We start from the raw sequence: 230,686 nt of genomic DNA on the forward strand, positions 1-230,686 counted from the left end.
TCAGCACCTGCAACTGCAAACGGGCAAGATTCACCCCGTTACGGGCGGAAACAACCGAGGGTTTCAGGCTGCGCACCTGTACATCGGCGCGAATCTTATCGTACTCGCTAACCGTACCTTGCTCGTATTTGGCTTTCACCACTTCATAGTTAGCTTCTGCCTGTGCATAGCTCTGCAGAAGCACCTCGTAGCTGTCCTGTGCCAATAGCAGTTGATAATACGCCTTGGTCACTTGATTCACCAGATCGAGTTTTGACGAGCGTGCCTTCTCAACAGCCAGTTCTACATCCGATTTAGTCAGATTAATACTCTTGTAAAGTGCCGGAGCAAAAACGGGCAGACTCACATTCAGTCCTCCGCTATACGAGTTGTCCGAACCTACCTGGATGGTCTGCGATTCTCCGCCAAAGTCCATCACCATTGTCTGTTTTTTCAGTGTCCGCGAATAAGAACCTGTCAACGAAATCTCCGGAAATAATCCTCCGTATGCCTCCTTCTTAGCCTCTTTTTTCAGCTGAATCTCTTGGCCGGCCACTTTCATTGTGGGGTTTTCACTCAACGCAATTTCCAGTGCTTTGTCAAGCGTCAGTTGCAAGGTGTCTTTAACCTCCTGTGCCTGTACATAACCCACCGAGAGCAGTACAGCCACCGCTAAAAGCATCTTTTTGCTTAAGAAACATTTCATTTTGTTCATACAATAATTTTAGTTGTTTATCCTGGGAACTTCTTTGTGCTTCCCTATCTTAGTGTATTCTTTGTTTTCTATATTCCGTTATGAAATCTTCCAATACCCGTGCTCCTTTCTCTGTGGAAATTCCACGGATGTAGGTAAACATAATCGCCTCGTAAACCTCGAGGAAAGAATATTTATTGCAAATATCCGTATTCATCAACAGGTCGAGCTGCTCGTGAACCAACAGGTTGACAATGGCAAAGTTTACATCATCTCTGAATATCCCCTGTTTAATGCCCATCTTAAAAAACTCGATCGTACTGTCTGAGTCTCTTTCCCGGTAATTCTTCAGCAAGCTGTGAACTTTCGGATATTTCTTTATGTCCTCGAAAAAACGTTTGTTCGTTCGATGGAATGTCTCAATGCTCCGCTGATAGCATACAAGTATAACTTCAAGAACATTTTTCGAGTTAGCCAAAGTTTCCGCCAAGAAGGTATTCATCTCCTCCTGACGCTTTAAAATACACTCGGTCAGCAAGCTCTCTTTATCTTGAAAGACCTCATAAAGTGTACGTTTCGATATACTTAAGGACGCAGCAATGTCGTCCATCGTAATACTTTTGATACCATGTGCAGTAAAAGCTTCCGAAGCTGTCTCAATAATTCTGTCTCTTAGTTCCCCTCTTTGTGAGTTCTCTTTCACATTCTCAATCATTAACCCGTTCTTTTGTTGTTAGACTATCGATTATCAGCGTTTTCGCCTAATAGAAACGAAAAACTGAACAAAGATAAGCAGAAAACTCGACGGGATAAATCAGTTTCCTAATTATGCATACATATTTGATAAATATTATAACTTTCCAAACGAAAATCGAAACAAGTGTTAACAGAAATCAATGATGCAAAGATAAGGCTAAGAGATACTTTCAGAAAGGTATTCCCGCCCACCGAAAGAGAAAAATCGATAAACGACGGATATATTCCGATGAATAGGGAAGAAGAAAACCCCTCTCCCGCCCCTCTTCCGTGCAGGGAGAAGGGCAGACATTCAGAGGGGTGCTCTATCTATATCGCCTGCGGGATATAGACAGCTTGTAGAAAACGGACTTAATACTCAGACCTTGTCCGATTGAGGAAAGCGACCGTTTTATGAATTTCTTTGTACATCACGATATCGTCTTTCACAAACGGGACTTCTTTACGATATGCAGCCAGATATCGCTCAAGTATAGGTGAGGTTTTTGCCGGACGTCGAAACTCTATTCCTTGTGCGGCATTCATCAACTCGATGGCGAGAATGTGTTCCAGATTATCCATCACCCGAAAAAGTTTAGTGGCGGCATTAGCTCCCATACTGACATGATCTTCCTGACCGTTGGAAGAAACGATAGAATCGCTCGAAGCCGCATAGCAGTACATCTTGTTCTGGCTGACCATGGATGCGGCGGCATATTGGGGAATCATAAAGCCGGAATTAAGTCCGGGATTGGCAACCAAAAATTCCGGTAGCCCACGCAGCCCCATGATTAATTGTGCCACACGCCGCTCAGAGATATTGCCCAATTCGGCCATCGCAATGGCAAGGAAATCGAAAGAGATGGCCAATGGCTGTCCGTGGAAATTTCCACCGGATATAATCTGATCTTCGTCCGGAAAAATAGTGGGGTTGTCCGTCACCGAATTAATTTCGGTCAGCAATACAGAGGAGACATACCGGATGGCATCTTTCGTTGCCCCGTGTACCTGGGGGATACAACGAAAAGAGTACGGATCCTGCACATGCTTTTTGGGACGGGCTATCAACTCGCTTCCCTGCAACAAACGACGGAATATTTCTCCTGTTTCAATCTGTCCCGGATGGGGCCGGATCTGCTGAATACATTCCATAAAGGGATCAATACGCCCATCAAAAGCTTCAAGCGAAAGGGCGGCAATCATATCTGCTTTCTTTGAAAGCCGCTGTGCTTTGAGCAAGGCAAAAACTCCGTTGGCACTCATAAACTGAGTACCATTCAGCAAGGCAAGTCCCTCTTTGCTCATCAGCCTTACAGGCTCCCAGCCAAACTCGTCGAGCACACTGATGGCTTCACGCTTCTTACCTTTATAATATACATCGCCCACCCCGATCAAAGGCAAGAAAAGATTGGCCAACGGTGCCAAATCGCCCGAAGCTCCTAAGGAGCCACGGTCATAGACAATGGGCATCACGTCATTATTGAAGAAATCGAGAATGCGCTGCACAGTGATGACTTGCACTCCGCTATGCCCCAAAGACAGGGCATGTGCCTTGAGCAACAGCATCAACTTGACTATAACCGGACGAATCTCCTCGCCTACACTGCAAGCATGGCTTTTCACAAGGTTCTCCTGCAAGGTGCTGAGTTCATCGGGTGATATGCTTTTACTGCACAACGAACCGAATCCGGTAGTGATACCATACAACGGTTCAGTGGAAGCAGCTATTTTCCGATCGAGATAGTCACGGCATTTCCGAATGCGCTTTTGGGCTTCCGGAGCCAGTTCCAGTTTCAGATTTTCGTTAATAATGCGTTCGATGATTCCGAAAGTCAGTTCACCGGAGCCTACGTAATAGACATTATTCATTGATTCAGTTCTTGGTTGACAACTTCAAGTAATTCTTTCTCCCGCGTACAGGCCAATTGCTCCAGACGGCAGGCTTCCCGCTTCAATTCGTCGACAAAGGCTGTGTCTTTGAGCGAAGCCAGATTGATGCGGACATTCAGCAAAGCCCCCAATACCGCCGAACGGGCAGCCATCATGGCTACACAGGCATCGGTAATGGCATTTCGGTTACCCAGACGGGCTACATCGGCTATAATCTCCATCAACTCGCAGGCATTGCGTGCCACCTGCATCGGGATGAGTGCCGCAAAACGTGTGGCTTCCTGAATAGCAGCGCTCCGGGCAGCTTTCTCTTCATCCGTGGTCTTAGGCAATTTAAAACAACCGAAAACACGATCATACGCCTCGGAATCACGATCGATGTATTCGACAAAAAGCTCTTGCTGTCCAATGCTCAGGCGGGATATATGCTTCATCAGCTCCTCATGTTCCTCATACCCTTTCTTTCCAACGGTCAGTCCGGCTACCATGGCAGTCAGCGCCGAAGCCACAGCACCATTGAGAGCCGCTATACTACCACCTCCGGGTACAGGATCGCTACCGGCTACTTTATCTAAAAACTCTTTTACGGTTAATTCTGCTAACATAGTTCTTCTGATATTATCGGGTTTATATTTCAGACAGACGGATAAAGCACTCCGCCTTTGATAGTCGTATTTACGCAATTCATCCCTACATAATAAGGTAGAATATTATAATCGTCAGAATCGAGCACTACGAAATCGCCCTTTTTACCCACTTCGATGCTGCCAATGGAATCGGCACGGTTAAGGGCAGCCGCACCATTCAGAGTAAGAGCCGTAATGGCCTCTTCTACAGTGAACCGCATATGGATGCAAGCCAAGGCAAACGTCAGAGGTATGGAGCCGGAGAAACAACTTCCCGGATTCAGATCTGTAGCCAATGCCACGGCACATCCGGCATCGATCATATCCCGTCCGCGGGCATAGGGTTCCTTCAATGCGAAGGCAGTGAGCGGAAGGAGCGTGGCAACCACTCCCTTACGGGCCATAGCTTCGATACCTGCATCGGAAGCATGCAACAGATGGTCGGCAGAGACGGCACCTAACTCAGCAGCCAGTTCGGCCCCTCCTAAAGAAACGATCTCGTCGGCATGAAGTTTCGGTAAAAGCCCGTAATCTCTGGCGGCTGTCAGCAAACGACGTGACTGTTCAACGGAAAAGACACCCTCTTCACAAAACACATCGCAAAACTCGGCCAATGAATCCCGCTGAATGACGGGAAGCAGTTCACGGATCAGGAAGTCGATATAGTCATCGGGACGATCTTTGTATTCGGAAGGCAGCGCATGTGCTCCCAGAAAGGTAGGCACAATATCCACGCGCGTACATTCATCATTATTCAGGCTACGCATCACTTTGAGTTGCAGCAATTCCGTTTCACGGTTCAGTCCGTACCCGCTTTTACCTTCAACGGTGGTGATCCCCATGGAGGTCATCTTCCTCAAAAGTCCCTCTGCCCTGGAACGCAGGTAGATGAAAGAGAGTTTCCGGGTAGCTTCCACTGTACTGGCAATGCCACCGCCCCGCTGCATGATAGACATATAGCTCTCTCCTTTGAGACGCCAAGAAAACTCTTCGGCACGCTCACCCCCAAAGACAAAATGGGTATGTGAATCGACAAAACCGGGCAGCAGACATTTTCCGCGGGCATTGTAGTGCCAGAAGTGATGATAATACCCGTCACGTATTTCTCCCCGGTTGGGACCGACGTAAGTGATGGTGCCATCCACAACTTCGACTGTCGCATTCTCCAAGATTTGGAGTTCCGCCATCTCCTTTCCTTTCCGGGCTGAAAAGCCGAGAGGAGTTACTACTTTGGCATTAAATATGATTAAGTTTTCGCTCATGGTCCTTTATTCCATTATACGTGATTCGAGCACCTGCTGCATAGAAAAATTCTCCAAACCGAGATAATAAGAGGCGGTATCGATCAGTGCTTCCATCGGGACAAGCCCCACAATCTCGCTTCCAATAATAGTCACCCCATAACGGCGAGCCTCGATACGCACCAGTTCAAAGGCACGATAGAGGGCCGTACGGGTGTAATCGGTCATATTGATGGACACTTGGGTAATGTTCCGCTCTTTCAGTTCCACTCCCATCGCCTTGACATAACGCAGACCACCGTTGATGTGACGGATGTTCCTGGCAATCTTGGTCGCTATCTCAAGATTATCGGTACTTAGGTTGATATTATAGGCAACCAGAGGCATACGGGCACCAATAGCAACTGTACCGGCCGTAGGATGCCGGTCTGCCGGACCAAAATCCGGCTGCCACTCGGGAAGTTTGATTTTCCCGGCCATTCCTTCGAACTCACCTTTACGCACGGCAGCGAGATTTTCACGGTGGGGAGCGGTCGCCGACTTTTCATAAAGAAAAACGGGAAGATGATAGAGTCCGGCTACTTTCTCCCCCACCTCGCGGGAAAGAGAGACGGCTTCATCCATCGTCACGTTTTTAATAGGGATGAAAGGCACTACATCGACTGCTCCCATACGGGGGTGCTGTCCCTGGTGATGATTGAGATCTATCAATTCCACCGCAACACCGATAGCTTCGATAACGGCATCCCGCAAGGCTTCCGGTTCACCGACAAGAGTCACCACCAGCCGGTTATGATCTTCATCATTGCTATAGTCGAGCAACTTTACTCCTGCACGGGCACGAAACGGAGCAACAATACGATCTATTTTTTTAAGATCACGCCCTTCACTGAAGTTGGGAACGCATTCCACGATTTTATTCCAATTCATAACTATACGGTTTTGGGTTCACCACAGATTACACGGATTAACACAGATATTTCAATTTAACTCTCAGTAAAATAAATTATTAATCTGTGAGAATCCGTGTAATCTGTGGTGAGTTATATTCATTTCTAAATAATTATTCTCTTTATCAGCTCTTCATCCACCAGATAGGGCATCGTAATGTGATAAGTATCTCCATGCGACAGGTTGAAGGCCTCACTGGTTTCCATCGCATGTTCATTGCGTGCCCACGAACGGCGGGCTACTCCTCCCATCACATCCCAAAGCATAGAAGAACGGAGAATCTCGTCTACCCTCGAACTTCCGTCACATACCATGCCGAAACCACCGTTGACAGCTTTGCCGATACCCACACCTCCACCATTATGCAGCGCCACCAGACTCATGCCCCGGGCACAATTTCCGGCAAAGCATTGCACAGCCATATCGGCCATCACGTTGCTGCCGTCTTTTATATTGGAAGTTTCACGGAAGGGTGAGTCTGTCCCGCTCACGTCATGATGGTCGCGTCCCAGCATGATGGGACCGACTTCACCGTTACGCACCATTTCGTTAAACCGGAGGGCGATCTTTAAACGTCCGGCAGCATCCTGATACAGAATACGGGCTTGTGTGCCCACCACCAGTTGATTCTTACCGGCATCCTTTATCCAGTTATAATTATCAAGATCTTGTCCGCGGCGCTTCACATCAATGCACTCCATTGCAGCACGGTCAGTCTTGGCAAGATCTTCGGGCTTACCACTCAGGCATACCCAACGAAACGGACCATATCCATAGTCAAAAAGTTCCGGCCCCATAATGTCTTCCACATAGCTCGGCCAGATGAAGCCGTCTTTTTCATCCACTCCATTCCGTGAAATCTCTTTGACCCCGGCATCATAGATGGCTTTCATAAAAGAGTTACCGTAATCGAAAAAGTAAGTACCACGGGAAACAAGCTTCTTTATCACCGCAAAATGACGGTGCAGGGATTCGTTGACCAATCGGCGGAACGTTTCAGGAGATTCGTGCAACAACCGGGTACGATCTTCAAATGTGACTCCGGCGGGGCAATACCCTCCTTCATAGACGGCATGACAAGAAGTCTGATCGGACAAAAGATCGATCGGAATATCTTCCTGGGCGGCATATTCAAGCAGGTCAACTACATTACCATGATAGGCCACAGAACAAGGTTCGTGCCGTTCGGCAGCACTCAATGCCATCCGGAAAGCTGCATGAAGATCAGTAGTGATATACCCCACCCATCCTTGATTGTAGCGGGTCTCGATGCGGGAACGATCCACTTCGGCTATAATTGAAACAGCACCGGCTATTTCGGCTGCCTTGGGTTGTGCACCGCTCATACCTCCCAAACCGGAAGAGACAAACAAATGTCCGCTCAGATCCTTATCTTGAGGAATACCCAACTTGAGCCGACCGGCATTCAGCAATGTATTGAATGTACCATGCACGATGCCCTGCGGACCGATATACATCCATCCACCGGCCGTCATCTGCCCATAATTGGCAACTCCCATCTGGGCTGCTTCGTGCCAATCATGCTGATTGTCGAACATGCCTACCATCATCGAGTTGGTAATGATAACACGGGGTGCATCCGGACGGGAATGGAAAAGCCCTAACGGATGTCCGGACTCAATGACAAGGGTCTGTTCACGGGTCATCACTTCAAGGTATTGCTTTATCAACCGATATTGCATCCAGTTCTGACACACCTGCCCGGTCTCACCATAAGTAACAAGTTCGTAGGGATAAAGAGCAATATCAAAACAGAGATTATTGTCAATCATCACCTGAAAAGCTTTGCCCTCAATACAGTTCCCCCGGTATTCGTCAATGGGTTTAGCCTTGAGATCACCGGCCGGACGAAAACGGTATCCATAAATACGTCCGCGTGTTCGTAACTCCTCCAGAAACTCAGGAGCCAGTTTTTCGTGCAAGTCTACAGGGATATAACGTAATGCATTCTTCAAGGCCGTGGCGGTCTGCGCCGGAGAAAGGGTATATCCACGGTCGGGTGCCCGGCGAATACCTTCTACGAATGCCGGATATTCGGGCAACTGATTGCTGAGAGTCATTTTCATAATAAATGGAATTAAGGATTGCAAACTGTCAGCGTTACAATTTGATAACTCTTCGCAATATAGAAAAAAGGAAAGAATCTACAAAGATTTCGGTAGGTTTATTAACAAAAGGTTAGAAGAATAAAAGAAACCGGATAGCTAACGGCCGCTATTTCTCTTCTGCCTTCAACAGACGTAGATATTTATCGGTGACTTTGGCCGATTCGCTATTTTCATTCAGATAGGCAGTCTTCCAGTCCGGATGGCCTTCGAGCAACTCCTCCATCCTCTCTTTCCCGACAAATCCCACTTTATTGGTTTCAGGATCTATCTCATAATATACCCGTTTGGATATTAAAGCGGAAGCGGCAATGGCATCACCAAACTTACCGCCGAGCATTACATCCATTGTAGCATCGCTACCTGCGGCCACAGAACCAAGGGGAATGGCACTAAAATAGATATGATCTCCTATACGCAGGGCGGGAGCATACCAACCTCCGAAACGAAACTTTTTATAACGCAACCGTTTACAATTGATGTAAAGGGAGGTATCTGCCTGTACGGCATAACAACGGGACTTCAGATATTTGCACATGGAGTCGTCTGACCCGACACTGATCTTATAGTCAGCGCCACCGGTCATCAGAATATGATTCTTTGTACGTTTTTCCACTTTCAGCGAAGTAACCGTATCTCCTTCACAAGCGAGCAGCCCTTTCAGATTGGAATATACGACATTCTGCGCAGTAACTTCCATCACCAGCCAACTCATCAACAGCAGGAAACACAATTTCTTCATAAACGCACCCTATTAAAGATTTTCACGGCGGAAAGGTACACCTTTTAACGAACCGGAGCAAGTTTTCAGAAGAAAAGTTTAAGAAAAAGGAGAGAAACACTTGACTTTTGCTTAGCAATGTCGTATCTTTACTGACAGAATCATAAAGTACGTTCAATTTATATTAGGGATGAAAAAGGGAAGCCGTTGCTTCCCTTTTTTTATGATTCGCCTTGTAAAACCCGACTTGAAAAACTTATATGAAACATGGACGGAGGCTCTATCTATCTTGAAGCAAGGCTCTTCAGAAGTGAAACACCGGCTCTGTTCCATTCAAAGCAAGGCTCTCCGCCCTCTCTTCCCGGTAGCAACAGACCGCAATGCCGGTAGCATCCGGAGAGAACGTGGGTAGATAAGTGAACTTCTCCGGAAGGAACAGGAAAAACACTGAAGATTAGACCGGAAACCGACTCTTACGTTAATAATCAGTAAATCTGCTCTTGACAAAAACAAGCTCCGGGCAAGAGAATGGCGTACTCACACTAAATATATTATTTTTGCATTCAAACAACAGGAGAACATGGAACAATTGAATCTCATCATAGACACTTATCAACGAATCATCCTTGAATCGGAATCACAACTGGCAAAAGTTAAACGACACATCTATCGTATCGGTACACTACGGTTGATACTTTTTGCAGCCGGAGTTGCGGGTATTATCTACTTCTGGAGTGAAGGCAGACTGGTGATCAGCGGCATCGCGGCAATCACCTTTATCCCTTTCCTGCTGCTGGTGAAACTGCATAACCGTTTGTTCCGCCAGAAAGATTATCTTGAAAAGAAGATAGAAATCAACCGCCAAGAACTGCAGGCCATTGCATACGATACGTCTGCTTTCGACAACGGAAAGGAGTTTATCGATCCGGCACATCTTTATACCTATGACCTGGATGTTTTTGGTGAGCATTCACTCTTTCAGTATATAAACCGTACCGCTACGCAACCGGGCAAAAAGAGACTGGCCGAATGGATGAACACACACTTGAAAAATAAAGCAGAAATAGAGAAACGACAGGAGGCTGTAAAGGAACTGGCTCCGGAATTGGAAATGCGTCAGCACTTCCGTATACTCGGGTTGCTGCATAAAGGCAAAACGGCCGATGAAGAAGAGATCAGGAACTGGGCAACAAGCCCGGAATATTACCGAAAAAAATGGTATTTCCGGACCTTAGCCATCCTTGTTCCGTTGGCCAATGCCGTCTGCCTCGGACTGGCTATAGCCGGTGTCATCTCGTTCACCACGTGGGGAATTGTCTTCGCAGGTATAGGTCTCCTCAGCTCCTCTTTCTCAAAAGGTGTCAGCCAGATGCAGTCCGTATACGGCAAAAAGATGCAGATACTGACAACTTATGCACACCTGATTCATATAATCGAGGAAAAAGAGATGGAAAGCAGCGCACTGAAACGGGTGAAAGGACTGGTGGGAGGTGAAAAGCAAACAGCTTCGCAAGCGGTGAAACGTCTCACTGCCCTGATGAACGCCCTGGACCAACGGAATAATATGCTAATGCAATTTGTCCTGAACGGACTCTTCTTCTGGGAATTGCGTCAGGTAATGAAGATAGAAACCTGGAAAGAAAGTTTCGCAGCCAACCTCCCGCATTGGCTTGAAGCAATCGGAGAAATGGACGCCTATTGCTCATTGGCCACTTTCGCCTACAATCACCCCGGATATGTATTTCCAGAAATCGCGTCCAAACCATTCTGTATGGAGGCCGAAGCACTGGGACATCCGTTGATGGATCGAGATAAATGTGTACGCAATGATATTCAGATTGCAAAACGACCTTTCTTTGTTATTATCACAGGAGCAAATATGGCAGGAAAAAGCACCTATCTGAGAACCATAGGGGTAAGCTATCTGCTGGCGTGTATAGGGGCCCCTGTCTGGGCGGAAAAGATGAAGCTATATCCGGCACAGCTTATCACAAGTCTACGCACAACCGACTCTTTGACAGAAAATGAATCATACTTCTTTGCAGAGTTGAAACGACTGAAACTTATTATCGATAAACTAAACTCGGGAGAAGAACTTTTCATTATACTCGACGAGATTCTAAAGGGAACGAATTCCATGGACAAACAAAAAGGGTCTTTCGCATTGATCAAACAGTTTATGGCTCTGCAAGCAAATGGGATCATAGCCACTCACGACCTCTTGCTCGGTTCCCTTATCGATTTATTTCCTGAAGACATCCACAACTATTGTTTTGAAGCGGACATCACTAACAACGAACTTACTTTCTCATACAAACTCAGAGACGGCGTAGCACAGAATATGAATGCTTGTTTCCTGATGAAGAAAATGGGGATAGCCGTCATCAACGACTGATCCCCATGATATATTGAAACTTGAATTAAAGGATCAATGCCCTTTGATCTTAGTCAAAAAAGCTGCGATGGAAGCTGCTTCACCATTAGTGAAATAACGCACGGAAGTTATCGGGTTATAAGTATAGGGCACAAACTGGAACAGTTGTACGGCAGCAAACTTCTTATCTTCAGAAAGCATTACGTCTAAACGCAAATTTCCACTGGTACCTCCTTTAGCTGTGGACTGCAAAGAGAAATCACCCGACTTCACCATATCTGTCAATTCATCCAGATGCTTCAGATCAAAAAAGATGCTCTGCTCTTTGGCGACACTACCTGTCGGTAAATAAACAATCTCTTTGGATTTCCAGAACAGCCGGAAGACTCCAACCAGGAATAAGGCAGTGCCGAGCACCATAAGCCCCATACTGACAGTAGACGAACGGTCTTCCATTTCAAAGGTAGACACAAACGCGATCACTCCCGCCAATAACATGACGCAAGAGAAGATAAGTCCTGAAATACTTGTACGTTTTGCAATATCTGGGTGTGAAGATGCAAAAATAGTTGCATCAATAGCTTGGGTTGTCATAATATCTAAGTTTAAATTATTAGTGGATAATAGCTGAAAATAGTACCATACCTATTTTTAGCAGGTACAGTAAATCAAAATAATAATAGAACTAATAAATTAAACTCCTATACGATAATGCGCCTTAGAGCGAAAACATAGTATTCGCTTACTGGATGACAACAATAAGAAGTAGTGGTATCATAGAGTTTTCCCCAATGCTGAGACAAGGCAGCATCCCGGTCTGCCAACCTTTGGGCAAGACCTTTTAAAGAGAAAACATATTCGGCTGCTTGAATGCGCTGTATACGTGACATCGCAATTTGATGAACCTGAATACCTGCTCCGGCCAATTCGGCATCAGGAAAGTAAGGAGCCTGGGGACTGCTAACAGTTTCGTGCGTATCTCCTTTAAGCACTGACATAGCCATATAGGTATCTTGTTCCGCCTGTTCTCCTGCGAAATAGTTGTTGGCTACACAATGAAGCGCTACAGCGAACAACATGAACAATATAATTTTAATGAACTTTGCCATATCTACCTGCAAATATAACAGATTATTCAGTCAAACTGTTCATCTTCAAATCATTTTAAAGTATCTTTAGTAAAGTCAACAAAAAAGGCCACTCTTTCGAGTAGCCTTTTTTATATCTATAAGAATAATTGTTGAATTATTCTGCTGATTCAGCTTTCGGTTCTTCAGTAGCGGGAGCTTCAGCAGCAGGAGCAGCTTCAGTAGCTTTCTTTGAACGACGAGTACGAGTAGCTTTCTTAGCAACTTTTTCTTTAGCCATGTTTTCGTTGTAGTCAACGAGTTCAATGAAGCACATTTCAGCATTGTCACCCAAACGGTTTCCTGTCTTGATGATGCGAGTGTAACCGCCCGGACGGTCAGCAATCTTCACAGAGATTTCTTTGAACAATTCTGTTACAGCAAATTTATCCTGCAAGTTGCTAAATACAACACGACGAGAATTTGTTGTGTCTTCTTTAGACTTTGTGATCAAAGGCTCAACGAATTTCTTCAAAGCTTTTGCCTTTGCTACAGTCGTAGTGATTCTTTTGTGCTTGATCAAAGAACAAGCCATGTTAGATAACATAGCACTTCTGTGAGAAGCAGTACGACCTAAATGATTGAATTTTTTATTATGTCTCATTTTTTATTCTTTATCTAATTTATATTTAGAAATATCGGTTCCAAACGACAGATTCAGACTTTCCAGCAAATCATCAAGCTCGGTAAGCGATTTCTTTCCGAAATTTCTGAATTTCAGCAAGTCAGTTTTGTTGAACTGTACCAAGTCGCCCAATGTTTCAACATCAGCTGCCTTCAAACAATTGAGGGCACGTACTGACAGATCCATATCGACAAGCTTAGTCTTCAACAACTGACGCATATGCAATACTTCTTCATCGAACTCTTCGTTACCATCAACGTCATTACTTTCAAGAGTAATCTTTTCGTCAGAAAATAACATGAAGTGATAAATCAGAATTTTAGCAGCTTCTTTCAGAGCTTCTTTCGGGTGAATGGAACCGTCGGTAGTAATTTCAAGTACCAACTTCTCGTAGTCAGTCTTCTGCTCAACGCGGAAGTTTTCTACAGCGTACTTAACGTTACGTATCGGCGTATAGATTGAATCGATTGGAATTACATTAACATCGGTACAATATTCGCGGTTTTCATCAGCGGGGACGTAACCACGACCTTTGTTAATCGTAATGTCAATCTGCATAGTTGCTTTAGAATCTAAATGACAAATAACTAATTCCGGATTTAACACTTCAAATCCAGTCAAATACTTACCTATGTCACCTGCTTTAAATTCACTAGAATTCTCGATAGTGATGCTCACTTTTTCGCTCTCGAATTCTTCAACTACTTGCTTGAATCTCACTTGTTTCAGATTCAAGATAATGTTGGTAACATCCTCTTTTACTCCAGGAACACTAGAAAATTCGTGCTCAACACCTTCTATGCGGATAGTGGTGATAGCAAAACCTTCTAATGAAGAAAGGAGGATACGGCGCAAAGCATTACCAACGGTAATACCAAAACCGGGTTCCAAGGGACGAAATTCGAATTTACCGAATTTGGCATCCGCTTCCAACATTAATACTTTATCAGGTTTTTGAAATGCTAATATCGCCATGAAATTAATTATTATTTAGAATACAATTCAACAATCAAATGCTCTTTAATGTTTTCAGGAATGTCTGCTCTTTCAGGAATGTGCAACAATTTGCCTACCTTTGAAGCTTCATCCCATTCCAACCAAGCATATTTGCTGTGATTGAAACCAGCGAGAGAATTAGCAATTACTTCCAAAGATTTAGATCTTTCACGAACGCCAATCAACTGACCCGGTTTAACTGCGTATGAAGGAATGTTCACTACCTGTCCGTCAACCGTAATGTGTCTGTGGCTTACCAACTGACGAGCAGCTGCACGTGTAGGAGCAATACCCAAACGGAACACAAGGTTGTCAAGACGACCTTCAAGCATCTGGAGAAGTACCTCACCGGTAATACCTTTAGCTGTAGCTGCCTTTTCGAACAAATTGCGGAATTGTTTTTCTAATACTCCATAAGTATATTTAGCTTTCTGTTTCTCACGAAGCTGAATACCATATTCAGAAGTTTTTCTTTTTCTTGAATTTCCGTGCTGTCCGGGAGGATAGTTTTTCTTCGACAAAACTTTATCAGCTCCAAAGATACCTTCACCGAATTTACGGGCTATTCTTGATTTTGGTCCAGTATATCTAGCCATTTCTTTTTAAATATTTAATTGTTTATTCATGAACTCAATTTGTTGCAGCCGCGATTACAGAGAAGAAATTAATGCAATCCAAAAACAAAATCAAGTATCATTTTTATTAAAGGTAAATCTTAAACTCTACGTCTTTTCGGAGGACGACAGCCGTTATGCGGAAGCGGAGTTACGTCAATAATTTCTGTAACCTCAATACCTGCACCATGAATCGTTCTGATAGCAGACTCGCGTCCGTTACCCGGACCTTTAACATATGCTTTTACCTTTCTCAGGCCAAGATCAAATGCAATTTTAGCACAATCCTGGGCAGCCATCTGAGCTGCATAAGGAGTATTCTTTTTAGAACCTCTAAATCCCATCTTTCCTGCAGACGACCAAGAGATAATCTGCCCTTCACTATTTGCAAGAGAAACAATAATATTGTTGAAAGATGAATGAACATGCAATTGTCCATTAGCATCTACCTTAACATTTCTCTTCTTAGCTGCGACTGTTTTTTTTGCCATATCAACAATTATTATTTAGTAGCTTTTTTCTTATTTGCAACGGTTTTCTTTCTACCCTTACGAGTACGTGCATTGTTTTTAGTGCTCTGACCTCTTACAGGCAGACCAATACGGTGACGTACACCACGGTAGCAACCAATATCCATTAATCGCTTAATGTTCAATTGTACTTCAGAACGAAGATCACCTTCAACTTTATACTCTGCACCGATGATCTCACGAATCTTTGCAGCCTGATCATCTGTCCAGTCTTTCACCTTCAGATCTTTGTCCACACCAGCTTTATCTAAAATTTTTGCTGAACTACTACGACCTATTCCATATACATAGGTCAACGCAATCTCACCTCTCTTATTTTGAGGTAAATCTACACCAACTATTCTTATAGCCATATACTAAATTATTTTTTTTGCAAAAATAATAAATTATCCTTGACGTTGTTTATACTTAGGATTTTTCTTGTTAATAACATACAAACGGCCATTACGTCTAACGATCTTACATTCTGGCGTACGTTTCTTTAATGATGCTCTTACTTTCATATCTTATTTTATTTATATCTAAATACAATTCTTCCTTTCGATAAGTCGTAAGGAGACATTTCGACTCTTACTTTATCACCCGGCAAGATCTTAATGTAATGCATTCTCATCTTACCAGAAATATGAGCAGTAATCTCATGTCCGTTTTCTAATTCAACACGAAACATTGCATTAGACAATGCTTCAACTATAACTCCATCTTGTTCTATTGCAGATTGCTTTGCCATATATTATATCGCTTTATCTCCTAAAACTTCTTCTATGAATTTAAATGATGACAGAATATCAGCCTCGCCTGCACCTACCGCAATGGTATGCTCAAAGTGTGCGGCACATTTCCGATCTCTTGTTCTCACTGTCCATCCGTCACGTTCCATAATCACTTGTCGGTCACCTTGCGTAATCATCGGCTCAATTGCAATACAAAGACCTTTTTTCAAAAGTGTTCCGTATCCTCTTTTACCATAATTCGGAACTTGAGGATCTTCGTGCATGTCTTTACCAATCCCGTGACCGACAAACTCACGCACTACACCATAAGAATGGGATTCACAATAGTGCTGGATAGCATATCCGATATCACCGATTCTCTTCCCTTGTACAGCATTCTGAATACCAATATACAACGCCTCTTTAGTCACCTTCAACAATTGACGAACTTCTTCGTCCACCTCACCAACACAAAAGGTATAAGCCGAATCACCACAGAAACCATTCATGTATGTCCCACAATCCACCGAAACAATATCACCGTCTTTCAACACGATATCTCCCGGAATTCCATGCACGACCTCTTCATTAACCGATGTGCATAATGAAGCTGGAAACGGATCTCCATATTGATTAGGAAAGCCTTTAAAAGTAGGGACAGCACCATGATCTCTGATAAACTCTTCCGCTACCTTATCCAGTTCTTTTGTGGTAACTCCCGGTTTCACTAATTTGGCAACTTCAGCCAACGTTCTCCCAACAAGCAAGTTACTCTGACGGAGCAGCTCTATTTCATCTTCTGTTTTAAGAAATATCATTTCTACTCAAAGAATTAATATGCAGCTACACTACTACCAGTGCGTCCTTTGATACGACCTGACTTCAACAAGCCATCATAATGTCTCATCAACAAATGACTTTCAACCTGTTGCAGCGTATCTAAAACAACACCTACAAGAATTAACAGAGACGTACCACCGAAGAATTGAGCAAACTCAGCCTTCACACCAAAGATACCGGCAAATGCAGGCATAATAGCAATGAAAGCCAAAAAGAAAGAACCTGGCAAAGTAATACGTGACATGATGTCATCGATATACTCAGCAGTTTTCTTACCTGGCTTAATTCCCGGAATGAAACCATTATTTCTCTTCATATCCTCGGCCATTTGAGTCGGGTTAATGGTTATCGCAGTATAGAAATACGTAAATAAGATAATCATTACTGCAAAAACAAAATTATACCAGAAACTCGTATGGTCAGTAAATGCATGTACGAAACCACTTACATTGTTCGTGTTAGAAAAGCCAATGAAAGTGATCGGAATAAACATGATTGCCTGAGCAAAAATGATAGGCATCACACCAGCAGCATTCACTTTTAAAGGAATGTACTGTCTTGCACCGCCGTACTGTTTATTACCGACAATTCTTTTTGCATACTGTACAGGAATTTTTCTTGTGCCTTGTACCAAAAGAATTGCTCCTGCAATTACTATCAGCAGGAATACTATTTCAAATAAGAACATGATTAAACCACCAGTCTTATCAGTCATACGGGAAATCAACTCCTGGAACAATGACTGCGGAAGACGAGCAATAATACCAATCAAGATGATAAATGAAATACCATTACCAATACCTTTATCCGTGATTCTTTCACCAAGCCACAGGATAAACATACTTCCAGCTGCCAAAATAATGGTAGAAGTAACCATGAAAAGAGTCCAATCTAATGAAGCATTTAAGGAAGGTCCAGCCTGCATTTTAAGATTGAGCAAATAAGAAGGGGCCTGAACCAATAAAATAGCAATCGTCAAATAACGAGTATATTGATTCATCTTTCTTCTGCCACTTTCTCCTTCTCGCTGAAGTTTCTGGAAATACGGCACAGCGATTCCCAACAACTGAATAACGATTGATGCAGAGATATAAGGCATAATTCCTAATGCGAAAATAGACGCATTAGAAAATGCTCCTCCTGAGAACATGTTTAATAAGGCTAAAAGGCCCTCGCTTGTTTGTTGGTGCAATTGTGTCAGCATACCCGGGTTGATTCCAGGCAGCACAACGTACGAACCGAAACGGTAAATCGCCACAAACAATATGGTAATGAGGATCCGTTGTCTCAGATCCTCAATTTTCCATATATTCTTTAATGTTTCAATAGCTTTTCTCATTGAATCAGAGTTTTACTACATTTCCACCAGCAGCCTCAATAGCAGCAACAGCACTCTTAGAGAATGCATGAGCTTCTACACTCAGCTTAGCAGTCAAAGTTCCGTTACCCAATACTTTTACCAACTGGCTTGAAGAAATGAATCCAGCTTCAATAAAGTCATTAACTCCTATTTTTTCCAACTTCTTAGCTTCAGCCAATTTCTGGATTGTTTCTAAGTTAATAGCTTTATATTCCACTCTATTAATGTTCTTAAAACCAAATTTAGGTACCCGACGTTGAAGAGGCATCTGACCACCTTCAAAACCGATTTTTTTAGAGTATCCAGATCTTGATTTAGCACCTTTATGACCTCTTGTAGAAGTACCTCCTAAGCCAGAACCCGGACCACGTCCGATTCTTTTTCTTGTTTTAGTAGAGCCTTCTGCAGGTTTTAAATTACTTAAGTTCATATTGTAATTCGTTTTATATTCAACAAATAATTACTTAACAATGGCAACCAAGTGTTTAACCTTATCTACCATTCCAAGAATTGAAGGAGTGCTTTCGTGTTCAACCACACGGTTCAATTTGCGAAGTCCCAGTGCATCAAGAGTTCTTTTCTGATCAGCCGGAGCACCAATTCTACTTTTAACTTGTTTGATCTTTATAATTGACATATCTCCCTCCTTATCCTCTAAATACTTTTTCAACACTAATTCCTCTGTTTTGAGCAATCATTCTTGCATCACGCATTTCGCCCAAAGCCATGATAGTAGCCTTCACGAGGTTATGCGGATTTGAAGAACCTTTTGATTTAGCCAAAACGTCAGTTACACCAACACTTTCCAATACGGCACGCATAGCACCACCGGCTACAACGCCAGTACCATGAGAAGCAGGTTTGATGAATACCTCGGCACCACCAAACTTAGCTGTCTGTTCGTGAGGAACAGTACCTTTCAGTACAGGTACTCTTGTCAGGTTTTTCTTAGCCGACTCAACACCTTTAGCGATAGCTGCTGTTACTTCACCAGCTTTACCAAGTCCCCAACCGATAATACCTTCTTCGTTACCTACAACTACAATTGCAGAGAAACTAAAAGTTCTACCACCTTTGGTTACTTTAGTAACACGATTAATAGCAACTAATCTGTCTTTCAGTTCTATATCGTTAGTAATCTTAACTCTATTATTAACTCCTGCCATAATGATTAAAATTTAAGTCCACCGTTACGAGCAGCATCAGCTACTTCTTTTACTCTCCCATGATACAAGTAACCATTACGGTCGAAAACAACAGTCGTAATACCTGCTTCCTGAGCCTTTTTTGCAATCATCTCACCTACTTTAGCAGCAACTTCTTTCTTAGGCAACTTCTCAGTCATACCCAGTGAAGAGGCAGCAGCCAATGTCTTACCTGACAAATCGTCGATAATCTGGACATAGATTTGCTTGTTACTTCTAAATACACTCATACGCGGACGTGCAGCAGTACCTGACACTTTATTGCGTACTCTATATTTGATCTTAATTCGTCTTTCTATTTTTGTTGTCATAATAATACAAATTTACGTAAATTACTTAGCACCGGCTGATTTACCAGACTTTCTGCGAATTACCTCGCCAACAAACTTAATACCTTTACCTTTATACGGTTCGGGCTTACGGAAAGAACGTATCTTAGAGCAAACTTGACCAAGCAATTGTTTGTCACAAGACTCTAAAAGAATAAGAGGATTCTTATTTCTTTCTGACTTTGTCTCTACTTTGACTTCAGGAGGCAACTGTATAAAGATATTGTGTGTATATCCTAATGCTAATTCAATGATATTTCCTTGATTAGAAGCACGGTAACCAACACCAACAAGCTCCAATTCTTTCTTATATCCTTCAGAGACACCAACAACCATGTTGTGTACTAATGAACGATACAAACCGTGAAATGCATGTTTCTGCTTGGGATTATCCAGCATTGCATTTTCGTTTTCAGTTAAAGTGATGTGTCCATCTTCAATAGCAATATTGATAGCCGGGTTCACATACTGGCTAAGTTCACCTTTAGGTCCTTTAACAGTAACCACTTCACCGTTCAGAGTAACTGTTACTCCAGCGGGAATACTAATGGGTAATTTTCCTATTCTTGACATTGCTTTTTCCTCCTATTAATATACATAACACAATACTTCACCACCGATCTTGAGTTCAGCAGCTTCTTTGTTTGTCATTACACCTTTGGAAGTAGATATTATAGCAATACCCAAACCATTAATAACACGCGGCATATCTTTGTAACCAGTATACTGACGCATACCCGGAGAAGATATTCTTTCAAGTTTTTTGATTGCGTTAACTTTGTTAACCGAATCATACTTCAAGGCAACTTTAATCGTTCCTTGAGGACCGTCTTCTACAAACTTATAATTAAGAATGTAGCCTTTTTCAAAAAGAATCTTAGTGATTTCTTTTTTCAAATTTGAAGCAGGAACTTCTACAACTCTGTGCTTTGCATTAATTGCGTTCCTTAACCTCGTCAAATAATCTGCTATTGGATCAGTCATATAAAAAATAATTAAATTAATCAGGACTACCCTGACAATATTTAAACAATATATTTACCAGCTTGCTTTCTTTACACCTGGGATCAGCCCATTAGATGCCATTTCACGGAACTGGATTCTTGAAACACCGAACTGACGGATATATCCTTTAGGACGACCAGTCAATTTACAGCGATTGTGCATACGAATCGGATTAGAATTCTTAGGAAGCTCCTGTAATTTCTGTGCAGCTTCGAAAGCTTCAGCAGGATCTCCGGTTCTCACAATCTGCTTCAAGGCAGCTCTCTTTTCGGCATATTTGGCTACTAATTTAGCACGCTTTACTTCGCGTGCTTTCATTGATTCCTTTGCCATAATTTATCAGTCTTTTTTAGCGTTTTTAAACGGTAAACCGAATTCTTTCAATAAGGCATAACCTTCTTCATCTGTTTGCGCAGAGGTTACAAAGGTAATATTCATTCCGAGAATTCTGGTAATACTATCGATATTAATTTCAGGGAAAATGATTTGCTCCTGAATACCAAGGGTATAGTTGCCCTTACCATCGAACTTAGTTTCAATACCTTTGAAGTCACGGATACGCGGCAGAGCCACGCGAACCAATTTTTCCAGGAATTCGTACATTCTTTCACGACGCAGAGTTACCATAACTCCGATCGGCATTTTCTTACGCAACTTAAAGTTAGCGATATCTTTACGCGAAATAGTAGCTACGGCCTTCTGACCGGTGATAGCTGTCATTTCGTTGATTGCCACTTCGATAATCTTCTTGTCAGCAACAGCCATACCCAAACCCTGATTGATAACAATCTTCTTAAGTACGGGTACCTGCATTGTAGAAGAATACTGGAATTGTGACTTTAATGCAGGAGCAATGCGCTCTGCATATTCTTTCTTAAGGCTTGCAGTATTACTCATTACTTAATCTCCTCTCCTGATTTTTTAGAATAACGCACTAAAGTTCCTTCAGAACTTATTTTTCTACCAACACGCGTTGCTTTACCAGTTTTTGGATCAACCGGATTCAAGTTTGAAATGTGGATAGGAGCTTCCTGCTTAACTATACCACCCTGCGGGTTCTTTGCATTCGGTTTTGTGCTTTTAGATACCATGTTGATACCTTCAACTATTGCACGTCCTTCTTTAACAAGAACCTTCAATACACGACCAGTTTTACCTTTGTCTTCACCAGCATTTACGTAAACTGTATCGCCTTTTTTAATATGTAATTTACTCATTACTTAAATCTTTTACAAAATTAAAGTACCTCAGGCGCAAGTGACACAACTTTCATGTTTGTAGCACGAAGTTCTCTTGCTACAGGACCGAAAATACGACTACCTCTAATTTCACCTGCATTATTCAACAACACGCAAGCATTATCATCAAAACGTATATAAGAACCATCGGGACGACGGATTTCTTTCTTAGTACGTACGATCAAAGCTTTTGACACTGCACCCTTTTTAACATCACTTGAAGGGATGACGCTCTTTACAGAAACGACAATAACATCCCCCACTGAAGCGTAGCGACGACCTGTTCCGCCCAATACACGGATACACAGGGCTTCTTTAGCTCCACTGTTGTCACATACTGTAAGTCTGGATTCTACTTGTATCATAATTACTTAGCTCTTTCAATTATTTCTACTAATCTCCATCTTTTAGTCTTGCTCAAAGGACGAGTTTCCATGATGCGTACAGTATCACCTACATTGCATTCATTCTTTTCATCGTGAGCATGGTACTTCTTCGTTTTGCTAACGAACTTACCATATATAGGGTGTTTTTCCTTGAACTTAGCAGCAACTGTAACGGTTTTATCCATTTTATTGCTCAGCACAACCCCTGTTCTTTCTTTTCTTAAATTTCTTGCTTCCATCAAGCTGATCATTTATTGTTAAGTTCTCTTTGGCGTAACTCTGTTCTCATACGCGCAATCGTCCTGCGTAATTGTTTGATCTGCGCAGGATTTTCCAAAGGAGAAATAGAATGATTGATAACCATTTGGTTGTAATTAACCACTTCTGCTTCTACTCTTTCTACCAAATCATTGGTAGACATTTCTTTAATTTCTGCAATTTTCATAAACCTTACGCATTTTGATTTTGAATATCATAATCACGTCTCACGACAAACTTCGTAGTAATCGGAAGTTTCTGAGCTGCCAAACGCAATGCTTCTTTCGCGACCTCGTAAGATACTCCTTCAGCTTCAATAATAATTCTACCTGGTGTAACCGGAGCCACGAATCCTTCGGGGCTACCCTTACCTTTACCCATACGTACATCAGCAGGTTTTCTAGTAATCGGTTTATCCGGGAAAATACGAATCCAAATCTGTCCCTGACGTTGCATATATCTTGTCACTGCAATACGAGCAGCTTCAATCTGTCGGCCTGTGATCCATTTAGTTTCTAAAGCCTTAATACCAAAAGAACCAAAAGCGAGCTGGTTGCCTCTTTGTGCATTACCTTTAGCGCGACCTTTTTGTTGTCTTCTGAATTTTGTCTTTTTCGGTTGTAACATAGTTTCCTAAAATTCAAATTCGTTTAGCGATTATTTTTCTTTCTTTTGAAGTTCTTTCCGCCGCCGTTGTTTCCACCATTGTTTCCACGACCACTTTCTTTGCTTTGTGTAAAGTTCGGAGCCAATTCTCTCTTACCAAAAACTTCACCTCTACAAATCCAAACTTTAATACCGAGAAGACCTACTTTTGTCAATGCTTCAGCATGGCAATAGTCGATATCTGCTCTGAAAGTGTGTAACGGAGTTCTTCCTTCCTTATACATTTCAGAACGGGCCATTTCAGCTCCATTCAAACGTCCTGAAATCTGAATTTTGATACCTTCAGCACCCATACGCATAGTATTTGCGATAGCCATCTTAATGGCGCGGCGATAGGCAATTTTACCTTCTACCTGACGAGCGATGTTATTAGCAACAATCACAGCATCCAGTTCCGGTCTTTTCACTTCAAAGATATTGATTTGAATATCTTTGTCGGTAACCTTCTTCAACTCTTCTTTTAACTTATCAACTTCCTGGCCACCTTTACCGATAATAATACCCGGACGAGCAGTGCAAACAGTAATAGTAACGAGCTTCAGCGTACGTTCAATTACGATTCTTGATACACTTGCTTTCGCAAGTCTTGCATTAAGATATTTACGGATCTTGCTATCTTCCAGCAAAGAGTCACCGTAATCATTTCCACCATACCAGTTAGAATCCCATCCTCTGATAATTCCTAAACGGTTGCTTATTGGATTAACTTTTTGTCCCATCTACCTTAATTTTGATCTTCGTTATTACTTTTAGAACCAACGAACAATGTTACGTGATTTGAACGTTTGCGAATTCTGTATCCTCTTCCCTGCGGAGCCGGTCTCATTCTTTTGAGTGTAGCACCACCATCAACAAAAATCTTCGTTACGAATAATTCGCCACTTTCAGCTTTACGTTCGTTTTTCTGCTCCCAGTTAGCAATTGCAGAGCGCAATAATTTTTCCACTCTTGCAGCTGCTTCTTTTGAAGAAAACTTCAAAACGCCAAGTGCTCTGTTCACTTCCATCCCACGAATCATGTCAGCCACGAGACGCATTTTGCGAGGAGAAGTAGGAACATTTTGCAATTTAGCAAAATACATGGTTTTAAGGGCTTCTTTTCTCTTTTCAGCCGATATTTTTTTTCTTGCTCCCATTATATTTATTACTTTATTATTTCAGATAAATCCTGTTATTTTTTCTTGTTACCAGCGTGTCCTCTGAATGTACGAGTTGGAGCGAATTCACCCAACTTGTGACCTACCATATTTTCGGTAACATATACAGGAATAAATTTATTTCCGTTGTGAACTGCAACTGTATGGCCTACAAAATCAGGCGAAATCATTGAAGCTCTGGACCAAGTCTTAACGACAACTTTCTTGCCTGATTCATTCATAGCAAGCACTTTCTTTTCGAGTTTTACGTTAATATATGGACCTTTTTTTAATGAACGACTCATAGTTTACTCAATTAATCAGATTACTTTTTTCTTCTCTCAATAATGTACTTAGACGATTGTTTCTTCGGAGCTCTAGTCTTAAGTCCCTTAGCATACAATCCCTTACGAGATCTTGGGTGACCTCCGGAAGCACGTCCTTCACCACCACCCATCGGGTGATCAACCGGGTTCATAACAACACCACGGTTACGAGGACGACGGCCTTGCCAACGAGAGCGTCCAGCCTTACCTGAGCTTTCCAATCCATGATCTGAGTTACCAACGCTACCGATAGTAGCTTTACAAGTGCTAAGTATTTGTCTTACTTCACCTGAAGGCAATTTAATTACACAGTATTTACCTTCTCTTGAAGTCAGCTGAGCGAAGTTTCCTGCTGATCTAACCAGAGCAGCACCCTGACCCGGACGCAATTCAATATTATGAATTACTGTACCGACCGGGATATTCTGAAGCGGAAGTGCATTACCAATCTCAGGCGCCGCATTCTCTCCGGACATCAAAGTCGCACCAACTTGCAATCCATTGGGAGCAATAATATATCTTTTTTCACCATCAGCATAAAACAACAAAGCGATACGAGCCGAACGGTTCGGATCGTATTCGATCGTTTTTACAACTGCCGGAACACCGTCTTTATTTCTTTTGAAATCGACAATTCTGATCACTTTTCTATGGCCACCACCCATGTAGCGCATTGTCATCTTACCTTCGCTGTTACGACCGCCAGATGATTTTTTACCATATACAAGCGACTTTTCTGGTACTGATGCAGTAATTTCCTCGAAAGTACCAATAATCTTATGTCTTTGCCCCGGTGTAGTGGGCTTAAATTTACGTACTGCCATTTTTATTAAATATTGCTATAAAAATCAATAGTATCTCCTTCTTTCAATGTCACGATTGCTTTTTTGTAAGCATTCGTACGACCATTGATGATACCTGCTTTTGTATAACGGCTCTTATTTTTGCCAGCATACTTCACAGTATTTACATCAACTACCGTAACATTATAAAGGGCTTCAACTTCACTCTTAATTTCCAATTTATTAGCTTCAGGACGCACGATAAAGCCGAAACGATTCAGCTTATCAGTTATCGCAGTCATTTTCTCTGTCACCAACGGTTTAATAATAATTCCCATTATTTAAGCCTCCTTTTTAGATTAAGATATTGTCAATAGCCTTCAAAGAGCTTTCGGTAAGCACAACAACCCCAGCATTCAATACTCTGTAAGTATTTAATCCTGAGATAGTCTGAACGTTAGCACCTTCGATGTTACGAGCTGACAAATATACATTTTTATTTGCTTCTGGTAAAACTACAAGCAGTTTTTTGTCAGAAACTTTAAGATTTTTTGTCATTTCAACGAAAACCTTAGTCTTTGGAGCCTCAAAGTTGAAGTCTTCCACCACTACGATTGCGTTGTCTTGAGCTTTATACGACAAAGCTGACTTACGAGCTAATGTCTTAACTTTTTTATTCAGTTTGAAGTAGTAGTCTCTCGGTTTCGGACCAAATACACGTCCACCACCTACGAGCACCGGTGAATTCATGTCACCACGACGAGCACCGCCACCACCTTTCTGACGACCGATTTTACGAGTAGATCCGCTGATTTCGCTTCTCTCTTTTGACTTGTGAGTACCCTGACGCTGGTTAGCCATAAATTGCTTTACGTCCAGATAGATAGCGTGGTCATTGGGCTCAATTCCGAAGATAGATTCGTTTAACGTAACCTTTCTTCCAGTGTCTTCACCTTTAATGTTATATACGTTAACTTCCATTATTTTTCAATTAATACGATTGAACCTTTGCAACCCGGTACAGAACCCTTGATCAAAAGAAGATTGTGTTCCGCGATTACTTTTAATACCTGTAAGTTTTGAACAGTAACTCTGTCGCCACCCATTTGTCCGCCCATGCGCATTCCTTTGAATACTTTTGCAGGATACGAACATGCACCGATAGAACCCGGTTTACGGGCACGGTTGTGCTGACCGTGAGTAGATTGACCTACACCACCAAAGCCATGTCTTTTAACTACACCCTGGAAGCCTTTACCTTTAGAAGTACCAACAACGTCTACATAGTCTGCGCCGTCGAACAGTTCTACTGTAACAGTATCACCCAGATTTAACTCGTTTTCAAATTCCTTGAACTCGGCCAAGTGTCTCTTCGGTGTTACTCCAGCCTTTTTAAAGTGACCCATCAACGGTTTAGTTGTATGTTTTTCCTTTTTGTCCTGGAAACCCAACTGAACGGCTGCATAGCCATCTTTTTCTACGGTCTTTACCTGAGTAACAACACAAGGACCTGCTTCGATAACAGTGCATGGTACATTCTTACCATCGGCACTGAAAACGGATGTCATTCCGATTTTTTTTCCTAATAATCCTGGCATTTCACTAATTTTTAAATACTACACTTTAATTTCTACTTCTACACCACTCGGTAACTCCAACTTCATCAGAGCATCTACAGTCTTAGCTGTTGAGCTATAGATATCAATCAGTCTCTTGAATGAAGAAAGCTCAAACTGCTCTCTTGATTTCTTGTTAACGAAAGTAGAGCGGTTCACTGTAAAGATACGCTTGTGCGTCGGAAGGGGAATCGGTCCGCTAACAATAGCACCGGTAGCCTTCACTGTTCTAACAATCTTCTCAGCTGATTTGTCAACCAAGTTGTGATCGTAAGATTTCAGTTTAATTCTAATTTTCTGACTCATTAGTTTTTTAATTAATAAATTTATAAATAAGATAAAGCGGCAGGCTAAGAGTCATTCGCTAGCCTGCTGCTCAAGATATTTTAGAGTAAATCAGCACGTCCTTTTACTTCTTCCAATACTGCCTTAGCAATAGAGTTAGAAACCTGAGCGTGGTGAGAGTAAACCATTGATGAAGTTGCACGACCAGAAGTGATGGTACGCAACGCAGTTACATAACCGAACATTTCAGCCAACGGAACCATTGCTTTCACGATACGGGCTCCTGAACGGCTTGACTCCATACCTTCAACTTGGCCACGGCGTTTGTTCAAGTCACCGATAACATCACCCATGTTTTCTTCCGGAGTAACGACTTCCAGTTTCATGATAGGTTCCATCAATACAGGACCTGCCTTAGCACAAGCATTCTTATATGCCTGGATAGCACAGATTTCGAAAGACAACTGGTCAGAGTCAACCGGGTGGAATGAACCATCGACCAAAGTCACTTTCAATGAATCCAGCGGATAGCCGGCCAATACACCATTCTTCATCGCAGTCTGGAAACCTTTCTGAACTGAAGGAATGAATTCCTTAGGAATGTTACCACCCTTCACTTCATCAACGAATTGCAGGCCACCTTGAGTAAAGTCTTCATCAACCGGGCCGATGTTCACAATAATATCAGCGAACTTACCACGACCACCAGACTGTTTCTTATAGACCTCACGCAAATTAACTGTCTTCGTGATAGCTTCTTTGTAGTTAACCTGAGGTTTACCCTGGTTACATTCCACTTTAAACTCACGTTTCAGACGGTCGATGATGATATCCAAGTGAAGCTCACCCATACCGGAAATAACTGTCTGACCTGTTTGTTCGTCAGTTTTCACTGTAAATGTCGGGTCTTCTTCAGCCAATTTAGCCAAACCGTTAGACAGCTTATCCATATCTTTCTGAGTCTTAGGCTCAACTGCGATACCGATTACCGGTTCCGGGAAGTCCATTGATTCAAGAACGATCGGAGCTGTTTCATCGCACAGCGTATCACCAGTGTGAATATCTTTGAAACCTACACCGGCACCAATATCACCTGCACCGATAACTTCTACCGGGTTCTGCTTATTTGAGTGCATCTGGAACAAACGAGAAACACGTTCCTTCTTACCTGAACGAGAGTTGTAGATATAAGAACCTGCTTCAATCTTACCAGAGTATACACGGAAGAAAGTCAGACGACCAACATACGGGTCAGTAGCGATCTTAAACGCCAAAGCAGAAGTTTTATCGTCTTCGCTCGGTTTACGATCTTCTTCAGCACCGGTATCAGGGTTTGTACCGATTACATTCTCAGTATCCAACGGAGAAGGCAAGAAAGCACAAACGTAGTCAAGCAAAGTCTGAACGCCCTTATTCTTGAATGAAGAGCCACACAACATCGGAACTACTGCCATCTGAACAGTTGCATTGCGAAGGGCTCTCAACACTTCTTCTTCTGTGATAGTAGAAGGATCGTCGAAATATTTCTCCATCAAAGCATCGTCAAATTCAGCAACTTTTTCAAGCATCTTATCTCTCCATTCGTTAGCTTCATCAACGAGGTTAGCCGGGATCTCTTCCACAGTGTAGTCAGCACCCATTGTTTCATCATGCCAATAGATAGCTTTCATCTTGATCAGGTCAACCAATCCTTTGAAGCTTTCTTCTGCACCGATAGGAATAACAACCGGACACGGATTTGCACCCAAAACAGCCTTCATCTGGCGAACTACTTCAAAGAAGTCGGCACCCGAACGGTCCATTTTGTTAACGTAAGCGATACGCGGTACGTTATATTTGTCAGCCTGACGCCACACAGTCTCCGACTGAGGTTCTACACCACCTACTGCACAGTAAGCAGCGACAGCACCATCAAGAATACGAAGTGAACGTTCTACTTCAGCAGTGAAGTCCACGTGTCCCGGAGTGTCAATCAAGTTGATTTTATAAGTATTACCAGCATACTTCCAACGAGTAGTTGTAGCAGCAGAAGTGATAGTGATACCACGTTCCTGCTCCTGCTCCATCCAGTCCATTGTTGCGGCACCGTCGTGTACCTCACCGATTTTGTGAGTTAAACCGGTGTAGAACAGGATACGTTCAGAAGTTGTTGTCTTTCCGGCATCAATGTGAGCCATGATACCGATATTACGAGTCAAATGTAAATCATTCTTTGCCATTTTCTTTTTCCTTTACTTTAAGTTTTTAATCAAATAGGTATTTCTTATAGTAATTAGAATCTGAAATGAGCAAATGCACGGTTAGCTTCAGCCATTCTGTGCATATCTTCTTTACGTTTGAAAGCACCGCCTTGTTCATTGAATGCATCCATGATTTCAGCAGCCAATTTATCAGCCATAGATTTACCACCTCTCTTACGAGCGAACAGAATCAAGTTCTTCATTGAGATTGATTCTTTACGATCCGGACGGATTTCAGTAGGAACCTGGAAAGTTGCACCACCCACACGGCGTGATTTTACTTCTACTTGAGGAGTTACGTTATCCAACGCTTTTTTCCAGATTTCAAGAGCTGATTTTTCTTCGTTAGGAAGTTTTGTTTTTACTGTTTCCAGTGCGGCGTAAAAGATTTCATAAGAAGTATTCTTCTTTCCGTCATACATTAGATGGTTTACAAATTTAGAAACCTTCTGGTCATTGAACACGGGATCCGGAAGGATTACGCGTTTTTTTGGTTTTGCTTTTCTCATTTGTTTGAAAAATAATGTTTTTGTTTTTGGTTGTCTATTTCTTGACGTCTTCAACTCCCCCTCCGGGGAATTTACTCAACCTTTTTATAGCTTATTCCAACAAACTAAAACGAAAGTTATTACTTTTAATTTAAAAAATCAAATTCGGAATCACTCCGGATTATTTCTTCTTAGCCGGTGCTGCTTGTCCCGGTTTCGGACGTTTAGCTCCATATTTAGAACGTCTCTGAGTACGTCCGGCTACACCTGCTGTATCGAGTGTACCGCGAACGATGTGGTAACGTACACCCGGAAGGTCTTTTACACGACCACCGCGAACCAGTACGATTGAGTGTTCCTGCAAGTTGTGTCCTTCTCCCGGAATGTAAGAGTTCACCTCTTTCTGGTTAGTCAAACGTACACGAGCTACTTTACGCATTGCAGAGTTCGGCTTCTTCGGAGTAGTTGTATATACTCTCACGCAAACGCCACGTCTTTGAGGACAAGAATCCAAGGCTGGAGATTTACTTTTCTCCACCAGCACTTCGCGTCCTTTTCTTACTAATTGCTGAATTGTAGGCATTTTAAATTGTTTTTTAATTTATATTATTGTTATATTAATTTCGTAACTATACATTTTGGGCTGCAAAAATACGAATAATATTTGAATAATCAATGCACTACATCTTTTTTTTAATTTTTAAGAGCTTATTTCCCGGAAATCATTTCAATGGAAAGAAATTTGGGTGTAGCCATCCGCTCGCCAAGGCTACACCTTTTCCACCGGATAGCTACACCCATTGCCTCGGATGGCTACACCCTTTCTGCTTTCTTCAGGCTTCTCCCTTTATATCCAATATAGGTGGAGTATCTTCTTCCTGCAACCGGATCGGACCGAACGCACGCTCGTATTTGGCTATATTTTCTTCAAGCGCCCGTTGTAAACGTTTGGCATGTTCGGGAGCAAGAATAACACGCGACTGCACTCCCGCTTTGGGCAATCCGGGTAATACCCGTACAAAATCGAGCACAAATTCTGAACTTGAATGAGTGATAATGGCTAAATTAGCATATGTGCCCTGTGCCACTTCTTCTTTCAATTCTATTTGCAACTGATTATCGGGATTCTGATTTTCCATACTTTAATTATTATTGATTATTCTAAATTCTTCTGGCACAAATATACAGATAATGTTTTATAGTAAAGACAAATGCCTTACACTCTTTTCAACAGAATGCAAGGCATGCAATAACAGACCATTATTAACAACTCCCCCTCTTTCTTTATCCAATACCTGAAGCCAGACCAGGAACATCCGGATTGTTAAGAAAGGAGGAACAGACTTATATAGTTCTCAAACGATATCTGAATAATTTCTGGAACAGTTATAAATCAAAAACGGCGAACAATAACCTCCGTACACTTTGACAGTGCTATCTTATTCATTGTTCACCGTTCATAAACCACCACCCATTATTAAGAGTTAGATGTCAACTTATCTTTCACCTCAGTCGCTTTATCAGCCACCTTTTCGGCCACTTTAGCACCTGTCTTCACGGCCTTCTCTTTTGCTTCAACGACTGCCAATTCGGCATCTGCCTCTATTTCATGAAGAGCATTGAACACATCATTTTTCAATTTCTTAGCTTTCGCTGTGCGCGAAAAATGATAAACCAGCGCACCGATGGCAGAACCGATTCCAAGTCCCACCAGGAATTTTGCATTTCCACTTCCCATAAACTATTAATTTTTATATAACCACAATAAACAATATCGTTCTATAATAAAGCTCGTTTTCCCTATCGGGAACGACTGAAAAAAGAGGCTATCCAAAGAAATAAAATGGCACCGACAACGGAAGTAATCAAACTACCGATGATTCCGGTTGCTGACAGCCCGAGAAGGGCAAATACCCAGCCACCCAACACACCACCTATAATCCCTAACAGGAGATTGACTAAGAGGCCGAAACCTCCTCCGCGCATTATCTTACCGGCAAAATAACCGGCAAGGATACCTATCAAAATGTACCAGATAAAATTCATAATGCTTGATTTATATTGTTTTGTTATAGGAACGCTATAGGCACTGAAATGTTCGGGAGTCAAAGAAGGAATTAACGACTATTGAGAAACCTGCCTAAGCAAGCAGTACAGACAGATCGGATTTTCGGGTAACAAATTGTGGCGCTTACTAAAAAGAGGTTATCTTTGCCGAAAAGATAATCTTAGGGTCTATGAAAAATATAATTTACAACATAAAAAAGCAGTCTGAGATGTCTGATGAAACAATAGATTTACTGACGAAACAGCTGACTCCGTGCCGATTCCCTAAAAGGTATCTGCTGATACGGGAGGGAGTCTATCACAAATACGCTTATTTCATAGAAAAAGGAATCACACGGTCGTACTGGCTGGTAGACGGAAAAGAGGTTACGACTTCTTTTTCGTGTGAAGGAGATATCGTGTTCAGCATGGATGAGTTATATTACGGTAAACCTAGTGAAGAGTTTGTGGAAACACTGGAAAATGTACTGCTCTATGCCATCCCCATCAAGACACTGACCGAACTGTACGAAACAAATATAGAATTGGCTAATTGGGGAAGAGTCATTCATCAGAATGGATACCGGGAACTCCATCGCAAACATAAAGAACGGCTGACATTGTCGGCCCGAGAGAGGTATGCAAAACTTAAAGAAAGACTTCCCGATGTCTGCAGCCGGGTCAATCTGGGTTATATTGCCGCCTATCTGGGCATTACTTTGCCTACCCTGAGTAAAATAAGGGCGGAAGAGTGATTTTTAATGTAGAGCAAATGCTGACAGCAAAATAGGTTGTACATTTGTCGCTTAACACATTTAAATCAATTATATCATGGAATTAAAGAAAAGAGAGAATATAGGTTGGATTGACCTGCTGAGGGTGCTCGCCTGTTTCTTCGTTGTTTTTTCGCACTGCTGCGATGCGTTCATCGGGCAATTTGACGCCAATCGGGAGTCGTTTCTGACAGGAACATTTTTAGGTAGCTTGATGCGCCCATGTGTACCCATTTTTGTTATGATGACCGGTGTATTGCTATTTCCCGTACGAACCGACATGGGGACATTTTACAAGAAGAGGATCGGGAGACTGATTCCTCCGATAATCTTTTGGTCACTGGTCATACCTGTACTGTATTTCGTATATCTGAACTACATCAACCCTAATACTCAAAATCCATTGATTTCCATGCCGGATCATAGTTTGGAGGCTTTGTGGATCAAACTGTATACATTTATCTTTAACTTCAATTTCGATACAGTTCCATTATGGTATCTCTATATGCTGATTGGCCTGTATTTGGTGATGCCTATTGTCAGTGGTTGGTTGGAAAAAGCGTCGAAAAAGGAACTGAAGCTATTCCTAAGCATTTGGGGCGTGAGTCTAATAGCACCTTACGTTAAAATGTTCGCTCCGATGCTGGGCTATCAAGGCAACTATGGCAATATGGGTTTATGGGGAATATGTGATTGGAATGACTACGGAACTTTCTATTATTTCTCAGGATTTATCGGCTATCTTTTACTGGCCTATTATCTTACGAGGTATCCACTAAAGTGGAGTTGGAAGAAACTCTTGGGCGTCACCATTCCGATGTTTCTGGTAGGCTATCTGATTACTTCATACGGATATGTCATCACACAGAACCACTTCCCGGGCAATTATGCCTATTTGGAAATTGTATGGTACTTTGCGGGCATCAACGTGTTTATGATGACCTTCCCAGTATTTGTAATCGTGCAGAAAATAAAGGTTCCTTCAAACCGATGGTTATCCCATATGGCATCACTCACATTCGGCATTTACCTGAGCCACTACGTATTTGTATTTGTCGCCTACGACTTGTTGGATAAGGAACAGTTACCATATATCGTACGTATCATCAGTATGGCCTGTCTCGTATTCCTGACATGCTACGCTATCGTCTGGTTAATGTCGAAAAGTAAACTAACCGATCGTTTCATACGATAACATCCTATAAAAAAGAGCAATCACCTTTACGGCAATTGCTCTTTTTCAGTTATAGTCAATTGAATTGTATTATTCTACTTCATTATAGTCAAGCACAGTCTTTTTGTTAGCCAAAATACGATCGTACTCTTCTTTAGAACCTACAATGATCTTATCAAATTCGCGCAGTCCTGTACCTGCCGGAATGAGGTGACCGCAAATTACGTTCTCCTTCATACCTTCCAATTTATCTATCTTACCGTTGATGGCAGCTTCGTTCAAGACTTTAGTTGTTTCCTGGAAGGAAGCAGCTGACATAAAGCTTGAAGTCTGCAATGCAGCACGAGTGATACCCTGAAGAATCTGAGTAGAAGTAGCGGCAACAGCATCACGCACTTCAACCGGTTTAAGGTCACGGCGTTTCAACATACTGTTTTCATCACGCAACTTACGGGCAGTAACAATCTGACCTGCTTTCAAGTTTTCAGAATCACCAGCATCTACAACTACCTTCTTACCCCAGATACGATCATTTTCTTCCATGAATTCCAGTTTATCGACAACCTGTTGTTCAAGGAAACGAGTATCGCCCGGCTCGTCAATAGTTACTTTACGCATCATCTGACGAACGATAATTTCAAAATGCTTATCATTAATCTTCACACCCTGCAAACGGTATACGTCCTGAACTTCATTCACGATATATTCCTGTACAGCCGTAGGACCTTTGATCGCCAAAATATCAGCCGGAGTGGTAGCACCATCAGACAGCGGAGTACCGGCACGAACATAATCGTTCTCCTGTACAAGAATCTGTTTAGACAGCGGAACAAGATATTTCTTCACTTCACCAGTCTTAGAAGTAACGATGATCTCACGATTACCACGTTTCACCTTACCCATAGTTACCTCACCATCTATTTCAGATACAACAGCAGGGTTCGACGGGTTACGTGCTTCAAACAACTCTGTAACACGAGGAAGACCACCGGTAATATCACCAGCCTTACCTACGGCACGCGGAATCTTAACGATTACCTCACCAGCTTTCACCTTCTGACCATTTTCGATCACAACGTGTCCACCCACAGGTAAGTTGTATGTACGAATCAAGTCACCATCTTCCGTCAAAATATGGGCAGAAGGAACTTTAGTTTTATCCTTAGATTCGATAATGATAATTTCACGAAGTCCGGTTGCTTCATCCGACTCAATCTTATAAGTAACGTTTTCAATAACGCCCTCGAATTCGATCTTACCAGTAGCCTCCGTAATGATAACAGCGTTGAACGGGTCCCACTTCGCAATCAGTTTACCTTTTTCTACTATTTCACCATCGGCTACATAAAGTGTAGAACCGTAAGGAACGTTGTGTGTAGAAAGTACAATACCCGTATTGACGTCGATGAAACGAACTTCAGCCAAACGGCCTACTACCACTTTGGCAGCTTCACCTGTTTCGTCGACAATATCTACCGTACGAAGTTCTTCGAATTCCAAACGAGCATTGTTCTTGGCAACGATACTTGCATTAGCTGCGATATTGGCAGCCGTACCACCGGCATGGAATGTACGCAGTGTCAACTGTGTACCCGGTTCACCAATAGACTGGGCAGCAATTACACCGACAGCCTCACCTTTCTGAACCATATGGTTCGTAGCCAGATTACGGCCGTAACATTTCGCGCAAACTCCCTTCTTCGATTCGCAAGTCAATACCGAACGGATTTCAACACTTTCGATCGGAGACTCCTGTATCTTCTTAGCGATATCTTCTGTAATTTCTTCACCACCAGCAACCAACAGTTCTCCGGTCTGGGGATGTATGATATCATGTACGGATACACGACCAAGGATGCGTTCGTACAAGGTAGCGATAACTTCATCGTTGTTCTTAAGGTCTGTACAAACCAATCCGCGGAGCGTACCGCAATCCTCTTCATTAATAATAACATCATGCGAAACGTCTACCAGACGACGAGTCAGATATCCGGCATCGGCAGTCTTCAATGCGGTATCGGCCAAACCTTTACGGGCACCGTGGGTAGAGATAAAATACTCCAATACGGAAAGTCCTTCTTTAAAGTTCGACAAAATCGGGTTTTCGATGATCTGGCCACCTTCGGCACCTGCTTTCTGCGGCTTAGCCATCAAACCACGCATACCGGAAAGCTGACGAATCTGCTCTTTAGAACCACGGGCACCGGAATCAAGCATCATGTACACAGAATTGAAACCCTGATCATCAGAAGAAATTGTCTTCATCAAAATGTTAGACAACTCAGAGTTAACATGTGTCCAGATATCAATCACCTGATTGTAACGTTCGTTATTGGTAATGAAACCCATGTTATAGTTATTGATCACTTGCTCAACTTCATCGTAACCTCTCTGAACAAGTGTCTCTTTCTCTTCTGGAATGATAATATCACCCAAGTTGAATGACAGACCGCCTTGGAAGGCCATCTTGTAACCCAAATTCTTGATTCCGTCAAGGAAATCAGCAGTTTTAGCAACACCACAAGCCTTGATTACGGCACTAATAATGTCACGCAGCGACTTCTTAGAGATAATAGTATTGATATATCCTACTTCAGGCGGAACGATCTCGTTCACGATTACACGACCTACTGAAGTTTCACGCATTACATCAACAATGTTTCCATTTTCGTCAAGGTCTTTCACAATAACCTTCACCGGAGCATGGATGTCTACCTTACCTTCATTATAAGCGATCAACGCTTCTTCCGGACCATAGAATGTGAGCCCTTCACCTTTCGCGCCTTTACGGAGCTTAGTAATATAATACAGACCAAGCACCATATCCTGTGAAGGAACAGTAATAGGAGCACCATTAGCAGGATTCAGAATATTGTGAGAAGCCAACATCAACATTTGGGCTTCAAGCACTGCTTCGTTACTCAAAGGCAAGTGAACCGCCATTTGGTCACCGTCAAAGTCGGCATTAAACGCTGTACATGCCAATGGGTGTAACTGGATAGCTTTACCCTCGATCATCTTGGGTTGGAAAGCCTGGATACCCAAACGGTGAAGTGTCGGAGCACGGTTCAGCAATACCGGATGACCTTTCATTACGTGTTCAAGGATATCCCAAATCACCGGCTCCTTACGGTCTACAATTTTCTTAGCAGACTTCACAGTCTTTACGATACCGCGCTCAATCAGTTTACGAATAATGAACGGTTTGTACAACTCGGCAGCCATCAGCTTAGGAATACCACACTCGTGCATTCTCAATTCCGGACCAACAACAATTACCGAACGAGCTGAATAGTCAACACGTTTACCCAGCAAGTTCTGACGGAAACGTCCTTGCTTACCTTTCAAACTGTCTGACAATGATTTCAACGGACGGTTGGCATCAGTCTTAACTGCACTTGACTTACGTGAGTTATCAAACAATGAATCGACAGATTCCTGGAGCATACGTTTCTCGTTGCGGAGAATCACTTCAGGAGCTTTAATTTCAATCAAACGTTTCAAACGGTTGTTACGGATAATCACACGACGATAAAGGTCATTCAAATCGGATGTAGCAAAACGACCACCATCCAACGGAACCAATGGACGAAGTTCAGGCGGGATCACCGGTACAATTCGTACGATCATCCATTCCGGCTTGTTGCGTCCGCGTGATGCACGGAACGACTCTACCACCTGAAGACGTTTCAGAGCCTCGTTCTTACGTTGTTGCGAAGCATCATTGCCGGCGCGGTGGCGCAGTTCGTATGACAACGCATCAAGATCAAGACGTGCAAGCAAATCATAGATCGCTTCGGCACCCATCTTAGCGATGAACTTGTTAGGATCCGTATCTTCCAGATACTGGTTGTCTTTGGGAAGAGTATCAAGAATATCGAGATATTCTTCTTCCGATAGCAAATCGAATTCGGCAATGCCGTCTTCAGCTTTCACACCTGGCTGAATGACAACATAACGTTCGTAGTAAATGATAGAATCAAGTTTCTTAGTGGGAAGACCCAGTAAGTAACCGATCTTATTGGGCAGCGAACGGAAATACCAGATGTGAGCCACAGGCACAACAAGCTGAATATGTCCCATACGTTCGCGACGTACTTTCTTTTCAGTAACTTCTACACCACAACGGTCGCAGACAATACCTTTATAACGGATACGTTTGTATTTACCGCAATGGCATTCGTAGTCTTTGATCGGGCCGAAGATACGTTCGCAGAACAAACCGTCACGCTCGGGTTTGTACGTACGATAGTTGATGGTTTCAGGCTTTAATACTTCACCACTCGAATTCTCAAGGATTTCTTCCGGAGAAGCCAAACCGATAGAGATTTTCGAGAAATTGCTCTTGATCTTATTTTCTTTTCTAAAAGCCATACTTTTATAATTATATAATATGCTAATTAACTAAATAATGTGCCGATTGGCTAATGCCAATGTGCCAATAAGAAAACATACTAATTATGAAATGCCACAGCCAATGTACCTTGATCGGTACATTGGCATATTGGCACATTAGTTCATTATTCCAAATTGATGCTCAGCCCCAATCCTCTTAACTCGTGCAACAACACGTTCAAAGATTCAGGGATACCCGGCTGCGGCATAGGTTCGCCCTTCACAATCGCTTCATAAGCTTTAGAACGTCCTACAACATCATCCGACTTAATTGTCAAGATTTCCTGGAGAATATGTGATGCACCGAAGCCTTCGAGTGCCCAAACCTCCATCTCTCCGAAACGCTGACCACCAAATTGAGCTTTACCACCAAGAGGTTGCTGAGTAATCAATGAGTATGGACCGATAGAACGTGCGTGCATCTTGTCTTCAACCATGTGACCGAGTTTCAACATATAAGTAACACCTACAGTTGCTGGTTGGTCAAAGCGTTCTCCTGTACCACCGTCGCAAAGATAAGTCTTGCAATAGCGAGGCAAGCCAGCTTTATCTGTCCATTCGTTCAAGTCGTCAAGAGTTGCACCATCAAAAATCGGTGTAGCGAACTTCACACCCAAATTCTTTCCGGCACGTCCGAGGACAGCCTCAAAAATCTGACCAATGTTCATACGTGAAGGCACACCCAACGGGTTCAATACAATATCCACCGGAGTACCATCTTCCAGGAATGGCATATCTTCCTGGCGAACAACACGTGACACGATACCTTTATTACCGTGACGACCTGCCATCTTATCACCTACACCAATCTTACGTTTCTTAGCAATATATACTTTCGCCATCTGGATGATTCCTGCAGGCAGTTCATCACCAATTGTGATAGCAAACTTCTTACGTTTCAGTTCTGCATCGAGCTCTTTGTACTTCTTGATGAAGTTCAGGATCAAATCACGAATCATACCGTTCGCATGATCATCATTAGTCCAGTCGCTCAACTGTATTGCGGTGAAATCAAGTGAATCGAAATCTGATGCACTGAACTTAGAACCTTTGGCAATAACTTCGGCGCCCAGATAGTCTTTCACGCCTTGAGATACTTTACCTTCAGTCAATGCCATCAGTTTCTTCACCAGAATGCGTTTCAAGTCTGCTACCTTAGATTCAAATTCATCATCAATCTTTGGAAGCAATGCCTTATCGGCCAACTTAGAACTACGGTTTTTAATGACACGAGAGAATAACTTCTTGTCAATGATCACACCCTTCAATGAAGGGGATGCTTTCAAAGAAGCGTCTTTCACATCACCCGCTTTATCTCCAAAAATGGCACGAAGCAATTTTTCTTCCGGAGAAGGATCAGATTCACCTTTCGGAGTGATCTTGCCAATTAGGATATCACCCGGCTGAATGCGTGCACCAACACGTACAATACCGTTCTCATCAAGATCCTTAGTGGCTTCTTCACTAACATTAGGGATATCGGAAGTCAACTCTTCCATACCACGCTTAGTTTCACGAACTTCGAGTGAATACTCTTCTACGTGAACTGAAGTCAGCAAGTCCTCGCGAACTACACGTTCGTTCAACACGATAGCATCCTCATAGTTATAACCTTTCCAAGGCATGTAGGCTACAAGCAGGTTCTTCCCCAAAGCAAGCTCACCATTCTCGGTAGAATAACCTTCTGTCAAAATCTGACCTTTTGTCACACGATCACCTTTATTGCAGATCGGACGAAGGTCAATAGTCATATTTTGGTTCGTTTTGCGGAACTTCGGAATCCTGTATTCTTTCAATGCAGGTTCGAAGCTTACAAACTCTTCATCTTCAGTACGATCGTACAGAATACGAATAGTAGTAGCATCAACAAAATCAATTACACCATCACCTTCAGCAGCAATCTGAGTACGTGAATCACGCACCAACTGGCGCTCGATACCTGTACCTACGATCGGGGCTTCGCTTCTCAACAACGGAACTGCCTGGCGCATCATGTTCGATCCCATCAAAGCACGGTTAGCGTCATCATGTTCAAGAAATGGGATCAAAGATGCAGCAATAGAAGCAATCTGCTGAGGAGCAACGTCCATCAACTCTACTTCTGAAGGTTCTACAACCGGATAATCGGCATCCTGACGAGACTTAACCTTATTGCGAATAAATGTTCCATCATCATTCAGCGGAGCATTACCCTGTGCAATGATCTTGGCTTCTTCTTCTTCAGCTGTCAGGTAGACAAGTCCGTTTTCAGAAAGGTCTACTTTACCATTATCTACTTTACGGTAAGGAGTTTCAATGAAACCAAGGTCATTGATCTTAGCAAACACGCAAAGTGATGAAATCAAACCGATGTTCGGACCTTCCGGTGTCTCAATCGGACAAAGACGTCCATAGTGCGTATAGTGAACGTCACGAACCTCAAATCCGGCACGTTCACGAGACAGACCACCAGGACCAAGGGCAGACATACGGCGCTTGTGAGTAATCTCAGCCAACGGGTTTGTCTGGTCCATAAACTGAGACAATGCATTAGTTCCGAAGAACGAATTGATCACTGAAGAAATAGTCTTTGCGTTGATCAAATCAATCGGAGTAAACACCTCGTTATCACGAACGTTCATACGTTCACGAATAGTACGCGACATACGTGCCAAACCGACAGCAAACTGGTTAGACAGCTGCTCGCCTACAGTACGTACACGACGGTTACTTAAGTGGTCAATATCATCCACATCTGCTTTAGAGTTAATCAACTCAATCAGATATTTAATGATCTCAATAATATCTTCTTTGGTGAGGACACGCACATCCATGTCTGTCGTCAAATTCAACTTTTTGTTGATTCTGTAACGACCTACATCACCAAGGTCATACCGCTTTTCAGAAAAGAACAGGTTATTGATAACCTCACGGGCACTGGCATCATCAGCCGGATCTGCATTACGCAATTGGCGATAGATATACAGCACAGCTTCCTTTTCCGAGTTACTCGGATCTTTCTGAAGGGTATTATATATAATAGAGTAGTCGGACTGATTCGGCTCTTCCTTATGAATAAGGATGTTTTGAACGCCCGAGTCAATTATTTCATCTATATGTTCCGGTTCGATCACTGTTTCACGGTCGATAATGACTTCATTACGCTCGATAGAAACAACTTCACCGGTATCTTCATCAACGAAATCTTCAATCCAGGTTTTCAAGACACGTGCAGCCAATTTACGACCTACTACCTTCTTGAGATTTGTTTTGTTAACCTTTACATCTTCAGCCAAGTTAAAAATCTCAAGAATGTCTTTGTCATTCTCAAAGCCAATAGCTCTTAACAGCGTAGTAACAGGTAACTTCTTCTTACGATCGATATAAGCATACATCACATTGTTGATGTCGGTAGCAAACTCAATCCATGATCCCTTGAACGGGATGATACGGGCCGAGTACAATTTTGTACCATTGGCATGTACACTCTGACCGAAGAATACGCCCGGAGAACGGTGAAGCTGCGACACAACTACACGTTCAGCACCATTGATGACGAAAGTTGCCTTATCAGTCATGTAAGGGATAGGACCAAGGAACACATCCTGAATCACTGTATCGAAATCCTCATGATCGGGGTCTGTACAGTAAAGCTTGAGTTTCGCTTTCAATGGGACACTATATGTAAGCCCACGCTCTATACAATCATCAATGGTATAGCGCGGCGGATCAATATAATAGTCCAGAAACTCAAGAACAAAATTGTTTCTTGTGTCGGCAATTGGGAAGTTTTCAGCAAATACTTTATACAATCCCTCTTTTTTACGCTTCTCAGGTGGGGTATCTAGTTGTAGAAAGTCTTGGAATGACTTCAATTGTACTTCCAGGAAATCCGGATATTCAAGCGGATTCTTAGTCGAAGCAAAATTAACTCTTTGATTTACAGTATTTGAAGACATCTGTCAATGAATTTGGAGAACTTAATTTTAAATATATACACAAAAAGGTTAAGAATCCTCTTGTGAAGGATTCTTAACCGAATTACCTGATTACCAGGCTAATGTTATTTAAGTTCAACTTCAGCTCCAGCTTCTTCCAATGTTTTCTTCAATGATTCTGCTTCGTCTTTAGCCAAACCTTCTTTTACTACACTAGGAGCACCGTCTACCATGTCCTTAGCTTCTTTCAAGCCAAGACCACAAGCTTCTTTAACGGCTTTAACAACCTGAAGTTTAGCTGCACCAGCGCTCTTCAATACTACGTCGAAAGAAGACTTTTCTTCTGCGGCAGCAGCACCAGCTGCAGGACCAGCAGCAACAGCTACAGCTGCAGCAGCAGGTTCAATACCATATTCTTCTTTAAGGATAGTTGCAAGTTCATTAACTTCTTTTACTGTCAAGTTAACTAATTGTTCTGCAAAAGCTTTCAAATCTGCCATTTTTTGTATGATTTTAATGTTTAATTTACTAAATAAAATGTGTTATAATTATCTTTCACCAAGAGTTTTGAGAACTCCGTGAAGGGTGTTGCCACCTGATTGAAGAGCAGAAATAACATTCTTGGCCGGTGATTGCAACAGGGCAACGATATCGGCAATAACTTCATTTTTACTCTTAATAGCTACGAGAGCATCCAACTGGTCAGCACCAACATAGAAGCTTTCTTCTGCATATGCAGCTTTCAGTCCCGGAATGCCATCTTTAGATTTATCTTTGATCAGTTTTGCAGGTGCGTTTGCAACGTTGCAGAACATCACAGCTGTCGTACCTTTCAAAGAACCATAAAGAGGAGAGAAATCACCTTCAATGCTTTCAAGCGCTTTGTGGAGGAGTGTGTTCTTAACTACCATCAATTTGATGTCAGCCTTGAAACAAGCTCTTCTCAATTCACTTGTTGCAGCAGCGTTCATAGCTGTTGTATCTACCAAATAGAAGTGACCATATTCCTGTACTGTAGCAGCAATCTGCTCAATAATCGTATTTTTATCTTCCTTTCTCATTGTTACTCTGTTTTATTAGATTTCCTCTACTGATTTCGGGTCAATTTTGATACCCGCACTCATTGTACTAGAAAGATAAATACTCTTAATATATGTACCCTTGGCTGCAGTCGGTTTCAACTTGTTCAATGTAGAGATAAATTCTTTTGCATTATCGCGAATCTGCTCTGCAGTGAATGAAACCTTACCAATTGAAGTATGAACAATACCGCTCTTATCAACTTTGAAGTCGATCTTACCTTGTTTTACTTCTCTTACAGCTTTAGCAACATCCATAGTTACGGTACCACTCTTCGGGTTAGGCATCAATCCACGAGGACCAAGCACACGACCGAGTGCACCAATTTTACCCATGATAGATGGCATAGTGATAATCACATCAATATCAGTCCATCCACCTTTGATCTTTTCAATATATTCGTCAAGACCAACATAGTCAGCACCAGCTTCTTTTGCAGCAGCTTCAGCATCCGGTGTACAAAGTACCAACACACGTACTTGCTTTCCAGTTCCATGAGGAAGTGAAACAACACCTCTCACCATTTGGTTTGCTTTACGTGGATCAACACCTAAACGTACATCAATATCTAATGAAGCATCAAACTTAGTAAAAGTGATTTCCTTTACCAAAGATGCAGCTTCTTTCAGTGAGTATGCTTTCCCTGCTTCAATTTTTCCTGCAGCTAACTTTTGATTTTTTGTCAGTTTACCCATTACAATTGAAGTTTATTAATTATTAACCGGGAACTCCCCTTTTACAGCGATACCCATACTTCTAGCTGTACCTGCAACCATTTTCATGGCAGCTTCCACAGTAAAACAGTTCAAGTCAACCATTTTGTCCTGAGCAATCGTACGAACCTGTTCCCAAGTGATCTCGGCAACTTTCTTACGGTTAGGCTCAGCAGAACCACTCTTTACCTTAGCCACTTCAAGCAACTGAATGGCAACGGGAGGAGTCTTGATTACAAAATCGAAAGACTTATCTGCGTAGTAAGTAATGATAACAGGCAAAATCTTACCTGCCTTGTCTTGGGTTCTGGCGTTGAATTGCTTGCAAAACTCCATGATGTTGATTCCCTTAGAACCTAATGCAGGTCCAACGGGAGGTGATGGGTTTGCCGCGCCTCCTTTAATCTGTAATTTGATTAGTCCAGCAACTTCTTTAGCCATTTTTTTATTGATTTATATATAACATTAAACGAAGGACAACTACAGCGTAACAATTCTGCGTTATTCCTTTTCCACTTGCATAAAGCCTAATTCAAGCGGTGTTTTACGCCCGAATATCTTTACCATGACCTTTAGTTTCTTCTTTTCACTATTCACTTCTTCAATGATACCACTGAATCCGCTAAAAGGACCAAAAGTAACCTTTACAGTTTCACCTACAATATACGGAACATTTAAGTCTTCACCCGTTTCTTGCAATTCGTCCACTGTACCAAGTATACGATTCACTTCCGACTGTCTGAGGGGAACCGGTTTATCGGAACCTCCCAAGAAACCTATCACATTAGGAGTATTTCTCAGATGGTGAGAAACCTCACCAACCAAAGCAGCCTCCACCAAAACGTAACCAGGAAGATAACTTCTTTCTTTCACAATTTTTTTACCATTGCGAACCTGGTATACCTTTTCGGTAGGAATCAATACCTGAGACACATATTCGCCAAGGTCGCTGTTTTTAATATCAGCTTCAAGATACTCTTTTACCTTAGCTTCTTTTCCGCTAATAGCACGCAAAACGTACCATTTCTTTTCAATCTCAGACATCGTAATTCCTCTTTTTTTAATGTGGATAAATTATTTTTTCCATAAAATTCTGGAAACAGAAGTCCATCGCGAACACTACCAATGCAATAAGCAGGGAAGCATATAAAACAACTACCGCACTGTTAGTTAGTTCTGAATACGTAGGCCACGACACTTTATGAACAAGTTCGTCGTAAGATTCTTTAATATAAGCTACTACTTTTTTCATTTCATAAATATTAGCACGGGAGGAGAGGCTCGAACTCCCGACACCCGGTTTTGGAGACCGGTGCTCTACCAACTGAGCTACTCCCGTTTGTACATAATCAGTTCCCGATAATACTACCGGGAACTGATTAATATTTAATTTTAGTCGATAATTTCAGTAATCTGACCAGCACCTACTGTACGACCACCCTCGCGGATAGCGAAACGAAGACCGATGTTCAATGCAACCGGGTAGATCAACTCTACAGTGATAGTTACATTATCACCCGGCATCACCATTTCAGTTCCTTCCGGAAGAGTGATTTCACCTGTACAGTCCATAGTACGCAGATAGAACTGAGGACGGTATTTGTTGTGGAATGGAGTGTGACGACCACCTTCTTCTTTCTTCAGGATATAGACCTCAGCTTTAAACTTAGAGTGAGGTTTGATCTGACCTGGTTTACAAAGAACCATACCACGTTTGATTTCGTTCTTGTCAACACCACGAAGCAACAGACCTACGTTGTCACCAGCCTCACCCTGATCCAAAAGTTTGCGGAACATTTCAACACCTGTTACAACTGATTTCTTATCTTCACCCAAACCAAGGATTTCGATTTCATCACCTACGTGGATAACACCAGTTTCGATACGACCTGTAGCTACAGTACCACGACCTGTGATAGAGAACACGTCTTCTACCGGCATCAAGAAAGGTTTATCAACATCGCGCGGAGGCAACGGAATCCAAGTATCAACAGCTTCCATCAACTCCATTACTTTGTCTTCCCATTTTTCTACACCGTTCAATGCACCAAGAGCAGAACCCTGAATGATCGGAGTATTGTCACCGTCGAAATCATAGAAAGAAAGAAGTTCTCTCATTTCCATTTCAACCAGTTCCAACATTTCAGCATCTTCAACCATATCGCACTTGTTCATGAATACAACCAGCTTCGGAACGTTTACCTGACGAGCCAAAAGGATGTGCTCACGAGTCTGAGGCATCGGACCATCAGTAGCAGCAACTACGATGATAGCACCGTCCATCTGAGCAGCACCAGTAACCATGTTCTTTACGTAGTCAGCGTGACCCGGACAGTCAACGTGTGCGTAGTGACGGTTAGCTGTTTCGTACTCAACGTGTGAAGTATTGATAGTAATACCTCTTTCCTTTTCTTCAGGAGCGTTGTCGATAGAATCGAAAGAGCGGAGTTCAGAAAGACCTTTTTTTGCCAACACTGTAGTGATAGCAGCAGTCAAAGTGGTTTTACCGTGGTCAACGTGACCGATTGTACCAATGTTTACGTGCGGTTTGGTACGTTCAAATTTCTCTTTAGCCATAGCTTTACTTGTTATTTATTTGATTAATAATCAGCATTTACATCTTACAGAGCTGTTACCGGGATTTGAACCCGGGACCTCTTCCTTACCAAGGAAGTGCTCTACCACTGAGCTATAACAGCGAAATAGAGAGAGCGGAAGACGGGGCTCAAACCCGCGACCCTCAGCTTGGAAGGCTAATGCTCTATCAACTGAGCTACTTCCGCAATTTGCCAAAGTTTTCACTCTGTCTTCTCCGTGGGCAAAGATGGATTCGAACCACCGAAGGCGTAAGCCAGCAGATTTACAGTCTGCCCCATTTGGCCACTCTGGTATTTGCCCTTCATTACAGAAATCGAATTTCGAAGTAAGCGTAAGAACGCCCAAACTTTTTCTATTCTGATTTATTCTTGAGCCTCTTGTCGGATTCGAACCAACGACCCCGAGATTACAAATCACGTGCTCTGGCCAACTGAGCTAAAGAGGCGTTTTTACTTAAAAAATGCAACCGTCACGTCCTAACGCGAGCGAAACGGCTGCAAATTTAGTTATTTATTTCTTTCCCGCAAAATATTTGCGGTATTTTTATTTATTTCGTTGTTTTTCCTTGTACTTAACCAGCTGCTTCTCCAATGCTTCCACACACAAATCAACCGCTTCTTCAAACGTATCACAGATTTTGCTTGCATGAAAATCATTGTTTGGAACCAACACCGTAATTCCGGCCTCCTTATTCTCCGCAGTTTCTGGTTTAACCACCTTTAATGACACCTCTACTTTCTTTATATCTTCGTAATATTTTTCCAACTTAGACACTTTCTTCTGAATGAAAACCTGCAATTGTTCTGTTGCATCAAAGTGAATCGATTGAATTCTAATTTCCATACTTACCTCCTTTTTTAGGCTCGTGGATGAGCTTGTTTATACACTTTTTTAAGTTCTTCAAAAGTGGTATGCGTATAAATCTCCGTAGTCGCCAGACTACTATGACCTAAAAGCTCTTTCACCGCACCCAACTCCGCATCATTATTCAGCATTGTTGTGGCAAAGGTATGCCTCAACACGTGAGGACTGCGCTTCTTAAGCGTTACCACCTTCGAAAGGTTCCGTTTCACCAAATTATAGACCAGATTCTTATAAAGTCGTTCGCCATTCTCTCTAACAAAAAAAGCATCAGACTTCACTGAAATCACTTTGTTCCTTACATCAACATACTCAAACATCGCTTCTTTCAATTCATCCCCAAAAGGGATCAAGCGCTGCTTATTTCTCTTTCCCGTTACTTTCAGAAGAGAGGCTGAGAAATCTACATCCTTATCATCCAAACCTATCAATTCAGAGAGACGCATGCCTGTGGCATAAAACACCTCAATAATCAAACGATCCCGACACCCCTTAAACCCTTCACCAAAATCCGTGTCATCCAGCAATTTATTCATTTCACTCTCTTTCAAGAAAGAAGGAAGTGGCTTTTTATTTTTTGGCCCCGTTATTTTACGTAACGGATCAACACTCACCTCTCCTTGTCTGAGGAGATATTTATAAAACGACCGGAGCGAACTCAGCTTACGATTCACAGAAGTTGAAGTATACCCCCGATCCATCAGTGAAACAATCCACTCACGAATCAGTTCGGGCTTCACTTCCAACGGATTAAACTCCCCAATCTCCTCTTGAGCAAACTCCTGCAACTGCGAAATATCCTCGCCGTAAGCCAGTACGGTCTTCTCAGAATAATTCCGTTCGTACCGGAGGTAATCAAGAAAAGAATCTGCTAACATAATATCGCTACATCTATAATTCTGCAACGAATGTATGAAAAGAATTCAATAATTCAAAGGAAATTACGAATTATTAATCTTCTACTTGCTGAAGTTTTTGTACGTAAACTGCACGTTCTTTCTTAAGTCTTTTAGTTACAGACGGTTTGTCGAACTGTTGTCTGCTTCTCAACTCTTTAACGATGCCAGTTTTTTCAAATTTTCTCTTAAACTTCTTCAGCGCTTTTTCAATGTTTTCGCCTTCTTTTACAGGTACTACAATCATTTTGTTACTATTAAATATGTTATGGTTTAAAATTTCCGCAGTCAAATTGCGCCGCAAAATTACACATACTTTCTTTATTCACAAAACTTTCGGCAATTATTTCTCAAAATCAATGCAAAAGGAACAGAAAGTAGTTATCTTTGGAGAGTATAACATATAATATATATAATGTATGAAACAGTCTATCAGTGAACGAATACATGCATTACGCATGTGGTTTAAACCAAACATTCAAGCATTCATCATCCCCAGCACAGACCCTCATCTCAGTGAATACGTTGCACCACACTGGAAATCACGAGAATGGATTTCCGGATTTACCGGATCAGCCGGTACGGTAGTGATTACAGAAAAGAAAGCAGGACTCTGGACCGACTCAAGATATTTTTTACAAGCAGCAGAACAGTTACAAGGAAGTGGCATAGACTTATATAAAGAGATGCTGCCGGACACTCCAAGTATCACAGAATTCTTGTCTACCCAATTAAAACCGGGAGAGGCAGTAGGTATCGATGGAAAAATGTTCTCAGTGGAACAAGTGGAGTATATGCAAGCCGAACTTTCATCAAGTAATCTTCAAATCATATTCTGCCCTGATCCTATGCAGGAGATATGGACAAATCGACCGCCTATGCCGGAATCACCTGCCTTTGTATACGACATTGAATATGCGGGAAAAAGTTGCACAGAAAAAATCGCATCCATTCGTACGGAGCTAAAGAAAAAGGGTGCAGAAAGTGTTATGTTATCAGCTTTAGATGAAATAGCCTGGACCCTAAACCTACGCGGAAACGATGTACATTGCAACCCCGTAGTAATAAGCTATTTACTTATTACAGAAGACAGCACGATATTATTCATTGCTCCGGAGAAAGTAACTGAAGAAGTACGGAACTACTTAAAAGAGCAGCAAGTAGAGATACGGAACTACGCAGAAACAGAAATTTACTTATCAGATCTCAAGAGCACCAGCATCCTGATGAATCCGGCAAAAACCAATTATGCTATTTTTTCCTCCGTAAACCCCAAATGCCGGATCATACGAGGAGAAGCACCGGTAGCCTTACTGAAAGCTGTCCGTAACAATCAAGAAATAGCAGGAGTCCATGCAGCCATGCAGCGTGACGGTGTCGCCTTAGTCAAATTCCTTAAATGGCTGGAGTCTGCCGTCCCTTCCGGAATAGAAACAGAATTAAGCATCGATCACAAACTGCACGAGTTTCGTGCTGCACAGAATTTGTACGTAGGCGAAAGTTTTGATACCATTGCGGGTTACAAAGAACACGGGGCTATTGTACATTATTCAGCAACCGAAGAAAGCAACGCGACATTGCAACCCAAAGGCTTTCTTTTACTCGACTCAGGAGCTCAATACATGGATGGCACCACTGACATCACACGTACCATTGCATTAGGTGAGCTAACAGAGGAAGAAAAGACAGACTATACACTGGTCCTCAAAGGACACATCGCATTGGCGATGGCCGTTTTTCCGGCAGGAACCAGAGGAGCACAACTGGATGTACTGGCACGTATGCCATTATGGAGCCACAAAATGAATTTCCTGCATGGCACCGGTCATGGCGTAGGCCATTTCCTCAGCGTGCACGAAGGTCCACAAAGCATTCGTATGAACGAGAATCCAGTTGTATTACAACCCGGCATGGTCACCTCAAACGAACCCGGAGTATATAAAGGTGGCAGCCACGGCATACGAATCGAGAATCTGACACTGGTATGCAAGGCTGGTGAAGGCTTGTTTGGCGAATACCTGAGGTTCGAAACCATCACGCTTTGTCCTATCTGTAAAAAGGGTATAATCAAGGAGTTGCTAACCGCAGAAGAAACAGACTGGCTGAATGATTATCACCGGCAAGTATATGAAAAGTTATCCCCCGGTCTGAATGAAGAAGAAAAAATATGGTTGAAAGAGGCAACAGCCGCAATCTGACAAACCAAAGGAAGGACCGCCTTTATAGGTCACCAAAATCATTATTAGTGTGAATCAGCATCTTATAGGATGCTGATTCCATCTATTTCTCAAACATGTTTTAATCAATAACCTATGGCTTTAATAAAATCAGTAAGAGGTTTTACTCCTGAATTCGGAGAAAACTGTTTTCTGGCCGACAATGCCACCATCATCGGCGATGTAAAGATGGGGCGCGATTGTAGCATTTGGTTCAGCACCGTGCTGAGAGGGGATGTAAACTCCATCCGCATTGGCGACGGAGTGAATATACAAGACGGGAGTGTATTACACACTCTCTATCAAAAATCGACGATTGAAATAGGTAATCATGTATCGGTAGGACATAATGTAACCATTCATGGTGCGACAATTAAAGATTACGCATTGATCGGTATGGGATCGACCCTACTCGATCATGCTGTTATCGGTGAGGGAGCGATTGTAGCAGCAGGCTCACTTGTACTCAGCAACACCATCATCGAACCGGGAAGTATTTGGGGAGGAGTACCGGCAAAATTTATAAAAAAGGTTGATCCGGAACAAGCCAAAGAGTTAAACCAAAAAATAGCTCATAATTACCTGATGTACTCTGATTGGTATAAATAAGACCCGACCTGATAAACAAAAATATCCTCCGGAGGGACTGGGTTCCCCGAAGGATATTTTTGTTTATCAGGTTCAAAGCCTTAAAAATTTATCATGTGTAGTACCTTGTCCGTCGCTCCGGAGTTGCCAATCACATAATTACCGGCGTTAGTTCCCGTTTCTTTCAGGAACTTTTCATCGGACAGAAGCCTGTCAAGCAACGTCTTCAGCTCCTCGTAATCCTTAATCGAATAAGCCCCTTTGGCTTCAATCAATTGTACCGCCTCCATAAACTTCTGATATTTGGGTCCGAAAATTACCGGAATACCATAAACTGCCGCTTCAAGAGTATTATGAATTCCTACTCCGAAACCACCTCCGATATAAGCAATCTCTCCGTAACGATAAATAGAAGACAGTAAACCGAAACAATCGATTATCAGGCAGTCCGCCTTCCGGACATTCTTTTCATCGGCACGGGTATAACGCACAGAAGGACGTTTCAACTTACCAATAATCTCTACCAAATGATTCTCATCGATTACATGTGGTGCTATAATCAACTTCATCTCAGGATGATTATTAAAATACTCAATGAAAAGATCCTCATCTGGTCCCCAGGAACTTCCGGCCACAAAAGTAAATGCGCCATCCTTGAACTGTTCCACCAGCGGCAACTCCTTGGCCTGCTCACGAATCTGCAAAACACGGTCAAAACGCGTATCTCCCACTACCGTAACCCTTGTAATTCCAATCTTGGCAAGGAAACGCTTCGATGCTTCGTTCTGCACAAACAAGTGATCAAAATCCTTCAGCACATTTCTGTAAGTACCTCCATACCACTTAAAGAATATCTGATCTTTACGGAAAATGGACGAAACACTATACACAGGGATACGACGCTTGTGTAATTCATCCAGATAGTTCTTCCAAAATTCGTATTTGATGAAGAAAGCCATACAAGGATTCACAATATCCAGAAACTTCTTCACATTACGAGGTTTATCAAACGGCAAATAGCAGACAATGTCGGCTCCACGGTAGTTCTTCCGGACCTCATATCCCGAAGGAGAAAAAAACGTTTGCAGTATTTTATAATCCGGATACCTCTCCCGTATTTTCTCAATCAAGGGACGCCCCTGCTCAAACTCTCCCAAAGAAGCAGCATGAAACCAGATATAGCGCGCGTCCTTCTCTACCTGTTGACGAAGAAGGTCGTACACTACCCAATGCCCCTTCATCATCTTTCGGGGCTTACGGCTGAATGGTGCAGCCAGATGCACCAGAAGGTCGTAAATTCCTATTGCCAGATCGTAAAACATACCTCCGGATTCTTATTTCAAAACCTCTACGGCACGTTTCATACGAGCCAGTGTTTCTTCTTTTCCCAATACCCAGGAAATGTCAAACATATGGGGACCTTTGCCCTCGCCTACCAGCGTCAAGCGGAAAGCATTCATAATATTACCTGTATGATAACCTTTCTCAGCAATCCAATCCATTACAATTTTCTCTTGACCTTCAATACTGAAATCTTCTATTCCGGCCAATACTTCAGCCAGTTCGGCCATACATTTAGCCGAATCTTCTTTCCAGCGTTTTTTTACCGTCTTTTCATCATATTCTGTCGGGGCTACAAAGAAGAAACTGCATACATCCCACAGTTCTTTGACAAAGCTGACACGGTCCTTCATCATCCCAACCACTGTTACTACTTTTTCGAAAGGAGCTTCCACACCATGTTCTTTCAGAACAGGCACAAACAGTTCGGCTATTTCTTCGTCAGACTTCTGTTGAATGTAAGTATGATTGAACCAAATCCCTTTCTTATAGTCAAATTTAGCACCCGATTTACTGCAACGGTGCAAGTCGAACAGACGAATCAACTCATCCATGGACATTACCTCCTGATCGTTACCCGGATTCCATCCCAACAAGGCGAGGAAGTTAATGACAGCCTCAGGCAAATAACCCGATTCACGATAACCTGAAGAAACTTCTCCACTCTTCGGATCATGCCATTCAAGCGGAAATACAGGAAATCCCAGACGGTCACCATCACGTTTACTCAGCTTACCATTGCCCTCGGGTTTCAACAACAGAGGTAAATGAGCAAAAGCAGGCATTGTGTCTTCCCAACCAAATGCGCGATACAACAATACGTGCAACGGAGCGGAAGGCAACCACTCCTCACCACGGATCACGTGTGATACCTCCATCAGATGGTCATCAACAATATTAGCCAAGTGGTAAGTAGGCAGTTCATCGGCCGATTTATATAGAACCTTGTCGTCAAGGATAGATGAGTTAATAATCACTTCTCCACGAATCAGGTCATTCACATGAATGTCTTCGTTCGGCTCAATTTTAAAACGTACCACATATTGCTTTCCGTCAGCAATCAACGCCTTCACCTCTTCCTGTGAAAGGGTCAGCGAATTGCGCATTCCCACACGGGTAGATGCGTCATATTGGAAGTTGGCTATTTCAGCACGTTTGGCATCCAGCTCCTCCGGAGTATCGAAAGCAATATAGGCTTTTCCGTTGTCAAGCAACACTTGTACATACTTCTTGTATATTTCGCGACGTTCTGACTGGCGGTACGGTCCATATTCACCTCCAAAGCTGACACCCTCGTCAAACTGAATCCCTAACCACTTAAATGATTCCAGGATATATTCTTCCGCACCCGGGACAAAACGGTTTGAGTCAGTATCCTCGATACGGAAAATCAAATCTCCCCCATGCTGGCGGGCAAACAGATAATTATACAAAGCGGTACGCACACCACCTATATGCAATGCTCCTGTTGGGCTCGGAGCAAAACGAACTCTTACTTTTCTTTCTGCCATAATTTGCGTTAGTATAGGTAAATCGTGGCAAAATTAAACCTTTTTTTCCACACTATTGTTTTTTTTTGTACTTTTCGCAAAAAATTCAAGGGTTATGGAACACTGGAAGAAGAAAAATAGTTTCTCATACAAAGATTTGTTATATAAAGCACTGATTTTCGTCGGTACTGTGGCCTTCATTGTTTATTTCCTACCACGGGATGGGAAGTTTAACTATCAGTTTGACATAAACAAGCCGTGGAAGTACGGTCAGTTAATGGCCACTTTCGACTTCCCGATTTACAAAGACGAGGCAGTGGTAAAAAGGGAGCAAGACAGTCTTCTGGCCTCTTTTCAACCCTACTTTGAATTGAATAAAGAGGCGGAAAAGAACGCGCTCGCCAAGCTTAAGGAGAACTACCATACACATCTGAAAGGGGTACTCCCCTCAACAGATTACATCCGTTATATTGAGAAAGGGCTGAAGACCATTTATCAATCGGGAGTCGTATCGACAGAGGAGATGCGAACCCTCCTCCATGACAGTCTCTCTTCTATCATGGTGATTGACGACAAATTAGCAAACCAGCGAATGACTGACGGAATATATACCGTAAAGAGAGCCTACGAGTATCTTATATCGAGTGACACCGCCCATTATAACAAAGACATCCTGCGTCAATGCGCACTCAACGAGTATATAACTCCCAATCTGATTTATGACTCCGTACGTACAGAGACTGCCCGGAAAGAGCTGCTCGACAACTATTCCTGGGCAAATGGAGTCGTACAAAGCGGACAAAAGATCATCGACCGTGGAGAGATTGTCAGCAAACAGACATACAACATTCTGGAATCTTTACGTAAAGAGTCTATTAAGCGGAGTGAATCTCTTGGACAAAAGCGGCTGATACTCGCCGGACAAATCTTATTTGTCGGTATTCTGGTACTTTGCTTTATGCTATATCTGGAACTCTTCCGCAAAGACTATTATGAGCGTAAAGGCAGTCTGTCGCTACTTTTCGCCTTAATTGTATTCTATTGCGTCATCACCGCATTGATGGTGACAAACAATATATTTAATGTGTACATCCTGCCTTATGCCATGCTTCCGATTATCATCCGGGTTTTTCTCGATTCACGCACGGCATTCCTGACACATGTCATCACCATACTGATCTGTTCCATCACCCTGCGATACCCCCACGAGTTCATCCTGACACAATTAGCAGCCGGACTCGTGGCTATCTTCAGCCTGAGAGAACTGTCGCAACGCTCGCAACTGTTCCGCACCGCCCTCCTGGTGATACTGACGTATGCAGCCATATATTTCGCTTTTGAACTGATCAGCGAAAACGATCTTTCAAAGCTGAATGTCAGTATGTACATATACTTCATCATCAATGGAGTGCTATTACTGTTTGCTTATCCTTTATTATTCCTGCTCGAAAAGACTTTTGGTTTTACATCGAATGTAACGCTTGTAGAGTTGTCGAACATCAACAACGATCTGCTGCGAAGAATGTCCGAAACCGTTCCTGGTACTTTCCAGCACTCGATGCAGGTGGCTAATCTGGCCGCCGAAGCTGCAATACGTATCGGTGCCAAAAGCCAGTTAGTACGTACCGGAGCACTGTATCATGATATCGGAAAAATGGAAAATCCGGCTTTCTTTACCGAAAACCAGTCGGGGGTGAACCCCCATAAGAACCTGAGTTATGAACAGAGTGCCCAGGTAGTTATCAGTCACGTAACAGACGGATTAAAACTGGCCGACAAGCATAACTTACCCAAAGTGATCAAGGATTTCATCAGCACCCACCACGGGCGCGGAAAGACCAAATTCTTCTACATATCCTGGAAGAACGAACATCCGGGTGAGGAACCGGATGAAGAAGTATTCACATATCCGGGACCTAACCCGTTCTCAAAAGAAACAGCCATACTGATGATGGCAGACTCCGTAGAAGCCGCTTCACGCAGTTTACCTGAGTATACCGAAGAGAGCATCAGCAACCTGGTAGATAAAATTATCGACTCACAAGTGCAGGAAGGATATTTCAAAGAATGTCCGATTACCTTCAAAGACATTGCGACGATCAAAGCGGTATTTAAAGAAAAGCTGAAAACGATTTACCACACGCGTATCAGCTATCCTGAGTTAAAGAAGTAAGGAGTCCGGCACAAGCATCCTCGAGTATATCGAGCACGTATTCAAAGCCTTCCGCACCTCCATAATAGGGGTCGGGCACGTGATCGGCGGGGATGCGGGTGCAGTATTCCGTCATCCGGTGAATCTTTTCCCATTCTGCCGGAGAGGGAGCTTTCTCCCTCAGGTCATCGATATTCCGATCGTCCATGCCGATTATAAGGTCAAAGTCATAAAAGTCCTCTGTACGGACCGGACGCGAACGATGAACCAGTTCATATCCTCTGCGAGCTGCATGAGCACGCATGCGGCTGTCGGGCAGCTCTCCCTGATGATAGGCCAAGATACCGGCCGAATCAATCATGAACTGATCTTCCAATCCGGCCTCTCTGATCAGATGAAGCATCACGCCTTCTGCCGTAGAAGAGCGGCAAATGTTGCCCAAACAAACAAAAAGTATTTTCTTTTTCATTCTTTCTTATTTTAAATAATTAAGGTATAAAAATCCGCATGCAGGAACACGCTACATGGATCTCCCCTGCTACACGTTTCTGCATGCGGTATAAAAAGGTACTGTCGATAACTCTACAACGAATTCAATATTTTGTTCGCCTTATTCACCGTTTCAGCAGCCGGCACTTCCGGGAAATCCTTCAGTTTAAAGGTGGATAACATTTTTTCCAGCTTCTTAAATCCGTTCTTGTTTTTCTTATCCGTAAACTCTTTACGTAAGATTGTTATCTTCTCATGAGCCTGAACGCCCTCGATAAGTTTCTCGAAACGGATGGAAGAGCGTGCTCCCGGATAAACCAGATAAGTATCACCACCGGCCCAAGCCTCAAAACGTGAGTCGAGCAACGGCTCTTTCGGCCAACTGTTATATGCCCAACGCAGGTAACCGTCGAGGTGATCTTTAGCAGAATAATAGCTCATCCAGGCAGCCTCGGCAGGATCGGAGAAAGTAAAGGTATTCGGGAAAGCTTCTGTACAACAGGTGTAATAAGTTGTAGGCAACTGCTTTTGTGCACGGCGTGCCAATACCTCTTTCGGATAAGAAGCGCCGATAGGAATACAGTAATCGTAAATATCAGCCTCCAATTCTTTATGGAAATTTCCGGCCAGCGAAACTTTAAATTCCGGATCAGCTTTACGGATCACCTGCAATGTTTTCTGCATTACCTCCATCGGGCGTTCGTCCATGGCGATGGCACAAATGTCGAACCAGCCTTTTTCACGCAAATGTTTAGAGAATGACTTCAGCATAGCCACCCACATCTCTTCGTAAGCTTTCTCGCCCGGAGCAGTCTTGGCGTATTGCATACTGTTTGTAGCCTGATCGAAGTACTGGAATGACAATTTCCACGGAACCATTGAATAGCAGTTGATTTGCTTGTCAATGCCTACGCTCATCATCATCTCCACCCACTTGTCGAACACACCATAGTCGAAAGCCCATGTGCCATCAACCTTTTTCGTCCAGGTAACCATCGATTCAAAATAGTCATAAGTCTGTCCGTTCCAAGGTTTGTGCATGATGGTAGCCGTAATAATCTTCTGTCCGGCATCCGCCAGCATCTTCATCAACGGACGCATGGCATCCATATGTTCCTGACTCCAAAGCGGAACCTGATAATAGCGTGCCACGGCAAACGGACTCTGCCACAAATCCAGATGATAAGCCCATTCGGACGGAGCGGGCAATACGCGGGAAGAGACTTTAATGTCCATCTTGAGGGTAGACAGCCTCTGGTCTCCGTCTTTCACCTCAACGGTGCCGCGATAAACTCCCGGAGACACGGTCTGGGGTATCTGGCAATTGATCCAGATAGCTTGGGTACTCTTAGCCTCCATAGGCATGGAAGTCAGCAAGTGGTCAATCGGATCGGCCACTAACAGAGAGTCATAAATAGAATGATCCGGACGATAGCCACAGGCACCGCGTCCATCCTTATTCAGTTCATCCGTCATCACATAGCGGACAAAACCTCCGCTGAAGGCACTTGCCGGAAGCACGTCGCCCTTGGAGTTTTTAAATTCGGAAAGAGAATAATTCAACCCTTCCAGATCGGTACCTGTCCAGACAACAGCCTGAGCATGGAGTTTCTCGCCACGCCAGCCTTCCAGTGTGACGCTTTTCTGTGATTGAATCATGGGGACAACATGTTTTGCATACCGGGTATCGGTATTTCCCCATTGCACCTGAGGAGTTTTGACTGCCGCCCACTCCTTCTCGGAAGGAGTAACCGGATCGGGTAACTCTTTGTAAGATTGAAGTGGGAACGGAGCCTGTCCGGTCGGTGTTCCACATTGTGTCACTCCTTGCTGTGCAAGAAGCGGGCCTGTACTAACCAGGCAAGAAAGCAAAAGTGTCGTGATTCGCTTCATGGTTTCATTTTTTAAAGGTATATATTAAGATTGGTTTTCATTACATAGGATCTACATCATAATAGACAATCAACGATTTAAACCGTTCGTCTTCTATCATTTCCCGTTGTACACGCAAAAGTAATTCACGGGCGCGACTCATTGGCGCATTTTGTTCTATTTTAACAACTATTTTCCGTATAAACAAAGTCTGGATACGGGCAACGGGAGGCTTATCCGGCCCCAGTATACGGTTTCCGAACAATGCGCGCAGCTTTTCGGCCATGGTATGTGCCATCACATCCAGCAATGTCTCGTTCCGGTTCTTCAGATAAACATACACCATCCGGTAGTAGGGAGGATAATGGAACATCTGTCGTTCGGCCAATTGTCCCGCTACCATATCCTCGTAATCGTTCGTCATCACCTGACGGATGATGGGGTGATCTATACTTTTGGTTTGCAACACAACCCTGCCCCGTTTATTTTTTCGCCCGGCACGTCCGGCAACCTGTGCCATCAACTGGAAGGCACGTTCGTACGAACGGAAATCGGGATAATTCAACATCGTATCCGCATTGAGGATGCCCACTACACTGACATGATCGAAGTCGAGTCCTTTTGATACCATCTGGGTACCGATCAGTATATCAGTCTTCCCCTGCTCAAAATCTGCAATAATCTTTTCATAGGCCGACCGGGTACGGGTAGTATCCAAGTCCATACGTGCCACAGAAGCTTCCGGAAAAATCAGTTTTACGTCATCTTCTATCTTCTCCGTACCAAAGCCCCTGTGCATAAGTTCGACTCCCTCGCAAGCCGGACACGAACGGGGCAACTGGTAGGTATACCCGCAATAATGGCAAGTCAGCTGATTGATACCTTTATGATAAGTCAGGCTGACATCACAGTTTTTGCATTTAGGCACCCATCCGCAGGTGCGGCACTCTATCATCGGGGCAAAACCGCGCCGGTTCTGAAATAGAATCACCTGCTGTTTATTATCAAGCGCCTCACGGACGTATTGCAACAACAAGGGGGAGAATTGCCCCGTCATCCGCTTTTTGCGGTGTAATTCTTTGATATCTACCGGAATAATTTCCGGAAGTTGAATCTCTTTATATCGTTCTTTCAACTCCACCCATCCGAATTTACCGGTAGTGGCATTCTGCCAGGTCTCCACCGAAGGAGTGGCAGTGCCTAACAACGTCTTTGCCCCATACATCGAAGCCAGTACGATAGCGGCATTGCGGGCATGATAGCGTGGCGCGGGGTCTTGCTGTTTATAAGTGTTCTCGTGCTCTTCGTCCACAATGACCAGTCCGAGATTCCGGAACGGGAGGAATACCGAAGAGCGCACCCCCAGAATAATGTCATATCCTTCTTCCGTCAATTGCTTCTGCCAGATCTCAACCCGTTCGGCATCGGGAAACTTGGAGTGATAGATCCCCAACCGGGAGCCGAACACCCGTTTCAGACGTTCGGTAATCTGAGTGGTCAACGCAATTTCGGGTAACAGGTAAAGCACCTGTTTCCCCTGACGTAAAGCATCTTCTATCAGATGGATATACACTTCAGTCTTTCCGCTGGAAGTCACACCGTGGAGCAAGCAGACATTCTTCTCTTGAAAGCTCCGCACAATTTCATCATAAGCCCGCTGCTGATGTTCGTTCAGAACGTTCAGTTCCACCGTTTGTCCCGAGATACGGTTCAATCGGCCGATTTCCCGTTGATAGACTTCAAAGACCCGCTTTTCTACCAATCCGTTAAAAACGGCAGGAGAAGCGGAAGCACGCTGCAACAATTCCTTTTTCGATACTTCCTTCAGCGTGCCGTCTCCCAATACCCCGGAAAGCTCGACGTACTTCATCAACAGTGCCAGTTGCTTCGGGACGCGTTCTAATTTATCAAAAAGTCGCCGGAGATTCTCCTCGCCCGAAGCGTCGGCTGTCAGCCGGACCCGGACTTCTGTTTTGGGTTTATAGGTACGGCGAAGTTCCTCTTTTACAAAAAGAGCTTCCTTATCGAGCAAGGATTTAATAACAGTAAGTATGTTTTTCAGACCACTCTCCTTTTCAAGTTTGGTGACGCACTGCTCAGGATCTTTTGCAAGCAAGTCAAGTATCCGTTGTTCCCGTTCGGGAAGGGGAGCATCGGCTTCAAAGTCGGGGTTGTATTCAACGATCGTCTCACTTTCCAGTTTTAAACCGGAAGGTAACGCCGCTTTGTAGACATCGCCCTGTGTACAGAGATAATAATCGGATAACCATTCCCAAAACCGGAATTGTACAGGGAGCAGTATCGGAGAGGTATCAAGTACGGCGGAAATCTCTTTGACTTCATATTCGGTCGGCGCATAATAGTGAACATTGCAAACAATGGCTGTATAATACTTTTTCCGCCCGAAAGATACGACTACCCGGCAACCGATTTGTACCTCTTCTGCTCCTTCGTCCGGAAGGGAATAAGTGAAGCAACGGGGAAGAGGCAAAGGTAATATGACATCTACATACTTTTTCATCGTGAGGACAAAGATACAAAAAAATCCCCGACGCAAACGCCGGGGATTTGTATATCATCAGATGATTCTGATTTCTTAGAAAATATAAGCAGCAGATATCTGCCACATTTTAGTCTTATAAGAAAAATCAGCCTCTTTCCATTCCGCTGTTTTATTCAACGGGATATTATAATTGGCTCCTATCTGCAAATGCCTCAGTAATTTCACACCGGCACCTACATTAATACCTATCTGTGCGTTCTTTTTATTCAACCGACCAAGGTCCTCGTAATTCTTATCGCCTGAGAAGTTAAAATAAAAATCCGGACCGGCTGCCACGTAGATACCCAATGCACTACCCAAGCCAATAGTATACTTCAAGTTAATTGGAATATCGAGACCATTCTGTCTGATAGACTCATCACCTACTTTGACACCTCTCTGAGAGAACAAAAGAGCACCGTCAACCCCCAAACCTACCAATGGGATAGTAACCTCAGCCATCGGGCCGATAAAGAAACCGGTAAAGTTGTCTGTTTTTAAATCAGACTTATTAAAATCAGCTTTTGCCAGGTTTACACCACCTTTCACACCAAACTTGATAAGTTGTGCCTGAGCAGGCATAGCCATACCGATACATACAGCTATCATTAAAGCACTAATAATCTTTTTCATAACTAAGTTGTGTTTAAAATTCGGGACAAAGATATAGTTTTAAATTAAAAAAACATTAAATTCGTTTGCATATTTTCAGCAAAGCGCTCTATTCTATAACATTACTCAACAGCATTTTGTTGTTTCAATCCCCAATATAAAGGACTTGCCGTTTTCTCAATAAAAAGATCCATCTTTATCATCTAAGGAAACTATATACGAGATGTACAACTGGTATATCGGATCTTTTAATAATAGACCCGCAACCTCATAAAGTAGCAGCAAAATCCCGGCAAGAAGAAAAAAACACCCTTACCGGAACAACGAATCATAAAACGATTTACCTTTGTAGTACATTTAAGGAAAGATGCCAGAGTGATCGAATGGGCCGGACTCGAAATCCGGTGAACGGCTTGTCTGTTCCGTGGGTTTGAATCCCACTCTTTCCGCACAGGATTGCAGGTTCCGGTTAAGAAAAAGAGTCTTGCAAAAGCCCGTTTCACCACAGACTGTGACACCTCCCCCTTCTCCATGAAGACCGTTTCTCTATCCCTTAAACTGTATCAGCATCAGGACAGGATTATCATCTACTTTCATTCCCGAAACAATCTTCTTCAGTTCACCACTCAACTCACCGGCTTCGTAAGCCTCCACCAAATCTTCCGACTTCAGAATGACTAAAGCGCAATCTTCGGGATAACGATAAAACATGATGCCTGAGACCGGTTTCGAAGTATCTTCACGATTCTTGAAAATATAGCGGAAAACCTCCTGGGTACGGCGGTCATAAAGCCATTCTTCATTTTGCAAATCCAGATGATCGATGCTGTTCATAGGTATCTCCATCGGTTGCTTGGTTAAAAAAAGATAGGGTCCCGCCACTCCTTTCAAAAACAAACCATACTGGTTCCCTTCTTCATTATGTGAAGGGGTACGGACCAGCAAAGGTTTTAAAGCAAAATCCGACTCCATCGTAAACAAAGTATCCGAGTCCGCATTGCCTATGTAGAACCGGGAACCATTGCAAATAATCGATGGCTCATGCATATAGCCATACAGATGCGCTTGCTCGTTGATGATTAATTTAACTTGCACACATTTTTTCTGCACATAGCTCAAAGAATCCAGCTGTCCGCTCTCGGTAGAGACAAGGAGGTAGGGATGGAACCCGGCATCCGAACCTGCGGAAGGAGTGAAGTCCCGGGAGGCAATCAGATATTCGGGAGAGAAAAGATACATCTGGTTCAACCATATATTTTCGGGATAAGGAAGCGAACGCTTGAACGTGCCATCCAGCGAATAGACGTGAATTTTTTGCCGGTTCATCTCTTTCAGATAAAGTTCGCCATCCTCCCAGTTTACGTCTACCGTCGCAATATCTTTGTATTCTCCCGGACCATTTCCCACCCGGTGGATACGGGTAAGGGCTTTTCCCTCCCGGCTGAACAGACAGACATCTTCACTCTGGTGACCTATCGTCACGATATATTTATCGGACACTATCGCGGCAACACCATTGAACAGAAAGTCATCGGTAGTTTCTAAAGGAATATATTCCACATCGGCAATGTCTTGCAGAACAATCTCCTTTTCAGGGTAACTTTTTGTCATGTCGACAACGGATAAAGCCTGAGTTTCCGCCTGCTTCGTCCCCTGGCATGAAGCCAACAGGTACAGCACCAGAAAGTAAAAAGGGAATTTTTTCATAGTATCATCATTAATCACACCGGCAAGATAGAAAAAAAATACCGGATTCAGCTCTCAAACTTCAGAAAATAAAAAAAGAAGTTGTACCCCAAACCGTTGCAATTCTCCTATCCTCCCTAAACGGAAGAAAGGACTGTAACCGGATTGGGATACAACTTCTTAAATATGCTGACCGGATTCCCCGGATCAGTTGTTAGGCTTAATATCGAGTTTAACCGGATGAATCATGTTTTCCGGCTTCAGGATCGTATCAAGGTCTTCTTTCGAAAGAATGTTATGTTCCAACACCAGTTCGTAAACTCCCTTACCGGTCTCCTGTGCCTCTTTGGCAATTTTGGTAGAATTCTTATACCCGATGACAGGGTTGAGGGCCGTCACAACACCGATACTGTTGTGAACATCTTTCCGGCATTTCTCCTCATTGGCCGTAATGCCGTCTATGCACAAAGTACGCAGTGTATCGAAGCCATTCATCAGCAAATCGGCAGATTCAAAGCAACACTGTGCCATCACCGGTTCCATCGCATTCAGCTCCATCTGAGCCGCTTCGCCACTCATAGCCACGCAAAGGTCGTTGCCTATCACTTTATAGTCGATCTGGTTCATCACTTCGGGGATAACCGGATTTACCTTACCGGGCATGATAGACGAACCGGGTTGCATGGCAGGCAGATTAATCTCACCCAACCCGCAACGCGGACCGGATGCCAGAAGACGTAAGTCATTGCAAATCTTATTCATTTTTACAGCTATACGACGCATGGCTGAAGAATACCCCACCAGACAGGAAGTATCGGAAGTAGCTCCTATCAGATCGTCGGCCAAACGGATATCCAGCCCGGTAATCTTCCGGAGGGCCGCGATGCATTTGGTAGCATATTCCGGTTCGGCGGTAATTCCGGTTCCGATGGCAGTAGCTCCCATATTGACTGTCAGGAAGTCCTGTGCAGCAAAGTCCAGATTCTTAATTTCATCTTGAAGGATGCTGGCAAAACCATTGAATGTCTGCCCAAGCGTCATCGGCACCGCATCTTCCAACTGTGTACGCCCCATCTTGATCACATGTGCAAACTCTTCTGCTTTTCTCCGGAAAGCACCGATCACTTCTTTGAAATGCTTCACCAGTTTCAGATGCGTATAATACATACCTATATGGATGGCAGTCGGATAGGCATCGTTGGTGGACTGCGAACGGTTGACGTGGTCATTGGGCGAACAATATTGATACTCTCCGCGTTTATGTCCCATCAGTTCGAGGGCACGATTGGCTATCACCTCGTTGGCATTCATGTTGGTGGTAGTTCCGGCTCCACCCTGAATCATGTCTACCGGGAATTGGTCGTGATGTTTGCCTTCCAGAATTTCTTTACATGCATGGAGAATGGCATTTGCCTGTTCTTCAGTCAGCAATCCAAGCTCAAAGTTAGCCATAGCGGCTCCCATCTTGGTTATGGCAAGTGCATTGATAAACAACGGATACTCACAAAGGTGATATTTACTAATGCGGAAGTTCTCTATGCCCCGAAGGGTTTGTACGCCATACAAAGCGGTTTCGGGTACTTCACGTTCACCTATTAAATCACTCTCTGTACGAGTTGCTTTCGATAATTCTTCTTTCATAATATATCTTTATTAACAATTATAATCTTAACTGTGTTTATAATAACCAAACTTAAGCAATATTGTTTTGAAAGCAATCATATTCACTATTTAGTTAACATACTTTAAACAAGGAGTGATTTACGTATAATAAAGCAAATACATGTATCATATTGTAAATAGCATCCGATTGAGAGATATTTTACAAAATCTCCTTCATAATGAAAAAATATGCAAATCAGCAAAAACCAATTAACTTCTTTTTTGTTGATTACCATATCATTTACCAATTCAGAGACAATTTATTAAATTATCTTTGCCAAAAAATTAAAAAAGAAAGATATGATTTTACAATTGGCTTTTGTACTGACAGCTATTATTATCGGTGCCCGTTTGGGAGGTATCGGACTCGGAGTAATGGGCGGCGTAGGTTTAGGGATACTGACTTTTGTCTTCGGACTGCAACCCACAGCCCCTCCGATCGATGTAATGTTGATGATTGCCGCGGTTATTTCGGCTGCATCATGCATGCAGGCAGCCGGCGGACTGGACTATATGGTGAAGCTGGCAGAAAAGTTATTGCGTAAAAACCCGTCACACGTCACTCTTTTGAGTCCTATTGTGACTTATCTGTTCACCTTCGTCGCCGGTACAGGACATGTTGCCTATTCCGTACTGCCGGTGATTGCCGAAGTGGCCACCGAAACAAAAATCCGTCCGGAACGCCCTCTCGGTATCGCCGTTATCGCTTCTCAGCAAGCCATCACGGCCAGCCCCATTTCGGCTGCCACAGTTGCCTTGCTCGGACTTCTGGCAGGTTTTGACATTACTTTATTTGACATTTTAAAAATAACAATCCCCGCTACCATTATCGGTGTGCTGGTAGGTGCACTGTTCTCAATGAAAGTGGGCAAAGAACTGGTGGACGACCCGGAATATCAGAAGCGATTGGCAGAAGGGTATTTCAACTCTAAGAAAGTAGAGATTAAGGACGTACACAACAAGCGCAATGCAATGACCTCGGTTCTGATTTTCATTTTAGCAACGGCCTTCATCGTATTTTTCGGTTCTTTCGACGGTATGCGCCCCACCTTCCTGATAGACGGAGAAACCGTTACACTGGGAATGTCTGCCATTATTGAAATCGTAATGCTTTCGGCAGCTGCGCTTATCCTGATGATTACCAAGACGGATGGAATCAAAGCAACACAAGGTTCTGTTTTCCCGGCAGGAATGCAGGCGGTAATCGCCATCTTCGGTATAGCCTGGATGGGTGACACATTCCTGCAAGGCAACATGGGGCAACTGACAGAATCTATCGAAGGATTGGTTCGGCAGATGCCGTGGTTATTCGGAATAGCTTTGTTCGTAATGTCTATCCTGCTTTACAGTCAGGCGGCCACAGTACGTGCACTGATGCCACTGGGCATCGCCCTCGGCATTTCGCCGTATATGCTGATCGCCATGTTCCCGGCCGTAAACGGATACTTCTTCATTCCGAATTATCCGACGGTGGTTGCTGCCATCAATTTCGACCGTACAGGAACAACCAAAATCGGTAAATATGTGTTGAATCATTCGTTTATGATGCCCGGATTGGTATCAACCGTTGTAGCTATCGTACTCGGATTGCTCTTCATCCAGGTATTTTAAAAATAAGAACTATCTATTTTTTAACCTAAATAACAGTTGAGTCATGAAAGAACTAAAAAGACTAAGCCTTGTAGTGGTTACACTACTGCTTTCCACAATGATGGCCTTCTCACAGAAGCCAAACATTCACATCCTTGCTACCGGAGGAACGATTGCCGGGACAGGCGGCTCGGCAACCTCTACCAATTACACAGCCGGACAAGTAGCAATCGGTACGCTGCTGGATGCAGTACCCGAACTAAAAAACATTGCCAATGTGACCGGTGAACAAATTGTGCGCATCGGTTCGCAGGACATGAACGACGAAGTATGGCTGATACTTGCCAAAAAGATCAACCAGTTGTTGAAGCGTCCGGATATCGACGGCATCGTTATCACTCACGGAACAGATACAATGGAAGAAACGGCTTACTTCCTGAACCTGACCGTAAAAAGCGATAAACCGGTGGTGCTGGTAGGAGCCATGCGTCCTTCCACCGCACTTAGTGCCGATGGTCCGCTGAACCTTTATAACGCCGTAGTCACCGCAGGGGCCAAAGAATCTGTAGGCAAAGGCGTACTGGTAGCCATGAACGGATTGATTCTCGGGGCAGAAAGTGTATTAAAAATGAATACAATCGATGTACAAACCTTCCAGGCACCCAACTCCGGAGCGTTGGGCTATATCTTCAACGGAAAGGTATTTTACAACCAAGCCCCACTGAAAAAGCATACCACTCAGTCTGTGTTCGACGTAACCAACCTGAACTCTCTGCCTAAAGTAGGTATCGTTTATAGCTACTCAAACATTGAGGCAGATATGGTAACCCCACTTCTACACCACGATTATAAGGGTATTATCCATGCCGGCGTAGGTAACGGAAACATTCACAAGAACATTTTCCCGGTACTGACAGAAGCCCGTAAGAAAGGAATACTCGTTGTCCGTTCATCCCGTGTACCGACCGGACCTACGACACTGGATGCCGAGGTGGATGATGCTCAATATCAATTTATCGCTTCGCAGGAATTGAACCCGCAAAAGTCACGTGTACTGCTGATGCTTGCACTGACCAAAACCAACGACTGGAAGCAGATTCAGCAATATTTTAATGAGTACTAACCGGGCATCGAACCGATAAAACCTGAACACTTATGAAGAAATTAATGGCAATGCTGCTCCTTGCGGGCAGCATTCAAGGAGTATATGCACAAAAGGCAGAAAAGAAGGAAATGTTTCTGGAAAACAAATCGTTGTACGAAGAACTGGCCAACGTGCAAAAAAAGACGGATAAGTTCAATCTGTACCTCAATATGCAAGGTAGTTTTGACGCTAACTTCCGCGATGGTTTCGACGAAGGAGTATTCAAAATGCGTCAACTCCGCATCGAAGCAAAAGGCAATCTCAACAGCTGGCTCTCTTACCGCTATCGTCAACGCCTGAACCGTTCGAACGAAGGAGGAGGAATGATTGATAACATCCCTACCTCGATAGACTATGCCGGAATCGGTGTGAAACTGAATGATCAGTTCTCTTTCTTTGCCGGTAAGCAATGTGCCGCTTACGGGGGATTTGAGTTCGACCTGAATCCGATCGACATTTACGAATACAGTGACATGATCGACAATATGAGTAATTTTATGACCGGACTGAACGTCGGTTATAATATTACCTCCACCCAGCAACTCAACCTGCAGATTCTGAATAGTCGTAACAGTTCGTTTGACAAAACATACGGAATCACCGAAGATTCGGAAGGCAAATTGCCGGATCTCAAATCGGGGAAGATGCCACTGGTCTATACCCTGAACTGGAACGGCAACTTCAATGAGGTATTCAAGACCCGCTGGTCAGCCTCCGTCATGAGTGAAGCCAAAGGCAAGAACCTCTACTATTATGCAGTGGGCAACGAGCTGAATCTGGATAAGTTCAATATGTTTGTCGACTTCATGTATTCGCAGGAAGGCATCGACCGCAACGGTACTATCACCGGAATCGTGGGTAATGCCAGCGGACACAATGCTTTCAACGCCGGTTACTTATCTGTGGTGACCAAGCTCAACTACCGTTTCCTCCCGAAATGGAATGCTTTTGTAAAAGGTATGTACGAAACCGCTTCGGTTACTAAAGCAGCTGACGGCATTGAAAAAGGTAACTACCGTACTTCCTGGGGATATCTGGCCGGAGTAGAGTTTTACCCGATGAAGACCAACCTGCATTTCTTCCTGACTTACGTGGGACGTTCATACGACTTCACACATCGTGCCAAAGTACTGGGACAAGAGAACTACAGTACCAATCGTTTGTCTTTAGGTTTCATCTATCAGTTACCGATGTTCTAATACCAATAAAATAGTCCCGATAAACCGGATCGTTTATCGGGACTATTTATTATTTTCAATTCATTCGTTCGTATCAATACTCCTCTTCGTTAAAGAAGAAATCTTCTTTACTGGGGTAGTCCGGCCAAATATCTTCTATACTTTCATAGATTTCGCCTTCATCTTCCATTTCCTGAAGGTTTTCAATCACTTCAAGAGGAGCACCCGACCGCATGGCATAATCAATCAGTTCATCCTTAGTTGCCGGCCAAGGAGCATCTTCCAGTTTAGATGCTAATTCCAACGTCCAATACATAAGCTTTCGTATTTAAAATGTGAATATTAATACCTACTCTCTATTTTTCGGCAAAAGTATAATAAAAAATTTCACTTGCAACTATTATTCCAAAATATTTCGTCTTTTCCCTCATTAAAATTCATTTTACGAGACAAGACAAATAAATAATCAGACAGCCGGTTGACATAAGCCAGCAAATCAGCAGAGATTGTATAGCTTTCGGATAATGCAAGAATACGCCGCTCCGCCCTCCGGCAAACGGTACGGCAAACGTGGCAAAGTGCCGAGCCACGACTTCCTCCCGGAATGATGAAGGAATGTAAAGGCGGAAGAATTTCGTCGGCAGCATCAATTTCACGTTCAATAGCTTCTACATCGGCAGGGGTAATAATACTGACATCGTGCAGTTGGATCTTCTCCTGGTCAGTGGCCAGATGCGAACCAATGGCAAACAGTTTATCCTGCACCGACTGTACGAAATCCAAATCATGCTCGTCCATCAGGTAAGTTGCCAGTAATCCCAGATTCGAGTTCAGCTCATCGACCGTTCCATACGCTTCAAGGCGGATGTGGGTTTTCGGCACACGGGTTCCTCCTATCAGACCCGTTGTTCCTTTATCACCCGTTTTTGTATATACAAGACTCTTTTTCATAATGATAGTAAGTTTATTATTTCTGTAAAGGTTAACACACAAAAGGATTCAGAAGTTGACGATATAGTGCTGTTTTATCTTCGTACGGTCGAAAAAGACGATTCCAAGATCATATAAGTCGAATGTAACACCCGTCCGGTCGTCCTGCTGTATCTTTTTCCAGAGTGCTTTCATCTTTTTCGTATAGCAGATACCGGCAATCACAAAAACTCCTTGTTCCGTTGTTCTCGACGCACAGATATCGAATACTTTCTCTACAAATTCCGGGTCACGGTAATGGTGCAAATAAAGAAAATCGACAGGTGTATCTTTCTCCAAAAAGAGTTCGGACAAATCAGAAGCACCCAAATAACCCGCTTTAGCATGTCCGGCCTGCAAATAGAGAGACGATACCGACAACGTTCCGGCATCTACAATCGTGGCAGGTTGCATTCGGTTGACCAACCGGAACAATAACCGGTTCACCTTCTTTGATTCATGCTTCCACTTCTTGCCGGGATTTACCGACATTTTCTTTTGTTCAGTCTCCAGCAAACTGTAAGCATAGTAAGGGGTACGCTCATAAATGACGTTGGTTATCAAGTCGAAAGCAAATGGTGAATGAACCCCATATCCACAACGGTGACGAAAGCGGGCCAGCCAGATAAAAGGGCGTTTCAACAGTAGAAATCCGTTCATAATAAATTGAAATATATCGCGTTCAACGCACAAAGATATATAAAACCATTTGAGAAGTAAAGTGTTATATGCAAGTAATTAAAAACCTGAACCAGAAGATTTATAAAGAAATTAATATTCCTGCCTTTCCTGACGGCCGCAATATTCTATAGTTGTTCGGATAACAATTCGTGTGCGTCATGCAAGAAAGATAGCGAAAAGCCGGTCACTCCACCACCATAAGTCGGCACCCCCCAAAAAATGCTTCATGTAACGTCTGTACTACGATTTGGTACAATTCATTATAGCCCCATCCGATATACTTTCTTAATATTGCGGCTACTTACCATCAATAAAATCGTATTATGGACACAAAATGGAAACAACTCTTATTATCTTCTCCGAAGCCTGAGTTTACAACAGGAATAATGAGATGGGGGATCAGCTTACTTTTCTCCGCTCTGTGCACCTGTTCATTTGCACAGACAAAATATCAGATCACAGTAGAAACTCTCCTGAAAGAAATGACCTCACGGGATGAAATGAGCCGCTATCCGGCTCTGCCCTATCGCAGTATGCAACAAAGCAGCTACGATCGCAGATCCGTTTCTCCTGACCGGCCCAATTGGTTTGCCAATGATGACGGCGAAGGATTCATCCGCCTCGAAGAACGCAACGGACGAAAAGAAAAGGTTCTTTTTGAGGACAAAGGTCCCGGTGCCATTACCCGTATATGGCTCACGACCTTTGGCAGCATAAATACAATCTTACGTTTCTATTTTGACGGAAAAGACGAACCGGGCTGGGAGGTGCCCTCTTATGATCTCCAGAAGTTCGGTGTGCGAGGATTGAAGAAAGGGTTAATCGAACCGGACAATAAATGGAACAGAGGCAGCCTGATTTATCTACCTGTCCCCTATAACAACGGCTGCAAAGTGACCATGGAGGAACTTACCCCCGAACGGACTAACCGACACTTTTTGTTCAATTACCGCAAATACCCCACAGGTACTCCGGTAGAAACTTTCTCACAGGAAGTGGCAGACCGCATACCCGCTTTAGCAGAAAAAACATCCGACACACTCTATAAAAATATGGATAAGGGATTTAATCCTCAGTCTGATTATGGCAAAGGTTCACTTAACCATCAACAGAGTTTTTCATTAAATAAAGGTGAAAAACAAAAGCTGAACCTTCACACAGGAAAAAGAGCGATCAGCCTTCTTCAGTTCAATGTGAAAACAGATAAAAACCTGAAACCCAGAACAGACGATTTTGCCCTATTGATGCGTAGCCTGATCGTAACCATAAGCTTTGACGGAAAACAAACCGTATGGGCTCCACTATCCGATTTTGCAGGCTCCGGCATGGGATCTTTTGCGTCCAGAAGTTTTTTCTTCTATTCCGACGGCAAAGGGATTGTCTGCAGCAAATGGTTGATGCCCTATAAGCAGGATTGTGAAATCACGATCTTGAACCTCTCTCCATACAAAGCCGATATACAAACAGATATTGTTTCACAGCCCTATGAGTGGGACAACCGGTCTCTCTATTTCCATACAGCCTGGAAGCAGGAACGTGGTCTGCCCGTCGTCACCTGGATGGAACATGAAAAATGTATGGATTGGAATTTCACCACTATATCCGGCAGAGGAGTTTATCGGGGAGACCTGCTATCACTTTTCAACCATACGACAGAGTGGTATGGAGAAGGAGATGAAAAAATAACCGTAGATCACGAACCATTTCCTTCCCATTTCGGAACAGGCACTGAAGACTACTACAGTTTCGATGGCTATTTTAAAAGTCAGACACCATTTGCCGGGCAACCCCGCCAGGATATGCGAGATTTTTATGGCTACAACAGCTTCTTCAGAGTCAGATGCTTAGATGCCATTCCCTTCAACCGGCAATTGAAGTTCGATTTCGAATTGTTAGGTTGGGAAAACGGGACGGTAGATTACTCTTCGACTGTATTCTGGTACGGAGACTTAGGTTCCGAAGCCACAGGCTCTTCCGGCATAGAAGAAATAGAAGCAGGGTTATTGCCTACCCCTACTCAATCCCCTGTCTGCAACATACCAAATGCCATTGATTTTTGCCAAATCCAGCCAACTTCCAAATCAGAAAGACTGCGTTATGACAGACAAAGACTCAGCGGGCATCCAGGCAAATGGAACTTAAAAGACCATCTGGTATGCCATGGCGGTAAGGAAGGCGATTACATCGAGTTCGAATTCTCCGGTTTTGAGGATCGTGAATACAGCTTGAGTCTATATTGTACCAAAGCAACCGACTACGGCAATATAAGGTTATATGTAAATCACCCAAAAAACAGAAAGCAGTTGGACTGTTACAGCGAGAAAGTCGAGCCGACAGGTGCCATAAGCCTGGGAATGCACAAGCCCATAAACGGTAAATTTATCCTGCGGATAGAATTGATCGGACGGAATCCGCTATCGACAGGAACTTTGTTCGGACTGGATTGTATACGGATTGAATAAAATACATCTACAACTCCACCACACAATAGAAATTCCCGTTTTTCATTTTCCTGCAAGGCACTCCCAGCTTACGAAGTATTCTGCCAAAATGCACTATCTTCGTAGCCGACAGTTTAAAGCCGCTTTTCTTTTGTATGCGTCCTAAAATATCGACTGCGAGCAGGGTTTCACACTTTTCTCCCTCGCCGGCAGAGCGGAAATACTGTTGAAAGAGCTGTTCAACCGGAGTTTGCAGTTCAAATTCCTGATTGCTCTCCATCAAAATAGCCTCTTCCTCGGGAGAGAAATAAAAGCGCTCACCGTCACGGAGCTCCCGCACTGCCTGCGCATAGAGTTGCGGATAGTTGATGACAGCATCATTACGGATTCTGCCGGTGATATTGATACAGATAAAACGGCGGCTTCCCGAAGGATCGGAAAGCAAATCGCTGTGATTGCTGGTCGCTATGAACGAAGCATAACGCTTCAACTCGCGGACAGCCGCCTCGTTGGGCTTACGCACATTAAGCACCGGTTTCTGGAGTATATGTTTCAAGAAGCCTTGATGATTGACACTTACCTGATCGAACTCGTCAATATTGATCAGCATGAAGCGGTTGAGATAAAGCTCGGCATCGCGTTTCCGGCTGAAGTCAATGCTGTCGGTATAATAGGCTCTCAAATCAGGCGGCAGGATATTGCGGCAATAAGTGGATTTGCCGCATCCCTGCGAACCGATCAACAGGGGTGAAACGGAGTTGGCATACTGCTTGTCATTTCCTTTCCAGTGGGCCACCATTGCGAGAAACCAGCGATGGAAGATCTACACCGATTTGTAGATCAGGTAATTATCAAACAAAAGGGCGAGGAAGCCTACTGGTATTTATCAAAAAATCGCCTTCCAAAGAGGAAATTTAGCGGGTGGAAGATGGAAGATGAGGGTGGAAGATAAACGGCTAAAAAACCGCATCTTCCACCCTATTAGTTTTCTACGAATCAGACAGTTATCTTTTAAAAGGTGGAAGATGGAAGATCGAAATGCATTTTTTGTATGAGAGGAGGATTTTCTTCATGAAAGCGGCAAACTTCGATTCCTCGTTTATTGGGTCTGTATCCTGAATTTCAGTATCTCCCATGGAGACCAGCATTGCCGCAAGCCTCTCCTCTATCGATTCAAAGAGTTTTGACTGTTTGGAAACACATTCATTCAGCAGTTCGGTTTGCTTTTCCAGCAAACGGATCTTTTCTAATGCATTAGCATATAATTTCGCGATTATCTCGACATTTTCAAAGGTGATGGCACAACCGTAGTCTTTTCCTGCTTCAGCCGGAAGACTATGCAATTTAATAAAATCACACACGCTGTCATCATTCAATAACAAAGTGTAGTTTACGTAAGTGAAAGTAATTTCAGGAAGTTCCGACCAAGAGAGAACGTCTTTTACCGTAGTCTCGTATTTTTCGGCAGCTTGCCGTAGAGTAATCCAATTAGCCATACAGGGAAAAAGATTAAAGTTAAAATAATCTACCCTGCACGGTTTCTTGAATGTGATTATATGAAAAGGTACGGGGCATTACTCATCCAATGGATTAGGTATGTAGCGGCACCCCGACACATGGATAAGTAAGCCCGTACCAATACAGATACAGGCTGCACTCATCCGGTGTGTCTTATAAATCGCTACATTTTAATCCACCGAAGAGAACTGCGTATTTATGGGCATAAAAATGTTTATGCCAACCATAGTTCTACTGCAAAGATACGTTTTTTCTGAACAAAACAACAAACAATAATGAATGTTTTTCAGAAAAGCATTTATCTATCTGCAAGAAGATTATGCGGATGGCAGGATATGCTCAATCAAACGCAACCTAACTTTACTATTCATTTACCACAAACTGTCTGATCTGGCAGGCCGTACCCTTACTTTGCAGATGATGATCTTTTGACATCCTGAGCATCAGACGATGTTTGCCTTTCGGCAACTCCGTATCGAACATATATACCCAAGGAATATACAGTCCGCCGCTCCAAGCCGTAAACGTATCCAACTTTTTAAACGGAGCACCGTCAATACTATATTCCAGAATCCCGGCAGCCGGACCACTTACACAGAAGATACCGACAGCCGTCCCTTCAAAGTCGAGTGTCAGTTTCGCTCCGGGACGATCGGTTTCAAGCATGGGCACATCGACAAAGCCCGGACGCGTTTCGGCAATAAGGCGCGGAGTCCACGAAGGGACTAACTGCCAGCCTTTATTTATATGAGCTTGCCGGATGTCGACCAACTTGCCATTTGTATAACTATATCCGTCCAGCGGCACGGCAGGAAGCACATGAGGCTTGACGGCAGTTCCGGCAGCAACACAAGAAGCATACATTTCATCGAGCACCTTATTTATCGTAGCCACATAATAAGCATGCCCCAAAGGTTTGGGATGCGTACCGCCAAACTGTTCCCAATTGAATTCACCTTCCCGCATACGGGCGGCGATTTCTGTAGCGAGGTTGACGGAAGGGACCAGATAATGGTTCGCCACCCGTTCGTGATTCAGAATCACATCGGGCATCTGACCTCCGTCCAGTTTCGGGATGAAAGGATCGTAGATAAAATGCAGCATCATGATATCCATAGACGGATTGGAAAGCAAAGCATGGCGTACGATACCTTCCATTCCTCTTACCTGCTCAATGGCATTAAAGCCGTTGGTATCATCGTTCACCGCCGCTTCCACAAAAAGCAGATCGACTTTGGCCTTGGACAACACATCGTCCGCCAAGCGGAATGCTCCGGGCGTACTGCCCGTAGAAGGAATCCCGGCATCGATAAAGGTAAACTTTGTATAAGGGAAACGCTGCTTCAAATCTTCACAAATCATATCCCTCCATCCCTTCATTTCTGTGATGGAACCTCCCAGAAAAGCAACCGTACCAACACGTTCTTTCTCAAACATCTGATACGAGTTACGATAGTCCCCTCTTAATGTATAGCATTGTTTGGCTTCATAACCCGGCTGATGGCGGATAATAAAGTCGACCACCGGAGCAGGATCTGACAAACTATGCGGATGATGATCCACTCCTGGTTTCAAGATAAGTTCGAATGGAGCCCCCATGGCTGTATATCGTTGGCGGACAATAGCCGAGTTCTCTGAAAACGGCACTACCTTGTCACTGTCTCCACATACACAGATCACCGGAATCCTCGCATCCGCCAAAGGTTTCAGCCGGTCAATCGGATTACCGGAAAATGAATTCATCTGATCATCCGTCAGCCCCCATTCCTCTAACAGACCTTTCCATAGTCCGGCATTCTCAGGCGAACGTCCCGGCCAACTGAATACGTTACAAACCGGAGCATCCACATAGATACAGGCCACTTTATCCGGATGATCGGCCGCCCAATTATAAGCAAACAGACCTCCACGACTGAAACCCTCAAGCGTTACTTTGGGAGATAGTCCATACATACGTACCATATTCCAATAAAAATCAGTACCGGACTTCCGGGCACGGGGACTTCCATAAAGATGAGTCAGATCATAATATGCCACATGAAAACCACGCCTCAACAATTCTTCATCAACTGAAGCAAAAGCACCGAAAAAAGCAGGACGCCAGATCCAGGGATTGCCGGTTGCCGCATGTTTCGGGCAGACAACAATAGCCTCCCGATCCTGATAAGCAAAAGTATATTGATCGAACCCTTTCCATTTACCTTTAAGTCCCGGGAAGGGTTGAGAAACATGTGCTGGTGGTTCCTCGCCGGTCAGTTGCCGGTAAATGGCCTGTGCAATACGGACAGCAGCTTTTTCGTTGGGATGTACGTTGTCGGCAAAACACTCTTTCATCCCCGTTAACGGAGTATGCAGATCGATTACTTTCAATCCGTATTTGGCAGCCAACCGGTTGATAACCGGCATCACTCCATGAACAATGATACTATCATTGATGCCCCACTGGACAGCGTATGCGGGAATAGGATAACATAAATAAATTTCCGGCTTCGACGGTAATGCCCGAAGCGTTCGGATCATCGTCTCCATATCTTTCTTAAAATCGGATTTATATCGCCAGTTCTGAGGTTTCGTATCATTGGTCCCCAATTTAATAGTCACAATATCGGGATTATAGTCCAATGCTTGCCGATAGCGCTCTTCCTTCATATAGGGATTGTCCCCTTTCATCAGCATGGTGCGGGCACTGACTCCAAAGTTCCGGACCTCATAACCGTCGCCCAACATCTGCCCCAGCACAGCGGGATAGCTGTCTTTAGCAGGATTACGTGTACCTACACCATATGTGATACTATTACCGATACAGGCTATTTTAATAACCTTTTTTTGTGCTGCTACATATTGCACGGCAATAAAAAGCAGGAATAAAGAGATGATTGCGTTTTTCATTATTCTGTTAGTTTATCCGCCCCAAAGATACACAACGGTTTTTAAACCAAAAAAGATACGTATGAAAACAATTGTTCCTGACAATTATTCTAATTACCTTTGCCAGCAACCGCTATCAATAAAACAATGGAAACAAAAGACGAAGCCTGGCAAGTAGTCAGCAGCAAATATCTATTTCGCCGCCCGTGGTTGACCGTACGGTGCGACGATATGCTTTTGCCTAACGGCAATCATATCCCAGAGTACTACATCCTTGAGTATCCCGACTGGGTGAACACTATCGCCATCACCAGAGAAGGAAAGTTTGTATTTGTCCGCCAGTTCCGACCGGGAATCGGCAAACAGCTATATGAACTTTGTGCGGGTGTATGCGAGAAAGAGGATGCATCACCGCTTGTTTCGGCACAACGTGAACTGCTGGAAGAAACCGGATACGGCAATGGTAACTGGCAGGAATATATGGTGATTTCGGCCAATCCAAGCACACATACCAATCTGACTCACTGCTTTCTGGCAACGGATGTAGAACGAGTAGACATACAACATCTGGAAGATACGGAGTCACTTACAGTGCATCTGCTCACCTTTGAAGAGGTACAAGAACTCCTGAAAAGCAACCAAATCATACAGGCATTACATGCGGCACCGCTCTGGAAATACGTAGCAGAACAAAAACAAATGAAATAAAACAGTTGTCCGGGTAGGGAGTTTCTTATCGGCCGTTGTCTTTATAGAAAAGAACCTATAAAACCAACAAACTATATGAAAGAGTTTATGCTGATCACTTCCCTGCTTTTGTCATTCTGCATTCTCATTTTATGCAGAGACTACATTGTATTTATGCTGAAAAAATGAAAAAGTTTCGCTTTTATGCCTCTTTTTTCGTTTTGACATGACATAACAAATAAGGAATCAATATTTTGCTTTTCTTTGCATTAAGAAAAAAGCAAAATGGATTCCTTTGATAAATACATATCACGAAACCTCCCATTGGTCAGCCTGATCAGTGCGGTTTTCATTATATATCCCAACATAGCTTGCATTCCATGGGAGCTAAACTCTCTGAAACCATCGGACTACCTTGGTTTCTTTTCTTATTTTATATATCGCTTCCTTTTCTTTTGGGGAATGATCGGTTTTCTGATAAACTACAATCTGCGCCAGATACCGACAGCACTGTTCCGCAAACGTCTGACCCACAATTTTCTGTTTGCACTGACCGGCTATCTGTTCTTCGCCTCCGTTTCGTACACCATTTCCTCGTATGGTTTCCATACTGATTTTCTGGGCAGTACCCTGATATCACAGTTCTTCACACTGTGCTTTTTATGTACACTGGTCGGATACATCTCTATGCTCTATACCCGGCAGAGAGAAAAAGAGCAGGAAATAGAACGTCTTCGTTTTGAGAACTTACAAAGTCGTTGTGACGCACTGGCCAATCAGGTAAACCCGCATTTCTTCTTTAACTCACTGAACGGAATATCTTCATTAATACGAAAAAAGAATGATGAAAACACGCTGATGTACGTCAATCAGCTATCTGATATCTTCCGGTACATCTTGCAAAGCGACCGGAAAGGGCTCGTCACGCTGAGAGAAGAACTGGAGTTCATCCAATCTTTCCAATACGTAATGGAGGTACGTTTTGCCAATAAACTGGTTTTTGCCATCGACGTAGCCGAAAGGCAAAAAGATTTGCTGACACTGCCTGTACTCTCACTACTTCCGTTAGTCGATAACGTCACCGTACACAACCGGATAGACAGCGAACACAAGATGGAGATCTCCATCCGGCTGAACGAGCAATCTGAACTGGTGGTGTCCAATCCCATTTACCCTAAACTATCCCCGCCCGACACAAACGGAACCGGACTAAGTAACTTGGAAAATCGATTCAATCTGTTAATGAATAAGCAAATCCGGGTGGAATCCGACGAAGAGACATTCCGGGTATATCTACCTTTAATATAGTAGTTGTTATGAAAGTACTGATTGTAGAAGACGAAACCGCTGCCTATGAAAACCTGACGGATATCCTCGCGGAGGTAGCCCTCGATATCCGGGTCATGGCCAATACAGAAAGTGTCACGCAGACTGTCGGATGGTTACAGTCAAATCCGGCTCCGGATCTGATATTCATGGATATTCATTTATCAGACGGATCGGCCTTTGCCATTTTCGACAGAATAAAGCTGGAGACTCCTATTATATTTACAACGGCTTATGACCGATATGCCATCGAAGCTTTTAAAGTGAACAGCATAGACTATTTACTGAAACCTGTCAAGGTGGAGGATGTAGAACACGCACTGGAAAAATACAGCAAACTGACCCGACAGGACCTTTTGCAATATTTGGCACAACTGACGCAGCTGAAACCCGCACCCAAGTACAAAGACAAACTATTGATTGCACATAAAGACAAACTGCTCCCGGTGAGCATAAAAGAGATTTCTTATTTCTACGCAACCGGTAAAAACACATATGTATGCCTGAAGGACGGCAACTGTTATCCTTATTCCAAGACCTTGGAACAGATCGTCTCCTCACTCAATCCGACAGACTTTATCCGGGCTAACAAACAGTTTGTCATAGCCAGAGACAGCGTAACGGATATAACTATCTGGTTTGACAGCCGACTGCTCATCACACTCGATACCGAAGTGCCGGAACGTGTTTATGTCAGCAAAAACAAAGCATCGGAGTTTAAGACGTGGCTTGTAAACGATAAATAACAAACTCAATAAAAACAAACGCAATGATACGAAAAATCAGACTAACATGTGGCATCATCTGCCTGACACTGATCACCCTGCTGTTCCTTGATTTCACCGGAACACTGCACGGTTGGTTCGGCTGGCTGGCAAAAATCCAGTTCCTTCCTGCGATACTGGCATTGAACATAGGGGTAGTAGCCTTTTTAATAATTCTGACAGCCGTATTCGGACGAATCTACTGTTCGGTGATTTGTCCGCTCGGAGTATTCCAGGATGTGGCAGCCTGGGTTGGGAAAAGACGGAAAAAGTTGCCTTACTCCTATTCTCCGGCACTCTCTTCACTACGCTACGGGGCATTGGCTATATTCATCATTACCCTGATAGCAGGAGTTAGTTTCATCGCAACTTTGTTTGCTCCGTATAGTGCTTACGGACGTATTGCAAACAACCTGTTCCAACCCATCTGGTTATGGGGAAACAACCTGTTTGCTCATCTGGCGGAACGAATCGACAGTTATGCATTTTATGACGTCGAAGTCTGGATGAAAAGTCTGCCGACATTTATCATCGCTGCAGCGACTTTCGTCATCCTGATTCTGCTGGCATGGCGAAACGGGCGTACCTACTGTAATACCATCTGCCCTGTGGGGACAGTACTGGGATTTCTTTCACGCTATTCTTTATTCCGCGTCACGATTGATACGGATAAATGTAACGGGTGCGGACTGTGTGCACGCCATTGCAAAGCGGCATGCATCAACTCCAAAGAACATACGATAGACTACAGCCGTTGTGTGGCTTGCATGGACTGCCTTGGCAAATGCAAGCAGAAAGCGCTCAGTTACCAATTACGAACAAGCAAAACAGGATCACCACAAGTGAAGCAGAATGCTCCTCTGGCTTCATCCGGCCAAGTAAATGAAGCACGCCGCAACTTCCTGACCGTAACGACAATGGTAGCCGCAACATCGGCACTCAAAGCACAGGAGAAAAAAGTAGATGGCGGACTCGCCACCATAGAAGATAAAAAAATACCCAATCGGCAGACACCCATCACACCTCCCGGTTCGTTGAGTGCGCGTAATATGTCTGCACATTGCACGGCCTGCCAACTGTGTGTATCAGCCTGCCCCAATCAGGTATTGCGTCCTTCCACGAAACTGATGAACCTGATGCAGCCCGAAATGTCGTACGAACGCGGCTATTGTCGTCCGGAGTGTAACGATTGTTCCCAGGTATGTCCGGCAGGAGCAATCCGCCCTATCACGGTAGCCGACAAGTCTTCGACTCAAATCGGGCATGCGGTCTGGGTAAAAGCGAACTGCGTACCACTGACTGACGGGGTGGAATGTGGCAATTGTGCCCGTCATTGTCCGACAGGAGCCATTCAGATGATTCTATCCATACCGGACCAAACAGACTCTCCCAAAATACCGGCAATCAATACCGAACGTTGCATCGGTTGCGGAGCATGTGAAAATCTTTGCCCGGCACGCCCGTTCAGTGCCATCTATGTAGAAGGTCACGAAAGACACCGTATCATATAACACATCCCAAAAGCAGAAACATATGGAAAAACAGAATAAGCATATAGACCGAAGAGGATTCCTCAAAATTGTGGGTATCAGCGCCGCTACAACAACTGCCGCTCTTTATGGTTGCGGCTCCGGAGATAAAGCCGGTCAGGGACGGAGTGCCTCTTCTCCTGTCCCCACAGATAAAATGACCTATCGCTCAGTCGGAGGAATCAAAGATCAAGTTTCTCTCCTGGGGTATGGCTGCATGCGCTGGCCTACAATCCCTTCACCGGAAGGGAAAGGAGACCTTATCAACCAGGAAGCCGTCAATGAACTGGTAGATTATGCTATCGCCCACGGAGTAAACTATTTCGATACATCGCCCGTATATGTACAGGGCTGGTCGGAAAAAGCAACAGGAATTGCCCTCAAAAGGCATCCGCGTGAAAAACTGTACATAGCAACCAAACTATCGAATTTTTCAAACTTCTCACGTGAAAACTCACTGGCTATGTATCACCAGTCGTTTGAGGATATGCAGGTAGAGTACTTTGATTATTATCTGCTGCACGCCATCGGTGGCGGCGGAATGAAAGTGTTCAACGAACGATATATCGATAACGGCATGCTTGACTTCCTTCTCAAAGAACGTGAAGCCGGGCGTATCCGGCACCTCGGCTGGTCATTTCATGGTGATGTCGAAGTTTTCGACCAGGTACTCGCCATGCATGATACGGTGAAATGGGATTTTGTACAAATTCAACTCAACTATATGGACTGGCGCCACGCTACAGGAAACAATGTCAATGCGGAATATCTTTACGGAGAACTGGCCAAACGAAACATTGCCGCTGTCATCATGGAACCACTGTTGGGCGGGCGCCTGTCAAATGTCCCTGAACACATCGTGGGACGACTGAAACAGCGACGTCCTGAAGACAGCATAGCATCGTGGGCTTTCCGCTTTGCCGGTTCACCGGAACTGGTACTGACTGTATTGAGCGGTATGACCTACATGGAGCACTTGCAAGATAACATCCGTACTTATTCACCACTGGTTCCTCTGACCGATGACGACAAGGAATATCTGGAAGAGACTGCGCAACTTATGATGCAATATCCTACCATCCCATGCAATGACTGCAAATATTGCATGCCCTGCCCATACGGCATCGATATTCCTGCCATCCTCGTTCATTACAACAAATGCGTAAACGAAGGGAATATTCCGCAAAGCCGGACAAGTGAAAACTATAAAGAAGCACGGCGCGCTTTCCTGATAGGCTATGACCGCAGTGTACCCAAACTACGGCAAGCCAGCCATTGTATTGGCTGCAACCAATGCACCTCACATTGTCCGCAGTCTATCCGGATTCCGGACGAACTGCACCGTATCGATCATTTTGTAGAACAACTCAAACAGGAAACGCTATAATGGAAAAGATAATCGATCTACTCCACTCCGGAGACTATTCCTGTGTGATCGGGAACGGAGCGGAAATACGCACCTTCACTCAGCGGGGCGTAGCCGATTTATACGATCTGTTCCAGCAAGAACCCTCTTTCATGGAAGGAGCCTGCATTGCCGACAAGGTGATTGGGAAAGCTGCCGCAGGACTAATGGTTCTGGGAGGAATCCGGCGGGTATATGCAGATGTCATCAGCCAACCCGCACTTACACTCCTGCATGATGCCAATGTTGAGGTTACTTATATCCGATTGGTGCCTTTCATTGAGAATCGGGACAAAAGCGGATGGTGTCCGCTGGAAACAGCTTGCCATGAAATCAGTTCTTTAGAAGAAATATTCCGGATCATTGAGAATTTCCTCTCCAAAATGAGGATGAAGAAAAATCTGCTTGGCATCCTGTTTGCCTGTACTTTTCTAAGTACCTCTTTAGAGGCACAAGTCCGGAGAGACACGACCCACACGACACAGAATTACGAGATAGATGGGGTAGTAGTCACCGGCACACGAAATGAAACTGACATCCGCCATCTGCCTATGACTGTTTCGGTCCTGAACCGCGAAACCATAGAGAAACGTTTAGAGCCTTCTTTACTCCCTATGTTGACAGAACAGATCCCGGGGTTATTCACAACCAGCCGTGGCATCATGGGGTATGGCGTGTCGAGCGGTGCGGCAGGTGGTATCAGCCTGCGTGGCATCGGAGGCAGCCCCACTACAGGATTATTAGTATTGATTGACGGACATCCACAGTACATGGGGCTAATGGGGCATCCTATTGCCGACGCTTATCAATCGATGCTGGCTGAAAAAGTGGAAGTAGTACGTGGCCCTGCATCCGTACTTTATGGTTCGAATGCAATGGGCGGAGTAATCAACATCGTGACCCGTCAGCAGCGGGAAGACGGAGTGAGAACGGGAGCCCGGCTGGGGTATGGCTCATATAATACATGGACGACTGAAGTTACCAACCAAGTAAAAAAAGGACGTTTCAGCAGTGTTATCACCGGTTCTTACAACCGGACAGACGGACATCGCCCCGATATGGAGTTTGAGCAATACGGCGGATATACAAGGCTGGGCTATGAATTGAACCGCACATGGAACATATCCGCAGATCTGAACCTGACGCATTTCAATGCCTCTAATCCTGGAACAGTCAGCACTCCGGTTTTCGATAACGATTCACGCATTACACGTGGCATGACTTCATTTGCTTTGGAGAATAAGTATGAACATACATCGGGGGCACTCAAGCTTTTTTATAATTGGGGTAAACATCACATTAATGACGGATACGGTACAGGCGAAGCACCACTGGACTACCGTTTCAACTCTAAAGACCGGATGACGGGAATTTCCTGGTACCAGAGTACTTCTTTATTTACGGGTAACCGGCTGACTGTAGGATTAGACTATATGCGATTTGGCGGTGAAGCATGGAATCGCTTCATTACAGACCGCCATAAAGAAAATATCTCGGATAAATCGGAAAATGAAATTGCGGGATACGTTGATTTCCGTCAGGCAATCGGTAGTCATCTGACAATAGACGCGGGTATCCGTGCAGATCATCACACTGTCTCCGGAACAGAATGGATACCACAAGTCGGCTTGTCGGTACAGTTGCCACACAACGCAAGCTTGAAAGCTATGGCCAGTAAAGGATTCCGCAACCCTACAATCCGCGAACTATATATGTTCCGCCCTGCCAATCCCGATTTATTACCGGAACGGTTATGGAATTACGAACTGTCTTATTCTCAACGACTGTTCGATCAAACGTTTTATTATGGGGTTAACCTCTTTTATACCAATGGTGACAATATGATCCAGACTATCCGCACAGACGGACGTCCGCTGAACGTAAACACCGGTAAAGTAGAGAACTGGGGAGCAGAAGCCAGTATAGCGTACCACATCCATCCTACATGGAACCTGACTGCCAACTACAGCTGGCTTCATATGGAACACCCTCTGGTTGCCGCACCGGAACATAAATTATATGCAGGAATTGATTTCACAAAAGGCAAATGGAATTTCTCCACCGGAATACAATATGTGGCAGGACTTTATACTGTAGTGAGCCCTGAAGAAAAGAAAGAAAACTTTCTTCTATGGAATCTTCGGGGTAATTATCGTATCTGCTCCATCGCCGGTCTGTTTGTAAAAGGAGAGAATCTGCTGGCGCAACGTTATGAAATAAATGCCGGTTACCCTATGCCGAAAGCTACATTTATGGGAGGAATCAACATTAACTTTTAATTATCATATCATAATATGGAAACAACATCTATCAAGCTTTATTCATTAAATTACAACGATGCCAAAACATATCTGGCAGCGATGCCGTTTGTCGTGGGAAATATGGCATTGCCCCAACTTTTTCATCTCATCCCCCAAGGGGGTATCACCTGGTTACCGATCTATTTCTTTACTCTGATCGGAGCCTATAAATATGGGTGGAAAGTCGGATTGTTGACAGCACTCTTTTCACCTGTCCTGAATTCATTGTTATTCGGTATGCCCCATCCGGCAGTTTTACCTGCTATCCTTTTAAAATCAGTGCTTCTGACTGTAGCGGCCGGTTATGCCGCCCATCATTATAAGCGTATCTCCATTCCCATTCTGCTGGTTGTCGTGTTGGCCTACCAAGTGGCCGGTACTTTGGGTGAGTGGATCATGGTCAAAGATTTCCTCAGTGCCGCACAGGATTTCCGTATCGGCCTGCCGGGAATGGCTCTGCAAATATTCGGAGGATACCTGTTTATAAGCCGTTTGATTTATAAATAAAAAGAAAGGCTTTCGCAACGTTAGCATTATCCGACTTAGGGTATCCGGTAAATATCTTCCGATCACAGTTAGATAAAGAGTAAGGCATCTGTTCAAATGGGCTTTACTCTTTATTTCTTCTACCGTACAGACAACAGTATATAATACAGCACCTCTACCATATTCCTAATTATACACTTCTTTGATGTATATAGTCCGTTTTGTATATATTTCCCCAATAAAGTCATTACCGTAAACAGTAACAGACAGATTAACTTTGCGACAATTATTGTTATCCATCCTATTAAAACTATTAAGAACATGAAACAACAAATCTGTACTATTACAAAGTATATCCTATTTGCTTTGTTAACATTCAACTTCACTGCTTGCAAACAACAAGAAGAGAAAACTCTTACTTTTGCCATTGCGTCAGACTTCCATGCGCAAGATGTACCCGACGGAAAAGAGCGGATAGAAGCTTTTATCAAAGCCGCAAAAGATAATAATGTGGATTTTATTATTGAATTAGGTGATTTCATCCGTTTGGATAGTGCTTCAATACCTTATTTAAATGCTTGGAACAGCTTTACGGGTGACAAATATCATGTGATAGGGAATCACGACATGGATCGGTATTCTCCTGAAGAATACGTAAAAGGCAGAAATATGCCGGGACGGTACTATTCATTCGACAAAGGAGATTTCCATTTCATCGTCCTGGACGGAAATAACCTCTACGACGGTAAGAAATATACTCATTATTCTAAAGCCAACTATTATGTCGATGCCCAAAAACGCGCATTTGTAGATCCGGAGCAATTGGAGTGGTTAAAAAAGGATTTGAAAGCCACAGACAAGAAATGTATCTTATTCTCTCATCAAAGCATCGAAAAAGCGATGAACAATAAAGAAGTCGTACGCCAGATTCTGGAGGACGAAAACAAACACGCGGGCTTTAAGAAAGTGGTACTGGCATTCAGCGGACATAATCATAGCAACTATACTGAAGAAATAAACGGAATCACTTACATGCAGATGAACAGTGCATCGTATGTATGGATAGGCGAACCGACACAGACAGAGAAACGTTATCCGGAAGAAATAAATAAAAAATACGGAATCTTACAATATTCAATGACTTACACCCAACCTTTATATGCTATTGTAAGCTTGAATAGTAAGGGAGCAAAAGTAAAAGGGACAAAAGCTGATTTTATTCCTCCTACACCAAAAGACCTAAATATGAAAGACTCAATTGACACTTTCCCCTTGGTGTCAGTTATAGAAGATGCAGACATAAAATTCTAAAAATATACCTTTAACTCCCCTTTTATCGCTAAAAGAAATAGAACAAAAATGAAAAAAGTCATTTTATTAAGTGTCTTATTATTATCTGTCATCACACTTAATGCCCAGAAAAAAGAGACATATAGGGAATTGACAAATCCGGTCACCACCAACCCTGCACAATGGGCAAAAGTCAAGACTACGCAGGTGAGTTGGGGAAGCACGGATTCACGATATAAAAAAGAGGAACCGGCTCCGATCTCCCGTATACAAAAGAGCATGAAACTGACTGCCTGGAAAGGAGAGAAAGTTTCCGCACAGTTCGTTGTATGGAGCACGCAGGATGTGAATCACCTGTCATTCGTAATCAGTGATTTGCGATCAAGTAAGAGCAAGATCACTGCAACTGGAAACATACAGACCGGATTTGTACGTTATGTGATGACTGACGAACTAAACAAAGATGGCAAAGGGGGTTGCGGTTATCGGAATAAAGCTGATTTTGATTCGACTTTAGTTGCCGACCCTATCGATCATCATACCCACATACTTTCCATTCCGGCACGCTCTACACAGGCAGGATGGATTAGCATCCGCATACCACAACAAACTAAAGAGGGAAAGTATACAGGAACCGTTACCGTGAAAAACGGTGATAAAACATTATCTGAACTGCACCTGACCATCCATGTAAAAAACCGTACACTTCCTGCACCGTCCGACTGGAAGTTCCATTTGGATTTATGGCAAAACCCTTATGCGGTTGCCCGCTATTATGATGTGGACTTATTCAGTAAGAAGCATTTTGATCTGATGCGCCCCATCATGCAGCGATATGCCGATGCCGGAGGAAAAGTAATTACTGCTTCTATCATTCACAAGCCTTGGAACGGACAGACGTATGACGCCTTTGAAAGCATGGTGACCTGGCTCAAGAAGGCGGATGGAACCTGGTATTTCGATTATACCGTATTCGACAAATGGGTAGAGTTTATGATGTCACTCGGCATCAAGAAGCAGATAGACTGTTATTCGATGGTTCCATGGAAACTTTCATTCCAATACATTGACCAGGCAAGCAATTCATTCAAATATCAGAATTGTAAACCGGGAGAAAAAGAGTACGAAGTTTTCTGGGAAACCATGCTGAAATCGTTCGCGCAACACCTGAAAGAAAAAGGATGGTTCGAGATCACACATATCGCAATGGACGAACGCCCTATGGACGTGATGCAGGCAACATTGAAAGTCATTGCCAAGGCCGATAAAAATTTCAAAGTATCATTTGCCGGAACTTATCATGACGAACTGGTACAAGGACTGAACGATTACTGCATTGCCATCGGCGAAAAATTCCCCCCCGAAGTTATTGAATCGCGCAGAAAAGCAGGCAAAGTCACCACTTATTATACTTGCTGTACAGAACCCCGCCCTAACACATTTACTTTCAGCCCGCCCGCCGAAGCCGAATGGTTGGGATGGTTTGCCGCCAAAGAGAACCTGGACGGATATGTCCGCTGGGCATTAAATAGCTGGGTAAAGAATCCGTTGCAAGACAGCCGTTTCACGGCATGGGCTGCCGGAGACACTTACCTCATCTACCCGGAAGGGCGTACCTCCATTCGCTTTGAGAGGTTGATAGAAGGTATACAGGCATTTGAAAAAATTCATCTGCTAAAAGAAGAGTTCAAGAGGAAAAATAATCGTCAGGGGCTGAATCAGATCCATAAAATTCTGAAGACATTCGATGAGTTCGGCCTGGAGACCCGTCCGGCAGCAGAAGTCGTGAAAAAGGCGAAAGAAACAATAAACCACTATTAACCGACAGAGATGAAAAGAAATATAATACTGATATGCCTGATGTTCACTGCCTCAGAGATGTACGCACAATGGGAGTGGCATAACCCACAGGATAACCGAACCACCCCAGGTTCCGTTATCCAAAATCAAGGATGGAACGAAGACGGGGGCAATTATTGCCGTCTGCCATTACGAGCCAAAGCTAAAGTCAGAAAAAAAGTATGGAACCTTGCCGGTGAATCGGCCGGACTTGCCATCCGTTTTAAAACAGACGCGAAAGAGATCAAAGTAAAGTATAAAACAACAGGAAACTACAGCATGCCACACATGCCTGCTACCGGAGTTTCGGGAGTCGACCTTTACCGTAACTCAGACCGTGGGTTCTGCTTCGGCAGTTATTCTTTCGGAGATTCCGTCCGTTATAATTATCAGATAGACCGTGGCAACCTTTCAAACGGCGAACAGGAATATACGCTGTATCTGCCGCTGTACAATGGAGTGAAAGCAATGGAAATAGGAGTCCCCGAGGGTAGTAAGTTCTCTTTCATACCCCGGATAACCGAAAAACCGATCGTTCTTTACGGAACCTCCATTGCGCAGGGAGCTTGCGCGTCACGCCCGGGAATGGCATGGGGAAACATCGTGAACCGGTCATTGGAAATCCCTTTTATTAATCTGGGATTCTCCGGAAATGGAAAACTGGAGAAAGAAGTGCTCGACCTCATCAACGAACAGGAAGCATGTGCTTATATAATTGACTGCATGGCCAATTTAGGCGACTATGACGTGGAACAAATAAAAAAGCTGGTAAAGCAGGCTGTTCTTCAAATACGTGAAAAGCACGATACACCTATATTACTGGTAGAACATGCAGGATACAGCAATGGAACCACAAACCAAAAGCAATATGAAACCTACAGCCACACCAACAAAGGACAAGCGGAAGCGTATAAAGAACTGAAAAAAGCGGGAATAAAGGAGATCTATTACCTGTCAAGAGAAGAACTGGCATACGATCCGGACGCATGGGTCGACTATGTGCATCCTTCTGATGTAGGCATGATGCGGCAAGCGGCTGCCGTAGAAAAGAAACTCAGAAAAATGATTAAATGAAACATACTTCATCAGATCAGTAAAGATTCAATAAACAAAAAGATTACTTCTTTAAAACGACTGTCATGAAAACATTTTTATTAGTACTTGTATGCTTTTGCTCACTCACAGGATTTTCCGCTCCCAAAGCCAAAAGAGTAGTATTAATTGCCTTGGATGGAATATCTGTAGAAGGCTTTCAAAAAGCAAACACTCCGAATCTGGACGCACTGCTAAAAGAAGGCGTGCTCTCAATTCAAACCAGAGTAGTGATGCCTTCGGTAACCTTGCCCAACTGGACAAGTCATTTAACAGGCAGCGGACCGGAACAACATGGGATCGTAGACAATGGCTGGGAAATCAATAAAAAGAAGTTCCCGTCTGTCGAAACCGATGCCGATGGTTATTATCCGTCAGTATTCAAAGTACTGAAAGATAAGGTTAGCGGAATGAAAACCGCTTTCTACTACAATTGGATTAACCTATTTTATCCCCATAACAAAGCCTATTTTGATGAAGTCAGCTATCTGGAGAACGATGCTTACCTTCCCAATTACGACAAGGCTTTCGAGTTCATCGTAGAAAACCGGAAACAACCCACCCTCGTATTTCTGTATTCCGTACATACAGACCATGCGGGGCACAATCATAAATGGATGTCTCCGGAATATATCAAATCCATCGAAGAAGCAGATGTCGAGATAGGCAAATTCATCGAAAAGATGAAAAAGGAGAAGTTGTATGAAAGCACACATTTCATGTTTTTAAGCGATCACGGAGGAATTAACTATGGTCATGGAGGAATGAGTGTGAATGAAATGATCGTACCATGGGGCATTACAGGACCCGGCATAAGAAAAGATTTCAATATGGAAGAACCTAATAATACAGTGAACACCGCATCGGTTATATTGCGCTTATTTAAGGTGAACCAGCCACTTCCCTGGACAGGAGAAGTACCTAAATCAATCTTTAAATAACAAATACCCTATGAAGAAGTTATTATTATCCATTGTTGGTTTCATGGCTCTAACAAGTATCCAAGCGCAAAATGAAAATATACATTTTGCAAATACCATTGAGATTACTCCGGGAGACAGCAAAGAAACCATTATCAACAAGGCGGCCCACATAGTGCCTACCCCCAATCAATTAAAGGCATTGCAGAATGAATTTATCGCCTTCATCCATTTCGGACCAAACACGTTCACCCGCATGGAGTGGGGAAACGGTATGGAAGATCCGAAGATATTCGACCTTAAGGAACTATATACCGATCAATGGTGCGAAGCCATGAAAGCAGCCGGCATAAAAATGGTGATCCTGACGGTGAAACATCATGATGGATTTGTTCTTTGGCAAAGCCGATATACCAAACACGGTATCATGTCCACCACATTCAGAGATGGGAAAGGAGATGTGTTGAAAGAGCTGTCTGCATCTTGCCGTAAATACGATCTGAAATTGGGCGTTTATCTCTCTCCGGCAGACTTGTATCAGATAGAAAACCCGGAAGGGTTGTATGGCAACCTGAGCAAATATACGCTGAGAACCATTCCGCGCGAAGTTGCGGGAAGACCTTTTAAGAACAAAACCCAATTCAAGTTTGAGGTGGATGATTACAATGAATACTTCCTCAATCAGCTCTTCGAACTCCTGACAGAATACGGTCCCATCCATGAAGTATGGTTCGACGGAGCGCATCCCAAACGGAAAGGAGGCCAGACCTACAATTATCCTGCCTGGAAGAAACTCATCAAAACATTGGCACCCCAAGCGGTTATTTTCGGACGAGAAGACATCCGATGGTGCGGAAATGAAGCCGGAAGTACCCGATCAACCGAATGGAACGTTATCCCATATATGCAGAATCCGGATACAGCGTCCCATTTTCCAGACATGGAAGCCCAAGACTTAGGAAGCCGGGAACAATTATACAAAGGTAAGTTCCTGCATTATCAGCAGGCGGAAACCAACACTTCCATTCGCGAAGGCTGGTTCTATAGAGATGATACGCGACAGAAAGTGAGAAGTACGGATGATGTATTCGATATTTACGAACGTGCCGTAGGGGGTAATTCAACCTTTTTGCTGAATATTCCTCCCAACCGTGAGGGACGCTTCTCTCCCGCCGATGTCAAGGTATTGAAGGAAACCGGAGAAAGGATCAGGGAGACGTACGGCACGGACTTACTGAAGAATGCCAATGGACCGAAGGAGGTTCTGGACGGGGATGCCGGGACTTACATCCAATCAGCTGACGACATTGTGATTTCCATGAATGCCCCCGTTACATTCAACCGTCTGCTCATCCAGGAGGCCATCCGCACGAATGGAGAAAGAGTGGAAAGACATACGCTGGAGGCATGGAAAGACGGAGCATGGAAAGAGATTGCCCACGCCACCAACATCGGCTACAAGCGTATTCTGCGATTCCCAGAAGTGACTACCGATAAAATCAGGATTCGCATCAACGAAGCGCGCCTCACTCCCGCCATCAGTAACATCTCGGCACATTATTACCAATCCCGCCCCCCTCAACTGAGTTTTAAAAGAGCCTTGAATGGTATGATGACCATCGAGCCATTGCAACAGGAGTTCAACTGGAAAGCACATGGCGAAGACATCGCAAAAAATCTCAATGCGGGATTTAAGATCTATTATACCACCGATGGAACAGAGCCCGACACGAACGCTTCACTCTACACCGCTCCTTTCAAGATGGAAAAGGGAGAACTGAAGGCCGTAGCCATACTCAACCGCCAGAAGGGAGCTGTACATAGCGAACTGTCCGGATTGATAAAGCAAGGATGGAAGCCCTTGGAGAGCAGCAGCGGAACAGGCAAAAAGGAGATGTACAAAGCCTTTGACGCTGACCCGCGCACCTATTGGACCAGTGAAGAGGGGGTTCCTCCCACCCTCACTATTGATCTGGGAAAAGAAGAATCTTTGAGTGGCTTCGCTTATACTCCACTAAGAGAACACTCGAAAGGCATGATGGCAAAAGGCGATATCCTGATCAGCAAGGATGGCAGGAAATGGAAAAAAGCGGAAACATTCGTGTTCGGCAATTTAATCAATGATCCCACCAAGCGGTTTCATTACTTCAAACAAGCGGTGAAGGCACGCTACGTACGCATTGAAACAACCGAGATCGCTGCCGGCGGAAAGACGGTGACCATCGCTGAAATTGATTTATTCTAAATATTAAATATAAATAGTGATTCATGAAGAAAAACATTTTATTTTTATTGTTACTGGCCGCTACCACGAGCGCAACTGCTGCATACAACGGCCGCGTGTTTGTTGACAAGAACAGCAACGGGCAGTTTGACCGTGGAGAGAAGACACTGGGAGGCATCAAAGTGTCTGACGGACTGAATGTAACGGAAACGGCGAAAGACGGAACGTACACACTGCCCGGACACGCCCGCCAACGATTTATCTTTATCACCACCCCATCGGGATACAAGACACTCAACAAACACTATCATAAGATAGACTCCCGGACGAATGGGTACGATTTCGGCCTTTTGACTTATCACCCGGGTATTGGCAAAGACGGATCGCATCAATACGTCCATGTTTCGGATACCGAAATATTCAACACCGAAGGCAACGAAGCCTGGGTGAAAAATATCCGGGAATATGCCGCCAATGAAAACGCAGCGTTCATTATACATACCGGAGATATCTGTTATGAGAACGGCATGAAGAAGCACATCAAGCTGATGAACACCGAAAACATGAACGTTCCCGTATTCTATTGCATCGGCAACCACGACCTGGTGAAAGGGAAGTATGGCGAAGAGGTGTTCGAAAACAATTATGGCCCTGTATACTACTCGTTCGACGTGGCCAATGTGCACTACATCGTCACACCGATGCCGGGTGGAGACCACAAGCCGGGATATACTCGCCTGGATGTGTGCAGATGGCTGAAAAATGATCTGGCACACATCAAGCCGGGGACACCGATTGTTGTTTTCAATCATGACATCCTGACGTATGGCGACGAGTTTATATATAAAGGCAGCGAAACGGAAAGTATCGACCTGAACAAACATAACCTGAAAGCATGGGTATATGGCCATTGGCACATCAACCACGTGAAGAAACAGGGAAGCGTATATACAGTCTGTACCAGCGCACTGGACAAAGGCGGCATTGATCACTCGACCAGCGCTTTCCGAATCATGCATGTGGACGGGAAAGGAGATTTCAGCTCTGAACTGCGCTACTCGTATCTGAACAATAGCATCTGCATCGCTTCGCCTGCAGGCCATACAGCCTCACCGGAAGTGACCGTCAATGTGTACTCGTCGGCATCGCCGGTGCGCCGGGTCACTTACACTTGCCTGGATCAGGATAAACCTGTATTAAGAGGCAAACGCCTCAGCCAAAGCTCTGACTGGTGCTGGACGGCAACATTGCCTTTGAAGGAAACGCATGCCGGCAAAGAACTCACCATACAAGTAGAAGCGGAATTCAAGAACGGAGAGACAGCCCGTTCCGAAAAAAACTTTGTCTATCTGCCTCAACAAGCCGACATCAGACTGACCGAGAACTGGGACAACCTGTTGGGAAATGCCACCCACACGGCCAAGGCCGCTGCCGCACTGGACAGCATACCCGGATTGGCGTGGGTGAAAAACATAGGAGCCAATATATACATGACTTCTCCGCTGATACATAATGGCAACATATATACCGCTTCGGTAGACGAAGACCTGAAAGGGAGAGCGCACATCTATGCGCTGGACGGAAAAAACGGTGAGATAAAATGGAAATATCCGGTGAAAAGTTCCGTTAAAAACACCATCGCGATAGATAATGGTCTTGTTTTCGCACAAGATGTACTGGGAAATCTCTACGCAGTGGACTGTGAAAGCGGAAAGCTATGCTGGGAAAGCAAACTGCCCGTAAACGGATTGCCCGCACTGATAGACGGATTGGTGGCCTGCGATGGAGTAGTATATGCGGGTACAGGAAAAGCCCTGTCGGCTTTCGAAGCCCGGACAGGAAAAAGAATCTGGAAGAACGAAGGATGGTCACAAAGAGAAGGAACCACCTCGACACTGACACAAGGAAACGGCATCCTGATAGGTTCGGTACAATGGAGCGCACTCTATGGCAACGACTCGAAAACGGGCAAGATGTTATGGAGTGTCAGCAATCATGGACTGCGGAACAGAGGCGCATCTGCCGCCATGCACGGGTCGCTGTTATACCTGATATCCGAGAAATCGTTCTTCATCTTAGAAGCCGCTACAGGAAGAATAATTGTACGCAAACCCTTGCCGTATAACCTGGACGCAACTTCCACTCCACTACTCACCGACAAGGAAATCATCTTTGGCACGGCAAACAAAGGACTTGTGGCACTGGATAACGAAACATTGGAAGAGAAATGGAATTGTCCGATAGGCGATGCCTTGATCTACACCGCACCATACAGCCGCCCGACTTCGGGAACCATAGAAACCAGCCCGGCATTGGCAGGAAAAACCGTATATGTAGGCGCATCGGACGGAGGCATATACGGCATTGACAAAAGAACCGGAAAAATCGTCTGGAAATACACCACCGGAGCACCCATATTCAGTTCGGTGGCCATATCGGGCAATACATTGATAGCAACCGACTTCGGAGGAAATGTATACGCTTTCAGTACGATAAAGAAATGATAAAGAACGCGAATCAACCTCACATATCCCTGATTCACACATAGAGAGGTAAAAAGAAAAGTTTGAAGAAAGAAAGGCTGTTTTCCGTAAGGGAAGCAGCCTTTCAACATTTTGCAAGAAAACTACCGAATCCTTAAGACAAAAAGATATCAAACATCCCATTTCAGTAACATTCACCTTATTAAAAACGGATGAGCCAGGAGATAAAAAGATAGAAACGGGAGCTTTCCGAAGGGGAAAACCGGGCTCCGGGGGATGAAGAGCCGGGCTTTTCGCGGAAAGAAGGAAGCTTTTGCTCTGAAAGAAGGAAGCATTTACCCCTAAAGACGGTTGCATTTCCTCCATAAGCCCTTATGTTTTCAAAATACATCCTTGTGTTTTCGGAATTTTCTCCTGTTATTTCCAGAATGATGGTTTACGGGAACTCTTTTATCTCTGGTTGGCGAGAAGAAACAGTGCTTGTCAGCAGAGCAGAAAGACAGCTATTTCTATCAAGAAAGACACCATAAAACACCCAAGAGCATAACTTGGCTTCTTTTCAATCGCAAACAAAAAGGATAAGAAGCAATAAGATATTAAACTAATCAAGCAGGAGGCGTTTTTTTGCCACAACAAATATTCAGGGACGAAAAGAAACGATTCTGAAGGCGGCTGATTATCAAAATGACAAAAAGAAAGACTTGCATACCGACGTTTAAACCGATATACAAGTCTTCATCTATCTATTAACGTAACCAAACAAAGTCCTTATCAATAATAACGATTCATCGTTATCGAATATCAAGACGCTCTTCTTATTGTGCCCAGAACTTATTTTGAACCAGGTTTTTATTCAACGTAATATCATCCACCGCAATCGGAGAATAATAATATTTAGGTTCTTCGAACTTAAATTTACCTACCTGAGATTTCAAGCGGATGTATCCCTTATCTCCTTCAGTCAGCTCGATGGTATGCCCTTCCAATGTATAAACGGTGACCTTTTTCCTATCCTCTTCCGGGATATTGTCAGCCTCTGCCGAGTTTCTTACAAAAGCGATATCCGGTTGGCCATCACCTGTCAGATCGTACAATCCCATTCCTGGAATATAAGATCCCTCGGGTGCCTTTTCCATCAGTTTACCACAGCTCCAACGCATCAGGTCGTTATAGCGGAAACCCTCGCAAGCCAATTCAATACGACGTTCACGGCGCACCTCCAGAACCGCTCCTTTCTGAGTAGAGGAAACGTTGGAATAACGTACCTCCTGCACCGGATCGATATTCGCAAGCCAATCTGCCAACGAAGCTTCCGGCATTCCGACGCGTTTGCGGATCAGATTAATAGAACGATCCACATCCGGCTGAGTCAGCGTGCCTAACTCCGCTTTTGCTTCGGCATAAATCAATAAGATTTCGGCGTAACGAAATATCGGCAAGTCTGTATAACTCAGATTCCATCCGATCTGGTCGTGCGTACGAGGATCGAACTTTATCTGCGGATAGCCTCCCGCATCCACATTTATACGATGGGGCTCACTCTCGCTGGCCTTTTGATATCCGGGCCACATGATGGTCTGGCGCAAGCGCGGATCGCGATTCTCAAAGATCTCCTGATACGTTTTTGTCGCATATCCCGGTACCGATTGGAAGGTTTTCGTCCGATTCCCGTCAATGACCAGGTAATCCTCCATCAGATCGCGGGAGAGACCATGGTAAAAATCACAGACCTGCTGTGAGTTATGGAAACGTCCCAGTGCCTTGTCGTAATCACTCACCAGGATCATTTCCGGATTGTTCGTCAGGTTCAGACTGCAAAACAGGGATTCATAAGCCTCCAGTCCGTCGCTCTTCACTTCCGACAGGCTATATGTGCCATCCATCAGTTGTTCTGCCGCCGAAACCGCGACATTCAGAAAGCGGTCCGCGTCATTCAGCCCAAGTTCGGGATGATACTTCCTGAATGTGCCTTCATTCAAGGCAATCCGGGCCTGAAGAGCCAAAGCCACATTCCTGAAAATGCGTGTCTTGCTTGCTCCCGTCTTCATGTTCTTTACAGCAAAATCCAGATCGGCCATGATCGAATCTACAACCAAAGCTCTGGGGTCTTGTGGCTTATACAATTCCTCGGTATCGGTAGTTTGCAAATCGGCGCTATACCAAGGCACGTCCGAGTATGATTTTACTTTATCGTAATACAACTTGGCACGAAACATCCGGGCAAGTCCTATATAGTGATTGATTTCGGCTTTGTCACCGGTCACCTTTCCGGTACGCGCAAGCATAAAGTTCACCTTACGGATATCCCCCCACGACCAAGTACCCCAGGTTTCGGGAGAACGCAAGCCACTCAGCAGTTCATAAGTAGAGCTTTCCTCCTTATAAAGCATATTGTCCGAAACAGCGTCCCAGTAAGAACCGCTCAGGTATCCATACATACCATTGGTGTACGACTCCAGGTCTCCCGCGTTCTGAAAAAACACTTTCTCGGTAATTGATGTTTCCGGAAAACGATCCATGAAAGAATCATTGCAACCACTCAACACGTTCAACAGGCCAAAGCCTAAGGCGGTGGTATATAATTGTTTTTTTATTGATTTCATATTATTCTACTTATTTAAAATGTTACATTAAGACCAAAAGAGTAAGAACGTTGCAACGGATATTTCTGCCCGCCCAATCCTTCGGGATCTACTTTATAGTGTTTATACAACCCCGAAATCGTAAGCAGGTTATCACCGGAGAAATAAACCCTCACACGGTTGATTCCAACCTTGTTCATCAACAGTGCCGGCAACGTATAACCAAAAGTCAGATTTTTCAGACGTATGTAAGAAGCATCTTGCAAATAGCGGGTTTGCGCCAATCCGGCTTCTTTGGATGATGATTCAGCCACATATCCTTTCAGACGGGGGAAATAACCGTCGGGATTCTCTTCTGTCCAACGATCGTAATAGTTTCCTTTGGTGATATTGGTCCAAGGTTGTGCATAAATTCCCCAGAAATACAAGTCTCCCGATGGATTATAGTCTTTTTTACCTACACCTTGCAAGAAAAGGCTGAGGTCAAATCCGTTCCAATTTCCACCCGCAGTAAAGCCATAAGTAAAACGTGCTCTGGAGTTACCAATAACTCTCAAGTCACCATGGTCATCCAACGTATTGGCGCCTCTATACACTTCACCGTCACCATTCAAGTCAGCGAATTTCAAATCACCCGGAGCTATCGGACGCGAACTCGCATAAGATGCCAGCTTCGACTGGTCTGCATGGTTATCGATGTCTTCCTGCGAAGTGAAAAATCCCAGGGTAGTATATCCCCATATTTCTCCTATTTCCTTGCCTTCATAATTACTGCTTAATACACCGGTTGTGTTTTTGAATTTGGTGATGTAAGCACGGCTGTCAGCCAAGTTAAATCCTAACTGGTAATCAAACGGCTTGCCGCCCAATTTAAACCGGTCTTTCCATCCCAATGTGATTTCCCAACCTTCGGTCTTTAAATCGGCAGTATTCTCTTTAGGCACAGGGGTTCCCAACACGTTAGGCAAAGGTTCTCCCGTAGTCAACATGTCTTTCGTACGGCGCACATAATAATCTCCATTGAAAGTCAACCGGTTATTAAGGAAGTTCATTTCCACACCCAAATTGGAAGTGGATACTTTCTCCCAAGTCAACCCTCCGGATACCAATCCCGGTGCATTGACGTATACCGGTTGTTCTCCGTCAATAATCTGGGAAGTTTTGCCCGATCCCATCGTTGCGATATATTCATAAGCACCTACATCCTGGTTTCCCAATACACCGTAAGAATAACGTAACTTAAAGAAGCTGAATATGTTTTCAAAGGGTTTAAAGAATTTTTCTCTCGAAACTACCCATGCGACCGAACCCGACGGGTTGAAGACAAAGCGCGAATCTTTGGGGAAACGTGAAGTTCCATCGTATCGTCCGTTGAACTCGGCGATATACTTATCATCGAACGTATAATTGAAACGCGCATATCCTCCCCGAAGTGCCCAAGTAGTAATCGATTCGCTGACAGACATATCGCCCGTTGCCAATCCCAAAGTAGGAAGAGAGGTGGAAATCAAATCCTTACGACCTAACTGGGTATTCTCATAACGATATTCCTCTTGGTTGAATCCGGCAATTACAGTGATCGCATGCTTTTCATTAAATGTCTTGTTGAATGTAGCGTAAGCATCGAACGTCAGACGCGTTGTTTCATTCGACTGGCTATAGGCGCTTGTCGTTTCATTGAAATATTTGGGTGCCATCTCAGGACCTTCATAGTAAGCAACCGGCAGGTAATGCCATCTATTTCTGTTCTTATCGAAGTTATAGGAAAAATTTCCGTTCACAAACAACACATCCTTTATAATATCCAGACGTGTCGCAAACTGGGTCTTTATACTTGAACCTTGTTCAGATGCACGTCCGCCCTCCTGCATCACTCCAAGAACCTGTGCTCCCTTTTTTGTCCACGAACCATCGGGATTTGTCAACAATTCCAGAGGGCTGATACGATTGATTTCCCAGAAATAGCTCGAGCCCAATGACGTAGGTCGTTCATAGTCTTTTATAATGAAGCTCGTATTGTTAGAGATGCTCCAGAAGTCGGTAATCTTGAAGTTCAGTTTAGAACGCAAGTTATATCGATGAAACTTATCGGGATTGTATTTAATCATACCATCCGTGAAGTTATATCCGGCAGAGAAGAAGTAATTTACCCTATCTGTCTTGCCTGAGATATCTACATTATGGTTCATTGAAAATCCGCTTTTTTTATAAGCTTCGTTCACCCAGTCCGTATTCCCGAAATAGCTGTAGGTGCCATTCGGATTCAAGAAATAGGGTGAAGTCGATGGATCTTCCGATCTTTTCTTGGCATACGCCAACTGCTCTTCATTAAACATATTATACAAAGGGCGTCCCATGATGTTTTTTGTTTGAGCCACAAGATACGGATCTGTGATAACCTCCGGTGTCTTAGTGTTTTGCCGCAAAGAGAAGTTATTATTATAATTAATGGTCAGCTTATCCGACTTACCAACCTTGGTAGTGACCAAAATTACGCCATATGCTGCACGCGAACCATAAATAGCCGAAGAAGAAGCATCTTTTAATACCGAAATGCTGGCAATATCATTACCGTTCATGTGATTCAACGCCCAGCTGCTTGAAATAACGCCATCAACTACAACCAACGGTTCGCCACCATTCAAAGAAGTGGTACCACGAATATTAAAAGAAGGAGCATCGTCTGCCTTACCACTACCTATAGTTACGTTCAGGTTGGCTACCGTTCCTTGCAGCGCTTGTCCCACACTGGTTACCGGACGGTCTTCTAATTGTTCAGTGGAAACAGTAGCAACGGATCCGGATAAATTTACCTTTTTTTGTACTGCGTAACCCACTACCACCACTTCATCCAAAGCCCGGCTATCTTCTTGCATGATAATATTAAGGGGCTTACCATCCCATTTTATCTCTTGAGTAACATAGCCCACATAAGAAATCCGAATAATATCACCCTTCTTTACGTTTGCAAAAGAAAAACGGCCATCCAATCCGGTAATTGTTCCAGTGGAAGTTCCCTTAACAGCTACAGATACTCCGATAACTGGTTCTCCTGTCACATCTTTTATTATACCGGTACAAGCACCGGCCTGCTGTGTGTTTTTCACATCGGTAACACCCGGATGGGCAACCGAATAAGTTGCCGAACCAAAGATTCCCATAAGGAACAGCAGCATACTTACTGATCTTAGTTTTCTAAACATTGTTTCATTTTTTAAAGGTTATAACTTTTTTTAAAGGCTGCTGCAAAGTTAAATAGTAACAATATGTAGAACACTAAAAAAAGACAATATGGGTTTGTATTATTAGGACAGGAAAGAAACAAAAAGTGCACAAAAAGGAATAGTTGTTATTAAATTCACAAAAAAAGTATCAATATCTATTTTTATACTCTGATTTTATATAGATTTGCATATCTTTTACACTTAACATATAATATAGATACAGAGCTATGGAAGACCTTTCTACACAACAGCGCTCTATTTGGAGTTTATTAGAAAATATTACAGAGAATCTCAAAAGCAAGCGTCTGGCGGACGTTTTTCGTTTTATATCATTCTACCCTTCAGAGACATACGGGCCCCATAAACATCAACGCATTGAAATTAACCATGTTAAGAAAGGAAGTTGTATTCTCCATTTAGACAATGAAAGCGTAACTTTCCGTGAAAGAGAAACTATGATTATCACTTCAAATGTCAATCATCTATTTGAGGCAGGTCCAGAAGGTACAACCCTAATGCAATTGGAGTTTCTGCCGGATATATTTTCTCTTTTCAACCTAAATGTGGGTCTGGAAGCAAATGATCTCGCCCATACTTCTGTTTTTTTATTTTCGGAGGAAAACAGATTAATTAAAATAGTAAACAACATATGCATCGTACGTACGGTACAACGCATTATTAACGAACTGGAAGTAAAAAGTCCACATTACCAGTATCTGGCAGTAATGTATTATGCTGAATTACTAATTCTTATTTATCGTCATATGAATGAAGCTTACCTACCAATCTGCACAAACGATTCTTTAAGAAAAGCCATTGCATATATCCGTCTGAATTACTATTCAAACATCAATGTTAAGGATGTCGCCGAGCATATCGGTATCAGTGAAAGGCATCTTAGACGCATGTTCTCACAACATTTAAATCTAGCTCCACTAGACTACTTGAACCAAACACGGGTCAATAAAGCCATTGAGTTGTTACGAAATACAGATATGTCAATAAAAGAAGTATGTTTCCAATGTGGATTTCAGTCACCACAATACTTTTCACGTGTGTTTAAACAGCAAACGAGTATCTCTCCTCGCGAAATGACAAAATAAGATTTTATTTTGCATACCTTCTTTATTATACTCAATGAAAAGACAACAAACTCCAGATGTCACCGATTACAGTAAGCCTTTACACTTGAGATTGCCGTCTTTACATTAAATACATCTCTAAAAAATCAGATTATATTATATTCCAATCCTATTCGGCATTCTTCTTCAACCATTCTACTCTGCGTTGGTCAGGCAGGTGTCTTACCTTGAAGTGCTCAAATCTCACTTCAAATCCATTTCCATCAGGACAAGCAGCCATCAGTCCCACCTTCACGGGTATATTATCCTGTAACCATGCATTACGCATTAGTGTGTAAGTTTTGTCATCAAATGAATAGAAGATTTCTACCGCATCCAGTCGTCTGACAGCTTTTATCCAGATATAAGGCACGGTTTTATCCAAAGTTATCACGCTCCAGTCACTCGTTTTATGAGTAACGACTGTACTCAAATTAAATTTCCCGTCTACAAACTCAATACCTGCTTTAATATAGTTTTCATGGTCAATACGAAGCATCAGTCCGGCTTGGTCGAAGCGTACTTTATAGTCACCTGTCACTTTTACTTTCGCTTCAAACTCACCACCATAGGTAGCATAATAGAATGGTGCATCATCCACCGTAAAACCATAGTGAGAAATCCGCCAATAATCACTTTGCGGAGTGACAGACATCGATAGTACATTATCTTTTATCTCCCATTGGTCCGGTTCATTGAACCATTGCATTTTTCCCAGCGTCTGCGCAAATGTCACTTGCGCCATCAAGCCCATAAATAGGGTCAAACATACTTTTTTCATTTTACTTTTTGATTATGTTTATCTTATAATGTATATTTTACTTTATCTTTTTCCGTGATTTGCCTAATCACACGGCAAGGATTACCTGCTGCAATCACATTGCCCGGGATATCTCTATTCACCACACTGCCCGCACCTATCACTGCATTGTCACCGATTGTCACACCCGGCAGCACACAAACTTGTGCTCCTATCCAGACATTATTACCCACATGAATGGGACGGGCATACTCTAATCCCCGGTTTCTTTGTTCTGCATCCAGAGGATGCCCCGCAGTATAGAATCCACAAGAAGGAGCTATAAAAACATTATCACCGAACGTTACTTTCGCTTCGTCCAGAATGACACAGTTCATATTGGCATAAAAATTCTCTCCTATCTCAATATTATAGCCATAATCGCAATAAAAGGGTTGTTCCAACAGAAAATGCTCTTTCGTCTTGTGAAACAATCGACGAATAATGGCTTCCCGTTCAGTTATTTGCGAAGGACGTAAACGATTCAGTTCATAACATAATTCTTTGCAAGCCTGCCGTTCGGCTATCAGCTCTGTATCATAATTAGCATCATACAGCCTGCCTGTTCCCATTTTTTCTTTTTCACTTTCCATCAACAACTATGTTTTATGATTATCTTTGCAAAGGTAAGAGCTTGTATCTAAGCCTGCAATGCTTATTAATAACCATTTCCCTTCCCGATATGGACATTGTTGACAAACTGAACAAAGAGTTTCTGGCACAGCCTTTCTGCAAAGATGAACAACTGCCTGAAGAACTAAAAGAGTATAAACAAATAGCATACAACTATGCACGGATAGAAAATGCAATTGCTGTGCTTAGCGATATGCATACCAACATCAGCTACATTTATTATGGGGGAACAGCCGAAACGTTGGGTATAGCCAAACGTGGAGAAAGCCGGAATTTTGAATCAATATGGGAAAAGGAAATCTTTAAACAGATTCATCCCGATGATCTGTCAGAAAAGTATGTACAGGAACTCCGCTTCTATCACTTCCTGAAACAGATTCCTGCGAAAAAGCGTGCAGATTATTTTCTTATGAGCAAACTTCGCATGCGTAATACTTCCAGAAAATATGTTCCTGTCCTGCACAGGATGTTTTATGTATCTACCCACTCAAGCAATAGCATGTGGCTGGCCCTGTGCCTTTACAATTTATCGACTGATCCTACCATGAATTGCATGGTCATCAACTCGGCAAACGGACAGGCCATAGAACTGGAAAAACAGGACTACAGCAGCCTTTTATCCGACAGGGAGAAGGTGATATTGAAGCTGATCGATACGGGGAAAACAAGTCAGGAGATTGCCCGGACCCTATTCATAAGTAAAAATACCGTCAGCCGACACCGGCAAAATATACTGGAGAAACTCCAGGTAAAGAATTCCATTGAAGCTTGCAGAATAGCGAAAGAGCTAAAACTACTTTCCTGACCGGGCTTTCAGAGGGGTGACAGATCACTGGTCCGGGAAATCCTTATGGGCAGCTTCCCAACCAATAATAGCATTCTTGCGCATCTTTCCCCAATGGTAATTTCCCGGTTCGCCGGTAGCCTTTATCACACGATGGCAAGGTATCAGAAAAGCAACCGGATTCTTCCCCACAGCAGTTCCGACAGCCCTACAAGCACCATTGTATCCGGATTTGGTCGCCAAATCGGCATAAGTCGCCAGCCCTCCTGCCGGAATCTTCAATAAAGTTTCCCATACTTTTAACTGGAATTCCGTTCCTTTCAAATGCAGTTTAATTTCTTCCAGCCTGTTCCAATCCCGATCAAAGACAGACAATGCATGTTGCTGCTTCGTGTCCGGTGATAGCACATATTTAGCGTTAGGAAATATACTTCGCAAATGATCAAAAGCTCTCCTCTCTCCTTCATCGACAAAGGCCATGTGACAAACACCTTTATCGGTAGATGCTGCTATTATTTTACCAAAAGGTGTATCAGCAAACGAATAATTAATATTCAATGCCAGTCCGCCGTTTTTATATTCACCGGGAGTCATTCCCTCTATGTTTATAAACAAGTCATGAAGTCGCCCTGTTCCCGAAAGTCCAAGCTCGCAGGCTGTATCAAAAAGTGTCGCATGGGTTTCTTTCAATATCTTTTTTGCATACTCAATATTCAGATATTGCAAGAAACGCTTCGGAGTTGTTCCCGCCCACTCGCTAAACATCCTTTGGAAATGGAAGGGACTCATATTGATATGTTCTGCGATCTCCTCCAATTTAGGCTGCGTACGATAGTTCTTTTTAATAAAGCGGATAGCATCTGCAATCCGCTTATAATTCAGTTCCTGCTGTGACTTCATCTATATTCAAAAAAACACTTTGTCAGAAAGTTCAAGTTCAAGTAATATCTTCTTTGCAGGAATTCCACCACCATACCCTACTAATTTACGGTCACTGCCAATCACGCGATGACAAGGAACAAGTATTGAAATGGGATTCGCCCCATTGGCGGCAGCCACAGCGCGAATAGCTTTGGGATTGCCTAATTTCCGCGATAAATCGCCATAAGATAATGTCATCCCATACGGGATATCCAACAACTCTTTCCAAACAGTCTTCTGAAAATCGGTACCGACAAAGAACAACGGAATATCAAAAGCCGTTCTTTTCCTGCCAAAATATTCATCCAGCTGAATTATTGTTCGTACAATTACTTCGGATGAACTCTTTTCATAATCGGCATGTAACAGTTTCTGCATTCTCCGGTCAATTAATGCCCGCCTTCCTTCTCTGTTCCAATCGCACATGCAAAGTTTTCCTTGGAAAGAGCCTAATATCAGCTCCCCGCATGGTGATTGGTAGTATTGTATCTGAATAACGTTTTTCATATTTCTCTCTTCGTTGGAAAATTAATAGCTTTTTGTTTCTTTGATTTATCTGTCATTATTCGAAGCACAAGGAACACAGACACATTCACTCTGTTCGAGTACGTAGCAAATGTACGAAGTTTCCAAATGAAAAATAACCCGAAACTTGCTAAAATCAGTTTCCGAATGAGTTATTTATATAATAAAACCAGTTAGAGCAGAATTAATTGCATGAACGCTTCAACCGAACCATTAAAAGAACCTGTTTAATAATTCTTCACTGGCTCTTCATGGAATGTACAGAGGCAACAAATACTAAAAAGGCTGTTTAAAAACTAATTGTTTAATAGAATATAGCTCTTTCTAAAAAGATAAAGCAATAAAAGAAAACTTACTTCTTTCAACAGTTAAAATTCATCTCAGGTGCAAAGATGTGTATCTTAGCGCCCGAGATGCACATCCTGGCCGCCAAGATTTATATCTTGCCCGCCAAGATGAAGAAAAAGAAGTGCAAGAACAACATATTGACCGTAAACACTATTTTAATGAGCAAGCGTAAACCTGTAGAAACTATTACATTCCATATATAAAAAGCAAGATAGGATATCTCCCCGATAAAGTGTTGGAAGTAGGATGTGGCGAAGGACATCAACAGATTGCAAAAGGAAAAATTATCTCACATCTGCCTTTTATACATCTCCTTCCTCGTTTCTTGTACAGATGGCTACTAAAACTATGCGGTGAAAAAGATGATACGATAAAAGAACTACTAAATATCAAACAGGCAAAATGTAGCGTTGAAATATTCAGAAATGTCGCAAAACAAGCCGGATACCAGATTATGAATGAACAACTATATCTTTTCAATCCTCACTATGAAGTCAAATTTGGCTTTCCGCCAAGAAAACTAAGCAAAGGAATCTCTATGATTCCATATGTAAGAGATTTCTTCAGCACAAGTTGTTTTATATGATCATAGAAAATGATTAAATGTTTCAGTAGAAAAATAGAAAACCCTTGTAAACTTTGTATTTACAAGGGTTTATCTTCATCTTTCGTACCCAGACCCGGGGTCGAACCGGGATGGAAGTGAATCCACTGGTGTTTGAGACCAGCGCGTCTACCGATTCCGCCATCTGGGCATTGGTTTCAAATGCGGTGCAAAGATACGGCTTTTTTTTGAACCTGCAAGAGTTTTATAAAAAAAAGGAGAAAAAAAGAATAAAACATCTCATAAACGCTTCGGTTTTCAGAGAATAAACTGTATTTTAGCAGAAACATTTAAAACAGTCAATATCATGACAAGTAAAGATAATTATTGCGTAATTATGGGCGGAGGTATCGGCAGTCGTTTCTGGCCGTTTAGCCGCAAGACAATGCCTAAACAGTTTCTGGATTTCTTTGGTACAGGTCGTTCGTTGCTGCAGCAAACCTTCGATCGATTCAATAAAATTATTCCTACGGAGAACATACTTATTGTGACAAATGCGATATATGCAGATTTGGTAAAAGAACAACTTCCGGAATTAGACTCCAAACAGATTCTGTTAGAGCCGGCAAGGAGAAATACAGCTCCTTGCATCGCATGGGCCTCTTACCATATACGCTCTTTAAATCCGAACGCTAATATCGTAGTTGCTCCTTCTGATCATCTGATTCTGAAAGAGGGAGAATTCTTAGCCGCCATAGAGAAAGGTCTGGACTTTGTTTCAAAATCCGACAAGCTCCTCACCTTAGGGATAAAACCTAATCGCCCGGAAACAGGATACGGATATATTCAGATAGCAGAACAGGAAGGAGATAATTTCTACAAAGTAAAAACATTCACGGAAAAGCCCGAGTTGGAGCTTGCTAAAGTTTTTGTCGAGAGTGGAGAATTTTATTGGAATTCCGGACTTTTCATGTGGAACGTCAATACAATCATCAAAGCAGGAGAAGCTCTTCTTCCAGAACTGGCATCAAAACTGGCTCCGGGAAAAGATGTATATGGCACACCGGAAGAGAAAGCCTTCATCGAAGAAAACTTCCCGGCATGCCCAAATGTTTCAATAGACTTTGGTATCATGGAAAAAGCCGACAATGTATATGTTTCTTTAGGAGATTTCGGATGGTCGGACCTTGGAACATGGGGATCATTGTACGACTTATCACCTAAAGATGAACAAGGAAATGTAACTCTGAAATGCGATTCTATGATCTATAACAGTAACGACAATATCGTTGTATTGCCAAAAGGCAAGCTTGCTGTAATAGAAGGATTAGAGGGATTCCTGGTTGCCGAGTCAGACAATGTATTGCTGATATGCAAAAAAGACGAAGAACATGCCATACGCAAGTATGTAAACGATGCACAAATGAAATTAGGAGAAGACTATATTTGATTTCTGCGTAAAACTAAAAAAGGGACTGAACCTGGCGTTCAGTCCCTTTACTATATTATGAAGGAAGAATTTTATTGGGCTGCTTCGTAAGCAGAATTAATAGTCTTAGCAATAGCGACGAACTCTTCATCTGCCAGCTTCAGTTTCGGATTAGAAAAAAGCATATCCGATTCATTCTGAATAGGAATCAAATGAATATGAGCATGTGGAACCTCAAGTCCGATCACTGCTTCACCCACTTTTTTACAAGGAAAGGCTTTCTCAATAGCACGGGCTATTTTTTTGGCAAAGACGTGCATTGCAGCCAGATCCTCATCACTCAAATCAAAGATATAATCAACTTCCTGTTTAGGCACAACCAAAGTATGTCCCTTCACCAACGGATTGATATCAAGGAAAGCAAAAAACTTTTCGTTTTCGGCTACCTTATAGCATGGAATTTCACCTGCTATGATTCTACTGAATATTGTTGCCATAATCCCATATATATAAAATAGGGCAAGCCCCAGCATGGACCTGCCCTCTTGTTAAAACGAAATGTTTACTACTTCAAGACTGATTTTACCTTGTGGAACCTGGATCTCAGCAACATCACCTACCTTCTTGCCGAGTAATCCCTGAGCAATCGGCGTGCTAACAGAAATCTTTCCTTCTTTCAGATTAGCCTCGCTTTCTGAAACGATGGTATAAGTCATCTTCATACCATTCTTGGTATTCTTCAGTTCTACTTTATTCAGAATCTGCACTGAATCTGTTTTCAGTTTCGATTCATCAATAATCTTAGCATCCGCTATTACAGCTTTGAGTTTGTTGATTCTCATCTCAAGCATACCCTGAGCCTCTTTTGCAGCATCGTATTCGGCATTCTCCGATAAGTCTCCTTTATCGCGTGCCTCAGCTATTGCCGCAGAGATTTTGGGGCGTTCCACTGTTTCCAGTTCTTTAAGTTCCGCCATCAATTTCTTGTAACCTTCTTCTGACATATAAGCCATGATGTTTTCCTCCTTTTATTTTTTAACGGTCATATAAAACAAAAAAGAATTCCAACATGAGTCATGCTGGAACCCTCTTTTCAATTATTTCTTCGCAAAGATAACCTTTTAAACGATATGTGTCAAGCTAAAAGTAATGCTATGTAACATATTTAAACGAAATCTTCTAATTTATAACAACTTAAAGCATAGACTTGATAGTTCCTTCCAAGTCTTTTATCGTCTCTCCACGGGCTCTCAGTTCATTGTTACGATTGATCAGGAATAGAGCCGGCAGATTCTTTACGCCATATAAAGCTGCATTCGTTGAGTAAATTCCATTTTCATCGCGAACACATACCCAAGGCAAATTATCGGCTGAAGTTTTCCAGAAATGTTCATCAGCGTCCAATGAAACCTGATAAATTTCCAGCCCCTGGCCCGCATACTTATTATACAAGTCACGCAGCATCAGGTTATGTGGAGCCGAAACTGCACTTTGGTAGACCGTAAAGTCAAGAAGAACGACTTTACCCTTCAAATCAGTGAGTTTACGGATATTACCTTTCATATCTCTCAAAGCAATATCAATCACACCTGTTTCAGCAATCTTTTCTTCCGGTATCTCGATTGTCTTTTGCTGGGGGGTACGAGTATTCTTCATACCTTTTATAACTATATTATAGAGATTCTTCGAACGTACCGCATGCGGATAAGTATTGTTCAGACTTGTGGCTACGGCACCAAAACATTTAATATCGTCTTTATTGTTCAAAGGATCAAAAATCATATAATTATTTAGCTTCTGGAACAAAGCAAAATAAGCAGAAGCTGTATTGGGAGCAGCAAAAATATAATTGATTTTCACATCATCCTTATAATTCTTCAACAATACAGCCAGGCTGTCTTCAAACACATCGTTACCTAATTGATTGGCTTGCGCAGCTTTTACCAACGCATCCACATTCTTCTGTAAACGGATCTGTTTTAGAGTCAGTTCTTTAATTTTCGCAGAATTGTCCGAGCCTTCTACTGTATAAGCAGTCGAAAAGTCTGTATAAGGCGCTTTGATGCTGACAGTTTCTGTAGAGTCAACCGAGAAATTAATCACTTTATCTTCCACCCGTAAACGATAAAACTCAGGAGATTCAGGGCGTAATTGTTTAAAACTGAATGAACCGTCTCCTTTCAATTTTACAGAATCCAAAGGCACAATTCCTTCAAGTCCGGAAGCTTCCAGATAAAGCATTTTTCCATCTGCTCCCGAAACATCTCCTTTCACATTAAATTTAGGGTCAGAATTACAAGAACTTAAAGCAAGAGCCACAAGAGCTACTAACGTTACTTTTTTCATAATATGCGTGTTATTTTTCAAGCTGCAAATATACTTCTTTTCAAGATTAGTCAAAGCATTTTGCCATGTTCTTCACTCCAAAATTGAAAAAAATCAAATTCCCACTAACTTTTTATCTCATTTTCACGAGATTAGTGCAATAAATGTATATCTTTGCGGGAATTTTGAAAGAAAGATATTAGATAAAACAATTTTTATGATTAACCCAATTGTTAAGACGATCGAGTTGGGAGATGGCAGAACCATCACACTCGAAACGGGAAAGCTGGCAAAACAGGCAGATGGCTCTGTGATGCTTCGCATGGGTAACACCATGTTGTTAGCTACTGTTTGTGCCGCTAAAGATGCAGTTCCCGGAACAGATTTCATGCCGCTTCAGGTAGAGTACAAAGAAAAATTTGCAGCATTCGGCCGCTTCCCCGGTGGCTTTACAAAAAGAGAAGGAAGAGCATCTGATTATGAGATTCTTACCTGCCGCTTAGTAGACCGTGCTCTCCGTCCTTTATTCCCCGATAATTTCCATGCAGAAGTTTACGTAAACATTATCCTTTTCTCAGCAGACGGTGTTGATATGCCCGACGCATTGGCCGGACTTGCTGCTTCAGCAGCACTTGCTGTTTCAGATATTCCTTTCAACGGACCTATTTCGGAAGTACGTGTTGCACGTATTGATGGTAAGTTCGTTATCAACCCGACTTTCGACCAGCTTGAAAAAGCTGATATGGACATCATGGTTGCCGCTACTTATGAAAACATCATGATGGTAGAAGGTGAAATGAGCGAAGTATCGGAAGCCGAATTGCTGGAAGCAATGAAAGTGGCTCACGAAGCTATCAAAGTACATTGCAAAGCACAGATGGAACTGACTGAAATGGTTGGTAAAACCGTAAAACGTGAATATTGTCACGAAGAAAACGACGAAGAACTCCGCAAAGCCGTTCACGATGCCTGCTACGATAAATCGTATGCCATCGCAGCTTCCGGAAACAGAAACAAACATGAACGTCAGGATGCTTTCGACGCTATCCGTGACGAATTCAAAGCTCAGTTCTCCGAAGAAGAGTTGGAAGAAAAAGGTGCACTGATTGATCGTTATTACCATGACGTAGAAAAAGAGGCCATGCGTCGTTGTATCCTTGATGAAGGAAGACGTTTGGATGGACGTAAGACTACTGAAATTCGCCCTATCTGGTGTGAAGTCGGCTACCTACCCGGACCTCACGGATCAGCCATCTTTACCCGTGGTGAGACTCAGTCATTGACTTCAGTCACTTTGGGTACCAAACTGGATGAAAAAATCATTGACGACGTTCTGGCTCACGGAAAAGAACGCTTCTTATTGCACTATAACTTCCCTCCTTTCTCAACAGGTGAAGCAAAAGCTCAACGTGGCGTAGGCCGTCGTGAAATCGGGCACGGTAATCTGGCACACAGAGCACTGAAGAAAATGATTCCGGAAGATTACCCATATGTAGTACGTGTTGTTTCAGATATCCTTGAATCAAACGGTTCTTCATCCATGGCTACTGTATGCGCCGGAACTCTGGCCCTGATGGATGCCGGTGTGAAGATTAAGAAACCGGTGTCGGGTATCGCTATGGGATTGATTAAGAACGCTGGCGAAGAAAAATATGCAGTATTGTCTGACATCCTCGGTGATGAAGACCACTTGGGTGATATGGACTTCAAAGTAACAGGTACCAAAGACGGTATTACAGCTACCCAGATGGACATTAAAGTAGACGGTCTGTCTTATGAAATTCTGGAACGTGCTTTGAACCAGGCAAAAGAAGGACGTATGCATATTCTTGGTAAAATCCAGGAGACAATTGCCGAACCACGTACCGAACTGAAAGATCATGCTCCCCGTATCGAAACAATGACTATTCCTAAAGAATTTATCGGTGCTGTAATCGGCCCGGGTGGAAAAATCATTCAAGGTATGCAGGAAGAAACAGGTGCTACAATCACTATCGAGGAGATCGACAACGTGGGCCGCATCGAGATTTCCGGAACCAACAAGAAATCAATCGATGATGCAATCCGCCTGATCAAAGGTATTGTTGCCGTTCCCGAAATAGGTGAAGTATACAAAGGCAAGGTACGCTCAATCATGCCTTATGGTGCATTCGTTGAATTCCTTCCGGGAAAAGACGGTCTACTCCATATCTCAGAAATTGACTGGAAACGCCTTGAAACTGTAGAAGAAGCCGGCATCAAAGAAGGTGACGAGATCGAAGTGAAATTGATCGACATTGACCCGAAGACAGGTAAGTTCAAACTTTCAAGAAAAGTTTTGTTACCCCGTCCGGAAAAAAAATAAATAATTCCTGTCCTTACTGACAGATTGATAACCTGGCTATTATTTATAGCCAGGTTATTTTTTAACCGGCAATCAGCATAAAAGTCATTCTTTTATTTTGATATTCCAAAAAGTTTATGTTGCTTTGTCATAACAAAATCCAACGAACCTTTAAAATCTATTCATGTCAAGCAACAACAGTCTTCATACCATGGACCTATTCAGTCGGTTCTTCCAAGAAAACCAGGAGAGGTTTCTGTCGTTTGCTTACTCATATACCCGAAATAAAGCCGCAGCTGAAGACATCCTGATGGAAGCAATGATCAGCCTGTGGGAAAACCGTGAAAAATGGGAAAAAGACTCTAATCTCCACGCATTATTGCTCACTATCATCAAGAATAAATCTCTTAACTACCTTGAGCACGAACAGGTACGTATGCGGGCCGAAGAAGCCATCAACACACACAAACAGCGGGAACTCGACCTCCGCATTGCTACTTTGGAAGCTTGTGAACCCGAATCGATCTTCAACACCGAAATACAACGCATTGTATATAAAACACTTGAACAGCTACCGGAACAAAGCCGTCACATCTTTATATTAAGCCGCTATCACAATGCTCCCAATAAAAAGATAGCCGAACAACTCGGCATTTCCATCAAGAGTGTAGAGTTCCATATCACTAAAGCGCTGAAATTATTGCGGCTTGAGCTCAAAGATTATCTTATTTCCCTACTTTTCTAAAAAAAACTTCATTTTCCTTTAGGGTTGTCCGAGAGTATCCTGTTATATATACAGAAAGAGGAAATAAGGCCTCCGAGAATATATAAACTAAAAACATTTTATGGAACAGGAACTACTATACAAGTATTTTAAAGGAACTGCCTCCGAAGAAGAAGAAAAACTAATTCTAAACTGGGTGGATGCATCTCCCGAAAACCGGAAAGCATTTCAAAAAGAACGGATGCTATATGACATCGCTCTGTTCACGGATGAAAAACAAATAAACCGGAGAGACAAAAAAAACCGGATTCTCCCGATGTTGAAGTGGAGTGCACGTGTTGCTGCCGTACTCATCGTAGCTGTCAGTTGTGGGTTATTGTTTAAGAATTACCAATATGAAAAATCAGCCTACCGGCAAACCATAACTGTTCCTGCAGGACAACGTGCACAGATCACACTGGCAGATGGAACAAAAGTATGGTTGAACTCAAAGTCTACTTTGACTTATGCATCCAACTTCGGACGCCAAGAAAGAAACGTAGAGCTGGACGGAGAAGCTTATTTTGAAGTAGCCAAAAACAAAAAGATACCATTTTTTGTCAACACGGAAATAAACCGGGTAAAAGTGGTAGGAACCCATTTCAACGTTTGTGCCTACAAAGGCAGTAACGAATTTGAAACGACCTTGATTGAAGGTATTGTCGACATCTATCCGGTAGGAAGTGATCAAGTGATCACCCGACTGACCAAAGACGAGTTCTTCGGATCATACAACGGAAAGTACAAGAAGACTACTTTACCTTCGTACGATTATCTGAGATGGAAAGAAGGATTATACTGTTTTGATGATGCGCCGCTTAACAGCCTGCTCAACAAACTGGAAAAATATTATAATGTGAACATAAGCGTAAGAAATCTGAAAATACTGAACTACCGTTGTACAGGTAAGTTTAAAGAGCAGGATGGCATAGAGCATATTCTGAAAGTCATTCAGAAAGATCATAAGTTCACATACCGCATCAATGAAGAAAAAGACAGTATCATCATTGAATAGAAATAAGGAAAGAGCTCAATATAGACCTTAAATTAGTACGAACCATTAAAAACCAGATACGCATGAAAAAGTAGAAAAGAAAGTCCATTATTCTCAAAAAAGAGAATCGGAAAGTACCCCCATACTTTCCGATTCGAAACAGTCAAAAATCGACCTTAATCAATTTATTAACTTAACACGTTACAAAGATATGAGAAAAATTTCTTTGCCAAGGCATTTATGCCCAAAAAATTTTGTTTCAAAACAAATATTGTTAACCATGAAGATCACATTATTCCTTCTCTTTTTCGTAGCATTCCAAGCTTACAGTGAGAATGGATACTCTCAAAATGCTAAAATAAGCATACCACGTTCAAGTCTGAAAGTAAGCGAATTACTATCAAAGATTGAATCTCAGACGGAATATCTGTTTGTCTATAACAAAAAGAATGTAGATACCAGACGTACAGTAAACGTACAGGCTGACAACAAAGCCGTATCCGAAGTTCTCGACGAGGCATTTAAAGGTACCAACATTAAATATGTAATGGAAGGGCACAACATTGTTCTGACCAAAAACAACGATAACGCCTCAACAGCCCAGCAGGACAGAGTAACCGTAAAAGGAGTAGTTACTGACCAGAATGGCGATCCCATCATCGGTGCCAATGTATTGGAGAAAGGTACTACAAACGGTTGCATCACCAATATGGAAGGCAACTTCAGCCTTAATGTACCCAGCAACTCTATTCTTACGATTACCTATATCGGTTATCATCCACAAAACATACAGGTAAACGGACAACAAAATCTCAACATAAAGATGCAGGAAGAAGCCATGGCACTGGAACAGGTAGTCGTAACCGCCATGGGTATCAAGAAAAAAGAAGCCTCCTTGACCTACTCAACCCAACAAGTAGGTGGCGACGAACTGACCCGCGCCAAAGATCCGAATATGATTAATGCCCTTGCCGGTAAAACAGCAGGTGTACAAATCACCAAAAGTTCATCCGGACTGGGCGGCTCAGCCAAAGTGTCTATTCGTGGCAGCCGTTCTATCAGCGGAAACAACCAACCCCTTTATGTGATTGACGGTGTACCGATGCTGAATAGCAGCAACGAACAGGCTTCCACAGCCATCGGTGGTACTGCCGATGCAGGTAACCGTGATGGCGGTGACGGTATCTCCAACCTGAACCCGGATGATATCGAAAGCATGAGTATCCTGAAAGGAGCTTCCGCAGCAGCCCTCTACGGCTCACAAGCTGCCAATGGTGTCATCCTGATTACTACCAAGAAGGGTAAAGCCGGTATCCAGAAAATTACATTCTCTTCTAACTTGACTGTAGACCATGCCATCTGCCTGCCCGAATTCCAAAACAGTTATGCCATGGATCCCGAAGCAAAAAACGGTTGGGGGAAAAAGGCAACTCTAAAAGATTATGACAATGCAGATAATTTCTTCCAGAATGGTGTAACAGCCATCAATTCCGTATCCTTTATGAACGGCAGTGAAAAGATGCAAACTTACTTCTCTTATGCTAATACCACTGCCAAAGGTATAGTCGAGAAAAACAAAATGCAGAAGCACAATCTGAATTTCCGCGAAACAGCCAATTTCTTTAACGACTATCTAAAGCTGGACGCCAATGTCAACCTGATGACACAAACAATCAAAAATCGTCCGACTTCCGGTGGTTATTATATGAATCCGCTGGTGGGGCTCTACGGTTTCCCGAGAGGTGAAGACTTATCCGAATATAAAAACAACTTCGAAGTGTTTGACCCGGCACGTAATATGAATGTACAGAACTGGTATACTTCTTATCAGGATATGGAACAGAATCCTTACTGGATCACCAACCGCATCAACAGCAACGATAAACGTACCCGCGCCATCGCTTCACTGACCGCCAACGTGAAAATCACTGACTGGCTGAATATCCAGGCTCGTGGCACTGCCGATTACACACACGATCAGTATCAACAACGTATGTACGCTTCTACTGCTCCTGCCCTATCAGGACAAAACGGACGTTATATTGACTTGAACCATACAGAAACATTGTATTACGGTGATGTCATGGCTATGATAAACAAAAAATGGAATGACTTCTCATTGAATGGCGCAATCGGCGGCAGCATTAACAGTACGAATGTCAATTCTTTGAGACTGGACTCCAAAACAGCTTCACTGTACTACCCCAACGTCTTCACCGTAGCCAATATCAAAATGACACAGGCTGCTTATATCGACGAACAAATCAATCAAAAAAGAGTATTACAGTCTCTGTTCGGCACTGCCCAGTTAGGTTGGAAAGAAAGCCTGTATCTGGATGTCACCGCACGCAACGACTGGTCGTCTACATTGGCCTATACCAAACATAGCAGTTTCTTCTACCCCTCGGTAGGTCTGTCATGGGTGCTGAACAATACAGTGAAACTCCCCGAATGGATTTCTTTCGGAAAGATCAGAGGTTCATGGTCCAAAGTTGGTAACGATCTCCCGTTGTTCATCAGCAACACAATTCCGGGCAGTAATGATATCATCGGTGCAGGTGGTGCCATCGTTACTTACTCTAAAGCTCCTTTCAATGATCTGAAACCCGAGATGAGTACTTCCTATGAAATCGGTACCGAATGGAAATTCTTCAACTACCGACTGGATTTTGACTTCACCTATTATCGTACCAACACCAAGAATCAGTTATTTACATTGCCTTCATCGGCAGGTGCCGAGTATAAATACTACATGGTAAATGCCGGTAACATTCAGAACGAAGGTATAGAAATCACTTTAGGAGCCACTCCGGTGATGAATGACGCTTTCCGTTGGAAGACTCAATTTAACTTCTCTACCAACAAAAACAAGATTATCAAGCTTCATCCGGACCTGAAAACATTTGTTTATGGTGACGAAAGTTTCTCTTCCTCCTACTCCATGCGCCTGGTAGAAGGTGGTTCATTCGGTGATATTTATGGCAAGGCATTCGAGCGTGACAAGAATGGCAAAGTGGTGTTCACTGCAGACGCAGACGGTGACAAGATTCCAAACGTTATCGGTGGCGGCAATACAGAAAAAGTAGGAAACTGTAATCCGGACTTTATGTTGGGATGGAGCAATACTCTCACTTACAAAGGTTTCTCACTCTACTTCCTGATTGACGGACGTTTCGGTGGCGATGTACTTTCACAGACTCAGGCCGAACTTGACCAAAGAGGTGTCAGCCTGAACAGTGGAAAAGCCCGTGATGCAGGTTATGTCAATGTCGATGGAACCCAAGTGAAACCGCAAAAGTTTTATACCGCAGTCAGCGGACGTGACGGATGTACGGAATACTATATGTACGATGCTACCAACATCCGCCTCCGCGAACTTTCATTAGGCTACTCACTTCCTCAAAGCTGGTTGGCCAAAGCCGGCGGTGCTTTCAAAGATGTCCAGTTGTCATTCGTAGCACGCAACCTGTTCTTCATCTCCAAGAAAGCTCCGTTCGATCCGGATGCTGTTCTTTCAACAGGTAACGATAATCAGGGTATTGACGTATTCGGCATGCCGACTACCCGCAGCTTAGGTTTCAATATTAAGTTCACATTCTAAAAGAGATTCATCATGAAAAACAATATCAAATATATAGCAAGTATACTCTTAGGAGGACTGATCGGATTTTCAGCCTGTACCGATTCTTTCGAATCATTCAATACCAACGAAGCGGGATTCGATAACGATAGCAAGAAACAGGATTTCAACTATTATGGTATTCCACTGGGCATTATCCAGCAAGGAATCTACTTCAATTACGATTGGGGAAGCGGTAAGAACTGGCCTTTCCAGACCATGCAAAATCTGGGAGCGGATTTATTCTCGGGATACGTGCATGACTTCAAACCCTTCAACGAGGGGAAGAACAACAGCACTTATTATATGATGGACGGATGGAACGGTTCCACATGGGATAACACCTACGGATACATCATGCCGGAAGTCCAGAAATCTGAGACAATCAACGAAAAAGACAATATAGGATTCTATGGCATCACCAAGATATTGAAGGTGGAGCTAATGCACCGTTTGTCCGACTTATATGGTCCGATCGTTTACACCCAATTCGGATCGAAAACTGGTTCTACTCCCGATACACAACCGGAAGCCTACAAAGCTTTCTTCAACGATCTGGACGAAGGTATCGCAAAGATACGTGAATATCAAAAAGCCAATCCGGAGATAGAGAGCTTTGCTAAGTTCGATATCCTGATGCCCCAGGGAAAACGCACTTTCAGCGAGTGGATCCGATTCGCGAACTCTCTCCGTTTGCGCCTGGCTGTCCGCATCGCCATGGCGGACTCTAAACTGGCTGTTGCAGAGGCGCAGAAATCCCTTACAGACAAAGAAGGATTGCTGGAAGGAAATGATGAGGTGATAGCCGTATCGACAGCGTCGGGCTATACCAACCCTTTCGGAGAAATCAATATTGGATGGGGCGAGGTGTTTATGAACGCCAATATGGAGTCCTTGTTAGTAGGCTATGAAGATCCCCGTCTGGAAAAATACTTTAATAAAGCAGCCGGCTCCGACGCAACAAGTATTATTAACTACAAGGGTACTTACAAAGGAATCCGCCAGGGAACGGGTTTCAATCACCAGAACTACAACGGACATTCCAAAAGCACTATCACCCAGCAAACCGACGCCATACTAATGACTCCTGCCGAAATATGGTTCCTGCGTGCCGAAGCAGCTCTGAGGGGGTGGAGTAGTGAGTCCGTCAAGGATTGTTATGAAAAAGGTGTAAAAGCATCATTTACCCAATGGGGTGCTGCAGGAGCAGAAGCTTACCTGGAAAGCGAGAAGAAACCTGCAGACTACATAGATGCTTTCAAAGCGGAGAATAATGTGAAAGCTGTCAATACGCTGACCCCAAAATGGGACGATGCTGCCAGCAATGAAGATAAACTGGGACGTATCATTACACAAAAATGGCTGGCCATGTATCCGGAAGGAGGAGAAGCTTGGGCAGAACAACGTCGTACAGGTTATCCGAAATTATTCCCTGTTTTGGTTAATCAGAGTGAGGGTACAGTAGACACCGGCATCGGGCCACGCCGACTGAACTTCTTCGTAGGTATCAAAACAACAAACCCGGAACAATATACTCAACTGGTAAATGCTTTGGGTGGAGCCGATAATTGCGGCACTCGCCTGTGGTGGGACACCGGAAGAAATTTCTGACACACAAAGGTATAAATTTTAATTAGTGGTGTTTTCTTCGTATTAGTTACGGGAAAAAAGATTGGAAGGGGCAAAGTCGGGGGGCTTTGTCCCTTTTCTATTAAAAATAAAATCAATAGAAAAAATCCCCGAAAACCTAAACAATAAGTCTATAATAGATTAATAACAAACATATTACCCATCATAGAGTGTTTCAAAAGACGTTCGTTTTATGGAACAAAGATAAGGTGTGTTTTTCATCTGTGCAAATATTTCCACATTGTTTTAATTATCAATCTTTTATCTCTCTCTCTTACATTCTGTGTAGGAAGCAAAAATCGTGTTCCATAAAACGAACGTCTTTTGAAACACGATTGTATTTTCCAAGACGTTATATCTAATTGTAATACACAAACTTACGCATAATAAAAGTTGTATCAAACAGTCTTTACCGACTTATACACACACGTATAAGCCGGGCGAGAGATTTTTGATCTGATTATTCACTAAACAAATTTAGAATGAACAAACTTTTTATTATGCGAGCACACCTCTTATGGATCGCGGTAATGACAGCATCCAGCTTCTGGGTCAGTGGATGCACCCAAGAAGAGAAGTATCCATTTCTTCAGGAAAAAGATAAGGATTCCGGCATTGTAATACCTATTAACATCAGTATGGCTGAAAATGGTGAGTACAATGCTTACTCTCCAGACAATACTATGCCCCCCCGTCATAATGCTCCTCTGATTGCCGAATGGACAGGGGTAAAAACTCTAAGCCATACCCGCACAAAAGAATCCCCGGAATATAGTGGTCCCAGAATCGCATCCATGGAACTGACGGAAGATACCCTTTCCACCCTAACTACCCGTGCAAACAATCTATCTACAGGTGTTTACTTTCGTCTGATCGTTTTCCGGAAATCAGGGAGCAATTACGTGTTCCAATCAGCCGCTGACTATACATCAAATGGTACTTCCTCGCCTGTGCTGAAGCAGGGTAAACTACTCACACGGTCAGGAACGATACGGGTAATCGGCTACTCATTCAATACAACTGCGGCATTGGGCGATATCCCGGCATCATATACCTATAATACCACCAAAATAGACATTTCAAACATGAATAATGACTTTATGACTTATGATTCAGGAGACATAGCCAATGTAAACAGTCTTAACTATAACCTTCCGGTAACATTCAAACAGAAACTGTGCAAACTGACAATAAGCATTAGTGTTACAGGCTTCACAAGTAATACCATAAGCGGATGTACAGGAGTATACGTAAAGCAGGGAGGTAATTCAACCTCGTGGGTGATTGGAAGTTCGGCAGTGGCTGCTAATACCAACAACACAGCTTCATTCAACCCAAATACCAACCTGACTACCACTATACGAATGGTTCCCTTCGCAAGTGCCAGGACAATAACAGTACACTTCGACAAACTGACAGTAGGAAATATAATTTCCAATAATGCGGATAATATAGACATTACCTCAAACCAAAGTGTCCAATTGAAAGAGGGTATAAGCTATACAATGAAAATACAGTTTAAGAGAAGCCCCGGAATAAACGTTCCGGCAGGTAGCATCAATCTGAGCAATCCGAAAAAAGCATGTACCAATGACGATAAGCAAAAGTTATCAAAATTGGTATTTGCTGACGGCAATTTAAAAAGTACCGGTGCAAGCAACAATTATGTGTGGGCAACCAATAGAGAATATGGCTATTATTATCAATGGAAAAAAGACTATAATGGAAACAACATTGATCCGTGTGCCAGACTGAATCCCACAACTTATGGAAATGATTGGCGGCTACCTACACGCAATGAAATGGAAAGGTTAGGGAGATGTACAAATGTGAAAAAAGTCTCTAATGGAGTGAATGGGATATGGTTCCTTAATGCTACAACCGGTATTTTCCTACCGTTAGGTGGTTGGCGTAATAATAGTTCAGGAACGGCAGCAGACGAATGGCCAGGAACATACGGTAACTATTTTACGGATGAATCAATTAATACTAATGATTGTTATAGAATAGATATATCTCCAGGGGAAGGTAAAGCCGATGTCAATAGCACACCGAAGAGAATGGCATACACAACTCGTTGTGTCAAAGGGCCCAAACTATAATATTTACCTTTAAACAAAAAAGAATGAAAACAGAACTTTAAGGTTGGCTGATCAATAACACTACTGAAAATAAAAAAGCAAAATCTTAATCCTGAAAAGTACCGGAAATCTAAATCTGGTTGATGCGATGAATGAAATGAAGAAACAAGCCAAATATGTACCAAAAAACGGCTCTTCATAGCACCAGGCAAAACACCACTATCGAAACTCTTACGACTAAAAACAGAGATATTATTGACAATCCACAGTCTAATATTCTCAAAGATATTGCATAAATCAAAAGGTGCGAGGCAACCGATTCGGAATGAATCAGTTGCCTCATTATAACTTTAATCATTCCTCCAACAAAATTCCAAGCGCACCGCTTGAAGGGAAATCTAAAATACTCCAGTGACAACAGTCCCTAAAAAGTAAGCACAAAAATTGAACTAAAGGAAACATCATTCCTCTGATAATAAACACCTTATATGTAACATCATGTTTCAAAGGACGTACGTTTTTTGAAACATGATTTTTGTTCTCTGTACTGAAGACAAAGGAAATAGATAAACAATTGATAATTAAATTGATAGAATATATTTGCACAAATGAAAAAAGAAGTTTATCTTTGTTGCATCAGACGTACGTTTTTTGAAACACCGAGTGTATTTTCCAAGACGTTATATCTGATTGCAATACACAAACTTACGCATAATAAAAGTTGTATCAGACAGTCTTTACCGACTTATACACACATGTATAAGCCGGGCGAGAGATTTTTGATCTGATTATTCACTAAACAAATTTAGAATGAACAAACTTTTTATTATGCGAGCACACCTCTTATGGATCGCGGTAATGACAGCATCCAGCTTCTGGGTCAGTGGATGCACCCAAGAAGAGAAGTATCCATTTCTTCAGGAAAAAGATAAGGATTCCGGCATTGTAATACCTATTAACATCAGTATGGCTGAAAATGGTGAGTACAATGCTTACTCTCCGGACAATACTATGCCCCCCCGTCATAATGCTCCTCTGATTGCCGAATGGACAGGGGTAAAAACTCTAAGCCATACCCGCACAAAAGAATCCCCGGAATATAGTGGTCCCAGAATCGCATCCATGGAACTGACGGAAGATACCCTTTCCACCCTAACTACCCGTGCAAACAATCTATCTACAGGTGTTTACTTTCGTCTGATCGTTTTCCGGAAATCAGGGAGCAACTACGTATTCCAATCAGCCGCTGACTATACATCAAATGGTACTTCCTCGCCTGTGCTGAAGCAGGGTAAACTACTCACACGGTCAGGAACGATACGGGTAATCGGCTACTCATTCAATACAACTGCAGCATTGGGCGATATCCCGACATCATATACCTATAATACCACCAAAATAGACATTTCAAACATGAATAATGACTTTATGACTTATGATTCAGGAGACATAGCCAATGTAAACAGTCTTAACTATAACCTTCCGGTAACATTCAAACAGAAACTGTGCAAACTGACAATAAGCATTAGTGTTACAGGCTTCACAAGTAATACCATAAGCGGGTGTACAGGAGTATACGTAAAGCAGGGAGGTAATTCAACCTCGTGGGTGATTGGAAGTTCGGCAGTGGCTGCTAATACCAACAACACAGCTTCATTCAACCCAAACACCAACCTGACTACCACTATACGAATGGTTCCCTTCGCAAGTGCCAGGACAATAACAGTACACTTCGACAAACTGACAGTAGGAAATATAATTGCTAATAATGCAGATAATATAGACATTACCTCAAACCAAAGTGTCCAATTGAAAGAGGGTATGAGCTATACAATGAAAATACAGTTTAAGAGAAGCCCCGGAATAAACGTTCCGGCAGGTAGCATCAATCTGAGCAATCCGAAAAAAGCATGTACCAATGACGATAAGCAAAAGTTATCAAAATTGGTATTTGCTGACGGCAATTTAAAAAGTACCGGTGCAAGCAACAATTATGTGTGGGCAACCAATAGAGAATATGGCTATTATTATCAATGGAAAAAAGACTATAATGGAAACAACATTGATCCGTGTGCCAGACTGAATCCCACAACTTATGGAAATGATTGGCGGCTACCTACACGCAATGAATTTGAAAGACTGACAAGATGTACAGATGTAAAAACAGTCTCCAATGGAGTGAATGGTGTGTGGTTCCTAAATGCTACAACCGGCATTTTCTTACCATTAGGTGGTTGGCGTAATAATAGTCCAGGAACGGCAGCGGAGAACTGGCCAGGAACTTATGGTGACTATTTTACGGATGAATCAATTAATGCTAATCAGTGTTATAGATTGGATTTGGCCCCCAGTGGCGGCTCAGCTATTGTCAATAGCACAACAAAGGAAATGGCATACACAATTCGTTGTGTCAAAGGGCCCAAACTATAATATTTACCTTTAAACAAAAAAGAATGAAAACAGAACTTTAAGGTTGGCTGATCAATAACACTACTGAAAATAAAAAAGCAAAATCTTAATCCTGAAAAGTGCCGGAAATCTAACTCTGGTTGATGCGATGAATGAAATGAAGAAACAAGCCAAATATGTACCAAAAAACGGCTCTTCATAGCACCAGGCAAAACACCACTATCGAAACTCTTACGACTAAAAACAGAGATATTATTGACAATCCACAGTCTAATATTTTCAAAGATATTGCATAAATCAAAAGGTGCGAGGCAACCGATTCGGAATGAATCAGTTGCCTCATTATAACTTTAATCATTCCTCCAACAAAATTCCAAGCGCACCGCTTGAAGGGAAATCTAAAATACTCCAGTGACAACAGTCCCTAAAAAGCAAGCACAAAAATTCAACTAAAGGAAACATCATTCCTCTGATAATAAACACCTTATATGTAACATCATGTTTCAAAGGACGTACGTCTGATGCAACAAAGATAAACCTCTTTTTTCATTTGTGCAAATATTTTCTATCAATTTAATTATCAATTGTTTATCTATTTCCTTTGTCTTCAGTACAGAGAACAAAAATCATGTTTCAAAAAACGTACGTTTTTTGAAACACCGAGTGTATCTAAAATGCATATATCTGATTGCAATACACAAACTTACGCATAATAAAAGTTGTATCAGACAGTCTTTACCGACTTATACACACACGTATAAGCCGGGCGAGAGATTTTTGATCTGATTATTCACTAAACAAATTTAGAATGAACAAACTTTTTATTATGCGAGCACACCTCTTATGGATCGCGGTAATGACAGCATCCTGCCTCTGGGTCAGTGGATGCACCCAAGAGGAGAAGTATCCATTTCTTCAGGAAAAAGATAAGGATTCCGGCATTGTAATACCTATTAACATCAGTATGGCTGAAAATGGTGAGTACAATGCTTACTCTCCGGACAATACTATGCCCCCCCGTCATAATGCTCCTCTGATTGCCGAATGGACAGGGGTAAAAACTCTAAGCCATACCCGCACAAAAGAATCCCCGGAATATAGTGGTCCCAGAATCGCATCCATGGAACTGACGGAAGATACCCTTTCCACCCTAACTACCCGTGCAAACAATCTATCTACAGGTGTTTACTTTCGTCTGATCGTTTTCCGGAAATCAGGGAGCAACTACGTATTCCAATCAGCCGCTGACTATACATCAAATGGTACTTCCTCGCCTGTACTGAAGCAGGGTAAACTACTCACACGGTCAGGAACGATACGGGTAATCGGCTACTCATTCAATACAACTGCGGCATTGGGCGATATCCCGGCATCATATACCTATAATACCACCAAAATAGACATTTCAAACATGAATAATGACTTTATGACTTATGATTCAGGAGACATAGCCAATGTAAACAGTCTTAACTATAACCTTCCGGTAACATTCAAACAGAAACTGTGCAAACTGACAATAAGCATTAGTGTTACAGGCTTCACAAGTAATACCATCAGCGGATGTACAGGAGTATACGTAAAACAGGGAGGTAATTCAACCTCGTGGGTGATTGGAAGTTCGGCAGTGGCTGCTAATACCAACAACACAGCTTCATTCAACCCAAACACCAACCTGACTACCACTATACGAATGGTTCCCTTCGCAAGTGCCAGGACAATAACAGTACACTTCGACAAACTGACAGTAGGAAATATAATTGCTAATAATGCGGATAATATAGACATTACCTCAAACCAAAGTGTCCAATTGAAAGAGGGTATGAGCTATACAATGAAAATACAGTTTAAGAGAAGCCCCGGAATAAACGTTCCGGCAGGCAGCATCAATCTAAGCAATCCGAAAAAAGCATGTACCAATGATGATAAGCAAAAGTTATCAAAATTGGTATTTGCTGACGGCAATTTAAAAAGCACCGGGGCGAGCAATAACTATGTATGGACAACCAACAAAGAATACGGTTACTATTATCAATGGAAAAAAGACTATAATGGAAACAATATCGATCCGTGTGCCAGACTGAATCCCACAACTTATGGAAGTGATTGGCGATTACCTACACGCAATGAGTTCGAAAGGTTGGGAAGATGCAATAATGTACAGAAAGTCTCCAATGGAGTGAATGGTATATGGTTCCTTAATGCTACAACCGGTATTTTCCTGCCATTAGGTGGTTGGCGTAATTATACCCCAGGAACAACCGCAGACGACTGGCCAGGAACTTTTGGACAATATTTTACGGATGAATCAATTAATACTACTGATTGTTACAGATTGGATATATCTCCCGGAGAAGGTAAGACCGATGTCAATAGCACACTAAAGAGAATGGCATACACAGTTCGTTGTGTCAAAGGGCCCAAACTATAATATTTACCTTTAAACAAAAAAGAATGAAAACAGAACGGTTCTTCATCAAATTTGGTGGTAAGTTTTCTTTTACTCATGGAATCTAATTCAGTTCTCGGAAGTGTAAGCCCTCGTTTATAGTTGACAAAAAAGCAGGTATCCCGGCTTTCCCCCGAAGAGTCCATCCATGAGGTGAAGAAGCGAATTCTAGAATAAACCATCTGAAAATCAATATCTTTAAAAAGTAAGATTTCTATCCTCAAAAGCTTTGTTTTAACACAGAGTTAAAGCTTGTTCTTTGGATGTGAATAACAAGTTCTTTAAATGCAAAAGACTTATTATTTGCGCATAAGAACCTGACGAACTGCAAAAGGCGTTAACAATGTTAATTGAAGAAAGGTATAAGGATGAAGATACCGGTCCGGACGGCGCAAATTCACTTCCGAAACTTGAGTTATCTTATTCAGCCGGTGTCTGGTTTTTCTTATTAAAGCAAGCAAAAAGGACAATTATCAACTTGAAAATAAAGAAATAAAGAATTCACCACCAAATTTGAAGAAGAACCAACAGAACTTTAAGGTTGGCTGATCAATAACACTACTGAAAATAAAAAAGCAAAATCTTAATCCTGAAAAGTGCCGGAAATCTAACTTTGGTTGATGCGATGAATGAAATGAAGAAACAAGCCAAATATGTACCAAAAACGGCTCTTCATAGCACCAAGCAAAACACCACTATCGAAACTCTTACGACTAACAACAGAGATATTATTGACAATCCACAGTCTAATATTTTCAAAGATATTGCATAAATCAAAAGGCGCGAGGCAACTAATTTATTTCGAATCAGTTGCCTCATTATAACTTTAATCATTCCTCCAACAAAATTCCAAGCGCACCGCTTGAAGGGAAATCTAAAATACTCCAGTGACAACAGTCCCTAAAAAGCAAGCACAAAAATTCAACTAAAGGAAACATCACTCCTCTGATAATAAACACCTTATATGTAATATCATGTTTCAAAGGACGTTCGTCTGATGCAACAAAGATAAACCTCTTTTTTTATTCATGCAAATCTTTTTACATTGTTTTAATTATCAGCGATTTATCTACCCCCCTTGCATCCAGTGCAGAGGGTAAAAATGGTGTTTCAAAAAACGAACGTTTTTTGAAACACCATTGTGTATCCAAGACCGTTATATCTGATTGTAATACACAAACTTACGCATAATAAAAGTGGTATCAAACAGCCTTTCCGGACCTATACGAGAATGTATAAGTCCGCAATGTGTCTTTGATACGATTATTCACTTTAATATCTTAGTATATGAATAGAACTTTTATTACGCGAGAGTGTCTCGGTAAAGCCTTATGGCTGTGTTTGTGCCTTTCGATAGCAGGATGTGCGGAAGATGACAGAATGACTCCCCTGTCTGCTGACAGCGGGGATACTGCCGACGAGCTAATCCCCATCCATATCAGTCTGGCAGGTAACAACGACTATCATTCTTCCTCTTTTAACGACGCTTCGACCCGTAGCCATCCTCCCTTGATCGCCGAATGGGTGGGGGTAAAAGCTTTCTCCCCCACACGTACAGGAGAGCAACCGGACTATGAAGGTCCCCGGATAGCCTCGATGGAACTGACGGAAGATATCCTCCCCCAGGTAAATACCCGTGCGGCAACAGTGCCTGTGGGAGTTTATTTCCGGCTGATTGTTTTCCGGAAGTCCGGAAACAACTATGTCTTCCAGTCGGCGGCCGATTACACCTCAAATGGTACGGGCACTCCTGTACTCAAACAGGGGAAATTGCTAACACGCTCGGGAACGATACGCGTGGTGGGCTACTCTTTTAATACCACTGCCGCTGCCGACTTGGGAACTATACCTTCCACGTATGCCTACAACAGCAGCACAGTATCTATCCCTAACATGAACAAGGACTTCATGACCTTCGATTCCGGAGATATAACGAATGTAAACAGCCTCAGCCACAATCTTCTTCCGGTGAGCTTCGGCCAGAAGCTATGTAAATTGACGATTACCATCAGTCCTACCGGATTTCCAAGCAATACGATCAGCAATTGCACGGGTGTATACGTAAAGCAAGGGGGAAATTCCACATCGTGGAAGATCGGTCCTTCGACCAATGTGGTAGCCGCCAACACGAATAATACGGCGGCATTCAGTCCGAACACGACCCTGAGTACAACCATACGCATGGTTCCGTTTGCAGGGGCCAGGACCATTACAGTGCATTTCAATACGTTGACAATAAACGGACGGACCGTGCCCAACAATACGGAAATCACCTCCACCCAAAGCGTGCAACTGAAAGAGGGAAAAAACTATACGATGAAAATACAGTTTAAGAAAGCCATCGGAATTAATGTACCCTACGGTGATATTAATCTCACACAAAATGGGTGTACAGCAAACGATAAGACCATCTTATCAAAACTCCGATGGGCTGAAGGTAATCTCAATTCCCAAAGCAACTACAATCTGACATGGGCTTCTTCTACTACCGATTACGGTTACTATTATATATGGAAGAATGTATACGTATCATCCGGTTATACAGGTTATGGTGCTGTCGATCCTTGTACACGTCTTGACGAAAGTAAATACGGTAGCGGTTGGCGTACTCCAACAAGAAATGAATTCACAAGTCTCTCCCGCTGTAGTAACAAGCAATTGGTAAAGTATAACGGTACCCAAGGTATGTGGTTTATGAATAGCTCGATCGGTCTATTTTTGCCTGCTGCAGGCTGGCGAGACGGCAACAAAGGTAGTGGTACTGCTGCTACCACTTATACCGATGGCACAGGCAGCTACTACTGGAGTAGTGACCTCAACGGCAATTCAGGCTACGGTCTTTACATCCGCAATAATGACGTCTTCGTAGACGGTAACGGTAACAGGCAGTCCGGTGTTTCTGTCCGATGTGTTCGCAATCTTTAGTGAGTTTACCAAATGGGACCAGAAGCCAGTGAGCCTGACACTTTAAAGAACGGGCTTTCTGGCTCTGCACAAACACCTATACTACATCAAGCTCCGCCCATCACTGATAAACCTGTACCGGAAGTTCTCCCCTTAAGGCACCCAAAGCATTCAATGCCAAAGCCTCCATCTCATCTTCTCCCGGATACACGAAGACGGGAGCAAGGAAAGAAATACGTTCCCTTAAACGGGAAATTACGTAATCAGAATAAGCAATGCCTCCGGTCATCAGGATAGCGTCTACCTTTCCATACAAAACAGTAGAGGCAGCACCGATACTTTTGGCCACATTATAGATCATGGCATCGAGCACCAACCGGGCATGATCATCACCTGTCTCAATGGACTGAATAACGGCAGGAATATCAGTAGTTCCCAAATGGGCGGTAAGCCCGGCACGGCCCGAAATTCGTTTCTTCAATTCATCTTTGGTGAATTTCCCGCTGAAACAGAGGTCTATCAGTTGTCCGGCGGGAAGAGTTCCGGCTCTTTCGGGTGAGAAAGGACCTTCTCCATCCAGTGCATTATTGGCATCGACTGCACGCCCATGACGATGGACCGCAACGGAAATGCCTCCTCCCAAATGGCAGACAATCAAATCAAGATCTTCATAACGAGTGCCATGTTCGGCAGCATAACGACGGGCAATAGCTTTCTGATTCAGTGCATGCCAGATAGTGATACGCGGCATCAAGGGCGAACCGGTAATGCGGGCAACCTCTTCCAGTTCGTCCACCACACCCGGATCTGCAATAAACGCCCGGCACCCGGGTAAAGCTGCGGCCAATTCATCGGCTATCAAACCTCCCAGATTGCAGGCATGCGTACGCATGGCATGGAGGGTATCCCGCTTCATAGCTTCGTTAACCTCATAAACTCCACCGGGAATAGGCTTCACCAGACCTCCGCGTCCAATGACAGCATCGAACCGGAAAGGAATATCATTTGCCTCCAACTCCCGGAGGACAAGTGATTTACGAAACTCAAACTGGTCGATCACTTGGGGGAAAGCAGACAACTCTTCTACTGTATGGCGGATGTTGCGTACCAACAAAGGAGTTTCGTCTTCATAAACGGCAATCTTTGTTGAAGTGGAACCGGGATTGATAACAAGGACCCTTTCACTCCGTCCATTCCTTGCAGAAGGGGAAGTGGGGATTGCATTCAGTTTATCCATATTCTTAGTTTAATTATGATCATCATTCGGAGCATCTTCCTCCCTCTGCCGACCGGGTAGAAGCCGTCAGGCATGCCATCGCAATGCTATAATACTTGGAAAGTCCGGAATCACTACGTGACGGTAGCACCACCGGACAAATGGGGCCTTGCAGCAATCCTGCCATATCGGCCTTGGCAAATAATGAAACAGACTTATAAAAAGCATTGGCCGACTCGATATTAGGGAATATCAATACATCTGCCTGCCCGTTGATAGGCGATACAATTCCTTTAATATCCCCGCTGGCCTGCTCGCAGGAAGTACGGACATCCAACGGGCCATCAATAATAACATTGCCAAACTCTCCGGCTTCGGCCAACTCCACGATATTAACATAATCAAGCGAATGGGGGAACTTGGCACTTACCTTCTCCGTACAATGAATCAAAGAGATGCGCGGCTGCTCTATCCCAAACCTCCGGCAGGTACAGATGGCGTACCAAACCATCTCAATACGTTGTTGTAAAGTGGGCCGGGGAATAACAGCCGCATCCGAAAAGAACAGTAATTTATCATACGTCGGAATCTGCATTACAGCCAAGTGAGTCAGGATCTTTCCTTTGGGTAGTAGCCCTTTCTCCTTGTCAAGAATAGCATGAAGCAGGTTGTCAGTATTAATAATCCCTTTCATCAAAATGTCGGCCCCCCCTTCCCGGACAATGCGGACCGCTTCACGCGCTGCCTCATCGGGATCTTCGATATGGATGGTCTTCACATAATCCGGATACTTTTGCAAGGTAGGATACTTTTGAAGGATGGCTGAGTCACCAATCATCAGAAATTCTGCAATACCCTCGTCAAGTGCACGGGCAATGGCATATTCTGTATTCGGATCATTGGCACAGACAACGGCAATCCGTTTCCGTCGGTTTAAGGTTTTTAGGTGTTCTGTCAGTTGGTCGAAGTTTCTAATAGGTTCCATAACGTTAGATTTTTAGCAAATATCAGAAAAAGGATCGAGAAGTACATCATGGTATACTGAAAAAATGGGTAAACCGGATAACATTTTGATATTATACAACGCTTTCATTTCTACGGATGCAGGTAATTTCGTTTTTTAATGTAAATTTGTATCCTGTTAAACACCTATAATCAAACAGAACCATGAAAACAAAAACTTTTCTCGCTCTTTTCTGCCTGCTGTGTATCAGTTCAGGCTTTTCATCGTGCCAACGTCATTCGTCTGACCAGTGGACATTGGTTTGGGAAGATAATTTCGACCAAAAAACAGGCTTTGACCCACAGGTATGGAGCAAAATACCACGTGGCAAATCGGACTGGAATAACTATATGACAGACTTCGACTCTTGTTTCGATATGCGTGACGGCAATATGGTGCTGCGGGGTATCATCAATTACAGCCAGCCCAATGACACAGCACCCTATCTGACCGGAGGGATTTATACCAAAGGGAAAAAGGCATTCAGCAACGGGCGTCTGGAGATACGTGCCAAGTTGAACGGTGCACGCGGCGAATGGCCGGCTATCTGGATGCTTCCGGTAGATGCTCCCTGGCCGATGGGTGGAGAAATCGATATTATGGAACGTCTGAATCACGACACAATCGCTTACCAGACTATACATACCAACTATACATACAATCTGGGCATCAAAGACAATCCGTTGTCACACTCCGTAGGTACGATCAATCCCGATGACTACAATGTATATTCGGTAGAAATGTATCCGGACAGCATTGCATTCTATATCAATGATACGCATACTTTCACCTATCCCCGCATCGAAACAGACAAAGAAGGGCAATTTCCTTTCGATCAGCCTTTCTATCTGCTGATCGACATGCAACTGGGTGGCTCGTGGGTAGGAGCTGTAGACCCGAAAGAACTTCCTGTGGAAATGCATGTAGACTGGGTAAAATTCTACCAGAAGAAATAAACTAAAACAAATTCACTGAATGAAGATACAATTCCCCCCATTCCTGCACGAAGGCGATAAAGTTGCCATCGTATCGCCTTCGGGCAAGATAGACAATATGTTTCTGAGAGGTGCCAAGGCGCAACTGGCGTCTTGGGGATTGGTCCCTGAAATGGGGAAACACGTCCGTAGCTCCTGGGGATGCTATGCCGGCACCATCCGGCAGCGCGCTTCGGACTTTCAGACAGCAATGGATGACAAAGAAATTAAGGCGATTTTATGTAGCCGTGGCGGCTACGGAGCGGTTCATCTTATTGAACGGCTCGACTTCACCCGTTTCCGTGAACACCCGAAGTGGATGATCGGATTCAGTGATATCACAGCGCTCCATAATCTATTTCAGTACAACGGGTTTGCTTCGTTACATGCTCCTATGGCACGCCATCTCGCAGTAGAAGCGGCCGACGATCCGTGTTCACTGTACCTGAGGGATATACTTTTCGGTAAACTGCCTGCCTATAAATGTAAGCGTCACAAGTTGAACCGACTCGGCACAGCCAAGGGTATTCTGCGTGGTGGCAATATGGCAGTATTCCACGGCCTTCGGGGAACTCCATACGACATACCTCCCGAAGGGACAATCCTGTTTATCGAGGACGTGGGCGAACGTCCTTATGCCATCGAGCGCATGATGTATAACCTGAAATTAGGGGGCGTACTTGAGAAGTTGTCAGGCCTTATCATCGGACAGTTTACCGAATACGAAGAAGATCGTGCCATAAAGAAAGACCTTTATGGTGCACTCTTCGATCTGGTAGAAGAGTATAATTATCCGATCTGCTTTGATTTCCCCGTAGGGCATGTAACGGAAAATCTGCCACTGATCAATGGGGCGGAAGTAGAACTTATATCCGGAAAGAAAGGAGTAGAATTGTTAATAAACCCTCCTATCTGACCTACCCTACTGCGAAAATGACTAATTTTGAGGCCTTAACCCCAAAAGCATAATTATGAAAAGAAATTCTATGCTATTACTGACAGCTTTTATTTTGTTATCCGCCTTTTCTTGCGGAACGAACAACAACAAAACCAATTCAGTTCAGGAGCCTGAAAAGAATATAACCGTGAAAGCACCACAATTCGATGCAGACAGCGCCTATAAATACATACAGGCACAAGTGGACTTCGGCCCTCGCAATCCGAACAGTAAAGGACATGCAGCATGTGGAGAATATCTGGCTACTAAGCTGGCAGAACATGGGGCCAAAGTGACTAACCAGAATGTGGAACTGCCCGCCTATGACGGCACGCTGCTGAAAGCACGCAATATCATCGGTTCATTCAAGCCCGAAAGCAAAAAACGCATTGCCCTTTTTGCACACTGGGATACACGTCCGTGGGCAGACAATGATCCCAACGAGAAGAATCACCACACACCAATATTGGGTGCCAACGACGGAGCGAGCGGTGTGGGCGTGTTGCTTGAAATAGCCCGACTGATCAATCAGCAGCAACCGGAACTGGGAATCGATATTATCTTTTTGGACGCAGAAGATTATGGCGCTCCCCAATTCTATAAAGGAGAGCATTTAGAGGAGCAATGGTGTCTCGGTGCACAATATTGGGCACGCAATCCGCATGTGGAAGGCTATAATGCCCGTTTCGGTATCTTGCTCGATATGGTAGGCGGCAAAGATGCCACTTTCTTTAAGGAGGTGTACTCGGAGAAGTTTGCCCGTGGAATCAACAAAAAGGTATGGAAGAAGGCTAACGACGCCGGTTACGGACGTTACTTTATTAACGAAACAGGTGGGCAGATCACTGACGACCATCTGTTTATCAATCGGCTGGCCGGTATCCCGACTATCGACATCATTCCGAACGACGAAAATTGTGAACTGTCCAGCTTCGGACCGACTTGGCATACCGTAAACGACAACATGGATGTTATCGACAAATCGACACTCAAAGCCGTGGGACAGACCGTACTGGAAGTTATCTATAACGAGAAATAATTATTCAATATGACAATCAACGAATTACAAGACGAAGTCATTGCCGAGTTCAGTGACTTTGACGACTGGATGGACCGCTACCAGTTGCTTATCGATTTAGGAAACGAACAGGAACCGCTTGACGAGAAATATAAAACGGAACAGAATTTGATTGAAGGTTGCCAGAGCCGTGTGTGGCTTCAGGCAGACGAGGTAGATGGAAAGGTGATCTTCAAAGCAGAAAGTGATGCACTGATCGTAAAAGGTATTATCGCCCTGCTGATAAAAGTTGTTTCGGGACATACACCGGACGAGATTCTGAATTCGGAACTTTACTTCATCGACCGCATCGGGCTGAAAGATCATTTATCGCCCACCCGCAGCAACGGTCTGCTATCAATGGTAAAACAAATGCGAATGTACGCATTGGCATTCAAAGCCAAAGGGACAAAAGGTTAATCTCCTCATTCTATATCGCCACAGTGGACACACAGAAGGTCCGCTGTGGCAAATCAAGGATCTTTTTCATCCACTTGATATTCCAAAATATCCCCCGGTTGGCAATCGAGTACTTTGCAGATTGCCTCAAGGGTAGAAAAACGAATTGCTTTGGCCTTTCCCGTTTTCAGGATAGAAAGGTTGGCAGGTGTAATATCTATCTTCTCCGCCAACTCCCCCAAAGATATCTTTCTTCGGGCCATCATAATGTCAAGGTTTACTATTATAGCCATAATTCCATTAATTTTTCAGTGTCCGGATTCAGATAGTAAGGTCTTGCTCCTCTTTCATCTTTAACCCGATGGCGAATACTTCGCCTACAATCAGCGAAACCAGTCCTAAAATGACCAGCATCACAGAGTCAATACTTGTCTCCATAGAGTAGCCGGATAATGAAAAAACTGAGGACAGTTCATAATCATTCATCAAAGCCGGCACCGCTTCACTAATAAAACTCAGCAACAGGGTGACTCCCAACCAACGTAACCTACGAACATTCTTCCAATTAAAAATATCCGATTTATTGATAGATACAATCAACTGCACAAACAGCACCGTAGATGCTATTACGGCCAAAATGGCAAGAAGCCCGGAGAGCACTTGCGCAACCATCAGCCAGGTGCTCCTGTCCACTTTTACATTCGTGATCAACTGTGTGTAAGCAACAGGCACATAAGATTGGGTCCGTTCATTGTAAACAGAATCTTTAAACGACGAAAAATCTTCGGGCATCAACGTAGCAATGCGAAGGTTAATAGCCTGTTCCACACTTTCATTGCCGGAATGGCTTATCTTCATGCCCTCGGAAAAGCCATGACCGAAATCACGCCCCATGTTGAATACCGAATAACAGAATACCAGAAATACCAGTAAACATAGTATGTTCAATCTTCTTTTCATATTATGACTTGTTTTTCAATCTTCATAGTTCAGTTTCACTCACTCTTTCTCCACACTCCCGGAATCGTAACCTGCTTTATCCGTAGGAAGCAACCAACGAACAGCATAGCGGCCACAGCTATCAGTATGTAATAAGATGTAGTATCGGTCACATCGCTAATCGTATCCGCATCGGGATAGGTCAGGCTCAATATCACAGAAAGGCTGTTATTCACAATGTGTATCAGGATACAGGGGATCAGGCTCCGCGTCCGGTAATAAACCCACGCCAACAGCAGTCCTCCGAAGAAGGCGGCAACTACCTGAGCCGGATTCAAATGGAATATTCCGAAAAGAAGTGCGGAAAGAAAAATCGCTTTCCGGGGAGAATATCGTTCAAGCAACGCCTTAGTGACACCACCACGGAATAAAAGTTCCTCAAGAACCGGTCCCAACAACGTGATGGCCACAATTCCCAACCAACCGGACTGTAAAGCATTAAACTGTTGTTCCAGAACATCAGGCACCCAAGATAAAACAGCAGTTAGCAAGTCCATCAGAACAGTCATCGACAAGCCTATCAGAAAAGTGACCGCAAGAAACGGTAACGAAACGAATGACCAGCTCATTTTATCCTTAGGTATGTACCGGGCTTTCCATAAATAAAAAAACATCACTGCCATGGAAAGTAACATCGAAGGAGCCAGTGTCAACTCCGAAATCCGGGTGGCATCCATATTCCCACCATTCATACGGGCAACAACAGTAAAAGGAATACCTATCAGCCCACCACAGACAAGCTGGATCCCCAGATAAATAAGAATTAATTTGATCGCTGTTTTCATTCGGTTCTCTGTTTTAAATATGTACAAAGATAACGGTTTTAATTGACTACCGTTTCAGTAGCAGGGTGATTTGTACCATGTCCGTGCAAAACAGAGCTACACACAAACAAAGCTAACATAGAGATGGATACTACCAACATCGTAATGCTCATCAATGACTTTCCCATAAGATTGACTTTGGAGATTCGTTATGTTATTCAATAATAATTTATCGTTTTTCGATATGCAAAGATTGATATTAATTTCCACTTAAACAAGAAATCCGACAATTATTTATCGATAAACAATAAATATAGTATGTTTTTCGATATTAAGAGGGGCGCATATAGCCGGCTCAAAGGCAAACAGGAAATACAAAATGTCAATTGACATTTTATTTATTCCCCAAAAGAGCTTCTACTTCGGCCGCATCCCGATGAAGTTGAGCTATCAGCCCGTCAATCCCATCGAACTTCAGTTCCGGACGGAGATACTTCACAAAAGAAATACGGATAAACTTATCGTAAATATTTGAATGAAAATGAAGGATGTTCACTTCTATCGAACGCTCGGGACCATTTCCTATCGTGGGGCGGGTACCGATATTCAACATACCGTTATAGGTACGCCCATCGAATGTGACATGAACCGCATAAACACCATCGGCAGGAATCAACTTATCAGGATCGTCCACACTGAGGTTGGCTGTAGGAAATCCGATCTTACGTCCCACTTGATAGCCACTCACCACCGTACCATCCAGAAAATAGTCGTAACCCAGACAACGGGACGCCATATCGACTTCACCCTGATGCAGCATCTTGCGAATAACGGAAGAGCTTACATGAAGATCATCACACACACAGGCACGAGCGCGGATTACCTCTATGCCCATCTCGGAACCATAACGGCAATAGTCTTCGAAACCTTCACTACGGTTGTGTCCAAAGCGATGGTCATAGCCGATGACGAGTGTCTGCACCCGATAACGGTCTCTTAAAAGATCAGACATAAACTCACGGGCAGTCAGGCGCGATACTTCCTGCGTAAAGTCAAGCATGAAACAATAGTCCACCCCTGTTTCCTCGAGCAGTGTCCGCTTTTCTTCCGGAGTAGTCAGCAGTTCCGGACGATAATCCGCTTTCATCACCTTACGGGGATGAACAGGGAAGGTAATTAATGCAGAGCGCAATCCACGAGCGGCAGCCAGCTCTCTGACTTGCTTGATCAGGAAACGATGCCCTGTATGTACTCCGTCGAAAAAGCCGATGGTAGCTACACAAGGTTCGGGTGTAAATGCCGGTATATTATGGATTATCTGCATGCTATGTCTTCTAAATTATTTATCTCCGGCAAAAAGTGGCCTCCAGTCTTCACCGGGTTTTACCGTATAAGTAGAGATACCCAATGCCTGGGCTCCCTGGCAGTTGGCCTCGGAGTCATCAATGAAAAAAGTTTCGTGCGGATCAAGGTTTGCGTCTTCAAGTACCCCCCGGAAAATCTCTTCAGCAGGCTTCACCATTTTCATTTCATACGAAAGGTACATCTTCTCAAAATAGTCTTCCACACGGAAGCCCCGATACGGAAATGCGTGCTCGCATGCCCACTTCCAATGTATCTCGTTGGTATTGCTCAGCAGATAGACCACATATTTTTCGCGGAGCTTCAGCAACATGTCGAGTTTAAAGCGAGGGATATCTACCAGAAAACTATTCCAGGCAGCATCGATTTGCTCGTCAGTCACTTTTTTTGTGAGCAGCCCACGGATATTCTCACGAAATTCAGCCGACGAGATCAATCCTTTTTCATGCTGCATAAAGATCCCTTGCTGAGAATACATACCTAACAATTCGTCTACTTTCTCTAATCCCAACTTCCGGAAGTTCTCCACACAACGCTGACGGTCGAGATTGATCAATACACCACCAAAATCAAAAATAAGGTTTTTAATTCCTTTTCTTTTCATCTCTATATTGTTTTAAGGTCTCACCCCATCCCCTCTTCCTTTGAGAAAGGATGGGGTGAGACCCCTCTTATTTCATTTCTGAGTTAAACGTTTGACAAAGCGGATCAGTTCACCAATCCATAAGACGAGAGAGGAAGAACCGATGATGATAAGCCATGTTTGCCAGTCAAGCGGCTCTGTACGGAATACAGCCCCACCGAACTGTACAATGAGGAACTGTCCGCCCAGAATAGCCAGTACTATCAGCTCCATACCGTATGATTTCGCAAGACCTTTGAATGCTGAGTCGGTAGTGCCAAACACACGGGCGTTGAACAGGTTCCAGAACTGGAGCATCACAAAGAAGGTGAAGAAAACGGTCAACCGCTGTACCGTCATTCCTCCATCGGCATTTGTGAAGTAATATATCATTGCCATCAGCACCACCAGAAAGACTGTACCGACACCGAATATATTTTGCCGCATCGCTTTGCTGATAATAAAATCAGTACTACGGCGTGGTTTATCATTCATAACGCTTTCGCTTGGCGGAATAGAGGCCAGAGCTAATGCGGCAAACGTATCCATGATGAGGTTTACCCATAACATTTGAGTAACAGTCAGCGGCAACTCCGTTCCTACAATAGAACCGAGCAATACGATGAGAAGTGCCACAAAGTTAATGGTCAACTGGAATACAATGAAACGCTGGATGTTCTTGTACAGCGAACGCCCCCACATCACGGCGGTTCCGATACTGTTGAAAGAATCATCGAGTAAGGTGATATCACTGGCCTCTTTGGCTACGGAAGTTCCGGTACCCATTGAAAGTCCCACCTGTGCATGATTAAGTGCCGGGGCATCATTGGTTCCGTCACCGGTCACAGCTACTACGGCTCCTTTCTGCTGGAGCAGCTGCACCAGGCGCTGCTTGTCGGTAGGACGGGCGCGAGACATGATTTTCAGATCCATCACTCTATTCAGGGCTTCTTCATCGCTCAGTTCGGCGAAAGCAACTCCCGTTATGCGGTTACGCTCCGTATCTTCCGGTTTCCACAATCCGATCTGGCGTGCAATCTCAGTTGCTGTGCCCGGAGTATCTCCGGTAACAATCTTAATACCGATACCTGCCGACTGGCACTTAGCCACCGCTGCGGGTACATCGGGACGTATAGGATCGGAAATAGCAACCACACCAAGGAAGTTCAAGTTGTTTTCCGACACAAGGGCCACACAATCGTCCGGTTCGTTGTCCTCTACTATGCGGAATGCAAAACCAAGTGTACGCATAGCCATATTCTGATAACTCAGCAACTGCGCTTCGACAGTGGAACGGTATTCCACACTATCCACACGACGACCGTCAAGAATCACCTCTTTGCATTTGCCAAGCACAATCTCAGGCGCACCTTTTATATATAGCACTTTCTTGCCTATCAGCGGAGACTTCACCAAAGTAGCCATAAACTTACGCTCGGTAGAGAACGTCAATTGGTCGAGTACCTGCGCCCTTTCTCTGAGTTCAAGATAGTTACGGTTCTGACCGTTCAGCCACAACAACAAAGCAACCTCAGTGGGATTGCCCACCCCTTTTGGCTTTTCTCCCTCTCCCGTCTCTTCAAGAAAAGCAGTCGAGTTAGCACTGATTCCCTCTGCTATCAATTTGCTGATATCGTCATCTGCCAGCTTCCCGCCATCCTTCAAACCATAGAAGTTAGGCTCATGCACCTGCATCAGGTTCTGCGTCAACGTACCGGTCTTATCTGTACAAATCACGGTAATGGCTCCCATCGTTTCGCAAGCGTGCATCTTACGAACCAGATTATTGGTGGCAAGCATACGGCGCATATTCAGGGCCAGACTGAGCGTTACGCTCATAGGTAACCCTTCGGGGACGGCGACCACAATCAAGGTGACTGCCATCATGAAGTATTTCAGGGTACGCTCCAACACCGGCAACCAGTCATGCCAGCCATTCAAAGCTCCAAAATCAAAATAGAGTACTACATCTTTTATAAAGAAAATAAGGAAAGCAAGCCCCGCTACGGTAAAACCGATTTTACCTATCAGGTTAGCCAGCTTAGTCAACTGGATATTAAGGGGCGTAGGTTCCGTGCTCTGCTCCGTACTCTGACGTGCCACTTTCCCAATCTCCGTGGCATCTCCCACACGAAGTACTTTCATCGATCCGTGACCGTCGACCACAGTCGTGCCACGCATCACCAGATTGGAGGCATACGTAGCTTCTTCATCAAAATCCGCCTCTACCGTTGTTTTATTAATTACCGGCTCTCCGGTCAGGTTCGATTCATTCACCTGTAAGGAGATGGCTTCTATCAGTTCTCCATCGGCAGGGATCTCCTCACCGGTTTCCAGTACCACAATATCACCGACTACCACATCCTTACGGGGAATCTCCTGAATGCGCCCATTACGAATCACCTTTACCAAAGTCTCTTCATTGACAGCATTCAGCAAATCAAACTTTTTGTTCGCATCATATTCAAAATAGAAACCAATGCCGGTTGCCAGCAGGATAGCAGCTATGATACCGATGGTTTCAGCATATTCATTCTCAATAATCGAGATGATAAGGGAGAACACAGCCGCAACGAGTAATACCCGTACAACAGGATCTTCAAATTTTTCCAGATAGAGTTTGAGGAGAGAAGGACGCTTGGGTGGCGTCAGCAGGTTAACACCATGTTTCTCCCGGCTTTGGAGGACTTCTTGATCAGTAAGGCCCAAATGAAAATAATCGTCGTTCTTTGCAGTCATGCAGATACATACATTAAATTAGAGGTTGCAAAAATACAACATAAATCCGGTATAGAATGTTTCTTAAATCTTTTTTAAGGATTCCAGTTTTCCCAACAAGATTCTCGATGAAATAGGCTTCGTCAGGAAATCGGTAAAGCCACTCTGCATAATCTTTTGGCGGTCTTCTTCGTAAGCAAAGGCTGTGAGAGCAATGATAGGCACAGTAGCCGACATTTGCCGGATAGCCTCCGTAGCTTCATAACCGTTCACCTCGGGCATACGAATATCCATCAAGATGATATCGGGCTGGTTTTTCAGGAAAAGGGAAATGGCTTCTTCACCATTATGTGCCCAATAGAGTTCGTAACGGGAAGCAAGGATGGCTTCACAAAGGCGATAATTATCTTCCATATCTTCTGCCACCAATACTGTCAGTTTCTTATCACCGTTTACCCCCGCGGCAGGAACCGACACAACAGAAGACGGTCTCTCCTGTTCTTTTTCAATAATTACCTTAGGTTTGATATCCGAATGTTCGGGCAAGGTAAACCAGAAAGTACTCCCCTGGCCTACCACCGATTCAGCTCCGATTTCCCCACCCAGTTTATTCACAATCGTCTTACAGATGGAAAGTCCCAGCCCGGTGCCGTTTTTATCACTCTGCAGACGTACGAAACGGTCGAATACACCTCCCAGCTTATCTGCTGAAATGCCCGAACCAGTATCGGTGACATAAAACCGAAGTCCATTCTCGCAAGGCTTATATCCGATACGGATGCTGCCTTCTGTGGTAAACTTGATTGCATTAGAAACAAAATTGGATACAACCTGGGCGATACGGTTCCGGTCGGAATGAACCATGCATGAGGGTAATCCGGCCTCGGTAATTATCTGTACAGGCGAATCATAACCGATCTTCATGTGGAACAACTGTTCCAGATCGGCCAGCAGCAGGTTGATGTCTACGTCGGAATACACAAACTCTAATGTACCAGCCTCAATCTTCGATAAATCGAGAATGTCATTCACCAATTGCAATAGGAGTTCACTATTCGTATGGAGTATTTCCAGATATTTCTGCTTTTCCTTTTCCTCGGTGGCAGCAGCCAGCAGTTCGGAGAAACCAACGATGGCATTCAATGGAGTACGGATCTCATGGCTCATGTTGGCAAGGAAAGCTGACTTGGAACGATCGGCGTTTTCGGCTTTCTCCTTAGCCTCGGCCAGCGCCTCTTCCGTATGTTTGATGGAAGTGATGTCATGCACCGTCAGTACCATACGGTCTTCACCATCCAGAGTCATAAAAACTCCCGAAATCATTACGTTGCATTTTATAAATTCATCTTCGCCTATGGCAATATTCAGTGAAGACTGCAGATCGGTAAACTCGCTCTTCTGACGAAAAGCAGCCCCGATAGCCCCTCTTACAGGACATTCCTGACAAAAAGCATGGGTTCCGCATCCTCCCTTGGCAGACAATGCATTCTGACATTGCAATAAATCACCGACGCGCTTTTCTTTACCATCAGGATTGAGGTGAGTCAAATCATAATAATTTGTTTTCAGGACTTTAAAATCAGAATCGATAACAAGGACATAAGCATGAATATGCGTTAGGATAGCATCAAACAAGCGATTTACATTCTCCAGTTTCCGGTCTGATGCAGATTGCATAAACTTACGTTTTCTTCTTTCCCACAGAAATGCTCCCAGAAAAGAGACACATACCCCTATTAATACAATCTGCCACATCATAATTTATAACTGCTTGATTAATGCTTTGTTGTTATGGCAAAGGTAGTGTTTTATTAACCAAAAAGAAAAAATAAGTGAACAATATATCCGATCCTTTTGTTATATTTGCATAAACTTTAAAAAAAGAGACGACATGAAGTACATTTGCACCGTTTGTGATTATATTTACGATCCGGAGACAGGTGATCCGGAAAGCGGAATCGAACCAGGAACACAGTTTGAAGATATCCCTGATGATTGGGTATGCCCCCTTTGTGGAGTTGGGAAAGAAGATTTCGAACCGTATAATGGATAACTTATAAACAACGGACGTTTTTGAACGATGAACAATAAACGATGAACCGTAAGTGTACCAATCACACTTTATTCATCATTTATCGTTCATCGTTCACGGTTCATCGGCCAGTTAAGATGCTTTCTTTTCCTTTACGTCACTGCTTGCTTCCACTACATTTACCACATAGTCACCAAGCTTCTCGCATTCGGCAATAATATCCATATAATAAACACCCATCTGATAATCATATTCTTTATTGTTCACATCCAGAATGTTCTGATTCTTCAGTTGATTACGATAGTTATTTATTTCATTTTCAATATTGAACGACTTATTGACATCGATACTCTGATGCTCGGGTTTCTCAACTACGACAATCATTTGTGACAGGGCATCGTTCGTCAGCTTCATCATGAAGTGAATGTGTTCATACTGCTTCTCTGTAAAATCCTGATTTGTCTGTCGCTTCCGGGTGATGGTACGTGCCAGGTTATAACAACTGTCGCCGATGCTTTCAATCTCGGTTACTTCACGGAGCATGGCACGTATCTGGAGCTTACTTTCCGAACTTAATCGTCCCTCGGACACTTGATTCAGGTAATTGGCTATCTCCAGCTCCATGTTATCGCTGATATTCTCATACTTTTCAATCCGGCTGAATAATTTATTGAAGTCGTCATCTTTCTCCGTATGCAGCAGATCCTGCACCATGCCGAACATACGGTGAATACGTTCGGAGAACAAATGGATTTCCTTGCGGGCCTGAAGTATCGAAAGTTCGGCCGTGGAAAGCATGCCACCGGTAATGAAACGCAAACGCGGCTCTTCATCTTCTTCTTTCGGACGAATAATGGCACACACGGTACGTTCAATCAGTTTCACTCCCCAAATCAGCAGGCAGACGTTACATATATTAAAGATAGAGTGGAAAGCAGACAACTTATAAGAGATGGCTACCTCGGCACTTCCCGGATGGAAGAAGGTATCCACCACCCAATTGACAAATACCATAAAGGGATGAAAAATAATCAATACCCAAATCACACCGAAAACGTTGAAAACGAAATGGGCCAAAGCAGCTCGCTTCGCTTGCGAATTGGCTGTCAAGGCAGCCAGGTTTGCTGTAATCGTGGTTCCGATATTCTCACCCAGCACCAATGCAGCACCAAGCTCCAGGCTGATCCATCCGTTGGCGCACATAATTAAAGTGATAGCCATCGTTGCGGCGGACGCCTGCACGATCATTGTGAGAATAGTACCGATAAATAGAAAGAGCAGAACGGAGAAGAATCCCATATCGGTATAGTTTTGCACGAAAGCAAGCATTTCCGGATTGGCATTCAGGTCGGGCGCGTTTGCTTTAAGATACGAAAGCCCCATAAAGAGGAAAGAAAAACCAAAAATGAATTCACCGACAGACTTACGGTTACTTTTACCGGAAAAAATAAGGGGAAGGGCAATGGCTAAAAGAGGGAGGGCAAAAGCAGCCATATCAACTTTAAACCCAAAAATGGAAATGATCCAAGCGGTGACTGTCGTACCGATATTGGCACCCATTATCACACTAATGGACTCGGCCAAAGTCAGCAAACCGGCATTTACAAAACTGACCACCATCACCGTCGTTGCCGAAGAAGACTGGATAAGGGCGGTGATCAATACTCCTGTTAAAACTCCCGTTACCCGGTTCGTGGTCATTGCTGTCAGGATTCCTCGCAATCTGTCACCTGCGACTTTCTGTAAGCCCTCGCTCATGATTTTCATTCCATAAAGAAAAAGTCCTAATGAGCCAATGAGCTTTAAAAAATCATAAAAAGAATATTCCATCTATAATTATTTTAGTGGTTGTTTGTCTTCTTAGCAATTATGTGATATATTTATCCGTACTATTCACCCCTAAACGACGTGAAATGAAACAGATGTTACAAATATATTGCAAAAATAATAATATTTCTAAAGAATTCCCTATTGGAAGCTCACTTTTGGATATTTATTACGGTTTCAATCTTAATTTTCCTTATCAGGTAGTCAGTGCTAAAGTAAATAATCGTTCTGAAGGACTCAACTTTCGTGTATATAATAATAAGGATGTAGAGTTTCTGGATGTAAGAGATTCTTCGGGGATGCGCACATATGTACGTTCTCTTTGTTTTGTACTCTACAAGGCAGTCAGCGAACTCTTTCCGAATGGCAAACTTTTTGTAGAGCACCCCGTATCCAAGGGATACTTCTGCAATCTGCGCATCGGCCGGGCCATCACTCTGGAGGATGTGTCGCAAATAAAGAAACGCATGCAGGAAATCATTACGGAGAATATCACTTACCACCGTATCGAATGCCACACCACCGAAGCCGTACGCGTGTTCAGCGAGCGGGGCATGAATGATAAAGTGAAACTGCTTGAGTCTTCCGGTTCCATCTATACCTATTATTATACTTTGGGTGGCACTGCGGACTATTATTATGGTAATTTGCTCCCAAGTACGGGATTTATTCATCTGTTCGACCTCGTTAAGTATTATGACGGACTGTTGCTGCGTATTCCCAACAAAGAAAACCCGACTGTACTGGAAGAGGTAGTGAAACAAGAGAAGATGCTTGATGTCTTCAAAGAGCATTTGCGCTGGAACTACATTATGGGGCTGAACAATGTGGGAGATTTCAACATAGCCTGCGAAGAAGGACATGCCACCGACCTGATAAATGTGGCAGAAGCATTGCAGGAAAAGAAAATAGCACAAATAGCCGACAGCATCTTCCACCGGGGAGAAAACGGGAACCGTGTAAAACTGGTATTGATCTCCGGACCGTCATCATCCGGCAAAACCACCTTCAGCAAGCGGCTCTCCATCCAGCTGATGACAAACGGGCTAAAGCCCTATCCCATCTCACTGGACAACTACTTTGTAGACCGGGAAGAAACCCCATTGGATGAAAACGGCAATTATGATTATGAATCGCTCTATGCCCTCGACCTGGAATTATTCAACGCGCAACTGCAAGCTCTGCTGCGTGGTGAGGAAGTAGAACTGCCCCGCTACAACTTCATGCTGGGAAAGAAAGAATATAAAGGTGACAAACTGCGGATTGACGAACATACGGTATTGATTCTTGAAGGGATTCATGCCCTGAACCCGGAGCTCACCCCGCAAATCCCGGCAGAGAGTAAATATAAAATCTATGTATCTGCTCTGACAACCATCTCCCTGGACGACCATAACTGGATTCCGACCACGGACAACCGGCTTTTACGCCGCATTATCCGTGACTTCAACTATCGTGGCTATTCTGCGCAGGAAACCATTTCGCGCTGGCCCAGCGTGCGTGCCGGAGAAGACAAGTGGATTTTCCCCTACCAGGAGAATGCCGACGTGATGTTCAACTCTGCCCTGTTATTTGAATTTGCCGTGCTCCGCTGCCATGCCGAACCCATCTTGACCAGCGTGCCACGTAACTGCCCGGAATATGCCGAAGCATACCGGTTGCTGAAGTTTATCAAATATTTCACTCCGGTACAGGATAAGGAGATTCCTCCGACCTCACTTCTTAGAGAGTTCCTGGGAGGAAGCAGCTTCAAATATTAAAAAGACACATCCCAATCTTTTCAGACATAGACTTTACAAATAAAACTCCGGAAGAGAGCAATATTTGTAAAATCTATGCTTGAATTATCAAATACTATCCACCACCCCATCAGCCGGCAATGCCTGTCATAACTCTCAGAGGAAGAATTGAGGAAGAAATGAAAAATAAAAGGGGTAAGTGAGAGGTTCTTACAAAGATTTTTTAACTTTGTCACTGTTTAAAACCATATCGCATGAAAATATCGACTTTAATCCTGACCATCCTCGTTTGTTTTAGCACAATCGTCGATGCACAAGGCACACAAAACAGAGCAAATGAACTGATGAAACAAGCGCAAAGCAGTCTGGAACAAAAAGAATATACCAAAGCGCGTTATCTTTTCATCCAAGCCTATGGCGCCTTCGCGGCACAAGAAAACTATCCGAAAGCCGTGGAATGTGGAATTCAGGGAGCTGCTCTTTACCATCGTGAGAATTATTATAAAGAAGCATTCGACCTCTGCAGGGGAATGGAACAGTTAGTCTGGGCGGGCGAACAAAAGGAGCAGAAGCAATTCTATCCGTTGCGCTTTCAAATCACCAAAGAGAGATTACAAATGTATATCGGGCTGAAGAATGCCGCACAAGCCAAAGCACAGTTGGACAAACTGGCGGAAACCGCCGGTCAGGCAAAGAACGATTCGCTAAGTGAGAACCTCCTGTACACGCAGGCAAACTATTACTACACTTTCGGCCAAAACGCACAAGGGGACGCCTGCTTCCGGAAATTGATCAATCAATACAAAGCCCAGAAGAACTACGAAAAGGTAAACGAATGCTATAAGAACCTGATTGCCATCGGCCGTAAGTCAAACAATGCCTCCTTGGTGGCCCGCACGTACGAGAACTTCATTGTCTGGACCGACTCGGTGAAAGCGCTGACAGCACAAGATGAACTGAACGTGTTGAAACGCAAATATGACGAAAGCCAGCAGATCATTCAGGAAAAAGACGATACGCTGTCCGGAAAACAGTATATGATTGTCGGGCTATGTACGCTTGTCGTCATCCTGATAGCCGGACTGATCTTCGTTGCCATCGTGCTGCTCCGCTTCATTGCCGGAAACCGCAAACTGAAGAAGAGCGTACAGATAGCCAATGAACACAACGAACTGAAAACAAAGTTCATCCAGAACATCTCCGCACAAATGGAACCAACGCTGGATACACTGGCCGCTTCTGCTGCCGAACTATCGGGCAAGGCGCCCCAACAGGCACAACAGATGCAGGGACAGGTAGCCGCCCTGAAGAAGTTCAGTAACGACATACAGGAGCTTTCTACACTGGAGAACTCCCTGACCGAGCCTTACGAGATGAAGGAGATCAACGTAAATACTTTCTGCGAAGCTACCATGGATAAGGTGAAAGAGCTGGTGCAACCTGAAGTGTCGACCGTAGTGAATGCCGCCAAACTCCAGATCAAGACCAACCCGGAACAACTGGAACGGATACTGATTCACCTGCTGAAGAACGCGGCAGAATATACCGAAAGCGGAAAGATCTTCCTCGACTTCAAGAAGAGAGGCGCGCATACACATCAGTTCATCATCTCGGATACCGGCACGGGCATTCCTGCCGAAAAACAAGAGAACCTGTTCAAACCTTTCACGGAGATTAAAGACCTGACGGAAGGAGACGGACTGGGACTGCCTATCTGTGCCCTGATAGCTACCAAGATGAACGGAAGCCTGACATTGGACACAAGCTACACTAAAGGAAGCCGGTTCGTACTCGAGCTGCACACATAATAAAAAACAACAGAGGGCTTTTGATGCAGCCCTCTGTTGTTTTTACGCCTATCGAATCGGAGCCTGTCATTAAACTGTAAGTTCCAGCAACACTTCTCCTTGGGTGTTGAGTACCTTCACTTTAAGCACATCTTTCTTTTTCTCAACCACCATCACCGTTGCGCTTTTCATGCTATAACCACCACCGATAATGACCGGGAAGTTATTGCCAAGACTGCCTTTGGGGTGATAAGCGTATTCATGTGTATGCGCATTCAGACAGACATTGAAGGGAGCTTTCTCCAGGAGTTTCCCCCAAAGTCCCGAACACAGGTTCTCGTAATCATTGCCATAAAGCGGGATGTGATGAATCAGAATCCGCTTGCCGGCCTTCCTGAACTCTTTGGAAGCGAGTTCTTTCTTGAGGAATCCCACCTGGTCATTACGCAACTTCGTAAAGTCGTTCAATCCGTAATAGACCCAATGGTCATCGGGTTTATCTTCACCGCAGTCGAGCATTACGATGCGCGTGTCTCCCCAGTTGAAGGCTCCGTAAGTCTTATCGCCCACATAGTCGAACATGCTGTGCAGCCCGACCGAATACGCATTCCGGATTTCATGGTTGCCCCGCATGAAGAAAACAGGAACGCGGTCACCCTCCACTCCTTCGGTCAGTTCGCTGATGAAGGCCGTTGCCTGATCGTGGTTGGCGGGATCGTCCACGCAATCGCCGTTGAAGACTACGAAATCATAGTCCACCCCCTTGATCTGGCTGCACAACGCCTGAAAGGTTTTTGACTGCTTGTGCAGGTCATTGAAGACGACGGCCGTGAAGCTGTCTCCACCATCGGCCGGCAAGGTAAATTCTTTAAGCTCTGTACGGGCAGTATTACCAAATACTTTTTTGTAAGCCTGGTAAAGCAGAATCTCCTGCGAACAAGCCCGATAGTAATACTTCTGTCCGGGTTGCAAACTGTCGAGGCGAATCTTATGGAGAGTATTGCCGCAAACGACTTGCCCGTCGAGAAGAGTACGTGCCCGCTTCAGGTTTGAGGGGTCTGTGCCATATTCCACCCAGCAATAAGCCGGCACGTTGGTTTGCCACATTATGGTGATTCCGCCCCCGACCGGGTTTTGCAGATAGGGTTTGGTACGGCAGATGCGGTCTTCGGGCACTGCCATCCGCACTTCCACCAACAACGGTCGGTGATCGGATGCCAACGGTTCGTCGATAACCCGGGCGGAATTAACAACGAAAGTAGGTTTTTCCTGTTTAAGCGCAATCAGGTAATCCAACGTCTCCTTCGGTTCGGAAGCGGGATAAGTAGGTTGCTTGGAGTTGGAAAGTACCTGGAAGGTATTCTTCAGTTCTTTGATGAAACCGGAACCGGCATCGGAATTGAAGTCGCCGGCAAGGAAGAAGGGCTTTTCGGCAGAAGCAGCAACCGATTTCAGGATCTCGAGCGACTTCATCCGGTCTTCTTCCGTCAGAGAGAGATGCGTGCAGCCAAAGATGTATTCGGGAAACTCGGCAACAATCAGCGTCCGCGCCTCTTCACGTCCCGGCAAAGCAAAGGTTTGCAGGCGCAACGGGGCTTCTTTCGCGAGCAGGCCGATTCCGTATTTTCCCCCGTCATAATCGATGGCAGGAGCGAAGTAGGGATGCAGCTGAGTGCGTTCCGCCAGTTCCCGGAGGACATCCGTCCCATTGCTCCGGGCGGTCATGCTGTCCAGTTCCTGAACAGCAACGACATCCGGACGGGCATTGTTGATCACATTGGCCACGCGCTGGTAGTTGCAGCTATTGTCCATGCCTCTGGCATTGCGGACGTTGTAGGTCATCAGCCGCAGGACATCCCCGGCCTGGGCCGACAGCACAAAGAGTGCAGAGAATAAGAGTAATATAAGTTTTTTCATGGGTCTGTTTGTTTATCGGGTTTTATTTATTTGCTTTTATACACGAGTGTCCGTCCGTCCACCGCCCCATACTCTATCATCAGCTGACGGAAAGCGGCATAATCGGCCGGACGGATCATTTGTTTTTTCAGTTTCAGGCTCCGGACCACCCGCGTCTGTCCGCCTTCGGGGAGGATGGAAATGATTAGCGTGCCTACGGCGTTGTCTATCTTCTTCTCCATCGCCGGAGTAGCCAGCCGCATGCCCTCGGGAGTCTCTGCCAGATAGGTGAAAGTCTCGTCCGCCGCTCCGGGCAACAAAAGGTTGGAGGTGCGCTTGCTGTTATAGCGGACATACTGAGAATTGGCGAGGCTTCCCCGCTCTGCCGGGAGTGTGAAGATCAGATATCCGTCTTTGGCTTTCGCCTTATCGGGCTGCAAGGTATATTCCTTATTGAGAGCTACGGACGGAAGATTCAGTTCAAACGGCTGTGTCAGCATGGCCACGTAGGCATGATCTTTCTGCCAGGAGACGGCGGAGGGAGTTTTGCCTTTCAGGGACAGGGCCTGCTGCCTGCCTCCGGCTTCGGTCCACACAAACAGTTCGCGAATGCTGCCCATCCCCAAAGATGCGGTGTTCGCGGACGGAACGCAGACCGCCCCGATCTCGGCTTTCAGACCGGCAGCCCTCAGGACCGCAGCCAGCAGATTCGCTTTCTCGGCCTCGGTGGCGTAGGCCGAACGGAGCACCTCGGCAGTGGGACGGATGCGATAAGCGGTTTCGCTCAACGGGAGAGGTGAGTAATAAAGATTGTCGATCACGTAGCTGTGTAAGGCTTTCACTTTCTCTTCATCGCTCTTCGCGCCGGCAGTCAGTTTTCCGGCAAGGGTGCGAAGCCGGGCATCCGCTTCCCGCTCCCACTGTGCGGAGAGGAACGCCATCGGTTTCTGTTCCGTCGTAGCGGTCAGCAAAGGCAGCTCACCGCCGATCACCGACACTTGCGGTTCGCGGCTGAGGGCAGGGAGGTTTTTCAGTACCCAGCTGACCTGCTTCATGCCTTCTTTCTCGGTGACGAGAGGTTTCGACTTCAGGTTGTCGAGTGCATATTCCAGCCGTTGTCCTTGGGGAACGGTAATGCTGATTTCGTACTCTTTCACCGGAGAAGACTGTTCCAACTGGCGGCAGACGTTGATTTCCGGCAGATATCCGGGCTTGCTCGTGATGGAGTAATCCAGATAAACGGTAGCACCTAATTCCAGCCCGGTGTGCACCACTACCATCTCCCGCAGAGCGTTGAATGCCGGGGCATTGGCTGCCGCCGCAGGAAGAACTTCGACAAAAGCATTATCGGGTGTCTTCACGATGTTCCCGTCTTTCTGCCGGGTATACGATTCGTGGATCTCCAAGGTCTGATAACGGGGATCGTACGTAATGAACGACTCACCATAGGTGCGGTTCATGGCTGTATGGGTATACAGTGTCAGGACTTTCATGTGACGATAGACCTGCGAACCGTCGGCCCGCAGCGTCCAGCTTTCTTTTATTTTCTTGAATTCCGCTTCCTGACCGGCGACCGGAAGAACCAGCGCAAACAGGCAAAGGAGCAGAAGGGTATGTATTTTTGTCATGTGACGGCAATCTTTTTTAAGGTTTAACAATCAAATAATCCGCAAAGCTCTTGTAGGCATTCACCGCCGAACGGAATCCTTCCCAGTCGGCAGCCCGGTATATGCGCTTCTTCAGGGCAAGTTTCTGCTTCAGCAACAGCTTGTTGCCATCCTGCCGCAACGACCCCTCAAAGTCGGCTGCCGGGCTGGTCCTCTGTTCGCTCCGCGACTGTCCCGCCAAACGGTATCCCCGGGGTAAAGTAATCACCTCGTCCAGCTCCACCAGACGTGAACAAGTGTCACGGAAACCATACCGGCGGGTTTCCAAATCGGTGTCGATGCGCAGGAACGAGAGAACACTGGTATAGAGATTGTTCATCACCATCGGTTTCAGCAACAGTTCGCCGTCGCCCGCAAGCGCATAATCGGGGATCTCGTAACGAAACGTGATGCGGATAGGTCCCGCCTGATAATCTTTCGGCGCACTTCCGTAATCTACTTTCAACATGCGGGCCCGGGGGGAAACACTGAGCAACCGGCTTTCCATCGTGCTTTGCCATTCGGTCTGCCATCCTTGGGTGAAGATGCGGCGGATGCTGCTGTCCGACTGTCCCTCGGCAGTGATCGAGAACGTGCCCCGCAGCGTTCCCTTCGCGTCCAGTTTATTTTCGGCGACGATGCGCACATAATGGTTTTCGGGAGCCGACACGGGAGTCAGGCACAAATCGGAACCTCCCGGAATGCCCGGCAGATAGTTCTGTTGCTGTTCGGCGCTGCTCCACAGCTCGCGGCAGAACGGCACCCAGGTAGGATCGAGAGGGATATACATCCCATTCGCCAACTTCACCACTGCCACGCAATGGTTGAAATGATCGGCCGGAATGCTCTCGATGCGGCTTCCCGCCATCGTCATCGCCGGATAAGCCTCGAAACCTGCCATACGCAGGAAGGAGATCAGCGTGCCGGCAATATCCTTGCATACGCCACAACGGTCGGTGTAGTTCATCTTCGTGTTGTGAAGCGTAAAGCCCTCCCCCTCGCCCATGCTGATACCGGCGTAGCGGATATTGTCGGCCACCCAATGGGTCAGCACGGCGATCTTTTCCATCTCCGTCTTTTTACCTTTTATGAGTTCGTTCACCTTCTGCTGCGCTTCGGGCAGGGCGTCGAAACTGCCGTATGCCTCGTTCAGGTCATGAAACCAGAGCGATTTATCTTCCCATCTCGGCGTGGAAGACATCATCAGCTTCGGAGCTTCATCAAAAAGATCGACCATGTTCGGTTCACGCCCGAAAGGGAGCACCTCGTTCTTGGCAAAGGTATACACCTTGCGTCCGTCTTCATAACGCATCGACGAGGCGCAGGCCCCGTTATAGAACTGAAACTGGAGTTCCTTCTCCATCGGCATACTGACGGTGTACACTTTGCGCCGCGTAGGCTGGTCCACCCAGAAGGGAACGATGTCATAGAACTGTCCCCGCATGGGCGGGATGAATCGCGCATCATCGTCCTCTCTCCCGGCCAGCAGGGCATAAGTGAATCCTTTTTTACTGATTTCGTAAGAGACGGTATCGCCCGGTTCCAGGCTTCCGAGTTCGATCATAATCTGGCGGGCTCCCCAGTAGATGGCCCGTGCGGGAGCGGCATAATCGCAGGTTTTCGTTACATCCACCTGCACTGTTTCGCCATTGGCACGTTGCAAGGTGACCTGCTTGAAACGGGCAAACGCCGTCAGCGGATCATAATCATACTTGATCACATGATTGTTTACTGCCCCTTTAGGGGTCTGCACTCTAAAGGACCGGTACACGGCGAAACTACCTGAGCCATTGGGCTGTACAGTCACCGAGGTACTGTCCAGCAGGGTCACGCAGTCTGCCTGGCTCCATGCATCCTGCCCGGCAGCCGGGAGGCACATCAGCAGCGAGAAGGTACAACATGAAGCTGCCCGGAGGACATTGCTTATTTTACGCATAGTTTATGAATTGAATAATTTGTGAATGGTTTTCATTATTTTCTGTCTGCAACAGACAAAAGTAGTACATCGATGGATAAAAACAAAAGGTATCAGGAGAAGTATTTGAAAATAAAGTATCGGACGGTAAAAGGAGCGCTTTACATCTGTTAGTTTTTAATACTAAAACCGAGAAAAGGATGTTATAAATTTATATTACTAAAAACAAAAAAGAGGCGTTTTGACCCCTTAAAAACATCGCTTAAGCGATGATTTTTCATCGCTTAGGCGATGTTTCGTCATCGCCTAAGAAACGACATATAGACTCTCGGAAGAAATTTTCGCCCAAAAAGCTATTTGTAATAAAAAAGCCGCTGTTTCCAGCGGCTTATCTAAAGTTACATGTGAAATATTTTATACTGATTACGCAGTGGGATCGTCCACGATTTCACCGTTTGGATCCTTTTCTTTAATTACATCATTTGTATTGGTCATCAAAACACTCCGGGTCAGTGTGCATCGGCTTAATACCAAGTCAGCTTCTTCCTTAGAAGAAAAGCGCAGATTGATAGACTTTATCTGCGATGCTTTTGCCTCATCAAGTGTTTTTACTCCACTGCTGTTCACCGTCAGATTAAAAGAGCCCAAATGTGGAATTTCCACGCTCTGCCCGTCTTTCAAGAAATTGGTAATCGCTGCTCCCAACTTGGAAAGCACAGCCAGGCATAAGGCATCTTGAACTCCGGATATCTGACTCAGATAATTGACGAATGTTTCCTGATCTACCACGCCTCTATTCTTCAAGACACAATAATATAGTTTTTCAGAATCTTTATTTGCCACATCACTATTTCGTAACGCCAAGTTATAGTATAGTCCACCCATGATTTTAAGATTTTAGAAAGGTTGTTAATGGAAAATTATTTAATGTCCTCCAAAGGTATTTAGTTAAATTTTAAAAAGCAACTCTTTTCTTTGTTTTTTTTAAGAACCGGCTAAAAAAGAGAATTGCCCGGATTCACATCCAGGCAATCGACAAATAACAAAATCATTAATTTGAAGAAGGTTCAAATTAAATCTTAAAACTTAAAATCCGTCACTTGGATTCACATCTTAGTAGCGGTAATATTATGAAAAAAAAAAAATTAAACTATATCTGCTATTAATATGTAAAACTGTTATCTGTTTCTTTTTCTTAAACGACGAACCACTGTTTCAACAATCGTTTTTATTTGCAGTAAACAGATTCCTTAAATCTCTAACAAAGGTATTTTATTCAAACCGGAAAAGCAACTCTTTTCCTTCTTTTTTTAAGAACCGGCAAAAAAAAGATTGCCCGGATTCGCATCCGGGCAATCTGCAATATTAATTTAAATCTATTGTCATGCTCAGATCGCTATCTGAACCAGTCTATAAAAAGTAAATTACTTGGATTCACATCTTAGCAATATTACTGGCTATGAAAAATGTGTTATTTAAGCACGTACAAAGGTATCCTGTTCGAGCCGGAAAAGCAACTCTTTTCTTTCTTTTTTTTTAAAACCGGCAAAAAAAAGATTGCCCGGATTCACATCCGGACAATCCCAACATTAACACAAATTAAAATCACAATCGGATTTTCATCCGAGTAAATAAAATAAAACGTGCATCACCTGGATTCACATCTTAGCAATGCTACAATGAAAAAAAAAATTATCTTAGCGCTTCCACCTCGTCCGGTGTCAGCGGAATCTTCTTTCCTAAACGGCGGGCCCCCGTTTCCGTAATCAGATAATCCTCTTCGTTACGAATGCCCCCGAAGTCCTTGTACGTCTCCACTTTATCGTAATTGATAAAGTCGGTAAACTTCTTCTGTCCCTTCCACAAGTCTATCAGCTCGGGGATGAAATAAATGCCCGGCTCAACGGTATGTACAAAGCCCGGTTCCAACGGTATGGCGAGACGCTGCGACTTACGGCCGAACTGCGTGCTCTTGGGCTGTCCGTTGTAGCCCACCCAGAGTTCGCCCAGGTTCTCCATATCGTGCACGTCGAGCCCCATCATGTGCCCTAATCCGTGAGGATAGAACAGGGCATGCGCGCCTTCACGTACGGCGTCTTCGGCATTTCCCTTCATCAGTCCGAGTCCTTTCAGGCCTTCGACCATCACGCGTGCCGACAAATCGTACACGTCCATATAAGGAATGCCCGGACGGAGTGCTTTCACCGACTCCAGATGCATGGCATTCTGTATCTCGTAAACCTCGCGCTGCCGCTGCGTGAACTTCTTATCGGCAGGGATGGTGGACGACATGTCGCCGGCATATCCCATCTCCGTCTCGGCACCGGCATCGATCAGAAACAGATCGCCCGGCTTCACCGTGTTGCCGTGATAGTGGTTGTGAAGTGTCTGTCCGTTCACCGTAGCGATGGTGGCGAACGAAAGATCGCCTCCGGCGGCGTGTGCCACCGCTTCCATGGCTGCCGATACCTCCCATTCGCGCATGCCGGGACGCAATATCTTCATGGCCGTGATGTGCATATCCGCCGTGATGTCACAAGCCTTCTCGATTTCGACAACCTCCTCGGCCGACTTGTAATTGCGCTGTGCGATCACCGCACGGATAAAGGGCACCGACCCTTCCTGGCGTGCGGGAGGCACTCCCAGCCAGTCCATCAGTTTCAGCTTATGCTCGGCACGGTAAGGAGGCAGGTAATGGATGGCCTGGCCCTTTTGCACCGCCTTGTGCAGATAGCCGATGATGTCCGCCGAAGGCATGGTGATGCTGACTCCCACCCGCCGGCTCTTCTCCTTCAGCGTCGGCTGTGTACCCATCCACACGATGTGATCGATGGTAAGCTCGTCGCCAAATATAATTTCCTTATCTTCATCAATGTCGATTATAGCAGAAAGTCCGGCAAACGAAAGGCCGAAGTAATAAAGAAAGGTGGAATCCTGACGATAGCGGAACGTATTGTCCTCGTAGTTCAACCCGCACTCGTCGTTACCCAAAAACAACAATACTCCGGAGCCTAATGTTTTTTTCAGCAGGGCTCTGCGCTGCATATATGTCTCTTTGCTGAACATAATGGTATGTATTTAAGTTATGAAGGCAAAGATATAAACAAAGGATGAATTGGCAAAGAAGATGGAAAGCTTTAATTCCGCCGCCTTCTCCGCCCGTTTCCTCCTTTAACTCCTTTTATCGGATAAATCATTTCGCTATATCGAACAATTCATTACTTTTGTAGCGAGAAACAAAAAAACGTAAAGCATTCAACGTATGGCACAAGGTTCCCGTCAGATACAATCGCAGGCGCAGCAGCAGATACAAACGCTCTCACCGCAGCAAATTCTGGTAGTGAAGCTACTGGAGCTACCGGCTGTGGAACTGGAAGACCGTGTACATGCCGAACTGCTGGAGAATCCCGCCCTTGAAGAAGGCAAAGAAGAAAACGCCTCCGACGAAACCACCCCTGCCGAAACCGCCGAAGGGGAAGCAGAAGGCGATACAGACTATGATTCTCTGAGCGACTATCTGACCGAAGATGACATCCCCGACTATAAACTCCAGGAAAACAACCGCTCCAAAGGCGAGCAGGCGGAAGAGATCCCATTCTCGGACGCCACGTCATTCTACGAAATCCTGAGAGAGCAACTGGGCGAACGCGACCTGACCGAACATCAGCGCGAACTGGCAGAATACCTGATCGGTTCGCTGGACGATGACGGCCTGCTCCGCAAGTCGCTCGAAAGCATCGGCGACGAACTGGCCATCTATGCCGGCATCAACGCGACGGAAGAAGAACTGGAACAAGCCCTGAAAATCGTACAGGACTTCGACCCTCCCGGCCTCGGCGCACGCAGCCTGCAAGAATGCCTGCTGATCCAGATCCGCCGGAAAAAACAACCGCATACCGCGGACCCCCTGTTAGCAACGGAAGAAGAGATCATCAGCGAGTGCTACGAAGAATTCACCCGGAAGCATTGGGAGAAGATCATCAGGAAGCTTGGACTGGACGAAGAGTACTTCTACAAGGCACTCGAAGAGATCACCAAGCTCAATCCGCGCCCGGGTGCGTCATTGGGTGAAGCCATCGGACGGAACCTGCAACAGATCGTCCCCGACTTCATCGTCGATACCTACGACGACGGAACCATCAACATCAGCCTCAACAACCGGAACCTGCCGGAACTGCGCATGAGCCGCGACTTCACCGAGATGGTGGAGGAACATACGAAGAACAAGGCCAACCAGTCCAAAGAATCGAAAGAGGCCATGATGTTCCTCAAACAGAAGATGGATGCCGCGCAAGGCTTCATCGACGCGGTGAAGCAACGCCAGAATACGCTGATGACCACCATGCAGGCCATCATCGACCTGCAACGCCCCTTCTTCCTCGAAGGCGACGAGTCGCTGCTCCGCCCGATGATCCTCAAAGACGTGGCCGAACGTACGGGACTCGACATATCGACCATCTCGCGCGTGAGCAACAGCAAATATGTACAGACCAACTACGGCATTTATCCCCTGAAGTTCTTCTTCAGCGACGGATATACCACCGGAGACGGCGAAGAGATGTCGGTACGTGAGATACGGAAAATCCTCAAAGAATGCATCGACGGCGAGGACAAAAAGAAACCGCTGACCGACGATGAACTGGCCGAAATACTGAAAGAAAAAGGATACCCCATCGCACGCCGGACGGTGGCCAAGTACCGCCAGCAACTCAACATCCCGGTGGCGAGACTGAGAAAATAAAAAAGCATAATCAAAAAGAACAAAACCCAATGGCTGAAGAAGAGAAGACAGAGCAACATATCATAGCTGACAGGACACTGATCCGTACGGCCAGAATCATTTCGGGAATACTGACTCCATTCTCTATCCCCTTTCTGGCCTTCCTCGTATTGTTCCTGTTCTCTTACCTGCGCATCATGCCGTTGCAGTACAAACTCATCGTATTGGGCATTGTCTACTGCTTCACCATCCTGATGCCTACCATGACCATCTTCCTGTTCCGCAAAGTGAACGGCTTTGCCCGCCAGGACCTGAGCGACCGCAAGAAACGCTATGTGCCGATCCTGCTCACCATCATCTCCTACGTCTTCTGCCTGATGATGATGCACAAACTGAACATCCCCTGGTATATGACAGGCATCATACTGGCCTCGCTGGTCGTGCTGGTCATCTGCATCTTTGTCAACCTGAAGTGGAAGCTGAGCGAACACATGGCAGGCATGGGCGGTATCGTAGGCGGACTGGTCTCGTTCAGTGCGCTCTTCAGCTACAACCCGGTGTGGTGGCTCTGCCTCTTCATCCTCATAGCAGGGATATTAGGCTCGGCACGCATCATCCTGCAACATCACACGCTGGGCGAAGTCCTTGCCGGCTTTACCGTCGGTTTCGTCTGCTCGCTGCTGGTGCTCCACCCGCTCAGCAATGTATTGTTCCGTATATTTTTATTTTAAACATAGTATCAATCCTAAAAACTAATCATTATGAACTTCCCACAGAATGTAAAGTACACCAACGAACATGAATGGATCCGCCTTGAGGGCGACACAGCTTATGTAGGTATCACCGACTATGCACAGGAACAACTGGGCGACATCGTATTTGTCGACATTCCTACCGAAGGCGAAACCCTGGAAGCCAACGAAGTGTTCGGTACCATCGAAGTAGTAAAGACCATCTCCGACCTCTTCCTGCCCGTTGCAGGCGAAGTACTGGAACAAAACCCCGCACTGGAAGAAAACCCCGAGCTGGTGAATAAAGACCCATACGGCGAAGGCTGGCTCATCAAAATGAAACCTGCCAATGCTGCCGACCTTGACAACCTGCTGAATGCAGAAAGTTACAAGGCATTGGTGAACGAATAAAGATTTAAAGCAGAGACGAATCGGGTTCACCACAGATTACACAGATTAACACAGAACTTTTAATCTTAAATATTAACGAGATAAATCAGAATCTGTGCCAATCTGTGTAATCTGTGGTGAACTTCTAAGCCATGCAAGTCTAAAGAAAGAAAACATTTAGCGTATAATTAAAACAATATGACCCCAATTGTAAGCATCATCATGGGTAGCACTTCCGACCTTCCAGTTATGGAGAAGGCCGCTCAGTTGCTCAATGACCTTCACGTGCCGTTCGAAATGAACGCGCTTTCGGCTCACCGCACTCCCGAAGCTGTGGAAGAGTTTGCCAAGAATGCCCGCTCACGCGGCATTAAAGTAATAATCGCCGCTGCCGGCATGGCCGCCCACCTGCCGGGCGTGATTGCCGCCTCCACCTCGCTGCCGGTAATCGGTGTACCTATCAAGTCGTCTCTCGACGGAATGGATGCGCTTCTGGCCATCGTACAGATGCCTCCGGGAATCCCTGTGGCAACCGTAGGCATCAACGGAGCATTGAACGCTGCCATCCTTGCCGTACAAATGCTTTCATTGGAAAACAAAGAACTCGAAACGAAATTCATTGCCTATAAGGAGGGGCTGAAAAAGAAGATCGTAAAAGCTAATGAAGAACTGAAAGAGATCAAATACGAGTTTAAAACAAACTGAGAAGATTTATGACGGACGATTTACCGTTTACGGTTACGGGAGAAGGCGGAACTCTTTTCACCACAGATTACACAGATTTTCACAAATTATCAATATGGATAATCAATGGTTTAAATTCACTCAGTGTTACTCTGTGTCCTCTGTGGTGAGTTTCGACACTCCTCTCGTAAGCAGTAAATCGTCCGGTCGTAAAGCGACTCCAATTACATACAACAAAATGGATTTATTCAACTACTCCCGGCGGGAAACTTCGGAAGTAAACATCGGGGCTGCTCCGTTGGGAGGCTCCAACCCTATCCGAATCCAGTCGATGACCAATACCGCCACGCAGGACACCGAAGCTTGTGTGGCTCAGGCAAAGCGCATCGTAGATGCCGGCGGAGAGTACGTCCGCCTCACCACACAAGGGGTGAAAGAAGCCGAAAACCTGATGAACATCAACATCGGACTGCGCAGTGACGGATACATGGTTCCGCTTGTGGCCGATGTACACTTCAGCCCGAAGGTAGCCGACGTGGCAGCCCGATATGCGGAGAAAGTACGCATCAATCCGGGCAACTACGTAGACCCGGGACGCACGTTCAAGCAACTGGAATACACCGACGAGGAGTATGCCGCCGAACTGCAGAAGATACGCGACCGCTTCGTTCCCTTCCTCAATATCTGCAAAGAAAATCATACGGCCATACGCATCGGCGTGAACCACGGTTCACTGTCCGACCGCATCATGTCCCGCTATGGCGACACACCCGAAGGTATGGTAGAGTCGTGCATGGAATTCCTGCGCATCTGCGTGGACGAGAAGTTCACGGATGTCGTAATCTCGATCAAGGCCTCCAACACAGTGGTAATGGTGAAAACCGTACGCCTGCTGGTGGCCGTGATGGAACAGGAAGGCATGGCATTCCCGCTTCACCTGGGTGTGACGGAAGCTGGCGACGGAGAAGACGGACGCATCAAATCGGCCTTGGGCATCGGTGCTTTATTGTCCGACGGAATGGGCGACACCATCCGCGTCTCACTGAGTGAGGAGCCGGAAGCCGAAATTCCCGTGGCACGCAAACTGGTCGACTACATCGTTGGGAGACAGGATCACCCATACATCCCCGGCATGGAAGCACCGGACTTCGACTACCTCTCTCCGACGAGGCGCAAAACGCAACCGGTGCGGAACATTGGCGGCGACCATCTGCCGGTAGTGCTTGCCGACCGCATGGACGGACGGACGGAGACCAACCCGCAATTCACGCCGGATTATATCTACGCCGGACGTGAACTGCCCGAACAGCCGGAAAAAGGTATGCAATACATCCTCGACGCCGACGTGTGGAAAGGAGAACCGGACACGTGGCCCGCTTTCAATTATGCCCAACTGGAGCTGATGGAAACGTGCGCCGCCGGACTGAAGTTCTTCTTCATTCCTTATATGGCACTTACGGACGAGGTAGTGGCCTGCCTGAAACGACATCCCGAAGTAGTGGTGATCTCGCAAAGCAACCACCCGAACCGCGTAGGCGAACATCGTGCGCTGGCCCATCAACTGACGGTGGAAGGGTTGCAGAACCCAGTCATCTTCTTCCAGCACTACTCCGAAAATGCAGCCGAAGATCTGCAAATCAAGGCCGGTGCGGACATGGGAGCACTGATATTCGACGGTCTGTGTGACGGCATTTATCTCTTTAACCAAGGGGAACTGAGCCATGCGGTGATCGACGCTACCGCCTTCGGCATCCTGCAAGCGGGACGCATCCGCACCAGCAAGACGGAGTATATCTCTTGTCCGGGATGCGGACGGACACTGTTCAACCTGCAAAGTACGATTGCCCGTGTCAAAGCAGCCACCTCACACCTGAAGGGACTGAAAATAGGCATCATGGGATGTATCGTCAACGGACCCGGCGAGATGGCGGATGCCGACTATGGCTACGTGGGTGCCGGCCGTGGCAAGGTAAGCCTTTACAAACGGAAGGAGTGCATCGAGAAGAATATTCCCGAAGAAGAAGCCGTGGAAAAACTGATCGAACTGATTAAGGCAAACGGTGACTATGAAGAGAAGGCTTAATCCTGATCGTCTCCCAAAGAAGACAGTTAGTCCCGCCGACGAATAAGTAATCAACAGAAAGAAAGCACCACGGATTAAGAAAGGGTGAGTTCCTGGCACCTTACTTCTTTCGGCTGGCAAAGAGCCACTCCATGAATCCGGGATAGTTGAAAGCCGGATTCCAGCTGCCGTGATTGCAACCGGGAAACTCGACGTATTCCACCTCTGCTCCAAGTTTCTTCAACGCTTTATAAGCCTCGCGAGAGCCTTCTACCGGCACTACGTTATCGGCATCCCCATGGAAAATGCGGAAACAGACACTCACGGCATCGGCCAGGCGTCCGGGATTCACCGTGCCACAAATAGGGACGGCGGCGGCAAATGTATCCGGAAAGCGGATGGCAAGGTCGTACGTCGCCATGCCTCCCATAGAAAGACCCACTACGTAGACGCGGTCACGATCCACCGAAGGCAAATCGAGGTAAGTGTCCAGCAATTCTTTTACCGCACGCAAGATGGGAGTGATCTCCTGTCCCACAGGCATCTCCGAAGGAACGAACGAAGAAGGGCGGGAGGCGTATGCCCAGTAATCCTTCTCCGGACATTGAGGCACGAGGACAAATGCCGGATACTTCTCACGGTTCACGGGGTTGAGAAACATCTGTCCACCGTGTGTCAATTGTTTCTCGTTGTCGCTCCCCCGCTCGCCGGCACCGTGCAGAAAGAGCACCAAAGGATATCGCTGCCCCGGCTTTTCCGACTCCGGACGAAGCAAACGGTAGTTCAGCGAATCTCCCCGGGAGGAGATAAATACTTTTTTCTGATACGCCTCTTGCGAACGGGCACCCACGGTCAGCAGGAAGATACTGAGGAAGAAAAGAACAAACTGTTTCATGGCTATTCGGGATTATTCTACATATTGGGGTTCGGAGGGTAAAGATACACCATTTTCATTAAAGGCCTCCACGGCGAAATAATAATCCTGGTCGGTGGTCAGAGATTTCATCAGCAACTCGCTACCGTCGTTGAAGTGCACCCCAAAAGTTTTTTGTCTGACTTTTGGGGTGCACTTCATGTGATATAACAGCCCCATTTATTATTTCTTTACCGGAGCACTCAAAGTTTCTTTGTATTTGACCGGATCGGCCAATATCTTGAGAGCGGCTTGCAGCCCATCGTCATCCTTCAATTGCTGGATGATCCCTCCACGTGTATAGTAGTAACGCTTGATGATCTCATCGGCAATCATCGACTTGATGTCTTTTGAGAAGTAATCGAGATCGCGGTCCAGATTATGAGTCAGTTTCTTCTCCAGTGCCTTGATCTCCTCCGATGCTTCATCCAGATACCCTTCGAACTTGGCAGCTTCTTTCAGCGTCTTCATGATCTTTTCACTCTGCTGGTCATACTTGAAGTCGGCTTTCTTCACCATTGCCTTGAAGTCGTTATAGTCGGCATCGGTCACCTTGAACTCCTGCGGAGAAGGGATGGACGGATGCTTCAGGCAGTACTGCGTTGCATAATCGAAGATCAGGTTATCGCGCACCAGATAGAAGAGGATATTAGGCAACTTTTCCTGTTTCACTTCGATATCCGGCATCACACCTCCACCGTCGCGAACTTCACGTCCGGCTGCCGTATGGAACACGGTAGTCAGGCTGTCGGGGATGATACCTACACTGCCGTCCTCATTGCGGTGTTTATAGTCGATGGCCTGTACGCAACGTCCGCTGGGGATATAATACTTAGAAGTCGTGAGTTTCATCACACCTCCGTAAGGCAACGGACGGGTGGTCTGCACCAATCCCTTTCCAAACGTACGGCTTCCCACAATCACGGCACGGTCGAAATCTTGGAAAGCTCCCGAAAGGATTTCGGACGCGGAAGCAGTGCCTCCGTTTACCAATACGGTAATAGGAATATCAAGATCCAGCGGTTCACGCAATGTCTTATACGTATTGCTGGCCTGTTTGGTCTTTCCCTTGGTAGTCACGATCACTTTGCCGCGAGGCAAAAAGAAATTGGCAATCTCTACCGCTTCTTCCAGACGTCCGCCACCGTTTCCGCGCAGGTCAATCACCAATGAGGTGATGCCCTCTTTCTTTAGTCTCAGGAATGTCTTCTTAAAATCTTTGGAAGGAGTACCGGAGAAGGTGCTCAGATTGATATAACCTACATTCTTATTAAAGATAGTATCGTAAGGAATCATCGGAGTCTGGATGGTTTGACGTACAATATTAAACTCCAACGGCCGGGTGCCACCCTTTTCGTCCGGACGCTCTACCTTCAGCTTAAAGCTCGTACCTACTGCACCCCGGAGCATCTGGCTCACCTCTTGGTTGTTTTTTCCCGCCAGATCTTTTCCGTCTATCTCCATCAGGATATCGCCTGCCTTCAGTCCGATTTTAGCAGCAGGGGTTCCTTCAAAAGGCTCGGCTATCATCGAACGTTTCAGTTTCTGGTTGTACGTGATCAAAGATCCGATACCTCCGAACGAAGCGTTCAACATCTGTTGCAGTTCAGCCTGGTCGTCCTCCGGATAATATTCCGTATACGGATCGAGTGACGAGAGCATATAGTCGATCCCCTCACGAACCGTCTTATTCGGATCGAGCGTATCTACGTAAAACATATCGAGTTCTTTGACGATAGAATTAAAGGTATCCAGATTCTTAGCAATCTGGAAATTGCGGTCGTCACCGCTCTTGAAACTAAAGAATGCTACGACAACCAATGCGGCTACCAACAGGACACCATTTCGTCTATTCAGAAACTTTTTCATACACTTTTCGTTAAAATGAGACGTAAAAGTAACTCATTGCCTGCTTACTCTGACAGAACTTCGTTAATATTTAACTTTATTTCATCCCAACGCTCGCAAGGAATCGTGGTTCCAACTATCTGTATAACATTTCCGGAGAGAATTGAACCAATCTTTGCACATTTCTCTAAAGAATAGCCGCAAGTCAGCCCGTACAGAAATCCGGCAGCGAAATAATCACCTGCTCCCGTCGTATCAATCACTCTCTCTACAGGAATGGCCTCTACTTTGATCTCCTCCGTACCCTTACGGATGTAAGAACCATTTCCACCTACCTTTACAATGGCGATACTGCATTTCTTGCTGATCAGTTCAAGGGCTTCCTTCGGGTCTTCTTTACCAGTAAACGCCTTTGCCTCTTCTTCATTGGCGAAAACAATATCTACATACTTATTTATTAATAAAGAGAAGAACTCAAGATCGCCTGCCACGATATTATAACTTGCCATATCGAGGCAAACCTGCAAACCGGCTTCCTTTGCCAACTCAATGGCATGAAGAATCATATCGTGATCCTGCACCAGATATCCCTCTATAAGCAGATAAGCATAACCTTTGAACATATCCAGTGTCAGATCTTCGGCTCTCAGCGTAGAAGCAGCACCGAGATAAGTACCAAAAGTACGTTCTCCGTCCGGAGAAATAAAAGTAGAAGCGACTCCCGACGGCAGATCAGACGTTAATAATTTATCTTCGATGCCATTTTTTTGCAGATTCTCCCGAAAAAAGTTTCCGTAAGCGTCATTTCCGACTTTTCCGATGAAACCGGTTCCGGCACCCAGACAGGCGAGTCCAAGTATGGAATTTGCCGCTGCTCCACCAGTCGCCAAGTGGGTTTTCATCTGACTGAATTGTTCGTTAATCTGCTGTAACTTAGCATCATCAATAAGTTGCATGCTTCCCTTGGGTAATCCCATTTCATCAAGGAGTGTATCATCTTTCAGGGTTGCAAGTACGTCTACCAGGGCGTTGCCCAATCCAATTATTTTATCCATTTCACTATTTTTTTTTGCAAAGATATTGCATATTTCAAAATATCCTATTACTTTTGCATCGCAATTGAGAAAAACAAATCATTCTTCCTTAGCTCAGTCGGTTAGAGCATCTGACTGTTAATCAGAGGGTCCTTGGTTCAAGTCCAAGAGGAAGAGCAAAGTTCAAATTCTCAGTTGCTAAATTCTTCCTTAGCTCAGTCGGTTAGAGCATCTGACTGTTAATCAGAGGGTCCTTGGTTCAAGTCCAAGAGGAAGAGCAAACAAAGGTTCGTCATTACGGCGGACCTTTTTTGTTTTTACATTGTGAGAATACGGCATGTACTGATAGAGAAAGAGGATGTTGCCTCTGCTGTACAACACCCTCTTTCCTGCTGAAAAAAAAGAACCTACTCAAACCTTATCTCTGAAACACCTATTGATTTTCCTTTCTGAGGTTCTATAAGAATACGAACGGATTCCACTTCAACACTGCCTGAAGGATGTACTACGTTGAACCGATCGGTACCCACCTGATATGAGTCCGTCACATAAAGTTCAAGGGGATTCCATCCGGCATCCGACTTATACTCTACCGACCAACCGGACGGAACGGCTATTTTTTCCTGATCGTCCAGCCAATACATGGAAAGGGAATTCAGCAGAAAGGGTTCTTTGAAGTCTACCTGCACCCATTGTCTGCCCGAGCCGTCGGACATCCACCTTTCAGTCAGCTTGTCTGCGGAAGAATCAGATACTTTTCCGTCGCAAAGCGCACGTGTGGAAATATTCTTTCCGGCAGCCAGGGAGGATACGTTCACCGCTTTGATATTACGGAGATAAGCCATGGCTTGCTGGCCGATGCTGGCGGTGGAGGCCTCATCGTTCAACCAAACCAGCATCGTACGGTTGTCTCCCCGGTTGCACCAGGCGTAGTAAGGAACCATCGTGATCTCACGGGTGGTGATGCCTTCCACTTTTTTCTCCATACCCGGCAGGGTGATACTTTCCAATCCTTGCAGCACACCGGAGGATATATTGGCCACCTTTGCCTGTGATTCGTTAACATCGCCCAGATAGAGGCGTTGGACGGGGCCGGCATTATCCACTTCTTCGGCACAGTAGACTAATGGGCCGCGGGTTACGGCGGTCTTACCTATATTCTCACTGACTTCGGGGATGCAATCTACAAAACGCACCGGCATGGGGATGTTGAGTTCGACCACGTCACCCGGCTCCCAGTTACGCTTGACAACGGCAAATCCTTTCTCCATCCTGAAATCGGTTTTCTGTCCATTAACGCTCAGTTCAATTTCCGTGTGCCCCGGTTGTTTATAGGGGTAAAGTCCCCCCGGAACAAATTCTCCGGAGCGTGCCCACGTAGGGATACGCATGCAAACCGAGAATTTACTTGCCTTTTCGGGCTGCACCGTCACGCGCACTTTTCCATCGAACGGATAGGCAGAGGACTGCTCCAGTTTCACACGGGTTTCTTCCAGGGGAATTTCCGTTTGGCTGCCGCCATACAAGGTCAGGTAAACCCTGTCTTTGCTATAGGCATACATATAGCCCGGCACTTGCAGGATCAGACGTGAAATATTGGGAGGACAGCAGGCACACCCGAACCACTTGGCACGTCCGCCATTCCCATGATTAAAGCGTCTCACTCCGTCTGCCTCAAGAGGATTGACATAGAAAAAACGGTCGCCATGCAGGTTGATGCCCGCCAACGAGTTGTTAAAGAGTGAAAGCTCGGCTATATCGAGGAATTTAGCGTCTCCGCTGTCCAGGTACATACCATAATTGAAGAACACGTTGGCTACCGCCGCGCAGGTTTCATTATAGGCTGTCAGATTGGGGAGTTCATAAGGAGCCCCGAAGCCTTCCATCCCCTCTATGGCTCCAAGGCCGCCGGTGATATGCATACGGGTAGTGACCAGATTCGTCCAAATAGAATTAAGCGCACGGGTATAGTCATTCAGTCCGGTCAGGGCATCGACCTGTGCCATGGCTGTGTATAGATATGCCGCACGAACGGCATGCCCAACAGCTTCGGTCTGCTCTTTCACCGGCGCATGCTGCTGTGCGTAAGTCGGCGCCATTACTCCCTCACCTTCCGGACGGTAAGTGACTCCTCTGATCTCAAGGAACTTCTTTGCCATGTTGAGGTACAGTGTATCATTTGTCACCCGGTATAGCTTGCAGAGTGCCAGCTCGATCTCTTCGTGCCCCGGAGCCTGATTGACCGGTTTGCCGCCGTTATAATTGGGATCACCTCCTTCAAAGAACACCTTATTCACATGCTTGGCACTCTTTATGGCGACATTCAGCAGTTTATCCTTACCCGTAGCCTGATAATAGGCTACCGCTGCTTCGTACAGATGCCCCACATTATAAAGCTCATGGCTATGAACGACCCACGAATAGGGCTTCTCTCCCATCTCTCGGGGATCGGGATTACCACAAATATGCGAAATATATAAATATCCGTCCTCTTTCTGTGAAGCAGCAATCAGATCGGTCACTTCATCCATATACTCTTCCAGCTCCTTGTCCGGACGAATCATCAGTGAATAAGCCACTCCTTCCATCACTTTATAAAGATCGGAGCTTATAAAGCGGTGAGTCTCGGGAAGGGCTGTGGAGTCTCCTGCCAGAAAGGCGGCGCAACGCCGGAAACGCTCTACCGCCGGTGCGCTCTGCTCAACGGAGAAAGGTACCGTTACGTTGATTTCCGTCTGCATCCTTTCTTTCCAGAACCCATCGGTCAAAGTCACCTGATTAAAGGGAACGGGTGTTATTGTCTGCTGTCCCTCTTCCGAACAGGCTGTCGTAAGGAGAAACAGAAATAGCCCTGTTAGTACATGTTTCATTCTAATTTGTTTTTAAAAGTTTCACTTGGGTATGTTTGTCCGTAACGGGCACCTCTATATAATAAGGATGATGTGTATTACCCGCCTCAATGTGGAATGTCGTTATCATTTTGTGATCGGTCATGACAGTATATTTACCTTCCGGCATTCCTTCGGTCCGGATGGTTGTGTTGTGACGTTTGCCGGAACGGTTTTCGATGAAGAAGCTCAGTTCTTCGGCTGCCCCTTTGAGGGTGACGGGATGATCTTTCCGGAATCCGTCCTGCATCAATTCGATGGAGAAACGGACAGGAGTCATGATACGTATCTGTCGGCGTACTCCGTCAAGGGGAGTGATACTCACGGTTCCGTTCTTATCCGTCCGGACATTCGCTCCGTAGCCGATCAGCCCGAAGTCGGGATCATCCACCAGATAGACTCCCGAACCGTGGATGCCTCCGGTAAGCCCGTGGTCTATTTCACCATCAAACCGCCAGGGAGAACGCCCCACTTTGATATAGTTCATGTAAGTGCGTGAGTTCTGGTAGGGTGAGAAGGCCCAGCCGACAGCACCATCGTTCCGCTCTCCCTTATACCAATAGCCAAAGCCGGTCTCCTTCGTACCGGTGTTCATCAGTGCCCATGAAGCCAGTAAAGAGTTATATCCGTAATTGATGTATCTGTCCGGCCGGTCGGAGAACCGATAGGCATAATCGAGCAATGCCACACCTCCCATTTGGGTCATATAGTCGAGGTTTACGTATTGTCCGCTCCACGCTGTGCCCAGATTGGCATATCCCGGCTCAAACAATCCGCGCAGCGCAAGGTTCCCATCCAGCTGGTTCTGCATGAAACGGTCGATCATCGCAGTATCGAACGAAGTATACGAATACCACTTCTTGAGGTTCTTGTCGTACCAGAACTGCTCTTCCGGCTCGATAGGATTCAACTTCGCATACTCTGCCACGTAATAGGAAGACTCAAAGGCTGTACGGTCGACAAACATCTCGGAGCCAAAGGGCCAGGGATCTTCGTAAACCATATAAGTCACTTTTTTCTCCCATTCACGACGCAGCTTGGCCGCATCCTTCTCTCTCCCTTTCTGCTCAAGGGCACGGATGATGTCGAGCAGATAGCGCTCGTGAAAGTTGCCTTGTTTATAAGCCCAGTCCGTCCAGCCATGAAATGTCCATTGCTTGCCCATCAAAATGTTATAGGGCACTTCAAAATAGGCCATTGCCGTCCGGTAGGCGCGTTCCAGATAACCATCGGCATCAAGGTAGGAAACCATCTCGGGATTATCCTCCGCTATCCGGTAAAGGTTATAATAAATGGCAAAGTGAGTGGTATAGTCGAAGGTCCGCCACATGCGTCCCTTGCCCGAACCGCCATCTTCGTATCCACCATATTTCCCGCTACGGTTCTGATACCAGTTTTCGCTGCCGTAAATGCCGTACGGATAAGGATATTCCCGGTCTGTGCGTTGCAGCTTGCCCCATACGAAGTTTTCTTCGTAGTATTCCAGAGAGGCGATTTCTTCCCGGTCGGGATAGATGACATTCTTTTCACTCACATAGACCGGCTTGCTGTTGGACGGGTCGTCCGAACCACCCACCATGAACTCTTCCCGCAAGTCTCCCAGGTGGTCGGGCGAAAGCAACTCGGCTTTCTCCATATCCCAAAGGCTATAAAGCCCATTGTACCACTTGGAAGGGTCGCGATGCTGCTGCCGTCCGACAATGAAACGTGCCCGCTTTTTAATCAGGGTCTCCAGGGGTTCCGTCACAAAGAAGTCGAGGAAACAGACCCGATCTTCTCCGTAACGTACCGTTATCAGGTTCTCTCCCAAACGGGAGAAACGAAACTTATACAGATATGTATCTCCTGCCTTCTGTCCAAGGCTGGTGATCTGCATCTCCGCAGGATATTCCGCCGTCAATCCGGTAACGGGCAGCTTGGACCGCAAAGCGCAACAGACCTCCATCTCCGGAGTAACGACCATGCCGGGGGCAACCTTTACAACCACCCCTTGCTTATCATAAATTATCGTCTGTATCTCCTCGTGATTTCCGGCAAGCGTGAAGTTGAAACCGGTAACGTAGTGTCCGTAAGGCTGTACAGTCTTTGAGGTAGACGGCAATCTCCAGGTATCATCTGTACGGTCCACAGCATGGGTGGAATGCAGATAATATTTGCCGTCCGCTGTGGCATATTCAATCGAAGTTCCCTTCCGCATGGTCATCAGCAGGATGTCACCCTGCCCAGTCAGCGGAGTCCAGTAGAAAAAAGAAGCATTCCCGTTCAGAGAGAAGTGCCGGTTCAGATTCTGATGTGCCTGGATCGATTCGTCCAAAGCACCGACAGGCAAAGAGAACCACAGGTCCGTCACCGTCGCCGGATGGTGGCTGCGGTTGAAAAACTCAATCTCCCAATCCACCTCTTCACCCTTGATGGTGAAAGTCTGATAGAGGCGTACATCCGAAGGAAGCTGCCAGAATATCTGTATCTTATCGGAGGTGGCGGACAGAATCTGTGGGGAAATATCGGCCAGAGAGACTGCATAGCTTTTCCCCCTGACTTCGTAAGCCAGATTCAAATCGCCCAGATACTTCCCGTGGTCTATATAGTTGCGGACATTGTCCGCCCCCTGAAAGACGAGCGAGCTTACTCCCCTTTCGTCCAGACTGACTTTCATTTGGGGAGTTATACCCCGGAGAGAAGAAATATTCAGACAGAGAAAGAGTAAGGATGAAATATAATACTTAAGTTTCATAGGCACCATTCTTTAATTAATAAAGTAATCTACAGTAGTTGAGCATTGCTGTGCCTCATCCGTCACAGGAGGGCTGTGTGGCACTTTTTACCCGCAGGTACTTCGTCCGAGTATACGGCAGTACTTCGTCCGGGTATACGGCAGTACTTCGTCCGAGTATACGGTGGTACTTCGTCCGGGTATACGGCGGTACTTCGTCCGGGGCCCTGGTGGATAAACGCTGCCATGCAGATACTCAATCACTGTTTTACATTCGGCAGAGAAGCATCACGGCTGCACTGAAATTTTCACACTGCTAAGTGCTCTCTTATGACTGTAGTCATCCAGCGAATTACTCCGCTCTTCACTATAATCGATCCCCTTATAGTCTTTGTCACCCACATTGGTGGCAACGGCCGTAATGGTAAAATCGCCGGCTCCGGTGTAAATGTACTTATAAGTTTTCTGAATTCCTCCGGTAGTGTATACAGAACCCAGCGAAACACCCGTGTTCCAAGGTTCGTACTCGTCGGTCCCCATCTCTATGAAAGAGAGATAGACATCGCCCTGGAAACCCTTATACTTCGTATAGTCGGCTTCATGAACCGGAAGTCCGGTAGCAGGATCGAGTTCACATTCATACGCCTCCAATACTCCATCCCCATCCAGATCGTACTTATAAGGCGAATCGTCGGCTGCCGCAAAGGTGGAACGGCCGTTGACGTACATGTCCACCTGGCGGAGAATGATCTTTTCACCATGATCCAGGAAGGGTTGCAGGTATGTATCCCGATTGTACATATCGCCCAGTTTATAAAATCCTTCGGTAGGACGACGTGAAAGCGGATCGTTGGTCTGGAATGCGCCGTACGAACGCTCATCCTGCATCGTATAGTACTTGTATCCGGCACTATATCCGCCAAAGTCCTCCAACTGCTCGGTGTGCAGGCCGAAGTAAGCAGCCACCCACGCATCATTAGAATACTTACGAATCGCACGGTCGGCATCACACGCCACAAAGCGGCTTTCGATAATCGTATTACCCGGCTGGTTGGCCAGTCCGCCAAAGATGTGGATATCCGGTTTCATCCGTATGCCCGAAGGGATACGCCGGTCGGTCACCGTAAACTTCAGCTGATTGGTCCCTATGTAGCTCATCTCCATCAAAGCCTCCGGAAAGTCCCCTTTCTTGTAGGGGACCAACTGGATATTGTCAATGGCACCGAAGAACTCAAAATCCTTCTTCACCTCTTCGATGGACTGATAGTCCTTAAAGTATTTATAAAACAGGGTCTTTTCTCCATTTTTGGCATAAGAAACCCGGTAACACTCTTCATAGAAGCTGTCCCAATCGTGCTCCATAATGGCTTTAACGCGCGAACGTTCGAACTTCTTGCCTTCATCACCTGTAAAAAGCGTCAGGTACTGGGCATCGGTATTGATGGTCACCGTCACCTCTTCGCCTACTTTCGGATTCTGGGGTGATACGGAGATGCTGACAGACGGTGTCTCTACGTCTGCACCAAATTTCTCGCAGGAAACCAGCGAAGTGGCTGCCACAGCAAGCAGCCCTATAATCAGTTTATTTGTTTTCATATCCATTCGTATTTAGTATTAGAAATATCCCGGATTCTGTTTCATCTCTGGGAAGAACGATAACTCGGTAAACGGTATCGGCATCAGCACCCGGTATACCTTCTCTTCGTTGAAAAGATGCCAGAGGTACTCTCCACGCGCCGGATCACCAAACGGATCAAAGAACTGCAGAGGATCACGATAACGGCAGATATCTGCCAAGTCGACCATCGACACATCCGGGAAACGGGCTACATCGAGCCACCCGCAATCATCCTCGGCTGCCAGTTCGCGCAGACGTTCATACATCAGCTCCTTCAATGCATTGGCCGGACTGATATTCGTAGGAATCATCATAACCGAACCCGGCTGGTAAGTATAAGGAGCATCTCCCTGAGAGACAAACATATCTTTGATGGAACCCTGATGGCAAGCACGGTCACGGATGATGTTCATCGTTTTCACTCCTTCCGAAGCATGACCCTGCATAATCTGGGCTTCTGCTTTCAGTAAGTAAACCTCAGCCAGACGTAAAACAGGATAGTCCACACCACCGTAATTGATATCAAAAGTAGAGCTCAGCTCACTCGGATTCAGGTTACGGAACTTACCCAACTGCCACCAGTTACAGTTCCAGAGGTTGGGCTTGTTCTGCCCGTTCGTCTCGTTCTTCCACCAAGCCCGTTCGTGACTCTCGAGAGCCACGTCCATGACTTTAAGCTGCTCTTCGGTATAATCGTTTACTTTACCCGGTTCGATGTAGAACTCAGGGCCCAGTTCACGTCCGGCAGGTTCGAATACCCACAAGCCGACCGGAGCACCGCCACTGTTAGGACCGGTCACCCAGCCTTTCACCGAACTCCACATGCGACGGGTAACATCTCCCGTTATGGAGTATTTCCCGGTACGGTCATAAAGATTCTGCAAATCATAAGGAGTTGTTCCCGGTTTCGGACTCTCGGCATTGAAGCGGTCCACCTGTCCGTAATCCATACACACGTCCTTGAAACTGTAGTTATGTTCCCACATCGGTATGTCATATAACAGCGTCAGCCACGAGGTCAGGTTTCTTCCGCCGGTAGCACCGTACTTGCCTTCACCGGCAAAGCCCATCGGTATCTTGTTTCCGGTGCCCACCCCTTCTTCTGCCAGCACGCTGAACATAATCTCATTGTTGCGTTTGGTAAATACAGCGGGGAAGTACTCTTCCAGCTCATAAGTTCCGTATATACCGGCAATAATATCGTCACACAACTTCACGGCATCGGCATATAACGTCGTTTTATCCACATCGCCAGCCGTCGTTTCATTGATCTTATCCCCATACATTTCCGCACGGCGGATATAAGAAGCATGGAATATCTTCATCTTTGCCAACATACCTGCCACGGCTCCCTTCGTCACACGGCCGTAAGCAATGCCCGAACGGTTATCCAGACACTTATCCAGTGCATAAGCCATCTCGTCATAAAGAAACTTGAACATCTCCTGCCGGGTTGCCCGTGGCACATAAGCCGGTTTCGGTCCGGTAGGCTCTGTGACCAAGGGTACACCACCGTAATAGCGGTACAAAGTAAAGTAAGCATAAGCCCGGAGGAAACGCACCTCGCCCATCAGCATCTCGGTAGCCGATCCGGTGATGGTGGCCTTGTCCAATGCAGAATGTCCGGCGTTCTCGTCAATCACTCCTTTGTTAGCTTCCAGTCTTTCAAGTATCAGGTTCGCCTGCGCGATATATGAATAATGCTTTGACCATAAGTTCAGCACACTACCCGAGGTAGATGTCAGGTCGAACGGACCTTCATTCATCAGCGAAGGCATCATAAACCGGTCACTGGTCATAATTCCATCGTTCACATGCCCGGCATTGGCATAGAGTATAGCAACATTACGCAAAGCAGCGTCATATGAGGTATAGAAAGTCTCAGACGGAAGTTCTGTTTTCGGTAACTGGTCGAAATACCCCTCACACGACACTAAGGCGCAAGAGGTTAAAAGGGCTAATAATATTTTCTTCATGGCAGTACCTGTTAATATTTGAAATTAAGTGAGAATATATGAGAGCGGGCGTACGGATAGGCCGAAATGTCGACTCCCGGAAGAATACGGTTGTTCACAGAGCTACCGCTACGTACCTCGGGGTCATATCCCGAATAGTTCGTAAGACAGAAAACGTTGTTAATCGTATACGTCAGAGCCAGGTCTTTAATCTTCCAAGCCTTCAATACGTTCTTCGGTAAACGGAAGGTGACAGCCAGGTTGTTCATCTTCAGGAACGAACCGTCTTCCACCATCTCCGAGTTGGAAGCAGCCCACATATATCCTGACCAGTCAATGGCACCGGGACCTGTAAAAGTACCGGTAGGATTGTTCGCGAACCAGGCATCTTTATAATACACAGCCGATTTATTGCGGATATCCCCGTTGTTCATCAGGTTGTATACATTACCATTGATAATATCATTTCCGTATGACCAACTGAAGTCCATAGCCAGTTCGATGAACTTCCAGCGCAGACGAGTGTTCAAACCACCGATAAACACCGGATTCACGTCTCCGATCACAACACGGTCACTCATATCCACTTTTCCGTCTCCATTGGTATCGGCAAAGGATGGGAAACCGTAAGGCATCTCTCTCTCGGTAGCATACCACCAAGGAGAATCGGCACTGCCTATACCGTTATAATCCGAATGCCAGTTGCTGCGGATGCCTTCCATCTGCAAACCATAGAAGAGTCCGAGAGGATATCCTTTTTTAATCAGAACATTCTCCGAACCGGAAGCCGAACCTACGGGGCGTCCTTCGAGCATCTGTGTTTCAGTACCTAAGCTAAGCACCTTGGACTGATTGGAGCTAAAGTTCACCGTAGCATTCCAGGTAAAGTCCTTTTTATCAATAAGCACACCGCCTACACTGATCTCAAATCCGCGGTTACGCACCGAACCAATGTTACGGGTCACCTTCCCGAAACCGGAAGTACGTGGCAGATTCTGTTCGAGCAGCATATCACGGGTAGTCTTTGTATAGAGGTCCAATGAAACATTCAGGCGGTTATTGAACATATCCAGGTCGAGACCACCGTTAAACTCTTCCGTCACCTCCCAACTGATCTCCGGGTTCGCCATACGGCTGGTATACAAAGCCGGGATAGCTCCGTCACCAAAGATGGCCTGACGCTGGCTGGAAGACAATGTCTGTGCATAAGCATAAGGAGCAATCTGGTCGTTACCCACCTGACCATAGCTGAAACGTAGCTTCAGGTTGCTTACGTTCTTCTCCAGCCAAGGCACATTCTTGAAGAATTCTTCTTCTGAAACCCTCCAACCCAGCGCACCGGATGGAAAGAATCCCCAACGGTTATCGGGACTGAATTTAGAAGAACCGTCAGCACGCATGGAAGCTTTCAGCAAGTAACGGCCTTTATAAGAATAGTTGGCCATAAACACTCCCGAGAGCATGGCTATCTTTTCGTAAGATACACCGGGAGACTTCACATGGTTACCACTTTTTGCATCATAAATACCTTCCCACCCCAAATCGGTATTGAACTGGGAATATTCCTGATTAAAGGTTTCATACTTATTGGTATTGGCCTCATACACGGCATTCACCGAAAGACTGTGTACCTTGTTGAATACTTTATTGAATCCGGCCTGTATCACTCCACGCATATTTAATCCGCTTTGTGTAGCATACGTAGCCAAGCCATTATTATCATAACCGCGCTGGATGGTCTTCGGAACAAATTCTTTGACTTCCCCTTTAGGAATACGAACGCCAATACCTCCTTTTACAAACCAGTTATCATTAATGTTATATACCAATTCTGCCTGACCGAAGAAAGTATTATTTTTATTATTGTAATCAATGTCTTTCAGCTTCCGATAAGGATTATCCATTTTACCTGTATAGTACAGGTTGTCATCTATCTCCTGGAAAGTCCACTCTTTGGGAACAAGCGGAGAGAAAGTCTGTATTTCATTGAAAATGTTTCCTTCTGTCCAGAAAGCACCGCTACGAATATTGTGCTCATACGAGATATTCGTGTTCAAAGTCAGTTGTGGAAGCAGTTTGATGCTGTTATTCGTCTGGAAATAGAATCGCTTAAACCCGGTATTGATTGCGATACCGTCTTCGTTCATCAACGAGAAAATGGTAGAGTTCTGTATCCGTTCGGTTCCGCCTCTGTAAGACACTTCATAATTCTGCTTGGTACCATTCTGCAAACAGAGATCCGGATAGAACTGGAAACGGGAAGGATTGGTATTCCATACCTGATCTTTATACTCCTGGTAGAAATCGGCATTCTGCCAGCGTCCGCTCATAATCATATCACGCATATATGCACGCATGTAATCTTCGGCACCCAGCATCGGGATTGAATTTGCCAGTTTACTGATACCATAAGTAGCTTTTACGGAAATCTCACTCATACCGGCCGCACCTTTCTTGGTAGTAATCAGCACAACACCATTGGCACCCTGCGCCCCATAAATGGCAGTAGACGATACATCTTTCAAGATAGAGATACTCTCGATGGCATCGGGAGAGATAGTTGCTAAAGGACTTTCCAGCGGATCGTCCGAGATAGGAAGCGGGAAACCGTCGATGACATACAAAGGCGAGCTGCCTGCCGTAATAGAACTGGCTCCACGAATCTTAATCGTGATTCCGCCACCCGGCGCACCATCATTGTTCATTACCTGTACACCGGATATTTTGCCTTTCAAGGCTTGTTCCAGACTTAACGGATTGGTTTGCATAAACTGGTCGGAGCTCAAACTGGATACAGATCCGGTTAAGTCTACTTTACGCTGAGTCTGATAACCAGTCACCACCACTTCATCAATCAGCACTCCCGAATCCATCAGTACATCTATTCGATTCTGACTGCCTACGGTTTTCTCAACCGTATTCATGCCGATCATCGAAAAAACAAGTACTTGTCCCGGAGATACGTTTTTAATCGTATACTCTCCGTTTTCATTAGTAATCACCCCGTTGTGTGTCCCTTTCACTTGTACAGTGGCTCCAATAACAGTTTCATTACTGCCTTTCTCTCTCACTGTACCCGAAATGCTCTTTGTGTTTTGAGCAAATCCACCTGCAGACACCAGCACAAACATGCATATTAAGAAGACGGCTTTTATCCTGCCTTCGGTATCTGCTCTAAGGTTGTTCAGATCTTTTAGATTCATAATATTAGTAATTTAGTCATTAAAAAGGATTCATACATTTTTAGTTTCTTTGTCAAGTCCCGAAGCCGGATCAGGACGAGTCCATTTTGTGTGGTTCCATACTCAGTTGTTTTTGCATTCGTATTTTACTGTTTTGTTGTTTCAGCAAAAGTAGGCGAAAAGAGACCCGAACCATAGAACAATAAATTATTCACTGATACTCATATTCATATTTACACCAAACATTACCATAGTGAATATAAATATCAGTTTGTGACCATAAGTGCCTTTCTGATTCGTTTTTATTTCAGACTTTTGTGTTGTACGTAATTAAGAGACGAATGAAAAAGAGCTTTTTTACCCTGATTTTATTTATTTCTTCTGTTATACTAAATGCACAACAGAATGAACTTATGTTCCACTCTCTGGGCAGTCAACACGGACTTACATATAGTGCCGTACGCGATATTGTGCAGGATTCGAAAGGATATATTTGGATTGCAACCCTCAAAGGACTGAACAGGTATGACGGATACAACATTAAACAATACTACAAGTCGGATGACGGACTTTCTTCAAACTGCATCGAGAAACTGCTTCTGCTTGGAAAAGATACTCTATTGATGGGAACTAATGAGGGGTTGTGCTTATACGATATGATGAAAGAGAAGTTCACCACTATTGTTCCGCAAACCAAGACCCCACTATATGTGCTGGACATGGTCTACGACGGACGTTCAGTCTTCATCGCATCAGATTCCGGACTCTATACGTATAATAAAGTAGAGCAAAGCATGGCACTGCTCTACAAAGGATTGATTATAAAAGTAACACTGGATATTAACGGAAATGTATGGGCTGTCGGTCCGAATACGATTTATTGTTTCCGCCCCAACGGACAAATGACCCGGAAAATCACAGCGGCAGAAGTCTCTTCCGACTATCCTGTCGAATTCACTTCCATCTACAAAGATTCTCAGGGCACTCTATGGCTGGGAACTACCGAAAACGGGTTGTACCGATATAATAAGAATTATAACCAGTTCGTTTCAGTGGAGTTCTCTTCACAAGACAGAAAAGACATGCGCTATATCCGCTGCATTCAGGAAGATATGCGGGGAAATCTATGGATCGGAACCGAAAACGGACTTTTCATCTACGACTACACGGACAACAGTTACGTACAATACCGCCAGCATGCGAAAGATGTCCAGTCCGGACTGACCGATAATGCAATCTACACCATTTATAAAAGTCGTGGAGATATTATGTGGATCGGTACATTCTTTGGAGGTATCAACTATACCAGCCTGACTGAAAACAACTTCCACTACCTGATAGCAGATAATGAGAAACAATACCTGAAAGGAAAAGCGATCAGTAACATCATCAAAGATAAAAAGGGAGCGTTGTGGTTTGCTTCCGAAGATCACGGAATCTCCATTCTTTATCCGGACGGTCACATCAGGTACCTAAACAAATCGACCCATCCATCGCTAAACGGAGACAACGTACACGCATTAGCCGAAGATTACTCCGGCAATATATGGATTGGCAATTTTGTCGACGGCCTACAAAAGGTGGATTTGGAAAGGGGATATATCCGCTCATATAAAAATTTGGCAGGAAGAGATACGGGGTTATCCAATAATTCAATCTATAAGCTCTATGTTCACAACCCCGATACTATGTTCATAGGCACAAGCCAGGGAGTCAATATCTATCATTTTCAGACAGATTCATTCACCCCCTTTCTTCCGGATGTATTCCGACTTATACGCATTGACGACATCATACGTGATAAAAAGGATAATATCTGGTTTTCTGCACACTTCAACGGCATCTTCCGGTATCATATTCCTACCCATAGCATCCACCGATACCAGAAAGGAGCGACAGGTTGTAAAACTATGACCAGCGATAACATCTATTGCAGCTTTATCGATTCGAAAGGAAATGTCTGGTTTGGCACCAGTAATGGAGGACTGATGAAATATGATGCAAATGCAGACAGTATACAGGTTTTCGGGAAAAAGAACGAACTCCGGCAGAGAGACATCTATTCCATACAGGAAGACAGTTTCGGCTATCTATGGATGAGTACGGACAACGGTATTTTCTCATTTAATCCGGAAAGTCAGAGTTTTGCCCACTACAAGGTATCCGACAATCTGATTTCGAATCAGTTTAATACCTGTCCGGGTTATAAAGATCCAAACGGTACTCTCTACTTCGGAAGTATCAATGGTGTATGCTTTTTCCGACCGGAAGGACTGAACCATAACAACCCTACAAACGATATCCACCTGACTTTCTCAGACTTCAAGGTTTTCAATAAGCATGTGCAGCCGTCACCGGATGGTATCCTGCAAAGCAATATCGACAGTACGTCCCTTATCCGCTTACCTCACGGTATGAATACCCTGACTTTTGACTTCCTGGTAATCAACTACAATGAAAACTGTCAGTCACAACTTTCTTGTGAATATTATCTGGAGGGTATGGAGACCGAGTGGAACACAACACAACAAATCCCACAATCAGTCACTTATACCAACCTCGATCCCGGAACTTATAAATTCCATGTACGGGTTATCGGGAAAAACGGAGTTGTATTCGACCGCCGTGAAATCACTGTAAACATCCTTCCTCACTTTCTATTGAGTGGCTTCATGATCACCATTTACTCTTTAATCGGGCTCCTGATCGGCTTTATAATTGTCCGTTTCTACCGCATTCGCATGCGTGATAAAATGGATATACGCATCGAACGCATGGAAAAGAACAACCTGCGCGAACTAAACAAGCATAAGCTAAATTTCTTCACTTATATCACCCACGAATTTAAGACTCCTTTGTCTATACTGATGGCCGTATTCGAAGATATATCAATCAGCCGGAACAACACAATCACCGGAGAAGAAATGAAAATAATCAATCGGAACATCCAACGCCTTCAGTTTCTTATCAATCAGCTTCTGGAGTTTCGTTCCGTAGAAACCGATCACGCCCGTATAGAATATGTGAAAGGAGACATCATGACATACGGACGTAGTATCTTCGAATTGTTCATCCCTGTCTTCAGACAAAAACAGGTTGTCTTTCAATATACAACCTCAACAGATTCCTACTATACGGTCTTCGACAGAGACAAGATTGAAAAAATCATCAGCAATCTGCTCAGCAATGCCTTCAAACATTCTGATCCTCAGAGTGAAATAAACTTTAGGATTGATGTGGATAAGAATGCCGGACAACTGATTCTTTCTTGCCACAACAGCAGCTCTTATATTCATCCGGAACAACGGGAGGCTGTCATGCAACCTTTCCACAAAACCGATTCGTCTGATCAGAAATATTCTAATACAGGTATCGGTCTGGCTTTGGTGAATGGATTAGTTCAACTACTTTCAGGCACGGTTGAGATAGAAAGCCATCAAAATAGTGGCACGACCTTCAAAGTAAGATTGCCTCTGGTAGAAGACTCCAAAGATATGATCGTTCCCGATGAAACGCTGGATATCGTCAATTCCCCCGACGTAGTAGCAGACACTGTATACCTACTCAATAACTCCGGGTTAAAAGAAGATATGAATGCCGCAAATACAGAAAAGAAAATGACTGTACTTCTGGTAGAAGATAATCCGGATATCAACAACATATTAAAAAGTAAATTACTGCGTTTATATAAAGTGAAAACAGCTTATAACGGGCAGGAAGCAGTCGAATTGCTGAAAACACACATTATCGACATCATTATCAGTGACATCATGATGCCTTATATGGACGGATATGAATTGAGCAGGTATATTAAAACCTCTCGGGAGTATTCTCACATTCCGGTCATTCTTATCACTTCTCAACCTTCGAAAGAGAACGAGCTGCAGGGATTATCGGCAGGAGCAGATGCCTATATTGAAAAGCCTTTCACTTTTGATGAACTGAACCTCAGAATCACCAATTTACTCAAAGCTAAAAGTAATATCCGCGAACATTATCACGATATGAAAATATTCGAACTCAACGAAGAACTTAACAACAAAGACGAAGAGTTTATCAAATCGTTGACCCAATTCGTCATCGAACATATCGAAGAACCGGAATTGAGTGTCGATCAATTGACTACACACATGAACATCAGCCGAACCCAACTATACAATAAGCTGAAGAAACTGTTAAATCTGAGTGCCACCGAATTTATAAATAAAATCAAGATCGATGTTGCCAAAGTAAAGATTATAAAAACCAATCTGACTATCGCCGAAATCTCATGGCAGCTTGGATTCAATAATCCCAGCTACTTCAGCAAAACATTTAAGCGTTTCTGTGGAGTGACACCCAATGAATTCAAGAACGGCAAAGGTCAGTAAACAGACCGGTTCATCACCCATTCGGAAAAATACATTCTAAAAGTGGTCGGATACATTCGTTTTTTGTAAATGCCGGATAATAGCCTCTACTCCCATAAACATTACCCATATGAATAATAAGAGCTATTAATATTCTGTATTTTAACACGAATACATGCTCAACAACATACATACCAGTTCGTACCTGTTCAAAATATTATGTATATATTTGCCATTGTTAATCCAAACACAATGAAAACAGGAACAATATTCAGTATAGAGGAGTTTGCCATCCACGACGGACCGGGAATCCGAACAACGATATTCTTAAAAGGATGTCCTTTACACTGTGCATGGTGCCATAACCCCGAAGGCATCTCACCACAACCACAATACATGATTAAGAAAGGAGTCAAAAGCATTTGTGGATATCAGATAACTGTAGAAGAACTGATTGCCATAATTGAAAAGAACCGGGATATCTATAGGCTTAACCGGGGAGGAATAACACTAACAGGAGGAGAGCCTTTGTTCCAACCGGATTTCATCACCGAATTGCTCGAACAACTTCCGGATATACACACTGCTATTGAAACAAGCGGATATGCAAACACTCATACTTTCAGCAAAGTTATTTCCTTGGCAAATCTGATCCTATTCGACATCAAACACACAGATCCGGAGATGCATCGAAAATATACAGGTGTAGATAATACGATCATACTAAAAAACCTTACCGTACTTTGCGATTCAGGGCAGGATTTCATCCTTCGGATACCACTGATTCCAGGAGTCAACGATACCCGGGAAAATATGACAGCCATTTTCGAAAGAATCAAAAATGCCCAAAACCTGATACGCGTCGAGATCCTCAGATATCACCGGACAGCAGGTGCCAAATACGCAATGATCGGAGAAAAGTATCACCCTCCGTTCGATACCGGAAAAACACCACAAATCTATAATGTATTCGAAGAAAATAATATCAAAAATCTAATTGTATGAACGAAAGAATTAACTATCTAAAAACGTATATTTTAGATAAACAACACCACTCACAAAGAAGAACACTACAGAGCGTAGGACTTGATAAATTGAGTACGTCCTATGCTCTACAAGGTTTATCTCCTGTAGAACGCGCCACAGCTTGCTTTGCTGCCTCAATGGATGCCGAAACTCCGGTTATACTTCCGGGTGAAAGAATCGTTTTTACCCGCACCCTCACCCAAATACCGGATCCCTATACCCCGGAAGAATGGAATGAAATCAAAAGCAAACATTATATCCATGAAAAAGGTACGGTATGTAACATCTCTCCTAATTATGCTTACACAATCCGACATGGGTTGGAAGCACGGAAACAAGAGATTCGGAAACGTCAGGAAACACCCTCATTAAATGAAAGAGAAAAAACATTCCTGCAAGCAATGTATCAAAGCATCATATCCATACAAAATTTAATTGAGAAATACGAGCAATATGCATTATCCATTAACGAGACAGAAACAGCATATACTTTGCACACCGTCAAAACAGAAGGAGCCCAAAACTTCAGACAGGCCCTACAACTTTTGAGGATTCTCCATTTCTCCATTTGGGAAGCAGGTAACTATCACAACACACTCGGTCGTTTCGACCAATATATGTATCCTTTCTATCAAAAAGACCTGGAAAATGGAACACTTACCAAAGAGGAAGCATTTGACTTACTTGAAGAATTTTTCCTGGTATGCAACAAAGACAGTGACCTGTATCCGGGTATGCAGCAAGGCGACAACGGTCAGAGCTTAGTATTGGGAGGACGCAACGCAAACGGTGAATACTTGTTCAACGACCTGTCACGCATGTGTTTGCAAGCAAGTTACGAATTGAAGCTGATTGATCCCAAAATCAACATTCGTGTAGACCAAGGTACTCCCAACGAGATATTCACTTTAGGTTCCCGCCTGACAAAAATAGGGCTGGGCTTTCCACAATACAGCAATGACGACGTCATCATTCCGGGACTTATCCGCAAAGGATATTCGAAAGAGGACGCATACAACTATGTCGTGGCTGCCTGCTGGGAGTTCATCATCCCCGGTAAAGCCATGGATATTCCCAATATAGACGCTGTTTCTTTAATAGGATGTGTAGACCGATGCATTGAAAAGCTCAACACTTGCCCGGATTATCCATCTTTTTATACACTGGTTGAACAGGAAATACAAAAAGAAGTCGATACAATCTGCGAAAAACACCGGAATCTCTACATTATCCCTTCTCCTATGATGTCTTTGCTTATGGATGGCACCATCGAAAGAGCCAAAGATATTTCAGAAGGATCTTACTATAATAACTATGGCATTCACGGGACCGGCATTGCAACTGCCACCGACGCCCTTGCTGCTCTGAAAAAATACTATTTTGAAGAACAGAACATAGATTATATCACTCTGCTTACTGCTATAAGAAACAACTTCCAAGGCTATGAAGAGTTACAGAAAAAGCTAAGAGAAGAAGCTCCCAAAATGGGACAGGATAATGATTATGCCGACCTGATAGCCGGAGCTCTACTCGACTCTTTCGATCAGTCGTTAGCCGATAAACGAAATGAACGCGGAGGAGTTTATCGGGCAGGTACCGGAACAGCCATGTACTACATTTTTCATTCCAATCAATTGCGTGCTACTCCCGATGGACGTAACGATGGTGAAATGATCCCGGCAAATTATTCCCCCAGCCTGTTTCTCAAGCAAAAAGGACCGATATCTGTTATTAAATCATTTACCAAGCAGCACCTGGATCGTGTTGTCAATGGCGGCCCCCTCACCCTGGAATTCGACCAGTCTGTATTCAGCAACGACGAAACCATTGAAAAATTGGGTATGCTTGTGAAAACCTATGTTGTCCTTGGTGGTCACCAGCTACAGTTAAATACAGTCAGCCGGGAGAAACTGCTACATGCCCGTAAACACCCCGAACAACACAAGAACCTGATTGTCCGGGTATGGGGATGGAGCGGATACTTTGTAGAGTTAGACGAATGTTACCAGAATCATGTTATTAACCGGATCGAATTCGGTCTATAAAACATCTGCATTATGAAAAATACAGTAAAGAATTTCATGTTTTACATTGCCTTCGTGGCATCCCTGGGAGGATTACTTTTTGGATTCGATACCGCAGTAATATCCGGAGCCGAAAAATCCATCCAAACAGTATATGGCCTATCCGATTTCAGCCATGGTTTTACCATTGCCATCGCTTTAATCGGTACTATCATCGGAGCTTTCATCTGTAGTAAACCCGTAGAGAAATACGGACGCCTGAAAGCACTAAAAATAATTGCTTTCCTCTATTTTGTTTCTGCCGTGGGCAGTGCTGCCATCATCGACTGGTATTCCTTTTTATTTTTCCGCTTTGCCGGTGGACTGGCCGTAGGAGCCTCATCCGTAGTCGGTCCCATGTACATTGCCGAAATATCTCCTTCACGCTGGCGTGGACGTTTTGTCGCATTCTTCCAGTTCAATATTGTCCTGGGTATTGTACTTGCCTACTTCTCCAACTATTGGATACATGGCATTGCACACGACTGGCAATGGATGTTGGGAATCGAAGCCATTCCCGCCATTGTGTTTGCACTCCTACTATACACCGTACCGGAGAGCCCTCGTTGGCTGGTAAAGCAAAACAAGGAAACCGAAGCCCGTCGCATCATAAAAGAAGTCAGTAATGCGGATATTGAACAAGAAGTACATGAAATCAGAGAATCTCTGGTAGCGACAGGAAACTGTGGCGAAAAGCTCTTCCAACGCAAATACCGTAAACCAATCCTCTATGCTTTCCTTATTGCTACCTTTAACCAGTTATCTGGAATCAACGCTATCCTTTACTACGCTCCCAGAATTTTTGAGATGTCAGGTGTATTTACTGACTCTGCCATGATGCAATCTATAGTAATCGGGCTGACAAACCTCACATTTACCATGATCGGAATGATTCTGATAGATCAGGTAGGACGAAAAAAGCTACTCTACATCGGTTCTATCGGTATGGCTATTTCTTTGGCATTAGTAGCTAAAGGATTCTGTCAGGATACTTTCTCAGGTTACTATATGCTTGCCTGTCTGATGGGATTTATCGCATTCTTTGCTATTTCACTGGGTGCGGTTATTTGGGTTTTAATCTCTGAAGTTTTCCCCAATAGTGTCCGGTCTAAGGGGCAAGTGCTGGGTAGCATGACACACTGGGTATGGTCCGCCCTGCTTTCTTGGATGTTTCCTGTCTTCATCCGTACAGGAGGTACTTTCATTTTCAGTTTCTTTGCCATTATGATGTTCTTAAGCTTTTTCTTTGCCCTCAGACTTCCGGAAACAAAGAACAAATCCCTGGAACAAATACAAAAAGAACTGACCAATTAACCATTTGCGAATAATAAACTAAAAACATGAATCGTATGAAAACTAAACTCATCATTTTATTAATACTCACTGCCATGATACACACAAACACAGTACAAGCTCAACATTCACAATTGAAAAGAGCCGACTTTCAGCAAGTAATCGACGGGAAACAAACCGATCTCTACTTTCTGAGAAACAAAAACGGAATCGAGATTGCCATTACCAATTTCGGAGGACGAGTCGTTGAGTTCTGGACCCCGGATAAAAATGGTCATTTTGAGGATATTGTCCTCGGACACGACCATGTGGACAAATACCTCCACTACAAAGGTGAAAGGTTTCTGGGAGCCACTATCGGACGATATGGTAACCGAATCAGGAAAGGAAAATTCACTCTGAACGGAAAAGCCTACCAACTGCCAATCAATGATATTCCCAACAGTCTTCATGGTGGATTCAAAGGATTCGACATGGTAGTATGGGATGTTGAACAGCCGGATAGTCAAACTTTACAACTTACCTATCTGTCTAAAGACGGAGAAGAGGGATACCCGGGAAATTTACAAGTATCCATGAGTTACCAACTGACGGATAAAAACGAATTTATCATCATTCACCAAGCTCGCACAGACAAAGAAACGGTTATCAACCTCACCCACCACTCCTTTTTCAATCTACACGGAGCAGGCAACAAAGATATCAACGATCACATACTCATGATCAATGCAGATAAGTTTACTCCTGTCGATCATACCCTAATCCCTACCGGTATTCTTCAGGAAGTAGGAGGAACTCCAATGGATTTTCGTCATCCTACAGCCATTGGAAAACGTGTCAACGACTTATTTAAGCAATTAAGTTTCGGCCATGGCTACGATCATAATTGGGTACTGAACCGCAAGACCTCCGATAAGCCCGAACTGGCAGCAACCGTTTATGAACCAACATCAGGACGCTTTCTTGAGGTATGGACTACTGAACCCGGACTACAATTTTACGGTGGTAACTTTTTCGACGGCACAATGACCGGAAAGCATGGTAAAAGATACAACTACCGGGCTTCTTTGGCACTCGAAACGCAACACTATCCGGACAGTCCGAATCAACCTGCCTTCCCGTCAACAAACCTTCACCCCGGCGATACTTATAAACATATATGCATCTATAAAATCAATGTACAATGAAAACCACAACACATTTATCCGTTGCAGCGGTACTCACAGTACTGATGCAGATGGGGTGCCAGTCTCCTGCAACTGACACCCGGCAAATACTCCACCTACCGGAGTTAGACCAGGTCCGGATAGAAGATGCTTTCTGGAGTCCGAAACTTGAAACCTGGAGAAAAATAACAGCTAATGATGTATTAGACAAATTCGAAGGAAAGTATACTCCTTTCCCCGGATGGGACGATACACGAGATGCCTTCCGGAATTTCGACCGTGTTGCCGAAGGACAGAGAGATATCAAACAACACGATGGTCCAGAATGGTATGACGGACTCGTTTACGAAAGTATCCGGGGCATTGCAGACTTCCTTGCCGGACATCCCAATAAAGAAATGGAAAAACGAATCGACGGATATATCGACCGTATTTATGCCGCTCAGCAAACAGAACCTACCGGCTATATCAACACCCACACCCAACTCATGGAAAATGACCATAGATGGGGAGATAATGGGGGGTTCCTGCGCGGACAACACGACGTATATAACGCCGGAATGCTGATCGAAGCCGGAGTACACTATTATCAGGCAACCGGAAAAACACGCTTACTTGAAATAGCAACCCGATTTGCCAACTATATGGCAGATTATATGGGGCCGGAACCACGTAAAAATGTCGTTCCTGCGCATTCCGGTCCCGAAGAAGCCGTAATGGCCCTCTACTGGTTGTATAAAAATGAACCGGAATTGAAAGATAAACTCTCCATACCTGTCCGTGAGTCAGATTACTACGACCTGGTCACTTTCTGGATTGAGAACAGAGGACATCACTGCGGTTATCCGCTATGGGGAACATGGGGATATCGAAAATCTGAAAAATGGATTAAAGACGCTTGCTATCACCAAACGGAATTCGGTCCCCATTCCCGTCCCTGTTGGGGGGAATATTCACAAGATTCCATCCCGGTACTTGAACAAAAAACAATCGAAGGACATGCTGTACGAGCTACCTTGATGGCAACCGGTTTAGCCGCAGCCGCACTTGAAAACCAATCTCCTCAATACATTGAAACGGCTAAACGTCTTTGGGAAAACATGGCAGGCAAACGGATGTTCATCACAGGTGGAGTCGGTGCCATCCACGAAGATGAAAAGTTCGGTCCGGACTACTTCCTGCCTACCGACGCCTATTTGGAAACCTGTGCAGCCGTAGGAGCAGGTTTCTTTAGTCAACGCATGAATCAATTGACCTGTAATGCCCGCTACATGGACGAAGTGGAAAGAGTACTCTATAACAATGTACTGACAGGCGTTTCTTTGTCTGGTGATAAATACACTTATCAGAATCCCCTGAATACCGACAAACCTGACAGATGGGAATGGCATGTATGCCCCTGTTGCCCACCGATGTTTCTGAAAATCATGTCCGCCATGCCCAGTTACATCTATGCATATCAGGGAGATAATATCTATGTCAACTTATTCATAGGAAGTGAAGTACGCATACCGATCGATAAAAATAACAGTGTCCGCCTGAAACAGTTAACCTCTTATCCGTGGCACGGTGCCGTTTCCATTCAAGTCAATCCCGATAAAGCCGGTACCTTTTCTATAAAAGTGCGTATTCCCGGATGGGCACAAGGTACAGAAAACCCATATGGGCTTTACCAGTCGAACCTGAAAGCCCCCGCTAAATTGAAAGTCAACCAAAAGGATATTCTCCTGAGAATTGTCGATGGATATGCGGAAATCAGCCGGGAATGGAAAAAAGGCGATCACATCGAACTTGAATTACCGATGCAACCTCGCCTGATCACTGCGAACGAAGCAGTCAAAGACTTACGTGGACAAGTTGCGCTGGCATCAGGCCCCGTTATTTACTGCTTTGAGGATGCGGATAATCCGGAATTGCCTACACTGACACTTCAGCCACAAACGCCACTGGAGCTTTCTCACGACAACGATCTGCTTCATGGAGTCAATATCATCAAATGCCAGAGTAAAATTCCGGCAAAAGCCATCCCATATTATGCTGTAGCCAACAGAAAAGAGAGTCATAGTTACAAAGTATGGATTCCCCAGGAGTAAAGAAACAGATGATTACTACAAATTTATCTCAAATGAAAAATAATGTATCGCCATTTATACGTAAATTTGCGGAACAAGAATCATCTTAATTATAAAATATCATATGGAAAAGAAAACAATCGTGGCACGCGTAGAAGTGCTCCCCGGCAAAGAACAAGCATTTTTACAGGCAGCCGATGCTTTGATTAAAGGTACAAGGGCAGAAGAAGGCAACATTAGTTATAACCTGTATCAAAATCCCTCTCAACCTGTAGCTTTCATCTTTTACGAAGAGTACAAAGACCAGCATGCTATGGATGTACATGCAGCATCACCCCATTTCCAGACTTTTGGAGAAGCGATCAAAGGAATGTTGGCATCCGACCTGATAATTGAAACTTTCTAAATGAATATGAGGGTGCTTTAATGTACCCTCTATTAACTCATCACTCCATTTACTCAGCTACCGCCAACGTCAACACACTGATACGTATTCCGCTCACCCCTGCGAACGCAGATGCACAAGCCACAGTCGTGGCTCCGGTAGTTAACACGTCATCAACAAGCAAAACATGCTTCCCCTCAAAATGAACAGTATCACATAGCCTGAAGATTCCTTCCACATTCTCCCAACGTTCAAAAGTAGACTTACGGGTCTGAGTTTCCGTATTTTTTTCACGTATCATACACTCTGCACATAATGGAATACCCGTTACAGAAGCTATCCCACGGGCAATCCATTCACTTTGATTGTATCCTCTAAGTTTCTGTTTCTTTCTGTGCAAAGGTACAGGAATTATCATATCCACGCCATCAAAAAATTCTCCCGAAGATAGTTCTGCTGACATATAGCGTCCCATCACCTCTCCCAATTCTTTATATCCGCCATATTTCAGCATATGCAGGATGCGTCTGAAATCACTACCCTTACGATAAAAAAGAAAAGAAGAAGCTCTTTTTAGGCCAGGAATACGTCCCCAGAAAAGACACTCTACCGGATTATCTTTCCGCAAATGAAATCCGGTACGGGGTAAATTTATATTGCAACAGGTGCACAAACACTCCTCCCCTCTTGACAATGGCGAACCACAGACTACGCAACAACGCGGAAACAGAAGAGACCAGAAAGAATGGAACCAGGTATTCATGATGTGTTTTTCTATTTGATCAATGTCCGAAACTACATATCCAACGGAGGAACTTCTTCCAGCAACTGCTGAAAGACAGCATGCAAAGGACCGTTAGTAGCAATTATATGATGCCCTTCTATGAAATGTTCACTTCCATAAAAGTCAGTTACTTTTCCACCCGCTTCCAATACAATCAACGCCGCAGCCGAATAATCCCATTTCCCGATAAATGCTTCTGCCCAGGCATCAAAACGTCCGGCAGCCACATAACAAAGAGCCGATGCGGCCGAACCATTCATCCGAATGCCCCCTACCACCCCATACAATTGCTTCAGCAGATATTCTGCCGTCCGTTTATACTGTTGATGATTATAGGGAAGTTCGGTTATTACAAACGCCTCTTCAATGTTCCCCACTTTCGAGACATGCAGCTCTTCTCCGTTCATCCAAGCCTTTCCACCCTTCCAGGCATAAAAACACTCATCCCTGCAAACTTCGTATACTACACCTAAAAGTAGCTCCGTACGACTCCGGAGGGCAATACTGACACAATATGGAGCATTGTCATGAATATAATTAGTTGTTCCGTCCAGCGGATCAATTACCCAGCAATATGCCTCATCTTTATAAACACCAGAACCTTCCTCGGCAATAAACCCGGCCTCGGGCAACAGAGCAGACAGTTGCCCCACTAACAGCCTCTCAGATTCCTTATCGACATATGATACATAATCATGCGCATGCTTCTCTACTACGCTCTCCCGGCTAAAGCTCTGCCGTTCTTTTCTCAGAAAATTCCCCGCTTCGGTTGCTATCCGGCGCACCTCAGTAGTAAGTTGTTGAAGTTCCAATTCCATATTCGACTTTTAACGTATTTCGGCAAAGATAAATGATTCTTTTGAAAAAACATTGCAGCATTCAGCATATCTCTGCGTCTAAAAAACATAAAAAACTTAACTATGCAGAAATTCAGATTGACAATACTATTGATTATTTGTAGTAACGGACTTGCTTACGCACAAACGTTCAATGAAACGCCTATACTCCCCTTTATGCCACAAAAAGAAATGAAGTTCCCCAAAATCTCCGGACTTCCCGACATAAAGAGTACTCTGTCAGAAACGAATCCGGTTTTCAGCAACAGCCTGCCATTAGCCGAACAATATGAACTAAGAAAAAGATTCTCCTATCTGGATCCTGTCTTCACCAGTTATTTCAATCAAGAGCAACACCGGCTGCTCAATTCCCATTATTTCGGATATGAATTATACGGCTCCAGTTATTCACTCCGGGGAGTAGGAACTCAAAATATGGCAGGTGGCAGATTGGTATATCACCTCAACAAACAACTGACTATTCGGATAGGCGGTAATGCTTATCAATACCGTTCCAACGGGCGGATGTTCAATGACTTCACACTGAATGCGGACCTTACCTATCGCCTCAATAATTGGTTGACCGCTTATGTTTACGGACAATACAGGCTAAACTGCACTCCCAACTCCGGCGTACAAGGTTTCCCATTATCTCCACAATCTCATTACGGCGCTTTGTTCCGTATAAACCTTCTGGAAAAGAAAGAGTATGGCATCGACCTTAATCTCGGCACCGACAGAAGCTACAATGCTGCCACCCGACAATGGGAAAATACTTACAGGGTAGGTCCTGCCATACGGTTAAAATAATCGATCCAATATAGACCTGGCTATGAAGAGAGGGCTGTCCGGTACCGCCAATTTTACCGGATAGCCCATTTTATTACCTATCTGCATATAAATACCTTACATTCACCGGGAGCAAGCTTTACTATCCATCCGGTAGAAGTATCAGGAACAATTCCACCTTCCATGACATTATAAACCTTGTCCAACGACAATCCTTCCACCGTCTTTTCATTCAGCTCCACATCCACCGGACCGGATATCCGGTTCAGGCAGGCTATCGCTTTACTTCCGTCACTCAACGGCTTTACCCAGATATCATAATGATCGGCACGAATGGCACGTTCCGCCTGAATACCCAACGGATCCTGGTTGATAGCAATCAAATCTTTATTCAGAAGAATCTGCAGCGTACTGTCATTCATCTGCCGTACATCATTGCCACAGAGTAGCGGAGAAGCCATCATGCACCACAAAGCAAAATGTGACTGATACTGCTCGTTCGTACAACCTTCCGATTCATAACCGATGCTCTTACTCTTTCCGTCAATCCCCACAACAAGCATATCCGGATCATTCCATCCGGCAGGCCCCGCATATTCATTAAGCGGAGCATTTATCTCTAAAATATTCAGAACTCCACGAAGGCCGCCTTTCTGATCTGTAGACCGATTCCATAAATCACCGATATCACCGGATACACGCCAAAGATGTCCGCCCACTTTCTTTGCCCATTTCCAGGGTTCACGCTGTCCCCATTCACAAACAGAGAATACCATAGAACGTCCGGTCACCCGGAGTGCCTTCCCCATTTTTTCATATCTTTCCATCGCCTCTACCCGTCCGGCAGGCGCATTGCAGTAGTCATATTTTAAAAGATCGACACCCCAGGAAGCAAAATCCCGTGCATCCGTTTCTTCATACCCGTAACTGCCACAAACCCCACCACAGGTTTTGTCCGCGGCATCCGAATAAATTCCAAGCTTGAATCCCCGTTCATGCAAATAGTCAGCTACATATCTGATGCCCCTTGGAAACTTTGTTTTATCAACCTGGATATGTCCGTCTGCCCCTCTTTCAGGCAATTGCCAAAAGTCATCAATGTTTATATAGGCATATCCCAAGTCACGCATTCCATTCTCTACCATTGCATCCGCAGTTTGCAACACCAATTCCTCTGTCAGATGACGTCCGAATGTATTCCAGCTGTTCCATCCCATTGGGGGAGTCAACAGTAACTCATCACCTATCTTAATCAATAACTCCCGTGTATCAGATCCGAGGGCATTTTCTGCTTTCAGCACCACTTTATATGTTCCTTTCTCAGCTACTTCCCCTTTGATAATCCCTGTTTTTTTATCCAGCTTCAATCCTTCGGGAAGATTTTCAGCATGCCACTTTATCGGTCGTTCTCCGGAGGTGGGAATATAAAACAAAAAAGGGGTAGCAGGATAGTTTCCCACCACATGAGGGGGATTAATACACGGTTTCCCCTCAAAAATAGCGGTTCGCACTTTGCTCGCCTGTACTGTCGGACTCGCCAGCATCACACATAAGCAATATAAAAAAGAAACATAACTTGTAATTTTCATACGTTTAAAAAGAATTTATATAGATTTTATTTTAATGTTACAACAACCATTACCGGATTATCCTCTTCATCCAATCGGTTTATCAATTCATCCAGTTCTTTTTTTCTTTCCGGCAGTAAAGCTTTCGAATAGCGTTTACCTTTACTCAGATAACCTACCATCCGGGCATTTGCTAACTGATTTCCCAACCCTGTTCCGGGAGGAGTAAAATCAAATCCTGCCGCCAAATCATCTTTTATAATCACATTTGAAAAACTCTTCTTCTGTTTATCATACAATCCCACAAAACTTTCATTCTTCAGAACATAAAGCACAAAGAAATAACGGTCTGACTCAAAAACCTGTTGTACTGCGATAGACTTAAAACGTTTTGCGGGATCTATCTCATTGGCCGAGACATCCACATCTTTACCCGAACAATCAAGTTTCCAAGCCAAAGTCTTCTTTCGATCGGCATCAATCTTGTAAACCAGATTCTCCAGCGCCGGTTTAAAATAAACACTGCCACCATGAAGATACATTACGTCACGGGTGGACAAGTTAATACCATACTTCTTGCCTGGTTCAATATACCCTTTCCAGCTTTTCAGCTTCTTACCATTCCCGTCAATAAGAAACAGTTGTTGAGGATTATCCTTCCTTATGAAATAGTTATTATCACAATATAAGATGGATTCTCCGCTACTTACAGCTCCGGTACCCATATTTAAATGAGGAGCCGGTATACGACGGATAAATTTACCATTGAAGTCATAACAGATTAAATCCTGAAAATCCTGAACATACAGCTTTTGGTTATCAGGATCAGTAAAAAACAACAATCCTACCGCATATTCTTCAGGCCCTTGTCCATGCTGACCTATCTTATTCATAAACTTACCATTTTTATCAAATCGATAAAAACTTCTGGTCTGTGCATCACCTGCAATAATAGAATTTCCGGCATAAACAATACTGCACTCATTACCCAACAGACAATTATCAGTTGTCTCTAAAGGGAAATAACGCACATCAGATGCCAGTTCACTCAGCATTACCGTTTTAGGGCTCTGCGTAATGGCTTTCGCCAGATTCAGTGTTATGGCTGCATTTTTCTGGGCAAAAAGCGGAAATGCCAATACATGGGCCAATAAAATACAAAATGTAAACGATTTCATGGGACCTCCTATTTTTTAAATTTATAAAGAATCACTACCGGATTGGCATCATCCCCTACATTCAGCGCAGCAGGAGCCTCTTTCAGGTATCCTTTCTCCCGTAAAGAAGAAAGTATATCCGCATTGACCACCTGTGCACGTTCCCCGTCAGCCTGTGCATACTCCGGCCAAAAAGGTATTCCCCCATCTATATCATTATCAATGCCAATTATATTACTACCCGGAATACTATTGCTGCATTCCAAATAATCTTTCGGAATGCGTTGTGATTTCAATTCACCGGTCTTTTTATCAAATCGTTGTATAAACAACACATCTCCTTTATACAAGCGTAAATAAAGATAATGAGAAGATTCAAACAGATCGTAAAGCCCAATGACCTGATCCGTTTCGACTGTCTTATCTCCAAACTTATTAATATTGGCAATGTCCATATAATATTCAACCGGATTTTCTCTCTTCAGCACATAAGCCGGTTCTATTCCATTATTAGAAATCGCAGATACCGTATCATTGCAGGCAGTAAATACTAATACCCTTTCGTCCGAAGGAGAGAAACAGATTTCTTTCATAAAGCAAACATCCCGGGAAAGCCCCGATGGGAAAAGGGCCTTACACTCTTGTAACGAACCATTGGGTTGTTGTAATGCTCCTGCCCATGGCGCCTGCTGAAAAGGTTTTATAACCAATCCTTTCAATGCCCTTTTTCCATCCGGAAAAACATACATCCCGCCTGCTTGTTTCACAGTTGTATCATTTCGTAGAAAAGTTCCGTCATACGAATAAACCAAAGCATCTCCTCCATACTGAAATAAAGACAGTTCCTTATTCCTGTCATCAACCGCCAGATCACTTATCATGCCATACTCTCCCGGACCGTTTCCCTGACAGCCGATCTTGCGTATAAATTTACCTTCCCGATTGAATTGCAGCACCTCTTCAGTCTTTCCATTATACATAAACATGTAATCTGCCGTCACCTGTAGATTCATCAGATTACTTATCAGACATGAATCAGTCGTTTCCAAAGGAACGTATTCTATACTCTCCACATCTTCCTTCATGGAGATCGGAGCCTCTTCTTGCAAAGCAGAGCGGATATTGACAACCGGACATTCGGATAAAGAAGCTACAGGTTTCGGCTGGCAAGCCACCAGCCCGAACAGCCACAAGCTGTTCAACAATAATATTGTGTTTTTCATAATGATTGTCTCTTTAATATTGTTTTTAGGGAAGTGTATATACAAAGATACTTCTTCAATTTGAAAAATCACTTAAAATCAATCTATTTTTATTCCCCATTATAAATCCGACAATCAAATATCATATAAACTTAGTATAGTCAGTCCGGAAAAATTAGTTTTTCAAGCCACCTCAACATCTCTGCTTTACTCCTTCTGCAAGTAGCCAACAATGCTTCTAAATTACGTTTATCCCGCTCCCCCATATCAAAACCCGAATTGATACCCCTCGGATGATGAAGGTGATATAACGGTCCTTTTACACGCGCAATGGGCAACTCTAATATTTCCAGGCGTTTTACTCTTTCGGCATCTTCGGGACCCCAACCATAAAACGCTTCATTCTCTCCGCCTGCCCGCAGATAGGCAACCCTGTTCACAAGAAAAGCTCCTCCCACCGAAGGTCTCATCCCTATTGAAGTAGCATCCACCTTTTCCAACACTGATACGTCCTTACGGATTCTGTCACTCATAGCTTCATTCAGAAAAATAAAACGACCGTCATACGGGAAACACATCACACATCCCGAATAAATCCTACCGACCGCCTCTCTCAACTGAGCCGGCGGAATAATCACATCCGTATCCCAGATGCCTACAATGGGGTACTTAGCCGATCGCAACAATATATTTAAATAACGTGTCCGGTAGAACACCGGATCATCATCTTTCACAAACCGATAGCGTACCCTCTCACACGTCTCAGACAAATAAAAACGTTGCTCCGTATCCGCCTCAAGAATATCCACAGACACCTCTGTCTGCTGTAGCAGCAAAGAAAGGATAAACCGAAGATTCTCCGCCCTCTCCGGATTATCTACCCGCAAGGGGATGACAATGCTAACCTCTCTTGTCAGATCCATACCGCCTCCCTTCCAGATGTAATCATGCCCTTCTCACAGTACTCCATCAGTTTCTCGACTTTTGCATTGAATACATCCAACCGATGCAACAGGCAAAGAATAAAAAACACCTCTTCGAAAAGTGAACTTTCCCTGACTCCGGGCAGCGAGTCTGCTATCCAGTCAATCAGGTAAATTAAATGCTCTTTCATTCGCAGCACCTTGATGTCTTCCTCACCTTTCCTCCGGGACAACCGGTAATACAGATAATAAGCAAGACCACAAATACCTTTCCCGATGCCTAAAGTTCCGATCGCCCTACTATTAATCGTGTTAAATACCCTGCAATCGATCTGCCACAGAATCTCGTCGGCATCCCCTTCCACAAAGCCCTCCTGCAACAGATATTCAATTCCGACACCTATTCCGCACAAACCGTCACCATAAGTCACCGGAAGTTCCAAAGAACAATTCTCCATCACCTCATCCAGCAACACTTCTGCTTTCTCTTCCCACTCTTCTTCAGCCGTCTGCCGATAAAGACGATAGAATCCGATGATTTTCCCCATTTCTCCCATCATCCCCGGATTTTCTATCCCTCTTACGCTTTCCATATTTTCTTTATTGACGTAATCAATCATTTTATTACACCGACCAGGCAACCACTTCCGGAATTTGCCTTTCCTCCTCCGGGGGAAACGTTCTATAATCTCCATAACAACGGGTCAGATAAGCATCGTATCCTGACGGAACCGGAAACTCCGCTCCTTCAAATCGTGCAGTATCCAGATATTCCACCTCATCCAGCCGCAAATGAATACGGCTCTCACTCAAATTCCGCTCAAAACTGTTCGACAAAGCATTCTCATACTTACCATCCCAATCATAGATGAAAAGATCCAACTGTAATCCACCGAACTGCATCGGCTCGGCCGGAGTCTTTTTATCCGGAACATACCGGCTGTGCCGATCTCTCAACCGCGCCTCAACCAACCAGCTCCATGGAGCCATGGCCGGTTCTGTTTCCGGAGTCTGAAAGAAAATATCCTGAGGCAGTTCCGGCACACCTTTCTCCAGAAAGAGTGCATAATCACTCCTTAACATCCCCACATCCGTATCTGTATCCCAAGGAATAAACCCCTGATGCCGGATAGCTCCCAGCAGTGTACCATAATCGAGCCAATAATCAATATCGTGCTTCTTGCAGACAGTATCGAAAGACTGCAATAAATAAAGCATCCTCCGATGTGCCTCCTTTATATCTATATTCATAATTTATATTTTAATATTCCGGCCAAATACCGGTTTTCCTCTTTACTCCTGATAGCAATACGAATATACTGCTTTCCATACATTCCCCTCTTCAGGCTACAGTCTTTTACCAGAATATCATACTCTCTCAGCAAAACTTCCGCAAGCTCTCGGGCGTTGTACTTATGGGTCACTTCACATAAAAAGAAGTTTGCTTGTGAAGGAAATACCGCTAAATAGCCTACCTCCTGAAGTTCTTCAAAAAAGAGCGTTCTTTCCTCTCTAAAGCGGGCACATGCCTGCCGGTAGTCGATGGTGTATTTGTCCTGAATCTGTAAATAGTACTCCGCCAAAGAGTTTATATTCCAGACCGGAAGTTTCTGCTGTAATTCATCCATTAATTTATGGTCACCGGAAACAGCAATTCCCAATCGTAATCCGGGAATTCCATGTGACTTAGACAGGCTCTTTATCACCACCAGATGATTATACTCCTTCAGTATCTTGTCATCAATCAGAGAAGTTTCTTCTCCTCCCTCCGAGAAGTCAATAAAAGACTCATCCACAATCAGCCGTATCGAACGCTCCTGAGTCCATCCCGCTAATGAAATCAAATCCTCGTAAGGAATACTATTTCCGGAAGGGTTATCCGGATTCAGCAACAGTAATGAAGTCACTCCCTTATCCTCAAAAAATGTTTTCAGGTCACTTACGGTATAGCGATAACCTGGCCCCAACGGCAAGAAAGTCTCTATCCGGTCATCACGCACCAGATATTCTTCAAATGTAGGAAGAATCACCCCCATTCTACCGGAAAGCAACTCCATCAGCTTTCTTATCAACTCTGCCGCGCCATTCCCCACCGCGACAGCCTCCGCAGGAATGCTCCAGTGCTTCGCCACCAATCGCCTGTTTACATAACTCCCCGAAGGGTATTGCCTGAGCAGTTTATCAAAATTAGCCTTCAGTTCTTCCAGCATCCTTTCTGTCGGGAAATGTGGATTCACCAGATAAGCAAAATCAAACAAGAAAGGGAAGCGCCAATACCCTCCATAACGTTTCTGGTAACCGGGCAAAAGCCCTTCTTTCTTACCAAATAGCGTTTCGGCAATATCTAAATCCTGCATGTCGTCTATCTCATACCACTTTTCACCCTCAAGCGGCAAAGCCTTCAGCCCGGCTTTATCCAACAAAGACAAAACGGCCAGTATTTGTTCGTAATATGCACTATTATCAAAACATTTGCAATAGGCTTCCAGAAAAGGTACGTACTTACCTACAGAAAACTCCTTACTAAAACGATAGATATTCACCGTCTTAAAATAAGTAGGAGTTTTTTCGTACGAAAAAGTATGTTTAGATACAAAGTCCACAATAAACTGCTTTTCATCCACAGTCACCATAGTCCCGTCCATCCAACTCTTATAACGGTCTACTACTGCTACATCCGGATACGGTTCTTCGAGCACTCTTTCAAGTATTCTCTTCTCAAAAACAATATCCGATTCTAACAATAAAGTATCATCAGACGCTAAGTGGTGCCGTGCCAGAAACAGAGAATAAATATTATTGGTATATGCATAGTAAGGGTTTTCCAGATAATAAATAGGAATTCCGCAATATTCATTTCCCAGATACGCCCGTAGTTTGTCACCTTGAAAACCAATCACAAGCACAATCCTCGATAGTCCAGCGACTTCGAGGTTTGCCAGTAACCGATCTATGATCCGGATACCGTTCACCTCAATCATACACTTAGTGTCGTACCGGGTCAATTCTCCCAGACGCCTGCCCATTCCTGCTGCCAATATAATAGCCTGCATATCTGCCCCCTTTCAGCTCCCTAATTCAATATTTATTAATTCAATAGCTGGGAAAACATAGATTATAAAATCAAACTTACGACATACATAGATCTATTACTCTATGATTACTCAAATTTTACCTTACAAAGATTATATCTGCCAATAACCAACTCATAGTTCGAAATTGAGGGGCATAGGCTCTTATTGATACATTGGTTACACGGCTTTTCATTACTACGCACCTTTAACCACGCATTTCCTTCTGTCAATTCTTTATAAACAAGTTCTTTTAGCGATGAATTCTGTATATTTCCAAGTGCCGAATAGTTTACATTCGCATACACCTCGCCCGACGGGAATATAGTCAATTTACCGAAAAAAATATCATTCAATGCCTTATGCCTGAATATTGTTTTCCTATCAATCGGAACGGCAAGTATATCCTGCAAATCAGTGAAAACAAAATCCTGAAAAAAAGATAAGTTATTTCCCGAATAAAAAGGACAGACCTGAATAAGTGCTTCTTCCGGGAAATTCCAGCTATCCAAACATTCCATATCCGAATATTCAGAAACAATTAAATTCCATTTGACAGTATCACATGAATAGCGTCGCATACTTTCAATTATCCGTTCATCTACCTCTGTCAAATGGACCTGTACTTCCAGAATTAAATTCGTTTGCTGCATAAGCTCAATGTATTCATCAGACAGAAAACTAAAATCCAAGTAGAGATGCTTTTTAAAACCAGATTCTGCGAAATCCGATAGAAGTTGACGCACATAGCTGTTCTCAAGTGGATCTCCTCCCCCCGACAAATTCACACGCTGAATACCACAGGTATGAAACTGATGCAGCAAACGAGTATAATCAGTCTGATTCAATATCCCCTCACGACAAATTGTACAATGGTTGAACTGCTTACAATAAGAAGTACATGCTGTACAGTTACGGCTACAGGAAGCTGGCAAATAGACCGTTACCTCATGAAGGTTCTGCAAAATTCGCTCTCCTAATGAAGTTTTCTCTTTTTCCTGTTTTATACGGATATCCGTATTTAAAAACAAGTCGGGTTTGAACAAATAAGGCTTAGGCCGTTCCGAATCATATTCCACACAGTCACCTGCAAAAGATTCTCTGACAGTATTTACAAAGTCTTTTACCACCCCGTTTTCTAAGTCCTTTCCAGCAAGCACAGCTCCATAACCATTGCCCGCATTTTCCCATTGCTCTAAGATTTGTTCCACTACAGCATCGTTGGGACAGACCAAATATGCTGAATTAAGTGTGTTGTAAATCACTGTTTTGTGTTCATTGCGGAACATGAAGGTGTAAGGCTCCAAATAAAACCAATAGTTCATAATGTTTGAATAATGTTAGGCAACAATAATAGATGATAGTAGTCTCTCGTAATCACCCGGATTATTTTCTGCATAAGTTAAAAATGCAGAAAAGTTCTCTCGCAATTTAGCATCTGTTTCAATGCCCGGACATATCAACTGTCCATTCTTCTCTTTCAATAAAAAGAGGCACTGTCCGCAGCTTTTCTTCAGATTACAGTGAACGCAACTTTTTATTATCTTCTTATACAAAGAACTATAATACTTAGCAACTGCAGAACAATCTAAGTATAGTTTCCCATCCGACAATCGGGCTATAGCACATTCTTGCCCAATTCTTTCACAAGGCAAAATTTTTCCATTAACCGTCAGAAACAGTTTCCGCTCAAAAGGTCGGCAAGTTCCCGTTGGAACATACTTCCCGTTCCGATCCGAATCAAATAAATCCACATAATCGGAATATCGGTTTCCACCATAATTCATAATCATGAAATGATAAGCAAGCGAAGCATCATCTTCCATCTCAAAATCGTCTTTGATATCAGGGTCATGAGTCAGTGCAGTCTTAAAACTCTCTGTTTTATCATTAAACATTCGAACAAACTCTTCCACTCTTTCTGGTATAATGCCGCTCGTATTCAATTCCGAAACGCGAGGTTTTTTTCCAAATAGCCCGTAGATTGACTTATAACATTCCTCTACTGAATTTCGATCATGCAATACGGCATTGAAACGAACATTTTTCTCAAAAAACTCAGGATAGGTATCTTTCAGCTTCTGTATATTCCCGGCCACACGAGCAAAAGAAGATTTTCCATGTTTATCCACCCGATAGCCAGACTGATATTCATCTCCATCCAAACTGATTAAAAGAGTAAAATCCTTTTCGACCAAATAATCCATACATCGATCTAGCAGCATCGCATTCGTAGTCATATTGTAATCAAACTTCAAATTAGCTATATGCAAACCCTCCACATAAGTAATTGTCTCCTGTATCAATTTCATATTCAGTAGAGGTTCTCCACCATAAAACCCAATAGTAACTGTGTTGTTATGGGATATATTATAATCAGATCGCCATAAATTAGCCAGATAATCTATCAACACTTTGACATTATCAAAAGTCTGATTACGAGTTTCCCGTCGATCATAATTAGAATAAAACTCACCATAACCACAATATTTGCATTTAAGATTACATTTATCCGTAACCTCTATCAACAATTGCCGTAAACAAGCCATGTTTTGTTTGACTAAATCCTCTGTATACTCGGTTTGAAAACAAACTTCATCCTTATCAAAAAAATGATGATCCTGAAGAAATTTGAGTTTACGCATATAATAGTCATCCACGTCCGCTACATCATAATCATTCTGGTTCATTACTATTCTCAACTTTTCAGGCACATACAAAAAATAACGCATGGCATCTGAATACATATACCAATGCTTATGTTCGGTTGTAATTGAAGTTTCCATTTTTTCTATTTTAAGGTTGCAATCAATAAAATTGGATTACTATCTTCTGTTACATTTTCCAAAACTTGGATTAGCTCCTTTTTCTTGGATTCATCTATTACAGTAGATGATTTTATTTGGTCTATATCAATCCAATTTTCATTATCACTAGAATCTAATATATCTATCCAGTATTTACCGGAAGAACGGCTGTCAACAGTAAAATCACCTCCACCTAAATCATTATCTAACACAAAATCACGTTTCATTTGGCGCAAAGGAAAGCTAAACCAGGGCACATCACGCTCGGTTATTGCGCTTTGTCGCTTCTGCAATCTAACACTTCCATCTTTTTTATTATAGCAATAGGTATATACCTCCTCGCCTTTACTACCAATCAGATAAACAAAATCCTTAGTCGGATAATAAGAAAAAATGGAAAAATAATCGAAAGATTTTCTGTCTTTAAACCATAAATGAGTAGCTTCATAATCCCCTTTTTCTTCATCTGTAAAGATTGCATATTGAGGCAAAAGTTGGTTTGTCGCATCATCATAACAATAAATAGTATCAGTATCCGGATATTTAAGGGTCAATTGGGCATTATAAGTATCCATACTGGTTAGATATTCCCTCCAATAATTAACCATGCGGTCCATATTGGCACGGTTGGCTATAATCTGTTCTTCTCTACCTGCATGTGCCGGATTTTTAAAATATTTCTTTTTTTGAAAGTCGTCTCCCAAAGAAACGAATGACCACAATGAATCTTTATCTATCGGCCTATACAATGCAAAATTTTGAGTAGCAAAGAATTTTTGATTATTCAAGATATATTGATCATACACAGAAGAAAACAATTGCAAAATTATTTGAATATCAACAATCTTTCTTTTAAAGTTTCCTTCAAAATCGTATGCTAAAACACCGTTAGTATTGGCTATAATATACACTTCTTTTTTATCTTCATCGACAAGAAAAGTTGAATAAGTGGTATATTCACCCGGACCCTGACCGATGCTACCTATTTTATTAAGAAATTTTCCTGAACGGGAAAAACGATAAATATAGAATTCGCGTCCATGATCTATCCATATATTATGATCAGTTACTTGTATTCGTCTTATTTCACCTAACATAGATTGATCTGTCATTTCCAAAGGAACAATTTCTAATTTTTCAGCAGATTCACTCAGCAAAAGTGAAGGTACAGTCGATACATCCTCAGAAAGATTAATCACAGGTACTCCTGACTTGGATATAGGCTCTTGCTTCTTATTGGAACTGCACCCCAATAGCGTAATAGTTAGTAATAACAATATACATTTCATCATAACTTATCTATTCAGAGGATATATTTTTTCGTTATAGGAACCTGCTCCATAAATTACAAATATCAAATCGCTTTGATAATAAAGCCAACTAAATCTATAATTATAAAGCAAGTTCCTAAACGTTTTTGAATTTATTATTCAAACAGATATGGAATAAACGCTTATTTAAAAGTGACCATTCGCTGTACCGCCACCACCATCAGCAGGATATAAACCACTCACACCACCCAGAATGTTAGCATCGTAGTTATCCTTAAGAGTAGCACTCCCCCTGTCATGACAGATACAACAGTTGCTCCCCCCTAAAAGACGATTTAATTCTCTTTCACTAAGTTCAACTTTATTAAGCTGCCCCAGTTTGATTTCACTTAACTTTCTCATGATTAGATAAAATTAATTGTAAATACTAATATTGATAAACTCTCAAGCCATAAAAATGGCCTTATAATGTTCTGCCATCTCCGAAAAATTGTACTTCTCCTTCAGAATACGACGTGCATTATTTTTTATTTTTCTTTGTTCTGCCGAATTACTCAATAACTTTAAGGTGCAATCCACCAAATTCTGTACAAACTCTTTTGGATTTCTCCTGTCCCCAATAGGAGCAACGTAAGCATTCAACCCATCTGGAAACATACGCTTCACCCCAAAACCATCGGATGCAATTATCGGAAGTCCATAGCTCATCATCTCCAGACCTACATAGCAGCATTGCTCTGCATATGAAGGTATTACCCCAATGTCAGCCATCCGATACCAATAGGATAGAAGTTCCTTGTCCAGCCTCCCGGTCAATGTCACTTTCGATACAGCCTCGCCTGCTGCTGCTAATAAATCCGGCGCATTACACAGATCTCCAATAACAACTAAACGGCAATTAGAATCATATTTCAAGACATTCTTAAAAGCCTCCAAATAAGCAAACATGCCCTTAGATTTGCAGATACGCCCTACCATTACGATTAACTTTTCATCAGGATTCAAATAATATTTTTGTTTCCATTTTCGCTTCGTCATTTCTGAAAAAGACTTTCTTATCGTTCTCATACCATGAGAGATTAATGCAATCTTTTCTTTAGGAACCTGATAACATTCGTACAAGATATCATAGGTATCTTCTGACAGGCAAACCACCCGGTCAGCCATTTGACATTGTTCTGCTTCACGTCGATATAATTCTATTATCCCCTCATAACAGAAAGAAATCTTTTCTTTCGTCTTAGATATCAATTTCCTGAATAATGTAACATCACCCAGCAATGGAGTAGTCCAACTAAATTCATGTATAACACAAATTTGTTTCGACAGTGAAAAATAGTTGCGTGTCATGCGCATCAACTTATCACAAGGAACATAGTTAAATAGGAAAAAAGTATTATCTGAATCTGGAATATATTGTTTCAGCAATGAACAAATCTCTTCACATTCTTCGAAGGGATTGACACAAAATGTTTTAGGGAATAGAAAATATTCTAACTCCCCACGCATACAGATACTAAATTCCTCTACATTAGTGCGAAACATAATCATGCAGATATGCGTATCTTTCCATTGCGTAGCACATTGTGCAAAATCCTTTAAGAAGGTCCCCACTCCACTTCCGGATGATATAGAATAATCATCGTATATGCACACCGTCTTCATAACTCTTGCTCTAAAAGTTTAAAACAATGAACCTCTAATGATTTCCTACACTCTGAATATTGAGCTATTTGTTGTAGTTGTGAATCCATATCTTTATTAGATTTGTTTGCAAGGTATGTCCACCTTACTTCATATCCAAATATTATCAGAAAAAATGTACCGAACGTAGCCTTTTTTTATACCGAACGTCATATACCTATAGAAATAATCCTTATAAACAGAAATATATCTAAAAAACTGATACCTTTGCCTCTGACAAATAATCCTTTTTAACCACACAAGCATGAAAACCACAATACCAATCTTCTTTGCAATCAATGAAGAATACATTGACCATTGCTGTACCTCTATAGTATCTATTCTTGAGAATAATAGATCTTTGAATATAAGCATACACATTCTGACAGATTATATTTCGTTAGAAAGCAAAGAGCTCCTTCAGGAAATAGAAAATGTATTTACCTGTGTAACGATCCAATGGGAGATAATAGATTCAGAATCATTCAAGCAACTCAAGAAAAAAGAAGGATACATCACCGAACACGCTCTTTATCGTTATGCCATCGCAGATCTTTTTCCCAATCTGGATAAAGCCCTGTACTTGGATGCAGATTTAGTAATCAATGGCAGCATAGAGCCATTGTGGGAACTGGATTTGGAAGGTTATTATTGCGCAGGAGTGGATGATATATTTATAAGACGAATCAATTATAGAAAGATACTGGAACTAACGGAAAAGGATGTATACATCAATGCAGGCGTACTGCTGTTGAATCTGAAAGACCTTAGAAAAGATAAAATACAGGAAAAGCTATTGCAACACACATCAATCTATATAAACCGGGATCAATATCAGGATCAAGATGCGATTAACTGTATATGTAAAGGCAAAATAAAGCTGATTCCCAATATCTATAATTTCACTACCAGTGAAACTTTGCATACCCCTGAAATGTTATCCGGCATCATCATCATTCATTATACCGGAAGTATAAAGCCATGGCATCAAGAGTACCCTTGGCAAGTATTAAAAGAGCTATATTGCAAATACAATAGTTCTATGAACAAAATCAAAGATCGACTTTTATCAAGGTGGATGGAACGAACGATTGAGCTTTTTCAATTAAGCCAAAAAACGAACGATACAGAATTAGAAGAGGGGGCAGATAAATTACTGAACAAGATAATAGACCACTGCTCTCTGGCTGTTCCTATCACTTACGAGAATGGGTTATGTGGCATTGGAGCGGGAATCGAATATTTACTGCAAAAGAAACTGGTCGAAGGCAATAGTGATGAAATACTACATCAAATAGACTCCGCTGTATATTCAGTCATTGAACAAAAGTCTTTGACTGACCTCGGATTAAGAAAGGGAGTTTCGGGCTTAGCTTACTATTTCTATTTACGTCTATGTGCAAGAGAAAACTTCAACACTCCCACAGCCTTAAAAATAAAAGAATATCTCTTTCACCTGATAAATTGGATAGCAGAGTTGCTTCCGGATACAAATAATCGGCTTGTATTATGCGAAGTTTACCTGGTTCTTAGCCTGTTACACGAACTAAATATCCCTCAAACACCAATAGAGACATTAATGCGCAATAGCCTGTCCCAAATAACAGGCTATTAGTTCCACAGCTACTAATACTTATATAAAAATCAGAAATCTATCAGTGTCAGGCCATATTCATTATTTCAGCTTCACTACAATCAACGCAGGATTCAATTCTTCTTTTAAAGGTTGAGTTCTGACAGAAATCAAATAATTGCCATCTTGGGAAATATACTCCGGGAAAAAAGTATCACCCTCCAGATAAGGAGGAAGCTTACCTGTAGGTTCACCAAAATAATCCATCTCTTTTTTTGATAATTTTAGTTCGAAAAGATCCGCCTGATGATTTGCCTTATCATAGAATGCAGTTAAGTAATATTGCTTCTTCTGATCTATGTCTACTGTAATAGCCCCTAAGACTAATCCATTAGCAGTCATACTGAACAAAGGAACGTATGGCATGTGCAAAAACAATTCTTCGTCCGGATTTTCCAAAGAGTAGCGCAATCTATCGTTAGATCTCAGCTTTCCCCAGTCGATTATATATTCGGGAGAAAGAGAATGCTTTACCGTATCCACAGAGAAAATAGTGTCATTAAGCAACTGCTTAAAGTACAACTTATCATATAAAGATGAAAATTGGGCTTCACGAGGGAAGAAACAAACTTTTTTTGCCTGATAGTTTTGTTGATATGGAATAGCCCCCCTCTTTTCATCCCGTCGATAAAACACAAGACGTTCTTTTTCATCTCCTCCACTCTGAGCTTTAAAGCCTATAAAGTTCTTGTCCGACATTGGATAAATGGCAGAAAACATGTCTGGAAGTGCCTGATAAGATTCAATAAACTTCCCATTCAAGGAGTAAACATTAACTTTATTATTTAAGTCTGTAATCAAAACACGATTGTTTATATAAAGCAAATTCATCAACATTGTATATTCCTCCGGACCACTTCCTTTCTGAGCTATATCACAAACAAATTTTCCGGAATGAGAAAAAAGAGAGCACTTCTTACCATATCCTATGATAAAATACTGATCGGTCATTATTAACTGGCTCACGTATGGAATCAGTAACGAATCATTCGTCTCTAATTGTACAACCTCTACACTTTCCGCAATATCATATACAGATTTCTCCACCGGATTTTCGATAGCATCGGCTAAGTCTATTACAGGATAAAGACTATTTTCTTTCTTACTACACGAGTAAAAGAGAAATGTACTTAAACAAAAAAATAAAAGTGATTTCATAATACCGAGAACTTTAAATGATTAATAATGATAATATATCAAAATGGGATTATCTCCAGGTTTATTACTCCTTAATGTTTCATCACTATTTGCATCGATATACCCCGACTTTCGCAATTGCTCTATTTCGCCAGAATTAATACTCGAAACATATACCCTTTGAAGAGGAAACGAATACTGGAAACGGATTGGGATATCACCATTCAAATGATTTACATAGCCTCCTGAAATACCATTAGGAGGATAATTGACTCCTTGAAGAACCTTATTTTTTTTATCATATCGCATAAAACATAAAGTCGGGCACGGATGTGGAGCCTTTGGATGATAACAACATAAATAGAGACTGGAGTCTGTTTCTATGGCCAAAGAGTTGCCGCTGACCCCAATTCCTTGAACATGATCTATTTTATCGCGTGTATTACCATTAAACAAACGATACACCGGAAAAATAGAATCGACAGTTACCTTATACAAAGTGGTATAAGGCTGAACAATTGGGCTGCCACTTCCCCCATTATTCCAAACCAACATACTCCCATCTGATTGATAAGTGAAACTATAATAGCTAACCTTACACAAACCCAAAGTGTCAGACGGAACAAAATAATTCAACTGATGTACCATTTCCCCCTTTTCTGAAAATACGGCTCCGCCAAAATAATTCTTATCAGTCAATGGCATACACCATGGTGAAAAAGCAGCCAGGAATTTTTCATTCAGTCGATGTACATATTGAGAATGATATGGCATATTATACAATTCAGCAATATTTCCTTGATAGTTACCATCATAATCATAGACTTCTGTAGTGCCCTCTGAACCGCCTTCCTGATTCAGATAAAGCAATTCCTTGAATTCATCAACTCCAATCCATAATTTTAAAGACGAATAATCGTTGGATATAATCTTCTTTATAAGCTTTCCTTTCCTATCGTATTTAAAAACTCCCGCATCACTACCGGCCAATACGAAAATATAATCTTTAGTTACCGCCATACTGAGTATACTGGCACGAACCGGCAATTTCACAAAATTATCCAACTGGACATACGAAATGCTATCTACCAATTCCTTCACTGAGATGGAGTCCTCTCTATCTAAAACACTGGTCATCTCAACAATCGGACAATCAGATGGCACCTGAGCTAACAAGTCTATTTTCTCTGAATGAGAAGAAGAGCAACCGATCAGATGCACCAATATACCCAAATACAAGGCCAATCGAACTTTATTCATACCAATTTATATTTAAAACAACAATCCAACATTCTATATTTCGATAGACAGACAAAGCTATTTTTTCAAATGAGCTATTATAAGAACCGGATTATCATCTTCTCGCACGCGCTGCATCAGGTTCAGTATTTGCGGAGCCACAGCCCGTCCGGCAGACTGTTCCTCTTCTATAAATTCTTTCAACTTATAAGGCCATACAGTGGCTAAAAGCTTTTCATTACACGCTCCCCAAGAAGGAGAGAAGGTCTTCATACCACCCAGATCATCTACAAATTGCTTCACGGCAAACGTCTCACCCGTACGTTTATTGTAAATGGCTGTTAATGGAGGAGTCTCAGGCAGTTTACGCAGCTCCCTGAATGGCATGCATTCATAGACAGATAAAAACACAAAACGCTCTGTTTCAAAAACACCGGATACTATATATTTGTGATCCAGCATTTTAATCATTTTTGCGTTTTCCAAATTGCCCGATTCCCAACATTTAAAAGCATCAGACAACAATCCATCCTCATATAGATACTGGGTAGGAAACCGTAATTCTTCATCCAACTCCACCACCCAGCGAGGCATCAGGGAAGTGGGGGTAACAGTAAAAACTGTATCCGTATAAAAATTATAAAATAAGGTCGTATCTTTATAGTAACTCGTGTACTTAAAACGAGGATCTCCGCCACTTATGGACGGAGCGCCCCCTTTCCTGCCCCACGGCATCATACTGCGTTTGGCTACAAACTCGTAATCCGTATTTATGAAATAAACCGTATCCGGAAAATTATAAAACATCAGGTTTTCTCCTGCCGGAGCAAAGCAGACTTTATTAACCATACGCCCAACCGGCGCAGTGTCCATTGTTTTCTGGGCATACCAGCTTAGCTCTTTCCCCGTACACTTCCCCCGGTCATCATATTCTATTATTTTAGAGGCATTCCCATAGAAATGATTATTCAAATATACTATTTCGGCCACATGCGCATAGATATCTTCACAAGCCCCTTGACCCTGGCTCCCAATACGGAACAAGAACTGCCCATTCCAATCAAAACAATAGTTTGAATAAAATATGTATTGGAGGGAAAAGGTCAAAAGCTGATAATTACCTAACATACAATTCGGATTCGTTTCCAAAGGAATATAACTGACACTATCCACCAGCTCCGAAAGCATCATTTCCTCTCGAACATTCTTTATCGCAGTTGACAAATGAATAATATTATCCCGAACAACAGGATTAGGATCCACTGTTTTTCTGTTACTACAAGCCGTGAAGCCCAATATCATAGCACCCAGTATCAATATCATTCGCATAGCTTTGTCCATCATTAAATTAGAAGTAAAAATACATAATATTTTTCACACAAGACCCAATAACAAACTCTATATTCAGCTATTTCTTTAAATGAGCAATTACAAGAATCGGATTTTGCTCATCATCCAGTGAATCAGCAAGTGCAATAAGACGATCACTCACGGCTTCTCCTTTTGCTTTCTTCTCTTGAATATATTCTTTCAGTTCAAACGGCCAGACAGAAGAAACCATTGCATTATTACAAATGCCATATCGTGGAAAAAATGTCATTTCATTATCAATATCATCTATCAGGCCATCTCCGGCTATGGCTACAGTCTCCCCTGTCCTCTTGTCATAAAGAGCTATATGTGATTCATTATATCCTCTCCAGGCCGAAGAAAAAGCCTTTAGATTCAACCACCATAAAAACAAATACCGTTCTCCCTCACTGACATGATATACCCACTTTTTATTATCAATTAATTGAGCTAATTCACTATTCTGTGCTTTCTCTTTCATTGTTTCCACATTTCCTTTTGACGAAGAGACTATTTTAACATACTCATCTAAATACAATTTCTTATAATCATTCAAAAAGTACCGATTATCCGCCTTTGAACCTTTAAACTCAAGAGTCCACCGCTTTTGGAGCCCTGTATCCGTTACTGTATAAATAGCATCTGTAAAACAGTTATAGAAAATTGTCGTATCTCCATAATCAGAAAAAGTATAAGGCATTCCTCCACCAACTCCCGGAGGGGTGAGAAATAGGCTATCCGGAATTATTCTATCGCCATGTCGAACGTTTAATTCGGCATCCATCCAAAAGATAGAATCAGGATAATTTACAATCAGATAGTCCTTTCCAGACTTTACCATAGTATATACATTTTTTAATCCAGAAGCTATTTTTCCCTCAATACCTTTATCACGATATGCAATCCTAATCTCCTTTCCTGTAAATTTTCCTTTTGAATCAAACTGGATAATCTTATCTCCTTGGGTATAGAAAAGGTCGCGATCACGATCATAAAAAACACTATATCCAAAACCACTTTCTTCACCTGGTCCTTGTCCTAATGCACCAATATTTGCGACAAATCGTCCCCCTTCATCAAATAGGCTACCCGGATAAACAACCCAATAGGGCTTTACATAAGAAATAAGCATCTTATTTTTTACATAACTTTTTGTTGTCTCTAAAGGAACATAAGTTATACTATCAACAAAAGCTGAAAGTTTCATTGGAACAGGATGCTCCATTGCATCGCCAATGCGAATGATACGATCCACAACCTTAACTAGCTCTTACTTGGCACCTCCTGAAATACAGGAGGTAAGCAGGAAAATGAATAAAAATAAAAAGATCTGCTTCATTTACACGACCCATTTAATGAATAAGAAGGTGAATACGAGTATTCCAACTTCTCAATAATAATTCTTCTATTTTAAAGTTGCAATCATCAAAATCGGATTGCTATCCTCAGTCACACTTTCCAGAGCTTGGATTAGCTCCTTTTTCTTGGACTCATCTATTACAGTAGATGATTTTATTTGGTCTATATCAATCCAGTTTTCATCACCACCGGGTTCTAATATATCTATCCAGTATTTACCGGAAGAACGGCTGTCAACAGTAAAATCACCTCCACCTAAATCATTATCTAACACAAAATCACGTTTCATTTGGCGCAAAGGAAAGCTGAACCAGGGCACATCACGCTCGGTTATTGCGCTTTGTCGCTTCTGCAATCTAACACTTCCATCTTTTTTATTATAGCAATAGGTATATACCTCCTCGCCTTTACTACCCACCAAATAAATGAAATCTTTAGTCGGATAGTAGGACTTGATCGAAAAATAATCGAAAGCCTTTCTGTCTTTAAACCATAAATGAGTCGCTTCATAATCCCCTTTTTCTTCATCTGTAAAGATTGCATATTGAGGCAAAAGTTGGTTTGTCGCATCATCATAACAATAAATAGTATCGGTATCCGGATATTTGAGGGTCAATTGACCATTGTAAGTATCCACACTGGTTAGATACTCCATCCAATAATTAACCATCCGATCCATATTGGCACGGTTGGCTATAATCTGTTCTTCTTTACCTACATGTGCCGGATTTTTAAAATATTTCTTTTTTTGAAAGTCGTCGCCCAAAGAAACGAATGACCACAATGAATCTTTATCTATCGGCCTATACAATCCGAAATTTTGAGTAGCAAAGAATTTTTGATTATTCAAGATATATTGATCATACGGAGATGCAAACAACTGCAAAATCATTTGAATGTCAACAATCTTTCTTTTAAAGTTTCCTTCAAAATCGTATGCTAAAACGCCGTTAGTATTGGCTATAATATACACTTCTTTTTTATCTTCATCGACAAGAAAAGTTGAATAATTGGTATATTCACCCGGACCCTGTCCGATACTACCTATTTTATTAAGAAATTTTCCTGAACGGGAAAAACGATAAATGTAGAATTCGCGTCCATGATCTATCCATATATTATGATCAGTTACTTGCATTTCCGTAATGTCACTCAATACAGATTCATCTGTCATTTCCAAAGGAACGATTTCCAATTTCTCCGCCACCTCACTCAAAAGAAGTGAAGGTACAGTCGATACATCCTCAGAAAGATTAATAACAGGTATTCCTGACTTGGATATAGGTTCTTGCTTCTTATTGGAACTGCATCCCAATAATACAAATACACCGATCAATAATAAGAACATGTGTTTCATAGCCACAATCGAATTAAGATTTATTGTTTGTGCATAAGGATCCCACTTGCCCCATATCAGAAACGAGTATCTCCCTGCATGATACTTTCACGGCTACAATATACTACATTTTCGTAGTATATAAAACTTTTTGGCATTTTTCTTCTATATATTCTTCTAAAGACTAAACTTGGATCGTGTCATTTTTTGCCATAAGGGTCCTTTTGAGTATAGCCACTTTACGAGTGCTAATCCTATATATTTTATTATTATCCATCTTTACATGATATACTCCATCCAGACATACAAGATCTGTAACATGTTCTATATTTACTATTATTCCCCTATTTATCAGAAGAAAATTTGCAGGCAATTTTTCCAGAACATCATGCAAGCTTATCAAAAACAGAATACTACCTCTTCCTTCTATTTGTATCATACAATAAGGCTTGCCATATTCCACGGCGATCAAATCCTGATACAAACAATCCCCATACGATTTCTTATATGAAAACGTTATCTGACCTTCTCCAAACTCGATTTTATCCATGACTAACCGTTTTAAATTATATAACTCAAAAGAGGCCTCCCTCCTTGGTTCAAAGTTAAATCATGGTAAACAAATTCGCAAGTTATAGACCCGGACAAATAAATCAAAAAAACTGGCCACAAACACCTGTATATAAACACAATACACATAATCCATTATAAAATACCCGGACAATGGCAAATCGTTCATGTCGGTTAAAATGCATTTCTCAGTGCTATATCAGTCTCTATCTACTAAAATCCTCACAAAGAATTATCAATTTTCCATTCAAATTACTGCCCCCAATAAACAATATCTGATGATGCATGTCTATTCCTCAAATTCTATAATTAATCAGCTTATTACTCCAGAATAACCACTACGGGATTGTCTTCTTCTTTACAATCCGTTTTCTTTTTTACCTCATCACACAATTCATCAGGTTGCAGAAGAGCTACAAAGCAACCATCAGAACTCACTCCTCTAATCCTGAAAGATTGACTACTAACTGTATCCAAAAGTTTATCTCCATGCATCAACACAACTTTATGATCAGCTTTATAATATAATCCACAAAAAGCCTGCCTGCTTTTTGTATAGAATCCTGTATGAAAATGAAAATAAATGTATTTCTCATTTTCCAAAATATAATCAAACATCATTTTCTTTTCACATCCATCTTCCTCTAACCGGTCTTGATATCGCCAATGCCAATCTCCCAGTTCAAAAATTAAATAGGGTTCAATTCCATTATCGGATAATGTATAAATTGTATCATTAAATGCTTGCTTTAACCTAATATCGTCTCCAAACCGCCATAAAGAAGGACTATTAATGGCTGTGTAATACTTCCCACCATTTGTAAATGAAGCCATTGTCAAATCACCACCATAAGATGCATAATCCCCTAAAAGCTCTGATACAGACTGCAAATCATCCATAGGAAGTAAATCTACCGGCAAGCCTGTTATATCTTTAATATGGTTAGAGTCTTTGTCTATACAAAATAAGGGAGATGTCTGATTGGAAGTATAGAGTTTATTGTGCCCCCATAGTTTGCCATGCTCAATGCATAAATAACTTTGCTGCAAATTATAACGGATATTATTCTCTATTCCAATTCTATCTTTATAATTTCCTGATAAGTCATAAGATATTAAATCATTAGCCCAACCTAAAATATATATTATGTTTTGGTCATAATCAACCCAATAGTTTACTTTTCCCCAAGAGTCTTTAGCATATCCATGTGGGTCTGCTCCGACATGACCTATATCTCGAATAAATTTACCAGTAAATCGATCAAAGAGCTTCAGACATTGATTTACAGAAGATACAAGTATAAAATGATCAAGAACACATACATCGGGCATTTGCCCCACAAGAGTACTATCATTTGTTTCCAATACTACATATTTCACATCAGAAGATATTGTTTGTGCCGATATTTTCCCCAAAGAATTCATTGCTGCACACACATTTATCTTATTATCCAATTCATCCCCCTTCGCACAGGAACATAAAACACAAATAAAAACAACATATAATATTTTCATACATAATTCATTTTTAATACGTCAGTTATATCATAATCTTTCCTAAGGTAATAACAGCATTCCTTGAAATGACGACAAAAGTTGCTCGATATTCCTCAATAAGGCAAAAATAGTTCTGCATAAAAGGAGCAAAAGATTCAAAAGAAGTATCAGATTTCATGTATGCAAAATTTTAAACTACTATCAGTCTTAAATTGCACATCTTCTGTTTATCTACTATATTTAAGGTTTGAAATTCATTTTTCAAAGATAAAAATTACATTTCATCAAGACAAATTTTAGTACAAGAACCTGCACATATCAAATTAAATATCAGCCACATCAAGCACACACCGCAATAAATAAGCTGTAATCAATTAAGTATCAAACGAATCATTTACAAGGAAGCAAACCTATTTTATTCGTTTCATAAACCATTATTAATAAGAACATTTACATTACAAACGGTATCTTTACCTAAGCCCGCATACCCGGGCTCCTCAGCCTACATACCCGGGCTCATCAGCCCGCATACCCGGGCCCATTAGCCCCCACACCCGGACTCAGATAAAGAAACAACCATTTCCACTAAAGATAGCAAGGAATACGAAATGCTTTTAAAGACTTAAACAGTTAAAAAACAAACATTATCTATATATCAAGTCATTAAAACGAATAGTCCTCCTAAAAAAGAGGGGGGAAGATGGAAGATAGAGGTGGAAGATAAATGGCCTTAAAACGCTATCTTCCACCCTATTAAACTACAGATAATCAATCGGTAATCTCAAAAAAGGTGGAAGATGGAAGATCGAAATGCACTTTTCATATGAGAGGAGAAAATGGAAAGCCTTAATACTCCAATCCATAGAAGCACATATTGTTTTCACCTATCTTATCTCCTCCCGTATAAGGCAATAAAACCAATGAATCCGTAAAAGCCAGATCCGGATAAATTTTTGAACCGGCAGGAATCACGTACTCTGCACTATTCATCAGGTCAGTAGATATACACATGACAGAAAAAGGCTTGCCTGCTACTCCATGCCCATCCAATGGTCCCTGCTGAACTCGCCAGAATACGTCATGGTACGCATCATAGCACAATGGGAAATAATAACCGGTTTTCAGACATCCGAAACCGGGTTCCTCTTCGTTCATATCCGGTAAACGGAAAAAAGAATCTGTAAAGGTAGAAGGGAAATCATATTCTTTACTCTTCTTTGCCGACAAATCGTAAACATAAACTTTGGAAGATGCCGGAAAATTATAAATCAGCCAGTCTCCGTGAGGAAGTACATTGATGCAACTCAATAATTGCATGTCTCCCTCCTTCTTTATGATATCAGGACAATCTATTTCCACTTCATTCCGTATAGTCCAATCATCACACGAAATGACCAATACTTTCTTAGGATATTCTCCTGTAGCATCTTTCTCATAAGAATAAAGAGGTAATGCCACTACCCCCTTACTGGCATCAAATCCAAAGAAACTATACACACTAAAATAAATAGAAAGACCGGGTACGGCTATGCCATATCCATCTTCCTTAACCTGAGGCAAATCATTCAGCAGTTTCTTAGACAATACTTTCCCGTCCTGACCAACGCGATACAAACCATTGGTAGTAAATATAATAAATGAATCCTTATAATAGCCAATCCCTTTGGGAGTAAGGATCTGGTCCGGCCCCTCCTTAGCCAAAATTACTTGCCGCAAAGGTTGACGATCCGTCAGATTTAAAATATCAACAGAGTGAAGTTTACCATTATAGACTACTAAACACTGTTTACCATCAATACGGGCTGATGTGGAATAACAAAAACTACCGGCGTAGCTCTGTAGATAATCGTCATTTACATCAAAAGCAAAAGCTTCCACCCTCTCAAGCGCGGACTTTACGGTTATTTTTTTCTCTCCACAAGCAATAAAACAAAGGATCAGCCCTAAAGTTAACACACTGATAAAAAAGTCTTTCTGCATCATATCGTTCGTTTTAGTCGTTATTATTTTAAAGTCGTTATGGATATCACCGGATTATCTCCCATACGTAATTGATTGACCAATGAATCCAATTCTTGCCTGCGGGATGGTAATAAAGCTTCCGGATAGCGTTCTGCCTTTTTTGCATAGGAAACAGCATGAGCGTTTATCAACTGATTACCAAAACCTATACCGGAGAAGATAAAATCAAAACCTCCGGATAAGTCATCCTTTACAATTACATTCGAAAACGTCCTTTGATCTTTATCATACAAACCTGTGAAATTATTATTCCTTAAAATATAGGAAACGAATAAGTAGTGATCCGATTCAAACACTTGCTGAACAGAAATAGCCTGATAACGATTCTTTGGATCAGCTTCATTGACAGAAACATTGATCTCATAACCTGAACAATCAAACTGCCAGGCAACCGTCTTTTCTCCCTGTCCATCTATCCTATAAATAAGATTCTCAAATGCAGGTTTAAAATAAACAGCTCCCTGATAATTGTACATCAAATCGCGAGTAGACATCAGAGCTTTATAAGACTTATATTTCTCAACATATCCTTGCCACACTTTTAACTCCTTACCGGTTTCGTCTGTCAGAAAGAGTTGTAACGGATTATCCCGATCTATGTAAAACCGGCTATCACTATAAAGGATATGCCCTTTATCAAATACCGCACAGGCATCGCCATTAAGATGCGGAACCGGTATACGTTTTATAAATTTTCCATTCAGATCATAGCAGACCAGTGTTCTTATATCATGTACATATACTCTTTTCTCCGAATAATCATAAGAGAACGACAGTCCCACAAGATAATTCTCCGTCTTTTGACCATACTCACCAATCCGGTTGAGTAACTTCCCGTTCTTATCGAAACGAAAATAATTTCTCATCTGCCGGTCATATACCAGAATATCATCTCCGGTATAGATGATGCGATATTCATCGCACAAGAAAAAGTCATCCGTTGTTTCCAAAGAAATAAAGTGAATATCGGAAGCTATTTCGCTAAGCATTATCACCTTGGGTTCATGGGTAATGGCTTCCGAAAGATTCAGTACTACAGTGTCGGTCTGCTGGGCAAAGCCCGGCAATAATCCCCAAAGCGTCAAGAAAAGACATATATACTTTTTCATAATCCTGCCTGTTTATTAAATATAAGGTTCGGAATCGGTTCTTCAAAAATAGGGACTATATTTGAAAGGGACAAACTTTCGCACTAAAAAATACAGGCATATTTATTTGTTTATCAGAAAAATACGAAACAATCGTAACAAATTAGCTAATAATCAGACAAATGTCATAATATAGACAATATAAAAACCAAATGCAGTGCAATGTGCAAAAATGCGCTGCATTAATTTCCATACGGATTTATACGCTTTATATTATCAAACATACAATACTGACGGACATATCACCTGAAACTGCTTCTTTTTCATTATTTTTGCCCGTACAAAAACAATGAGAAGGATGGAACACCCACTTAACCAATTCAAATACTGTCCGAAATGTGGTTCAGCCCATTTTGAGATTCACAACGAGAAGTCTAAACAATGTACCGATTGCGGGTTCGTTTATTATTTCAACCCGTCATCGGCTACAGTGGCACTGATCTTAAACGAAAAAGACGAGTTACTGGTATGTCGTCGTGCCAAAGAACCGGCTAAAGACACGCTGGACCTTCCGGGCGGTTTCATCGACATGAACGAAACGGGTGAAGAAGGAGTGGCTCGGGAAGTAGAAGAGGAAACCGGACTGAAAGTGAAAAAGGCAACCTACCTGTTTTCACTTCCGAACATTTATATCTATTCCGGGTTTCCTGTACATACGCTCGACATGTTTTTCCTTTGCCAAGTGGAAAACACAAGTCACTTTGAGGCAATGGATGATGTAGCAGACTCGTTTTTCGTCTCATTGAACCAAATTAATCCCGAAGAGTTCGGACTCGGCTCTATCAAAAAAGGGTTAAAAAGATTCCTGAAAGAGAGGTAAAATACATAAAAACAAGTACTTTTGTCAAAACTCTGAATTATGAAAAAAAAGATATCACGATTGATATGTGCCGTGGCATGTTGTGTGCCTGTCGCTCTGCAGGCACAAACCAGCGAGAAAATAACGTCTCCCGTAAATCTGTATAAAGAAGGGAAAGAGCTGTTTCTGCAAAAGAACTATGCAGCCGCTATGCCTCCCCTACGCACATTCGTCCGCCAGAAAGCGGATGTGAACCTGAAAGAAGAGGCTGAATACATGTTGGTATGCTCGGCATATGAATTGAAAGACCGTAATGCCATCGCACAACTGCGCAGCTATCTGGATACCTATCCGGACACTCCTCACGCCAACCGGATTTATGCACTGATAGCTTCCGCTTATTTTTACCAGGGGAACTATGACGAAGCACTTGCCCTGTTCAACTCTTCACGTCTCGACCTGCTGGGCAATGAAGAACGGGACGACATGACCTACCAGTTGGCTACCTGCTACCTGAAAGTAGGCAATGTCAAAGAAGCGGCCATCTGGTTCGAAACCCTGAAAGCAAGCAGTCCCAAGTATGCGAATGACTGCTCATACTATATCTCATACATCCGATACACGCAGAAACGGTACGATGAAGCACTGAAAGGCTTTCTCCCATTACAGGATGACGCTAAATACAAAGCCCTGGTACCCTATTACATTGCTGAAATCTATGCCATCAAGAAGAACTATGACAAGGCTCAGATCGTGGCTCAGAATTACCTGTCTGCCTATCCGCAAAACGAACACGCCGCTGAAATGTACCGGATTCTGGGAGATGCATATTATCATTTCGGAGATTATCACAAGGCGGTCACTTCTTTCCGAAATTATCTGGAAAAAGAAAATGCACCTCGAAGAGATGCACTCTATATGCTGGGGCTGTCTTATTTCCAGACCGGTGTTTTCTCTAAAGCTGCCGAAACACTTGGAGAAGTCACTACCGAAAACGACGCGTTGACACAGAATGCTTACTTGCACATGGGACTTGCCTATCTGCATCTGGCTGAAAAGAACAAAGCACGCATGGCATTCGAACAGGCTGCCGCTTCGAACGCAAATCCGAAAATCAAAGAACAAGCTGCCTACAATTATGCGTTATGTATCCACGAAACATCTTATTCGGCTTTCGGAGAATCGGTGACTGTCTTTGAAAAATTCCTCAATGAATTCCCCACCTCCGAATATGCCGAGATGGTAAGCAGCTATCTGGTAGAGGTATATATGAATACGCGGAGCTATGAAGCGGCACTGAAGTCAATCGACCGTATCGCCCATCCCGGCAAACGTATTCTGGAAGCCAAACAGCGCATCTTATTCCAACTGGGTACACAAGCGTTTGCCAATACGCAATTCGAACAGTCCATCGGCTACTTCGACCGCTCACTCGGACTCGGACAATACAACCGGCAGACCAAAGCAGACGCCCTCTACTGGAGGGGCGAAGCATACTATCGACTGAACCGGATGGAAGAAGCCAAACGTAACTTCACCGATTATCTGCAACTGACTCAACAGACCAATAACGAAATGTATGCCCTGGCACATTATAACTTAGGCTATATCGCATTTCATCAAAAAGATTATGTACAAGCACAAAACTGGTTCCGAAAATACATCAGCCTGGAGAAAGGAGAAAATAAAACGGCACTGGCCGATGCCTACAACCGCATCGGTGACTGCTACCTGGATGTACGTAACTTCGATGAAGCCAAACACTATTATTCACAGGCAGAAGCAATGAATACTCCCTCGGGAGATTATTCATTCTACCAACTCGCACTGGTATCGGGACTGCAAAAAGACTATTCAGGCAAAATCACCTGGCTGAACCGCCTGGCAGGTAAATATCCCGCTTCACCCTATGCCATCAGTGCTCTGTACGAAAAAGGACGTTCTTATGTCCTGATGGATAATAACCAACAGGCCATCACCTCTTTCAAGGAGTTATTGGCCAAATACCCCGAAAGCCCAGTCAGCCGCAAGGCAGCAGCGGAAATCGGTTTGCTCTACTACCAGAATGAAGATTATAACCAGGCCATTGACGCTTATAAACAGGTAGTACAGAAATATCCGGGAAGCGACGAAGCCCGCCTGGCCATGCGCGACCTGAAGTCGATCTATGTAGACATGAACCGCATCGACGAATTTGCCGCACTGGCTTCGACCATGCCGGGCAACATCCGCTTCGATGCCAGCGAACAGGATTCACTGACCTACATGGCAGCTGAGAAGATTTATATGCGCGGACGGGTGGAACAGGCTAAAGAAAGCTTCGGAAAGTATCTGCAAACTTTCCCGGACGGAGCATTCGGACTGAATGCCCACTATTATCTCTGCCTGATAGGTAAGGAACAGAAAAATTATGATATGATTCTGGAACACTCGGGTAAGTTGCTTGAATATCCGGACAATCCGTTCTCGGAAGAAGCACTGATTATGCGTGCGGAAGTTCAGTTCAACAAAGTGCAGTTTGCCGATGCATTGGCAAGTTACAAAATGCTGAAAGAGAAAGCAACCACTGCCGAACGAAGATTGCTGGCTGAAACGGGTATGCTCCGTGCTGCTTATTTGCTGAAAGACGATACGGAAACCATCCATGCGGCAACGGCCTTGCTATCTGAAGCCAAACTGAGTCCTGAACTCAAGAATGAAGCTTTGTATTATCGGGCAAAGGCTTACCTGAACCAGAAAGGAGATAAGGCAGCCATGGCAGATTTAAAAGAGTTGGCAAAAGATACACGCAACCTGTATGGCGCGGAAGCAAAATTCCTGGTTGCACAAGAGCTGTACAACACGCAGAATTATGCAGCCGCAGAGAAAGAGTTGCTGAACTTCATTGACCAAAGCACACCACATGCCTACTGGCTGGCACGCGGATTCATCCTCCTGTCGGATGTATACGTAGCTATGGATAAAAAACTGGATGCCCGTCAGTACTTGCTGAGCCTGCAACAGAATTACCATGCTGACGATGATATCGAGAATATGATTGAAAGCAGACTGAACAACCTTAATAAGTAACAGAGTATGAAATATAACAATTATATCCTTTTAGGAATTGCTTTTACCGCGCTGCCTGTTTCGATACTGGCTCAGACGCAACCCAAAGATACGACTGTAAACCGCACCGTAGTGGTAGAGCAGCAATATAACCCGGACATAATGGATGCTTCCAAAGTAAATGTCCTCCCTAAAGTAGAAGAGCCTACTGTCAGTAAAAAAGAGGTGGAATATGCCACATTCACTACGCCTGCCACTTCAATTCCGATGGGGACAATAGGAGCTTACACCGGCAAGGAAATACAACCGGGCTTCATTCCGGGATACGTCCGTCTGGGATACGGTAATTATGGCAATCTGGATATTTTGGCCAATTACCTGTTCCGGCTCTCGGATCAGGACAAACTGAACGTAAACTTCAAGATGGACGGAATGGACGGAAAGTTAGATATGCCTTTCGGTGATACCCGAAAATGGAATGCCTTCTATTACCGCACAAGGGCAAACGTAGATTATGTTCACCAATTTGCCAAACTGGATTTGAACGTAGCCGGTAATTTCGGCCTGAGCAACTTCAATTACGAACCCTACGGATTCAAGAAGCAGAAGTTTACTTCCGGTGATGTGCACTTCGGAGTGAAATCGACTGACGAGACCCTACCGCTGCAATACCGGGCGGAGACCAACCTGATGTTATACGGACGCCAACAATGTCAGCTCTTCGGAGGAGTAAACGAAACGCTGATACATACCTTGGCAACCGTAAGCGGTTCAATCAGCGACGAGCAGACAGTAGCTATCGGATTTGCCATGAACAATCTGATCTACGGGAACGAACTGAAAGAAAATAAAGACCGGATAAAGAATATTTTCAAGAGCCGTACAACGCTTGATCTGAATCCCTACTACGAATTGAATGATGACAGTTGGAGAGTACATGTCGGAGCCAACGTAGACCTCTCTTTCGGAAATGGAAAAGCAGTACGTGTCTCTCCGGACGTAAAAGTTCAATATGTGTTCTCCGACAGTTACGTACTATACGCCAAAGCAACCGGAGGCAGACAGTTGAATGATTTCCGCCGATTGGAGACTTACAATCCATACCTCGATCCGGGACAGGAAGTCAGAGACACTTATGAGCAACTGAATGCCGGATTAGGATTCAAAGCCAGTCCGACACCGGGCCTCTGGTTCGATATATTCGGCGGATACCAGAATCTGAAAGATGATTTGTACCAATCGGCAGACCAATGGATCGGTGGAAGCGGAGCAAATTATATCGCTTTGGGACAAACCAATACGGATAACTTTTACGCAGGCATCAAAGCCAGCTACGAATACAAGGACCTATTCGCCCTATCGGCAGGAGGAACCTATTATCACTGGAATACGGACAACAAAGGAACCGATTCGAAAGCGCTCAGCTACGATGAAGCGTTGTTGATGAAACCGGAGTTTGATTTTGGTATTCATGCAGAAGTTCATCCGATACCCGCACTCTGGCTAAACGCAGGCTACCAATATACCCGCAGAGCCGAACGCTATACTGGATTTTACGGAAAAAGTATTCCTGCCGTCAGCAATCTGAGCTTGGGAGCTACATATAAAATTTTCAAGGGAATCTCGGCATATGTAAAGGCTGACAATTTGCTGAATAAGAAATATCAGTACTACTTGTATTATCCGGTTGAGGGAATCAATTTTGTAGGAGGACTTAGCTTCCAGTTTTAAAAGATTCTTATAAAAAAGGTCTTTTTTTGCAAAAAATATCAGATTCTCTCTATATTATAAGGTAAAGAAAACGTTTTTTTCTACTTTTGCGGGCAATTTATATGTTTTAATATCACAGATATGCAGAAAAACCTTGTCATTGTCGAATCTCCAGCAAAAGCAAAAACGATTGAAAAGTTTCTTGGGAAAGATTTTAAAGTTCTCTCAAGTTACGGACATATTCGCGACCTGAAGAAAAAAGAATTTTCTATCGATATAGAAAAGAATTTCAAACCCAAATATGAAATACCGGAAGAGAAACAAGAGCTGGTCGATAAACTGAAAGAGGAAGCAAGCAAAGCGGAAACCGTATGGCTCGCATCCGATGAGGACCGTGAGGGAGAAGCTATTTCATGGCACCTTTACGAGGTACTGAAACTAAAACCTGAAAATACGAAGCGTATCGTTTTTCACGAAATCACCAAAACAGCCATACTGAAGGCTATCGAACAGCCGCGCGACATTGACATAAACCTGGTGAATGCTCAGCAGGCCCGCCGCATCTTAGACCGCATCGTAGGTTTCGAACTTTCACCTGTGTTGTGGAAGAAAGTGAAACCGGCGCTCTCTGCAGGCCGGGTACAATCGGTAGCAGTACGACTGATTGTAGAACGCGAACGCGAGATACAGGCTTTCAAAAGTGAAGCCTCATACCGTGTCACTGCGGTTTTCCTGGTACCGGATGCCGATGGTAAACTGGTAGAGATGAAAGCGGAACTGGCACGCCGCCTGAAGACGAAAAAGGAAGCCCAAAAGTTCCTCGAGTCATGCAAAGCTGCCACATTCTCCATTGAAGATATCGTAACCCGCCCGGTAAAGAAAAGTCCGGCGGCTCCCTTCACGACTTCTACCCTGCAACAGGAAGCAGCCCGCAAACTCGGATTCACTGTAGCACAGACCATGATGGTTGCCCAGAAGCTTTATGAATCGGGATTGATCACTTATATGCGTACCGACTCGGTCAACCTGTCGGAATACGCCACAGAAGGTAGCAAGGCCGCCATCGCACAGATAATGGGCGAACAGTATGTGCATCCCCGCCACTTTGCTACAAAAACCAAGGGTGCCCAGGAAGCGCACGAAGCCATTCGTCCGACTTATATGGAAAACCAGACTGTCGAAGGATCGGCGCAGGAAAGAAAGCTATACGACCTGATCTGGAAGCGTACCATAGCCTCACAAATGGCAGACGCCGAATTGGAGAAAACAACGGCAACCATTGGTATCAGTAGCGGAAGCGACAAATTCACCGCTACCGGAGAAGTTATTAAATTCGATGGTTTTCTGCGCGTATACAAAGAGTCGTATGACGATGATAACGAACAGGAAGACGAGAGCCACCTGCTGCCTCCCCTGAAAAAAGGACAGATACTGGAACATCAGGGCATTGTAGCTACCGAACGCTTCACACAACGCCCCTCGCGTTACACTGAAGCCAGCCTGGTGCGCAAACTGGAAGAATTAGGAATCGGACGTCCGTCAACTTACGCACCGACTATCTCCACCATCCAACAACGCGAATATGTAGAGAAGGGCGATAAAACCGGAGAAGAACGTTCATTCGACATACTGACTCTGAAGGATGATCAAATTACAGATGTCAAACACACGGAAGTTGTCGGGGCGGAGAAATCGAAACTGTTGCCGACCGACATCGGTACTGTAGTAAATGACTTTCTTACCGAATATTTCCCCAACATCCTGGATTATAACTTCACAGCTAACGTAGAAAAGCAATTCGACGAAATAGCCGAAGGTGATAAAAAATGGACAAGCATCATGAAGGACTTCTACAAGGAGTTCCATCCGTCAGTAGAAACGACACTGGCTACTAAAACCGAACATAAGGTAGGCGAACGTATCTTGGGAGAAGAACCTAAAACCGGAAAAACCGTATCGGTAAAAATCGGACGCTTCGGTCCCGTTGTACAGATCGGCACAGCCGACGATACGGACAAACCCCGCTTCGCACAGATGAAGAAAGGGCAGTCCATGGAGACCATCACACTGGAAGAAGCACTGGATTTATTCAAATTGCCGCGCAAAGTAGGAGAATTTGAAGAAAAAACCGTAACCATCGGTACAGGACGTTTCGGACCTTATGTATACCATGACTCTAAATATGTGTCTTTGCCCAAAACCTACGATCCGCTGGAAGTTACACTGGACGAAGCTATCGAACTGATTCTGGCCAAGCGCGAAGCAGAAGCGAAAAAGCACATCAAAAAATTCGATGAAGATCCGGAAATGGAAATCCTTAACGGCAGGTATGGCCCATACATTACTTATAAAGGAAGTAACTATAAAATCCCGAAAGATGTAGTACCGGCCGACCTGAATTACAAGACTTGTCTGGAAATCATCAAACTGCAAAGCGAAAAGGCAGAAAGCGCTCCGAAACGCGGACGCTATGCCAAGAAAAAATAGCCATACTCAAGGCTCCCCGATTAAAAAGCACGGATGATACAGAATCTGCCAACTTCCCCGAGAAGTGTGCAGCATCTGTATCATTTGTGTTTTTTTATTTTCCCAACTATTATTCAGCAAGTTATCACTTTTATTGCATATCTTTGCCGGACAAACAAAACAAACAATCTATGAAGAAAGTCATTTTAGCAGTTGCCTCTATTGCATTGTGGGCTTCCTGCATCGAAGACGAGAAAGATTATTCTCAGATTATTGAAACACGTGTGGCAAACTGCGAAACCTCTCAGGATTTCGACGTGCCTATCAAAGAAGGGTATACGACCTTTGTGACTTACGGAGAAGACACCATAGCCGTAGCCAATGAACCCATCACCATCCGTATACCTAAAAATACGGCAGTTTCGACCCGTGCGGGAGATGGGATCAACATTAGTTATGATGTTCTAAAAGAAGGTGCCGAGACCACTTACGCCAAGACCTGGCAGGCAGTCATGTTTGAAGATACGCAAAACGGTGATTATGATTATAATGACTTAATCATTCACGTACAAAACACTGCAAGCAATCACGCTTACCAACACCCTGACGAAACCTGGCAAAGCATAAAAATCCAACCGATTGCTTTAGGAAGTATTAAAACGATAAAATTGGGATGCATCTTGTCCGATGGTTCCGAACATATTATCAGTAATGACGTAAGGACTGATTTGTTTTCAGGAAAACAGGGATTCATCAATACGGTTGACGACAATACTCCCATACGTTATAGGCTCTCCTCAACCAATATACAAAACTATGCTTTCGCCAAAACAGAACAAAAAGCAGCATGGGTAGCCTGGTTTATCGAAGTAGACGGAAAACGGATGTACGCTGCCAGTTCAGATATCGATTACAAAGTATACGATATGGTAAATAAGGAGAATATGCCTTACGG

Annotated in this window: 190 protein-coding genes, 9 tRNA genes and 4 pseudogenes (2 of these 203 cut by a window edge); 68 read left to right on the top strand and 135 right to left on the bottom strand. The window is 43.7% G+C overall.

Annotated features, from left to right (window positions below):
- The 8 genes from G7Y45_RS01690 to G7Y45_RS01725 form a co-directional block, all read right to left on the bottom strand.
- Positions 1–694, bottom strand: partial view of a TolC family protein gene (locus G7Y45_RS01690; protein WP_122143392.1) — the 5' portion only. 659 nt of this gene lie to the left of the window's left edge; the window shows 694 of its 1,353 coding nt (coding positions 1–694); it begins with the start codon at positions 692–694; its stop codon lies beyond the left edge, outside the window.
- 49 nt (positions 695–743) lie between these two features.
- Positions 744–1,388 (bottom strand): TetR/AcrR family transcriptional regulator, encoded by a 645-nt coding sequence (locus G7Y45_RS01695; protein WP_005782249.1) that lies wholly within the window; start codon positions 1,386–1,388, stop codon positions 744–746.
- A gap of 392 nt (positions 1,389–1,780) precedes the next feature.
- Positions 1,781–3,277 (bottom strand): histidine ammonia-lyase, encoded by a 1,497-nt coding sequence (gene hutH, locus G7Y45_RS01700; protein ID WP_005811324.1) that lies wholly within the window; start codon positions 3,275–3,277, stop codon positions 1,781–1,783.
- The gene (locus G7Y45_RS01705; RefSeq protein WP_005782244.1) at positions 3,274–3,903 is read right to left on the bottom strand and encodes a cyclodeaminase/cyclohydrolase family protein; all 630 of its coding nucleotides are present in this window, start codon (positions 3,901–3,903) and stop codon (positions 3,274–3,276) included. The genes hutH and G7Y45_RS01705 overlap by 4 nt, the downstream gene beginning before the upstream one ends.
- A gap of 29 nt (positions 3,904–3,932) precedes the next feature.
- Entirely contained in the window at positions 3,933–5,186 is a 1,254-nt protein-coding gene (gene hutI, locus G7Y45_RS01710; RefSeq protein ID WP_005782242.1) for an imidazolonepropionase, read from the bottom strand.
- A gap of 6 nt (positions 5,187–5,192) precedes the next feature.
- Positions 5,193–6,095 carry a glutamate formimidoyltransferase gene (gene ftcD, locus G7Y45_RS01715; RefSeq protein ID WP_122296496.1) on the bottom strand — a complete coding sequence of 301 codons (903 nt, stop codon included), beginning with the start codon at positions 6,093–6,095 and terminating at the stop codon, positions 5,193–5,195.
- Between the two features lie 125 nt (positions 6,096–6,220).
- Positions 6,221–8,203 (bottom strand): urocanate hydratase, encoded by a 1,983-nt coding sequence (locus G7Y45_RS01720; RefSeq protein WP_165017267.1) that lies wholly within the window; start codon positions 8,201–8,203, stop codon positions 6,221–6,223.
- Positions 8,204–8,351: 148 nt separating this feature from the next.
- Positions 8,352–8,984, bottom strand: a complete 633-nt coding sequence (locus tag G7Y45_RS01725) for a DUF6563 family protein (RefSeq protein WP_005782237.1) — start codon at positions 8,982–8,984, stop codon at positions 8,352–8,354.
- Between the two features lie 169 nt (positions 8,985–9,153).
- Here G7Y45_RS01725 and G7Y45_RS01730 point away from each other — a divergent pair, with 169 nt between their 5' ends.
- Together G7Y45_RS01730 and G7Y45_RS01735 are read left to right on the top strand one after the other, a co-directional pair.
- Complete coding sequence (locus G7Y45_RS01730) at positions 9,154–9,375, top strand: hypothetical protein (protein WP_165017270.1); 222 nt, start codon at positions 9,154–9,156, stop codon at positions 9,373–9,375.
- Between the two features lie 168 nt (positions 9,376–9,543).
- On the top strand, positions 9,544–11,358 hold the full coding sequence (locus G7Y45_RS01735) for a MutS family DNA mismatch repair protein (RefSeq protein ID WP_032543029.1): 1,815 nt from the start codon (positions 9,544–9,546) through the stop codon (positions 11,356–11,358).
- A 33-nt stretch (positions 11,359–11,391) separates the two neighbouring features.
- On the opposite strand, the gene G7Y45_RS01740 is transcribed toward G7Y45_RS01735, so the two are convergent.
- From G7Y45_RS01740 to G7Y45_RS01925, 38 genes are all read right to left on the bottom strand, one after another.
- Positions 11,392–11,931, bottom strand: a complete 540-nt coding sequence (locus G7Y45_RS01740) for a hypothetical protein (RefSeq protein WP_005782234.1) — start codon at positions 11,929–11,931, stop codon at positions 11,392–11,394.
- Positions 11,932–12,038: 107 nt separating this feature from the next.
- The gene (locus G7Y45_RS01745) at positions 12,039–12,446 is read right to left on the bottom strand and encodes a hypothetical protein (protein ID WP_032531568.1); all 408 of its coding nucleotides are present in this window, start codon (positions 12,444–12,446) and stop codon (positions 12,039–12,041) included.
- A gap of 136 nt (positions 12,447–12,582) precedes the next feature.
- Positions 12,583–13,068, bottom strand: a complete 486-nt coding sequence (rplQ, locus tag G7Y45_RS01750) for a 50S ribosomal protein L17 (protein WP_005811343.1) — start codon at positions 13,066–13,068, stop codon at positions 12,583–12,585.
- Between the two features lie 3 nt (positions 13,069–13,071).
- The gene (locus tag G7Y45_RS01755) at positions 13,072–14,064 is read right to left on the bottom strand and encodes a DNA-directed RNA polymerase subunit alpha (protein WP_005782229.1); all 993 of its coding nucleotides are present in this window, start codon (positions 14,062–14,064) and stop codon (positions 13,072–13,074) included.
- A gap of 11 nt (positions 14,065–14,075) precedes the next feature.
- A complete protein-coding gene (rpsD, locus tag G7Y45_RS01760) occupies positions 14,076–14,681 on the bottom strand; it encodes a 30S ribosomal protein S4 (RefSeq protein ID WP_005782227.1) in 606 nt (201 codons plus the stop codon).
- Positions 14,682–14,800: 119 nt separating this feature from the next.
- Entirely contained in the window at positions 14,801–15,190 is a 390-nt protein-coding gene (rpsK, locus tag G7Y45_RS01765) for a 30S ribosomal protein S11 (RefSeq protein WP_004296327.1), read from the bottom strand.
- An 11-nt stretch (positions 15,191–15,201) separates the two neighbouring features.
- Complete coding sequence (gene rpsM, locus G7Y45_RS01770) at positions 15,202–15,582, bottom strand: 30S ribosomal protein S13 (protein ID WP_002558050.1); 381 nt, start codon at positions 15,580–15,582, stop codon at positions 15,202–15,204.
- Positions 15,583–15,615: 33 nt separating this feature from the next.
- A complete protein-coding gene (gene ykgO, locus G7Y45_RS01775; protein WP_002558051.1) occupies positions 15,616–15,732 on the bottom strand; it encodes a type B 50S ribosomal protein L36 in 117 nt (38 codons plus the stop codon).
- Between the two features lie 8 nt (positions 15,733–15,740).
- Entirely contained in the window at positions 15,741–15,959 is a 219-nt protein-coding gene (gene infA, locus G7Y45_RS01780) for a translation initiation factor IF-1 (RefSeq protein WP_002558052.1), read from the bottom strand.
- Between the two features lie 3 nt (positions 15,960–15,962).
- On the bottom strand, positions 15,963–16,760 hold the full coding sequence (map, locus tag G7Y45_RS01785) for a type I methionyl aminopeptidase (RefSeq protein WP_005782225.1): 798 nt from the start codon (positions 16,758–16,760) through the stop codon (positions 15,963–15,965).
- Positions 16,761–16,774: 14 nt separating this feature from the next.
- Positions 16,775–18,121 carry a preprotein translocase subunit SecY gene (gene secY / locus G7Y45_RS01790; protein ID WP_005782223.1) on the bottom strand — a complete coding sequence of 449 codons (1,347 nt, stop codon included), beginning with the start codon at positions 18,119–18,121 and terminating at the stop codon, positions 16,775–16,777.
- 4 nt (positions 18,122–18,125) lie between these two features.
- Entirely contained in the window at positions 18,126–18,572 is a 447-nt protein-coding gene (gene rplO / locus G7Y45_RS01795; RefSeq protein ID WP_005782221.1) for a 50S ribosomal protein L15, read from the bottom strand.
- Positions 18,573–18,602: 30 nt separating this feature from the next.
- On the bottom strand, positions 18,603–18,779 hold the full coding sequence (gene rpmD, locus G7Y45_RS01800) for a 50S ribosomal protein L30 (RefSeq protein WP_005782220.1): 177 nt from the start codon (positions 18,777–18,779) through the stop codon (positions 18,603–18,605).
- 10 nt (positions 18,780–18,789) lie between these two features.
- Entirely contained in the window at positions 18,790–19,308 is a 519-nt protein-coding gene (rpsE, locus tag G7Y45_RS01805; protein WP_005782218.1) for a 30S ribosomal protein S5, read from the bottom strand.
- A gap of 5 nt (positions 19,309–19,313) precedes the next feature.
- A complete protein-coding gene (gene rplR / locus G7Y45_RS01810; RefSeq protein ID WP_005782216.1) occupies positions 19,314–19,658 on the bottom strand; it encodes a 50S ribosomal protein L18 in 345 nt (114 codons plus the stop codon).
- A 21-nt stretch (positions 19,659–19,679) separates the two neighbouring features.
- Positions 19,680–20,249, bottom strand: a complete 570-nt coding sequence (gene rplF, locus G7Y45_RS01815; RefSeq protein WP_005782214.1) for a 50S ribosomal protein L6 — start codon at positions 20,247–20,249, stop codon at positions 19,680–19,682.
- 15 nt (positions 20,250–20,264) lie between these two features.
- Complete coding sequence (rpsH, locus tag G7Y45_RS01820) at positions 20,265–20,660, bottom strand: 30S ribosomal protein S8 (RefSeq protein WP_005782213.1); 396 nt, start codon at positions 20,658–20,660, stop codon at positions 20,265–20,267.
- Positions 20,661–20,714: 54 nt separating this feature from the next.
- On the bottom strand, positions 20,715–21,014 hold the full coding sequence (gene rpsN / locus G7Y45_RS01825) for a 30S ribosomal protein S14 (RefSeq protein ID WP_005782211.1): 300 nt from the start codon (positions 21,012–21,014) through the stop codon (positions 20,715–20,717).
- A 6-nt stretch (positions 21,015–21,020) separates the two neighbouring features.
- On the bottom strand, positions 21,021–21,578 hold the full coding sequence (gene rplE / locus G7Y45_RS01830; RefSeq protein ID WP_005782210.1) for a 50S ribosomal protein L5: 558 nt from the start codon (positions 21,576–21,578) through the stop codon (positions 21,021–21,023).
- Positions 21,578–21,898, bottom strand: a complete 321-nt coding sequence (gene rplX / locus G7Y45_RS01835; RefSeq protein WP_005782208.1) for a 50S ribosomal protein L24 — start codon at positions 21,896–21,898, stop codon at positions 21,578–21,580. Before rplX ends, rplE begins: the two co-directional genes overlap by 1 nt.
- Positions 21,899–21,918: 20 nt before the next feature.
- A complete protein-coding gene (gene rplN, locus G7Y45_RS01840; protein WP_004296340.1) occupies positions 21,919–22,284 on the bottom strand; it encodes a 50S ribosomal protein L14 in 366 nt (121 codons plus the stop codon).
- 2 nt (positions 22,285–22,286) lie between these two features.
- The gene (gene rpsQ, locus G7Y45_RS01845) at positions 22,287–22,556 is read right to left on the bottom strand and encodes a 30S ribosomal protein S17 (protein WP_005782206.1); all 270 of its coding nucleotides are present in this window, start codon (positions 22,554–22,556) and stop codon (positions 22,287–22,289) included.
- Positions 22,553–22,750, bottom strand: coding sequence for a 50S ribosomal protein L29 (rpmC, locus tag G7Y45_RS01850; protein ID WP_005782204.1), 198 nt, complete (start codon positions 22,748–22,750; stop codon positions 22,553–22,555). Before rpmC ends, rpsQ begins: the two co-directional genes overlap by 4 nt.
- 5 nt (positions 22,751–22,755) lie before the next feature.
- A complete protein-coding gene (rplP, locus tag G7Y45_RS01855; RefSeq protein ID WP_032543028.1) occupies positions 22,756–23,190 on the bottom strand; it encodes a 50S ribosomal protein L16 in 435 nt (144 codons plus the stop codon).
- A gap of 23 nt (positions 23,191–23,213) precedes the next feature.
- Positions 23,214–23,948: a 30S ribosomal protein S3 gene (rpsC, locus tag G7Y45_RS01860; RefSeq protein WP_005782201.1), complete on the bottom strand. Its 735-nt coding sequence runs from the start codon at positions 23,946–23,948 to the stop codon at positions 23,214–23,216.
- A gap of 5 nt (positions 23,949–23,953) precedes the next feature.
- Positions 23,954–24,364: a 50S ribosomal protein L22 gene (rplV, locus tag G7Y45_RS01865; RefSeq protein WP_004291236.1), complete on the bottom strand. Its 411-nt coding sequence runs from the start codon at positions 24,362–24,364 to the stop codon at positions 23,954–23,956.
- A 35-nt stretch (positions 24,365–24,399) separates the two neighbouring features.
- Complete coding sequence (gene rpsS / locus G7Y45_RS01870; RefSeq protein WP_005782197.1) at positions 24,400–24,669, bottom strand: 30S ribosomal protein S19; 270 nt, start codon at positions 24,667–24,669, stop codon at positions 24,400–24,402.
- 20 nt (positions 24,670–24,689) lie between these two features.
- Positions 24,690–25,514 carry a 50S ribosomal protein L2 gene (rplB, locus tag G7Y45_RS01875; protein ID WP_005782195.1) on the bottom strand — a complete coding sequence of 275 codons (825 nt, stop codon included), beginning with the start codon at positions 25,512–25,514 and terminating at the stop codon, positions 24,690–24,692.
- A gap of 5 nt (positions 25,515–25,519) precedes the next feature.
- A complete protein-coding gene (gene rplW / locus G7Y45_RS01880; protein ID WP_005782193.1) occupies positions 25,520–25,810 on the bottom strand; it encodes a 50S ribosomal protein L23 in 291 nt (96 codons plus the stop codon).
- A 16-nt stretch (positions 25,811–25,826) separates the two neighbouring features.
- A complete protein-coding gene (gene rplD, locus G7Y45_RS01885) occupies positions 25,827–26,453 on the bottom strand; it encodes a 50S ribosomal protein L4 (protein WP_005782191.1) in 627 nt (208 codons plus the stop codon).
- Positions 26,453–27,070: a 50S ribosomal protein L3 gene (gene rplC, locus G7Y45_RS01890; protein WP_005782189.1), complete on the bottom strand. Its 618-nt coding sequence runs from the start codon at positions 27,068–27,070 to the stop codon at positions 26,453–26,455. Before rplC ends, rplD begins: the two co-directional genes overlap by 1 nt.
- 18 nt (positions 27,071–27,088) lie before the next feature.
- Positions 27,089–27,394 carry a 30S ribosomal protein S10 gene (gene rpsJ / locus G7Y45_RS01895; RefSeq protein WP_005782187.1) on the bottom strand — a complete coding sequence of 102 codons (306 nt, stop codon included), beginning with the start codon at positions 27,392–27,394 and terminating at the stop codon, positions 27,089–27,091.
- Positions 27,395–27,474: 80 nt separating this feature from the next.
- Positions 27,475–29,592: an elongation factor G gene (gene fusA, locus G7Y45_RS01900; RefSeq protein WP_122143401.1), complete on the bottom strand. Its 2,118-nt coding sequence runs from the start codon at positions 29,590–29,592 to the stop codon at positions 27,475–27,477.
- Positions 29,593–29,645: 53 nt separating this feature from the next.
- Positions 29,646–30,122, bottom strand: a complete 477-nt coding sequence (rpsG, locus tag G7Y45_RS01905) for a 30S ribosomal protein S7 (protein ID WP_005782183.1) — start codon at positions 30,120–30,122, stop codon at positions 29,646–29,648.
- Between the two features lie 160 nt (positions 30,123–30,282).
- Positions 30,283–30,684: a 30S ribosomal protein S12 gene (rpsL, locus tag G7Y45_RS01910; protein ID WP_005675419.1), complete on the bottom strand. Its 402-nt coding sequence runs from the start codon at positions 30,682–30,684 to the stop codon at positions 30,283–30,285.
- Positions 30,685–30,934: 250 nt separating this feature from the next.
- On the bottom strand, positions 30,935–31,240 hold the full coding sequence (locus tag G7Y45_RS01915; RefSeq protein WP_005782180.1) for a DUF3467 domain-containing protein: 306 nt from the start codon (positions 31,238–31,240) through the stop codon (positions 30,935–30,937).
- A gap of 338 nt (positions 31,241–31,578) precedes the next feature.
- Positions 31,579–31,839, bottom strand: a complete 261-nt coding sequence (locus tag G7Y45_RS01920; RefSeq protein WP_005782178.1) for a YtxH domain-containing protein — start codon at positions 31,837–31,839, stop codon at positions 31,579–31,581.
- Positions 31,840–31,901: 62 nt separating this feature from the next.
- Positions 31,902–32,147 (bottom strand): GlsB/YeaQ/YmgE family stress response membrane protein, encoded by a 246-nt coding sequence (locus G7Y45_RS01925; protein WP_005782176.1) that lies wholly within the window; start codon positions 32,145–32,147, stop codon positions 31,902–31,904.
- 191 nt (positions 32,148–32,338) lie between these two features.
- Here G7Y45_RS01925 and G7Y45_RS01930 point away from each other — a divergent pair, with 191 nt between their 5' ends.
- Both G7Y45_RS01930 and G7Y45_RS01935 read left to right on the top strand, forming a co-directional pair.
- Positions 32,339–32,902, top strand: coding sequence for a Crp/Fnr family transcriptional regulator (locus G7Y45_RS01930; RefSeq protein WP_032531569.1), 564 nt, complete (start codon positions 32,339–32,341; stop codon positions 32,900–32,902).
- 76 nt (positions 32,903–32,978) lie between these two features.
- Complete coding sequence (locus G7Y45_RS01935; protein WP_032543027.1) at positions 32,979–34,115, top strand: acyltransferase; 1,137 nt, start codon at positions 32,979–32,981, stop codon at positions 34,113–34,115.
- 69 nt (positions 34,116–34,184) lie between these two features.
- Here G7Y45_RS01935 and rpoC read toward each other — a convergent pair whose 3' ends face one another.
- The 17 genes from rpoC to rpsU all read right to left on the bottom strand — a co-directional run bounded on the left by rpoC (position 34,185) and on the right by rpsU (position 48,801).
- Complete coding sequence (gene rpoC / locus G7Y45_RS01940; RefSeq protein ID WP_005811389.1) at positions 34,185–38,468, bottom strand: DNA-directed RNA polymerase subunit beta'; 4,284 nt, start codon at positions 38,466–38,468, stop codon at positions 34,185–34,187.
- 146 nt (positions 38,469–38,614) lie between these two features.
- Positions 38,615–42,427, bottom strand: coding sequence for a DNA-directed RNA polymerase subunit beta (rpoB, locus tag G7Y45_RS01945; RefSeq protein ID WP_005811391.1), 3,813 nt, complete (start codon positions 42,425–42,427; stop codon positions 38,615–38,617).
- 104 nt (positions 42,428–42,531) lie between these two features.
- The gene (rplL, locus tag G7Y45_RS01950; RefSeq protein ID WP_005782165.1) at positions 42,532–42,906 is read right to left on the bottom strand and encodes a 50S ribosomal protein L7/L12; all 375 of its coding nucleotides are present in this window, start codon (positions 42,904–42,906) and stop codon (positions 42,532–42,534) included.
- Between the two features lie 48 nt (positions 42,907–42,954).
- The gene (gene rplJ / locus G7Y45_RS01955; RefSeq protein WP_005782163.1) at positions 42,955–43,467 is read right to left on the bottom strand and encodes a 50S ribosomal protein L10; all 513 of its coding nucleotides are present in this window, start codon (positions 43,465–43,467) and stop codon (positions 42,955–42,957) included.
- 15 nt (positions 43,468–43,482) lie between these two features.
- On the bottom strand, positions 43,483–44,181 hold the full coding sequence (rplA, locus tag G7Y45_RS01960) for a 50S ribosomal protein L1 (RefSeq protein ID WP_005782161.1): 699 nt from the start codon (positions 44,179–44,181) through the stop codon (positions 43,483–43,485).
- A 15-nt stretch (positions 44,182–44,196) separates the two neighbouring features.
- On the bottom strand, positions 44,197–44,640 hold the full coding sequence (rplK, locus tag G7Y45_RS01965; RefSeq protein ID WP_004291286.1) for a 50S ribosomal protein L11: 444 nt from the start codon (positions 44,638–44,640) through the stop codon (positions 44,197–44,199).
- 60 nt (positions 44,641–44,700) lie between these two features.
- Positions 44,701–45,243 (bottom strand): transcription termination/antitermination protein NusG, encoded by a 543-nt coding sequence (gene nusG / locus G7Y45_RS01970; protein ID WP_005782159.1) that lies wholly within the window; start codon positions 45,241–45,243, stop codon positions 44,701–44,703.
- A gap of 16 nt (positions 45,244–45,259) precedes the next feature.
- A complete protein-coding gene (gene secE, locus G7Y45_RS01975; protein ID WP_005782157.1) occupies positions 45,260–45,451 on the bottom strand; it encodes a preprotein translocase subunit SecE in 192 nt (63 codons plus the stop codon).
- Positions 45,452–45,465: 14 nt separating this feature from the next.
- Positions 45,466–45,538, bottom strand: a tRNA-Trp gene (locus tag G7Y45_RS01980).
- Between the two features lie 53 nt (positions 45,539–45,591).
- Positions 45,592–46,776: an elongation factor Tu gene (gene tuf, locus G7Y45_RS01985; RefSeq protein ID WP_005782155.1), complete on the bottom strand. Its 1,185-nt coding sequence runs from the start codon at positions 46,774–46,776 to the stop codon at positions 45,592–45,594.
- Positions 46,777–46,826: 50 nt separating this feature from the next.
- Positions 46,827–46,898: transfer RNA gene (locus G7Y45_RS01990), tRNA-Thr, on the bottom strand.
- Between the two features lie 11 nt (positions 46,899–46,909).
- Positions 46,910–46,982: transfer RNA gene (locus G7Y45_RS01995), tRNA-Gly, on the bottom strand.
- A gap of 32 nt (positions 46,983–47,014) precedes the next feature.
- Positions 47,015–47,097 (bottom strand) — tRNA-Tyr (locus G7Y45_RS02000).
- Positions 47,098–47,168: 71 nt separating this feature from the next.
- Positions 47,169–47,242 (bottom strand) — tRNA-Thr (locus G7Y45_RS02005).
- Positions 47,243–47,340: 98 nt separating this feature from the next.
- Positions 47,341–47,640, bottom strand: coding sequence for a ribosome hibernation-promoting factor, HPF/YfiA family (hpf, locus tag G7Y45_RS02010; RefSeq protein ID WP_165017273.1), 300 nt, complete (start codon positions 47,638–47,640; stop codon positions 47,341–47,343).
- Positions 47,641–47,654: 14 nt separating this feature from the next.
- Positions 47,655–48,536, bottom strand: a complete 882-nt coding sequence (xerC, locus tag G7Y45_RS02015; RefSeq protein ID WP_005811400.1) for a tyrosine recombinase XerC — start codon at positions 48,534–48,536, stop codon at positions 47,655–47,657.
- Positions 48,537–48,609: 73 nt separating this feature from the next.
- Positions 48,610–48,801, bottom strand: a complete 192-nt coding sequence (rpsU, locus tag G7Y45_RS02020; RefSeq protein WP_005782152.1) for a 30S ribosomal protein S21 — start codon at positions 48,799–48,801, stop codon at positions 48,610–48,612.
- Between the two features lie 172 nt (positions 48,802–48,973).
- Between rpsU and G7Y45_RS02025 the strand changes: the two genes are divergently transcribed.
- Both G7Y45_RS02025 and G7Y45_RS02030 read left to right on the top strand, forming a co-directional pair.
- A complete protein-coding gene (locus tag G7Y45_RS02025) occupies positions 48,974–50,752 on the top strand; it encodes an aminopeptidase P family protein (RefSeq protein ID WP_032539199.1) in 1,779 nt (592 codons plus the stop codon).
- Positions 50,753–50,866: 114 nt separating this feature from the next.
- The gene (locus G7Y45_RS02030; protein WP_005782150.1) at positions 50,867–51,379 is read left to right on the top strand and encodes a gamma carbonic anhydrase family protein; all 513 of its coding nucleotides are present in this window, start codon (positions 50,867–50,869) and stop codon (positions 51,377–51,379) included.
- Between the two features lie 80 nt (positions 51,380–51,459).
- Here G7Y45_RS02030 and G7Y45_RS02035 read toward each other — a convergent pair whose 3' ends face one another.
- Both G7Y45_RS02035 and gltX read right to left on the bottom strand, forming a co-directional pair.
- Positions 51,460–52,680 (bottom strand): 3-deoxy-D-manno-octulosonic acid transferase, encoded by a 1,221-nt coding sequence (locus G7Y45_RS02035; protein WP_005782149.1) that lies wholly within the window; start codon positions 52,678–52,680, stop codon positions 51,460–51,462.
- 12 nt (positions 52,681–52,692) lie between these two features.
- Entirely contained in the window at positions 52,693–54,210 is a 1,518-nt protein-coding gene (gene gltX, locus G7Y45_RS02040) for a glutamate--tRNA ligase (protein ID WP_101603964.1), read from the bottom strand.
- A gap of 94 nt (positions 54,211–54,304) precedes the next feature.
- Here gltX and G7Y45_RS02045 point away from each other — a divergent pair, with 94 nt between their 5' ends.
- A complete protein-coding gene (locus tag G7Y45_RS02045) occupies positions 54,305–56,362 on the top strand; it encodes an HD family phosphohydrolase (protein WP_165017276.1) in 2,058 nt (685 codons plus the stop codon).
- On the opposite strand, the gene G7Y45_RS02050 is transcribed toward G7Y45_RS02045, so the two are convergent.
- The 4 genes from G7Y45_RS02050 to G7Y45_RS02065 form a co-directional block, all read right to left on the bottom strand.
- Positions 56,337–56,810 carry a low molecular weight protein-tyrosine-phosphatase gene (locus G7Y45_RS02050; RefSeq protein ID WP_005782146.1) on the bottom strand — a complete coding sequence of 158 codons (474 nt, stop codon included), beginning with the start codon at positions 56,808–56,810 and terminating at the stop codon, positions 56,337–56,339. The two genes, G7Y45_RS02045 and G7Y45_RS02050, sit on opposite strands and share 26 nt — an antisense overlap.
- Positions 56,811–56,923: 113 nt before the next feature.
- Complete coding sequence (locus G7Y45_RS02055; RefSeq protein WP_005811407.1) at positions 56,924–58,723, bottom strand: DUF4091 domain-containing protein; 1,800 nt, start codon at positions 58,721–58,723, stop codon at positions 56,924–56,926.
- A gap of 40 nt (positions 58,724–58,763) precedes the next feature.
- Positions 58,764–61,223, bottom strand: a complete 2,460-nt coding sequence (gene priA / locus G7Y45_RS02060) for a primosomal protein N' (RefSeq protein WP_165017279.1) — start codon at positions 61,221–61,223, stop codon at positions 58,764–58,766.
- Between the two features lie 75 nt (positions 61,224–61,298).
- Positions 61,299–61,877 carry a porin family protein gene (locus tag G7Y45_RS02065; protein WP_005782143.1) on the bottom strand — a complete coding sequence of 193 codons (579 nt, stop codon included), beginning with the start codon at positions 61,875–61,877 and terminating at the stop codon, positions 61,299–61,301.
- A gap of 340 nt (positions 61,878–62,217) precedes the next feature.
- Here G7Y45_RS02065 and G7Y45_RS02070 point away from each other — a divergent pair.
- Positions 62,218–62,305, top strand: a tRNA-Ser gene (locus tag G7Y45_RS02070).
- Between the two features lie 97 nt (positions 62,306–62,402).
- Here G7Y45_RS02070 and G7Y45_RS02075 read toward each other — a convergent pair.
- Both G7Y45_RS02075 and aspA read right to left on the bottom strand, forming a co-directional pair.
- Complete coding sequence (locus G7Y45_RS02075; protein ID WP_165017282.1) at positions 62,403–63,563, bottom strand: 6-bladed beta-propeller; 1,161 nt, start codon at positions 63,561–63,563, stop codon at positions 62,403–62,405.
- Positions 63,564–63,749: 186 nt separating this feature from the next.
- Positions 63,750–65,183 (bottom strand): aspartate ammonia-lyase, encoded by a 1,434-nt coding sequence (gene aspA, locus G7Y45_RS02080; protein WP_005782141.1) that lies wholly within the window; start codon positions 65,181–65,183, stop codon positions 63,750–63,752.
- A 321-nt stretch (positions 65,184–65,504) separates the two neighbouring features.
- Between aspA and G7Y45_RS02085 the strand changes: the two genes are divergently transcribed.
- Genes G7Y45_RS02085 through G7Y45_RS02095 form a run of 3 tightly spaced genes read left to right on the top strand, consistent with a single transcriptional unit; the run spans position 65,505 to position 69,137 of the window.
- Positions 65,505–66,815 carry an anaerobic C4-dicarboxylate transporter family protein gene (locus tag G7Y45_RS02085; RefSeq protein WP_165017285.1) on the top strand — a complete coding sequence of 437 codons (1,311 nt, stop codon included), beginning with the start codon at positions 65,505–65,507 and terminating at the stop codon, positions 66,813–66,815.
- A gap of 43 nt (positions 66,816–66,858) precedes the next feature.
- On the top strand, positions 66,859–67,917 hold the full coding sequence (gene ansB, locus G7Y45_RS02090; RefSeq protein WP_005782137.1) for an L-asparaginase 2: 1,059 nt from the start codon (positions 66,859–66,861) through the stop codon (positions 67,915–67,917).
- A 32-nt stretch (positions 67,918–67,949) separates the two neighbouring features.
- Positions 67,950–69,137 carry a porin gene (locus G7Y45_RS02095; protein WP_165017288.1) on the top strand — a complete coding sequence of 396 codons (1,188 nt, stop codon included), beginning with the start codon at positions 67,950–67,952 and terminating at the stop codon, positions 69,135–69,137.
- A gap of 73 nt (positions 69,138–69,210) precedes the next feature.
- Here G7Y45_RS02095 and G7Y45_RS02100 read toward each other — a convergent pair whose 3' ends face one another.
- The 3 genes from G7Y45_RS02100 to G7Y45_RS02110 all read right to left on the bottom strand — a co-directional run bounded on the left by G7Y45_RS02100 (position 69,211) and on the right by G7Y45_RS02110 (position 70,745).
- Complete coding sequence (locus G7Y45_RS02100) at positions 69,211–69,432, bottom strand: DUF2795 domain-containing protein (RefSeq protein WP_002558131.1); 222 nt, start codon at positions 69,430–69,432, stop codon at positions 69,211–69,213.
- 71 nt (positions 69,433–69,503) lie between these two features.
- Positions 69,504–70,067, bottom strand: coding sequence for a cob(I)yrinic acid a,c-diamide adenosyltransferase (locus G7Y45_RS02105; RefSeq protein WP_005782133.1), 564 nt, complete (start codon positions 70,065–70,067; stop codon positions 69,504–69,506).
- 48 nt (positions 70,068–70,115) lie between these two features.
- Complete coding sequence (locus tag G7Y45_RS02110; RefSeq protein WP_032537602.1) at positions 70,116–70,745, bottom strand: hypothetical protein; 630 nt, start codon at positions 70,743–70,745, stop codon at positions 70,116–70,118.
- A gap of 344 nt (positions 70,746–71,089) precedes the next feature.
- Here G7Y45_RS02110 and G7Y45_RS02115 point away from each other — a divergent pair, with 344 nt between their 5' ends.
- Positions 71,090–73,228 carry a glycoside hydrolase family 172 protein gene (locus tag G7Y45_RS02115; protein WP_165017291.1) on the top strand — a complete coding sequence of 713 codons (2,139 nt, stop codon included), beginning with the start codon at positions 71,090–71,092 and terminating at the stop codon, positions 73,226–73,228.
- Positions 73,229–73,235: 7 nt separating this feature from the next.
- Here G7Y45_RS02115 and G7Y45_RS02120 read toward each other — a convergent pair.
- The 3 genes and pseudogenes from G7Y45_RS02120 to G7Y45_RS02130 all read right to left on the bottom strand — a co-directional run.
- A pseudogene (locus tag G7Y45_RS02120) lies at positions 73,236–74,027 on the bottom strand (VapE domain-containing protein); the annotation flags it as partial.
- Positions 74,028–74,211: 184 nt separating this feature from the next.
- Complete coding sequence (locus G7Y45_RS02125) at positions 74,212–74,703, bottom strand: hypothetical protein (protein WP_005811525.1); 492 nt, start codon at positions 74,701–74,703, stop codon at positions 74,212–74,214.
- 385 nt (positions 74,704–75,088) lie between these two features.
- Complete coding sequence (locus tag G7Y45_RS02130) at positions 75,089–77,614, bottom strand: alpha/beta fold hydrolase (protein WP_165017294.1); 2,526 nt, start codon at positions 77,612–77,614, stop codon at positions 75,089–75,091.
- 126 nt (positions 77,615–77,740) lie between these two features.
- On the opposite strand from G7Y45_RS02130, the gene G7Y45_RS02135 reads away from it, so the two are divergent.
- The 13 genes from G7Y45_RS02135 to G7Y45_RS02195 all read left to right on the top strand — a co-directional run bounded on the left by G7Y45_RS02135 (position 77,741) and on the right by G7Y45_RS02195 (position 95,959).
- Positions 77,741–78,301, top strand: coding sequence for an NUDIX hydrolase (locus tag G7Y45_RS02135; protein ID WP_005811532.1), 561 nt, complete (start codon positions 77,741–77,743; stop codon positions 78,299–78,301).
- 264 nt (positions 78,302–78,565) lie between these two features.
- Positions 78,566–79,588, top strand: coding sequence for a sensor histidine kinase (locus G7Y45_RS02140; RefSeq protein ID WP_044300914.1), 1,023 nt, complete (start codon positions 78,566–78,568; stop codon positions 79,586–79,588).
- An 8-nt stretch (positions 79,589–79,596) separates the two neighbouring features.
- A complete protein-coding gene (locus G7Y45_RS02145; RefSeq protein ID WP_165017297.1) occupies positions 79,597–80,352 on the top strand; it encodes a LytTR family DNA-binding domain-containing protein in 756 nt (251 codons plus the stop codon).
- A 23-nt stretch (positions 80,353–80,375) separates the two neighbouring features.
- Positions 80,376–81,881: a 4Fe-4S binding protein gene (locus G7Y45_RS02150; protein WP_044300912.1), complete on the top strand. Its 1,506-nt coding sequence runs from the start codon at positions 80,376–80,378 to the stop codon at positions 81,879–81,881.
- A 22-nt stretch (positions 81,882–81,903) separates the two neighbouring features.
- Positions 81,904–83,286, top strand: coding sequence for an aldo/keto reductase (locus tag G7Y45_RS02155; RefSeq protein ID WP_032531586.1), 1,383 nt, complete (start codon positions 81,904–81,906; stop codon positions 83,284–83,286).
- On the top strand, positions 83,286–85,583 hold the full coding sequence (locus tag G7Y45_RS02160; RefSeq protein WP_165017299.1) for a TonB-dependent receptor domain-containing protein: 2,298 nt from the start codon (positions 83,286–83,288) through the stop codon (positions 85,581–85,583). Before G7Y45_RS02155 ends, G7Y45_RS02160 begins: the two co-directional genes overlap by 1 nt.
- Before the next feature lie 15 nt (positions 85,584–85,598).
- Positions 85,599–86,111, top strand: a complete 513-nt coding sequence (locus G7Y45_RS02165; protein WP_165017302.1) for an ECF transporter S component — start codon at positions 85,599–85,601, stop codon at positions 86,109–86,111.
- Between the two features lie 300 nt (positions 86,112–86,411).
- Complete coding sequence (locus G7Y45_RS02170) at positions 86,412–87,401, top strand: metallophosphoesterase (RefSeq protein ID WP_165017305.1); 990 nt, start codon at positions 86,412–86,414, stop codon at positions 87,399–87,401.
- 48 nt (positions 87,402–87,449) lie between these two features.
- Positions 87,450–89,201, top strand: coding sequence for a DUF4091 domain-containing protein (locus G7Y45_RS02175; protein WP_165017308.1), 1,752 nt, complete (start codon positions 87,450–87,452; stop codon positions 89,199–89,201).
- A gap of 9 nt (positions 89,202–89,210) precedes the next feature.
- On the top strand, positions 89,211–90,293 hold the full coding sequence (locus G7Y45_RS02180) for an SGNH/GDSL hydrolase family protein (RefSeq protein WP_032539230.1): 1,083 nt from the start codon (positions 89,211–89,213) through the stop codon (positions 90,291–90,293).
- A 65-nt stretch (positions 90,294–90,358) separates the two neighbouring features.
- On the top strand, positions 90,359–91,252 hold the full coding sequence (locus G7Y45_RS02185) for an alkaline phosphatase family protein (protein ID WP_165017310.1): 894 nt from the start codon (positions 90,359–90,361) through the stop codon (positions 91,250–91,252).
- A gap of 10 nt (positions 91,253–91,262) precedes the next feature.
- Complete coding sequence (locus G7Y45_RS02190; protein WP_165017313.1) at positions 91,263–93,476, top strand: alpha-L-fucosidase; 2,214 nt, start codon at positions 91,263–91,265, stop codon at positions 93,474–93,476.
- 23 nt (positions 93,477–93,499) lie between these two features.
- Positions 93,500–95,959: a PQQ-binding-like beta-propeller repeat protein gene (locus G7Y45_RS02195; protein WP_165017316.1), complete on the top strand. Its 2,460-nt coding sequence runs from the start codon at positions 93,500–93,502 to the stop codon at positions 95,957–95,959.
- Positions 95,960–96,753: 794 nt separating this feature from the next.
- Here the strand turns inward: G7Y45_RS02195 and G7Y45_RS02200 are convergent.
- Positions 96,754–98,541: a RagB/SusD family nutrient uptake outer membrane protein gene (locus G7Y45_RS02200; RefSeq protein WP_165017319.1), complete on the bottom strand. Its 1,788-nt coding sequence runs from the start codon at positions 98,539–98,541 to the stop codon at positions 96,754–96,756.
- A gap of 14 nt (positions 98,542–98,555) precedes the next feature.
- The gene (locus tag G7Y45_RS02205; RefSeq protein ID WP_371729410.1) at positions 98,556–101,681 is read right to left on the bottom strand and encodes a SusC/RagA family TonB-linked outer membrane protein; all 3,126 of its coding nucleotides are present in this window, start codon (positions 101,679–101,681) and stop codon (positions 98,556–98,558) included.
- A gap of 290 nt (positions 101,682–101,971) precedes the next feature.
- Here G7Y45_RS02205 and G7Y45_RS02210 point away from each other — a divergent pair, with 290 nt between their 5' ends.
- Positions 101,972–102,847, top strand: coding sequence for an AraC family transcriptional regulator (locus tag G7Y45_RS02210; protein ID WP_122142226.1), 876 nt, complete (start codon positions 101,972–101,974; stop codon positions 102,845–102,847).
- A 148-nt stretch (positions 102,848–102,995) separates the two neighbouring features.
- On the opposite strand, the gene G7Y45_RS02215 is transcribed toward G7Y45_RS02210, so the two are convergent.
- Both G7Y45_RS02215 and G7Y45_RS02220 read right to left on the bottom strand, forming a co-directional pair.
- Positions 102,996–103,646 carry a DUF1349 domain-containing protein gene (locus G7Y45_RS02215; protein ID WP_032531587.1) on the bottom strand — a complete coding sequence of 217 codons (651 nt, stop codon included), beginning with the start codon at positions 103,644–103,646 and terminating at the stop codon, positions 102,996–102,998.
- Between the two features lie 23 nt (positions 103,647–103,669).
- Positions 103,670–104,257 carry a sugar O-acetyltransferase gene (locus G7Y45_RS02220; RefSeq protein WP_032531588.1) on the bottom strand — a complete coding sequence of 196 codons (588 nt, stop codon included), beginning with the start codon at positions 104,255–104,257 and terminating at the stop codon, positions 103,670–103,672.
- A gap of 8 nt (positions 104,258–104,265) precedes the next feature.
- Here G7Y45_RS02220 and G7Y45_RS02225 point away from each other — a divergent pair, with 8 nt between their 5' ends.
- Positions 104,266–105,102, top strand: a complete 837-nt coding sequence (locus tag G7Y45_RS02225) for a response regulator transcription factor (RefSeq protein WP_165017322.1) — start codon at positions 104,266–104,268, stop codon at positions 105,100–105,102.
- A 24-nt stretch (positions 105,103–105,126) separates the two neighbouring features.
- Here G7Y45_RS02225 and G7Y45_RS02230 read toward each other — a convergent pair whose 3' ends face one another.
- Together G7Y45_RS02230 and G7Y45_RS02235 are read right to left on the bottom strand one after the other, a co-directional pair.
- The gene (locus G7Y45_RS02230; RefSeq protein WP_165017326.1) at positions 105,127–105,981 is read right to left on the bottom strand and encodes a methylated-DNA--[protein]-cysteine S-methyltransferase; all 855 of its coding nucleotides are present in this window, start codon (positions 105,979–105,981) and stop codon (positions 105,127–105,129) included.
- 6 nt (positions 105,982–105,987) lie between these two features.
- Positions 105,988–106,509, bottom strand: a complete 522-nt coding sequence (locus G7Y45_RS02235; protein ID WP_165017329.1) for a methylated-DNA--[protein]-cysteine S-methyltransferase — start codon at positions 106,507–106,509, stop codon at positions 105,988–105,990.
- A 487-nt stretch (positions 106,510–106,996) separates the two neighbouring features.
- Here G7Y45_RS02235 and G7Y45_RS02240 point away from each other — a divergent pair.
- A pseudogene (locus tag G7Y45_RS02240) lies at positions 106,997–107,461 on the top strand (hypothetical protein).
- Positions 107,462–107,546: 85 nt separating this feature from the next.
- On the opposite strand, the gene G7Y45_RS02245 reads toward G7Y45_RS02240, so the two are convergent.
- Positions 107,547–107,630, bottom strand: a tRNA-Leu gene (locus G7Y45_RS02245).
- Between the two features lie 156 nt (positions 107,631–107,786).
- Here G7Y45_RS02245 and G7Y45_RS02250 point away from each other — a divergent pair.
- On the top strand, positions 107,787–108,869 hold the full coding sequence (locus G7Y45_RS02250) for a mannose-1-phosphate guanylyltransferase (RefSeq protein ID WP_165017332.1): 1,083 nt from the start codon (positions 107,787–107,789) through the stop codon (positions 108,867–108,869).
- A 71-nt stretch (positions 108,870–108,940) separates the two neighbouring features.
- Here the strand turns inward: G7Y45_RS02250 and G7Y45_RS02255 are convergent, their stop codons facing one another.
- The 3 genes from G7Y45_RS02255 to G7Y45_RS02265 all read right to left on the bottom strand — a co-directional run bounded on the left by G7Y45_RS02255 (position 108,941) and on the right by G7Y45_RS02265 (position 111,194).
- A complete protein-coding gene (locus G7Y45_RS02255) occupies positions 108,941–109,345 on the bottom strand; it encodes an HIT family protein (RefSeq protein WP_032530810.1) in 405 nt (134 codons plus the stop codon).
- Positions 109,346–109,396: 51 nt separating this feature from the next.
- A complete protein-coding gene (gene greA / locus G7Y45_RS02260; RefSeq protein ID WP_005782039.1) occupies positions 109,397–109,861 on the bottom strand; it encodes a transcription elongation factor GreA in 465 nt (154 codons plus the stop codon).
- A gap of 181 nt (positions 109,862–110,042) precedes the next feature.
- The gene (locus G7Y45_RS02265) at positions 110,043–111,194 is read right to left on the bottom strand and encodes a thioredoxin-like domain-containing protein (protein ID WP_005782037.1); all 1,152 of its coding nucleotides are present in this window, start codon (positions 111,192–111,194) and stop codon (positions 110,043–110,045) included.
- 196 nt (positions 111,195–111,390) lie between these two features.
- Here G7Y45_RS02265 and pnp point away from each other — a divergent pair, with 196 nt between their 5' ends.
- The 10 genes from pnp (at position 111,391) to G7Y45_RS02315 (ending at position 130,362) form a co-directional block, all read left to right on the top strand.
- Positions 111,391–113,517 (top strand): polyribonucleotide nucleotidyltransferase, encoded by a 2,127-nt coding sequence (pnp, locus tag G7Y45_RS02270; protein WP_165017335.1) that lies wholly within the window; start codon positions 111,391–111,393, stop codon positions 113,515–113,517.
- A gap of 163 nt (positions 113,518–113,680) precedes the next feature.
- On the top strand, positions 113,681–114,241 hold the full coding sequence (locus G7Y45_RS02275) for an RNA polymerase sigma-70 factor (protein ID WP_032530804.1): 561 nt from the start codon (positions 113,681–113,683) through the stop codon (positions 114,239–114,241).
- A 100-nt stretch (positions 114,242–114,341) separates the two neighbouring features.
- The gene (locus tag G7Y45_RS02280; protein WP_165017338.1) at positions 114,342–115,274 is read left to right on the top strand and encodes a FecR family protein; all 933 of its coding nucleotides are present in this window, start codon (positions 114,342–114,344) and stop codon (positions 115,272–115,274) included.
- Positions 115,275–115,533: 259 nt separating this feature from the next.
- Positions 115,534–118,854 (top strand): TonB-dependent receptor, encoded by a 3,321-nt coding sequence (locus tag G7Y45_RS02285; RefSeq protein WP_241159058.1) that lies wholly within the window; start codon positions 115,534–115,536, stop codon positions 118,852–118,854.
- Positions 118,855–118,866: 12 nt separating this feature from the next.
- The gene (locus G7Y45_RS02290) at positions 118,867–120,483 is read left to right on the top strand and encodes a SusD/RagB family nutrient-binding outer membrane lipoprotein (RefSeq protein ID WP_005811586.1); all 1,617 of its coding nucleotides are present in this window, start codon (positions 118,867–118,869) and stop codon (positions 120,481–120,483) included.
- Positions 120,484–120,983: 500 nt separating this feature from the next.
- Positions 120,984–122,603 (top strand): hypothetical protein, encoded by a 1,620-nt coding sequence (locus G7Y45_RS02295; protein ID WP_209377343.1) that lies wholly within the window; start codon positions 120,984–120,986, stop codon positions 122,601–122,603.
- Between the two features lie 789 nt (positions 122,604–123,392).
- Entirely contained in the window at positions 123,393–125,012 is a 1,620-nt protein-coding gene (locus tag G7Y45_RS02300; RefSeq protein WP_209377345.1) for a DUF1566 domain-containing protein, read from the top strand.
- 787 nt (positions 125,013–125,799) lie between these two features.
- Positions 125,800–127,419 carry a hypothetical protein gene (locus G7Y45_RS02305; protein ID WP_209377347.1) on the top strand — a complete coding sequence of 540 codons (1,620 nt, stop codon included), beginning with the start codon at positions 125,800–125,802 and terminating at the stop codon, positions 127,417–127,419.
- A 361-nt stretch (positions 127,420–127,780) separates the two neighbouring features.
- Positions 127,781–127,933, top strand: coding sequence for a hypothetical protein (locus tag G7Y45_RS02310; RefSeq protein ID WP_080714256.1), 153 nt, complete (start codon positions 127,781–127,783; stop codon positions 127,931–127,933).
- A gap of 791 nt (positions 127,934–128,724) precedes the next feature.
- Positions 128,725–130,362, top strand: a complete 1,638-nt coding sequence (locus tag G7Y45_RS02315; RefSeq protein ID WP_165016429.1) for an FISUMP domain-containing protein — start codon at positions 128,725–128,727, stop codon at positions 130,360–130,362.
- A 100-nt stretch (positions 130,363–130,462) separates the two neighbouring features.
- Here G7Y45_RS02315 and buk read toward each other — a convergent pair whose 3' ends face one another.
- Positions 130,463–131,578 carry a butyrate kinase gene (gene buk, locus G7Y45_RS02320; protein ID WP_165016431.1) on the bottom strand — a complete coding sequence of 372 codons (1,116 nt, stop codon included), beginning with the start codon at positions 131,576–131,578 and terminating at the stop codon, positions 130,463–130,465.
- Between the two features lie 22 nt (positions 131,579–131,600).
- Entirely contained in the window at positions 131,601–132,542 is a 942-nt protein-coding gene (locus G7Y45_RS02325; protein WP_005811598.1) for a phosphate acyltransferase, read from the bottom strand.
- Between the two features lie 182 nt (positions 132,543–132,724).
- Here G7Y45_RS02325 and G7Y45_RS02330 point away from each other — a divergent pair, with 182 nt between their 5' ends.
- Genes G7Y45_RS02330 through G7Y45_RS02345 form a run of 4 tightly spaced genes read left to right on the top strand, consistent with a single transcriptional unit; the run spans position 132,725 to position 135,948 of the window.
- Complete coding sequence (locus G7Y45_RS02330) at positions 132,725–133,516, top strand: glycoside hydrolase family 16 protein (RefSeq protein ID WP_005782009.1); 792 nt, start codon at positions 132,725–132,727, stop codon at positions 133,514–133,516.
- A 19-nt stretch (positions 133,517–133,535) separates the two neighbouring features.
- On the top strand, positions 133,536–134,450 hold the full coding sequence (locus G7Y45_RS02335; RefSeq protein WP_005811602.1) for an LD-carboxypeptidase: 915 nt from the start codon (positions 133,536–133,538) through the stop codon (positions 134,448–134,450).
- A 55-nt stretch (positions 134,451–134,505) separates the two neighbouring features.
- Positions 134,506–135,510 carry a M28 family peptidase gene (locus tag G7Y45_RS02340; protein WP_032530776.1) on the top strand — a complete coding sequence of 335 codons (1,005 nt, stop codon included), beginning with the start codon at positions 134,506–134,508 and terminating at the stop codon, positions 135,508–135,510.
- A gap of 9 nt (positions 135,511–135,519) precedes the next feature.
- Positions 135,520–135,948, top strand: coding sequence for a SufE family protein (locus G7Y45_RS02345; RefSeq protein ID WP_005811607.1), 429 nt, complete (start codon positions 135,520–135,522; stop codon positions 135,946–135,948).
- 53 nt (positions 135,949–136,001) lie between these two features.
- Here G7Y45_RS02345 and G7Y45_RS02350 read toward each other — a convergent pair whose 3' ends face one another.
- The 8 genes from G7Y45_RS02350 to G7Y45_RS02380 form a co-directional block, all read right to left on the bottom strand.
- Positions 136,002–136,220: a helix-turn-helix transcriptional regulator gene (locus tag G7Y45_RS02350; RefSeq protein WP_005782001.1), complete on the bottom strand. Its 219-nt coding sequence runs from the start codon at positions 136,218–136,220 to the stop codon at positions 136,002–136,004.
- A 28-nt stretch (positions 136,221–136,248) separates the two neighbouring features.
- Entirely contained in the window at positions 136,249–136,887 is a 639-nt protein-coding gene (locus tag G7Y45_RS02355) for a DUF2975 domain-containing protein (protein WP_005781999.1), read from the bottom strand.
- Between the two features lie 35 nt (positions 136,888–136,922).
- The gene (locus G7Y45_RS02360; protein WP_032539177.1) at positions 136,923–137,711 is read right to left on the bottom strand and encodes a CPBP family intramembrane glutamic endopeptidase; all 789 of its coding nucleotides are present in this window, start codon (positions 137,709–137,711) and stop codon (positions 136,923–136,925) included.
- 38 nt (positions 137,712–137,749) lie between these two features.
- Positions 137,750–137,878: a hypothetical protein gene (locus G7Y45_RS20025; RefSeq protein ID WP_255469910.1), complete on the bottom strand. Its 129-nt coding sequence runs from the start codon at positions 137,876–137,878 to the stop codon at positions 137,750–137,752.
- Between the two features lie 206 nt (positions 137,879–138,084).
- Positions 138,085–139,014 (bottom strand): bifunctional riboflavin kinase/FAD synthetase, encoded by a 930-nt coding sequence (locus G7Y45_RS02365; RefSeq protein WP_122200437.1) that lies wholly within the window; start codon positions 139,012–139,014, stop codon positions 138,085–138,087.
- Positions 139,015–139,029: 15 nt separating this feature from the next.
- Positions 139,030–139,656 carry an HAD family phosphatase gene (locus G7Y45_RS02370; protein ID WP_005781993.1) on the bottom strand — a complete coding sequence of 209 codons (627 nt, stop codon included), beginning with the start codon at positions 139,654–139,656 and terminating at the stop codon, positions 139,030–139,032.
- Positions 139,657–139,728: 72 nt separating this feature from the next.
- Positions 139,729–142,413 carry a calcium-translocating P-type ATPase, PMCA-type gene (locus G7Y45_RS02375; protein ID WP_044299615.1) on the bottom strand — a complete coding sequence of 895 codons (2,685 nt, stop codon included), beginning with the start codon at positions 142,411–142,413 and terminating at the stop codon, positions 139,729–139,731.
- 63 nt (positions 142,414–142,476) lie between these two features.
- Positions 142,477–144,150 (bottom strand): ATP-binding protein, encoded by a 1,674-nt coding sequence (locus G7Y45_RS02380; RefSeq protein WP_032530778.1) that lies wholly within the window; start codon positions 144,148–144,150, stop codon positions 142,477–142,479.
- A 133-nt stretch (positions 144,151–144,283) separates the two neighbouring features.
- Here G7Y45_RS02380 and rd point away from each other — a divergent pair, with 133 nt between their 5' ends.
- Entirely contained in the window at positions 144,284–144,445 is a 162-nt protein-coding gene (rd, locus tag G7Y45_RS02385; RefSeq protein WP_005781988.1) for a rubredoxin, read from the top strand.
- A 111-nt stretch (positions 144,446–144,556) separates the two neighbouring features.
- Here rd and G7Y45_RS02390 read toward each other — a convergent pair whose 3' ends face one another.
- Entirely contained in the window at positions 144,557–146,254 is a 1,698-nt protein-coding gene (locus G7Y45_RS02390) for a Na/Pi cotransporter family protein (RefSeq protein WP_005781986.1), read from the bottom strand.
- An 83-nt stretch (positions 146,255–146,337) separates the two neighbouring features.
- Here G7Y45_RS02390 and G7Y45_RS02395 point away from each other — a divergent pair, with 83 nt between their 5' ends.
- Positions 146,338–148,011, top strand: coding sequence for a nucleoside kinase (locus tag G7Y45_RS02395; protein ID WP_005781983.1), 1,674 nt, complete (start codon positions 146,338–146,340; stop codon positions 148,009–148,011).
- 233 nt (positions 148,012–148,244) lie between these two features.
- Positions 148,245–149,798, top strand: a complete 1,554-nt coding sequence (locus tag G7Y45_RS02400; protein ID WP_005781981.1) for a HAMP domain-containing sensor histidine kinase — start codon at positions 148,245–148,247, stop codon at positions 149,796–149,798.
- A gap of 69 nt (positions 149,799–149,867) precedes the next feature.
- On the opposite strand, the gene G7Y45_RS02405 is transcribed toward G7Y45_RS02400, so the two are convergent.
- From G7Y45_RS02405 to G7Y45_RS02425, 5 genes are all read right to left on the bottom strand, one after another.
- Positions 149,868–151,694, bottom strand: a complete 1,827-nt coding sequence (locus G7Y45_RS02405; RefSeq protein ID WP_165016433.1) for an endonuclease/exonuclease/phosphatase family protein — start codon at positions 151,692–151,694, stop codon at positions 149,868–149,870.
- A gap of 26 nt (positions 151,695–151,720) precedes the next feature.
- Positions 151,721–153,301 carry a DUF3857 domain-containing protein gene (locus G7Y45_RS02410; protein ID WP_165016435.1) on the bottom strand — a complete coding sequence of 527 codons (1,581 nt, stop codon included), beginning with the start codon at positions 153,299–153,301 and terminating at the stop codon, positions 151,721–151,723.
- Positions 153,302–153,317: 16 nt separating this feature from the next.
- On the bottom strand, positions 153,318–155,255 hold the full coding sequence (locus G7Y45_RS02415) for a DUF3857 and transglutaminase domain-containing protein (protein ID WP_165016437.1): 1,938 nt from the start codon (positions 155,253–155,255) through the stop codon (positions 153,318–153,320).
- A 402-nt stretch (positions 155,256–155,657) separates the two neighbouring features.
- Positions 155,658–156,119 carry a DNA-binding protein gene (locus G7Y45_RS02420; RefSeq protein ID WP_165016440.1) on the bottom strand — a complete coding sequence of 154 codons (462 nt, stop codon included), beginning with the start codon at positions 156,117–156,119 and terminating at the stop codon, positions 155,658–155,660.
- 807 nt (positions 156,120–156,926) lie between these two features.
- Positions 156,927–158,300, bottom strand: coding sequence for an aminopeptidase P family protein (locus G7Y45_RS02425; RefSeq protein ID WP_165016443.1), 1,374 nt, complete (start codon positions 158,298–158,300; stop codon positions 156,927–156,929).
- 196 nt (positions 158,301–158,496) lie between these two features.
- Here G7Y45_RS02425 and rpoN point away from each other — a divergent pair, with 196 nt between their 5' ends.
- The 5 genes from rpoN (at position 158,497) to G7Y45_RS02450 (ending at position 163,842) form a co-directional block, all read left to right on the top strand.
- The gene (gene rpoN, locus G7Y45_RS02430; protein WP_005781969.1) at positions 158,497–159,975 is read left to right on the top strand and encodes an RNA polymerase factor sigma-54; all 1,479 of its coding nucleotides are present in this window, start codon (positions 158,497–158,499) and stop codon (positions 159,973–159,975) included.
- A 29-nt stretch (positions 159,976–160,004) separates the two neighbouring features.
- A complete protein-coding gene (locus G7Y45_RS02435; RefSeq protein ID WP_165016445.1) occupies positions 160,005–160,685 on the top strand; it encodes a hypothetical protein in 681 nt (226 codons plus the stop codon).
- A 30-nt stretch (positions 160,686–160,715) separates the two neighbouring features.
- Positions 160,716–161,096, top strand: a complete 381-nt coding sequence (gene gcvH / locus G7Y45_RS02440; protein WP_005781967.1) for a glycine cleavage system protein GcvH — start codon at positions 160,716–160,718, stop codon at positions 161,094–161,096.
- A gap of 177 nt (positions 161,097–161,273) precedes the next feature.
- A complete protein-coding gene (gene purE / locus G7Y45_RS02445; protein WP_005781966.1) occupies positions 161,274–161,780 on the top strand; it encodes a 5-(carboxyamino)imidazole ribonucleotide mutase in 507 nt (168 codons plus the stop codon).
- Between the two features lie 217 nt (positions 161,781–161,997).
- Positions 161,998–163,842, top strand: coding sequence for a 4-hydroxy-3-methylbut-2-en-1-yl diphosphate synthase (locus G7Y45_RS02450; RefSeq protein ID WP_032530788.1), 1,845 nt, complete (start codon positions 161,998–162,000; stop codon positions 163,840–163,842).
- A 100-nt stretch (positions 163,843–163,942) separates the two neighbouring features.
- Here the strand turns inward: G7Y45_RS02450 and G7Y45_RS02455 are convergent, their stop codons facing one another.
- From G7Y45_RS02455 to G7Y45_RS02470, 4 genes and pseudogenes are all read right to left on the bottom strand, one after another.
- Positions 163,943–164,716: a prolyl oligopeptidase family serine peptidase gene (locus G7Y45_RS02455; protein ID WP_165016448.1), complete on the bottom strand. Its 774-nt coding sequence runs from the start codon at positions 164,714–164,716 to the stop codon at positions 163,943–163,945.
- 12 nt (positions 164,717–164,728) lie between these two features.
- A pseudogene (locus tag G7Y45_RS02460) lies at positions 164,729–164,842 on the bottom strand (fibronectin type III domain-containing protein); the annotation flags it as partial.
- A 75-nt stretch (positions 164,843–164,917) separates the two neighbouring features.
- Positions 164,918–166,603 (bottom strand): S41 family peptidase, encoded by a 1,686-nt coding sequence (locus tag G7Y45_RS02465; RefSeq protein WP_122296819.1) that lies wholly within the window; start codon positions 166,601–166,603, stop codon positions 164,918–164,920.
- Positions 166,604–166,647: 44 nt separating this feature from the next.
- Positions 166,648–167,637: an adenosine kinase gene (locus tag G7Y45_RS02470; RefSeq protein ID WP_005781950.1), complete on the bottom strand. Its 990-nt coding sequence runs from the start codon at positions 167,635–167,637 to the stop codon at positions 166,648–166,650.
- Between the two features lie 82 nt (positions 167,638–167,719).
- Between G7Y45_RS02470 and G7Y45_RS02475 the strand changes: the two genes are divergently transcribed.
- Both G7Y45_RS02475 and G7Y45_RS02480 read left to right on the top strand, forming a co-directional pair.
- A tRNA-Asn gene (locus G7Y45_RS02475) sits at positions 167,720–167,793 on the top strand.
- A 27-nt stretch (positions 167,794–167,820) separates the two neighbouring features.
- Positions 167,821–167,894, top strand: a tRNA-Asn gene (locus G7Y45_RS02480).
- Between the two features lie 129 nt (positions 167,895–168,023).
- Here G7Y45_RS02480 and G7Y45_RS02485 read toward each other — a convergent pair.
- Positions 168,024–170,486 (bottom strand): beta-L-arabinofuranosidase domain-containing protein, encoded by a 2,463-nt coding sequence (locus G7Y45_RS02485; RefSeq protein WP_165016451.1) that lies wholly within the window; start codon positions 170,484–170,486, stop codon positions 168,024–168,026.
- A gap of 1 nt (position 170,487) precedes the next feature.
- A complete protein-coding gene (locus tag G7Y45_RS02490) occupies positions 170,488–173,238 on the bottom strand; it encodes a DUF5695 domain-containing protein (protein WP_165016454.1) in 2,751 nt (916 codons plus the stop codon).
- A gap of 75 nt (positions 173,239–173,313) precedes the next feature.
- Here G7Y45_RS02490 and G7Y45_RS02495 point away from each other — a divergent pair, with 75 nt between their 5' ends.
- Positions 173,314–173,520: a hypothetical protein gene (locus G7Y45_RS02495; RefSeq protein ID WP_147399799.1), complete on the top strand. Its 207-nt coding sequence runs from the start codon at positions 173,314–173,316 to the stop codon at positions 173,518–173,520.
- Here G7Y45_RS02495 and G7Y45_RS02500 read toward each other — a convergent pair.
- The 3 genes from G7Y45_RS02500 to G7Y45_RS02510 are packed head-to-tail and all read right to left on the bottom strand — an operon-like array spanning position 173,506 to position 179,993.
- Positions 173,506–174,813 (bottom strand): hypothetical protein, encoded by a 1,308-nt coding sequence (locus tag G7Y45_RS02500; RefSeq protein WP_032541887.1) that lies wholly within the window; start codon positions 174,811–174,813, stop codon positions 173,506–173,508. The genes G7Y45_RS02495 and G7Y45_RS02500 overlap by 15 nt on opposite strands.
- Positions 174,814–174,831: 18 nt before the next feature.
- The gene (locus tag G7Y45_RS02505; RefSeq protein ID WP_005811641.1) at positions 174,832–176,811 is read right to left on the bottom strand and encodes a RagB/SusD family nutrient uptake outer membrane protein; all 1,980 of its coding nucleotides are present in this window, start codon (positions 176,809–176,811) and stop codon (positions 174,832–174,834) included.
- 11 nt (positions 176,812–176,822) lie between these two features.
- On the bottom strand, positions 176,823–179,993 hold the full coding sequence (locus tag G7Y45_RS02510) for a TonB-dependent receptor (RefSeq protein WP_005811643.1): 3,171 nt from the start codon (positions 179,991–179,993) through the stop codon (positions 176,823–176,825).
- Positions 179,994–180,313: 320 nt separating this feature from the next.
- On the opposite strand from G7Y45_RS02510, the gene G7Y45_RS02515 reads away from it, so the two are divergent.
- The 7 genes from G7Y45_RS02515 (at position 180,314) to G7Y45_RS02545 (ending at position 192,347) form a co-directional block, all read left to right on the top strand.
- On the top strand, positions 180,314–184,342 hold the full coding sequence (locus tag G7Y45_RS02515) for a two-component regulator propeller domain-containing protein (RefSeq protein WP_165016456.1): 4,029 nt from the start codon (positions 180,314–180,316) through the stop codon (positions 184,340–184,342).
- Between the two features lie 198 nt (positions 184,343–184,540).
- Positions 184,541–185,326 carry a glycyl-radical enzyme activating protein gene (locus tag G7Y45_RS02520; protein WP_032530302.1) on the top strand — a complete coding sequence of 262 codons (786 nt, stop codon included), beginning with the start codon at positions 184,541–184,543 and terminating at the stop codon, positions 185,324–185,326.
- Complete coding sequence (locus G7Y45_RS02525; RefSeq protein ID WP_165016459.1) at positions 185,323–187,392, top strand: pyruvate formate lyase family protein; 2,070 nt, start codon at positions 185,323–185,325, stop codon at positions 187,390–187,392. The genes G7Y45_RS02520 and G7Y45_RS02525 overlap by 4 nt, the downstream gene beginning before the upstream one ends.
- Before the next feature lie 12 nt (positions 187,393–187,404).
- Positions 187,405–188,724: a sugar porter family MFS transporter gene (locus tag G7Y45_RS02530; RefSeq protein WP_165016462.1), complete on the top strand. Its 1,320-nt coding sequence runs from the start codon at positions 187,405–187,407 to the stop codon at positions 188,722–188,724.
- Between the two features lie 35 nt (positions 188,725–188,759).
- Complete coding sequence (locus G7Y45_RS02535; RefSeq protein WP_165016465.1) at positions 188,760–189,890, top strand: aldose epimerase family protein; 1,131 nt, start codon at positions 188,760–188,762, stop codon at positions 189,888–189,890.
- A complete protein-coding gene (locus G7Y45_RS02540) occupies positions 189,887–191,962 on the top strand; it encodes a glycoside hydrolase family 127 protein (RefSeq protein WP_165016468.1) in 2,076 nt (691 codons plus the stop codon). Before G7Y45_RS02535 ends, G7Y45_RS02540 begins: the two co-directional genes overlap by 4 nt.
- Positions 191,963–192,065: 103 nt before the next feature.
- Entirely contained in the window at positions 192,066–192,347 is a 282-nt protein-coding gene (locus G7Y45_RS02545; protein ID WP_005781928.1) for a putative quinol monooxygenase, read from the top strand.
- Between the two features lie 49 nt (positions 192,348–192,396).
- On the opposite strand, the gene G7Y45_RS02550 is transcribed toward G7Y45_RS02545, so the two are convergent.
- Together G7Y45_RS02550 and G7Y45_RS02555 are read right to left on the bottom strand one after the other, a co-directional pair.
- Positions 192,397–193,089 (bottom strand): ComF family protein, encoded by a 693-nt coding sequence (locus tag G7Y45_RS02550; protein ID WP_032542995.1) that lies wholly within the window; start codon positions 193,087–193,089, stop codon positions 192,397–192,399.
- Between the two features lie 32 nt (positions 193,090–193,121).
- On the bottom strand, positions 193,122–193,928 hold the full coding sequence (locus G7Y45_RS02555; protein WP_032530295.1) for an inositol monophosphatase family protein: 807 nt from the start codon (positions 193,926–193,928) through the stop codon (positions 193,122–193,124).
- A 102-nt stretch (positions 193,929–194,030) separates the two neighbouring features.
- Between G7Y45_RS02555 and G7Y45_RS02560 the strand changes: the two genes are divergently transcribed.
- The gene (locus tag G7Y45_RS02560) at positions 194,031–194,756 is read left to right on the top strand and encodes a hypothetical protein (RefSeq protein ID WP_032530294.1); all 726 of its coding nucleotides are present in this window, start codon (positions 194,031–194,033) and stop codon (positions 194,754–194,756) included.
- Positions 194,757–194,833: 77 nt separating this feature from the next.
- Here the strand turns inward: G7Y45_RS02560 and G7Y45_RS02565 are convergent, their stop codons facing one another.
- From G7Y45_RS02565 to G7Y45_RS02620, 12 genes are all read right to left on the bottom strand, one after another.
- On the bottom strand, positions 194,834–196,324 hold the full coding sequence (locus G7Y45_RS02565) for a putative Ig domain-containing protein (RefSeq protein ID WP_165016471.1): 1,491 nt from the start codon (positions 196,322–196,324) through the stop codon (positions 194,834–194,836).
- Positions 196,325–196,350: 26 nt separating this feature from the next.
- Positions 196,351–197,481, bottom strand: a complete 1,131-nt coding sequence (locus G7Y45_RS02570) for a 6-bladed beta-propeller (protein WP_005781916.1) — start codon at positions 197,479–197,481, stop codon at positions 196,351–196,353.
- An 8-nt stretch (positions 197,482–197,489) separates the two neighbouring features.
- The gene (locus G7Y45_RS02575) at positions 197,490–198,683 is read right to left on the bottom strand and encodes a 6-bladed beta-propeller (RefSeq protein ID WP_032530291.1); all 1,194 of its coding nucleotides are present in this window, start codon (positions 198,681–198,683) and stop codon (positions 197,490–197,492) included.
- Positions 198,684–198,823: 140 nt separating this feature from the next.
- Entirely contained in the window at positions 198,824–199,585 is a 762-nt protein-coding gene (locus tag G7Y45_RS02580) for a galactosyltransferase-related protein (protein ID WP_165016474.1), read from the bottom strand.
- Positions 199,576–200,178, bottom strand: a complete 603-nt coding sequence (locus G7Y45_RS02585) for a hypothetical protein (protein WP_005811673.1) — start codon at positions 200,176–200,178, stop codon at positions 199,576–199,578. The genes G7Y45_RS02580 and G7Y45_RS02585 overlap by 10 nt, the downstream gene beginning before the upstream one ends.
- A gap of 31 nt (positions 200,179–200,209) precedes the next feature.
- Positions 200,210–200,836 carry a phosphorylcholine transferase LicD gene (locus G7Y45_RS02590; protein ID WP_005811675.1) on the bottom strand — a complete coding sequence of 209 codons (627 nt, stop codon included), beginning with the start codon at positions 200,834–200,836 and terminating at the stop codon, positions 200,210–200,212.
- A complete protein-coding gene (locus G7Y45_RS02595) occupies positions 200,833–202,638 on the bottom strand; it encodes an aminotransferase class I/II-fold pyridoxal phosphate-dependent enzyme (protein WP_165016476.1) in 1,806 nt (601 codons plus the stop codon). Before G7Y45_RS02595 ends, G7Y45_RS02590 begins: the two co-directional genes overlap by 4 nt.
- A 107-nt stretch (positions 202,639–202,745) precedes the next feature.
- Positions 202,746–203,981, bottom strand: a complete 1,236-nt coding sequence (locus G7Y45_RS02600; protein WP_165016479.1) for a TIGR04150 pseudo-rSAM protein — start codon at positions 203,979–203,981, stop codon at positions 202,746–202,748.
- A gap of 15 nt (positions 203,982–203,996) precedes the next feature.
- Positions 203,997–205,442: a radical SAM peptide maturase gene (locus tag G7Y45_RS02605; RefSeq protein WP_165016482.1), complete on the bottom strand. Its 1,446-nt coding sequence runs from the start codon at positions 205,440–205,442 to the stop codon at positions 203,997–203,999.
- A 5-nt stretch (positions 205,443–205,447) separates the two neighbouring features.
- Positions 205,448–206,752: a 6-bladed beta-propeller gene (locus tag G7Y45_RS02610; protein ID WP_165016571.1), complete on the bottom strand. Its 1,305-nt coding sequence runs from the start codon at positions 206,750–206,752 to the stop codon at positions 205,448–205,450.
- A 168-nt stretch (positions 206,753–206,920) separates the two neighbouring features.
- Positions 206,921–207,136 carry a TIGR04149 family rSAM-modified RiPP gene (locus G7Y45_RS02615; RefSeq protein ID WP_032585636.1) on the bottom strand — a complete coding sequence of 72 codons (216 nt, stop codon included), beginning with the start codon at positions 207,134–207,136 and terminating at the stop codon, positions 206,921–206,923.
- Between the two features lie 42 nt (positions 207,137–207,178).
- Positions 207,179–208,399 carry a TIGR04157 family glycosyltransferase gene (locus tag G7Y45_RS02620; RefSeq protein ID WP_165016485.1) on the bottom strand — a complete coding sequence of 407 codons (1,221 nt, stop codon included), beginning with the start codon at positions 208,397–208,399 and terminating at the stop codon, positions 207,179–207,181.
- A 283-nt stretch (positions 208,400–208,682) separates the two neighbouring features.
- Here G7Y45_RS02620 and G7Y45_RS02625 point away from each other — a divergent pair, with 283 nt between their 5' ends.
- Positions 208,683–210,032 (top strand): glycosyltransferase family 8 protein, encoded by a 1,350-nt coding sequence (locus G7Y45_RS02625; protein ID WP_165016488.1) that lies wholly within the window; start codon positions 208,683–208,685, stop codon positions 210,030–210,032.
- Positions 210,033–210,092: 60 nt separating this feature from the next.
- Here G7Y45_RS02625 and G7Y45_RS02630 read toward each other — a convergent pair whose 3' ends face one another.
- The 9 genes and pseudogenes from G7Y45_RS02630 to G7Y45_RS02670 all read right to left on the bottom strand — a co-directional run bounded on the left by G7Y45_RS02630 (position 210,093) and on the right by G7Y45_RS02670 (position 221,669).
- A complete protein-coding gene (locus G7Y45_RS02630) occupies positions 210,093–211,208 on the bottom strand; it encodes a 6-bladed beta-propeller (protein WP_130071602.1) in 1,116 nt (371 codons plus the stop codon).
- A 21-nt stretch (positions 211,209–211,229) separates the two neighbouring features.
- Positions 211,230–212,447, bottom strand: a complete 1,218-nt coding sequence (locus G7Y45_RS02635; RefSeq protein WP_165016491.1) for a hypothetical protein — start codon at positions 212,445–212,447, stop codon at positions 211,230–211,232.
- Positions 212,448–212,504: 57 nt separating this feature from the next.
- Positions 212,505–213,755, bottom strand: a complete 1,251-nt coding sequence (locus G7Y45_RS02640; RefSeq protein ID WP_165016573.1) for a 6-bladed beta-propeller — start codon at positions 213,753–213,755, stop codon at positions 212,505–212,507.
- Positions 213,756–213,834: 79 nt separating this feature from the next.
- A pseudogene (locus G7Y45_RS02645) lies at positions 213,835–215,115 on the bottom strand (6-bladed beta-propeller).
- 66 nt (positions 215,116–215,181) lie between these two features.
- Positions 215,182–216,492, bottom strand: a complete 1,311-nt coding sequence (locus G7Y45_RS02650) for a 6-bladed beta-propeller (protein WP_165016494.1) — start codon at positions 216,490–216,492, stop codon at positions 215,182–215,184.
- 163 nt (positions 216,493–216,655) lie between these two features.
- The gene (locus tag G7Y45_RS02655; protein ID WP_165016497.1) at positions 216,656–217,021 is read right to left on the bottom strand and encodes a LytTR family DNA-binding domain-containing protein; all 366 of its coding nucleotides are present in this window, start codon (positions 217,019–217,021) and stop codon (positions 216,656–216,658) included.
- Positions 217,022–217,362: 341 nt separating this feature from the next.
- On the bottom strand, positions 217,363–218,556 hold the full coding sequence (locus G7Y45_RS02660) for a 6-bladed beta-propeller (protein WP_165016500.1): 1,194 nt from the start codon (positions 218,554–218,556) through the stop codon (positions 217,363–217,365).
- An 828-nt stretch (positions 218,557–219,384) separates the two neighbouring features.
- Positions 219,385–220,521 (bottom strand): DUF4221 family protein, encoded by a 1,137-nt coding sequence (locus G7Y45_RS02665; protein ID WP_165016503.1) that lies wholly within the window; start codon positions 220,519–220,521, stop codon positions 219,385–219,387.
- 20 nt (positions 220,522–220,541) lie between these two features.
- On the bottom strand, positions 220,542–221,669 hold the full coding sequence (locus tag G7Y45_RS02670; protein ID WP_165016506.1) for a 6-bladed beta-propeller: 1,128 nt from the start codon (positions 221,667–221,669) through the stop codon (positions 220,542–220,544).
- Between the two features lie 337 nt (positions 221,670–222,006).
- Here G7Y45_RS02670 and G7Y45_RS02675 point away from each other — a divergent pair, with 337 nt between their 5' ends.
- From G7Y45_RS02675 to G7Y45_RS02695, 5 genes are all read left to right on the top strand, one after another.
- Positions 222,007–222,528, top strand: coding sequence for an NUDIX domain-containing protein (locus G7Y45_RS02675; protein WP_005811714.1), 522 nt, complete (start codon positions 222,007–222,009; stop codon positions 222,526–222,528).
- Between the two features lie 39 nt (positions 222,529–222,567).
- Positions 222,568–225,576, top strand: a complete 3,009-nt coding sequence (locus tag G7Y45_RS02680) for a tetratricopeptide repeat protein (RefSeq protein ID WP_165016508.1) — start codon at positions 222,568–222,570, stop codon at positions 225,574–225,576.
- A 6-nt stretch (positions 225,577–225,582) separates the two neighbouring features.
- Positions 225,583–227,286, top strand: a complete 1,704-nt coding sequence (locus G7Y45_RS02685) for a TonB-dependent receptor (protein WP_165016511.1) — start codon at positions 225,583–225,585, stop codon at positions 227,284–227,286.
- A 120-nt stretch (positions 227,287–227,406) separates the two neighbouring features.
- The gene (gene topA / locus G7Y45_RS02690; RefSeq protein WP_165016513.1) at positions 227,407–229,752 is read left to right on the top strand and encodes a type I DNA topoisomerase; all 2,346 of its coding nucleotides are present in this window, start codon (positions 227,407–227,409) and stop codon (positions 229,750–229,752) included.
- Between the two features lie 170 nt (positions 229,753–229,922).
- Positions 229,923–230,686, top strand: partial view of a DUF4842 domain-containing protein gene (locus tag G7Y45_RS02695; RefSeq protein ID WP_032530943.1) — the 5' portion only. Its footprint extends 214 nt past the window's final position; the window shows 764 of its 978 coding nt (coding positions 1–764); it begins with the start codon at positions 229,923–229,925; its stop codon lies beyond the right edge, outside the window.

This window comes from Bacteroides sp. ZJ-18, from assembly GCF_011038705.2.
Taxonomy (GTDB): Bacteria; Bacteroidota; Bacteroidia; order Bacteroidales; family Bacteroidaceae; genus Bacteroides; species Bacteroides hominis.

Coding starts and splice junctions, on each gene's coding strand:
- rplF (WP_005782214.1), bottom strand. CDS start 20,249: ATGTCAAGAATAGGAAAATTACCCATTAGTATTCCCGCTGGAGTAACA.
- G7Y45_RS01935 (WP_032543027.1), top strand. CDS start 32,979: ATGGAATTAAAGAAAAGAGAGAATATAGGTTGGATTGACCTGCTGAGG.
- rplJ (WP_005782163.1), bottom strand. CDS start 43,467: ATGAGAAAGGAAGATAAAAATACGATTATTGAGCAGATTGCTGCTACA.
- nusG (WP_005782159.1), bottom strand. CDS start 45,243: ATGTCTGAGATTGAAAAGAAATGGTACGTTTTGCGTGCTATTAGCGGA.
- G7Y45_RS02145 (WP_165017297.1), top strand. CDS start 79,597: ATGAAAGTACTGATTGTAGAAGACGAAACCGCTGCCTATGAAAACCTG.
- G7Y45_RS02685 (WP_165016511.1), top strand. CDS start 225,583: ATGAAATATAACAATTATATCCTTTTAGGAATTGCTTTTACCGCGCTG.
- G7Y45_RS02075 (WP_165017282.1), bottom strand. CDS start 63,563: ATGAAAAAATTCCCTTTTTACTTTCTGGTGCTGTACCTGTTGGCTTCA.
- G7Y45_RS02395 (WP_005781983.1), top strand. CDS start 146,338: ATGAAACAGATGTTACAAATATATTGCAAAAATAATAATATTTCTAAA.
- rpsG (WP_005782183.1), bottom strand. CDS start 30,122: ATGAGAAAAGCAAAACCAAAAAAACGCGTAATCCTTCCGGATCCCGTG.
- G7Y45_RS02195 (WP_165017316.1), top strand. CDS start 93,500: ATGAAGAAAAACATTTTATTTTTATTGTTACTGGCCGCTACCACGAGC.
- purE (WP_005781966.1), top strand. CDS start 161,274: ATGACCCCAATTGTAAGCATCATCATGGGTAGCACTTCCGACCTTCCA.
- G7Y45_RS02650 (WP_165016494.1), bottom strand. CDS start 216,492: ATGAAACACATGTTCTTATTATTGATCGGTGTATTTGTATTATTGGGA.
- G7Y45_RS02290 (WP_005811586.1), top strand. CDS start 118,867: ATGAAAAACAATATCAAATATATAGCAAGTATACTCTTAGGAGGACTG.
- rpsH (WP_005782213.1), bottom strand. CDS start 20,660: ATGACTGATCCAATAGCAGATTATTTGACGAGGTTAAGGAACGCAATT.
- G7Y45_RS02185 (WP_165017310.1), top strand. CDS start 90,359: ATGAAAACATTTTTATTAGTACTTGTATGCTTTTGCTCACTCACAGGA.
- G7Y45_RS02380 (WP_032530778.1), bottom strand. CDS start 144,150: ATGATGTGGCAGATTGTATTAATAGGGGTATGTGTCTCTTTTCTGGGA.
- G7Y45_RS02210 (WP_122142226.1), top strand. CDS start 101,972: ATGGAAGACCTTTCTACACAACAGCGCTCTATTTGGAGTTTATTAGAA.
- rplX (WP_005782208.1), bottom strand. CDS start 21,898: ATGAGTAAATTACATATTAAAAAAGGCGATACAGTTTACGTAAATGCT.
- rplK (WP_004291286.1), bottom strand. CDS start 44,640: ATGGCTAAAGAAGTTGCTGGACTAATCAAATTACAGATTAAAGGAGGC.
- G7Y45_RS02675 (WP_005811714.1), top strand. CDS start 222,007: ATGGAACACCCACTTAACCAATTCAAATACTGTCCGAAATGTGGTTCA.
- G7Y45_RS02625 (WP_165016488.1), top strand. CDS start 208,683: ATGAAAACCACAATACCAATCTTCTTTGCAATCAATGAAGAATACATT.
- priA (WP_165017279.1), bottom strand. CDS start 61,223: ATGAAAAAGTATGTAGATGTCATATTACCTTTGCCTCTTCCCCGTTGC.
- G7Y45_RS02545 (WP_005781928.1), top strand. CDS start 192,066: ATGGAAAAGAAAACAATCGTGGCACGCGTAGAAGTGCTCCCCGGCAAA.
- G7Y45_RS02250 (WP_165017332.1), top strand. CDS start 107,787: ATGACAAGTAAAGATAATTATTGCGTAATTATGGGCGGAGGTATCGGC.
- G7Y45_RS01920 (WP_005782178.1), bottom strand. CDS start 31,839: ATGGGAAGTGGAAATGCAAAATTCCTGGTGGGACTTGGAATCGGTTCT.
- G7Y45_RS02350 (WP_005782001.1), bottom strand. CDS start 136,220: ATGGCTATAATAGTAAACCTTGACATTATGATGGCCCGAAGAAAGATA.
- G7Y45_RS01755 (WP_005782229.1), bottom strand. CDS start 14,064: ATGGCGATATTAGCATTTCAAAAACCTGATAAAGTATTAATGTTGGAA.
- fusA (WP_122143401.1), bottom strand. CDS start 29,592: ATGGCAAAGAATGATTTACATTTGACTCGTAATATCGGTATCATGGCT.
- G7Y45_RS02555 (WP_032530295.1), bottom strand. CDS start 193,928: ATGGAATTGGAACTTCAACAACTTACTACTGAGGTGCGCCGGATAGCA.
- G7Y45_RS02400 (WP_005781981.1), top strand. CDS start 148,245: ATGAAAATATCGACTTTAATCCTGACCATCCTCGTTTGTTTTAGCACA.
- G7Y45_RS02525 (WP_165016459.1), top strand. CDS start 185,323: ATGAACGAAAGAATTAACTATCTAAAAACGTATATTTTAGATAAACAA.
- G7Y45_RS02085 (WP_165017285.1), top strand. CDS start 65,505: ATGATTTTACAATTGGCTTTTGTACTGACAGCTATTATTATCGGTGCC.
- G7Y45_RS02030 (WP_005782150.1), top strand. CDS start 50,867: ATGGCTTTAATAAAATCAGTAAGAGGTTTTACTCCTGAATTCGGAGAA.
- G7Y45_RS02220 (WP_032531588.1), bottom strand. CDS start 104,257: ATGGAAAGTGAAAAAGAAAAAATGGGAACAGGCAGGCTGTATGATGCT.
- G7Y45_RS02470 (WP_005781950.1), bottom strand. CDS start 167,637: ATGGATAAAATAATTGGATTGGGCAACGCCCTGGTAGACGTACTTGCA.
- G7Y45_RS01740 (WP_005782234.1), bottom strand. CDS start 11,931: ATGACAACCCAAGCTATTGATGCAACTATTTTTGCATCTTCACACCCA.
- rpsL (WP_005675419.1), bottom strand. CDS start 30,684: ATGCCTACAATTCAGCAATTAGTAAGAAAAGGACGCGAAGTGCTGGTG.
- G7Y45_RS02510 (WP_005811643.1), bottom strand. CDS start 179,993: ATGAATCTAAAAGATCTGAACAACCTTAGAGCAGATACCGAAGGCAGG.
- G7Y45_RS02285 (WP_241159058.1), top strand. CDS start 115,534: ATGAAGATCACATTATTCCTTCTCTTTTTCGTAGCATTCCAAGCTTAC.
- G7Y45_RS02425 (WP_165016443.1), bottom strand. CDS start 158,300: ATGTTCAGCAAAGAGACATATATGCAGCGCAGAGCCCTGCTGAAAAAA.
- G7Y45_RS02595 (WP_165016476.1), bottom strand. CDS start 202,638: ATGCAGGCTATTATATTGGCAGCAGGAATGGGCAGGCGTCTGGGAGAA.
- rplW (WP_005782193.1), bottom strand. CDS start 25,810: ATGGGAATTATTATTAAACCGTTGGTGACAGAGAAAATGACTGCGATA.
- rpsD (WP_005782227.1), bottom strand. CDS start 14,681: ATGGCTAGATATACTGGACCAAAATCAAGAATAGCCCGTAAATTCGGT.
- G7Y45_RS02225 (WP_165017322.1), top strand. CDS start 104,266: ATGTTTTATGATTATCTTTGCAAAGGTAAGAGCTTGTATCTAAGCCTG.
- G7Y45_RS02300 (WP_209377345.1), top strand. CDS start 123,393: ATGAACAAACTTTTTATTATGCGAGCACACCTCTTATGGATCGCGGTA.
- greA (WP_005782039.1), bottom strand. CDS start 109,861: ATGGCTTATATGTCAGAAGAAGGTTACAAGAAATTGATGGCGGAACTT.
- G7Y45_RS01725 (WP_005782237.1), bottom strand. CDS start 8,984: ATGAAGAAATTGTGTTTCCTGCTGTTGATGAGTTGGCTGGTGATGGAA.
- rpsS (WP_005782197.1), bottom strand. CDS start 24,669: ATGAGTCGTTCATTAAAAAAAGGTCCATATATTAACGTAAAACTCGAA.
- G7Y45_RS02150 (WP_044300912.1), top strand. CDS start 80,376: ATGATACGAAAAATCAGACTAACATGTGGCATCATCTGCCTGACACTG.
- G7Y45_RS01735 (WP_032543029.1), top strand. CDS start 9,544: ATGGAACAATTGAATCTCATCATAGACACTTATCAACGAATCATCCTT.
- G7Y45_RS02025 (WP_032539199.1), top strand. CDS start 48,974: ATGAAACAGTCTATCAGTGAACGAATACATGCATTACGCATGTGGTTT.
- ykgO (WP_002558051.1), bottom strand. CDS start 15,732: ATGAAAGTAAGAGCATCATTAAAGAAACGTACGCCAGAATGTAAGATC.
- rplB (WP_005782195.1), bottom strand. CDS start 25,514: ATGGCAGTACGTAAATTTAAGCCCACTACACCGGGGCAAAGACATAAG.
- tuf (WP_005782155.1), bottom strand. CDS start 46,776: ATGGCTAAAGAGAAATTTGAACGTACCAAACCGCACGTAAACATTGGT.
- hutH (WP_005811324.1), bottom strand. CDS start 3,277: ATGAATAATGTCTATTACGTAGGCTCCGGTGAACTGACTTTCGGAATC.
- G7Y45_RS02530 (WP_165016462.1), top strand. CDS start 187,405: ATGAAAAATACAGTAAAGAATTTCATGTTTTACATTGCCTTCGTGGCA.
- rpoN (WP_005781969.1), top strand. CDS start 158,497: ATGGCACAAGGTTCCCGTCAGATACAATCGCAGGCGCAGCAGCAGATA.
- G7Y45_RS02275 (WP_032530804.1), top strand. CDS start 113,681: ATGTCAAGCAACAACAGTCTTCATACCATGGACCTATTCAGTCGGTTC.
- G7Y45_RS02390 (WP_005781986.1), bottom strand. CDS start 146,254: ATGGAATATTCTTTTTATGATTTTTTAAAGCTCATTGGCTCATTAGGA.
- G7Y45_RS02065 (WP_005782143.1), bottom strand. CDS start 61,877: ATGAAAAAGATTATTAGTGCTTTAATGATAGCTGTATGTATCGGTATG.
- G7Y45_RS02330 (WP_005782009.1), top strand. CDS start 132,725: ATGAAAACAAAAACTTTTCTCGCTCTTTTCTGCCTGCTGTGTATCAGT.
- G7Y45_RS02140 (WP_044300914.1), top strand. CDS start 78,566: ATGGATTCCTTTGATAAATACATATCACGAAACCTCCCATTGGTCAGC.
- G7Y45_RS01730 (WP_165017270.1), top strand. CDS start 9,154: ATGAAAAAGGGAAGCCGTTGCTTCCCTTTTTTTATGATTCGCCTTGTA.
- G7Y45_RS02155 (WP_032531586.1), top strand. CDS start 81,904: ATGGAAAAACAGAATAAGCATATAGACCGAAGAGGATTCCTCAAAATT.
- ansB (WP_005782137.1), top strand. CDS start 66,859: ATGAAAGAACTAAAAAGACTAAGCCTTGTAGTGGTTACACTACTGCTT.
- xerC (WP_005811400.1), bottom strand. CDS start 48,536: ATGTTAGCAGATTCTTTTCTTGATTACCTCCGGTACGAACGGAATTAT.
- G7Y45_RS02585 (WP_005811673.1), bottom strand. CDS start 200,178: ATGGAAAGCGTAAGAGGGATAGAAAATCCGGGGATGATGGGAGAAATG.
- rpsC (WP_005782201.1), bottom strand. CDS start 23,948: ATGGGACAAAAAGTTAATCCAATAAGCAACCGTTTAGGAATTATCAGA.
- G7Y45_RS02365 (WP_122200437.1), bottom strand. CDS start 139,014: ATGCAGATAATCCATAATATACCGGCATTTACACCCGAACCTTGTGTA.
- G7Y45_RS02190 (WP_165017313.1), top strand. CDS start 91,263: ATGAAGAAGTTATTATTATCCATTGTTGGTTTCATGGCTCTAACAAGT.
- G7Y45_RS02175 (WP_165017308.1), top strand. CDS start 87,450: ATGAAAAAAGTCATTTTATTAAGTGTCTTATTATTATCTGTCATCACA.
- G7Y45_RS02345 (WP_005811607.1), top strand. CDS start 135,520: ATGACAATCAACGAATTACAAGACGAAGTCATTGCCGAGTTCAGTGAC.
- G7Y45_RS02450 (WP_032530788.1), top strand. CDS start 161,998: ATGGATTTATTCAACTACTCCCGGCGGGAAACTTCGGAAGTAAACATC.
- map (WP_005782225.1), bottom strand. CDS start 16,760: ATGATATTTCTTAAAACAGAAGATGAAATAGAGCTGCTCCGTCAGAGT.
- rpsQ (WP_005782206.1), bottom strand. CDS start 22,556: ATGATCAGCTTGATGGAAGCAAGAAATTTAAGAAAAGAAAGAACAGGG.
- G7Y45_RS02680 (WP_165016508.1), top strand. CDS start 222,568: ATGAAAAAAAAGATATCACGATTGATATGTGCCGTGGCATGTTGTGTG.
- G7Y45_RS02605 (WP_165016482.1), bottom strand. CDS start 205,442: ATGGAAACTTCAATTACAACCGAACATAAGCATTGGTATATGTATTCA.
- G7Y45_RS02560 (WP_032530294.1), top strand. CDS start 194,031: ATGCAGAAATTCAGATTGACAATACTATTGATTATTTGTAGTAACGGA.
- G7Y45_RS02045 (WP_165017276.1), top strand. CDS start 54,305: ATGGAACACTGGAAGAAGAAAAATAGTTTCTCATACAAAGATTTGTTA.
- G7Y45_RS02295 (WP_209377343.1), top strand. CDS start 120,984: ATGAACAAACTTTTTATTATGCGAGCACACCTCTTATGGATCGCGGTA.
- G7Y45_RS20025 (WP_255469910.1), bottom strand. CDS start 137,878: ATGGGAAAGTCATTGATGAGCATTACGATGTTGGTAGTATCCATCTCT.
- G7Y45_RS02500 (WP_032541887.1), bottom strand. CDS start 174,813: ATGAAAACAAATAAACTGATTATAGGGCTGCTTGCTGTGGCAGCCACT.
- G7Y45_RS02255 (WP_032530810.1), bottom strand. CDS start 109,345: ATGGCAACAATATTCAGTAGAATCATAGCAGGTGAAATTCCATGCTAT.
- G7Y45_RS02660 (WP_165016500.1), bottom strand. CDS start 218,556: ATGAAAATATTATATGTTGTTTTTATTTGTGTTTTATGTTCCTGTGCG.
- rplV (WP_004291236.1), bottom strand. CDS start 24,364: ATGGGAGCAAGAAAAAAAATATCGGCTGAAAAGAGAAAAGAAGCCCTT.
- rpsE (WP_005782218.1), bottom strand. CDS start 19,308: ATGGCAGGAGTTAATAATAGAGTTAAGATTACTAACGATATAGAACTG.
- G7Y45_RS02435 (WP_165016445.1), top strand. CDS start 160,005: ATGGCTGAAGAAGAGAAGACAGAGCAACATATCATAGCTGACAGGACA.
- rplR (WP_005782216.1), bottom strand. CDS start 19,658: ATGACAACAAAAATAGAAAGACGAATTAAGATCAAATATAGAGTACGC.
- G7Y45_RS02340 (WP_032530776.1), top strand. CDS start 134,506: ATGAAAAGAAATTCTATGCTATTACTGACAGCTTTTATTTTGTTATCC.
- pnp (WP_165017335.1), top strand. CDS start 111,391: ATGATTAACCCAATTGTTAAGACGATCGAGTTGGGAGATGGCAGAACC.
- G7Y45_RS02215 (WP_032531587.1), bottom strand. CDS start 103,646: ATGAAAAAAGTATGTTTGACCCTATTTATGGGCTTGATGGCGCAAGTG.
- G7Y45_RS01915 (WP_005782180.1), bottom strand. CDS start 31,240: ATGGAAAATCAGAATCCCGATAATCAGTTGCAAATAGAATTGAAAGAA.
- G7Y45_RS02170 (WP_165017305.1), top strand. CDS start 86,412: ATGAAACAACAAATCTGTACTATTACAAAGTATATCCTATTTGCTTTG.
- G7Y45_RS02280 (WP_165017338.1), top strand. CDS start 114,342: ATGGAACAGGAACTACTATACAAGTATTTTAAAGGAACTGCCTCCGAA.
- rpoC (WP_005811389.1), bottom strand. CDS start 38,468: ATGGCTTTTAGAAAAGAAAATAAGATCAAGAGCAATTTCTCGAAAATC.
- gcvH (WP_005781967.1), top strand. CDS start 160,716: ATGAACTTCCCACAGAATGTAAAGTACACCAACGAACATGAATGGATC.
- G7Y45_RS02325 (WP_005811598.1), bottom strand. CDS start 132,542: ATGGAACCTATTAGAAACTTCGACCAACTGACAGAACACCTAAAAACC.
- G7Y45_RS01925 (WP_005782176.1), bottom strand. CDS start 32,147: ATGAATTTTATCTGGTACATTTTGATAGGTATCCTTGCCGGTTATTTT.
- secE (WP_005782157.1), bottom strand. CDS start 45,451: ATGAAAAAAGTAGTAGCTTATATTAAAGAATCTTACGACGAACTTGTT.
- G7Y45_RS02035 (WP_005782149.1), bottom strand. CDS start 52,680: ATGTTTTACGATCTGGCAATAGGAATTTACGACCTTCTGGTGCATCTG.
- rplD (WP_005782191.1), bottom strand. CDS start 26,453: ATGGAAGTTAACGTATATAACATTAAAGGTGAAGACACTGGAAGAAAG.
- rplQ (WP_005811343.1), bottom strand. CDS start 13,068: ATGAGACATAATAAAAAATTCAATCATTTAGGTCGTACTGCTTCTCAC.
- G7Y45_RS02265 (WP_005782037.1), bottom strand. CDS start 111,194: ATGAAAAAAGTAACGTTAGTAGCTCTTGTGGCTCTTGCTTTAAGTTCT.
- buk (WP_165016431.1), bottom strand. CDS start 131,578: ATGGATAAACTGAATGCAATCCCCACTTCCCCTTCTGCAAGGAATGGA.
- G7Y45_RS02620 (WP_165016485.1), bottom strand. CDS start 208,399: ATGAAGACGGTGTGCATATACGATGATTATTCTATATCATCCGGAAGT.
- G7Y45_RS02580 (WP_165016474.1), bottom strand. CDS start 199,585: ATGGATCTGACAAGAGAGGTTAGCATTGTCATCCCCTTGCGGGTAGAT.
- aspA (WP_005782141.1), bottom strand. CDS start 65,183: ATGAAAGAAGAATTATCGAAAGCAACTCGTACAGAGAGTGATTTAATA.
- G7Y45_RS02375 (WP_044299615.1), bottom strand. CDS start 142,413: ATGACTGCAAAGAACGACGATTATTTTCATTTGGGCCTTACTGATCAA.
- rpsN (WP_005782211.1), bottom strand. CDS start 21,014: ATGGCAAAGGAATCAATGAAAGCACGCGAAGTAAAGCGTGCTAAATTA.
- rd (WP_005781988.1), top strand. CDS start 144,284: ATGAAGTACATTTGCACCGTTTGTGATTATATTTACGATCCGGAGACA.
- G7Y45_RS02590 (WP_005811675.1), bottom strand. CDS start 200,836: ATGAATATAGATATAAAGGAGGCACATCGGAGGATGCTTTATTTATTG.
- rplE (WP_005782210.1), bottom strand. CDS start 21,578: ATGAGTAATACTGCAAGCCTTAAGAAAGAATATGCAGAGCGCATTGCT.
- G7Y45_RS02465 (WP_122296819.1), bottom strand. CDS start 166,603: ATGAAAAAGTTTCTGAATAGACGAAATGGTGTCCTGTTGGTAGCCGCA.
- G7Y45_RS02165 (WP_165017302.1), top strand. CDS start 85,599: ATGGAAACAACATCTATCAAGCTTTATTCATTAAATTACAACGATGCC.
- G7Y45_RS02520 (WP_032530302.1), top strand. CDS start 184,541: ATGTATATATTTGCCATTGTTAATCCAAACACAATGAAAACAGGAACA.
- G7Y45_RS02125 (WP_005811525.1), bottom strand. CDS start 74,703: ATGGCTAATTGGATTACTCTACGGCAAGCTGCCGAAAAATACGAGACT.
- rplN (WP_004296340.1), bottom strand. CDS start 22,284: ATGATACAAGTAGAATCCAGACTTACAGTATGTGACAACAGTGGAGCT.
- G7Y45_RS02490 (WP_165016454.1), bottom strand. CDS start 173,238: ATGAAACTTAAGTATTATATTTCATCCTTACTCTTTCTCTGTCTGAAT.
- G7Y45_RS02135 (WP_005811532.1), top strand. CDS start 77,741: ATGGAAACAAAAGACGAAGCCTGGCAAGTAGTCAGCAGCAAATATCTA.
- G7Y45_RS02410 (WP_165016435.1), bottom strand. CDS start 153,301: ATGACAAAAATACATACCCTTCTGCTCCTTTGCCTGTTTGCGCTGGTT.
- G7Y45_RS02505 (WP_005811641.1), bottom strand. CDS start 176,811: ATGAAGAAAATATTATTAGCCCTTTTAACCTCTTGCGCCTTAGTGTCG.
- G7Y45_RS02230 (WP_165017326.1), bottom strand. CDS start 105,981: ATGAAGTCACAGCAGGAACTGAATTATAAGCGGATTGCAGATGCTATC.
- G7Y45_RS02420 (WP_165016440.1), bottom strand. CDS start 156,119: ATGGGTGGACTATACTATAACTTGGCGTTACGAAATAGTGATGTGGCA.
- G7Y45_RS02455 (WP_165016448.1), bottom strand. CDS start 164,716: ATGAAACAGTTTGTTCTTTTCTTCCTCAGTATCTTCCTGCTGACCGTG.
- G7Y45_RS02600 (WP_165016479.1), bottom strand. CDS start 203,981: ATGAACTATTGGTTTTATTTGGAGCCTTACACCTTCATGTTCCGCAAT.
- rpsM (WP_002558050.1), bottom strand. CDS start 15,582: ATGGCTATAAGAATAGTTGGTGTAGATTTACCTCAAAATAAGAGAGGT.
- rpsK (WP_004296327.1), bottom strand. CDS start 15,190: ATGGCAAAAAAAACAGTCGCAGCTAAGAAGAGAAATGTTAAGGTAGAT.
- rplA (WP_005782161.1), bottom strand. CDS start 44,181: ATGGGTAAACTGACAAAAAATCAAAAGTTAGCTGCAGGAAAAATTGAA.
- rpmC (WP_005782204.1), bottom strand. CDS start 22,750: ATGAAAATTGCAGAAATTAAAGAAATGTCTACCAATGATTTGGTAGAA.
- secY (WP_005782223.1), bottom strand. CDS start 18,121: ATGAGAAAAGCTATTGAAACATTAAAGAATATATGGAAAATTGAGGAT.
- G7Y45_RS01705 (WP_005782244.1), bottom strand. CDS start 3,903: ATGTTAGCAGAATTAACCGTAAAAGAGTTTTTAGATAAAGTAGCCGGT.
- infA (WP_002558052.1), bottom strand. CDS start 15,959: ATGGCAAAGCAATCTGCAATAGAACAAGATGGAGTTATAGTTGAAGCA.
- rpmD (WP_005782220.1), bottom strand. CDS start 18,779: ATGTCAATTATAAAGATCAAACAAGTTAAAAGTAGAATTGGTGCTCCG.
- G7Y45_RS02670 (WP_165016506.1), bottom strand. CDS start 221,669: ATGAAAAAGTATATATGTCTTTTCTTGACGCTTTGGGGATTATTGCCG.
- G7Y45_RS02570 (WP_005781916.1), bottom strand. CDS start 197,481: ATGAAATCGTTTACATTTTGTATTTTATTGGCCCATGTATTGGCATTT.
- G7Y45_RS02115 (WP_165017291.1), top strand. CDS start 71,090: ATGGACACAAAATGGAAACAACTCTTATTATCTTCTCCGAAGCCTGAG.
- G7Y45_RS01720 (WP_165017267.1), bottom strand. CDS start 8,203: ATGAAAATGACTCTCAGCAATCAGTTGCCCGAATATCCGGCATTCGTA.
- G7Y45_RS02575 (WP_032530291.1), bottom strand. CDS start 198,683: ATGAAAAACACAATATTATTGTTGAACAGCTTGTGGCTGTTCGGGCTG.
- G7Y45_RS02050 (WP_005782146.1), bottom strand. CDS start 56,810: ATGAAAAAGAAAATACTTTTTGTTTGTTTGGGCAACATTTGCCGCTCT.
- gltX (WP_101603964.1), bottom strand. CDS start 54,210: ATGGCAGAAAGAAAAGTAAGAGTTCGTTTTGCTCCGAGCCCAACAGGA.
- G7Y45_RS02205 (WP_371729410.1), bottom strand. CDS start 101,681: ATGGGAATCTTTGGTTCGGCAACTTATTCGGTTGCCCATCCGGGTGTT.
- G7Y45_RS02310 (WP_080714256.1), top strand. CDS start 127,781: ATGTTAATTGAAGAAAGGTATAAGGATGAAGATACCGGTCCGGACGGC.
- G7Y45_RS02200 (WP_165017319.1), bottom strand. CDS start 98,541: ATGAAATCAATAAAAAAACAATTATATACCACCGCCTTAGGCTTTGGC.
- G7Y45_RS02540 (WP_165016468.1), top strand. CDS start 189,887: ATGAAAACCACAACACATTTATCCGTTGCAGCGGTACTCACAGTACTG.
- G7Y45_RS02180 (WP_032539230.1), top strand. CDS start 89,211: ATGAAAAGAAATATAATACTGATATGCCTGATGTTCACTGCCTCAGAG.
- rplC (WP_005782189.1), bottom strand. CDS start 27,070: ATGCCAGGATTATTAGGAAAAAAAATCGGAATGACATCCGTTTTCAGT.
- G7Y45_RS01745 (WP_032531568.1), bottom strand. CDS start 12,446: ATGGCAAAGTTCATTAAAATTATATTGTTCATGTTGTTCGCTGTAGCG.
- G7Y45_RS02335 (WP_005811602.1), top strand. CDS start 133,536: ATGAAGATACAATTCCCCCCATTCCTGCACGAAGGCGATAAAGTTGCC.
- G7Y45_RS02095 (WP_165017288.1), top strand. CDS start 67,950: ATGAAGAAATTAATGGCAATGCTGCTCCTTGCGGGCAGCATTCAAGGA.
- G7Y45_RS02515 (WP_165016456.1), top strand. CDS start 180,314: ATGAAAAAGAGCTTTTTTACCCTGATTTTATTTATTTCTTCTGTTATA.
- G7Y45_RS02415 (WP_165016437.1), bottom strand. CDS start 155,255: ATGCGTAAAATAAGCAATGTCCTCCGGGCAGCTTCATGTTGTACCTTC.
- G7Y45_RS02565 (WP_165016471.1), bottom strand. CDS start 196,324: ATGAAAATTACAAGTTATGTTTCTTTTTTATATTGCTTATGTGTGATG.
- G7Y45_RS01930 (WP_032531569.1), top strand. CDS start 32,339: ATGAAAAATATAATTTACAACATAAAAAAGCAGTCTGAGATGTCTGAT.
- G7Y45_RS02305 (WP_209377347.1), top strand. CDS start 125,800: ATGAACAAACTTTTTATTATGCGAGCACACCTCTTATGGATCGCGGTA.
- G7Y45_RS02360 (WP_032539177.1), bottom strand. CDS start 137,711: ATGAAAACAGCGATCAAATTAATTCTTATTTATCTGGGGATCCAGCTT.
- G7Y45_RS02405 (WP_165016433.1), bottom strand. CDS start 151,694: ATGAAAAAACTTATATTACTCTTATTCTCTGCACTCTTTGTGCTGTCG.
- G7Y45_RS02630 (WP_130071602.1), bottom strand. CDS start 211,208: ATGAAATCACTTTTATTTTTTTGTTTAAGTACATTTCTCTTTTACTCG.
- G7Y45_RS02535 (WP_165016465.1), top strand. CDS start 188,760: ATGAAAACTAAACTCATCATTTTATTAATACTCACTGCCATGATACAC.
- G7Y45_RS02110 (WP_032537602.1), bottom strand. CDS start 70,745: ATGAACGGATTTCTACTGTTGAAACGCCCTTTTATCTGGCTGGCCCGC.
- topA (WP_165016513.1), top strand. CDS start 227,407: ATGCAGAAAAACCTTGTCATTGTCGAATCTCCAGCAAAAGCAAAAACG.
- rplP (WP_032543028.1), bottom strand. CDS start 23,190: ATGTTACAACCGAAAAAGACAAAATTCAGAAGACAACAAAAAGGTCGC.
- G7Y45_RS02655 (WP_165016497.1), bottom strand. CDS start 217,021: ATGGATAAAATCGAGTTTGGAGAAGGTCAGATAACGTTTTCATATAAG.
- rplL (WP_005782165.1), bottom strand. CDS start 42,906: ATGGCAGATTTGAAAGCTTTTGCAGAACAATTAGTTAACTTGACAGTA.
- G7Y45_RS02100 (WP_002558131.1), bottom strand. CDS start 69,432: ATGTATTGGACGTTGGAATTAGCATCTAAACTGGAAGATGCTCCTTGG.
- G7Y45_RS02160 (WP_165017299.1), top strand. CDS start 83,286: ATGGAAAAGATAATCGATCTACTCCACTCCGGAGACTATTCCTGTGTG.
- G7Y45_RS02355 (WP_005781999.1), bottom strand. CDS start 136,887: ATGAAAAGAAGATTGAACATACTATGTTTACTGGTATTTCTGGTATTC.
- G7Y45_RS02105 (WP_005782133.1), bottom strand. CDS start 70,067: ATGAAAAAGAGTCTTGTATATACAAAAACGGGTGATAAAGGAACAACG.
- G7Y45_RS02615 (WP_032585636.1), bottom strand. CDS start 207,136: ATGAGAAAGTTAAGTGAAATCAAACTGGGGCAGCTTAATAAAGTTGAA.
- G7Y45_RS01695 (WP_005782249.1), bottom strand. CDS start 1,388: ATGATTGAGAATGTGAAAGAGAACTCACAAAGAGGGGAACTAAGAGAC.
- G7Y45_RS02485 (WP_165016451.1), bottom strand. CDS start 170,486: ATGAAACATGTACTAACAGGGCTATTTCTGTTTCTCCTTACGACAGCC.
- rplO (WP_005782221.1), bottom strand. CDS start 18,572: ATGAACTTAAGTAATTTAAAACCTGCAGAAGGCTCTACTAAAACAAGA.
- G7Y45_RS02370 (WP_005781993.1), bottom strand. CDS start 139,656: ATGAAAAGAAAAGGAATTAAAAACCTTATTTTTGATTTTGGTGGTGTA.
- hutI (WP_005782242.1), bottom strand. CDS start 5,186: ATGAGCGAAAACTTAATCATATTTAATGCCAAAGTAGTAACTCCTCTC.
- rpoB (WP_005811391.1), bottom strand. CDS start 42,427: ATGTCTTCAAATACTGTAAATCAAAGAGTTAATTTTGCTTCGACTAAG.
- G7Y45_RS02550 (WP_032542995.1), bottom strand. CDS start 193,089: ATGAATACCTGGTTCCATTCTTTCTGGTCTCTTCTGTTTCCGCGTTGT.
- rpsJ (WP_005782187.1), bottom strand. CDS start 27,394: ATGAGTCAGAAAATTAGAATTAAACTGAAATCTTACGATCACAACTTG.
- G7Y45_RS02665 (WP_165016503.1), bottom strand. CDS start 220,521: ATGATGCAGAAAGACTTTTTTATCAGTGTGTTAACTTTAGGGCTGATC.
- G7Y45_RS02640 (WP_165016573.1), bottom strand. CDS start 213,755: ATGCGAATGATATTGATACTGGGTGCTATGATATTGGGCTTCACGGCT.
- ftcD (WP_122296496.1), bottom strand. CDS start 6,095: ATGAATTGGAATAAAATCGTGGAATGCGTTCCCAACTTCAGTGAAGGG.
- G7Y45_RS02610 (WP_165016571.1), bottom strand. CDS start 206,752: ATGAAATGTATATTGTTATTACTAACTATTACGCTATTGGGGTGCAGT.
- G7Y45_RS02635 (WP_165016491.1), bottom strand. CDS start 212,447: ATGAATAAAGTTCGATTGGCCTTGTATTTGGGTATATTGGTGCATCTG.
- G7Y45_RS02235 (WP_165017329.1), bottom strand. CDS start 106,509: ATGAAAAACGTTATTCAGATACAATACTACCAATCACCATGCGGGGAG.
- rpsU (WP_005782152.1), bottom strand. CDS start 48,801: ATGATTGTAGTACCTGTAAAAGAAGGCGAAAACATTGAAAAAGCGCTG.
- G7Y45_RS02315 (WP_165016429.1), top strand. CDS start 128,725: ATGAATAGAACTTTTATTACGCGAGAGTGTCTCGGTAAAGCCTTATGG.
- hpf (WP_165017273.1), bottom strand. CDS start 47,640: ATGGAAATTAGAATTCAATCGATTCACTTTGATGCAACAGAACAATTG.
- G7Y45_RS02055 (WP_005811407.1), bottom strand. CDS start 58,723: ATGAAGCGAATCACGACACTTTTGCTTTCTTGCCTGGTTAGTACAGGC.
- G7Y45_RS02130 (WP_165017294.1), bottom strand. CDS start 77,614: ATGAAAAACGCAATCATCTCTTTATTCCTGCTTTTTATTGCCGTGCAA.